Below are 227166 nucleotides of genomic sequence, written 5' to 3'. Positions count from 1 at the left end.
TCCTGGTGGGCGTCCTCCTGTCCGAGTCCGACGACCGGGCCGACGGACGGGAACCGGACCAGGTGCCCTGCTCCGAGGCGCTGGGCTTCGGCGGGGCCGCACTGCCGGACGGCGCGCGTCCGGTCGGGGCGTGCACGCACCAGGCATTCCTGGACACCCACTACGGCGCCGCCTTCCGCATGCCCCGGACGGGTGTCCGGGAGTGGCTGGCGCACACCTACCCCGAGGCTCCCGCACCCGCCGGGACGTACTGCCCGGACGGCGCCGATCTGTGTCTGGATCTGAGCTACGGGCAGGGCCTGCCGGACGGTGTGGAGGCCCATGTCGTGCAGGTGCGGGTGGTCCACGAGGACGCCGGGACGGCGCTGGTGCGGTTCGCGTCGTTCACGCTGTGACGCACGCGCGGCCCGCCGCCCCGGAGGGTGACGGGCCGCGCGTGCCGCACCGGGGCGCCGCACCGGCGGGCTACAGCGTCTTGCCGGTGGCCGGTCCCACGATCAGGTCGTCGCCGACGCGGTCCACGCGGACCGCGTCGCCGTCCTTGATCTCGCCGGACAGGATCTCCCGGGCCAGCCGGTCGCCGATCGCGGTCTGGACGAGGCGGCGCAGCGGGCGGGCGCCGTACGCCGGGTCGTTGCCCTCCCGCGCCAGCCAGGCGAGGGCCTCGTCGGTGACGTCCAGGGTGAGGCGGCGTTCGGCGAGCCGCCGGGCCAGGCCGTTGATCTGCAGCCGTGCGATGCGGCTCAGCTCCTCCACGCTGAGCGCCGAGAAGACCACCAGGTCGTCGAGCCGGTTGAGGAACTCCGGCTTGAAGGAGGCCCGGACCACGTCCAGGACCTGCTGCTTCTTCTCCGCCTCACCGGTGGTCGGGTCGACGAGGTACTGGCTGCCCAGGTTGGAGGTGAGCACCAGGATGGTGTTGCGGAAGTCGACGGTGCGGCCCTGCCCGTCGGTGAGGCGCCCGTCGTCCAGCACCTGGAGCAGGATGTCGAAGACCTCGGGGTGCGCCTTCTCCACCTCGTCGAGCAGCACGACGGTGTACGGCCGCCGCCGCACGGCCTCGGTGAGCTGGCCGCCCTCCTCGTAGCCGACGTACCCGGGAGGGGCGCCGACCAGCCGGGCGACGCTGTGCTTCTCGCTGTACTCCGACATGTCGATGCGGACCATGGCCCGCTCGTCGTCGAAGAGGAAGTCGGCGAGCGCCTTGGCCAGCTCGGTCTTGCCGACGCCGGTGGGGCCCAGGAAGAGGAACGACCCGGTGGGCCGGTCGGGGTCGGCGATCCCGGCGCGGGAGCGGCGTACGGCGTCGGAGACGGCCCGTACGGCCTCGGTCTGGCCGATGAGCCGCTTGCCCAGCTCGTCCTCCATGCGCAGCAGCTTCTGCGTCTCGCCCTCCAGGAGGCGCCCGGCGGGGATGCCGGTCCAGGAGGCGACGACGTCCGCGATGTCGTCGGCGCCGACCTCCTCCTTGACCATGGTGTCGCGGGCGACCTCTTCCTCGGCCTCGGAGGCGGCCTCCAGGTCGCGCTCCAGGGTCGGGATCTCGCCGTAGAGCAGTTTGCTGGCGGTGTCGAAGTCGCCGTCTCGCTGGGCGCGTTCGGCCTGTCCGCGCAGTTCGTCGAGCTTCTCCTTCAGCTCGCCGACGCGGTTGAGGGACTTCTTCTCCTTCTCCCAGCGGGCGTTGAGGCCGCGCAGCTCCTCCTCCTTGTCGGCGAGGTCGCGCCGCAGCCGCTCCAGGCGTTCGAGCGAGGCGGCGTCGGTCTCCTTGCCGATGGCCAGCTCCTCCATCTTCAGCCGGTCCACGGCGCGCTGGAGTTCGTCGATCTCGACGGGCGACGAGTCGATCTCCATGCGCAGCCGGGACGCGGCCTCGTCGACGAGGTCGATGGCCTTGTCGGGCAGGAAGCGGGAGGTGATGTACCGGTCGGAGAGGGTGGCGGCGGCCACCAGCGCGCTGTCGGCGATCTGCACCTTGTGGTGGGCCTCGTAGCGGCCCTTGAGCCCGCGCAGGATCGCGATGGAGTCCTCGACGGTCGGCTCGGCGACCAGCACCTGCTGGAAGCGCCGCTCCAGGGCGGGGTCCTTCTCGATCCGCTCCCGGTACTCGTCCAGGGTCGTCGCGCCGACCATGCGCAGTTCGCCGCGCGCGAGCATCGGCTTGAGCATGTTCCCGGCGTCCATGGCGGAGTCCCCGCCGGCGCCGGCGCCGACGACGGTGTGCAGCTCGTCGATGAAGGTGACGATCTGCCCGTCGGAGTCCTTGATCTCGGCGAGGACGGTCTTCAGCCGCTCCTCGAACTCACCGCGGTACTTGGCGCCGGCGACCATGGCGCCCAGGTCGAGCGAGACCAGCCGCTTGTCCTTCAGCGACTCGGGCACGTCCCCCTTGACGATCCGCTGGGCGAGCCCCTCGACGACGGCGGTCTTGCCGACACCGGGCTCACCGATGAGGACCGGGTTGTTCTTGGTCCGCCGGCTGAGCACCTGGACCACCCGCCGGATCTCCTGGTCGCGCCCGATGACGGGGTCGAGCTTCCCGTCCCGCGCGGCGGCGGTGAGGTCGGTACCGAACTTCTCCAGGGCCTTGTACTGGCCCTCGGGGTCGGGCGTGGTCACCCGGCGCCCTCCCCTCGCCTTGCGGAAGGCCTCCTGCAGCTTCTTCGCACTGGCTCCCTGCCCCTCCAGTACCTCACCGGCCGCGCCGCCCTTCGCGGCGATGCCGAGGAGCAGGTGCTCGGTGGAGAGGTACTCGTCCCCGAGGTCCTTGGCGCGTGCCTGGGCGTCGGCGACCACGGCGAGCATCTCACGGCTGGGTTGCGGCGGCGCGACGGTGGACCCCGTCACGCTGGGCTGCCCGGCCACGATGCGCTCGGCGCCGGTGCGCACGGCGGCGAGGTCGGCCTCGACGGCGGCGAGCAGGTCGGTGATGTTCTCGTTATCTTGCCCCTGGAGCAGAGCCAGCAGCAGGTGGGCGGGGGTGAGGTCGGCGTTCCCCTCGGTCACGGCCCGGTTGCTGGCCGCGTTGATCGCGTCCCGGCTCCGGTTGGTCAGCTCGGCGTCCACGTGCTGGCTCTCCTCCTCGCGTAGTGCTGACTCGTAGCGCTGACTCGTCCAGCGTACACAAAGTTGAGTCGGTTCCACTCAAGGGAGAAGTCGCATGTTCTGCCGGGAGAGGTCGCACGTCTCCGCCGGGAGGCGTCGGGGCGAGGGGCGGGAGCCGGACCGTGCCCGCACGAGTACCTTTTCGGCCAGTCGCGGAACCGGCCGGTGTCGCGGGATGTCCGCACATGCGACAGCGGCGTCACCGTGTTCAGGTCACGGTGACGCCGCTGCCGGGGGGAAGCACCTGAGCGATCTGTTGCGACGGGGGAATCGCGTCAGGCACTGCGGGGGGTGGCCGAGATGGTCCTCACTTCGGGGATCTCCGGCTGTTCGAGCCGGTGGTCCCGCTGGTCCAGGTTCACAAAGATCATTCCGTACCGGATGGCACACCGCACGGGCTGCGGCGCCCCCCGAGGCCGCCGCAGACACCGGTACGCCCGCACGTCGCCGTCCTCGTCCAGCGTGACGACGACCGGCTCGCCGAAGACGGTCACCATCAGGGAGTCACCGGCGTGCGGAATCGCGGTGATCAGGTCGATGAAGTGCCAGCCAGAGCGGTAGGCGGTGGCCATTTCTCGACGGAAGGAGCGGTCGTCGGGTGGAGTCGTCATCAGTCAGCCCCAAGTGCTGTCGTCTGCACCGAGGGGAGTGGGTGCCGCACTGGACACGGTCGAGGCGACCGTGGTGGCAGCCATTCCCCAGGTGCTGTCCGCCTTCGTCTCCTTCTCGCCGGACAGACCAGTCAGCGCACCGACGGCCAGGACGGCGGAGAAGGCGGCAGCAAGCACCGAGCGAAGCAATGTGTTGCGCATAATCGGCTTCGTCCTCACTTGAAGGTCCCCTCTTCCCCCGTCGAACAAGACGATGGCTCATATGGGCACGTCATGGCCACACAATCAGTGCATCATGTTCCTGCATGTTCAGGACCCTGGGGGGTGTAGATTTGACAACGAATCGGACTAAAGCGCCACATCCCCATGCGATGTCCGAACTGTGCGAGGAGGGCAGTCGCCTCTATTCGGCAGCTCTGCGCATCGGACGTGTGGCACGGCAGGACGCCGAAGCCGTACCATGCCTGACCGAGTTCGCCCTCCTGCACCCTGATCCGGACGACGCGAACTGGCTGCGTCCCGTGCCGCCGTCGGTGGCCCTGGCCCAGCGGCTCAACTCGATCGAGCGGGAGATCGCCGAACGCCGGCGCATGTCGATCGAACTGGCCGACGCCTTCGAACCCTTCCTCACCCTCGGCGCACACGCCACCACGAACACGCACTCGATCTCGGTCCTCGAGGGACTCGACCGCATCAACGGCGCGCTCGATCTGGCCACGTCCGAGTGCCGGTCGGAGATGCTCACCGTCCAGCCGAGCAGCCGTCGCCTCGAACACACGCTGCTCCAGGGGCTGGAGCGCGACCGGCCGCTGCTCGACCGCGGAGTACGGATCAGGACCCTCTACCAGCACACCGCCCGGTACAGCCCGGAGACCCTGGGGTACGTGTCCCAGTTCTCCGACGGCAAGGTCGAGTACCGGACGATCGACGAACTGGTGGAACGCCTCATCATCTGCGACGAGTCCGTCGCCTTCATTCCCACCCGCGACGACCGTCAGGTGGCTCTGGAACTCCGCCACCCCGGCCTCGTCCGGTACCTGATCAAGGTCTTCGAGTTCATGTGGTCCCGCGCGGTGCCGCTGAGCACCGGCGCCCCCTACGAGACCGCGCCCGACGGGATCACGGAGATCCAGCACTCGATCGCCAAACTGCTCGTCGAAGGACACGTGGACGAGGCCATCGCCCGCCGCCTGGGCATGAACGTGCGAACCTGCCGGGCGCACATAGCCAAGCTGGCTCAGGCCCTCGGCAGCGGCAGCCGCGCCCAACTGGGCTATCTCATAGCCCAGTCCGGGATCCTGGAGCAGGACGACTGATACGCCGACCGGAGGCCCCCGCATGACGGCAGAGGCGCGCGCGCCGCACACCGAGCACGGTCCCGACGAACTGTGCCCCGCGGGAACGCTGCTGTACCAACGCGCGTTGGACGAAGGACAGATCACGGTGGCGGAGGCCACCGCGACGCCCTGCCTGCTCGACTTCGGGCTCCTGCAGCCCTCCCTCGACGCCCCGGACCGGCTCGGGCCCGTACCGCCGGCCGTCGCACTGCACCGGTTGCTGCGTACGTCCCAGGAGCGCATCGCCGACGAGCGCCGCCGGGAGGAGCGGCTGACCGAGACCTTCGCACCGCTCCTGCGCACCGCGTCGCAGTCGACCGGCGGGGAGGCCGCCACGCTCAGGCTGCTCAGCGGCAAGGAGCGCATCGACCGGACCATAGGCGAGGTCATGGCCGTGGCCACCGACCAGGTACTGACGATCCAGCCCCACAGCACGCACATCGGTCCGCACCCCCGCGTCCACGAGGCGGCGTTGGCACGCGACCAGGCGCTCCTGGACCGCGGCGGCCGCATCCGGACCCTCTACCAGCACACGCTGCGCCACGCCCCCACCGTGCTCGCCCGCTACGAGCTGCTGCGCGGCGACGTGGAGGCCCGCACCCTCGACGAGGTCACCGAACGCCTCATCGTCGTGGACCACTCGGTCGCCTACATACCGGCCAAGGCCGACCGCACCATGGCCCTCGAAGTCCGCCACCCCGCCCTCATCGCCTACTTCGTCAACACCTTCGACCGCCTCTGGCACCTCGCCACCCCGATGCACCCGCGCGCCGTCCACCAGCCCACCCTCGACGGCATCACCCCGCGCCAACGCGCCATAGCGGCCCTCCTCACCGAAGGGCACACCGACACCGACATCGCCGACCGCCTCGGCATGAACGTCCGCACCGCACGCGTCCACATCGCCAAACTCGCCGCCACCCTCGGCAGCGAGAGCCGGGCTCAGCTCGGGTTCCTCATCGGGCGGTCGGGGATTCTCGACCGGGAAGGATGACGGAGGCCGGCCCGGTGCGCGGGGAGCCGTCCAGGCCCGCCTGGGCGATGCGCACCCCCAACTGGGTACGGCTGGCCGCGCCCAGGGTCTCCGAGAGGCGGGCGATGTGCGCGCGGGCCGTGCGGACGCTGATGCCCAGCCGCTCCGCGATCACCGCGTCCTGGTGGCCCTCCGCGAGGAGCGCGGCGATGGACTGCTCGCGAAGCGAGATGCCCTCGATGCCGGTGGCGGGGAGCGGGGCCGTCAGGGGGATCGCCAGGCGCCACAGGCGTTCGAAGACCGTGCCGAGGTAGCCGACCAGCGCGGGGTGGCGCAGTTCCAGGGCCATCGTGCGGTCGGTGTTGGCGGGGACGAAGGCGACCGTGCGGTCGAAGAGGATGAGCCGGTCGATGACCTCGTCCAGCGTCCGGGCCTCCACCGCGTCGCCCATCAGCTCCAGGTAGTTGAGCAGGCCCTGCCCGTGCCGGGCCACGTGCGTGTACAGGTCCCGCATCCGCACCCCGCGCCCGCGCAGCGCCAGCGCCCGGTGCAGCCCCTCGGACAGCTCCGCCTCGCGCCTGATGCCGCCGGGCTGGACGGTGAGGACCTCCGTCGTGCAGGCCTGCGTCGCCTCGTCCATCGCGGCCTGGATGCGGGAGAGCCCGTCGAGGACCCGGATCGCCGTGCTCTCCGTGCCGGCCGGGGTCCGGAGCAGCCGGCCGAGGCCCGCGTACCGCTCGAAGGCCTCCACCGCGGACCCCACCCGCCGCTGGCTGGCGCTGACCTCGTCGTGGACGCCGCGCAGCAGCCGCGTCATGACCTCCTGCGGGGAGGTCGGCACCAGCCAGTCCATGTCGTCCGGGTCGGGGTGCAGCAGGGCCAGTTCCAGGAGGCAGGGCACCGGCTCGGCGTCCTGGCGCGGCACCCGGCCGCGGCGTACGGCCCGGGAGTACACGCGGTCCCCGGCCGCGCACAGCCGGTCGGCCCCGTGCGGGTGCTCCTGAGCCACGTGCCCGGCCATCGCCCATCCCACCCCCGGTTCCGGCTCTTCCGGAGCGCAACTATGCGCGGCCGGGACCGGCTCCGCAACACGGCTCGACCCGGGGCGGGCGGCTGAATACGCCGGTTGCGACCGGAATGCCCGGGCGGTCCGACCAGGGCCCGTGCCGGGCTACTTCAGCCCGATCTTCGCGCACGCCTCCGCGTACTTGGCGGTGCAGATGTCGGTGACCTTGAAGAAGCCCTCCGCGACGACCGTCTCCTCGATGTTGCTCTGGGTGAGGGCGACGACGGGGACCAGCTGGGCCGGGATGCCCTTCTGGGTGGGGCTGTCGACCTTGTCGCGGGCCAGCGCGTCGAACTGGATGTCCCGGCCCTGGACCCGGGCCACGGCCATCTCCGCGGCGTTCTCGGCCTCCTGCGGGTAGGACTTGTACACGCTCATGTACTGCTCGCCGGTCACGATCCGCTGCACCGCGGCGAGTTCCGCGTCCTGGCCGGTGATCGGCGGCAGGTCGGTGACGCCCGCGTCCTCCAGGGCCTTGATGACGCCGCCCGCCATGCCGTCGTTGGCGGAGTAGACGCCCGCGATGTTCTTCTTGCCGATCTTCTCGATCGCCTCGGTCATGTTCGCCTCGGCGTTCTCCGGCTTCCAGTCCTTGGTGTCGAAGGACTGGGCGATCGTCACCTTGCCGTTCAGCTCCGACAGCGCGCCCGCCTTGAACTGCTTGGCGTTCGGGTCGGTGGACGAGCCGTTCATCATGACGATCTTGTCGGAGCCGGACGACTTGTCGCCCAGCGCCTCGACCAGGGAGCGGCCCTGGACCTCGCCGACCAGCTCGTTGTCGAAGGAGATGTAGGCGTCGATCGGGCCCTCGGCCAGCCGGTCGTAGGCGATGACGGGGATGCCGGCGTCCTTCGCCTTCTGCACGCCGTCCGCGATGGCGTGCGCGTCGACGGCGTCCAGCACGATCACGTCGACCTTGTCGTCGACCATCTGCTGCATCTGCTGGGCCTGCTTGGCGGCGCTGGCCTCGGCGTTGGCGTACTTGACGTCGCCCTCGTCGCGCGTGAGGTCGCCGATCTTCGCCTTGAAGAAGGGGTAGTCGAACTGCTCGTAGCGCGTGTTCTCCTTCTCCGGGAGCAGCAGGCCGACCGTGATGTCGTTGCCCTTGGTGGGACTCGCCTCGTCGCTGCTCTCCGACGCGCCCAGCACACCGCAGGAGGCCAGCGAGAAGGTCATCAGGGACGCGGCCACGGATATGGCGGTACGACGGGCACGGCTGCTCACTGCGCTTACCTTCCGACACACGGGTGTTGTTGGTGACCCAGGTGACCCAGGTGAACGAAGCCAACGCTGTCTTCACCAAATCGTCAAGAAGTACTAGACCAATGAGACAGCACCGTTGTGAACAAGCCCCGGAGGACGCGTTCGTCCTCCGGGGCCTGCGATGCCGTTTTCCCTTGTGCCGCCTGTCAGTCCGAGGCCTGGCCGTGCCGCTTGGGCCGCCAGACCACCAGGGCGCTGGTCTGCTGTACCTCTTGGTAGGGGACCAGGTCACGGCGGTACGACGCGTGCACCGCCGCCTCCCGTTGACGCATCGCCGTCGCCGCGCCGTCGAGGGCGTCGGCCAGCTCGGCCGCCCTGGCCTGGAGCGCGGCGACCTGGTTCTCCAGTTCGATGATGCGCTTGATTCCGGCCAGGTTGATGCCCTCGTCCTGCGACAACTGCTGCACCTGTCGGAGCAGGTCGATGTCGCGGGCCGAGTAGCGGCGGCCGCGGCCCGCCGTGCGGTCGGGGGAGACCAGGCCGAGGCGGTCGTACTGGCGCAGGGTCTGCGGGTGCAGGCCGGAGAGCTGGGCCGCCACCGAGATGACGTAGACCGGGGTGTCCTCGGTCAGTTCATACGGGTTGCGTCGACGACCGTCCATTCCCGTCAAGCTCCCTTCGCGGCCTGGAACAACTCCGCCCGCGGATCCTCGTCCGCGGTCGCCTCGCGATACGCCTCCAGCGCGTCACGAGCCTTCCCCGTCAGGTCCTTCGGAACACTCACCTCCACGGTGACCAGAAGGTCGCCGCGGGTGCCGTCCTTGCGGACCGCGCCCTTGCCCCTGGCCCGCATGGTGCGCCCGTTGGGGGTGCCCGGGGGCAGCTTCAGGGTGACGGGCGGACCGCCCAGGGTGGGGACCCGCACCTCGCCGCCGAGGGCCGCCTCGGCGTAGGTGACGGGGACGGTGACGGTGAGGTTGTCGCCCCTGCGGCCGAAGACGGGGTGGTCCTTGACGTGGACGACCACGTACAGGTCGCCCGCCGGGCCGCCCCGCTCGCCCGGTGTGCCCTTGCCGCGCAGCCGGATGCGCTGCCCGTCCGACACCCCGGCGGGGATGCGGACCTGCATCGTCCGCGAGGACTTGGCGCGTCCGGAGCCCTTGCAGACGTCGCAGGGGTCCTCGGCGATCAGACCGCGGCCCTTGCAGTCCGGGCACGGGTCGGTCAGCGAGAAGCCGCCGCCCGAGCCCCGGGCGACCTGGCCGGTGCCGACGCAGGTCGGGCACACGCGCGGCGTGCCGTTCTTGTCGCCGGTGCCGGAACAGGCCTTGCAGGGCGCCTGCGAGGACATCCTGAGCGGCACGGTCGCGCCCTCGATGGCCTCGGTGAAGCTCAGGGTGACCTCGGACTCGATGTCCTGCCCGCGCCGCGGCTGCGTACGCGTGCCGGTGCCCGGGCCACCGCCGGTGCGGTTGAACAGGCCCCCGAAGACGTCGCCGAGCCCGCCGCCGAAGCCGCCTGCGCCACCCTGCCCTCCCCCGCCGCCCTGGGCGCCGCCTCCGAAGAGGTCGCCCAGGTCGAAGTTGAAGGTGCCGCCGCCGCCCGCGCCCGGCCCCGGGCGGAATCCGCCGTTGCCGAAGAGGGAGCGGGCCTCGTCGTACTCCTTGCGCTTCTTGGGGTCACCGAGGATGTCGTTGGCCTCGGAGATCTCCTTGAAGCGCTCCTCCGCCCTGACGTTCCCCTTGTTGGCGTCCGGGTGGTTCTCGCGGGCGAGCTTCCGGTACGCCTTCTTGATCTCGGCCTCGGTGGCGTCCTTGGGGACGCCGAGGACCTTGTAGTAGTCCTTCTCGATGAAGTCCTTGGTGCTCATCCCCGACGTCCCTCCTTCCCGTGTCCCGTGATGGCGTCAGCCCTCCTCCGGGCCACCGCTCTCCTTGTTGTCCGCGGAGTCGGCGGGTGCCTCGGTGCTGCTCTCCTCGGCCGGCTTGACGGTCTGCGCGCCCGGCTGCGGCTCGGCCACCGCCACCCGCGCGGGGCGGATGGTGCGTTCGCCGATGCGGTACCCGGGCTGCAGGATCGCCACGCAGGTCGTCTCGGTGACGTCCGGTGCGTAGGAGTGCATCAGGGCCTCGTGGATCGTCGGGTCGAAGGGCTCGCCCTCCTTGCCGAACTGCTGGAGGCCCATCTTGGCGATGACCGCCTCCAGCGAATCCGCGACGGACTTGAAGCCGCCGACCAGTTCACCGTGGTCCCGGGCGCGACCGATGTCGTCGAGCACGGGAAGCAGCTCGGACAGGAGGTTCGCGACGGCGACCTCCTTGACCGCGACGCGGTCCCGCTCGACCCGGCGGCGGTAGTTCTGGTATTCGGCCTGGAGCCGCTGGAGGTCCGCCGTGCGCTCGCCGAGCGCCGTGCGCACCTGGTCCAGCTGGGCCACCAGGGCCGTGTTCTCGCTCGCGTCCCCGGCCGGGGCCGCCCCCTCTTCGGAGGCGGCCTGCGGCTCGGCGTCGTCAGGAGTGGCGCCGGAGGGGACGTCGGGCTTCTCCTCGAAGCCCGGGGTCTCCTCCGTCACGCGGCACCGTCCTTGCGCTCGTCGTCCACGATCTCGGCGTCGACGACGTCGTCGTCGGCCTTGTCACCGGAGGCGGCACCCGTGCCGGCGCCCGGGGCCTCGCCGCCGGCGGCCTGCGCGCCCTGGGCGTCGGCGTACATGGCCTGGCCCAGCTTCTGCGAGACGGCGGCGACCTTCTCGGTGGCGGTGCGGATCTCGGCGGAGTCCTCGCCCTTGAGCTTCTCCTTCAGCTCGGCGACGGCGGACTCGACCTCGGTCTTCACCTCGCCGGGGACCTTGTCCTCGTTGTCCTTGAGGAACTTCTCCGTCTGGTAGACGAGCTGCTCGCCCTGGTTGCGGGACTCGGCGGCCTCGCGGCGGGCGTGGTCCTCCTCCGCGTACTTCTCGGCCTCCTGGCGCATCCGGTCGACCTCGTCCTTCGGCAGCGAGGAGCCGCCGGTGACGGTCATCTTCTGCTCCTTGCCCGTGCCCAGGTCCTTCGCGGTCACGTGCATGATGCCGTTGGCGTCGATGTCGAAGGCGACCTCGATCTGCGGGACGCCGCGGGGCGCCGGCGGCAGACCGGTCAGCTCGAACATCCCGAGCTTCTTGTTGTACGCCGCGATCTCGCGCTCGCCCTGGTAGACCTGGATCTGCACGGAGGGCTGGTTGTCCTCGGCGGTGGTGAAGATCTCCGAACGCTTCGTCGGGATCGTCGTGTTCCGCTCGATCAGCTTGGTCATGATGCCGCCCTTGGTCTCGATGCCGAGGGACAGCGGGGTGACGTCGAGGAGCAGGACGTCCTTGACCTCGCCCTTGAGGACACCGGCCTGCAGGGCGGCGCCGATGGCGACGACCTCGTCCGGGTTGACGCCCTTGTTGGCGTCCTTGCCGCCGGTCAGCTCCTTGACGAGCTCGGCGACGGCGGGCATACGGGTCGAGCCGCCGACGAGAACGACGTGGTCGATCTCGGACAGCTGGATGCCAGCGTCCTTGATGACGTTGTGGAACGGCGTCTTGCAGCGCTCCAGCAGGTCGGAGGTCAGCTGCTGGAACTGGGCGCGGGTGAGCTTCTCGTCCAGGTGCAGCGGGCCCTCGGCGGACGCCGTGATGTACGGCAGGTTGATCGAGGTCTCGGTGGACGAGGACAGCTCGATCTTGGCCTTCTCGGCGGCCTCGCGCAGGCGCTGGAGGGCCATCTTGTCCTTGCCGAGGTCCACGCCGTGGCCGGACTGGAACTGCTTGACCAGGTAGTCGACGACGCGCTGGTCCCAGTCGTCACCACCGAGGTTGTTGTCACCGTTGGTGGCCTTCACCTCGACGACGCCGTCGCCGATCTCCAGCAGCGAGACGTCGAACGTGCCGCCACCGAGGTCGAAGACCAGGATGACCTGCTCGTCCTTGTCCAGGCCGTACGCCAGCGCGGCGGCGGTCGGCTCGTTGACGATGCGCAGGACGTTGAGGCCCGCGATCTCACCGGCCTCCTTGGTGGCCTGGCGCTCGGCGTCGTTGAAGTACGCCGGGACGGTGATGACCGCGTCGGTCACCTTCTCGCCCAGGTAGGACTCGGCGTCCCGCTTCAGCTTCTGCAGCACGAAGGCGCTGATCTGCTGCGGGTTGAAGTCCTTGCCGTCGAGGTTGACCTTCCAGTCGGTGCCCATGTGGCGCTTGACCGAGCGGATGGTCCTGTCGACGTTCGTGACCGCCTGGCGCTTGGCCACCTCGCCGACGAGCACCTCGCCGTTCTTGGCGAAGGCGACGACGGACGGCGTGGTCCTGGCGCCCTCGGCGTTGGTGATGACGGTGGGCTCGCCGCCCTCCAGAACGCTGACGACGGAGTTAGTCGTGCCCAGGTCGATGCCGACCGCACGTGCCATGGTGAATAACCTCCAGCTGACTTGAGTGGAACAGGCTCAAGTGTGCATGACGCCCGGCGATGGGTCAACAGAGGTGAGTCGGGCGGGCTCAACTCTTATCCGTTCCTTACGCGCAACGGCGCCCTGACCTGGGCGTTCTCGGCGCTACCGGCCTGACGAACCGGAAAAATCGTTCCCCGGAAGGACGCGTCGCCCGGGACTCCGGTTGCCCCGCGAGGGCCCTGCGACTCCTCCCCGGCGCCGCGGAACGGGACGGCGCCGGGGACCGGGACCGCCGCGGCTTTGGCGACCGCCGCGGCTTTGGCGGCCGTCCGGCCACCGGTGACCGTCCCGCCGCCGGTGACCGCCCGACACCCGGTGACCGCCCCGCCGCCGGTGACCGCCCGACACCCGGTGACCGCCCCGCCGCCGGTGACCGCCCGACACCCGGTGACCGCCCGACACCCGGTGACCGCCCCGCCGCCGGTGACCGCCCGACACCCGGTGGCCGTCCCGCCGCCGGTGACCGCCCGGCCGCCGGTGACCGTCCGGCCCCCGGTGACCATCCCTCCCCGGTGACCGTCCCGCCGCCGGCGGCCGTGGTGCCCCGGGCGACCGCACCCCGCCCCCGCCGCCCGTACACCCGTACCCGCGACAGCCCCAGCACCCCGCGGCCGCGCCGCCCGCCACCCACAGCACCGCCGGTCCGCCCACCCGGCCGGTGTGCGCGAGGACGCCCACGAGCACCGCGCACAGCGCGGCACCGCCGAGGACCACCACGGCGCCCTGGGGGGTGAGTCCGAGCCGCCGCAGCCGGTGCGCGAGATGGTCGGGACCGCCGCGCGTCAGGGGCCGTCCGGCCAGTCGGCGCGAGAGGAGGACGAGGACGGCGTCGGCGACCGGCACCGCGGTCAGCGCGAACAGCACTCCCGCGTCGGCGCCGGGTTCCCGCCCCGCCCGGGCGAACACTGCGGCCCCGGCGAGCAGGAACCCCGTGAAGAGCGCCCCGCACGCGCCGAGCGCGATCCGCGCGGGATGCCAGTTGTGCAGCAGGAACCCGGTGAGCGCGGCCGCCAGCGCCAGCAGCAGCACCGCCGGCCCGTCCATCAGCTCCGCCGCGGCACAGGCACCGACCCCGAAGGCGGTCACGACGCCCACCGTGCCGGCCACCCCGTCGGCGTGGTCGAGCCCCCGGAAGGCGGCGGTGACCAGCGCGATCCAGCCCACGGCGAGCGCGCCGGCCACCGGCCCGGTCTCCGCGTACGGCACCACGCAGGCCGCCGCGGCGGCCGTACCGGCCAGGAGCCACCGCCGCCGCAGCCGCCAGACGTCGGTGGCGAGACCGAGCGCGCCGACGGCGGTCGCGGCGACGAGCAGCGGGCCGGCGCCCGCACCGAGCGGCACCGCGCCGGACCACTCCCCGGCCCACGCGACCAGCCCGGTGGCGAGGACGACGGCCGCACCGCCGAGCAGCGGGACGGGACGCCGCCGTCGCCGGTCGGCCAGGCCGAGGCGCAGGGCGGGCGCCCTCAGCAGCGCGGCGAGGAGGGCGGCGAGAAGGAAGGAGGCGGTGGCGGCGGCGATCCCGTAGAGCACGGAGACAAGTTATGCCGACTATCACGTTTTGCGATGAATCGCGCGTTCGGTCCGGCGTGGCGCCGCGGACCGGACGGGACCCGTGGACCCGGTGCCGCGGAGGGGTCCGGCGGGGTCAGGGTTGCCTCAGCGACGCAGATCACCGCACGTGCGACTACAGTGCGGCGGAGGATGGGGGTAGTCTCAGACGAACTGAATAAGTTACCGCTTAGTAATACCGCCCTCTCGAACCTCGCAGGCCCGAGGAGCCCCCAAATGCAACTCGCCGCGATCATCGTGTCGCTGGTCCTGATCGTGGTCGGCGTCGCACTGTTCGGCCGCGCCGTCCTGCAGATCTTCAACTACATGCGGCTGGGCCAGCCCGTACCGGCCGGAACGCGGACCAACGATCCCGTGGACCGCACCGTCACCGTGGTCAGGGAGTTCCTCGGCCACACCCGGATGAACCGCTGGGGCATCGTCGGGGTGGCGCACTGGTTCGTCGCGGTGGGCTTCTTCTCCCTGCTGCTGACCATCGTCAACGCCGTCGGCCAGCTCTTCCAGGCCGACTGGATCCTGCCGGTCATCGGCGACTGGGCGCCGTACAACGTCTTCGTCGAGTTCATCGGCACGATGACGGTCGTCGGCATCCTGGTCCTGATCGCGATCCGCCAGGTGAGCAAGCCGAACAAGCCGGGCCGCAAGTCCCGCTTCGCGGGCTCCAACTTCGGCCAGGCGTACTTCGTCGAGGCCGTCATCCTCATCGTCGGCGTCTGCATCTTCATGCTGCACGCGCTGGAGGGCGCCCTCCACCACGTGGACGGCTACGAGGCGTCGTTCTTCATCTCGTACCCGGTCGTCTCCGCGCTGCGGGACACGGACCTCGGAACGCTCCAGAACCTCGTCTACCTCTTCGCCGGCCTGAAGATCGCGACCTCCTTCATCTGGATGATCACGGTCGCCCTGAAGACCGACATGGGCGTCGCCTGGCACCGCTTCCTCGCGTTCCCGAACATCTGGTTCAAGCGCGACGCGAAGGGCGGCACCGCGCTCGGCGCGCTGCTGCCGATGACGTCCGGCGGCGAGCCGATCGACTTCACCGACCCGGGCGACGACGACGTCTTCGGCGTCTCCCAGGTCGAGCAGTTCTCCTGGAAGGGCCTGCTGGACTTCTCCACCTGCACCGAGTGCGGCCGCTGCCAGTCGCAGTGCCCCGCCTGGAACACCGGCAAGCCGCTCTCCCCCAAGCTCCTGATCATGTCCCTGCGCGACCACGCGCACGCCAAGGCCCCCTACCTGCTGGCCGGCGGCGGCAAGACGATGGAGGGCGAGGAGAAGGCGTCCGAGGAGCAGCTGGCGGGCGTGCCCGCGGCGGCGCTGGCGGAGGCCGAGCGCCCGCTGATCGGCACCCTCGAGGAGCAGGGTGTCATCGACCCGGACGTCCTGTGGTCCTGCACCACCTGCGGCGCCTGCGTCGAGCAGTGCCCGGTCGACATCGAGCACGTCGACCACATCGTCGACATGCGCCGCTACCAGGTCATGATCGAGTCGGCGTTCCCGTCCGAGGCGGGCACGATGCTCAAGAACCTGGAGAAGAAGGGCAACCCCTGGGGCCTGGCGAAGAAGCAGCGCCTGGAGTGGCTCAAGGAGCTGGACTTCGAGGTCCCGGTCGTCGGCAAGGACATCGAGGACCTCACCGAGGTCGAGTACCTGTACTGGGTCGGCTGCGCCGGTGCCCTGGAGGACCGCGCCAAGAAGACCACCAAGGCCTTCGCCGAGCTGCTCCACATCGCGGGCGTCAAGTTCGCCATCATGGGCGGCGACGAGAAGTGCACCGGCGACTCCGCCCGCCGCCTCGGCAACGAGCCCCTCTTCCAGGAGCTCGGCATGGAGAACGTCATGTCCCTCAACGCCGCCTTCGGCGAGGAGATGGACGACGACGGCAAGGTGCTGCCCGAGTCGGCGAAGCCGAAGTCGGCGAAGAAGATCGTCGCCACCTGCCCGCACTGCCTCAACACCCTCGGCAACGAGTACCCGCAGCTCGGCGGCGACTACGAGGTCATCCACCACACCCAGCTGCTCCAGCACCTCGTCGACGAGGGCAGGCTGCTCCCGGTCACGCCGGTCGAGGGCATCATCACCTACCACGACCCGTGCTACCTGGGCCGCCACAACAAGATCTACACGCCTCCGCGCGAGATCATCGCCGCCGTCCCGGGCGTCCGGAACGAGGAGATGCACCGCCACAAGGAGCGCGGCTTCTGCTGCGGCGCCGGCGGCGCGCGGATGTGGATGGAGGAGCGGATCGGCAAGCGCATCAACAACGAGCGCGTCGACGAGGCCCTCTCCGTCAACCCCGACATCGTCTCCACCGCCTGCCCGTTCTGCCTGGTCATGCTCACCGACTCGGTCAACGGCAAGAAGAACGACGGCAAGGCCAAGGAGTCCATCCAGGTCGTCGACGTCGCCCAGCTCCTGCTGGACTCCGTCAGGACCCCGGCCGACCCGTCGGGCGAGCCGGAGACGGAGAGCGAGCCGACACCGGAGCCGGTGAAGTAGCCGCACTCCGCCCGCCCCTCACTCGACCGACACCCCCGGAACTCCTTCCGAGTCCGGGGGTGTCGCCGTTCGTCGAACGCGTGCATCATTACCCGGTCGTTGTCGGTAGTGGTGCTACGGGTCGATACGGACGAGGTGAACGGTGCGCCTGCGAGGACACACCCTGACCGGCACGGCCGCCACCGGCTGCCTGCTGCTGCTCGCCGCCTGCGGCCACGGCCCGGCGCCCGCCGCCGAGGACGCCGCACCCACCCCCGTACGCGCCGCCCAGGCCCCCGCCCGGCTGCCCGTCCCGCGCGGCGAGGGCAGCGAGGTCCCCGACGACTTCAACGGCGACGGCCACCGCGACCTCGTCCTCGACGACCTGGTCAAGGCGCAGAGCCACACCGACGACGCCGGCATCGGCATCGTCTACGGCTCCGCCCGCGGACTGGTCCCCGGCACACGTCAGTTGCTCACCCCCAAGGAGCACGCGGCCCCGGTCGACGGGCAGTTGCCTGCCCTCTTCGAGGCGGAGGCGAGCTGCGACCTCGACGGCGACGGCTTCACCGACCTGGTGGTCACCACCGACCCGCCCTACGACGGCCGGGGCCGCCCCCCGGTCCCCCTCCAGCTCCTCTTCGGCTCCCCGACCGGACCGGCCGGCCGCGCGGTCCCGCTGACCGTCCCCGACAGGGCCCGCTTCGGCAACGACTGGCCCGAGCGCCCGGTGTGCGGCGACTTCGACGGCGACGGCGCCCAGGACCTCGTCGTCCACGCCTCGGCCGGCCGCCTCAGCTACCTGCGCGGCCCCTTCACCCGCGGGGGCGCCCCGCGCCGGGCCGGCACGCCCCTCCCCTCCCCGGCGAGGCGCCGACCGGCCCCGCCGCCGACGTGAACCGCGACGGGTACGACGACCTGGTCGTCCGAGCCTCCGCGGGCCCCGGCACGGCGGCCGTCGTCCTCGGCGGCCCCGACGGCCCCACCCGCACCGGCGTCACCCTGCCCGCCGGCGTCGACGTCGCCCTGGGCGCCTTCGGCAGGGGCAAGGCGCTGGACGCGGCCGTGGGCACCCCGGACACCACGGCGATGCGCTACGACCTGCCCACCGAGGCTGGGGGCTCCTCCCACGCGTCAAGCGGTGGGGGAGGCACCCTCGACACCCCCGGCTCGCTGCTCGACGCCGCCGACCTCGACGGCGACGGGCTGAGCGAACTGGTCTCCAGCGGCTCGGGAGTACGCGTCCACCGCGGCCGTACGGCGGGCCCCACGCCCCGGCCCGCGGTCACGGTGCGCCCCGCGGCGACGGGCACGACGCGCGTGCTCACGGCCGGGGACTTCGACGGCGACGGCCTCGCGGACCTGGTGGTGCGGACGTACCGGGGCGACACGGAGGACACCGTCGAGGTCCACCGGGGCGCGGCCGGGGCCCTGGTGACGACGCGGGCCGCGGTCACGTTCTCCACGTCGGTCTTCCTGACCCCGTAGGGGACCGGCGGGCGGACGCCCGCAGAGCGCCGGGGAGGCGTCGGGGAGCCCTCGGGGAGCACCCGTAAGGGATGTCACAGCTCGGCAGCAAAGGACCCCCGAACGGCCGGGCCCCGCACGTCACTCTCCGGGACCAGGTACGTTCGATGGCGTGGCTGGATTCAGGATCGGACGCGGCCGGGACAACGGCGCTCCAAACGCGCGACCGCAACGCCCTCCGTACGGACAGCAGGCGCCCCAGGGACCGTCGTACGGCGGTCCCGCGACGCCTCAGCAGCCGTACCCGCAGCCGCCGTACGGGGGTGGCGCCCCAGGCCCGGGCCGGGGTCCGGCCCCCGGCGGCTCCCCGTGGCCGCAGGCACACGGAGGCGGTCACGGAGGCGGCCACGGAGAGCCGGAGTACTTCGGTGACGGCGGCTACGGACCCGGCGGTCACGGCCCCGGCGGCGGGCACCCCCAGCAGGCCCCGTACGACCCGTACGCGGCCAACAACCCGGGCCACACCCAGGCGTTCAGGGTCGACGACCCGTACAACCAGGGCGACACCTACCGCGCCGGTTCCGCCCCCGCACCCGGCCCCGTCGGCCCCCGCCTGCACTGGAAGGACCTCCTGAGGGGCGTCGTCCTCGCGCCCAACCAGACCTTCCTCCAGATGCGGGACTACGCGATGTGGGCCCCGGCGCTCATCGTGACGTTCCTCTACGGCCTGCTGGCGGTCTTCGGCTTCGACGGCGCCCGCGAGGAGGCCATCAACGCCACCCTCTCGAACGCGATCCCGATCGTCCTGACCACGGCGGTGGCGATGGTGCTGAGCGCCTTCGTCCTGGGCGTGGTCACCCACACCCTGGCCCGCCAGCTCGGCGGCGACGGCGCCTGGCAGCCCACGGTCGGCCTCTCCATGCTGATCATGTCCATCACGGACGCGCCCCGCCTGGTCGTCGCGATGTTCGCCGGCGGCGACGCGCCCTTCGTCCAGATCCTGGGCTGGGCCACCTGGGTCGCGGCCGGCGCCCTCCTCACGCTGATGGTCAGCCGCTCCCACGACCTGCCCTGGCCGAAGGCGCTCGGCGCGTCCGCGATCCAGCTGATCGCCCTGCTGTCGATCGTGAAGCTGGGCACGTTCTAGTCGCAGACATACGGAAGGGCCCCGGCGCGACGTGCGCGCCGGGGCCCTTCCGTATGTCAGCCGCTGTCCGTCGGTCCGTCCGGTCAGGCGTCGAGCACCTGTCCCTGCCGCCGCACGACGGGCGGCAGGACACTCCACGGGAAGTTGATCCACTCGTCGGTCCGCTTCCACACGTACTCGCACTGGACGAGGGAGTGCGACTTCTCATAGATCACCGCGCTGCGGACCTCGGCGACCGTGTCGAGGCAGAAGTCGCGCACCAGCTTGAGCGTCTTGCCGGTGTCGGCGACGTCGTCGGTGATGAGGACCTTCTTGTCGGAGAAGTCGATGACGTTCGGGACCGGCGCGAGCATGACGGGCATGTCGAGGGTGGTCCCGACCCCGGTGTAGAACTCCACGTTCACCAGGTGGATGTTCTTGCAGTCGAGCGCGTACGCCAGCCCACCGGCGACGAAGACACCGCCGCGGGCGATGGAGAGCACTATGTCCGGCTCGTACCCGTCGTCGGCGACGGCCTGCGCGAGTTCGCGCACGGCGACGCCGAACTGCTCGTAGGTCAGATTCTCCCGAACATCACTCATGCGCGCGTCCTGCTCATCACTGGGTCCATACCTTGGTCATACCTGGGTCCGATGGAAATTGAGGAAGGACCGGGAGGCGGTCGGCCCCCGCTGGCCCTGGTAGCGGGACCCGTAGCGCTCGCTCCCGTACGGGTGCTCGGCCGGCGAGGTGAGCCGGAACATGCACAGCTGCCCGATCTTCATCCCCGGCCACAGCTTGATGGGGAGGGTCGCGAGGTTGCTCAGTTCGAGCGTCACGTGCCCGGAGAAGCCCGGGTCGATGAACCCGGCGGTGGAGTGCGTGACGAGCCCGAGCCGGCCGAGCGAACTCTTCCCTTCGAGCCGCGAGGCGAGATCGTCCGGCAGCGAGACGACCTCGTACGTGCTGGCCAGCACGAACTCGCCGGGGTGCAGGATGAACGGCTCGTCGCCCTCCGGCTCCACGAGCCGGGTCAGATCCACCTGCTCGACGGAGGGGTCGATGTGCGGGTACCGGTGATTCTCGAACACCCGGAAGTAGCGGTCGAGGCGCACGTCGATGCTCGACGGCTGCACCATGGAGTCGTCGAACGGTTCGATCCGCACCCGCCCGTTGTCGATCTCGGCCCGGATGTCCTTGTCTGAGAGAAGCACGCACCGAGGATACGCAAGGCGCGCGGAGCAGCGACAACCGCCGCCGCCCCGCGCGCCCGGACCGTACCTGTACTGCCCTGTACTGCTCCTGCTACCGCACTACTCGTGCTACCGCTTCTCCGCACCCACCGGCACGGCACTCCGCAGCCGCGCACACCGCGGACATCGGACGAGCCGACCGGGGCCGAGTCGCTCGGCCTGCTGCATCGGGAACGAGGTCGCGGTGAACACGTGCCCATCGGCACAGCGGACGACGGTGCGCTCCATCAAGTCCTTCAAGTCCCTTCCCCAAGAGCCGCGTCTGGCTTACTACCCTGACGACAAAAGCCACAGTACGGGATGAAAGAGACGACTCTCCAGGCGGCACTCCGCCCCCACGCGCACCCTCTCCAGGGCCCCCACCGTACGCCCCAACTCCGAGCCTCCGCAGCCGTGTCCCGACCCCACTCCAACCCCTGAAACGACCGACGGCCCCACGGCGCGAACACCGGGGGCCGGGCATGGGGTAGAGTGAGTGAGCGTCCAGGCACCGACATGGTCGGCGTCTTACGCGGGTGTAGTTTAGTGGTAGAACATCAGCTTCCCAAGCTGAGAGTGCGAGTTCGATTCTCGTCACCCGCTCCACGAAGAAGGCCCAGTTCACCGATCTGGGCCTTACTTGTTGTCTAGTCCAATCAGGGGGCGGCGTGCCCTCGGCGTGCCCTAAGTCGAGTCCAGGCCGCCACACCAGCGCCATTCGGGCGCCCAGCAGGCATCAACCTGCCCCGGCGTCCCATATCGCGAGACGCAATTCGTGTGACCTGCGCCACACAGGGTGCAAAGGGTCACTAAGACGCATACGCAAAGGGTGGTTTGCGGGACGGGTGGCGCCCCGGTCTCCGGGCCTGCCTTGACGGGTTTACCTCGCCGACTCGGCAGTACGGTGAACCCGTGACCTCCTTACCGGAAGAATCGCCCTCACTGATCCGTGAAGGCGACCGCGAGGCAGCCGTGCGACGTCTGCAGGAGGCGTACGCGGAAGGGCTCATCCCACACGAGGTGTTGGACGAGCACCTCCACCAGGTGCTCAGGGCCAAGACGCGGAGCGAACTCGCGTCCGCTCTGGTCTCGCTCCCGGAGGAGCAACCGGGAAGCACTGCCACGATCGCCGCCGCCGGTGGGCGGATCAAGCGGCGTGGCGCGTGGCGGGTGCCCCGGGTCCTCAAGGTCGAGTCAGCATATGGAAGGGTGCGCCTGGACCTGTCCCGTGCGGTCATCGAGCACCCGATCGTCGACATCGAGCTGCAACTGGAACCGGCGGGGCCCGGATCACGGTGCCCCGGGACGCGGTGGTCGACGTCGAAGGACTGAGCACGGGATGGAAGGACCTGCGCTACAAGATCCCGCGACACCCCCGGACCGACGGGCCGACGATTCGGATCTCCGGGGTCATGGGATACGGACGCTTGAAGATTCGCCACGCCCTGCGTTGAAGCCCCGTCCGGTGCTTCGGCCCCGCCGGCGGCGAGTGCAGCACTAGGCGGGTACCAGGTCTCCCAGCGCCTCGCGAAGCGCCGTGCCCACGACAGGTCCCGCCACGGCCACCTGTCGAAGCTCGTCGCCCTTCATGTAGCGGTAGCTCTGCGGAGGGTGGAAGGACCCGGCGGAGCGCAGCGCATTGAGCGATACCGGCTCATCGAAGGAGACAGGATTCTCCATCGTGAGACCGCTCGCCTGCCTCGCGCCGCTCATGTAGGCGTCGTACTCCCTCCGGGTGATCCCGGTCTGTCCCCGATGAGCCGACCAGACCTCGCTGGGCGTGGCGACGTAGATGGCGGCAATGCGCGCCATGCCCACCACCGCCATGGTGGGCGCGGTCGCGTACAAGAGGACGGGCGTTCCCGGAGGCGCGGCGACGCGCTGGCGGCGAACCTCCACCGTCTTGCTGCCGGCCAGGATCGCGTTGGCGAAGCGCGGGTGGACGGACAGCAGCATCGCGCGTTCCGGATCGCTCACGTCGTTCGGTGCCCCTCTTGGTAAACCGCCTGGAACAGCTCACTGCTGATCTTGGACAGCGAGATCAGCGAGCCAGGCGACCACGTTAGCCCCCGGCCCCTGGCCAGCGAGGTCAATCGGCGCAGCGTCACCGGCTTCGGGAAGATCTCAGTGTCCGAGAACCTCAGCGCCATGGCGTGACCGGACGCGTCTGCAGCCCTCTCGACCTCAGCCCGACCATATACGCCCAGGTGTTCGAATTTCGAGAACAGAACATCCGGAGTGTCGATGAGCACCTCGTCGAGCCGCGAGCTGCCCACCACCATCTGACCCTCTCCCGTGGAGTTGTCGTCGCTGACGTACCAGAGCAGTCGAGCCGGGACGCTCTCTCCTCGACGCTGCGAAGATCGGTAGTAGACGTGTTCCCTGCTGATGCCCAGGGCGTCGCTCCGCGCGATGAGCATGGCCGGGACGTTGAACAGCTCAGTCGACCAGCGCGGCTTGATGGGCACCATGAAGGACGGCAGCTCGGAGTCGATGACCTTGGCCGGCCACCACGCACGCTCCAGCACGGCGGTCACCTCCGCCGGCATGCCGACGTCGAGCACGGTCGCATCGACAGCAAGCTCTCGGGCCAACCCGCCGGCCACCACCTCCACCTCGGCGGCAGTCCCGCACACGTTCACCAGGAGCGCGACGAGCTGGCCGTTGTGCTCGAAGAAGCCGTCGTCACCGGCCGCGGACCGCGCCGCCTCGGAGGGGTGCGGATCACTGATGCGGACGATCTCGGCCCCGCAATCCCTCCCGAGCCGCTTAAGCAGGAAGAGGAGCTGCCGGGCCAGGGTCTCTTCCAGGGGGTGGCCAGCTGTGCGAAGGACGGGTACAACCAGGGTTCGGCCGTCCAGCGACCACGCGTAGAGGGCGACCGGTCGGCCCTGGCCGTCCCGGAGAAGCTCACGACGCCATGCGATCCCGCCCTCGTTCAGCGACCGCAGCCGCTCAGAGAAGGCTGAGCCGTCGTCAGCGCCCGACTGCTCGAAGAAGGCGACCAGTTCATCCTCCGCGCCCGGCGCCACCTCCGCGGACCGGAACTCCGTCCCCATCAGGTCAGCCGGGCGATACACCTGGGCCTGCCGCAGCTCATCGACGTGAAGCGTCACGGTCGACGGTGAGACGACCCGGACGCGAGCGACCTCCCAGGCCACGTCTGTCAGGCGAGACAGCAGCGGATCACGGGTCGCCAGGACTTGTAGACCAGCACACGAGGTCTCGGCCACATACCGCATGCCCCGCAGAAGTGCTGGGTCGGCAGCCAGGCCGGGAACCGCCTGCGTAGCGGCTTGCACCAGTTCGCGGGTTCGCTCCTCCACGGCCGCGGAGCCGGGAGAGAGCTTGTGGAGCCCGGTCAGCGCCGCCTGCTGGTGCTGACGCTCTGCCGTGTCCGTGAGGTCCCGGATCTGATGGACCAACTGCGGGGTGTAGGCAAACTCAACGAGATCCGCCATCCATCCGGCTTCGAGCGCACGGGACTCCTCGGCACCGGTGGTGTCCGTGAGGCCGCGCAGATCGGCGAACACACCATGGTCGACCGTCACCACGAGGAGCGCGTCGCTCTCCATCTCCGTGAACAGGTCCGGATGGCCGAGGTCCAGCCACCAGCCGTCCAAGATCTCCCCGTCACGACCACGCCCACGGACCTCACCGTCTGGAACGAAGCCCAGACTCCTCCACATCCCGCTCAGGTCATAGTCCCGACGGCACTTGGCCTTGATCCCAAGGCGTTGTGGATACCGCTCCTTGATGCCCTCCACCAGACGGCCCGCAATTCCCCGCCCCCGTTCTTCCTCAGCCACACACAGGTGCGCGAGTCGGATACGCGCGCTCCTCTTCGGCAGCCCGAACAGCGCGTAGCCGATCACTTCGCCGGCCTCGACCGCGACCAGAAGGCCACCGTCCTCAGCTGCCTTCTCATAGGCAGGAGGCGTCAGAAGCCCCAGCGTCTTCGTGTACCGGTCCCCCAGGGCTATGGCCTTAACGATCAACTCTTCTTGCGCGGGCGAAACGGACACCAGCTTGATCGCCATTACTACCCCCTCCAGCTGTGGCTGATCGCGACCGGCCACAACTCCCCTGTCACTGCATACAGGGAGAAGCTGATCTCAGTTGCTGCCATCCCTCAAGGGGGCACGAGGGGCGCACGGTGCTGCGGAGACCGTCGCCTGCCTCCAGAGTCCGGCCGATGGAACCGTCCCGCCGGACTCGTAGCCCCGATACCGGTCCGCCTAAGTGGCTTCCGACCGATCGGCACCCGCCTCACGCAAGCGCTCGCGCACTTCAGTGTCGATCCCCTGGGCCAGCCTCCGCTGATGCTTGGCCGTCGAGTGCTGGTAGATGAGCTGGGCCCGTTCCGAGGACTGGCCGGCGCGCACCATGAGGTCCTTCAGCTTGGCGCCGGTGTCGGCGGCGAGGGTGTTACCGGTGTGCCGGAGGTCGTAGAAGCGGAAGTTGTCCGGCAGCCCCGCCTTCGTCCTGGCCTTGCGCCACTTCCGTCCGAACGTCGAGCGGCGGAACGGGGCTCCCCTCTCCCCGACGAAGAGGAGCCCGTCCGGCTCCTTCTCGGAGAACCACTGCACGTGGCGTCGCAGCTCGGGCAGGAGGAAATCGGGCAGGTACACGGTGCGCTTGCCCGCTCGTGACTTGGGATCGCCGGTGACCCTCCTGCCGTTGGTCAGCTCCGGGGACGCATGCGTGATCCGCAGGGAGCATTCGTCGAGATCGACACTGCGGCGGCGCAGTTCAGCCAGTTCCTCGGGGCGGAGCGAGGCGAAGGCACCGAGCAGGACCATCAGGCGCCAGCGCGGACCCATGGCGTCGGCGAGGTCGAAGACCTGCTCCACGGTGGCGGTCGGCCGCTCGTCGGCTTCCTCCCGACCGGCGCCCTTGATCCGGCACGGGTTGGTCCGCAGGAGGTCGTCATCGACCGCGGTCTGCAGAATGGCCTTCAGCAGCCGGTACGACTTGGCGACCGTCGTGGCACCCGTTGCCTTGAGCCGCTCGGCTCGCCAGGTGCGGACGGAAGGCGGTGTGATCTCGTCCAGGTCCTTGCTGCCGAAGGCCGGCAGGAGGTGCAGGCGTAGCAGGCCGTCGTAGCGGTCGACCGTGGTCGGGGCCAGACCGCGCTCCTCCACCCAACGGAGGGCGTACTTCTCGAAGTTGATCGCGCCGGCGTCCGGGTCACGCCAGTGGTCACGCTCGATGTCGGCGCGGACCAGGTTCAGCCAGCCCTGCGCGTCGGTCTTCGTGTCGAAGGTCTCGGGGGCCTTGTGGCGCTGCCCGTCCGGGCCCAGGTAGCGGGCCTGCCATCGACCGGACGGGAGCTTGCGTACGGTACCGAACTCCCGACGACGCTGGAGCTTGCGTGTCGGCATCAGGCGGCCCGCCCGTACCGAGTGCGGGTGCGCCGGGTCGGCTCGACCGTGCGCGCCTCGATGTACTCGGTGACGGCACTCTCGGGGACGCGCACGGGACGTCCGAGCTTGACGTAGCGAATGCGGCGCTCGGCGATCAGACGGCGAACGAAGCGTTCGCCGGTACCGAGCTGTTCGGCGGCTTCGGCCACCGTCAGAAGGCGGTCAGTCATGGGCGACCGCCCCCTTTCGGCTGTGCTGCTGAGTGCAACGGGCCGGGGCTATTGCGAGTCGGTGCAACGGTGAGACTTCCTTACCGAGGTCGAAACTGGAGCGGGCACGGCGGACCGGTGGTGGCTTCAACAGGTCGCGGAGTCCTGGAGCAGGGCGCGGGCCGGGACGCGAAGTGCCTGCGCGAGGGTGAGCAGGTCATCGACGTCGCAGCGGCGCTGAGCGCGTTCGATGCGGGACAGCATCGTGTTGGACATTGGCCGGCCAAGGGCGGTGACGCGAGCGGCCAGCTCTCGCTGGGAGAGGCCGCGCTCGGTGCGGAGAATTTCGATCGTGCGGGCGGCCCTTATCCCGGCTGCGCCGATTTCCAGTGAACGTGCTGCCATGACTCCAATTCTCGGCTGTGTTCGCCGGTTTGGTTAACCGGCGATCGTCGGCTATGTTGCGCCGCCGTGCGTTTGGCAGGCGGGTGGCCATTTCGTCGATGGGTTCCCTGTGACGGCGACCCGAGCAGTGCTCGACAGCGTCTCTGACGTGGGGTGTTGTGTTGTAGCTTCGCCACTCGCCGGACGTCAACGCCTTGCCGGTGTGATCCTTCTGGCTTGACGCCCAGAACAACTATTTGGTCAACCGCAGATCGTGACCTACCGTTTTCACGCCGCCCTCGCCGCCCCGATTGCCGATGGCCTTTCTGCCGACAGAGATTCGACAGGTCAGGGCTGGACTTGTGCCGCTCGGGTGTGGCTATGTTGACGACACCCCCGGAAAGCGCGCCCGGCTCTCAGCCAGCCTCGCGTCAACGGCCGGCCAACTCCCCCGCCTTTGCCGTCACGACCGACGGTGAGCCATGGGTGCCCGCCCATCGGCCACCGAGTAAGGAACACTCCGCTCTTGGCACGGATCCGCACCATCAAGCCCGAAGCCTTCGTCTCCGAATCCCTCGCCGTCGTCACCCTGACCGCCGAGCGCACCTTCTTCGGTCTGCTCACTCAGGCCGACGACCAAGGCCGCTATCGCGACCACGCGGCGATCATCGCCGGTCAGCTGTGGGTTCTGCGTCCGGAGCACACTCCCGCCGAGGTCGAGAAGGATCTCGCCCAGCTGGCCGACGCCGGCCTGGTCTGCCGGTACAAGGGCCCGGACGACAAGCGCTACCTGCACATCGTCACGTGGCACAAGCACCAGAAGATCAACCGGGCCAGCAAGAGCCGCATCCCGGCCTGCCCTCGCCACAACGATCCGAACGGTGCCCCGGGCGGCACCGAGGCTGTCGAGGCCGTGGCACCCGCGCCGTCCGTAACGCACGGAGCCGTCGCGGACCATGCGCCGAACCCTCGCGGAGGTGGCAGTGAAGGGGCACGGAACCCGCACGATCCCTCGAACCAAACGGAAACCACCAGCAAAACCGCAGGTCAGAAGGCGTTCAGTGAGCCCTCACCTGAACCTCACGGACTCGTGCTTGAGGCCGCGGTGACACCTCACGGTCCGGATCTAGGACCTAGGATCATGGATCTAGGATCTACCCCTTCGGGGGGCGCAAGCGCCCCCGCGGCCAGCACCGTCTCGGCCAAGCAGCTCATCGCCGAATACAGCGCGGCATGCGCCCACCGCCCGCCCCAGGACGTCCTGGGCCATCTCGGCCGAGAGGTGCGCAAGCTGCTCGCCGAAGGCATCGCTCCCGACCACGTCAGGGCAGGGCTCGTCCTCCACAGGACCAAGGGCAGGCACCCCAGCATCCTGCCGAGCCTGGTGCACCAGGCCATGAACGCCGCCCTCGCCCAGCCCGTCATCCACAGGGCGTGGACAAACCCCGCCGACGTCGAAGCCGCCTACGGAGAACAGCTCTGAGCTCCACCCTCACCCGCGAACCCCAGCCCGTCGGCCCGCTCGCCGACCGTCTGAACGGCATACTGGCGGGCCGTGGCATCGACCCCGGCGCCGTAGCCGCGGAGCCGTCCGGCGAACCCGTCACCGCCTTGGAGCTGGCCGACGCCCGCATCCCGGCCCGCTACCGCCGTGCCCTCGCCGACCACCCTCAGATCATCGCCTGGGCCGACCACATCGCCCATGCCGGACGCCCCGGCCCGAGTGGGCCTGGCATCGCCGAGGGTCCCTCCCTGCTGATCGCCGGCCCCACCGGCACGGGCAAGACGCATCAGGCGTACGGCGCCGTCCGGGCTCTCCTCACCCGCGGGGTTCGCCTGCGCTGGGAAGCCGTCACCACCGCCGACCTGTACGCCCGCCTGCGTCCCCGTGCCGGCCACGACGCCGAACGCGACCTGCAGACCCTGGCCCGCAGCCCACTGCTGCTTCTGGACGACCTCGGTGCGGCCAAGACCAGCGAGTGGACCGAGGAGCTGACCTACCGGCTCATCAACCACCGGTACGAGCACTTGCTCCCCACCCTCATCACGACCAATCTGCCCACCGCCGAGCTGCGCACCACCCTCGGTGACCGCGTCGCTTCCCGCCTCGCGGAGATGACCGACCGCGTCATCCTCAAGGGCCCTGACAGACGACGTCACCGCTCCCCCTGACGATGGAGAAAGACCGGATGACGGAAGGGCAGTCCGCGAGCGCGCGTCCTTTCACCAGGAGGACCGGCCGCGTGCCGCGTCGAGGACCGAGCGAGGGTGTCGGGGACCGGTCCTCAATGGCCGGGGACCGGACGGCACATGCGAGGACCGAGCATCCCGGTCCCGGGACCGTGGCCGCCCGAGGTGGGGACCGGTCCTCACCAGACATCGGGGACCGGTCCCGTACGTCTCGGGGACCGGTCCCCGACGGTCCCGTCGGACACGAGAACGGTCTCCTGGCAAAGCAGCAGGTCACAGCCCCCAGGTGGGCGGAAACAACGGTCCTGCACCGCGCATGACAGTCAATCGTGAGGAAGGACCGAGCCCTGCCGGGTCCCGGTCCTGCCGAGGACCGAAGACCCGCACAACGCGGTCCGCGGTCCCCGAGCGTGATGCACAGAGGAAGAGAGGACCGGTCCTCGCGGACCGCTCCAACCTGGAGCCCACCCCACACGGTCCCGTAACGAGCCCGCCCGGTGTCAGCCGCGCACGGCCGCCGCTACGGGTTCTCATCGTGGAACACCCACCCAGAAAAGCGACCCATGCACCAACCACATCAGCACACTCCTGACGACGTGCGTCAGGGGGCCGCCATCTCAGCCTCCGACGGAGCAAGTTGGTGCAAGAGCATTGCTCCCGACGGGAGCAATGCTCTTGCGTCTCCCGCCCCGAGAGCGGCGGGCCCGGAAGCGACCGAGGACGGATCGCAAACCGGCGGGGAAGAGCTACACGCGAACCACAGCATCGACTGCGCGCGCACCTCTCCGTCACAGCCCCGCATACAGCAGCGCGAACGCCTGCGCGACGAGAACAAGCGCCTGCACCAGCCCAGCTGCCGCATGAACGACGCCGAGTACCAACTGCTCGCCCGAGCAGCCGCCACGTGCCACATGAGCATCGCCGGCTTCCTCGCCCGCGCCGCTCTCAACGCCGCCCACGACCTCGGCCGCACCGCCGAGGACATCGCGGGCGAGCGAGAGATGCTGCACGAGCTGTTCGCGCTGCGGCGCCACCTCGGGCAACTCGGCAACAACCTCAACCAGGTCGCCAAGGCGCTGAACTCCGGCGCCGACGCACCGCAGGCAGAGGCGGTCCTCGCCGCCGTCCAGCGCGCCGCCAGGCGCGTCGACGCCTTCACCCAGCACCACTTGGACAACAGGAGGGCCAGGTGATCCCCCGCATCCACGCAAGAGGCACGCGCACCATCGGCCTGCTCCACTACCTGTACGGGCCCGGCACGCACGAAGAACACACAGACCCGCACCTGGTGGGCGCCTGGGACAGCCTCGCCCCTGATCCCGGGCGCGACCTCGACGCCACGTACGGAGATCTCCAGCGGCTGCTCGACCAGCCGGTCAACGCCCTGCCGAAGAACCGACGGCCCGCCGAGCACGTGTGGCATCTGTCGCTACGCGCCGCTCCTGAGGACCCGGTCCTGTCGGACGAGCAGTGGGCCGAGATTGCGCGCCGAATGGTCGCCGCCACCGGCATCGCTCCCGACGGTGACGACGCCGCCTGCCGCTGGGCAGCGATTCGGCACGCCGACGACCACATTCACATCATCGCCACCGTCGTACGAGAGGACGGCCGGCAAGCCCGCATTCGCCGGGACGGCAAGCGTTCCCAAGCGGAAGCCCGCGTGATCGAGATCGACTACGGGTTGCGCCGCCTCGCCACCGGCGATGGCACCGCAGCCCGTCGTCCGACCAGCGCCGAACGGCACAAGGCCCAGCGGGAAGGCCGGGAGCGCACGGCGCGGGAGGAACTTCGTGAGTCCGTGCGCCGGGCAGTGGCGGGTGCTGCCTCGACGGACGAGTTCTTCGACCGCCTGGCCGCCGCCGGTCTGCTGATCCGCAAGCGTCTCGCGCCCTCCGGCGACCTCCTCGGGTACAAGGTCGCCCTCCCTGATGACCGGAACAAGGACGGCGAGCCGGTCTTCTACTCAGGCTCCAAGCTGGCGCCCGACCTGTCCCTGCCCCGTGTCCGCGAACGCTGGAGCCGGCCCTCGGAGACGCCCACCGCCATCGACGGTTCGTGGCCGGATCAGCCTGCACTGCCGCCCGTGACAGGCCCCGCGTTCGCGCGGCGGCGGGCCGCGGCTGCCACGTGGCAGGCCCTGCTGGTGATCGACCACGGCGACGACGGCACCGCAGCAGCCCAGATCGCCGCGACCGGAGAGGTCCTGGACGCGCTGGCCAAGACCTCCGCCGCCCACACCCGGGCTGAACTGCGCGAGGCAGCCTCCGCGTTCGAGCGCGCGAGCCGCTCCCACGTGAAGGCGGTACGCGGGCACGACCGGGGCCTGCGACAAGCCGCCCGTGATCTCGTCCACAGCGGGCCGGTCCTGGGCCGGGGCGAAGACGGCGCCTGCACGGCCATGCTCATCGACATGGCCTTCTTCGTCGTGACCGCCGCGGCAAAGTGGCACGCCAGGAAGCATCACACCCAGCAGGCCACAGCAGCCCAGCAAGCCGCCGAGCACCTCCGCGCCGCCTACCAGGCCGCCTCAGTCCAGCCCATGACCGCACTGAGCCAGCGAGGCCGGCGGCTGACTCAACGTGTTCGGCAACAGCAGGCGAACCTGCTCCACCAAGTGCTGCCGGAGCTGGCCGACCGGATCGAGGCTGAGGCCGGTTGGCCCGCCTTGGCCGCCACACTGGACGACGCCCGGAGGGCCGGCCATGACCCGGCCGCCCTGCTGACCGAAGCCACGGCACGGCGCGAACTACGCTCCGCCGGATCCATGAGCGACGTCCTCGTCTGGCGCCTGCGCCGCAGCGCTCACCTGCCCGCACTACCCGACGACCGCAACGCCACGGCCCTCCGAGCCAACCGGCACACCTCGCACTCGGCGCCCACCACGCAGTCGGCGCCCGGCCCGACAGGGAACGATCCCCGCCGTGGCCGCTGACGACCGTGTCCTGATCATCTGTACCGGGCCACGGTGTACGCGGTAGGCCCGTGCAAGGTGCCTGCTCCGATCTCGTCGCTGATCTGGAGGACGTCGAAGCCGGCGAGCGTCGCGTACAGCTCCAGCTCACGCGGCCCGAGAACACGCCGACGGATCACGTCCCGTGTCTCTTCACCTGAGTTGAACACCCAGTGCCGGCGCATGGTGTTCATCTGGGTCCGCAGGTCCCACTCGTAGGTGATGGTCACGTGGGCTGTGTCCGATCCGGTCTCGACCTCTGCTTCCTGCGGCTCATCACGCTCGATCGGGGCTACGGAACTGCAGAGTACAAGGAGCGTCCCGGGACGGGCGTGCGCTGCGAAGGTCCGGAAGACCGCCTGGATGTCCTGGTTGTCGTGCACGTAGGAGAGGGAGTTTCCCAGGCAGGTCAGCACGTCAGCGGTGTGGTCGAGTCGGATGGTGCGCATGTCGCCGAGGCGGATGTCGAGGCCGGGCCGTGTGCGGCGGGCGTAGTCGACCAGGCCGGGCTGGAACTCGACACCGATGCAGTCGAAGTGGCGGGCCAGCAGCTCCAGGTCTCTCCCGGTTCCGCAGCCCAGATCCAGCAGAGTGCGGGCGTCCGGGCGGTGCCGATGGACGAGCGCCCGACAGCTGCTCGCGCTGGTGCTGTCGGACTGCACTCTGTCGTACAGGGCGGGGTCTCGGTAGAAGAGGTTGGAGGCTGCCAGGTGTCTGGGTTCGGCGATGTCCAGGCCGCTCATGCGAGGCTCCGCAGTCCGACTTCCAGGGCGAGTGTGTCGCACAGCAGGTCGGGCACCGCGGGAGTCCGCTCGGCGTGGTCGCGGGCCCGGCTGAGGGCGTCGGCATCAACGTAGCCGAGATCGATCAGCAGGGAATCGGTCAGCATCTCGTCCAGGAGAGGGAGCCCGTAAGTGCGCAGTCCCGACTCCATGACCGCGAGGAAGTTCTCCGGCTCGGTCGGAGCCGCAACGGACTCGGGCAGACCCGTCCGCCGAAGTCGGTCGCGGAACATCTTCTTGTCGCGTTTGTACTCGTACGGCAGTTGCTCCATGAAGCGGATCATCCGGGGGTGGACGAGCGGGGCCACCGGCCAGATACCGAGTCTCACGTACGCCGGGTTGTGCAGGCCGAATGCCATGAGCGTCGGCACAGGCAGGACCGGGATGGGAGCGAGGTTCTCGTTCACCTGGGCCAGCGCCGCGGTGGCCTTGTCGCCGAGCCATGGCACCGGCTCCATCGGCGGGAGTCCGGCTTCCGTACGCGAGTGGTGGGCGTTGACCTCGTCCCCACCGCCACCTGTGAAGATCAGCTCGCAGCCGTGTGCGGCCACGTGCCCGCGCATGATGTCGAACGCTTCCTGGTAGAAGGCGCCTGCCGGATCGTGCGGCCGTCTGCGTTCCCTCACGCCTCCAGGCACGAAGGGCGGGTGCTGCATCGCCGGCACGGCGGTGTCGCGCAATCCCAGGTGGTCCACCAGGGAGCGGCGTCGGTCTCGCTGGAGCTGGCCGATCCGGCCGCCCATGAGTAGCCCGAAGGTGTGCACGGAGCCGAATCCGGCCGCTACGGCGGACAGTGCCACGTTGGCCGAGTCCGCTCCGCCTGACACCTCGACGCCGACGCGGCCGGCCGTCGATCGCCACTCGGCCACGGCCTCGGTGAGCAGTGCGTCGAACGCGGTCACGGGGTCCACTCCGCTACGGAGGCTGCGGGGTTCCAGGACGTGCTGGGCGGGCTCGGGGTAGAGGATGGAGAGCCCTGCCGGCGTGAAGACCGCGGTAGCGCGTTCGGTGAGTCGGTACACGCCGTCGAAGAGGGTGTCGGTGCTGTAGCGGTGTTGGCGGCTCAAGGTGCGGGCGACCGCTCGTGGATTGAGCTGGTCAGGTCGCAGGTGCGGCCGGAGGTCGACGATGTCCCACGCCCCGAAGATCTCGTCGCCGACAACTGTGAGGTACAGCGGGACGGTACCCAGCATTCCCGCCGAGACCTGGATCTCGTCGGGCCGGACGAGCAGCGACGTGTAGTCGGCTTCACCGTCTCTGTCTTCTCGCACCAGCACACAGACGCTCGATCCGTCGCCTGGTATGAGGTCCGCGACCAGGACGGTTGCGTGAGCGGGCCGGATCCAGCTCTCCCCCTTGACCCAGCGGTCTGTGTCCCATCGCCAGCCGGCGTCCCGGGTGTCTGCCAGTCGCACACGAAACGAGAGCACTCCGCTCCCCTCCTCTACGGAGCGGCGGAGCAGGACGCCAGGCCCTGCTCCGCCGCGTTCACCGGCCGGTCAGCTGCAGTGGTCGCCGTTGTTGTCGCCACCACCGGGCATCTTGTCGAGCAGCGCCGCGTCCATGCTGGGGACGCCGGTGACCAGGTCTCCCGTGAAGAGTTCGTCGATGATCATGACTGTTCCTTCCTCCTGCGGAGTGGGTGGACGGGCACCGCGAGCTGCGGAACCCGGACCCGTCCCTGCCGCCGGCGTTCACGGCGAACTGGACGGGAGCTCGTTGGGTGGGGGCCCGCTCTGGCCGAGGGGAGAGAGCGGCTGAGCCCTTCCCCGGTGGGGACCGGGTCTTCCCGAGGGCTCGCTCGGCCAGAGCGGGAGTCGGTAGGTCCGGAGCGGACCGGTGGTCTCTCTCAGTCGGGGGCGAGGTGCCACAGAGCCCAGGCGACCGGGGCAGTGGAGACGATGATCAGGGCCGACAGCAGCCACTGCCGCCAGCCATAGGGGCGACCTCGCCTGTTGCGCCGCCGGCTCACCATCCCAGGGACACCGCCACCACGATCGACCCCCCGAGCACCATGACGCACGCGATGTACATGACCTGAGCCGTGACCTGGCCTTTCACTGCGCGCCCTGGTCCTTGCCACGCTGTTGCCCCACGGTCGGCGCGAGGCCAGGTCGGCCGACGAAGACGCGTCGTGCTCGTTCCTGGTCGGGCAGGGTGGCGCCGATCCGGCACACCGGCGGCTCGGCCGGGGTTTGGTCAGCCATCGTTCTGGTCCTTCCTCCGGGTCGCGCGGTAGACGTCGGCGAAGCGTCTGGTCAGTGAGCCGAGATCCCGCATGTACTGGTAGGCATGGAAGTGAGGGGACTGCTCCGTCGGCCGGCGCGTCAGGTCGAGGACCCGGTAGCCCTCCCGGAACAGCGCCTGGACGGCCGGGTTCTCGTCGAAGCCGAGCTCCTCGGCCATCAGCACTCTCAGGTGGCTGACCAGGTCTCGGGTCGTGGCGTCGATCACCGGGCGTTCGGGCATCATCAGGCGAATGGCCAGCGCGGTTTCCACGGTCTCGTCGACCGCCTCCAGGACGATCGACACTCCAGCCACCTCGAACGACGTGACGCTTCCTGCTGCCATTGCCCGCACCCCTTCTCCGGTCTCCACCGTTGTCGTGCCTGACAACGTCCAGAAAAGCGGCTCGTGTTGGCGCAGACCACGGCATCCGCGGGGCAGTCCTGAGACACTTCTGGGACAGCCCGGTGCCGTCGGGTTAGACGCGGGTTGGTGCGTGGAAAGGGGGCGGCATGGGGCTTGCTGAGCGGCGCAGGGCGCTGGGCTACAGTCAGGAAGAGCTCGCGCACGCCCTCGGCGTGGACCGACGGACCGTCGGCCGCTGGGAAGGCCGCTCCACCACGCCGCAGCCGCCGCTGAGACCACGGCTGGCCGAGCTGCTCCACCTCGACCTTGACGAACTCGACGCCTTGGTGGGACAGCCACGAGCAGCCCACCCGGAGTCGGCAGGGCCGCCGCCTCGCGACCACCACGGCTCAGGGGACCTCGACGACATGATCCGACGCCAGTTCCTGCGCGCCATCACCGTCACCAGTGCCCTGGTGGCCCTGCCCCCCGACGAGGGCGCAGCCCTCGCGGAGGGCGCGCTGCGCGGGATGTCCGACGACTTCCTGCGCATGAACGGACACCTGTGGCAGGTCTACCAACTCGCCCGCGCCAAGCGTTCCGTCTACCCGGTCGTCCGCGACCAGCTCACCGCCCTGAACGAGACCCTCGACGGACGGCCCGAGGTCGAAGCACAGGCCCTGTGCGGCGCGGCCGGCGACCTCTTCCAGCTCGCAGGAGAACTGGCCTTCGACGGCAACCGCTACACCGACGCCGCCGCCTCCTACACGCTCGCCGCCTCTGCCAGCCAGGAGGCGAAGTCCTACGACCTGTGGGCGTGTGCCCTCGTCCGCCACGCCTACGTCGATCTGTACGAACGCCGGTACGCCGACGCGGTCGGCACGCTGTCGGCCGCCGAGAAGGTGGCAAGGCGCGGGGACGGTTCCCTGTCCACCCGCTACTGGGTCGCCGCCGTCCAAGCCGAGGCGTACGCCGGCCTCGGCGACCTCTCCGCCTGCGAACGCGCCTTGGACGAGGCGGAGAAGGTGACCGTCCTGAGCGGGGCGGCCCACAACGGTGGCTGGCTGCGTTTCGACGGCTCCCGCCTCGCAGAAGAGCGTGGCGCGCGCTACCTCCAGCTTGGACGCCTCGACCTCGCTGAGAAGGCACTCAGCAGCGCGCTCAGCCAGGACATCCTCGCTTCCGGCCAGTCCTTCCGCCGACGCGGTGCGGTACTGACCGACCTCGCGGCCATCGGCGCCCGGCGCCAGGACCCCGACCAAGTACTCGCCTACGGCGGGGAGGCGCTGCGACTCGCCCACACGACCTCCTCGGGTTACGTCGCCCATAAACTTCAGGGGCTACGAACCGACCTCGGCCCGCTCTCCCGCGACGCTCGTGTGGCGGAGCTGGGCGCCGAGATCGACGCACTGTGCACGACGTGACGAGAGGGGAAGGCATGTCGCAGTCCGAGGGCGCCCGACTGTTCCGCGAGGCTTGGATCACCGGAGTGCGCAAGCACTTCCCCGGCGAGCCGAAGCCCGGCTACGTCACCCCCTGGGACGAGACCCCCGAGTGGGAGCGCCAGGCCGCCGGTGCCGTCCACGACCAAGTGCGCCAGTTCCTCGACCTCAGCGACCGCCACGCCTCCCGCCTCACCCGCGAGCAGAAGAGCCGCTTTGTCGCCACCTGCTGGACCGCGCAGATGTACAAGCACTTCGAGAACCCGAAGCCGGGCTATGTCGCCGACTGGCCCGACCTGCCCGACTGGCAGAAAGAGACCGACGCGGACATCTTCGAGGCGATCGAGGACGCTCTGAAGTAGTCGCACGGGGCTGCCATTCAAGTCGGCCTGCGCAACCGCCGGGCTTCCTATGGCGTCGATCGGCCCTCCCTTCGCGGCTCGTTTCCGACCGCCGCGTCACGGTTCAGCTCCTGTGGGACCGGCGCGGCGAGGGGGCCGGACAGCGGGCGGATCCTGTTGAGCATGCGCGCGGCTCCGAACTGTTCGCCGGGGTCTCCGGTTGTCCCTTTTCGGGACGGGCGTCATGTCCCGACTCGGGACAAACCTCCTGTCCCGACTCGGGACGGGCTTCCTCCCCCACGACCGCCGAGGCTTTGACTGTCACCATCGCGGCCGGCCCGACAGCCGCCGCAACACCGTCGTAGCCGTGAACAGTGTGCTCGCCGTCCTGACGGTCAGCGACGACGCCTTCATCGAGCAGCATCCCGGAGATCCCGTCACCTGCTGGCCTCGCCGTCCTCGTCACGGGCCTGGCCGCGTCCGTGCCCGGGCGGAGCTGCGCTCCCCGCGGTCCGGGGCGAGGACGGCGCGGGGTACGGCTCGCCGGAGACGAGCGGACCAACCGCCCGGGAGACCCGCCGTCTGGCCAGACGGCGGGATGACGACTGCCCCTGGTCCGGACATACCTGGCTGGCCCGTGGGCCGTGCCCGCGCGGTGTGCGCCGTCTGCCCCGGTGCCGTGCGAGCAGGGCCGCGTCGGAGCACCATCGACGGGAAGACAGCCTCTGGAGGGTCCGTGCGCGATGCGGTGGGTGATGACGTGGGGGCGTGGCCGGTGGGCGAGCCGGGTTTCTGGCGGCGGGTCGTCGAGCGGCTGGGCACGGCGGTGCTGGTGCTGGACACAGCCGGAAGCGTGATCGTCGCGAACCCGGCGGCCGAGCGGCTGCTGGGCCGCACCACCGGGGCGATGCGGGGAGCCGACGCACACGATCTGCTGCACCGGGACGCGGACGGCAACAAGGTGCCGCGAGACCGGTGCCCCCTGCTCCACGCGCTGGCCGAGGGGCAGGGGGCGCGAGGGGAGGGCGGCACATACCTGCGCGGTGACGGTCGTCTGCTGGCTGTCTCCTGGTCCGCGTCCCCCTTGACGGAGGACGGCTCCGTGCAAGGCATGGCACTGCTGTTCACGGACGCCACGGGGGACCGCCGCGTCCACCGGGAGCGAACGGCGCGCACGCGCGCCCTGGAGGACCTCAACGAGCGGCTGTCCCTGGTCGCGGAGATCACGGACGTCCTGGGGCAGACTCTGGAGACCGACGAGGCGCTGGCCCGCCTGGTGCGGCTGCTCGTGCCCCGTCTGGCCGACTGGGCCGCGGTGGACCTGCGGACCGGTTCCGGCGAGGTCCACCGGGTGGCGGTGACCGGTCCGGAGGGACGGGACGCCGGATTCCAGGGCCGGAGCGTACTCGGCGCGGAGGGGGCCGGTGAGGGGGAGGACTCGCCGCTGGGCCGAGCGCTGACCGGGGGCGAATCCGTGCTCCAGGAGCGGGTGGCTGCCCTCACCCCGGCCGCCGGACACCCTCCTCTGGCCGCTCTCCACCATGGCTTTCTGACGGCGGTGGGCGCCAGCTCCGCCGTTACGGTGCCCCTCGGCGCCCGGGAACGGATCACCGGGGCGCTGACGGTGGTGCGCACCGACCCGGCGCACCCCTTCGACGAAGACGACCTGGCGGCAGTGGGCGACGTCGGCCGCCGGGTCGGCGTGCTCATCGACAACACCCGCCGCTACGGCCGTCAGCGCGCCGTCGCCGAGGCCATGCAGCGCAACCTGCTCGTCCCGCTGCCCCGGCCGGGCCACCTCCGGCTGGCCGCCCGCTACCAGCCCGCACCCGCGGGCTCCCAGGTCGGCGGGGACTGGTACGACGCCTTCATCCTGAAGGACGGCGCGCTCGCCCTGGTCATCGGTGACGTCGTGGGCCACGACCTGACCGCGGCGGCCGGTATGGCCCAACTGCACGGCATTCTGCGTTCGCTGGCCTGGGACCACACGGGACCGCCCGGCGCCGTCGTCGACCGCCTCGACGCCGCCATGCCGGTCATCACCACCGTCCCGCTGGCCACCCTGATCCTCGCCCGCGTCGAGGGCGACCCGGACACGGGACCGTGGACGCTCCGCTGGACCAGCGCGGGGCACCCGCCCCCGCTGCTCCTCTCCCCGGACGGCACCGCATGCTTTCTGGAAGCTGGCCAGGGCCTGCTCCTCGGCACCGGATCCGTCGGCGACGCGGGCCGACCGGACGCCACGCATCCCCTGAAGCCCGGCTCCACCCTGCTGCTGTACACGGACGGGCTCGTCGAGACACCGGGCAGCGACCTCGACACGGGCCTGGACCGGCTGCTCCGGCACGCGCTCACTCTCGTCCACGAACCGCTGGACAGGCTGTGCGGAAAGGTGCTCGCCCACCTGCCGCCCGGCAGCACCGACGACGTGGCCCTGCTCGCCCTGCGCGTACCGCCGCCATGAGACGTGGTGGCCGTCGGACCGGGCCGGTGCCGCGGAGGCGCCCACCATCTCCCACACCACTGATGACCTGCTGTCACGCCGCCTTTACTCGCCGAGGAGTAGTCTGAGGAGACCGAGGGCATCAGGCACGCCGGTGGCGGACCGGCTCCACCCCGGTATCCACCGGCGTTCGTCACGCGGAAGGGTCTCCCCCCTTCACCCCGCATACGCCCGCCGACTCCCTTCCCGCGAACTCGCGGCGGTCGTCGGCGCTTTCCTCCGGCAAGAGCGGCCAGGCACGACCTCCAGCACCCGGATCCACCGGCCACGTCCGGCGCTGCCCGACAGCCCGCGGACCGTCGGCCGCCGTGCCCTGCCGAACCGGCCGGCACCCAACTCGTCAGAGAGATCCCACGTGATCGCCACAGTCCCCACCGCACCGTCCACCCTGTCCCCGCCCCTGCCCCTCGTCCGCCTGCGTCTCGCGCCGCACGGCGCGCTGCCGCGCCGGATCGACGGAGTGTGGTGGCCGTACTCCCGCGATCTTCTGACACAGCTCCCGAAGATGCTCGCCGCGCTGCCGAGAGCGTGGGGCGACATCACCGGCGTCACCGTAGACGCCGCGGCCTGGTCGGCGGCACCGGGGCGCATGTTCGTCGCCAACCAGGTCGTCCGCCTGCACAAGGCCCCCGCCTCTCCGCACGCCCCGGACCGGGTCGTCCTGCTCTCCCCAGGGCTCGGCCGTTGGGATCTGCAGGTGATCCCGCCGGACGCGACGGAGGAAGCAGCCGCTCTCCTCACGACCGCCGCCCTGGACGACCGGCGGCCCGGCGCCGACGGAGAAGCCCCGGCCCCGACGGCGGCGGCAGGTCCGCGCGGCCGTGTGGGACCCACCGGGCGGGGCACCCGGGCCCCTCGGTGGTAGGAGCCGCCGCGGGCACGTCCATGTACGCACCCGCTCCCCGCGCCCAACTCGCCCTGGGGCCGCCCCGAGTCATCCGCCCGCTTCTGAGAGAGACGTCCTCATGACCATGGCCACCACCACCGCCACGCGCCCCGACACTCCCGGCAGCGACTTCGCCCGGCTGTCGAAGAAGATCGCGGACGCCGGACTGCTGGGGCGCCGCCCCGGCTACTACACGTTACGCATCACCGCCGTGACCGGGCTCTACGCCGCCGGATGGGCCGCGTTCGTCCTCGTCGGCGCCTCCTGGTGGACACTGGCGATCGCCGCGTTCCTGGCCGTGATGTACGGGCAAGTCGCCCTGGTCGCCCATGACATGGCCCACCGGCAGGTGTTCCGCCGCCGCCGGGCCAGCGAGTTGTCCGGACGGATCGCCGGCGCGTCGATCGGCATGAGCTACGGCTGGTGGCAGGACAAGCACACCCGTCACCACGCCAACCCCAACACCGAGAACCTCGACCCCGACATCGGACCCGACCTGCTCGTCTGGTCCCCGGACCAGGCCCGCGCCGCCACCGGACTGCCCCGCCTGCTCGGCCGCTGGCAGGCGTTCCTCTTCTTTCCCCTGCTCACGCTGGAGGGCTTCAACCTGCACGTGGCGAGCGGCAGGGCCATGGCCAACCGCCGGCTCAAACGCCGGGCGGTCGACGGCGCTCTGCTCCTGGGGCACTGCGCCGCCTACCTGGCCGCCCTGTTCTGGGTCCTGCCGCCCGGGATGGCGATCGCCTTCCTCGCCGTCCACCAGTGCCTGTTCGGCGTCTACCTCGGTTCGGCCTTCGCACCCAACCACAAGGGGATGCCGATCCTGACGGCCGACGACCGCCCCGACTTCCTCCGCCGCCAGGTGCTGACCTCACGCAACGTCAACGGCGGCCGGTTCACCGACCTGGCGCTCGGCGGCCTGAACCACCAGATCGAGCACCACCTGTTCCCGAGCATGCCCAGCCCCAACCTGCGCAAGGCCCGCGCCATCGTCCGGCGGTACTGCCGGGACCTGGGTGTCGACTACGCGGAAACGGGCCTGGTCGCCTCCTACCGGTTGGCACTCACCAGCCTCCACGACGCCGGCGCCCCGCTCCGACGGACCCGCGTCCCCACTTAGCGGGGCGAGACGCCGCCGTGGGTACGGCGGCGTCCAGGACGCAGCCGTCCGCGTCCGCCGTACCGGGAGCCCCGGCGCTCGCCGGCGTCGTTCGCGACTGGGGACCGTCGGCGTACCGCCGGCCCTTCGTCGGTCTTCCGGTCTGGTGCGACGACACCGCTGCGGCCGTAGTGGAAGGCGGCACTTCTGCCCCCGTGCTGGGAGTTCAGGCGGTGGATGAGGAACGCGCCTGCCGCGATCACCGCCAGCAGCACGAACACCGTCACGAGGATGTCCATGGCCTCACACCCTTTCCGGCCGGTCATCCGGTGTGGCGACGGCGACTCGAAGCCATGGAGAAATGACGGAAGCACCGGCTCCATGTCCTCCTTCGGACTCCCACACCGCTTCCCTGGTGCGGTCGGCCTCGGCGGTCACCGTCAGACGCGCGGCATCCGCCAGCAGGCTGCTCGCGGTCGCTGTCCGGCGCGGGTCACTCGCAGCGGCCATCAGCCAGGCGGCCGCGGCCGGAGGCGTCTGCGGGGGAACGACCAGCAGGTTCCAGCGGCCCACGTGGTAGGAGAGCAGCAGCAACTCGTGCTCGTCCTGCTCGAAGCGGAACCAGCCCACCTTCACCACATGCCCGGCGACAGGCACCTTCCGCGGGACGACCGGCCACTGGGCGGGGTTCACCGTGATCCGGGTGATCCGCCCCCACAGCGGATCGAGAACGGACGCCAGGGCCGGCAGTTCGGCGGTGAGATCACGCGAACGCGGCCACCAGGCGCCGTCCAGCAGGAGCGGTGCCGAGCCGGCGGGGGCGAGCGAGAGACGCACGGGGGATGTGGGACGCCGGTCTTCGGACGTCGTCGGAGGGGAGACGGTCGCAGTCATGACGCGAACCCTGCCCCGGGCGGGCCTGAGCCGACCCGGCGTATTCGATCACCGAAAACGGCACAGACGCGAAATGCCCGTGCGCGGAGTGTCCCCGGTTCCTCCAGCCTACTCTTCGCGGCGCCCGACCAGGCCGTACGCCGGGAGCAGTCCACCCGATGAGGCCGAAGCCTCTTGTCGGGGCTCGTCGAGGAGTAGCCTGAGGACTTCGAGGGCTTTCGTGCACCGGCGCCGCCGGTCCCGTCCTCGCTCACCCACCACCGGGCGCGCCGTCAGCCGGCGCAGGCCCGCAGTCAGGTTTTTTCCTCATGATCATGAACACCACTCAGCTCCGTCCGCACGCGGCACCGTTCCGACCACGTGCCGCACGCCTCGTCCTCGGATCCGCCAGCCGCTTCGGCCGTCCGGACGGCGCGTGGTGGCCACGGACCCGCGACCTGGCACGAGAACTCGGCGAACTGGCCGACGTGATCGATCCGCTGTGGGGACGGCTCACCCACGTGGCCGTCAATCCCCGCCACTGGCAGCCTCTCCCGCACGGCGTGGTCGTCGTCAACGGCTACGAGGTGGCGGTCGACCGATTCACCGAGGTGCTCAACCCGCACAGGATCCTGCTGCAGTCCTACACTGCGGGCCGTTGGGATCTCCTCGTGGTGCCGCCCCCGACGAGCGCGTCGTCAGCGGCCCGGCTCATGGCGGCCGTGGCGTAGCGCAGCGGTGGGTGCATGCCTCGGGCCCACACGCTCCGTGCCGGTGTCGATGAGGATCTGTTCCGCCGGCGTCTGACTGCCTGCGCGCACGGCTGCGGCCATGGCCGCGCGGGCCGCGTCGGCCGCGGTGTGGGGCGGAACCACCAGCAGCGAGAAGAGATCATTGCTGCCCCGGGTGATGAGAACGGTGTCGTCTCCGACCGGGAAGGAGTCGATGCGGACGACACGACCGTCGATCGTCAGCCGCGTCGGCAGCTCGTCCCAGGCGTCGGTGTCCAGACCGACACGTGTGATCGGCCCGAGGTACTCGGACAGCGCGGAGACGAGGCCGGGCAGTTCACCGGCGATGTCGCGGGAGCGGGGCCACCACGCCCCGTCGAGCGCACCCTTCCGGTCATGGGTCGTCTCGAGCCGCACCACGGCGGTTCCAGGTCGCGAAACCGCCTGATGCACAGCGTCGGGCAGGAGCCTGGTCACCCGCGGGGGGTCGGGGTCGGACATCGCACTCGCCTACCTACCAAAGACGGCAAACCGCAAGCCTGGTTTCACCGTACTCCTCGGCCGACGACGGCCGGGACCCCACGATCACCGGGGTACTCACCGTCACCGCCGCACGCGTGGAAGAACAAGGTCGAGGTGTGCTTCCCCCGACCTGCGCTTCTGGGCGGCACCAAGGCCCGTCACCCCGACGTACTCGCCGCCCAACGCAAGGAACACGCCGGCGCCCGCGGTGTCGGTCTGTCAGCAGCCGCCGGAGGCGGCCGGTGCGCCGATGCCGATGTGCAGCGTGGCAGGGGCCGCGCAGCAACCTCCGCCTTCGCCGCTCCGCGCGGCGTCGGGCTCGTCGAACAGACCCGCGCCGCCACACACACCGGTCTCCGGCAGGGTCAGCTCGACGCGTTCGGCCGCCTCGTGGTCACCGGCGAGTGCGGCCGTGATGGAGCGGACCTGCTCGTAGCCGGTCATGGCGAGGAAGGTGGGGGCGCGGCCGTAGGACTTCATGCCGGCCAGGTAGACGGCCTGCTCCGGGTGGGACAGCTCCTTCACGCCGTGCGGGTAGACCGTGCCGCAGGAGTGGACGTTCGGGTCGATCAGCGGGGCCAGCGCGGTCGGGGCCTGGAGGCGTTCGTCGAGGCCGAGGCGGAGCTCGGAGAGGAAGCTGAGGTCGGGGCGGAAGCCGGTCAGGACGACGACCTCGTCGACCGCGTCCAGGCGGCGGCCGTCCTCGGCGACCAGGACCAGCCGGTCGCCGTCACGCTCGACCGCTTCCGTACGGAACCCGGTGACGGCGCTCGCGTGCCCCTGCTCCGCCGCCGCCTTGGCACGCAGGCCGAGGGCGCCGCGGGCCGGGAGCTGGTCGGCCTCGCCGCCGCCGTACGTGGCGTCGCCGATGCCTCGGCGCAGGATCCAGACCGCGTGTGTGTCCGCCTCTTCCCCGGCCAGGTCGGCGAGCAGGGCGAGAGCGGTGAAGGCGGAGGCGCCGGAACCGACGACCGCCGTGCGCTTGCCGGCGTAGCGGGCTCGGACAGCCGGGTCCTTCAGGTCGGGGACGCGGTAGGTGATGCGGTCGGAAGCGGACTTCTCACCGTGGCTCTGTTCACGAATACGGACAGCACTTGTTGATGGGTTTGGGAGGCAGCCAGCGTTCGCGCGGAATCGAACGTCCACAATCGTGCGCACCGAGCTGAGCTGCCGTGCGTGTCAAATAGCAAGGGTCATTCCCTCGTTTGCAGTCAGGATCTCCCCGGTGTAGGCGACACCGGCCTCGGCAACGGACTGCCTACGATCGGCCCCGGGCCAGAAGTGCGTCAGCACCAGGCGCGCCACTCCCGCGCGAGCAGCCCATTGGCCGGCCTGGGTGGCGCTGAGCAGGTGGGGGTCGACAGCGGCGCCCTGCAGTGTTGCTCCGGCGACCAGCAGATCCGTACCAGTCGCCAGATCGCCGAGCACGTGGTCGGGGCCGGCGTCGCCGCTGTAGGCCACGCTCAGGTTTGGGCCCGTCAGTCGCACTCCCGCGTGTGGCACGTGATGCGGAAGGAGTCGCCCGTTCAGATGGAAAGGACCGACTTGGTAAAGGCCCGGCAGCGGACGCGATTCGAAGACCTCGTGCAGGTCCTCGGTCGGCTCCATCGCCTGCACTCTCCCCAGCACTCCCGTAGGGCAGTACAGCGGCACACGGTCCCGGCGCCCGCCGCCGTAGAGCAGCGCTCGGCACAGGGCGCTCAGATCCGCACAGTGATCCGGGTGCTCATGGGTGATGACGACGGCGTCGACCTCGCTCGCCGCACATCGCGCCAGCAGCCGGGGCAGCGTCGCGTATCCGAGGTCCAAGACCAGGCGGAAGCCGTATGCCTCCAGCAGGAAGCCGCTCGCTGCCCGTCCTGCCTCCGGCCAAGCACCACACGTTCCCAGCACGGTTAGGGAGTTGCACATCGGCACATGCTTCCACGATGGAGTAGGCGGAACCGTCAGTCGGGCGCCAGCGGACCCGGTGCTGTCACTACTCGCGGGAATCGAACACGGCCCGGTGCGAGTGCCTGCCGAAGCGGTGAACAATCGCTGTCACAACTCGTGAACAGAGCCACGGCACGAAGGCGACATGGACCGACGGCGCCACCGAGGAGATCGACACGATCGTCCTGGCCACCGGCTACCGACCCGACCTCGGCTATCTGCGCCCGCTCGGCGCCCTCGACTGCGACGGCCAACCGCGCCACCGGGAGGGCCTGTCGACCACCCATCCCGGACTGGCGTACGTCGGCCTGGAATGGCAGCGCAGCCTCTCCTCGAACTCCCTGCGCGGGGTCGGCAGGGACGCCGCCCGCGTCGTACGGCGCCTTGTCGCCCATCTCGACGCCCGCTGACTCTGGCTGGGCTAGTTCGACATGTGTCAACATAGACGTATGTCGAATGCCAAGGCACTGCCGCTGCTGGAACGATCCGAGGCCCCCGTCGCCGCGGTGCCGTGCTGCCCGCCGTTGAGCGAGCGTCCCTTCACCGCCGAGGAGGCCGAGCGCACCGCCCGTATGTTCAAGGCGCTCGGCGACCCCGTGCGGCTGCGGCTGTTCTCGGCCGTCGCCTCGCACGAGGGCGGCGAGGCATGCGTGTGCGACATCTCCGACGTCGGTGTCTCGCAGCCGACCGTCTCCCACCACCTCAAGAAACTCAAGGAGGCCGGCCTGCTCACGTCCGAGCGGCGCGGCACCTGGGTCTACTACCGGGTCGAGCCGTCGGTACTGGCGGCGATGGGACAACTGCTGGCCGTTCGGTAGCGCACGCGGATCACCTTGCACCTTCGAGAAGCCCGGCGATCTCCCGCGCTGCGTCGCGGGCCGGCCGTCCGACGCCGATGAGCGTGGCGGAGGCGGGGCCCGTCCAGTCTCCGTATCCGAGGAGGTGCAGCCGGGGGTCCGCCACTGCACGCGTGCCTTGGGTGGGGATGTGGCCGCGCGGGCCGCGCGGGCCCAGGGGTGACAGGTGGGAGAGGGCAGGCCGGAAGCCGGTGCACCAGATCACCACGTCGGCGGGCGCTCGCGTGCCGTCGACCCAGGCGACGCCGTCGCGGTCGAGGCGGGCGAACATGGGTGACGCTTTGAGCCGCCCGGCGTCCCGGGCCTCGCGCACGGGCGGTACGGCGACGACGTCCCCCAGCGAGGCGACGCCTCCGGTGTCGGTGCGGCCCTCGTCGAGGGCGCGACGTCGGGCGGTGGCCGCGTCGAACAGGGCGCGGCCGTCGATGTCGTCGGCGAGGTACCGGGGCGGACGCCGGGTCACCCAGGTCAGTTCGGTGTCGTGGGCGAGGTCGGCGGCGATCTGCGCGCCGGAGTTGCCGCCCCCGACGACGATCACGCGTTGGCCCGCGAAGTCCCGCGGTCCGCGGTACGAGACGGTGTGCAGTTGCCTGCCCTGGAAGTCGCCGCGGCCGGGGACGGCGGGGAGGAAGGGACGCCACCAAGTGCCGGTCGCGCTGATCACCGCGCGTGTGTACCACGGGCCGGAGTCGGTCTCCACTCGCAGCAGCCGGCTGTCGGCGTGCACGCCGATCACCCGGACGGGTCGCTGCACCGGGAGGTCGTATCGCTTCTCGTAGTCGCTCAGGTAGGCGACCAGGTGCCCGGCGTCCGGGTACTCCTGGCCCGACTGCGGCGGCATGAGGCGGCCGGGGAGCGAGGAGAAGGCTGCCGGGGAGAACAGGTGGAGCGAGTCCCAGGTGTGCTGCCAGGCCCCGCCCGGGGTGGCCTGGGCGTCGAGGACGACGAAGTCGAGGCCCAGGCGGCGCAGGTGGTAGCCGGCGGCGAGCCCTGCCTGACCGCCGCCGATCACCACCACGTCGGAGTGCTGTGTCATGCCGCCTGCGCCGCCGCGCACGTGATGGACCGGACGGTGCGGGCCGTGAGGCAATGCATCAGTAGCCTCTGCCCTCGGTGGTCGGAGCGGACGGGGTGAACTTCTTGCGCCAGGCCAGCGAAACATAGACGAGGCCGATCAGGACGGGCACCTCGATGAGCGGACCCACCACGCCGGACAGGGCCTGGCCGGAGGTGACACCGAAAGTGGCGATGGCGACGGCGATGGCCAGCTCGAAGTTGTTGCCGGCGGCGGTGAAGGCGAGGGTGGCCGTCCGGTCGTAGGCGAGGCCGATCGCCTTGCCCAGCAGGAAGGTGCCGAAGAACATGACCGCGAAGTACACCAGCAGCGGCAGCGCGATGCGGACCACGTCCAGCGGCTGCGAGGTGATGGTCCTGCCCTGCAGGGCGAACAGGATGACGATCGTGAACAGCAGGCCGTAGAGCGCCCACGGACCGATCCTCGGCAGGAAGCGGGACTCGTACTTCTCGCGGCCGAGCCTCTTCTCGCCGATGCGGCGGGTGAGGAAGCCCGCGAGCAGTGGAACACCGAGGAAGATGACGACGTTCAGGGCGATCTTCCACATGGAGATGTCCAGGCGTTCGCCGTCGCCCAGACCCAGCCAGCCGGGCAGCAGGTCGAGGTAGAACCAGCCGAGCAGACCGAACGCCAGGACCTGGAGAACGGAGTTGAGGGCGACGAGTACGGCGGCGGCCTCGCGGTCGCCGCAGGCGAGGTCGTTCCAGATGATGACCATGGCGATGCAGCGGGCCAGGCCGACGATGATCAGGCCGGTGCGGTACTCGGGCAGGTCCGGCAGGAAGATCCAGGCGAGCGCGAACATCACCGCCGGGCCGACGATCCAGTTGATCACCAGCGACGAGGCCATGAGCCTGCGATCGCCGGTGACGGCGTCGAGCCTGTCGTAGCGGACCTTGGCCAGGACCGGATACATCATGACCAGCAGGCCGACGGCGATCGGCAGGGAGATGCCGCCGATCTCGACCCTGGCAAGGGCGTCGTCCAGACCCGGGATGGCTCGGCCCAGGCCGAGGCCGATGGCCATGGCGATGAGGATCCAGACGGCGAGGAAGCGGTCGAGCGTCGACAGCTTCGCGACGACGGAGGGCTCCTCGGTGGTCGTCGCGGGGGCTTCGGTGCGGGTCACGGACAGGCCCTCTTGTTCTCGACGGCGTTGCGTGCGGAGTCGGCCAGGTCGGCGAACTGGCCGGCGAGCGAGGCGATGACGTCCGGGCGGAGCCTGTAGTACGTGTAGCGGCCGCACGGCTCGGTTTCGACGACGCCGGCCTCGCGCAGCACTCTCAGGTGGTTGGAGAGGTTGGTCTGCCGGGCACCGGTCTCCTCCACGAGGTGGGTGGTGCACAGCGTCTCTTTGGCGAGCAGGGTCACGATCCGCAGCCTGAGCGGGTCCGCCAGGACCCGGATCAGGTCAGTGTCGACTGACGTCATCATGCACTGATACTCTCACATCAGTGGTGACTGACACCATCGGGCGCTGATGCCATGCGCGCCTGATGCCGTCTCGAGACAAGAGAGACCTCCTGATGCCCGACAAGCCTTCCGTGCTGTTCGTCTGCGTCCACAACGCCGGCCGCTCGCAGATGGCAGCCGCGTGGCTGACCCACCTGGCCGGGGATCGCGTCGAGGTCCGTTCCGCCGGATCCAACCCGGGCGAGAACGTCAACCCGGCCGCCGTCGAGGCGATGCGCGAGGTCGGTGTCGACATCTCCGCCGAGGTGCCAAAGATGCTGACCGTGGACGCGGTCAAGGAGTCCGACGTCTGCATCACCATGGGCTGTGGCGACACGTGCCCGGTCTTCCCGGGCAAGCGCTACTTGGACTGGCAGTTGGAGGACCCGGCCGGCCAGGGCGTCGAGGCCGTCCGCCCGATCCGCGACGAGATCAAGGTGCTGGTCGAGGGCCTGATCAAGGAGATCGCGCCAGAGCCGCAGTCATGAGCAACGCCCGCAGCCCGCACTCGGATCGACCATGGCCTCACGACAGATCGCCTACTTGAGCCGGCGTACACACCTCGGAGCATCCACGGCCCCGGGGCACCGATAGCGCGCAGCGCAGCAACCAACCCGTCGGCCTTCCCCACCACCGATACTCGACAAAACCTCGGTCCAGGCTCGCGTCACGTCGCCGAAGTCCAGCAACAGCCCCCGGACCTGCCGGAGCAGAACGCGCAGGACCACAACACCCGCGACGCCTCCGAGCCCCATCCCGATCCACCACATCGGCCGCCTCCTCGCCCAGAACCCCAGGCTGCCTGCGGCGAAGATCGAAGTCTGTGCCCAAAGAGACGCTTTTTGTGATCTTGGCATCCTCGGTTAGGAGTGTGCACACGCAAGTCACCGTGGCAGCGGTGCTCCCCCGCCAGGCATTCCTCATCACCAAGTGCCCAGCGGCCCTCCGCGAAGCAGCGCCGACCAGCCTCGTGCCCACAGCGTGCCCATACGACCGGACAACAACGGTAAACAGCGGCGCGGAACAGGTAGCCGAAAACGCGCTCCAGAATACGTAGCCGCAGGTGAGAGGTGATCTCACCCGTGAAGCGCCGTCGCTTCCCAAGCTGAGAGTGCGAGTTCGATTCTCGTCACCCGCTCCACATTGAGGCCCAGGTCATCGACCTGGGCCTCAGTCGTTTCCAGGCCGCGCCATGCCAGGCCGCTCAGCAGGCTCTCCAGGACCTCCCTCGTTCCGGCCCGGTGTCATAGGTATGGGGCAGGCTGATCCAGGCAGACACCGGCCCCTCATACGCAGGGGCCGACGAGGAACCTTCTGGAGGGGGCACGGCATGCCGAAGGTCTCGAAGGGGCGGCGGGTGGGGCAGGCTTCTGTGAACACGTGCGCACCCTGCTTGAAGATCACGACCACATCGTCCAAGAGATCTCCGGGCAGAACGACTTCGGAGAGGATTTTTACGAGACGGTGTGCGGCGCCCGCCACCGGACCATGGGCAGCACCGCCCTCCCCCGGGCACGCAACGGGATCGAACATGTTCGTTACGATCGGTGCATGACTGCGAGGAATGAGCCGATCAGCCGCCGGGAGCGGCCCGCGAAGCCTGCCTTGTCACGGGGCTGGATCGTGGACACCGCCGTGCGGGTCATGCGTGCCGAGGGGCTGGAGAAGGTCACCATGCGCCGGCTGGCCAAGGAGTTGGACACCGGCCCGGCCTCGCTGTACGTCTACGTGGCCAACACCGCGGAGCTGCACGCGGCCGTCCTCGACGCCCTGCTGGGCGAGGTCGACCTGACCGGCCAAGGGGCGGGGGGCGACTGGCGCGAGCAGCTCCGCGCCGTACTGGCCTCCTACACCTCCGTGCTGTTCGCGCATCCGCAGCTCGCCCGGTCCGCTCTGGTGGCGCGGCCCAGCGGCGGCAACTACCTGCGCCTGGTGGAGCGCGTCCTGGACCTGCTGTCCCGCAGCGGCGCCTCCCGTGAGCAGGTCGCCTGGGGCGTGGACAAGCTGCTCCAGGACGCCACGGCCACGGCCGCCGAACAGTCGGCGCAGGAACACGACCCCATGATCGAGGACGACTGGAACGCCACCACCCGGGCCCTCCACCGCGTGGACGAGACCCATCCGGCCATCAGGGCGCACATGCCCGCCCTGGTCAGCGGCTCGCCCGAGGACCGTATGGGCTGGAGTTTCGACGTCCTGGTCAACGGCATCACCCATACCCCCGTCCCCGGCACGAACGGCTGACGCCCGTTCGCCGACCGCCCGCCCGCGACCGAGGCACTCTCTTCGACGAGCCTGTACGTGAAGAACTTGTACGTGACGAACATGTTCGTTACCGTGGAGGTGTCCGGCCGGATCGCCTCGTGATCCGCCCGCTCCGTCGCCCTGCGGCGTACTCGGTCAGTCAGTCGGAGGACCCATGAGCACCCATCACCCCGTCGCGGTCATCGGCGGAGGCCTCGGCGGCCTCACCGCCGCCCGCGTCCTGCACGTCAACGGCGTCCAGGCCGCCGTCTTCGAACTGGAGGCGTCCGCCGCGGCCCGTACCCAGGGCGGCATGCTCGACATCCACGAGGAGAACGGCCAGAAGGCGCTGCACGCCGCCGGCCTCCACGAGGACTTCCTCCAGATCGTCCACGGGGGCGGTCAGGAGATGCGCCTGGTCGGCCCGGACGCCACCGTTCACGTCCGCGAGAAGGACGACGGAACCGGCGCCCGCCCGGAGGTGGACCGCGGCGACCTGCGCGACCTGCTCCTGAACTCGCTGCCCGACGGCACGGTCCGCTGGGGCAGGAAGGTCACCGCCGTCCGGGGGCTGGGCGACGGCCGCCACGAGGTGACGTTCGCCGACGGCTCCACCGTCACCACCGACCTCCTGATCGGCGCCGACGGGGCCTGGTCCCGGGTACGGCCGCTGCTCTCCGACGCCACGCCCGCCTACACCGGCGTCTCCTTCGCCGAGACCGACCTGCACGACGCCGACGCCCGCCACCCGCGCAGTGCCGCCCTCGTCGGGGGCGGTTTCTTCATCAGCCTGGGCGGTCGGCGCGGCTTCCTCGCGCACCGCGAGACCGACGGCAGCCTCCACGTCTACGCCGCGCTGAAGGCCGACGAAGGCTGGCTGGACACCGTCGACTTCACCGATCCCGCCGCCGCCAAGGCCGCCGTCCTCACCCGCTTCGAAGGCTGGCACGAGGACCTGCGCGGCCTGGTCGCCGACGCGGACACGGTCACCCCGCGCCGCATCCACGCCCTGCCCGTCGGACACCGCTGGGAACGGACCCCGGGGGTGACGCTCCTCGGCGACGCCGCCCACCTCATGTCCCCCTTCGCCGGCGAGGGCGCCAACCTGGCCATGCTCGACGGTGCCGAACTCGCCGAGGCGATCGCCGCCCGCCCCGGCGACACCGAGGCCGCGCTCGCCTCCTACGAACAGGCCCTCTTCCCGCGCAGCGAGGCGTCCGCGGCCGAGTCCGCCGCCAGCCTGGACACGATGTTCGGCGACCGGGGACTGGAGCGGATGATCGAGTTCTTCACCGCCGGACCGGCAGCCGGGTGACCACCGCCGACAGCACCACCGACAGCACCACCGACACCGGCCACGCCACCCGGGAGACAGCATGACCGCGCCCGTCCCGCGCCTCGTCACCGTGCGCTCCGACCTCGACCTGGCCGTACGGGAGGCCGGAGAGGGCGGCCCGGTACTCGTCCTGCACGGCGCACCCGGCCCCGCCGGCATCACCCCCCTGGTCGACCACCTCGCCACCGGGCACCGGGTACTGGCACCCACCCATCCGGGCTGGGACGACACCGCGAGACCCGACGCGCTCGACTCCGTGGCCGCCCTCGCCGTCGCCTACCTCGACCTGCTCGACCAGCGGGAACTGGACGGCGTCACCGTGGTCGGCACCTCCTTCGGCGGCTGGGTCGCCGCCCGGATGGCCGTGGACGACCACGCCGGCCGCATCTCCCGGCTCGTCCTCATGAATGCCATCGGGCCCGAGATCCCGGGCCACCGCGTCAACCTGCCCAGTGGGCCGCCGCCCGGCATCCGCACGCCGGCGGCACGCGGCGGTCCGCCCGCCCGGATGCCCACCACCCTGCGCGCCTATACCGGGCCGGACCTGCACGACCCGGGGCTACTGGCACTCCTGTCCGCGGTCACCTGCCCCGTGCTCGTGATCTGGGGCGCCGACGACACCGTCGTCACCCCCGACTTCGGCCGCGCCTACGCGGCCGCGTTTCCCTCCGGGCGGTTCCAACTCATCCCCGGCGCGGGGCACCTGCCCATCCGCGAGGAGCCCGGGGCCGTCTTCACCGCACTCGACCGCTTCCTCACCGAGCCCGCCGAGCCCGCCGCCTGAACCGGCCGTCAGATGCGCCGGAGGTGGAGGGTCCCTCGCGGCGGTTGTCCGTGAACTTCCCCGTTTTTGTCCGTGATCCGTAACGGACGCATCCTCCGGCCGCTCGCGCCCGTCCTGTCATGTGGTCCTCGACGCGGTGGAGGACCGGCGGCGAGGAACTACGCGAAGGCGGGGCGGACATGGCGCGGCACGGTGGTGGGCGGGGCTGGTACGGCAAGGTGGTCGGGGCGGCCCTGGGCGTGACGGTGCTCGCCGTCGGCGCCTCGGTGTGGACCGCGCAGGCCGATTCCGTGGGCGGCGCGTCGCCGAAGGTGTCCGCGTCGGCCACACCGGGCAACGACGCCAAGCCGGTCGACGTCAGCATCGTCCACGCCTCGGACGCGGGGGCGCGCGGCGTCAACATCACCATCGACGACGGCCCCGACCCGGCGTGGACCCCGCAGGTGCTCGACCTGCTGCGGGAGTCCGGGGTGAAGGCCACCTTCTGCATGACGGGCCTTCAGGCGCAGGCCCACCCGGACCTGGTGAAGGACGTCGTCGCGGCCGGGCACCGGCTGTGCGACCACTCGGTGTCGCACGACACCGGGATGGACAAGAAGTCCGAGGCCTACCAGTCCAAGGAGATCCTCGACGCCGAGCGCATGATCACCGAGGCGTCCGGCGGCGTGCGGCCGATGTACTACCGGGCGCCCGGCGGAGCCTTCACCCCGTACAGCCGCAAGCTCGCCGCCTCCCGGGGCATGCGTCCGCTGGGCTGGAACGTGGACACCAAGGACTTCGAGCGGCCGGGCACCGACGCCATCGTCGCCACCGTCCAGCGGGAGCTGCCGAACGGGCCGACGATCCTCTTCCACGACGCGGGCGGCGACCGCACGCAGACCGTCGAGGCGCTGCGGCAGGTCCTTCCCTGGCTCAGGGAGCAGGGTTACGCCTTCGGGTTCCCGGTGCGCTGATCACCGCTCGGACGCCGGTGCCCGCAGTTGCGAGAGCGCGATGTTCAGTCGGAGGACGTTCACCCGCGGTTCGCCGATGAAGCCCAGGGTGCGGTGCTCGGTGTGGTCGTCGACGAGTTCCTGGACGCGCTCGGCGGACAGGCCGTTGCGCTCGGCGACCCGGTGCACCTGGAGGGCGGCGTACTCGGGGGAGATTTCCGGGTCCAGGCCGGAGCCGGAGGAGGTGACGGCGTCGGCGGGTACGTCGGACGGGTCGACGGGGTGGCCGGGTACGGAGTTGTCCTCGACCACGGCGGCCTTGGCCTCCCTCACCCACCGGGCGAGTTCCGCGTTGTCGGCGGAGCGGTTGGTGGCGCCGGACAGGATGAGGTCGTACTGGGTGTTGACGGTGTTGGCGCCGAGGCCGTTCCGGGGGCGGCCCTGGAACCACTTGAGGTCCGGCTCCGGGGTCTCCCGGCCGTCTCCCAGCGGCAGGTCGTACGCCTGGCCGATGAGGGAGGAGCCGACGACCCTGCCGCCGTCCGCCTCGATCTCCGAGCCGTTCGCCTTGCCGGGGAACAGCCCCTGGGCGACGCCGGTGACGGCGAGCGGGTAGACGATGCCGGTGACGACGGTCAGGACGAGCAGGGCGCGCAGGCCCGCGCCGAGCAGCCGGACGGCGTTGGTGAGGGAAGTGTTCATGTCGGTCAGCCGATCCCGGGGACGAGCGAGACGATCAGGTCGATGAGCTTGATGCCGGCGAACGGGGCGATCAGGCCGCCCAGTCCGTACACGGCGAGGTTGCGGCGCAGCATCCGGTCGGCGCTCATGGGCCGGTAGCGCACGCCCCTCAGCGCGAGGGGCACCAGGACGACGATGATCAGCGCGTTGAAGATCACCGCGGAGAGGATCGCGGAGTCCGGTGAGGACAGGCCCATGATGTTGAGCTTGTCCAGGCCCGGATGGACGGCCGCGAAGAGCGCCGGGATGATCGCGAAGTACTTGGCGACGTCGTTGGCGACGGAGAACGTCGTGAGCGCGCCGCGGGTGATCAGGAGTTGCTTGCCGATCCCGACGATCTCGATGAGCTTGGTCGGGTCGGAGTCGAGGTCGACCATGTTGCCGGCCTCCTTGGCGGCCGACGTGCCGGTGTTCATCGCGACGCCGACGTCCGCCTGGGCCAGCGCGGGCGCGTCGTTGGTGCCGTCGCCGGTCATCGCGACCAGCTTGCCGCCGGCCTGCTCGCGCTTGATGAGCGCCATCTTGTCCTCGGGCGTGGCCTCGGCGAGGAAGTCGTCGACACCCGCCTCGTCGGCGATCGCCCTGGCCGTCAGCGGGTTGTCGCCCGTGATCATGACGGTCCTGATGCCCATGCGGCGCAGTTCCTCGAACCGTTCCCGCATGCCCTGCTTGACGACGTCCTTGAGGTGGACGACGCCCAGGACCCGTGCCCCGCGTTCGTCCTCGACCGCGACCAGCAGCGGCGTTCCGCCCGCCTCGGAGATGTTCCTGACGGTCGTGTCCGCGTCCTCGGCGACCGTGCCGCCCCGCTCCCGGACCCAGGCGACGACCGAACCCGCGGCGCCCTTGCGCACCTTGCGGCCGTCCACGTCCACGCCCGACATGCGGGTCTGCGCGGTGAAGCCGATCCACTCGGCGCCGGTCGGCTCGCCAGGCCCGCGCTCGCACAGCCCGTACTCCTGTTTCGCGAGGACGACGATCGAGCGGCCCTCGGGTGTCTCGTCGGCGAGCGAGGAGAGCTGGGCGGCGTCGGCGACCTCGGCCGCCGTCACACCGCGCACCGGCACGAACGCGGCCGCCTGCCGGTTGCCGAGCGTGATCGTGCCGGTCTTGTCCAGGAGCAGGGTGGAGACGTCACCGGCGGCCTCGACCGCGCGGCCCGACATCGCCAGCACGTTGCGCTGCACCAGGCGGTCCATGCCCGCGATGCCGATCGCGGAGAGCAGGGCGCCGATCGTGGTGGGGATGAGGCAGACCAGCAGGGCCACCAGCACGACCATGCTCAGGTGGGTGCCGGCGTGGTCGGCGAACGGCGGGAGGGTCGCGCAGGCCAGCAGGAAGACGACGGTCAGCGAGGCCAGCAGGATGTTCAGCGCGATCTCGTTGGGCGTCTTCTGCCGGGCCGCCCCCTCGACCAGGCCGATCATCCGGTCGATGAAGGTCTCGCCCGGTTTCGTGGTGATCCGGACGACGATGCGGTCGGAGAGCACCTTGGTCCCGCCGGTGACCGCGGACCGGTCGCCGCCGGACTCGCGGATGACGGGCGCCGACTCCCCGGTGATCGCCGACTCGTCGACCGAGGCGACGCCCTCGACGACGTCGCCGTCGCCGGGGACGACGTCCCCCGCCTCGCAGACGACCAGGTCGCCGACCGTGAGCGCGGTGCCGGGGACGGTGGTGCCGTCGGCGCGGCGGGCGACGGTGTCGGTCTTCGCCCTGCGCAGGGTGTCGGCCTGGGCCTTGCCGCGGCCCTCGGCGACCGCCTCCGCCAGGTTGGCGAAGAGCACCGTCAGCCAGAGCCAGGCGCTGATGGTCCAGCCGAACCAGTCGCCGGGGTCGGTGAAGGCGAAGGCCGTGGTCAGTACGGAGCCGACCAGGACGACGAACATGACGGGCGACTTCACCATCACCCGCGGGTCGAGCTTGCGGAACGCCTCGGGCAGCGACGTGAGCAGGTGCCTCGGGTCGAAGAGACCCGCGCCGACGCGGCCCTCCGGCGGCTGGTGCCCGGTGGGCGCGTCGCCGTGCGGCGCCCGGGTCGGGGTGGCTGTGGACATGGAGCCCTCTTGTTTCCGCGGGCCGGTGCGCCGCGTGTCGGTGGTCATGCCAGCCCCTCGGCGAGCGGGCCCAGGGCGAGGGCCGGGAAGTAGGTCAGACCGGTGATGATCAGGACGGTGCCCGCCAGCAGACCGCTGAACAGCGGCTTCTCGGTGCGCAGGGTGCCCGCGGTGGAGGGCACCGGCCGCTGGGCGGCCAGCGAGCCCGCGAGGGCCAGGACGAACACCATCGGCAGGAAGCGGCCGAGGAGCATGGCGAGGCCGAGGGTGGTGTTGAACCACTGGGTGTCGGCGTTCAGGCCCGCGAAGGCCGAGCCGTTGTTGTTCGCGGCGGAGGTGTAGGCGTACAGGATCTCGGAGAAGCCGTGCGCCCCGGTGTTGGTCATCGAGTCGCCCGGGGTGGGCAGGGCCATGGCCGCCGCGGTGAGGCCCAGCACCAGGGCCGGGGTGATCAGGAGGTAGCAGGCGGCGTACTTGATCTCGCGGGTGCCGATCTTCCGGCCCAGGTACTCGGGCGTACGGCCGACCATGAGTCCCGCGATGAACACCGCGACGACCGCCATGACGAGCATGCCGTAGAGGCCGGACCCGACACCGCCGGGCGCGATCTCGCCCAGCATCATACCGAGCATCGTGATGCCGCCGCCGAGGCCGGTGTAGGAGGAGTGGAAGGAGTCCACGGCGCCGGTCGAGGTGAGGGTGGTCGACACCGCGAAGATCGACGAGCCGCCGATGCCGAAGCGCACCTCCTTGCCCTCCATCGCGCCCCCGGCCGCCCGCAGCGCCGGGCCGTGGTGGGCGAACTCGGTCCACATCATCAGGGCGACGAAGGACAGCCAGATGGCGGCCATCGTCCCGAGGATCGCGTAGCCCTGGCGCAGCGAGCCGGTCATGACGCCGAAGGTGCGGGTCAGGGCGACCGGGATCAGCAGGATCAGGAAGATCTCGAACAGGTTGGTGAACGGCGTCGGGTTCTCGAAGGGGTGGGCGGAGTTGGCGTTGAAGTAGCCGCCGCCGTTGGTGCCCAGCTCCTTGATGACCTCCTGCGAGGCGACCGCGCCCCCGTTCCACTGCTGCGGGCCGCCCAGACTGTGCTCATTCAAGAATTGGCCGACCTCGTGGATGCCGGAGAAGTTCTGGATGACCCCGCAGGCCACCAGGATCACCGCGCCGACGGCGGCGATCGGCACCAGGACGCGGACGACCCCGCGGACCAGGTCGGCCCAGAAGTTGCCGAGTTCTCCGGTGCGGGACCGCGCGAAGCCGCGGACGAGGGCGACGGCCACGGCGATGCCGACGGCCGCCGAGACGAAGTTCTGCACGGCGAGACCGGCGGTCTGCACGACGTGGCCCATGGCCTGCTCGCCGTAGTACGACTGCCAGTTGGTGTTCGCCACGAAGGACGCGGCGGTGTTGAACGCCTGGTCCGGGTCGATGGAGGCGAAGCCGAGCGAGCCGGGCAGGACGCCCTGCAGCCGCTGGAGCAGGTAGAGGAAGAGGACACCGGCGAGGGAGAAGGCGAGGACGCCGCGCAGGTACGCGGGCCAGCGCATCTCCCGGTCCGGGTCGGCACCTATGCCCTTGTAGATCCACTTCTCCACGCGCCAGTGCGTGCCGGAGGAGTAGACCCTGGCCATGTGGTTGCCGAGGGGGATGTGGGCGAGGGCCAGCGCGGCGATCAGCGCGAGCAGCTGGAGCACGCCGGCGAGGACGGGGCTCATGCGGTGCTCAGAACCTCTCCGGGTGGATCAGGGCGAGGACGAGGTAACCGAGCAGGGCGACGGCCACGATCAGGCCGACGACGTTCTCCGCGGTCACAGCTTCGTCACCCCCTTGGCGACAAGGGCGACGAGCGCGAACACCGCGATCGTGGTGAGGACGAAGGCCACGTCGGCCATCGCGAGCTCCTGGTGAGGTTCGGAAGAGAAGCTGACATGGAGATAAGAGCCCCCTTCCGACCGGATTCGACCGCCCTTGATGGCTTCCATACGGCGGTGCGAACGCCTTTGACACCTCTCTGACGACGAGCCGCCTCAGGCCAGGACGGTCACCGCCGCGGGACGGGCCGGGGAGGTCCGCGGTCCGGGGACCTCCCGCGTGCGGGTCCGCGTGAAGACGACGAGACGCAGTACGGCGAACCGCGCGAGGCCGGCGAGCGCGGAGGCGGACAGGTAGACGGCCTGCTCGAGCACCGCACCGGGCGTCGCCACCAGTTGGTGCAGGGCGAGCATCGCCGCGCAGGTCACCGCGTACGCGGCCGCCGCCGATCCGGCCGACTGCGTGTGCTGGCGCCAGGTCGCGCGGCCGCCCGCGCCGAAGGTGAACCGGGCGTGCAGCTCGGTGGCGAGGAGGGTGGAGACCACGGTGACCAGCGCGTTGGCCAGGGCCCAGGGGATCCAGGAGGCGAGGGCGGCCACGGCGAAGCCGGCGGCGAGGCCCAGCCCGCCCCCGCAGAGCACGAAGCGGGCGAAGTCGGCGAGAGCACCGGGTGCTGCCTGCGACCGGTTCGCCGCGGTGTCTGTCGCGGTGTTCTCTGCGGTGTCCATGGCCGTCCGTCCCCCTCCGCCGACCTGCGCACGGCGGTGCCGCGCCATCGATGGTGCCATCATGGCACATAACTGGCACCACGTATGCATCATTTTTGGCACTGCCTGCTTCGTCCGCTTCGTGCGGTGGCCGGGCCACGTGCGAGGGCGGCGCACCCGGCGAGGTGTCGGGTGCGCCGCCCTGGGCGGGAACCGGGTGGCGGGCGCCCGCCCGCCGAGATGGCCGCCCTACTTCGGGTCGCGGTCGAAGACCGCCTTCGACCAGAAGTAGCCGAGCGCGCAGAGGGCGACGCACCAGGCGAGGGCGAGCCAGCCGTTGTGGCCGATCCCGCTGCCGAGGAGCAGGCCGCGCAGGGTCTCGACGACGGGCGTGAAGGGCTGGTACTCGGCGATCGGCCGGAACCAGCCCGGCATCGCGTCGATGGGGACGAAGGTGCTGGAGATGAGCGGCAGGAAGATCAGCGGCAGGGCGTTGTTGCTCGCGGCCTCGGCGTTCGGGCTGACCAGGCCCATGCCGACCGCGATCCAGGTGAGCGCCGTGGCGAACAGGGTGACCAGGGCGACGGCCGCGAGCCACTCCAGGACGGTGGCGTCGGTGGAGCGGAAGCCGGCCGCCGCGGCGACGGCGCCGACGAGCACCACGCTGGCCACGGACTGCAGCACGCTTCCGACGACGTGCCCGGTCATCACGGAGCCGCGGTGGATGGGCATGGTGCGGAAGCGGGCGACGATGCCCTCGGACATGTCGTTGGAGACGGAGACCGCGGTGCCGACCGTGGTGCTGCCGATGGTCATGAGCAGCAGACCCGGCACCAGGTAGGCGATGTAGGCGGAGCGGTCGGCGGTGCCGCCGCCCATGCCCGCGCTCATCGTGTCGCCGAAGACGTAGACGAAGAGCAGGAACAGCATGATCGGCGTGAGCAGCAGGTTCAGGGTGAGGGAGGGGTAGCGGCGCGCGTGCAGGAGGTTGCGGCGCAGCATGGTGGACGAGTTGCGTGCGGCGAGGGTGAGGGTGCTCATCGGGCCGTCTCCTTGGTCGCGTCGGGGGTCGCGTCGGGGGTCGCGTCGGACTGGGCGGGGACGCCGGTGCCACCGGTGAGGGCGAAGAAGACGTCGTCGAGGTCGGGGGTGTGGACGGTGAGTTCGTCGGCCTCGACGCCCGCGCCGTCCAGGCGGTCGAGGACGGAGCGCAGGTCGCGCTGGCTGCCGTCGCTGGGGATCTGCAGGGTGAGGGAGTCGTCGTCCCGGGTGCTCTCGGCCAGTGCGCCGGCGGCGTCGCGGTAGGCGTCCGGGTCGGTGAAGCGGAGCCGGACGTGTCCGCCGGGGACGATCCGCTTCAGTTCCTCGGCGGTGCCTTCGGCGGCGATCCTCCCGTCGTGGAGCACGGCGATGCGGTCGGCGAGTTCGTCGGCCTCCTCCAGGTACTGGGTGGTGAGGAAGACGGTGACGCCGCCGGTGACGAGTTCGCGGATGATCTGCCACATGTTGTGGCGGGAGCGGGGGTCGAGGCCGGTGGTGGGCTCGTCGAGGAAGATGACCCGGGGGGCGCCGACGAGGGTCATGGCGATGTCGAGGCGGCGCTTCATGCCGCCCGAGTAGGTGGAGGCGGGCTTCTTCGCGGCCTCGGTGAGTCCGAAGCGTTCCAGCAGCTCGGCGGCGACCCGCCGGCCCTCGCGCCGGGGGAGCAGGTGCAGGTCCGCCATGAGGAGCATGTTCTCCTCGCCGGTGATCAGGCCGTCCACGGCCGAGAACTGGCCGGTGACGCCGATGGCGCCGCGCACGTCCTGCGGGGCGGTGGCGAGGTCGTGGCCGCCGACGCGGATGTCGCCGGCGTCGGGGGTGACGAGGGTGGAGAGGATCTGCACGGTGGTGGTCTTGCCGGCCCCGTTCGGCCCGAGCAGCGCGAACACGGACCCGGCCGGGATGCGCAGGTCGATGCCGTCGAGGACGGTCTTGTCGCCGTAGGACTTGCGCAGGCCGGTGGCGGAGACGGCGGCGGGGGCCTGCGGGCCGGCCTGTGTGGTCGTGGGCATGACAGACGAAGGCATGGAGCCCTCCCGTTCGAGGGATGGGGTGACTGGGGGTGGGGCGACTGAGGGTGGGGCGACTGAGGTGAGGGGGCGCCGGGGCGGCGGCGCCCCCCGGGGGCGGCGCTCAAACCTTGGCGCGGCGGACGTCGATGTTGCCGTACCGGGTGCGGGCGTGGACCTTGACGGTCTCCTCGCTCTCCACGGGGCTGCCGGACGCGGTGAGGGAGTTGCGCACCTGCCCGCCGGTCGACTGGACGTCGAGCCAGGCGGCCGTGCCCTCGCGGACGCCGACCTCGATGGCGCCGTAGGAGGTCTCCAGCCGGATCTCGCCGCGGGCCACCTCGTCCACCCGCAGGGTGCCGTGGGCGGTGGTGGCGGTGAGCGATGCCTCGGCGCGGGCGACGTTGATGTCGCCGTTGGCGTTCTTCACCCGCAGGTCGGCGAGGGCGGCGCCGACGGTCGTGGAGCCGTGCGAGTTCTTCAGTACGGCCGGGCCGTCGAGGACGCCGACGCGGACGCTGCCGGAGCTGGTGGTGATCTCGGCCGAGCCCTCGACCCGGTCCACGGTGACCGAGCCGTGGGAGGCGGTGAGCTGGAGCGGCCCCGTCGTGTCCAGGCGGACGTCGCCGCCCGGGGTCTTCACCCGGACCTCGCCGAGCCGGCCCTCGCCGAGGACCTGGGTCCAGGAGCCGTCCACGTCGACGCGTGAGCCCTCGGGCAGCTCCACCGCCACGTCGACGGTGCCGGAGGGCCCGATGAAGCGGCGCTCCTTCGTGCTGATCGTCAGGACGCCGCTCGCGAACGAGACCTCGGTCTGCTCGGCGGCCCGTACGTCCTTGTCCCGCTCGGGGTCGCCGGGCCGCACCTCGACGACCGTGTCGAGCCGGTCGCCCGCGGTGAACCGGACGGAACCGGCGCCGACGTGAGCGGTCACCGCGATCGGCTGGGGAGTGTCGAAAGAAGGCATGGCTGTACCGTCCTCTTGAGTCCGTGGGGTGTCCCCGCTGGTGGGACGTGGTGTGAGCGCTGTGCGGTGGTTCTCTCGGAGTGCGGGCGCGAGGGCCGCGGGAGCGGTGGCCGGGGGGCGCGACTGGGCGGGGGTCGGGTGGCGCGGGGTGCTAGCGCACCCAGCCCGTGAAGCTCTGTCCGACGTTGCGCGCCCGCTCCGCGGTGCGCGGTGCGCCGCCGCCGTCGACCGCGGCCGACACGGCCCGCACCAGCCAGGCGTTGACCGACAGCCCCTCGCGGCTCGCGGCTTCCTCGGCGCGCGTCTTGAGGTGGGCCGGCAGGCGCAGGTTGACGCGGGCGGTGCCGCCTTCGTCGCCCTCGGCGGGCGCCTGCGTCCTGAGCGCCTCGACGGGCGCGGCGGGGGCCGCGGCTCCGCCGTCGGTGGGCGGCGGCGTCACCACGAAGTCGGGGTCGAGTCCGCGCAGCCGTACGTCGACCGAACCGGGGGCCAGTTCGCGGGTGATCTCGTCCATCGCGGCCGAGAGCACGTTGAGCATGGTCAGCCGGGTCGCCGACTCCAGCGGGGCGATCAGCCGCTCGGCCAACTCGCGGGCTTCGTCGCCACCGGCTTCGGCGGCCACCGCGAGTTCGCGGCGGAGGGTGTCGACATACGGGGTGAGGTCCATGACGCCATGGTGGCACCACGATGGCGCCACGCGCAACCTCTTACGACATCGAAATCACGGGGCCGCGAGGCTCACCCCTCTGAACTGCGGAAACGCCGACACATTGCCCGGCGCCGTGATGGCGCCACGCATGGCGCCATCACGATGCGGGTGGCGCCAGCACCGAGGCGTAGCCCGCCGGACCGACGGGCTACGCCTCCTCGCCTACCGCCCCGGACCGAGGGCCGAGAACCAGCGGAGCACCCGGGGCTTCCGGGGCCTCCGGGGCCTCCACGGCCTCCGGGGCCTCCGGGGCCTCCGGGGCCGACTCCAGCCGCGGTTCCGCTCGCTGGGCCGGCACCGCGGGCAGCGGGGCCCAGCTCTTCGTGGTGCGCGCGTAGGCGTGGAGCACCGAGGCCGCCGCCAGGACCAGGAGCGGGCCGAAGACCCACGGGTGCCGGGCCATCTCCGGCGCGAGGTAGCGGGTCGCGGTCAGGATCGCGGCGAACACCACCACGCCGTGGGCGACGAGCCCGGTCCCCGACCGGTCCCAGCCGCGGTCGAACGCCCGCAGCGCCGCCTCGACCGTGACCGCGAACACCGCACCGGCGAGGAGGTCGATGGCGTAGTGATAGCCGAACCCGAGCGTCGCGGTGAGCGTGGCGACCAGCCAAAACGTTCCTGCGAAGCGCAGCACCCGGGGTGCCCTGCGGGAGTGGATGAAGATCACGGTGGCCCACGCCGTGTGCAGGCTGGGCATGCAGTTGCGGGGGGTGACCCCGTCGTACGTGAACGGCTGCGGCGCGGCGACCGGCGGCAGCGTGTCCGGCCACAGGTTGGCGATCGCCCACTGCTCTCCGCCGGTGCCGAACGCCCCGGTGCCGTAGGCGAAGACCGGCCCGACGACCGGGAAGACCATGTAGACGGCCGGGCCGAGAAGGCCGATCACCAGGAAGGTGCGGACCAGGTGGTGGCGCGGGAAGCGGCGTTCGTCCGCCACCCTGCGCAACTGGTACAGCGCGACGACGACCGCGGCCACGGCGAGTTGTGCGTAGACCCAGTCGAGCAGGTGCTCGCCGACCGGGCCCGTGGCCCTGACGAGCCGGCCCATCAGCCACGACGGGTTGCCGAGCGCGTGGTCGGCGGTGGCCACGTACGGGTCGAGCACGTCCGGGCGGGTCTTCGACGTGATCAGCAGCCAGGCGTCACCCGTCTTGCGGCCGGCCACCAGCAGGAGACCGAGTCCGACGCCCTTCAGCAGCAGGATCCGCTCCCGCCCGGTGCGGCGCGTCACGGCGACGGCCGCGCAGCCCAGGATCGCCCACAGCGCGCCGTTGCCGAAGGAGTGGCTGCCGGTCACGGAGTCGTCCGCCGTCCACCGCACCAGTGCGACGACGAGATCGACGCCCACCGCGGCGGCCATCGCGACGAACCGCTGCCGCCAGGTGAGGACCACCATCGTCAGCGCCAGACCGGCGTAGAGCAGCGGCCCCGACGCGGGCGCGAACACCAGTTCCTTGGCCTGGTTGGTCATCGGCCCCGGCAGGCCGTAGCGACGTGCGGCGATCTCCAGCGCGATGAGGAACGCGAGGGTCGCCGCGCCCGCCACGGCCCAGAGTCTCGCCCGCGGCCGCGGCTCGCGTATCCGCGAAGTTACCCGTGATGACATGCACAGGAAGACGAACGGATCACAGGCTGAGTTCCGGCCCCCAGGCGAAGCCGTCCGGGTCGTCGAACGCCTGGGTGGCGCCACAGAGCACGAGCCGGTGGGATCCACTGCCCTCGGCGGGGACGCCGGCGACCTTCGCGAGGGCGCGGCGCTTGTAGAGGGAGAGCTTGACGGTGCCCGTGCCGGTGGCGAACTCGACGTACTTGCCGCCGAAGCTCTTGCCGACGGTCAGGCCCCGCCCGACGTAGAACTGCTTGCTGGCCTTGACGTCCTCGACGCCGAGGAGGAGCACGATCTCGTCGACGTCGCGGGTGACCGGGGCGGTGTCCTTCTTCGCCGACGTGGCGATCTGCCAGACCGTGCCGTCCGGGGCCCGCAGGACTCCGCCGTAGCCCCACAGCGACTTCGCGGCGGGCTTGAGGACGGTGGCACCGGCGTCGAGGGCGGCGGCGAAGAGCGCGTCGACGTTGCCCGGCTGGGCGACCACGAGCGACAGGGTGAAGCCGCGGAAGCCGTCCGTCGGGGCGTCACTGGCCCGCACGCGCACCCGCGACGGGTCGAGGCCGAAGGCCTCGGAGTAGAAACGGGCGGCGGCCTCGGTGTCGGCCACCTCCAGGGTGACGGAGTCGATGGAGTTCATGTCCATGACGGTAGGGGCGGCACCCTCCCCGGTGCTTCTCGAAAACTGACCGCCTGCCTCCCGGGTCGCGGACCCGCCCTGTCGGCGCCCCGGGGCGCCAGGCACACTCGGCGGCACAGGTACGACCACGGAGGATGACCCACACATGATCACGCTCACCAAGGAAGACGGCCCGGCGGACCTGGACGGAGTGACCCACCTGTCCATCGGCGTCTCCTGGGACCCCACGGCCGGCAGCAGCGGCGGAGTGCTCGGCAAGCTGCGCCGCAAGAGCGGCACCGACCTCGACCTGATCGCCGTCGCCCTCCAGGGCGGGGACCCGGTACGCCTCGCCGGCCTCGACTCCCTCGACCCCATGGGCAACGGCTCGCTGCTGCACAGCGGCGACAACCAGACCGGACACGGGGACGGTGACGACGAGACCGTGACCGTCGAGTTCGCGCGGCTCCCGAGCGCCATCACGGCGATCGTGTTCGTGGCCGCCGCGTACAAGAAGGGCAGCGCCTTCCAGAAGGCCCGCAACATCAGCTTCAAGGTCTACGACGCGACCGGCGGCAGCACGCAGCAGGTCGCCGACATCTGGCCCAGCCTGCTCAGCCAGGACAACGGCTGCGCCGTGGCCAAGGCCGTGCGGGTCGGCGGCTCCTGGAAGCTGGAGGTCATCAACGAGACGGGCAAGATCAAGCAGGGCGACGAGCACGCCCTGATGCGCTTCGCCGTCAGCAAGTAGCCCGGCCGTCAGCCGCCCAGGCCGAGTTCGCCCGCGCGCACGCCCGCCTGGAAGCGCGATCCCGCCTCCAGGACGTCGAGCAGTTCGGCGACCCGGCGCCGGTAGGTGCGCACCGACATGCCCAGGTCGCGCGCGGCGGCCTCGTCGGTGGCGCCCGAGCCCAGGGCGCGCAGCACCGTCCGGCTCCCGGCGTCGAGGTGCGGCCGCTCCCCCCGGAGGAAGGTCCCGAGGTCGGTGGCCGCCCCCCAGGCGGCTTCGAACAGGGCGTGCACGCCGCCGACCAGGGCCGGCGCGGTGGTCACCGTGTACGCGCGGCCGCCGGGCGAGTCCTCTCCGGCGAGGATCGCGCAGCGCCGGTCGATGATGATCGTCTCGTGCGGGAGGGCGCCGGCGGCGATACGTACCCGGGCACCCCGGGCCGCCAGCTCGCTCAGGTGCGCCCGGCCGCCCTCGTCGGCCAGCGCGGCCGGGCTCAGCAGCTTGCGCACGTGCGCGGCCCCGCTGTCCCGCACCCGCGCCCGGGCGACCCGCCGGGCGGCGGGTCGCGGCCAGGTGTCGAGGTCGCGCGCGGCGCAGACGAACTCCTCACGCACGGAGGAGAAGAGATGCCCGGCACGGGCCAGCAGCTCCAGATCACCGTGGACGGTCACGCTCTCTGCCATACGGCCATGGTGACGCATCACGCCGCGGGGCTCCGGGGCCCGGGTGGCAGCAAGCTGCCAGGGGGTCGCCGTGCGGGGGCCCCGCCTCGCAGGCTGAGGGCATGAGCGACGACTTCCGCCTCGGCGGCGACCTTTCGATCGGGCGGCTCGGCTTCGGGGCCATGCGGCTGCCCACCAACAGCTTCCACGGCCCCGCCCGGGACCCGGAGACCGGTCGCGCCGTGCTGCGCCGTGCCCTGGAACTCGGCGTCGACCACATCGACACCGCCGCCTTCTACACCAGCGGCGACGGCTCCGTCCGCGCCAACGACCTGATCCGCGAGGCCCTGCACCCCTACCCGGCCCACCTGGTGATCGCCACCAAGGTCGGCCCGCTGCGCACCCCGGACGGCGGTCTGCGGGCGACCGCCGACCCGGGCGCGCTGCGGGCACTGGTCGAGGAGAACCTGGCGGGCCTGGGCGTCGACCGCCTCGACCTCGTCTACCTCCGTATCGGCGGCATCGAGCCGCCCCCGCACGGCGAGTCCGTCGCCGCCCGCTTCGAGGCGCTGGCCGCGCTGCGCGAGGAGGGCCTGATCCGGCACCTGGGCCTCAGCCACGTGACCGCCGGGCACCTCGCCGAGGCGCGGGCGATCGCCCCCGTCGCGGCCGTCCAGAACCGCTCCGGCACCGACCGGCGCGACGACACGGAGCTACTGGCCCGCTGCGAGGAGGCCGGGATCGCCCACGTGCCCTACTTCCCGCTGGGCGGCGGTCTGGGCGACGCCGGCGGGGACCGTGTCGCCGAGGTCGCGGACCGGCACGGCGCCACGGTCGCGCAGATCGCCCTGGCCCGGCTGCTGGCCTCCTCCCCCGTCGCCCTGGCCATCCCCGGCACCGGCTCCGTGGCCCATCTGGAGGAGAACGTCGCCGCCGGTTCGATCGTCCTCACCGACGAGGACCTCGCCGCCCTCGGCTGACGTGTCCTTTGTCTCGGCACGGCACCCGGACGGGAGACAGCGGCGCGAACGGGGCCCTGTCCACCGGGCCGACGGGAGGGAATCGACGGCCGTTCCGGGAATATTCCTCCGGCGGCCGATCGGAGCAAGATTATCGCCGGCACCCGCCCGATCACGGCGTGCTACTGTCGGACGAAGTTGCAGTTGTGGTTGCCTGAAGGTTTTTTCCGACGGGGTGATCATCGCGGCGACCGGAGTGCACACAGGGTGGACTCCGAGCACCGTACCGAAGGAGAAAACATGGCTTCCGGCACCGTGAAGTGGTTCAACGCCGAAAAGGGCTTCGGCTTCATCGAGCAGGACGGCGGCGGCCCCGACGTCTTCGCCCACTACTCGAACATCAACGCCCAGGGCTTCCGTGAGCTGCTCGAGGGTCAGAAGGTCACCTTCGACATCGCGCAGGGCCAGAAGGGCCCGACGGCCGAGAACATCGTTCCGGCCTGACGCTCACGCGTACTCCGCAGCTGGGGCCCGCACCTTGGGGTGCGGGCCCCAGCTCGCCGCTTTTCCGGGCGCACGGCGCCCCGCGGGGCCACGGTCTGTGCCCCCCGCACTCGATTCCCCCGCTTTCACCAATTCTCCCGGCCCTCCCGGCACACCACGCCGAAATCGCCCGGGACCGGCTCGTTCTTGCGATTCCCTGCGCCGCTCTTCCGCTGCGGGTCTCCCTTGATACGTGCCGTATCAAGGAAGGTTCCCCATGAACCGCGTACGCACCAACGACCGCCGACGCTCCGGTGAGGCCCCCCGCCGCTCCCGCTCGGGCGGCGGCCGCCCCCAGAACTCCGGCCGCAGGCCGGCCGCCGCGTCCCAGGGCGGCGAGTTCGCCCTGCCCAAGACGATCACCCCGGCGCTGCCCGCCGTCGAGACGTTCGCCGAACTCGACCTCCCGGCCCGCATGCTGACCGCGCTCGGCGACGAGGGCGTGAGCGTGCCGTTCCCGATCCAGGCGGCGACCCTGCCGAACTCCGTGGCCGGCCGGGACGTCCTCGGCCGCGGCCGCACCGGTTCGGGCAAGACCCTCGCCTTCGGTCTCGCCCTGCTGGCCCGCACGGCCGGCAGGCGCGCCGAGCCGCGGCGTCCGCTCGCCCTGGTCCTCGTCCCGACCCGTGAGCTGGCCCAGCAGGTCACCGACGCGCTCGCCCCGTACGCCCGTGCCGTGGGCCTCAGGTCGGCCACCGTCGTCGGCGGCATGTCCATCGGCCGGCAGGCCGGGGCGCTGCGGTCCGGCGCCGAGGTCGTCGTCGCGACGCCCGGGCGGCTCAAGGACCTCATCGACCGCGGCGACTGCTCCCTCGGCGACGTCACCATCACGGTGCTGGACGAGGCCGACCAGATGACCGACATGGGCTTCATGCCGCAGGTCACCGCCCTGCTCGACCAGGTGCAGCCGGACGGGCAGCGGATGCTGTTCTCCGCCACCCTGGACCGCAACGTCGACAAGCTGGTCCGCCGCTACCTGACGGACCCGGTGGTCCACTCCGTCGACCCGTCGGCCGGTGCCGTCACCACGATGGAGCACCACGTGCTGCACGTGCACGAGGAGGACAAGCAGCGCACGACCGTCGAGATCGCGGCGCGCGACGGCCGGGTCATCATGTTCCTGGACACCAAGCACCGGGTGGACCGGCTGGTGAAGCACCTGCTGAAGAGCGGTGTGCGCGCCGCCGGCCTGCACGGCGGCAAGTCCCAGCCGCAGCGCACCCGGACCCTCGCCCAGTTCAAGGACGGGCAGGTGACGGCGCTGGTGGCGACCAACGTCGCGGCCCGCGGCATCCACGTCGACAACCTCGACCTCGTCGTCAACGTCGACCCGCCCGGCGACCACAAGGACTACCTGCACCGGGGCGGCCGCACCGCCCGGGCCGGCGAGTCCGGCAGCGTCGTCACGCTGGTGACGCCGGACCAGCGGCGCGACATGACGCGGCTGATGTCCTCGGCCGGTATCACCCCGCAGGTCACGCCCGTCCGCTCGGGCGAGGCGGAGCTGTCCCGGATCACCGGCGCGCAGGCCCCCTCCGGCGTCCCCGTGATCATCACCGCGCCGGTCGTGGAGCGTCCCCGGCGTGCCGCGTCCGGCGGCGGCTCCTCGTCCCGCGGCCGCCGCGGCCGTTCCTCGCAGCAGCGCGGCGGCGGGCAGGGCGCCGCGGCGTCGAACCGCGGCGGCACCGCCGCACAGCCCCGCACCGGCCAGGGCCGCGCCGCCCAGGGGCGGCCCGCCGGCGAGGCGCCGCGCCGCAGGCCGCGCCGCCAGTCCGCAGGCGGCTCGGCGGCCTAGGACTCCCGCCGGGCCACGGTAGAACCCCACCCGCTCCATCCCCCTTGTGGAGGCATCATGCGCTGTGTCATCGCCCGGTACCCGTTCGACCTCACCAAGGCCGGGGTGCTGGACCTGATGAAGGGCATCACGCCCGAAACCGTCACGGGTGAGTCCGTGACGATCGGCCGCCGCCGCTATCCCGTCAAGCAGGTGGGCGAGGTCGTCACCCGGCAGGACCGCCGCGACTTCTCCGGCGGCGAGGTGACCCGGGCCATGGCCCGACTCGGCTTCACCTGCCACCCCGCCCCCGGCGCCGAGCCCGCGCCGGCCCCCGCGGCCACACCGGTCGAGACGGCGTCCGCGCTGCTCGGCGGCAGCACCCTGCTGGGCGGCGGCACCACCACCCCCCAGGACCTCTGAGGTCAGGACAGACCCGCGGCCCGGCCCTCGTCGTCCCAGCGGACCTCCAGCACCCGCCGGACGGTCGCGCGGTCGAGGGGGCCGAGCACGTGCGGGAAGAGGGTGCCCTCGGCGACGCCGGGCGGCGGGGCGGGGTCGGCCGGCTCCCGCACGCACCTCGCGGTGAGCCGGTCCTCGTCGACGAGCAGCGCCACCAGCGGCCGGGGCGCACCGCGGTAGAAGGCGTCGACGACGGCGAGCGTGGTCGCCTCGTCGGGCGAGCAGTGGACGAACCCGTCCTCGGCGAGCGAGGCCGGCGCGTACGGCCGGCCCGGATCGGCCTCCCACTCCGCGAGCGGCACCACGTGGTAGATCATCGGTCCGTTGTAGCAGCCGTGCCGTGCGGCTCGGACATGCCGTCCGGCTCGGACATGCCGCGCAGCTCGGACATGCCCGGCGCCGAGGGCGTGGGCACGGCACTCGGGTCGGTCGACGGCGCCTGCCGGACGGGCGGGTCGCTCGGCTCCGCCGACGGCTGCGAGGGCTGCGACGGTGTGGCGCCGGTCGGCGTGGTGGCCTCGGTCGGCGTACCGGGGCCGGACGTGGGCGCCCGCGTGGCGTCCCGGGGCGGGACCTGTCTCGGGGACGCCTTCGGTGCGGGGCCGACCGGGGCGGGGGCCAGCGGTGGCGCCGGACGCACGGGCGGGGCGGGGGCCGCCCGTGCAGCGGCAGCGCGATCAGGGCGGCGGCGGCAGCGGTCGTCACGGCGCCCGCGGCGGCGCGCAGCAGGCGCCGCCGGGACGCCGCCCGGCGGATCGCCTCGTAGCGGCCCGGCGGCGGGCCGAGGAAGCCGGCGTCCGGACGCAGGACGACCAGCAGCGGATCGTCGCCGTCCGGTTCGAAACCGGGCTCGTCCGTCCCGTCCTCAAGGCGTGTGGTCAAGGCTTCTCCTCAGATGGACGCGGAGCAGTTCGCGGGCCGCGTGCAGGTCGGCCTTGACGGTTCCTTCCTTGCGTCCGGTCAGCACGGACACCTCCCGGATCGGCATGTCGGCGTAGTAGTGGAGCAGGATCGGCACCCGCAACCGCTCCGGCAGGGACTGTACGAGCAGCCGCACCGACGGGTCGGCCTGTTCGGGGTGCGGGCGCACGGCGACCTCCGCGGTGACCCGGCGCACCGCCCGGCGCTCGCGCTCCAGCTTGCGCCAGTGGTCGCGGACGAGGTTGGCGGCGGTGACGTAGAGGAAGCCGCGGGGTTCCTCCACGGACGTCCAGCGGGCCCAGAGCCGGGTGAAGGCCTCCGAGGCGATCTCGTGGGCCGTCTCGTCGTCGTCGACGAGCCGGCGGCACCAGCCGGCGAGGCGCGGATACAGGGCGGCGAACAGTTCGGACGCCGCCCTGTCACGGGACCGTTTCAACGCTCTCCATGGTCGTGAGGGTATGCGGTGCGCACGGGGCCTACGCGCCCTCGGTGGCGCTGAGTCCGGCGAAGACGATCACGTTGTCCCGGTACTCCTGGCCGTCCTGCGGGCCGCCGCAGGTGATGAGGCGCAACTCCGGGCCCGCCACGTCCCCGTAGACGTCGTCCGTGGGGAAGTCGGCCTTCGCGACCGTCCGTACGGCGGTGACCGTGAACTCTGCGGCCGTCCCGTTCTCCAGGCGGGCCTCGATGCGGTCGCCGCGGTGCAGCCGTGCGAGGTGCCGGAAGACGCCGTCCCCGTACCGGCCGACCGTGACGTGGCCGAGGAGGACCGAAGGGCCCCTCTGGCCCGGGGTCGGCGAGTGCCGGTACCAGCCGGCGCGGTCGTCGTCCGTGACGGGCGGGACCTCCACCGTGCCGTCCGACGCCAGCCCCAGCCCCATCACCGGGGTGTCGACCCCGATGGCGGGGATGCGCAGTCCCACGGGAACCGAACGCGCCAGGGGCCGGGGCGACTTCGCCGGGGCCTGCGCGGGCGGTGCCGTGGTCGCCGCGGCCGCCGGGGGCGCGGGGGCGGCGTCGCCGTCCCCTGGCCTCCGCCGCAGCCGACGAGGAGCGCGGCCAGCGCGGCGGTGGCGAGGACCCGGCCGGGGCGCGGGATCATGCGCCGGTCGCCGCCGCCCGTCGGCGGTGGACGACGAAGAGGACCACGCCGCCCGCGAGGAGCACTCCGCCGGCGCCCGCGCCGATCAGCCCCTGGTCGGTGCCCTGCGTATCCGTGGGCGCCACTCCGGTGTCGGCCGCGCCCCTGGGTACGACGGAGACCTGGCCCTCGGCGGGCGCGGGGGCCGGTGCCTGCGTCGGCTCCTGGGCCGGAACGCTGACGGACGGCACGGGGGAGGCCTCGCGCGGCTCGGTGCCGGCGCTCGGGGCGCTCTCGGCGGGGGCGGCGGGGACCGGGGTGGGGTCGTCGGCGAACGCGGGCGCGGTGCCCGCCAGTACGGCGGTGCAGGCCAGGGCCACGGCACTGAGGATGGTACGGCGCATCGGGTCGCTCTCTCTCGTCGTCGGCGCGTCCACGCGTCGGCGCGTTCGCCGACCGCGTGGCTGTGACGCGGATCGGACGGAGAGACGAGGCGGGAACCGGGCGGGTTGCAAAGGAATGGCAAAGTCGCCTTCGGCCGTGCCCGCCCCGTCTCCTTACGGACCTGTGACGCCCCGGTCGGGTCGCCCGGCCCGGCATCCGCCGCGGGCCTAGCGTGTGCCGCATGCGCGTACTGGTCACCGGCAGCGCCGGATTCATCGGCTCCCACGTCGTGGAGGCCCTGCGGGAGCGGGGGCACGAGCCCGTCGGCTACGACGTCCGCGAGGACCCCGGCGCCGACGTGCGCGATCCGGCGGCGGTCGCCCGGGCGGTGGCCGGGGTGGACGCCGTGTGCCACCAGGCGGCGATGGTCGGCCTCGGCAACGGTTTCGCCGACGCGGCGGAGTACGTCTCCCGCAACGACCTGGGCACCGCCGTGCTGCTCGCCGCGACGGCCGCCGCGGGCGTGCGGCGGCTGGTGCTCGCCGGATCGATGGTCGTGTACGGGGAGGGGCGCTACGCGTGCCCCCGGCACGGGGTGGTGCGGCCCGGGCCGCGCGCCGTCGCCGACCTGGACGCGGGCCGCTTCGAGCCCGCCTGCCCGGAGTGCGGCGCGGAGCTGTCACCGGGTCTGGTCGGCGAGGACGCCCCGGCCGACCCGCGCAACGTGTACGCCACGACCAAGCTGGCCCAGGAGCACCTGGCCGCCGCCTGGGCCCGGTCGACCGGTGCGACGGCGGTGTCGCTGCGCTACCACAACGTGTACGGCCCCCGGATGCCCCGCGACACCCCGTACGCCGGGGTCGCCTCCTTCTTCCGTTCCGCGCTGGCCCGCGGCGAGGCCCCGCGCGTCTTCGAGGACGGCCGCCAGCGCCGGGACTTCGTGCACGTGAGGGACGTGGCCGCGGCGAACGTCGCGGCGCTGGCGGCCCGCCCGCCGGAGGGCACCCTCACGGCGTACAACACCGGCAGCGGTGAGCCGCACACGGTGGGCGAGATGGCCACCGCCCTGGCCGCCGCCCACGGCGGACCCGAGCCCGTCGTCACCGGCGAGTACCGCCTCGGCGACGTCCGCCACATCACCGCCGACTCGGCACGCCTGCGCACCGAACTGGGCTGGCGGCCGAAGGTCGGATTCGCGGAGGGCATGGAGGAGTTCGCCCGGGCGGGCCTGCGGGGCGCGTGAACGCCGCGGCGCACGGCGCCCCGCCCGGCACCGGTGCGCACGAACCGTGTGCCGGGCACGGCAGTCGCGCGCCGTGCGTGCCCTCCGGCACCGGCCAGCACGGGGCCCCGAGCCGCAGATGCCGGCCGTGCACAGGGCCGCGCCGCCCCGCGAGGGGCGCGCACCGGCGGCCGGTGACGGCCTGCGGCGGTCACCGATGCGGGTGGCGACACCGACGACGGCCCACACGGCACGGACCGCAGCCGGTACAGGCCGGTTCCACCCGGCGGCCGTCGCCGACGCGGGGCGTCAGGCGCGATCGCGACACCGGCTACGATCCACGCCTCCGCCCGCCGGGCTCCCCCGCCCACGCGGGGGCGGACCTCCAGCCGGTACCGACCGACGCCGACCCTACGGCGATCGCGACACCGACGACCGCCCCCACCCTCGCCCACCGGGCCCCGGCCCACGCGGGTGCGGACCCGCAGCCGGTGCCGGACGGTTGCGGGTCGCGGGGATCGCGACGTCGGCGGCGGCTCACGCCTCCGCCGTCGGCAGTGTCACCTCGAAGCGGCAGCCGCCGGGGATGTTGCGGACCGTGGCGCGGCCGCGGTGGGCCTCGACGATGCCGCGGACGATGGCGAGGCCCAGGCCCGCCCCGGCCGGCGGCGTACGGGCGTGGGTGCCGCGCCAGCCGGTGTCGAAGACGCGCGGCAGGTCCTCCTCGGGGATGCCGCCGCAGCCGTCGGTCACGGAGACCACCACGCCGTCGGCGGACCGCTCGGCGGCGACCGCGACCGTGCCGTCGGCGGGGGTGCGGCGGATCGCGTTGACCAGCAGGTTGCCCAGGACCCGTGTCATCTCCCTGCCGTCCACCTCGACCGGCACGGCCGCCACGGCGTCGCCGACCAGCCGCACCCCGTGCTCGCGCGCGAGCGGGTCCGCACCCGCGAGGGCGTCGCCGACCAGGTCGTAGAGTGAGATGCGGGCCGGGGCGAGGGCGAGCGCGCCGGCGTGGATGCGGGAGAGTTCGAAGAGGTCGCCGACCATGTCGTTGAGGCGTTCCACCTCGGTGCGGATCTGCCGCAGGTAGCGGTCGGGGTCGGCGGCGACGCCGTCCTCCAGCGCCTCGGACATGGCACGCAGCCCGGCCAGCGGGGTGCGCAGGTCGTGCGAGATCCAGGCGACCAGCTCGCGCCGCGAGGTCTCCAGGGCCCGCTCCCGCTCCCTGGACTGCGCGAGCCGGGCACTGGTGGCCGCCAGTTCGCGGCTGAGCGCGTCCAGTTCGGCGGTCGCCGGGGTGGTGGGGGCGGCGTAGTCCCCGTCGTCGCCGAACGACCGCGCCGCGTCGGCCAGTTCGCGGCTGCGGGCGACCACCCAGCGGCCCAGCAGCAGCGCGGTGGCCAGGGAGACGACGGCCGCCATCGCCACGACGGTGGTGACGACGGACAGGTCGTGCGGGGACAGGAACATCGCCCAGGCGACGGCCAGCGTGCCGGCGAGCATCGCGAGGACGGCGACCGCCGCCACCACGGCCAGCGACGCCGTCAGCGACCGCCGCCGGATCAGCCGCAGCACGGCCGCGCCCACCAGGCCGGTGGCGGCGGCACCGGCGAAGGCGTACAGGGCGATGAGGAGGGTGGCGTGCACGGTCAGCCCGCCTGCCGGCCGGCGGCGTCGAAGCGGTAGCCCACGCCCCACACCGTCTGGATCAGCCGGGGCCGGGCGGGATCGTCCTCGACCTTGCCGCGCAGCCGCCGGACGTGGACGGTGACGGTGGACAGGTCGCCGAAGTCCCATCCCCACACCTCGCGCATCAGTTCCTCCCGCGCGAACGCCCGCCCGGGGTACCGCAGGAAGAAGACGAGGAGGTCGAACTCGCGCAGGGTGAGGGCCAGTTCGATGCCGTCCTTGGTGGCCCTGCGGGCGGCGGGGTCGGCGGTCAGGCCGGCCGCGGACGGCGGGCGCGGCGTCGCGGCGGGCCGGGTGCGGCGCAGGACGGACTCCACCCGCAGCACCAGCTCCCGCGGGCTGAACGGCTTGGTCACGTAGTCGTCGGCGCCGACCTCCAGGCCGAGGACGCGGTCGTCCTCGTCGCCCCGTGCGGTCAGCATGATGACCGGCACGGGGCCCCGGTCGCGCAGCCGCCGGCACACCTCCAGGCCGTCCATGCCGGGCAGCATCAGGTCGAGGACCACCAGGTCGGGCCGGTGTGCGTCGGCCCGGGTGAGCGCGGCCGGCCCGTCACCGGCGCGGTCCACGCGGTAACCGGCGCGGTCGAGGTACCCGGCCACGACCTCCGCGACGGTGGGGTCGTCGTCGACGACGAGGACCCGGGCCGGAGCGGCGGCCGCCGGTCCCGGCCCGCCCGGCGGCCCGCCCCGGGACCCGCCCGCGAAGACGGCGTCCGGGGTGGCTGAGTCGTACGGCTGCTCCATGCTCACCAGCCTCGCACCGCGTGGTCGCCGGTGGGCCCGTCGCGCGCGGCCGGGGTCGCGACGTCCGTGTTTCGTAAGGAGTCGAAGTCCGTTTCGCCCGATTCCGCTTCGTAGGGTGACAGCCGTGACCACCTCGCCCGCTCCGGACGTCGACGTCGTACTGCCCTGCCTGGACGAGGCCGGTGCCCTCCCCTGGGTCCTGGCCCGTGTCCCGGCCGGCTGGCGTGCGCTCGTCGTCGACAACGGCTCCACCGACGGCTCGGCGGACCTCGCCCGCTCCCTCGGCGCCACGGTGGTGACCGAGCCCCGCCGCGGGTTCGGCGCCGCCTGCCACGCCGGGCTGAGCGCCGCGACCGCCGACATCGTCTGCTTCTGCGACTGCGACGCCTCCCTCGACCCGTCCCTGCTGGCGCCCTTCGTGCGCGAGGTCCGCGCCGGCACCTCCGACCTGGTGCTCGGCCGCCGACGACCGCAGGCCAGGGGCGCGTGGCCGGTGCACGCCCGCGCGGGCAACCTCGCCCTCGCCCGGATGCTGCGCCGCCGCACCGGACTGCGGCTGCACGACCTCGGCCCGCTGCGCGCCGCCCGCCGCGAGCGGCTGCTCGACCTCGCCCTCACCGACCGGCGCAGCGGCTACCCGCTGCAGATGGTGGTGCGGGCCGCCGACGCGGGCTGGCGGGTCGCCGAGCACGACGTCCCCTACCTGCCCCGCACCGGCGCCTCGAAGGTGACCGGCACCTGGCGCGGCACCTGGCACGCCGTACGGGACATGCGCCGCGTACTGGCCGAGCCGCCCGTCCGGCCGGGCGCGAGTGACGCGGCCCGCGAAGGGAACTCACGATGAGCATGGTGAACACCCTCCTCGTCATCGCCAAGGAGCCGCGCCCCGGCCGGGTCAAGACCCGGCTCACCCCGCCGTTCACCCCCGCCGAGGCGGCCGCACTGGCCGAGGCGGCCCTCGCCGACACCCTGACCGCCGTGGCCGCGACGCCCGCCCGGCGCCGGGTCCTGGTGCTCGACGGCGCCCCCGGGCCCTGGCTGCCGCCCGGCTTCGACGTCGTCCCGCAGTGTTCGGGCGGCCTCGACGCCCGGCTCGCGGACGCCTTCGCCGGGTGCGCGGGGCCCGCCCTGCTGATCGGGATGGACACTCCCCAGGTGACGCCGGCCCTCCTCGACGTGGACTTCCACGACGTCGACGCGTACTTCGGCCCGGCCGAGGACGGCGGCTTCTGGGCCCTGGGCCTGGCCCGCCCCGACCCCGTCCTGCTGCGGGGCGTGCCCATGTCGACGCCGGTGACGGGGGCCGTGCAGCGCGAGCGGCTCCTGACGGCGGGGCTGCGGGTGCGCGACCTGCCGCCGCTGCGCGACGTCGACACCGCGGCCGACGCCCGCGCCGTCGCCGCCCTGGCCCCGCACGGCCGGTTCGCCGCCCGGCTCGCGGCGCGCACACCGGCCGTCGGGAAGGGCGTGAGCCGGTGAAGGGCGCCGCGCGGCTGGACGCCGGCCGGCGGTCGACGCTCCCCGCCGCCCGCGCCTGGGAAACCTCCGGCCCCTACGCCGCGGCCCTGCGGTCGGGACACGGACCGCTGTTCCTGCGCCGCACCGATGGCCGGCTCCTGCCCCTGGACGTGGAGCGCTGGTGCGGGCGGGCCGACGCCGTCGACCTGGAGGTCCTCGACCGGTGCGAGGGCGCCGTCCTCGACGTGGGCTGCGGACCGGGCAGGTTCGTCGCGGAACTCGCCGCCCGGGGCCGTACCGTCCTCGGCATCGACGTCAGCGAGGCCGCCGTGACCCGCACCCTGGGGCTCGGGGGGCAGTCCCTGCGGCGCTCCGTGTTCGAGCCGCTGCCCGGCGAGGGACGCTGGGACACCGTCCTCCTCATGGACGGCAACATCGGCATCGGCGGCGACCCCCGCGGCCTGCTGCGCCGCGTCGCCGCGCTGCTCGCACCCGGCGGCCTGCTGATCGCCGAGACCGCCGGGGACGACATCGACGAGCGGGCTCGCGTGCAGGTCGTCGGCGTCACCGGCCGCGCGGCCGGCCACCCGTTCGCCTGGGCGCGGGTCGGCACCCCCGCCCTCGTCGGCCACGCGCGCTGCGCCGGCTGGCGCCCCGCCGCTCAGTGGACGTCGGGGGAGCGCCGTTTCGTCGCGCTGCGCGGCAGCCGCAGCGCCAGCAGCAGCGCCGAGCCGCCGAACAGCGCCGCCGTGACGAGCAGCCAGCGGGTGAGGAACCCGTCCGCCGACAGTCCGGTGACCCCGGCGTAGGCGGCGTCGACCCGGCCGCCGATCAGCGGGAACCACACCAGCAGGAGCAGTCCGGAGAAGGCCGCGGGGAACCGGACGTACACGGTCCACGCACGGTGGTGCACCGCGTCGAGCCCGCCCGTGAGGGCACGGTCCAGCACCGAGTACAGCGGCAGCAGCACCAGGTCGTGCAGGAGCGCCGCCCCCACGAACCAGAGGGCCACGCCGAGCCAGTCGCCGGCGAGCAGCCGTACGCCCGCGTAGCCCGCGAGCGCGAAGGAGCAGACCAGCAGGAGGATCTGGAAGGGGCTGCCGATCGCGGGCCGCCGTCCACGCGGGCCGCGTGGGCCGCGCGGCCCGCGTACGGGGCTCATGCGAGGTCTCCGAACGTCATCCGGGCCACCCACTTGGTGTTCAGCACGCCGGGCGCGGCGGGCACGATGATCCGGGCCGGGTGGCCGTGGTCCCGGCTCAGCTCCGCGCCGTTGACGTACAGGGCGAGCAGGGAGCGCGGGTCGGCCACCTGGTTGGCGCGCAGGGCCCCGCTGCGGAAGGCGCCGCGCCGCTGGAGGGACTCGACGAACAGGTCCGGCGGGTGGTCCTCGTGGCCGACGCGCGCGGCCAGGTCCCGCAGCCGCACGCCGCGCCACAGCTGGTCGGAGGTCGACCAGCCCTCGACGCAGGCGATGGGCAGGGCCGCGCTGTGCTGGTCCATGGCGAGGAGGTCGGCCCGGCTGAACCGGACGGTACCCGAGCGCCCCGTGACGACGAGCCGCCAGGTGTCGTCGCGGGTGTCGGCCGGGTCGATGCCCACGTGGGCGGCCGTCTTGTTGATCTGGAAACCGTTCGGGCCGCCGCCCGGCTCGGGCCCGCCGTGCGGGGAGAGCACGGCGGTGGCCCGCAGCGGCCCGTCGAAGCCGCGCCCCGCGTTCGTGGCGAACATCAGCAGTGAGCCGCCCCCGACGAACCACAGGGCCCCGCGCCGCGTGACGGTGGGCGCGGCCGGCCGCGGGGAGACCAGGTCGTCGCGCTCCTCGCGCATCGCCCGGAGGTTGCGCAGCGCCGACGGCACCTTCAGCACGGCGTGCGCGACGAACGCGGCGAAGAACACCCACGCGCCGTAGAAGTGCAGGGGGTAGAAGGAGCCCGGGAAGAGGTAGTCCAGCTGGATGTTGAGCACCCCGGTGACGAACTCGAACAGCGCGCCCCCGACCAGCAGCAGCAGCGAGAGCCGCTCCAGGGCGTGGGCGAGCGAGCGGACCGGCGGCAGCGTGAACAGCCTCGGCACCACCGACCACAGCTTCGCCAGCAGCACCGGGATCAGCACCAGCCCGAGCGTGACGTGGACCCCCTGGGTGAGGCGGTACAGCCAGGGCGGGTCGGTCGGCCAGGCGAACAGGTAGAAGCCGAGGATCCCCTTGTCCGGGGTCTTGTCGTTGACCGGCGCCAGGTCCGGGTTGTAGGCGGCGTAGGACAGCAGGCCCGTCACGAACAGCACCGTGATGCCGACGAGCAGGACGAGGCCGAGCACCGACGTGAACCAGGGGCCGCGCAGCGGGCTGCGCCAGAAGCCCGGAGAGGACGGAAGCCGTGGGGCGAGGTCGCGCATGTCCCGACCGTAGGCCGCGACCCACCCCCCGGACGGCCCGCGACCCATGACGAAACGCTGACGTCCGCCGTGTGCGCCGTCCGACGCGCGATCCTGCGTCCTACGGTGCCGGTGTGACCCGCCTCCGCCCCGTCCCCCGCGACCTGTGCGCCGCCGCGGCGGCCGTGCTCCTCGTGGTGGCCGCCATCGTCGTCGGCCGCACCGTGTACACCTACGACGACCTGATCGTCGGCTGGCCGCCCCTGCTGGGCCGCTGGGACCCGCACCCGGGCCCCGGCACCCCGGCCGCCGTGGCGGTCGCGGTGGCGGTCGTGGTGTACGGACCGTCCGTCGCCGCCCGGCTGCCGTGGCGCGCGCTGCCGCCCGCGGCCTGGGGCACGGCGATGGCCTGGACCTGGTCGCTGGCCCTGATCGACGGCTGGGAACGGGGCATCGCCGGGCGGCTCACCACGAGCCAGGAGTACCTCTCGGTCATCGACCGCTGGCACGACATCCCGGCGACGCTGCGCGACTTCAACGGACACATCCTGCTCCACTCCCCCGACAACTGGCCCGCCCACGTCGCCGGTCATCCTCCGGCGTCCACGCTCACCTATGTGCTGCTCGACCGGATCGGGCTCGGCGGCGGGGGCTGGGCCGGGGCCCTGACCATCACCGTGGGCGCGACGGGCTGCGCGGCCGTGCTGGTCGCGGTGCGGGCCCTGTCCGGCGAGGGGCTCGCCCGGCGGGCGGCGCCGTTCCTGGCCCTGGCCCCGGCCGCGGTGTGGATGGGCACCTCGGCCGACGGCTACTTCGCGGCGGTCGCCGCGTGGGCGGTGGCGCTGCTGGCCCTGGCGGTCACCCGGCGCTCACCGGGGTGGGCGGCGGGCTCGGGGCTGCTGTTCGGGCTGACCTGCTACCTCTCGTACGGCCTGACGCTGTTCGCGGTGATCGCGGCCGCGGTGCTCGTGCTCGGCCGACGCGGGGTGCGGGAGCGGCCGGTGCTGCTCGTGCCGCTGCTGGCGGGGGCGGCGGTGGTGCCGGTGGCGTTCACGGCGGTGGGGTTCGACTGGTGGGAGGCGTACCGCCTGCTGGTCGAGAGGTACTACGAGGGCGCGGCGGGCGTCCGCCCCTACGCGTACTGGGTGTGGGCCAACCTGGCCTGCACGGTGCTCATCACGGGCCTGGCGACGGTGGCGGGGCTGCGGCGGGCCGGGGGCGTGCTGGTCCGGCGGCGGGCCGGGGGCGTGCGGGCCGAGGAGGTCCGTCTGGCGTTCCTCGTGGCCGCCGCGCTGCTCGCCCTGCTGGCGGCCGACCTGTCCGGCATGAGCAAGGCGGAGACGGAACGCATCTGGCTCCCCTTCGCCCTCTGGCTCCTCCCGGCGTGCGCGTTCCTCACGCGCCCGCGCGGGTGGCTGGCGGCGCAGGCTGTGCTGGCCCTGCTCCTCAACCACCTGCTGGCGACCGGCTGGTGACCGGCCGACGACACACGAAGGGCCCGCACCGTGCGGTGCGGGCCCTCGACGCGTGGGTTACGCGGGGACGATGTTCTCCGCCTGCGGGCCCTTCTGGCCCTGCGTGACGTCGAAGTTGACCCGCTGGCCCTCCTGGAGCTCACGGAAGCCCTGGGCGTTGATGTTCGAGTAGTGGGCGAAGACGTCGGCGCCGCCGCCGTCCTGCGCGATGAAACCGAAGCCCTTTTCGGCGTTGAACCACTTCACGGTACCGGAAGCCATGTCTATTTCTCCTAGGCAGTCTGGAGACCCGCACCGTGCGGGCCTTCTCATCGCTGTGATGATCACCTGCCCGGAAACCCGGTAACACGAATGGCAACCACAACTGCAACTGATGTCCAGCCTAGCATGAAATGAATCGACAACCCGGGATCGAAATCGCCGACAAATGCCACCGCTCCGATCACCGATCCGATTTCTTCCGAGCGCCTTTCCGGTCGTTCCGCGCATATCTGTTTCGCCGGGATGAGGTTTTCATTCGCCGCCGCGGCGGAGTTCCTCGTTCATGCGCAGTGCGGCCTCCAGGTCGTCCTCGAGGCGGACGATGCGGCAGGCGGCCTCGACGGGGGTCGCCTGGTCGACCAGTTCACGGGCGCGGGCGGCGCGGCGCAGTTGCTGGCGCGAGTAGCGGCGGTGGCCGCCCTCCGAACGCGTGGGGCTGATCAGTCCCGCCTCCCCGAGCGAACGGAGGAACCCGGGCGTGGCACCGATCAGCTCGGCCGCCCTGCCCATGGTGTAGGCCGGGTACTGGTCGTCGTCGAGCCGGTCGGCGGCCTGCGGCCGACCTTCGGCGTTCAGCCTGCTCTCCGGGAGCATGCACTACCTTCCCGCGGACCGCCGGGGACACGGACCGCCGCGGGGAATCCGGTTTCCCCCGCACCCGAACTCTAGTCGCGCCCGCCGGAAAGCTGTCGTGGCGAACACACATCCGCAGGGGTTCTCCCGGCCTCGGCAGGGCAGCCGTCGTGTGTCGGCGATGCGTCCGGGCCGGGGCCCGAGGACGATCGGACCACTGGTGCCTTGACTGGAGGGGCGACGTGGCGAACGGTGCGCGGGACGCGGGACGGCGGTGGGCCGCGGAACGGGACTTCTGGCAGCGGGTCGCCGAGCAGCTGGGCAGCGCCCTGGCCGTGATCGACACGGCGGGGCGGATCGTCGCGGTCAACCGGGCCGCCGAGCGGCTGCTGGACCGGACGGCGCCGGACCTGCTCGGGGCGGACGTCCACGACCTGCTCCACCGCGACCCCGACGGGAACCGCATCCCGCGGGAGCGGTGTCCGCTCCTCCAGGCCCTGCGCCGCGGGACCGAGGCGCAGGGCGACGGGGACGCCTACCTGCGCGGGGACGGAACCCCGACGACGGTCGCCTGGTCGGCCTCCCCGCTCGCGGACAACGGCGTCGTACGGGGGACCGCCCTGCTGTTCGCGGCCAGTACGACGGCTGCCGACCGGGGTGCCCGCCGGGAGCGGACCGCCTACACGAGCGCCCTGGAGGACCTGAACGAACGGCTGACGCTCGTCGCGCAGATCACGGACGTACTGGGGCAGACGCTGGAGACCGAGGAGGCGCTGGGCCGGCTCGGCCGCCTCCTGGTGCCCCGGCTGGCGGACTGGGCGGCGGTGGACCTCCTGACCGGCATCGGGGACGAGGTCCACCGCACGGCGGTGACCGGCCCGGCCGGCCGGTACGCCACCCAGGAGGGCTGGCGCGGCCCCCTGCCGCCGAACGGCAGCCCGGACCTGCCGCCACCGGCGCGCGTGCTGAACGGGGGCGAGCCCGTGCTCCAGGGACGGGAGGAACTGGCCGGTGCGGGCGGCGGCGCCGGCGGTGCAGCCGGTGCGGGCGAGGCCCTCGGGGAGGCCGCGGCGGCCGCACGAGTCGCGGGGGACGCCGGGGCCGCAAGGGACACCCGAACCGCAAGCGGCATCGGGACTGCGAGGGGCACCGGGGCCGCAAGCGACACCGCAACCGCAAGAGGCACGGAGACCGCAGGCGACACCGCAGCCGCGGAGGGTGCGGAGACCGCAGGCGACACCGCAGCCGCGGAGGACGCGGAGACCGTGAGCGACAGCGGGACCGGTCTCTCGCTCGGCGCCGTTCACGACGGTTTTCTGCGGGCCGTGGGCGCGACCTCCGCGCTCACGGTGCCGCTGGGGGCGCAAGGTCAGGTCTCCGGCGCCCTGACACTGGTGCGTACCAACCCGGCGCATCCCTTCAACGACGGCGACCTGAAGGTGGTGAGCGACATCGGCCGCAGGGTCGGGCTCGTCATCGACAACGCGCGCCGGTTCGGCCGCCAGCGTGCCGTCGCCGAGGCCATGCAGCGCAACCTGCTCGCCCCGCTGCCCCAGCCCGACGGCATGCACCTGGCCGCCCGCTACCAGCCCGCCCCGGCCGGTTCCCAGGTCGGCGGGGACTGGTACGACGCGTTCGAGCTGAAGGACGGCGCCCTCGCGCTCGTCATCGGCGACGTGGTCGGCCACGACCTGACGGCGGCCGGGGGCATGGCCCAGCTCCACGGCGTCCTGCGCGCCCTGGCCTGGGACCACACCGAACCGCCGGGCGTCATCGTCGACCGCCTCGACGACGCCATGCCGGCGATCACGACCGTGTCGATGGCCACCCTGGTCCTCGCCCGCGTCGAGGGCCGGCCCGACGGCCCGTGGACCCTGCGGTGGACCAGCGCCGGACACCTGCCGCCCCTCCTGCTGACCCCGGACGGCGGCGCCCAGTACCTGGAGGCCGGTCAGGGTCTCCTCCTCGGCACCCGGCTGGGCACGGACGGCCACCGGCCGGAGGCCGCGGTGCCGCTGCCGCCGGGGGCGACGCTGCTCTTCTACACGGACGGCCTGGTCGAGGTGCCGGGCAGCGACCTGGACACCGGCCTCGGCCGGCTGCGCCGCAACGCCCTCGCCCACGCCGACGAGCCGCTGGACACGCTGTGCGACGAGTTGCTGGCCCGGACGCCGCCCGGCAGCACCGACGACGTCGCCCTGCTCGCCGTGCGGCTGCGGGCCGACCCGGACGACACGCGGCCCTAGGGCCGAGGACCAGTACGCCGTACGGGCCGGGCACGGACGACGGACGGGTGCCGCCTCGGCACAGCGCCGACTCCAGGAGCGCAGCGCCCGGACGGTCGCCCCGTCGGCCCGGTTCACCAGCGTGACGCCGAGCGCGGCGTCGTCGATCGCCGGAGGCGGCACCGGTGTCGGGGCCGACGCACGGCGTGCCCCCGGTCCCTCCGCGGTACTGCGGGGCCCACCCCCGGGAGTGGTCACCTGCCGCAGGGGAGGTCCGCCTCCAGGGCGGTGGGGCCGCCGGGCGGGCTGGTCACGCGGAGGGTGCCGTCCAGGGCCGCGACGCGGCGGCGGATGCCGGTCAGGCCCGAACCGGCGTCCTCGTCGGCGCCGCCCCGGCCGTCGTCCTCGATCAGCAGGCGCAGCCGGCCCCCGCGGGCCCGGACCGTGACCGAGGCCCGCTCGGCACCGCTGTGCTTGGCGATGTTCGTCAGCGCCTCGGCGACCACGAAGTACGCCGTCGCCTCGACCGACGCCGCACACCGCTCGGGCACGTCCGTCTCGACGCGGCACGGCACTCCGCAGTCCGCCGCGAGGCCCGACAGCGCCCCCGCGAGCCCGCGGTCGGCCAGGACCTGCGGGAGGATGCCCCGGGCCACCGAACGCAGCTCCGCCAGCGCCTGCTCCGCGGCGGTCTGCGCCCGTTCCAGCAACGCGTCCGCCCCGGCGGGGTCGCGCGCCGCCATCCGCCGCGCCGCGCCCAGCAGCACCGTCACCGACACCAGCCGGTTCTGCGCCCCGTCGTGCAGGGACCGCTCGATCCGGCGCAGCTCGGTGGCGTGCGCGTCCAGCGCCGCCGCCCGGGTCGCGGTCAGTTCCGCCACCCGCAGCGACAGGTCCGCCTCGGGGCCCGCCGCGAGGAGCCGCCGTGCCGGGTCGGCCTGGAGCCGCGCCATGCCCGGGCCCAGCCCCAGGACGATCGCGATCCAGCCCACGCCCAGCAGGGTCGCCGCGAGCGCGTCCAGCCAGGTGTGCGCGGTGCCGACGCCCACGGACGTGGTCGTCGCCTCCTCCGGGCTCAGCCGCCACCACAGGGGGAACGTGGTGTCCCGGACGGCGCAGAGCGGGAGCAGCAGACCGAGCAGGCCCAGGAGGAACCCCCAGGTGGCGTGCCGGAGCAGCCAGCTCAGCTCGCGCCGGGTGGTGGGGTCGGCCAGGGCGGTCCGCAGCCGGGTGGGCGGCGGGTCGGGCGGGACGACGTCGAGGCCGTGACGGGACAGGCGTTCGCGTTCGTGGCGGGCGAGCGCGTGCAGGGCGCGCAGGGCGGTGGGGGCGAGCAGCAGTCCCACGCCGGCCGGCGCGGTCACGGCGGCCACGGCCAGCAGCGCGAGCACGCCCAGCCCCGAGGTCGCCGTGCCGAGCCCGCCGACGAGCTGCCCGGTCGCCGCACCGGCGTCACGCAGGGTCCGTACGGCCGCCTCCCGCACGGACGTCACCGCGGTCGTCATCCACCCGCCTCCTCCATGGCCTGCGCCCCTGTTCCGACGGGGCCGACCCTATGCCGCCCGGGGGCCCGGCGGCGGGTGCGGAAGCGGAAAGTACAGCCTGCTGTACCCCGGACCGGGCGGCCCACGGGATCGGCCCGCGGGGGCCCTGGCCCATAGCGTCGATGACGGACCGGGAGCGAAGTCCGCACAGCCCGCACAGCCCACGCAGCCAGCCCACGGAGGACGCAGCCATGACGCATGAGGACCCCTACCGCCTGAGCACACCCCGGGCCACCCCCGCCGCGGCCGACGGTGCGGGCGCCGTCTCCCGCGGGGACGTGCTGCGCACGCTGCTGTGGGCCGTCGTGGTGATCAGCGTGGTCGCCAACACGGTCGCCTCCTTCGCCGACGCCTCCGTCGTGGTGCACCTGGCCAGCGGCCTGGTCACCGTGCTCGCCGCCGGGACCCTCGTCCTGCGCGGCCTGCGGGGGCGTCGATGAGCACCGCGGTGCGGGCGGCCACCGCGCGCCGGGCGCCCGCCATCGCCCTGGCGCACGTCGGCAAGACGTACACGGGCGGCGTACGGGCCCTCGACGACGTGTCGCTGACCGTGGAGCACGGCACGTTCCTCGCCGTGATGGGGCCCTCGGGCTCCGGCAAGAGCACCCTGATGCACTGCGCCGCCGGGCTGGACTCCCCCACGACGGGCAGCGTCCGCATCGACGGGCGGGAGATCTCGGGGCTGAACGAGACCCGCCGCACCGAACTGCGCCGCGAACACGTCGGCTTCGTGTTCCAGGCGTACAACCTGATCCCCTCGCTCAGCGTCGAGGACAACATCACGCTGCCGCTGCGCCTGGCCGGCCGCGGCCCGGACCGGGACTGGCTGCGCACCCTGACCGAGCGGGTCGGGCTGGCGGACCGGCTCTCGCACCGCCCGGCCGAACTGTCCGGCGGGCAGCAGCAGCGGGCTGCCGTGGTGCGGGCGCTGGCCGCGAAGCCCGCCGTCGTCTTCGCGGACGAGCCGACCGGCGCGCTGGACCTGCGCAGCGCCCACCAGGTCCTCGACCTGCTGCGCGCACTCGTCGACGACCTCGGTCAGACGGTGGTCATGGTCACCCACGACCCGGCCGCCGCCGCCCGGTCGCACCGTGCGCTGGTGATGGCCGACGGCCGCGTGGTCGAGGAGCTGCGGCAGCCGAGCGCACCGCGACTGGCCGAGCGGCTTGTGGCCCTGGGGGAGCGGTAGACCATGCTGCACCTCGCCTGGCGGATGGCCGCCCACCGGATCAGCTCACTGCTCGCCGTGGCGTGCGCGGTCCTGGGCGGAGCGGCGATGATCGCCGCCACCGGTGTACTGGCCGAGTCCGGACTCCGCTCCCAGCTGCCGCCCGGCCGGCTCGGCGGCGCGGACGTCGTGGTCGCGGCCGACCAGGAGTTCCACCCGAGCGGGGACCTGCCGATCGCGCTGCCGGAGCGGGCCGCGGTGCCCGGCCGGGTCGTCGACCGGCTGGCCGCGCTGCCCGGCGTCACCGCGGCGGTCGGCGACATCGGGTTCCCGGCCGCCCTCGTCGACGCCCGCGGGCAGGTCGTGCCGGCCGCCGGGGATCCGCGGACGGCGGGCCACGGCTGGTCCTCCACGGAACTGCTGGCGGACCCGCGGACCGAGGGACGGGCACCGTCCGGCGCCGGCGAGGTCGCGGTGGACGCGGCGGCGGGCGTCGCGGTGGGCGAGCGGGTACGGGTGGTGGCGGGCGGCCGCCCCGCCGCCTCCTACCGGGTCTCCGCGCTGGTCGACGCGCCGGGTGCGGGCGGCGTGTACTTCGCGGACGGGACGGCCGCCGCGCTGGCCGGGCGCGACGCCGGGGGCGGGGGCCCGCGCGCCGGGACCGTCGACCTGATCGGGCTGCGCGTCGCCGACGGCGCCGGGGAGCGGGTCGCCGACGCCGTGCGCGAGGAGGTGGCGGGCACCGGCCTCGTGGTCGCCACCGGCGCCGACCGGGGCGAGGCCGTGGAGCCCGGGGTGGGTTCGGCGCGCTCGCTGCTGATCCTGCTCGCCGGTTCGCTCGGCGGGATCGTGCTGCTGATCACCGGGTTCGTCGTCGCCGGTGCGCTGGGCGTGGCCGTCGCGGGGCAGCGCCGCGACCTGGCGCTGATGCGGGCGGTCGGGGCGACGCCGAAGCAGATCCGCCGCCTGGCCGCCGCGCAGTCGACGGTCGTCGCGGGGGTGGCCCTGGTGCCGGGCACGGCCGTCGGCTACCTGCTGGCGGGCCGCTTCCGCGACCTGCTCGCCGACCGCGGTGTCCTGCCGGACGGCCTCCCCCTCACCGTCGGCCCGCTGCCCGCGCTCGCCACGCTGCTCCTGGTGACCGCGGCGGTACGGCTCTCGGCCCGCTGCGCCGCCTGGCGCACCTCCCGCATGCCGGCCACCGAGGCGGTCGCCGAGTCCCGCAGCGAGCCGCGCACCCCCTCGCGGGTCCGGACGCGCGCCGGGCTGCTGCTGATCCTCGGCGCGTGCGGACTGGCGGTGGTGCCGCTCCTGTCCCGGACCGTCGTCGGGGCCTCCGTCACCTCCGTGGCGGGCATCGTCGCCGCGATCGGCCTGGCCCTGTCCGGCCCCGCGCTGGTCGGGCGCGCGGGCGGGGCGGCCGTACGGCGCCTGCGTCCCGGGGCCGCGGCCCCGACCTGGCTGGCCCTGGCCAACGTGCGCGCCTACGCGCTCCGGCTGGCGGGCGTGGTCAGCCCGCTGGCCATGGCGGTCGTGTTCGTCCTGACGTACGTGTTCACGCAGACCACGGTGCTGGCGGCCACCTCCGGCGACACCCGCGCCGGGACCCTCGCCCAGTACGAGGTGACCGCGCCGGGCCTCGGCGGCCTGCCCTCGGACACCCTGTCCGCCGTACGGGAGGTGCCCGGCGTACGGTCGGCGGCGCCCGCGGGGACGACCTCGGTGGTGTGGGAGTACGAGGAGTTCGGCGATCCCGTGGCCGAGTCGGCCCCGGCGATGATCCTCGCGCCGGACACCCGGGACGTCGTGGACCCGGGCGTCACGGACGGCTCCCTGGAGCACCTGACCGGCGCCACGGTCGCCGTCGGCGCCGAGGCCGCCCGCACCCGCGACGCGGGGCTCGGGAAGCGGGTCCGCCTGGTGCTCGGCGACGGGGCGCGGGTCGAGGCCCGGGTCGTCGCCGTGTACGACCGCGGGCTGGGCTTCGGCCCGGTCGTCCTCTCGCGCGAACTGGCCGCCGGGCACACCACGACCGGCCTCGACCAGAGGATCCTGGTCCGCACCGACGGCACACCCGGCGCGGAGCGGGGGCTGAGCGCGCTGGCCGCCGGCCGTCCCGGCCTCGCCGTCGCGAGCACGGCGGCGGACGGCGGCGGTGCGGACACGCCGCCCGAGGTGTGGGTCAACCTGGCGGTGGTCGTGGTGCTCCTCGGCTACCTGCTCCTGAGCATCGCCAACAAACTGGTCGCCGCCACCGCCCAGCGCCGGTCCGAGATCGCCGCCCTGCGCCTGGTCGGTACGACGCCGCGGCAGATCCGCGCGATGATGCGCCGCGAGGCCGCGGTGGTCGCCGTCGCGGCCCTCGCCTCCGGCCTGCTCCTGTCCGCCGTGCCCCTCGCCCTCCTGGGCCAGGGCTTCCTCGGCCGCCCGTGGCCCGCGGGGCCCGCCTGGCTCCTCCCGGCGGCGGCCGCCACGGTGGCCCTGACCTCCTGGCTCACCGTCGAACTCCCCACCCGCCACGCCCTGCGCACCCCGCCGGCGGAGGCGCTGCGGGCGGCTTAGGGGGCGTCGGAGGTGCGCCGGTCGTCGACCCGCACCTCCAGGTGGGGCCAGGCCCCGACGAGGCGTGAAAGGTCGGCGGCCTCCGGTACGGGGCCCGGAACCAGCGACCGGTCCGGCACGAACCGGACCAGGGTCCCGGTCGTGCCGTCGGCCTCGACGGGTTCGAGCCCGGTGACGGGGACGCCGTACTCGTAGCGCCGGGTCCAGGCCCCGTCGAGGCGCCGGTTGGTGTGGACGAGCCACTCGCTGAGCGCCGCGACCACGGACACACCGCGCCGGGGACGGCCGTCCGGCAGCATCTCGGCCCCCGGGAAGTCGAAGAAGCGCAGGTCCTTCGTGGCCATGACGGGCTTCCGCACTCTCCGCCCGTCCTCGGCCACCCGCGTGTCCGTGCCCCGCCCGTCGTCCCGGACGCAGAGGGAACCGTCCGGACGGAGACCGACGACGCACCGTCCACCGCCCCGGTCCGACGCCTCGTCGGCGGCGTAGGCGAGTACCTCCAGTACGAGGTGCAGGGGCCCGCCCGGCGCGAACTCGGCCGCCCGCCGCCGGATGTGCGCCACGTGCGCCGCGTCGGTGTCGGCGGCCCAGTCGTGGGTGGTGCCGTCCCGGGAACCCCTCGTCGCGTCCATCAGACGGAGGCCGCCGTCCACTGCCGCAGCAGGGCCAGGCGCTGGTCCCGGGTGGGGGCGACGTCGTCGGGCTCGTCCCGCCGCCAGTCGGTCAGCTCGCCGACGGGGGTGGTGCCGTCGGCGAGGCGGGTGAGGAGGGTGCGGGAGAGGGCGTACTCGTCCGGGGTGTGGATGCCGCCGGTGACGGCGGCCAGGACGTTGGCCTCGACCGCGCCCTCGTGCTCCGTCTCCACCCGCACCGTGAAGGCCGGCGGGAGTTCGCCGTCGCCCGTGATCAGCACGAGGACCGAGTCGAACGCCATGGACGCCAGCCGCCGCGCGGCGGACCGCACGGCCACGTCGCGCACGTCCAGCCCCGTGATCTCGTCCCAGGTCCAGGACCGGCCGCCCTGCCCGAGCCCGAGGATCTCCACCCCGTCCTCGGTCAGCCGCGCCCCGGGCGCCGTACCGGTGGGTTCGGACCCCACGTACACACAGTCCTCGGTGATCCAGAACAGGCCGACCATGGTCATGGCGCGTCTCCCCCAACGGTGCGGATGTCGCTGTCGCTGGGGGAGACGTGCCTGGTCACGCGGAGGTTCCCGGGGTTCCCGGGATGCCCGCGGTGCCCGGGGTCACGCCACCGGGGCCGTCGGGCCGACCAGTTCCGTCAGGACGTCCTCCATCGTGACGAAGCCCAGGACCGCGCCCGTCTCGCCGGTGACCGCGGCGAGGTGGCTGTCCTCGGTGCGCAGGGCGGTGAGGGTGTCGTCGAGGGGGGTGTCGATGCGGACGCGGGTGACGCGGTGCAGGGCCGTGCGCGGGAAGGGGCTCTCGCGGTCGGTCAGGCCCAGGGTGTCCTTGATGTGCAGGTAGCCGAGGACGGTGCCGCCGGGGCCGGTGACCGGGAAGCGGGAGTAGCCCGCGTCGGCGGCCATGCGTTCCAGCTGGGCCGGGGTGACCGTGTGCGGGACGGTGCGCATCTTCTGGGCCGGGACCAGGATCTCGCCGACCGGGCGGGTGCCCAGCTCCAGCGCGTCGCGCAGGCGCTCGCCGTCGGCCGGGGTGAGGAGTCCGGCCTCGCTGGCGTCGACCACCATGCGGGCCAGCTGATCGTCGGTGAAGACGGCCTCGACCTCGTCCTTCGGCTCCACCCGCAGCAGCCTGAGCAGTGTGTTGGCGAAGGCGTTGATGCCGAACACGACCGGCTTCAGGGCCCGGGTGAGGGCGACCAGCGGGGGGCCGAGGAACAGCGCGGTGGTCGCCGGGGCGGCCAGGGCGATGTTCTTCGGGATCATCTCGCCGATCAGCATGTGCAGGTACGTCGCCAGGGCCAGGGCGATGGCGAAGGCGACCGGGTGGACCAGCGCGTGCGGCATGTGGACCGCCTCGAACACCGGCTCCATCAGGTGCGCGATGGCCGGCTCCGCGACCGCGCCGAGCACCAGGGAGGAGACGGTGATGCCGAGCTGGGCCGTGGCCATCATCTGGGAGATGTGCTGCAGGCCCCACAGGGTCATCCGGGCGCGCTTGTCGCCCGTCTTCGCGCGCGGCTCGATCTGGCTGCGGCGCACCGAGATCATGGCGAACTCGGCGCCCACGAAGAACGCGTTGGTCAGCAGCGTCAGCGCGCCGATGAAGAGCTGTACGACGGTCATCGGGCCAGCTCCCGCTCTTCGTGCGCCGACCGCGCGTGCTCCGGCCGCTCGTGGTCCGAGCGGTCGTGCGCCGGCCGCTCGTGCGCGGAGAGGTCGTGCTCCGCGGGGTCGTCGTCCGCCGCGGGGGCGGTGACGCGGAGGCGGTCGGCACGGTGGTGGTCGATGCCGAGGACGTCGATGCGCCAGCCGTCCAGGGCCACCACGTCGCCCTGGGCGGGGATGCGCGCCAGGTGGGTGGCGACCAGTCCGGCCAGGGTCTCGTAGGGACCCTCCGGCGCGGTCAGGCCGATGCGCTCCAGGTGGTCGAGACGCAGCGAGCCGTCGGCCTCCCAGGCCGCGCGGCCGTCCGCCTCGGCGGGGGCGGGCAGCAGGTCCGGTATCTCGACCGGGTCGTGCTCGTCGCGCACCTCGCCGACGACCTCCTCGACGATGTCCTCGACGGTCGCCACGCCCGCGGTGCCGCCGTACTCGTCGATGACGACGGCCATGGTGCGGGTGCGGCGCATGCGCTCCAGGAGGCGGTCGGCGGGCAGGCTGTCCGGCACCAGCAGGGGCGCGGTGGCCAGGTCGGTGACGGGGGTGGCGCGGCGGCGCTCCGGCTCCAGGGCCAGCACGTCGCGGATGTGGACGGTGCCGATGACCTCGTCCAGGCTGTCCCGGTAGACCGGGAAGCGGGACAGGCCGGTGGCGTGCGAGAGGTTCGCGGCGTCGGCGGCGGTGGCGTGGGCCTCCAGGGCCTTGACGTCCACGCGCGGCGTCATGACGTTCTCCGCGGTCAGCTCGCTCAGGTGCAGGGTCCGCACGAACAGCTCGGCCGAGTCCGCCTCCAGGGCGCCCTCGGCGGCCGAGTGCTGGGCGAGGGCGACCAGCTCCTCGGCGCTGCGGGCGGACGCCAGCTCCTCGGCCGGTTCCAGGCCGAAGCGGCGCACGAAGCGGTTCGCCGTGTTGTTCAGGTGGCGGATGAAGGGGCCGAACGCGGTGGTGAAGCCGCGCTGCGGGCCCGCGACGACCTTCGCCACGGCCAGCGGGCGGGAGATCGCCCAGTTCTTGGGGACCAGCTCGCCGACGACCATCAGGACGACGGTGGACAGCACCACGCCGAGCACGGTCGCCACCGTCGGGGCGGCGCCGCCCAGGCCGATCGCCGTCAGCGGGCCGCGCAGCAGCACCGAGATCGACGGCTCGGCCAGCATGCCGATGACCAGCGAGGTCACGGTGATGCCGAGCTGCGCGCCGGACAGCTGGAGGGTCAGGGACCGTACGGCCCTCAGGGCGCCGTCGGCGCCGCGCTCACCGGACTCGGCGGCCCGCTCCAGGTCACCGCGCTCGACGGTGGTGAGGGAGAACTCGGCCGCCACGAAGACCGCGCAGGCGAGGGTGAGCAGGAGGGCCAGCAGGAGCAGCAGGACCTCGGTCACCGTGCCACCCCGCTTCCCTCACGCACATACGGGGGGACTGGCGGGCCGGCCTTGGCACGGCCGGTACTAGGGGGCTCCATTACGGAACGGGACTCCTTAACGGGGTCGGTGGGCGCCGGTACCAGCCGGCCGCCCGAGGGTTCTCCCTCATGGTAAAGGACGAGCAAAGAGATCGGGAGTCCTGAGACCCCTATGCTTCTACTCGCCTGTAGAGAACGGCCGGACGGTACCGGTTGTTCCCCGCACGAAACGTGAAGCACGAAACGTGAAGGAGTGAACGCCTCGATGGTGTTCAAGCGGCTGCTCGGTTCCCTCGGTGTGGGCGGACCCACGGTGGACACGGTCCTCGACCCGGGCACCGCCCGGCCGGGGGGCACACTGTCGGGCCGGGTCCACCTCGTCGGCGGCACCGCCGACCACGACGTCGAGCACGTCGCGCTGGAGCTGGTGGCCCGCGTGGAGACCGAGCACGGGGAGCACGGCGACGGCGAGGGCGTCGTCGTCTTCGACCGGCACACCGTCGGCGGCGCCTTCCGGCTCGCGGCGGGCGGGTCGACGAGCCTCCCGTTCACGGTGACGCTGCCCTGGGAGACCCCGGCCACCGAGCTGTACGGGCAGCCGCTCGGCATCGTGCTCGGCGTGCGCACCGAGCTGGCGGTCGCCGGCGCCCGCGACCAGGGCGACCTGGACCCGCTGACCGTGGCGCCGCTCCCGGCCCAGGAGGCCGTCCTGGAGGCCCTCGGCGGGCTCGGCTTCGGCTTCCGCTCCGCCGACCTGGAGTACGGCCGCATCGGCGGCACGGGGCAGCAGCTGCCCTTCTACCAGGAGATCGAGCTGACCCCGCCCCCGGCCTACGCCCACCAGGTCAACGAGATCGAGCTGACCTTCCTGGCCGTGCCCGGCGCCCTGGAGGTCGTACTGGAGGCCGACAAGCGCGGCGGCCCGTTCTCCGACGGGCACGACGCGCTCAGCCGCTTCACCGTCCCGCACGAGGGCCCGTCCGGGCCGCAGGACTGGAACACCCTCGTCGACGGCTGGATCCAGGAGCTGGTCGAGCACCGGGCGTCGTACGGCTCCCACGCGGTGTACGGCCACGAGTCGGGTTACGCCGCCCACGAGTCCGGGTACGCCGCCCACGAGTCGGGCCGCTCGGGCGGCGGGTCCGGCATCGGTACCGCCGTCGCGGCCGGCGCGGCGGGGATCGCCGGGGGCCTGGTGGCGGCCGAAGTCGTCGACGAGGTGGGGGACTTCTCCGAGGGCGACTCGGAGGACGAGGAGGGCTGATAACTTCTACAGTGCTGTAGAGGGTCAGGATCATCCCCCTTTCCCTTCCGACCGGTACGGAGTACGGAGTTCTCATGGCCCTGTGGGACCGCTTCAAGGAGTCCGCGTCGCAGATGCAGACGCAGCTCGTGGCGAAGAAGAACGACCTCAAGAGCGGCGCCTTCCGCGACGCGAGCATGGCGATGTGCGCGCTGGTCGCCGCCGCCGACGGCACCGTCGACCCGTCGGAGCGGCAGCGGGTCGCCCAGCTGATCTCGACCAACGAGGTGCTGCAGAACTTCCCCGCCGACGACCTGCGCCGCCGGTTCGAGGACAACCTGAACAAGCTGACCGCCGACTTCGCCTTCGGCAAGGTCGGCATCCTCCAGGAGATCGCCAAGGCGAAGAAGAAGCCCGCCGAGGCCCGCGCGGTGGTCCAGATCGGCATCGTGATCGGCGGCGCCGACGGGGACTTCGACAAGGACGAGCGCGCCGTGGTCCGCGAGGCCTGCTACGCCCTCGACCTGCCGCCGCACGAGTTCGACCTCTGAGACCCGCGGCCCTGCGGGGCCGGTCCGTCATGCCGTAGATTCCGTGCGCGGGCCCGTGCCGCGGGCCCGCACCGTACGTCCACCAGGGGAGCGTCGTGTTCGGACTGAGCGAACTCGCGGTCATTCTCGTCGTCGTCATAGCCGTCCTCGCGGTCAAGAAGCTCCCGGAGCTGACCCGCTCGGCGGGCAAGTCGGCGCGCATCCTCAAGGCCGAGGCCCGCGCGGCGAAGGACGCCGACGAGCCGGGGGCGCCGCGCGTCGTCCAGGGGGAGGCCGTCAGGCGCGAGGACCCCGAGACCGGCACCGGCACCGACAGCGACCCCGGCGGCCGGGGCACGTCCCGGGCTGAGCCGGCCCGGCCTCACGCGCCGGGCTCGCGGCCGTCGGGGCGGGTGCGGTGCGGCCCCAGTTCGCGCAGGGCCTCGCCGAGTTCGGCGGCCGTGAGCGCGGGCGCGGGCAGCGTAGCGGCGGCCGGTGCGGTGCGCAGGCCGCCGAGGAATAGGGCGAGGGGGCGCCGCCAGGCGTCCGGCGCGGTCGCGGCCGTCGCGGCGGTGAGCGCCGGGACCGCGCGGCCGAGCGCCGCCAGCCCGAACAGGACGTCCTCCGTGGTGACGTCGGCGCGGACGACACCCTCCTCGCGGCAGCGGCACAGCAGCGAGTCCACGGTCCGCCGGTTGTGCTCGTGCACGGCCTCCAGGCTGTCGACGCCCCGCAGATGCGTGGTCATCAGGTCGTTGGAGCCGCGGTCGGCGGCCAGGGCGGCGAAGACGACGTCCAGGTAGGCGGTGAGCCCGGCCCACGCGTCCGGCGCCTTCCGTGCCTGCTCACCGGCGTCCATCGTGCCCGTCAGCGCGTCCCGGAACACCGCGTCCACCAGCGCCGCGCGGGTGGGGAAGTGGCGGTAGAGCGTCGCGTTGCCGACCCCCGCCCGGCGCGCGATGACGTCCAGCGGCGCGTCCAGCCCCTGTTCCGTGAACACCTCGTGGGCCGCCCCCAGCAGAAGCTCCCGGTTGCGCCGCGCGTCGCGTCGCTGCCGGGGCGCTCCGTCGCGTGCGCCGACGGTCATCCTCGTCCTCCGGGTCTCGTCCTGCGGGCCGGGCGAACCGGGGAGTGCTCCCCGTGGTCCCGGCGCCGATGCTATCGTCGGCAACGGAAACGGGGAGTCATCCCCGTTTGGCTTGGCTCCCCAGGTTCTCTCCCCAGGAGGTCCCATGACCGCGCCCGCCTTCGAGGAACCGGCCGCCCCGCGGGCCGAGGGTGCCGCGCACCGGGTGCTCGTGCCGGGCAGCGGGGAGAGCCTGCTGGTCGTCACCCGCGACGCGGCGCGCACCGCGCTCACCGACTCGCGGCTGCGCAACGACATCCGGCACTCCGCGTCCTGGGAGAGCGACGGCGGGCACGCCATCGGCCACCACATGCTCCAGAGCGATCCGCCGCAGCACACCCGGCTGCGCCGGCTGGTCGCCGGACACTTCACGCCGGGCCGGATCGCCGCCCTGCGCCCCCGCGTCGAGCGCCTCGCGGGCGACCTGCTGGACGCGCTGCCGCCGCGGGGCACCGCCGATCTGGTCGGCCGGTACGCGCTGCCGCTGCCTGTCACGGTGATCTGCGAGCTGCTCGGCGTTCCGGAGGCCGACCGCGAGGGCTTCCACACCTGGTCGAACGAGCTGGTCATGCCCACCTCGCCGGAGGCGGCGGCGTCGGCGGCCGCCGCCCTGACCGGCTACCTCACCGACCTGACCGGCGACAAGCGGCGCACCCCGGACGACACGCTGCTCGCCGACCTGGTCGCCGCGGCGGACGGCGGCGAACTCACCGCCGAGGAACTGCTCGGCATGGCCTTTCTCATCCTGGTCGCCGGGCACGAGACGACCGTCAACCTGATCTCCGCCACCGTCCACAGCCTCCTCACCCACCCCGACCAGCTCGCCCGGCTGCGCGCCGAACCGGAGCTGGTCGAGGCCGCGGTCGAGGAGTCGCTGCGGTACAACTCCCCCGTCCACGCCTCCGCGTTCCGCTTCGCCGCCGAGCCGCTGGAGCTGGCGGGCACCGCGATCGCGGCGGGCGAGGCGGTGCTCGTCTCGCTGGCCGCCGCCTCCCGCGACCCGGAGCACTTCCCGGACCCCGACCGCTTCGACATCGGCCGCCGCACGCGGGGCCACCTCGGTTTCGGCCACGGCCCGCACCACTGCCTCGGCGCCCCGCTGGCCCGCGTCGAGGCCGCCGTCGCCGTACGGCTGCTCCTCGAACGGAACCCCACGCTCGCCCTCGCCGCCGACCCGGCGACGCTCACCTGGCGGACCAGCACCCTGCTGCGGGGCCTGGTGGAACTCCCGGTGCGCCTCGGCTGACCCGGGGCCGGGGGCCGCCCGGCCTCAGGACGGGTCCGCGTCCTCCGGTACGGCCGACAGCAGGCTGTGCACGACCGGTCCGGCCGATCCGCCGCCGGTGACGCCCTCCTCGACGACCACGGCGACGGCCACGTTGCCGCGGTGGGCGACGAGCCAGCCGTTGTTGTCCTGGTCGTCGGAGACCTCGGCGGTGCCGGTCTTGGCGCCGACCTCACCGGGCAGGTCGGCCAGGACGCGCGCGGTGCCGTCGGTGACGGTGGCCCGCATCAGCTCGCGCAGCCGCGTGACGACCTCGCCGGGGAGCGGCTCGGTGCGCGTGGCGTCCTCGTTGCCCGCGGTGACGGACGGCTGGTGGAACTCGCCGGACACCGCGGTGGCCGTCACCGACGCCATGATCAGGGGGTTCGCCTGGACCCGGCCCTGCCCGATCATCGACGCGGCCTTCTCCGTCTCGTCCTTGGGACCGGGCACGGACCCGTCGTACGTCGGGATGCCGACGTGCCACTCCTGGCCGACCCCGAAGTAGGTGCGGGCGACCTTGCCCAGCTCCCCGTCGTCGAGCTTGCCGCGCAGGCCGATGAAGGCGGTGTTGCAGGACTCGGTGAAGTCCTTGCGGAAGGTGGCGCCGGGGTGTTCGGAGGTCTCGACGTTGTGGAACTCCTTGCCGACCGTCAGGTACTTGGGGCAGTCCACGACGTCGTCGGGCGCGACCGCGCCCTTGAGCAGCAGGGCGCCGCTGGTGACGATCTTCCAGGTGGAGCCGGGCGCGTAGGTGCCGGAGGCGGCGCGGTTGAAGCCGGAGGAGGGGGAGTTGGCGAGGGCGAGGACCTCGCCGTTGTCGACGCGCAGGGCGACGAGGGCCGCGTTCTTGCCGTCGGCCTCGGTGAGGGCCTTCTCGGCGGCCGACTGCCAGGTGGCGTCCAGGGTGGTGCGTACGGGCCGGTCCGCCGCCCCCGGGTCGGGCTTCCTGCCGAAGGACGCCTCGGTGCGCACGGTCTCGCCGCTGGTCCGGTCGACCAGTTCGACCGCGCCGCGCGGACCGCCGCCGCCCGCGTCACCGGCGAGCCGTCCCAGGAGCGGGGCCAGCGACGGGTAGTCGGCGCCCACGAGGGAGGTGCCCGCGCGGTCCGTGACCTTCGGCGGGGTGGTCTCCTCGCGCTCCAGGCGGAACTTCTCCGTGTCGCTGAGCCGAGGGTGCACCAGGGACAGCCGCCAGTCCACCTTCCAGCCGCCGTCCTCCTGCTCGCGCAGCGGCAGCTCCGACTCGTACGTCCAGGTGCCCAGGCCGGTGACCGGCATCCTGGCGGTGAAGGGGACGCCGAGGGTGCCGTCCTCGGCGCCCTTCGCCCTGCCGTCCGCCGCGGTCAGCTCCGGCTTCTCGATGTCGAGGCCCGCGGTGAAGCTCTGCAGCACCTCCCGCGCCTTGCCGGGCTCGGTGGTGCGGTCGGCCGCGCTCGGCAGCCGCCCGGCGGCCCAGTCGGCGAGGAAGGCGCGCGCCTCTTCCACCGCGGCGGGGTCGGGTCCGTCGTCGCCGCGTGCGAAGGGGCCAAACCCGGCGGCGTACGAGCCGCCCGCGGCGATCGCGAGGACGACGCCCACGGCGGCGACGGCCCGCACCCCGTTGCGGGGCCCGCGGCGGCGGCGAGAGGTGGGGTGGGGGGAGTCGGACATGGAGGAGGTCCTTGTCGGTCAGCGGCCGGGGCCGGGGGCGGGGTCGGGGTCGGCGAAGAAGTCGAGGATCGTGTCGGTGGCGTCCAGGGCCTTGCTGACCGGGCCGAACCCGTCGGGCGGCGGCACGGTCGAACCCGGCCAGGTGTGGCCGGCGTCGTGGACGACGAGGAGTCGCACGGTGCCGTGGGGCCGGTCGCCGTCCGGGGCGTCGGCGCCGAGCCGCCACACCGTCCGGTCGTAGCCCTTCTCCTCCCGGGTGACCGGCTCGCCCGCGCCTCCCGCCGCCGCGAACGCGGCCGCGCTGTCCCGCGCCGACCGGGTCGGCAGGATCGGCTCCTCGGGGTCCGGCGGCGGGGAGGGCAGGCCGGCGAGGGGCCTGACGGGGTCGTCGGCGCCGTAGACGACCATGACGGGTACCGGGCCGGTGGGCTCCACCGCGGCGTCCCCCGTGGCCAGTTGGCCGGAGACGGAGGCCGCGCCCGCCAGCAGGCCGGGGCGTTCGGCGGCCACGCGCAGGGCCATCGAGCCGCCGTTGGAGAACCCGGCGGCGTACACCCGCTCGGGGTCGGCCCGCTCGGTGCGGACCAGGTGCTCGATCAGCGCCTCGGTGAACCGCACGTCCAGGCCGGGGTCCGGGCGCTGCTCCGTCGCCCGGGTGCCCGCGCCCCAGCCGCGGCCGAGCCCCTCGGGGAAGGCGACGAGCATGCCGCGCGCGGCGGCTGCCTTCTCCAGCCGGGTCTTCGCGCGCAGCTCGGCGGCGTCGGCGCCGCGGCCGTGGAAGGCGACGACGAGGGGCCGCGGGCCGTCGTCGGCGGCGGGCCGGTGCAGGAGGTACTGGCGGACGTCACCGTCCACCCGGAGCTGCCCGCGGACCCCGGGCGCCGAGGTGGGCGCACCGGTCGCGGAGGGGGTTGTGGAGACGGTTCCGGGGCCGCTGCCGGACGGGCCGCTCGCCGGTGGCGCCGCGTCCGGTCCGCCGGAGTCGGTGGCGCAGCCGGCCAGGGGGAGTACGAGGGCGAGAGCGAACGCGCCGGGCCACCGGCGGGCGCGGAGCGCGAGGTCGCGGAAGGAGCGCATGCCCCGAGGAGAGCAACCCCGTCGAGTCCCTGTCCAAGACCGATATGGATGTCGGATCGATCAATCCCCGATATGATTACTGGTCGTGGACCTGGTGCGGCACCTGGAGTGCTTCGTGGCTGTTGCAGAAGAGTCACACTTCGGGCGTGCCGCGGCCCGGCTCGGCATGGCCCAGCCGCCCCTGTCGCAGCGCATCCGGCGCCTGGAGCAGGAGCTGGGCGTCCGGCTGTTCGAGCGCACCAGCCGGCAGGTGACGATCACCGAGGCGGGCACCCTGCTGCTCACCGAGGCACGTGAGCTGCTGGCCCGCGCCGAGTCGCTGCGGACCGCCGCGCGCCGCATCCGGGACGGCGAGAGCGGCCTGCTGCGCGCCGCCCTGTCCCCCGACATCTCCGGCGAGACCGTCGCCGCGCTGCTGGCCGACTTCCGGCACCGGCACGCCGGTCTCGAACTGGAGCTGCACGAACTGACCACCGCCCAGCAGCTCGCCGGGTTCGCCGCGCACGAGCTGGACGTCGGCCTCATCCACCACCCGTGCGACGTCACCGGCCTGGAACTGGGCCCGGTGCTCCGCCGCGACCTCGGCGTCCTGCTGCCGCGCGGCGCCCCGCAGACGGAGCTGGCTCAGGTGCCGCTCGCCGCCCTCACCGGCTACGACCTGGTCCTCTTCCCGCGCGCCGACGCCCCCGCGGTCTACGACGACCTGCTCACCGCCTGCGCCCGGGGCGGCTACACGCCCGCCGCCGTACGGCACGGGCAGGGCGCGAGTTTCGTCCGCGGACTGGTCCTGTCCTCCGGGGCCGTCGCCCTCGGCCCCCGCGACACCCGGCTCGTGACCCCCGGCGACCAGGACCTGGTCTGGCGCCCGCTGGCCGGGGCCGCGCCCGCCTGGCGGCACTCCGCGGCCTGGCCCAAGGGCCGCGGCGACGCCGCCGTCGGCGCCTTCGCGGACGCGGCCACCCACGCCCTGCGCACCACGGCCGGCGCCCACTCCGAGACCCCCTCCCGGCCACTGCACCTTCGCCCGGCATCGGAGTACTGGCTATGACCGCCCCCAACGCCCCCGCCCCACCCCGGGCGCCCCGGCCGACCGCGCCACCTCACAGGGCTCCGGGACGGCCAGTGGGCCCCCGGCCGCCGGCCCGCCTGGTGGGCCCCCGTACCCGCCCGGCGCCGGAGGTCCGGTCATGACCGACACCGCCGTCCCCGCCCCGCCACCGGCGCCCCGGCCGACCGCGCCCACCACCGGCCACCCAGCCGCGACCCACCACAGGGCTGCGGGACGGCCAGTGGCCCCCCGGCCGCCGACCCGCCCGGTGGGCCCCCGTACCCGCCCGGCACCGGAGGCCTGGTCATGACCGACACCGCCACCGTCGCCCGGCTGGACGCCGCCTTCGCCGACGCGGGGGTCACCGGCTGGGTGCACGGCGTGGACATCGACTCGGGGGCGCAGGTCGGGTCGGGGGCGGACCAGCCGGTGTGCACGGCCAGTGTCCACAAGGTGTGTGTCCTCGTGACGCTGCACGAACTGGCGGCGGCCGGGGCGCTCGACCTCACCGAGCAGGTGGACTGCCCGCCCGCCGGACGCACCCCGGGGCCGACGGGGCTCGCGGCCATGCTCGACCCGGTCCGGCTGTCCCTGCGCGACGCCGCGTTCCTGATGATGTCCGTCAGCGACAACACCGCCGCCGACCTGCTGCTGCGCCGGGTCGGCCTGGACGCCGTCAACCGCACCGCGGCCCGGCTCGGCCTCACCCGGACGCGGGCGGTGTACGGCTTCGGCGAGATGCTGGGCACCATGCGCGAGGACGCCGGGCCCGACGGTGCCCGGGCACTGACCGACCCGCACGTCATCACCCGGCTGCGCGCCCTGGACCCGGCCCGCACCAACCGCAGCACCCCCCGGGACATGACCCGCCTGCTCACCGCCCTGTGGCGCGACGAGGCCTGCCCGCCCGAGTACGGCGCCGCGATGCGCCGGATCATGGGCCTCCAGGTGTGGCCGCACCGCCTGGCCTCGGGTTTCCCCTTCGACGACGTCCACGTGGCCGGCAAGACCGGCAGCCTGCCGACCCTGCGCAACGAGGTCGGCGTCGTCGAGTACCCCGACGGCGGCCGCTACGCCGTGGCCGTCTTCACCCGCACCGCCCACACCGCGGCGGTGCTCCCGGCGGCGGACGCGGTGATCGGCACCGCGGCCCGCATCGTGGTGGACGCCCTGCGCGCGCCCTGACGGGGCGGGCCCGCCCCGTCAGCCCGCGTTGTCCCGCCAGCGCCCGCCGCTGGGCGCCGAGTCGAAGCGGGTCGACGCCGAGGCGTTGCCGCCGAAGTCGTTGCCGGAGACCCGGCCGCCGGACCAGGTGGCCTCGTCGGCGATCCACACGGCGTGGATCTGGGTGCGGGGGTGCCCGTCGTCGCGGACGCGGTTGCCGTGGACGTACGGGTGGGTCACGGCGGCGGCCGCGGTGAGACCGGCACGCGGGGCCGGGGAGTCCGGCAGGCGGTAGGCGGTGCCCGCCCCGGGGGTGCCGCCGGGCCAGGCGGTGTCGGCTCCGGGGCGCACGGGAGCGAGGGTCAGCTCGGTGGCGGTGTTGTCGGTCACCACGGCGGTGACCTCGGCGGTGCGGGTGCCGTCGTGGTCGCCGTCGTGGTCGGTCGTACGGCCGGTGCCGGTGGTGCTTCCGGCGCCGCTGTCGGTGGTGCCCCCGGGCGGGGCCTCCGCGGCGGGGCCGCCGACCGTCAGTTCCTTGCCCCGGTGGCCGCCCGGGAGCCAGTCGGCCCGCTCGTCGGTCAGGGTCAGCGGCCCGCAGTGGACGCCCTCGCCGCCGCCCCGCGTCGCCGCAGCGGCGCGGCGGCCGTTGTCGCGGACGCGGTTGCCGAAGATCGCGGGCTCGTGCAGCGGGGCGTCGACGCGGATGCCGTCCAGGGCGTTGTCGTGGACGTCGTTGGACTCCAGGACGATGTCCGTGGCGGGCTCCTGGTCGCCGCCGGAGAGGTTGTGCTCCCAGTAGCCGTACCGGCCGTTGTTGCTCACCCGGTTGCCGCGGAAGCCGTACGGCCCGGGCGTGTTGCCGACCGCGATCCCGTCGCCCGCGTTGCCGTCGATCACGCACCCGGTGACGATGCCGCCGCGCCCGCCGACGCGCGTGGTGCCCTGCGCCGACACGTCGAACCCGGCGACGCGGTTGCCGAGCATCGTGCAACCGGTGACCAGGAGGCCGTCGGCGCCCCAGTCGGAGACGCCGTACCGGTTGTCCTCGGCGTGGCAGGCGGTGACGCGGATGCCGCGGGGCGGGACCCAGTCCTCCTGCTGGAGTTCGAGGAAGATGCCGTTGGTGCCGTTGCCGCGCGCGGTGCAGTCGGTCACCGCCAGCCGTTCGACCGGCCCCCACCCGCCGACCCCGATCCCGATGCCGGCGCCGCCCATCTTCTCGCCGGGGTCCTGCCGCCCGCACCGCTCCGCCAGTACGCCCTCCACCACGGTGTCCTGGAGGAAGTCGCAGCCGAACCCGGTCGCGGCGGTGTCGTGGATCCAGAGGTCGCTGAAACGTCCCCGCAGCACGTACTGCAGACCGAGCCCCTTGGCCAGGACGTCGTACTCCTCGGTCACCACCCGTGAGCCGTCGATCTCGAAGTGGGCGAAGGTGACGTCGGCGATGCGGTGGTCGCGTCCGGCGCCGTGCTGCGCGGTGGTGAACCAGGCCAGCGGCACCGGCCGGGTGGGGGCGCCGGGGTTGGAGAGCTCGAAGCAGGTCGCGCCGCGTCCGGCGCCGACCAGCGAGACGCCGCTGCGCCAGAGCACCGGCCGGTCCCGGACCACGTACCGCCCGGCGGGCACCCGCACGGTGCGCGGCCGCCCGTCCGCGGCGGTCGCGTCGCCCAGCGCGTCCACCAGTTCCTGCAGGGCCGGCCGGTCGTCCACGGCGCCGTCCCCGGCCAGGCCGTGCTCCCGGGCGTCCGCCGTCAACGGCGCGTTCATGGGGCGCTCCTTCCACCGGCGTCGCGGGGCGGGTACCAGACCCCGGCCCCCCTCAATCACCGGAACAGGCACAGAGACCTGCACAGAGACCCACACCGGGACATTTCAGGCGGACATATCAGGCGCTTTATCCCATTCGGGGGTACATAATCAGAACATGAGTACGGCAACGTATGTACTGCTGGCCGCGCCCCTGGACGGCGGCCTCACAGTGTTGGTGGTCTTCGTCATCGGGCTGGTGATCGCCGGCGCGCTGATCTGGGCCGTGCGCACGGGCATGCGTGTCATGGACCGGGAACCCGCCCGCCCCCGCGCCGACGAACAGCCCCATCTCCCCGCCACCGGCCCCGTCCACGAGGAACGGGAGATGCGGGAACCCGACGAGATCCCGCTGCACGAGGACGGCAGCCCTCGCCTCATGCCCTACGAGCTGCACCACTCGGGCAGCCGCCGCGGTGAGGACCAGAAGCGCCGCCGCTGGCTGCCGGGGTCCAGCGGTGCCTTCGGCAGCGGCGGGCCCGGACACGTCTGAGCCGCCCGTCCGGGGCCGGAGGCGGAAATCCGCTCGCGTCCGCGGTCCGGCCCCGCGTACCGTCGCCCCCATGAAGCGCGCCCGTCCGTTCTCGATGACGACGCCGGGGAACGTCCCGGCGCGCTGACTGCTGACCAGAAGTCCGAAGCCCCGGGGCGAGCGCCCCGGGGCTTCGTCGCGTGGTGCCCGTCCTGCGGACCGTTCCGAGGAGACCGCTGTGCGAGAACGCGACCGGCACCACCTGCCCGACCACGACCACCGGCGGCTCGGCCGCGAACTGGCGCTGTTCGGCACCGACCCGCTGATGGGCGCGGGCCTGCCGTACTGGCTGCCCGACGGCGAGGTCCTCCGGCACACCCTGGAGGAGTACGTCCGCGAGGCGGAGCGCGTGGCCGGCTACCGGCACGTCCACTCCCCCGTCCTCGGCAAACGCGAGCTGTACGAGATCTCGGGCCACTGGGAGCACTACCGGGACGACATGTTCCCGCCGATGCGGCTGGGCGCCGAGGAGGTCGTGCTGCGCCCCAGCCTCTGCCCCCACCACGCCCTCGTCTACCGCTCCCGCGCCCGCAGCTACCGGGAGCTGCCGCTGCGGATCGCCGAGCTGGGCGCCATGTACCGCTCCGAGCCCTCCGGGGTGCTCGGCGGACTGACCCGCGTACGGGCCGTCCACCTCAACGACGCCCACGTCTTCTGCGCGCCCGGCCAGGCCGCCGCCGAGGCCCGCGCCGCCCTCGGGCTCATCCGCCGCGCCCACGCCGACCTCGGCGTCCGGGCCGCCCGCTACCGCCTGTCCCTGCCGGGGACCGGCGGGAAGTACGTCGCCGATCCGGAGCTGTGGCGGCGCTCCACCGCGCTGCTCCGCGAGGCCCTGGACGGACTGCCGTACGAGGCGGTGGAGGGCGAGGCCGCCTTCTACGGCCCCAAGATCGACGTGCAGATCGCGGACGCCGCCGGACGGGAGTCCACCCTCTCCACCGTCCAGATCGACTTCCACCAGCCCGAACGCTTCGGCCTGCGCTACACCGGCCCCGACGGCGCCGGGCACCGCCCGGTCATGGTGCACCGCAGCGTCATCGGCAGCGTGGAACGCGCGGTCGCCCACCTGATCGAGGCGCACGGCGGCGCGTTCCCGGCGTGGCTGGCCCCCGTGCAGCTGGTGGTGCTGCCGGTCGCCGAGGCGCAGGCGGACCGGGCGTACGCCCTGGTGCGTCAGGCGGTGGCCCGGGGTCTGCGCGCCGAGGTCGCCGCTCCGGACCGCGGCAGCCTGGGCGCCCGGGTCCGGGCGGCGCGCAGGGCGCCGTACCAGGCGGTGATCGGCGCGCGGGAGGCGGAGGGCGGCGACCTGGTCGACGTGCGCCTGCGCGACGGCCGCCGGCCGGGCCGCGTGTCCGGCGACGCACTGCTGCGACGGATCACCGACCGGGTCCGGGCCCGCGGCCCCGAGCTGTGGGCGTCGCCCTGAGCCCGCGACGCACCCCGCCGGTCCGGCCGCCGGGCCGGACCGGTGGCCCCGAGCGGCGGTGAGGGGGCCGGGCCCGCGTAGGGTCACCCGCACCGGCGCCCCACGCAGCACAAGGAGCCCCCGCCGTGACGACCTCGTCCGCACCGCAGCAGCCCATCCCGGTGATCATCGACTGCGACACCGGCATCGACGACGCCCTGGCCCTGCTGCTGGCGGTCCGGCACCCGCGCCTCGACCTGCGGGCGGTCACCTGCGTGGCCGGGAACACGGACGTCGAGGGGGTCGTGCGGAACACGCTGACCGTCCTGGAGCGGGCCGGCGCCCCGGACGTCCCCGTCGCCCGGGGCGCCGAGCGGCCGTTGATCGAGGCCGTGCGCACCGCCCGGCACGTGCACGGCGACGACGGCATGGGCGACCTCGGGCTGCCCGCCCCCACCCGCGCGCCCGCCGACGTGGACGCGGTGACGCTGCTGCGCCGGGAGATCCTCGCCTCCCCCCGGCCGGTCACCCTGATCCCCACCGCCCCGGCGACCAACATCGCGCTGCTGCTGCGCACCCACCCCGAGGTCACCGGCAACATCGAGCGGATCGTGTTCATGGGCGGCGCGGTGGCCACCGGGAACGCCACTCCGGTCGCCGAGTTCAACGTGTGGCACGACCCGGAGGCCGCCGCGATCCTGCTCACGGCCGGGGTGCCGATCACGATGTACGGCCTGGACGTGTTCGAACGCGTGATCGTGCCCGGCGCGGACGTGCGGCGGCTGCGCGCGAGCGCCGAGCCCGGCACCCGGCTCGCCGGCGAACTGCTCGCCCACCGCGGCCCGGCCACCGACGAGACCGACCCCGGCGGCGGTCTCGGCGACGCGGGCGCGGTCTGCGCGGTGATCGACCCGGCGGGCCTGGCCACGCGGCGGCTGCCCGTCGAGGTCTCCCTGGCGCCCGGCCCGGCCCGCGGCCAGACCCTCGTCGACCGCCGCGGGCGCGTCGGCGAGTCCGAACTGCACGAGGGCACGCGCGAACAGCCGCTCATCGACGTGGCGTTGGACGTGGACGTGCACCGGTACGTGGAGCTGTACCTGGGGGCGGTCGAGCGCACGGAGGCGTAGGCACCGGCGCGTCGCGGGCGCACGGGTTCGCTTTTCGGGTGATCTGGACAGACCTAACGGATCCGACCCGACCATGTCCGACCCAGCAGATCCGCTCGTGTCGCCCGCACGCACCGCGAAGGAGTCCGCGTGACCGTACGCAGCACCACCAGCACACCCGATCTGTCGTCCCAGGACCCCGACTGGTGGCGGCAGGCCGTCATCTACCAGGTCTATCCCCGCAGCTTCGCCGACGCCGACGGCGACGGGCTCGGCGACCTGCGCGGCGTCACCCAGCGCCTGCCCCACCTGGCCGCCCTCGGCGTCGACGCCCTGTGGCTCAGCCCCTTCTACCCGTCCGAACTCGCCGACGGCGGCTACGACGTCGACGACTACCGCGACGTCGACCCGCGCCTGGGCACCCTGGACGACTTCGACGCGATGGCCGCCGGCGCCCACCGGCTGGGCCTCAAGGTGATCGTCGACCTGGTCCCCAACCACACCTCGCACCGCCACGCGTGGTTCCGGGAGGCCCTGAGGGCGGGCCCGGGGTCGGCGGCCCGCGACCGCTACGTCTTCCGTGACGGGCAGGGCGGGCACGGGGAACTGCCGCCCACCGACTGGCAGTCCGTCTTCGGCGGCAGCGCCTGGAAGCGGGTCCCCGACGGACAGTGGTACCTGCACCTGTTCACCCCCGAACAGCCCGACCTGAACTGGGAGAACGAGCAGGTCCGCGCCGACTTCCGCACCACCCTGCGGTTCTGGTCGGACCGGGGCGTGGACGGCTTCCGGGTGGACGTGGCGCACGCGCTGGTCAAGGACTTCTCCGAGCCGCTGCGCGACCTCGGCGCCCCCGAACTGAGCGGCGAGGCGTCCCTCGTGGACTTCGCGCCGGGCACCCACCCCTTCTACGACCGCGACGACGTCCACGAGGTGTACCGCGACTGGCGCAAGATCTTCGACACCTACACCCCGCCCCGCACGGCCGTCGCCGAGGCCTGGGTGCCGGGCGCCCGGCGCGCGCTGTACGCCCGCCCGGACGAACTGGGCCAGGCCTTCAACTTCGAGTACCTCCAGGCCGGCTGGGACGCGGCCGAGCTGCGCGAGGTCATCACCGGCTCACTGGCCGACGCGCGTGCCGCCGGCGCCTCGGCGACCTGGGTGCTCTCCAACCACGACGTCGTCCGCCACGCCACCCGTCTGGTCCTGCCGCCGGACACGGACACCGACGCCTGGCTGCTGTCCGGCGGCCACGCACCGGCCGTCGACGCGGCGGCCGGCCTGCGCAGGGCGCGCGCGGCGACGCTGCTGATGCTGGCGCTGCCCGGCTCCGCGTACGTCTACCAGGGCGAGGAGCTGGGCCTGCCCGAGGTGGCCGACCTGCCCGCGGAAGTGCTCCAGGACCCGATCTGGGAGCAGACCGGTCACGTCCGCAAGGGCCGCGACGGCTGCCGGGTGCCGCTGCCGTGGACGACGGACGGACCGTCGTACGGCTTCGGCGCGGGCGCGGCGTGGCTGCCGCAGCCGCCGGACTTCGCGGCGTACGCCGTCCAGGCCCAGGACGGTGTGGCGGGCTCGACCCTGGAGCTGTACCGCACGGCGCTGCGCCTGCGCCGCAAGCTGCTCGACGGTGAGGCGCTGACCTGGTCGGACGACGTCCCGGCCGGGGTCCTGCGGTTCGACCGCTCGGACGGCTGGCGCTGCGTCACCAACCTCTCCGGCGCTCCGGTCGACCTGCCGGCCGGGGAGGTGCTGCTGAGCAGCGCACCGCTGGAGGGCGGTCGCCTGGCCCCGGACACGACGGTGTGGCTGGGGCTGTAGCCGCTCCGCCCGCGGCCGTCCGGGCCGCTCACCCGGACGGCCGCGCGCGCTGGTGGCGGGGCGGGGAGGGTGGTGCCGTGGGAGGGTGACCGATCCTGAACGGCGCCGGTCGCACCGGCCCTCCAGGAGGCACCGATGCAGCACGCCCCCGTCGCCCGCCCGCTGCTCGGCGCCGCGCTCTCGGCGGTACTGGCGCTGACGGCGGCCGCCTGTGCCGGCACGGGCGGCCGGGACACGGACGCCGACCGGCCCGTAGGCACCGCGCCGCCGCCCGCCCGCTCCCCGGCCGCCCTCCCGTCCGCCGCCCTGCCGCCGGTGCTCACCCCCGGACAGGCGCGGGCTGCGCTGATCACCGGGGGCGACCTGGGGGAGGGGTGGGAGCCGACGCGGGGCGCCGCGACCTGGCGGGACGAGGTGCTCAAGGCCACCGCCGAGCGGCCCGACTGCCGCCGGCTGCTGGATGTCCTGTACACCGAGGACCTCTTCGGCACCGACGCCGCCACCGCCCCCCGGGCCACGGCGGCCCTGGACGACGCGGACGGCGGTGCCCAGCTGCACTACCGGATCACCTCGTACCGCGCCGACGACATCGACCGGACGCTCGCCTGGCTCGGGACGCTGCCGGGCACGTGCGGGCACTTCGAGGCCCGGGCCGCGCGGGGCGCCACCCGGGACGTACGGGTCGCCGCCGTGACGCCGCCGGACGCGGGGACGCCCGCCGGGGCCTGCGGGTGACGGTACGCGGCGCCGCGACCGGCCCCGGGGACGCCGGGGAGGCGGCCGACGCGGTCCTCACCGTGGACCTCGTCGCCGTCCGCGTCGGCGACGACGCGCTCAGCCTCACCAACGGCACCCTCGGCGAACCGGCCGACGACGCCACCCGGGCGGCCGTCGAGGCGGGGGCCGCCCGGCTGACGCAGGCCCGGCGGCAGGGACGGGCCCAGGTGTGACCGCCGTCGAAGCGGTGCCGGTGGGCGAGTACCTCGCGGGCGGCCTCGTGGACGGTGCGGTCGCGGGCGAACGCGTCGGCGCGCAGCCGGGCCAGGGCGTCGCCCAGGCCGGGCCGCGGCTGGGCGGCCGCCGACGGCGGTCCGGACGGGCCCGCACCCGCGCGGGCACCGTACGGGCACGCGCTTCAGTCGGCGTCCGGCCACCGGTCGCCGTCGACGCGGTGCCGGTGGGCGAGCACCTCGCGGGCGGCCTCGTGGACGGTGCGGTCGCGGGCGAACGCGTCGGCGCGCAGCCGGGCCAGGGCGTCGCCGGGACCGGTCCGCAGCTGGGCCATGATCATGCCGACAGCCCGGTGGATCTCGTCGTGGTCGCCGGCCAGCTCGTCCAGCCAGGTCCCGTGCCCGCGCGGCAGCGCCATCAGGGCCACCGTCATGACACCGGCCACGAGCCGTGCCGTGCGCAGCTGCGGTCCGGTCAGCCCGCCCGGGGTGTCGCGGTACAGGTCGAGGGTGCCCAGGCAGGCGGTGTCCTCGCCCAGCGGCAGCGCGTAGACCGCGCGTACGCCGACCGCCGTCGCCTGCTGGGCGAAGACCGGCCACCGGCCGGCGTCCGCACCGGACGCCAGATCGCGGGCGAGCACCGCGGCTCCCGACTCGGCGGCACTCACGCAGGGGCCGGCCCCGAGCGTGGCCTGGATCTCCGCCAGGTACGACGCCCGGTCACCGCTGGCGCACAGCCGTACCGGCACGCCCTCGACGCGCAGCGACGCGCTCGCCCCGTTCACCGGCAGCAGGCGCACCGCGGTCGCGCACAGCCGGTCCGGTACCTCGCCCGGCGGCGCTCCGCGTACCCGGGCGAGGATGTGCTCGGCGGCACGTGAGCCGTCCGACGGCCACCGGGGTTCGTCACTGGGCGGCACCCGAACCGCCTCCTTCACTCGCGCGCCCGGGGGCCGACTACCCCTGCCCACCCGCGGAAAACCGGGGCGGGCGGGCGCCGCGGGCCCGGGGCGGGGCCTACAGCGGCGGCTGCGCCGGGGCGGGTCCCAGGGTGGTGGTGCCGGGCGCGGTGCGGTGCCCGAGGCCGGTGCGGTAGGCGTCCAGGGCCGCCTCCACCCGGCCGGTGCGGCGCAGCAGGTCGCCGAGGAGCCGGCACAGGTCGGCCAGGTCACCGGCCGCGCCGGCCCGCTCCAGCAGGCTCAGCGCGCGGACGTAGTGCTCCTCGGCGGCCTCGGTGTCCCGGGCGTCCTCGGCGATGATGCCGAGCAGCCGGTGCGCGCCCGCGGAGTGCACGGCGCCGCGTTCGGAGGAGAGGTCGTCGAGGACGTCGTGCAGCAGCTCGGCGGCCTCCTCGGACTTGCCGCGCCGGTGCAGGACGTCGGCCAGCTCGACGGCGACCTGGCTGCTGTAGAGGGCGGCGCGGGTGACCGAGAGCATGCCGAGGGCCTCCCGCATCTCCGCCTCCGCGCGCGGAAGCTCGCCGTTCTGGGCGCAGACGTACCCGCGCATCCAGTGGCAGTTGGCCAGCTCGGTCCGCAGTTGCAGCGTGCGGTACAGCTCGGCCGCCTTGGCGAGCGAGGCGTCGGCCTCGGCGAGGCGGCCCTCGGCGAGCAGGGTGCGGGCGACGGAGCGGTGCATGCGGGCCACCAGGGCGGGGTCGCCGGCGCTGGGCGCGAGGGAGAGGGCGAGTTCGGCGGCCTGGGCGGCGCGCGCGTGGGCGCCCATGTCCATGTACGGGCCGATCGCGCTGGCGTAGAGCAGCAGCAGCGCGTCGGGGTCGTGCAGGCCGCCGCGGTTCAGCTCGTCGAGCGTGGACTCCAGGAGGTAGACGGCGTAGCGCAGTTCACCGGCGAGGTAGTGGGCGAGGGCCCGGCCGCGCACGGCGGGGACGCGGGCGGGCAGCGGGGCGTCGGCCTCGACCAGGCACTGTTCGGCCCGCTCGAAGTACTGCCGGCCCGCGGCCAGCTCACCGGTCTCCACGGCGCACTCGCCGAGACCGAGCAGCGCGGCGGCCCGTTCCTCGGCCAGCTCGTGCGCCTCGGCCTCGGCGAGCAGCACGGTGTACTGCCCGGCCGCCTGTTCGGCGCCCTCGGTGGCGAGGGTGCGCCGCGCCTCGGTGAGCCGGAGCCGCAGATCGGTGGCGAGGCGGGCCGGACGCCCCGTGGCCAGCTCCTCGTAGCCGACGCCGAGCCGCTCGGCGAGGTGCCGCACCGCCTCGTCGGAGGGGCGGACGCGACCCGCCTCCAGGGTGGAGATGTAGGCGGGCGTGTACGCCGGTTCCGCGAGCTGGCGCTGGGTCATGCCGCGCTCGGCGCGCAGGCGCTGCACCCGGCGTCCGATGGCGTTTCGGTCGTCACGGTCGCCCACTGCCAACTCCCCATGAGGCTCTTGCCGTCCGGCTCGGACAGCTCTAGGTTAAACCGCGTATTAAGCACGCTTAACCGTGCTTGACACAATCCCCGGATCCGCAGAGGACACCGTGCCCGTACGCACCCGCACCGCCGAACGCTACGCCAGAGCCCTCGCCGCCGCCGTCGCCGCCGTGGCCTGCCTGCTGCTGGCCGGGAACGCCGGCCCGACGGACGCGGCCGACTCGCCCGTCCCCGCACCGGCCGGGGAGAGCGCCTCGGACCAGGGCGAACCGGCCGCGGTGACCCTCCGAGGGGCGTGAGGGCGGGGGCGACGGACACCGCCCGGCCGCGCCGCACCCGGGCCGGACGCGCGAAGCGGGAGCCGGTCGGGCTCAGCCCGGGGTCTGCAGGCGGCTCAGCTCCCGCTGGACGTGGTCCAGGGCGCCCTCGCGGCGTCCCGGTACACGGCCGCGCAGCGCGGCGAGGGCCGCGCCCAGTTCGCGGGCCGGGACGGTGTCGCGCACCCGGCCCCACTGGTGGTGGGCCCGGTCGACGGCCGCCTCCACGGCGGGCGCCTGCGGGGCTGGCCCGCGCCCAGCCGGGCCTCGGCCACCGTCAGCCACGCCCGGCAGCTGCGCACCGGGTCGCCCGCGAACATCGCCAGGTCGGCCCGGACCTCGGTCCAGTGCAGCGCGTCCTCGGAGGCGGGGCCGTGCGCGTGGGCCGCGGCCCGCTCGTGCCGGGCGGCGAGCGCGTCGGCGTCCCCGTGCCGCCCGGCCTGCACGGCGGCGGCGATGACGGCGTGCGGGTCGCCCGCGGCCGGCCCCGGCGCCGTCAGCACCAGGTCCGCGCCGCTGCCCGGGTCGTCGGCCGCGGCGCGGGCCAGCGCCTGCTGGTGCAGCTGGTCCGGCGGCGGCCGGTGCCCGCTGCGCAGGATCGTCGCGACGCCCCGCATGTACGACGGGGCGGCCACCGTCCACCGCGAGGGCGGCGGCGCGACACGGCCGTAGACCGCGTTGTTGCGCCCGGAGTCCAGCGGGTGGGTCCGCAGCCACTGCCAGGTGTCGTGGTCGGCGTGCAGGTCGAGCAGCAGCGTCGTCGCACCGCTCGGCCGCAGCCGCAGCTCCTCGCGGATCCAGTGCCAGGGCAGGGCGGTGTAGCGGACGGTCGCCGGGGTGGTGCGGGCCAGCGCCAGGTGCGGCAGGCGCTGGCGCCGGTCCAGCTGGAGCTGCCCGGCGACGTACACGGTCAGCGGTCCCGGGGCCGCCGCCGCGGCCCGCAGCCGGGTGAGGACGGCCTGCGGCTCCAGCGGGTCGGCGAGTTCGACGACGTTCGCCGTGTCCGTGCCGGAGAGCACGGCGGGCGGCACGGCCGCGAGCACGGGGAGCACGGAGGCGGCGTCCACCAGGCACCCCCGGCCCACGGGCGACGCCGCGAGCAGCAGCACGGTTCCGGGCATGTCCCCTCCCCCTGTCGATCACGTACGCCAGCACGGTAGCCGCTGCGGCCGCCGAGCGGGGCACTCAGCCGCCCGGCTCCTCCCGCCGGCGTACCGCGAAGACCGTGGTGTCGTCGGTCACCCGCCCCCGGCAGTGCCGCAGCGTGCCGTCCCGTACGAACGTCACCAGCCGGGAGGGCGCCGCCAGCGCCGGGTCCGCGGCGACGGCACGGGCGATGTCGCCCGCGGGGCGGTAGAAGACCCCGGCGGCGTCGCGGGCCTCGGTCACCCCGTCGGTGACCAGCAGGAGCGTCTCGTCCGCGGCCAGCGGCAGCCGGTGCACCGGCGGGGGCTCCCCGGGCCGGGCGGTGGGGGCGAGGTCCGCCATGCCCAGCGGCAGCCCGGCCACGACCGGCAGCGGGCGCACGCCGCCCGGTCCGACCGCCAGCGGGGGTTCGTGTCCGAAGACGACCGCCTCCACGGCGTCGGGCAGGGCGGGCGAGAACCCGATCAGCACGGCGGTGGCGAACCGGTCGCCGTCGGTCCGGCCGAGGCCCGCGGTGTGCGCGCGGTGGCGCGTCATGCGGATCTCCAGCCGCTCGGCGACCGTCGCGAGGTCCGGTTCGTGGTAGGCGGCCTCGCGGAAGGTGCCGAGCAGCGCGGAGGCCGTCTCCACCGCGCCGAGCCCCTTGCCCTGCACGTCGCCGACGAGGACGCGGGTGCCGTGCGGGCCGGGCTGGATGTCGTAGAAGTCGCCGCCGACGCGGGCCTCGACGTCCGCGGAGAGGTAGACGGCGGCGTGGTCGAGTCCGCCGAACCCCACCGGGAGCGGGCGCAGCACGGTGCGGCGGGTGGTGTCGGCGATGTCCCGCATGTGCAGCATCCGCCGCTCGCCGCCGACCCGGAACGCGGCCGCGACCACGGCGATGGCCCCGCCGAGGGTGACCAGGACCAGACCGGGCAGCCCGGTCTCGTCGCGGTGCTGCCAGACGGTGTCGGCCATGACGTAGACGACGAGCGCCAGCACGGCGAAGACGGCCGTGCCCCGCACCCCGCAGATCGCGGCGGCGACGCCGGGCACGAGCACGGTCCAGGAGATGATCTCGAACGCGCCCGTGGCGATGTCGCCCGCGGTGATGCCGACGAGCAGGAGCAGCGGGAACAGCCAGGCGACGCTGCGGCCGCGGACGCTGAGGAGTTCGTGCCGGGACACGGCGTCCCCCCGGCCGGCGGCGTGGACGAGCCGGCCGAGCGGACGCCACCGGTCGCGCACCGGCCTGCGGACACGACCCCTCACGGACCCCAGCGAAACACGCGCCACAGCGGCCCGCATCCCGACTTGCCCGCCGGCCCGCCCAGGTGTGCCCTGGTAGACGGGGCGAGGTGAGAGGAGTGCTGCCATGGCTCACGCGGTACCGACACGCGGAACACCCACCGATGCCCGCACCGGCACGGCCCCGTCGGGTCCCACGATGCCCGACGTCTTCGACCGGCGGACCCACCTGCTGGCGAAGTGGGCGATGCCCCTCGCGATCGGCCTGGTCTACGGCTACTGGGCCGCGGCCGTCCGCCGGCGCGGCGACCCCATCACCGGCTGGAACCTGCTGTTCGGCTTCATGACGGTGCTCGCGTTCGTCATCCTCTGGTACGCCGTCCGCGCGGTGGCCCAGCGGCTGCCGCGCGAGGGACACGCGGTGCTGTGGGGCGCGTTCGCGGGCAGCGCGCTGGGCTTCCTGTACTCGTGCAGCGGCGTCGCCATGTTCACCTGCATCGTCGTGTCCCTGCTGCTCGCGGCGGCGGTGACGCTCGGCCTGTACTACTTCTACTCCACCCACCAGGACGCGGAGGAGCTCCGGGCGGCCCGCAAACGCGCCCTCGCCCGCACCCGCGCCCGGACTCGCACCCGCCCCACCTGACCGGATCGTCCCGGGGGGCCATATGCAGTCGCACCGGTCGCCCGGCGGGGGCGCGGGGGTTTGCCTGGAACGGTGTCCCCCCGCCTGCGCAACCTCCTGTCGGCCGGCCTGATCGTCCTCGCCGGCCTGCTCGCCCCGTGCGGCGCGCTGGCCGGCTGGGCCGTGCACGGGCCGGCCGACACCGGGCGGTACGTCACGGCGATGGCGCCGCTGGCCGACGACCCGGACGTACGGGACGCGGTCGCGGACACGCTGGGCGCCGGATTCGTCGGCGTCGTGGACGAGGTCGCGGCCGGTCCCGTCGACGGCAGGGTGCGCCTCTTCGTGCGGGACGCGGCCCGGTCGTTCACCCGGACCGAGGCCTTCCACGAGGGCTGGGACACGGCCAACCGCACCGTCCACGGCGCCGTGCTGCGCGCCCTGCGGGACCACGGGGCGGCCGGGCGGGCGATCACCGTCGACCTGGCCCCCGTCGCCGCGCGCGTGCGGGAGCGCCTCGCCGCGGACCACGTGCCCTTCGCCCGGCGCATCCCGGTCCGGCCCACCCCGGTCACCGTGCTCCCGGCCCGGGAGGCGGACCGGCTCAGGAAGGGCTTCCGCGTGCTCGACGTCGCCGCCCTGTGGCTGCCGCTGGCGGCCGTGGTCTTCGCGGTCACCGGCATCGCCGTCGCCGCCTGCCGCCGCCGGGCCGTCGCGGCCGTGGGGCTCGGCACCGCGCTCGGCGGGGCGCTGCTCGTCGTCGCCGTCGTGGTCGGCCGCCGGCTCACCGTCGCCGGGCTCCCCGGCCCGGTGGACGGCCCGGCCGCGGGCGCCGTCTACGACGCCCTCACCGCGACCCTGCGCACGGCTTCCTGGCTCCTGGTCGCCCTCGGCCTCACGGTCGCCCTGGCCGCCTGGCTCACCGGCCGGTACGGACACCGACCGCGCCGCCGGTCCCCGGCGAAGCCCGCGCCGGAGCCCGCCCCTCCGGACCCCGCCCCTCCCCGGCCGACGCGCACGGGCCGCTGAAACCCCTTGGCGGGGACCGCGCCCGGGCGGATAGCGTCGCCGCCCATGACCGAGCAGCGGACCGAGAGCGGCACGACGACCCTGTGGCGGCCCACCGGCCCCGAGGAGCTGGCCCTCGTCGAGGCCTCCGGCTGGACGGCCTGGCCGCCGCGCCTGCCCGAGCAGCCGATCTTCTACCCGGTCCTCGACGAGGACTACGCCGTCCGCATCGCCCGCGACTGGAACGTCCCCGCGTCCGGCTCGGGATACGTGACCCGGTTCGAGGCCGACACCGCCTTCCTGGCCCGCTACCCCGTACGCCGGGCAGGCGGCGAGACCATCCTGGAACTGTGGGTCCCGGCGGAGGAACTGGCGGAGTTCAACCGGCACATCGTGGGCCGCATCGAGGTCGTCCGGGAGTTCCACGGCCGGGCGTAGATTCGGGCATCGCAACCGCGAGCGGAGGGCCGGGACGTGGACACCGAGACCGACACGGCGACCGGCACGTGGGCGGACGCCGACGACGGGTGGGCGCCCCGCCGCGCCGGACGCCGCTTCGGAGCCTGGTGCGCGGGGCTGCTGTTCACCGGCGTGAGCGTGGTCGTCGGCTGCCGCGCCGCCGACACCGACGGCATCACCCCCGTGCCGCAACTCCTCGCCTTCCTGCCCTGGCTGCTGGTCCCGACCGGCGCCGGGCTGCTGCTGACGCTCCTCGCCCGGTGGTGGACCGGCGCCGTGTGGGGCGTCGCGCTGCTCGGGCTGCTGGCGTGGTTCATCGAGCCCTACGGCAAGACCGGTGAGCCCACCGGGCCGCCCGTCGCCGAGGTGCGGGTGCTGACCTCGAACGTGGAGTTCGGGCAGGGCACCGACGCGCTGATCGCCGCCGTGCGACGCGAGAAACCCGACCTCGTGTTCGTACAGGAGTGCGAGTCCACGTGTGGCGCGGCGCTGCGGCGCGACCTCGCCGCCGACTACCCCCACCGGCAGGCCGTCGAGGGCGCCGGGTCCAAGGGTTCCGTCATCCTGAGCGCCTTCCCGCTCCGGCCCGCCCCCGGCGTCCGGGGCACCATGGGCATGCCCGCCGCCGTCGCCGACGTGCGCGGCCACGCCGTACGGCTCCGGCTCGCCCACCCGATGCCGCCGCTCGCGGACCAGGTGGACCTGTGGCGCGCGGAGCTGGACGCCCTGCGCGACGCCGCCGCCGGGGACCGCGGGGCGCCCACCGTCCTGGCCGGGGACTTCAACGCCTCCCAGGACCACGCCGCCTTCCGCCGCGTCCTGGACACGGGGCTGCGCGACGCGGCCCGGCTCGCGGGCGAGGACCGCACGCCCAGCTGGCCCGCGAGGACCCTCCCCGTGTTCGGCACGCAGATCGACCACGTCCTGGTGTCCGAGGACTTCGCCGCGCACGACGCCCGGTTCCTGGACCTGGCCGGCACCGACCACCGCGCACTGGTCGTCGACCTGACCCTGCACGCGGCGGCCGGCTGACCGCTCTCCCCCCTGCTTCCCCGGCCGAGCCAGACGTCGGCTCACACGTCGGCTCAGACGCCGACGTCCCGGCCGTCCGCGCGCCACACCGCCACGACCGCCGGGCGCACGATCTTCCCCGGCCCGTCGGGCCAGGTGCTGGCCGGCTGCTCCACCGAGGCGCCGTCGACCTCGCCCGGGTGCTGCACCGCGACCAGCACGCGCCGGTCCTGGACGAGCGGACCGCAGGTCTCGGCGCCGGTCGGCACGGTCAGGAACTGCTTCAGCTCACCGCGCCGGTCGCCCTTGGTCGCCACGCCGAACAGCCCGTCGTGGGTGCCGAGCGCGTTGCCGTCGGTGGAGATCCACAGGTTGCCGTGGTCGTCGAAGGCGACGTTGTCGGGGCAGGAGATCGGGCTGACCCGGTCCTTGGGGAAGCCCGCGAAGTACGTCGCCGGGTCCTCCGGGTCACCGGCGACCAGGAACAGCGACCATCCGAAGCGGGTGGCGTCGGCCCGGTTCCAGCGCTCGGTCAGCTCCAGGACGTGGCCGTGCTTGTTGGAGTTGCGCGGGTTGGCCTCGTCGGGGCCCGCGTAACCGGCCTTGCCCCGGTTGGAGTTGTTGGTGAGGGCGACGTACACCTTGCCGGTGACCGGCGACGGCTCGATGTCCTCGGGCCGGTCCATCTTGGTCGCGCCGACCTTGTCCCCGGCGAGCCGGGTGAAGACGCACACCTCCTCGGCGCTCATCCCCTCGACGTGCGAGACGGCACCGCGCTCCGTGGCGGTCACCAGCGGAATCCACTCGCCGCCGCCGTCGAACTCGCCGTCGCGCGGCAGCGTTCCCGTCCCGTCGATCTCGATGTCCGGGGAGTCGCCGTCGAGCTTGGCGACGTACAGCGTCCCCTCGTCGAGCAGGGAGAGGTTGTGCTCGCGCGCCCAGCGGGAGTTGCCGTGCCGCATCCGCTTGCTGCCGACGAACTTGTAGAAGTAGTCGAACCGCTCGTCGTCGCCGGTGTAGACGACCGGCCGCCCGTCGTGCGTCAGCCGCACGGTCGCGGCCTCGTGCTTGAACCGGCCGAGCGCGGTGTGCTTGCGCGGCGTGGACTCGGGGTCGTACGGGTCCAGCTCGACGACGTACCCGAACCGGTGCACCTCGTTCGGCTCCTGGGCGAGGTCGAACCGCTGGTCGAACCGCTCCCACTTGCGCTCGGTGGCGCCGGTCCCGATCCCGTACCGCTTGTCGGTGGCGCTGGAGGCGTGGGCGAAGTACTGGTTGAAGTTCTCCTCGCCGTGGAGCGTGGTGCCCCACGGGGTGGTGCCGCCGGAACAGTTGTTGAGGGTGCCGAGCACCTTGCGGCCGGTGCGGTCGGCGGAGGTCCTCACCAGGTCGGACCCGGCGGCCGGGCCGGTCAGCCGGAACTCGGTGGTGGCGGTGACCCGCCGGTTCAGCCGGTGCCGCGACACGGCCGTGAGCCGCCCGCTCCTCTTCTCCTCCTGCACGGCGACGACGGACAGCCCGTGCGCGGCCCACGCGGTCTCGACCTGCTCGCGGGTCGGGTTCTCGGGGTCGTAGCCGCGGAACATGAGCACCTCGTCGGTGTACTCGTGGTTCGCGACGAGGAGCTGGCGGTCGTGCTCGCCCCGCAGCGGCAGCAGCGCGAGGAAGTCGTTGTTGTACCCGAACTGCCCGGCCTGCGCCTCGGCGCTCTGCTTCTCCGGGTCGAAGGCGGGCGCCCCGCGCAGAATGGGTTCACCCCAACGGATGACGACGTCCTGCCGGTACCCCTCCGGAACGGTCACGGCGTCCTCGGTGTTGGGCGCGACCGGCGTGAACCGCAGCCCCCGCGCGGCCCGGTCCCGGGACGGCTTCCCGTGCCCCTTCCCTCCCGCCGCGGGCGCGGCCTGCGCGGACGGCGCCCCCGCCACCCCCACGGCCCCGGCACCCGCCGCGGCGACGGTGACGACGGCGGCGGCCCGCATCATGGAACGGCGGCTGAGCGCACCGGCGATGACGTCACCGACGTACTCGTTGCCGCTGGTGTTCGGCACCTCGTGGAAGCAGGCGTCACCGCACCGGAAGCGGCAGGTCATCGCGGACCGGCCGCCGGGGTGCGAACCGGACGGCGTTCCGATCAACGGCAGGAGCTTGCGCACTGTGTTCTCCCCTTGAGAATCCCTGAATGCCCTGGTGTCAGCGCGACCGTAGGCGCACACCCGTGCGGGGACCGGGCGTCGCGGTGAACGCACGGTGAACCCGGGGAAGCGGTGGGGGAATTACGCCGACGTCTCGATCCGGCCTTGACGCGGCGCCGCTCGCATGTCAGACCCTGCACAAGATCACAAGCCGGGACCGCTAACCTTACGTGTCCGTCCTGGCCAGGGATTGACGGCATCAACTCACCCGAAGGGTTGCGCACATGGGCATTCTCACTCTCCTGCGGAACGCGTTCGGCCGGTCACGCAAAGAACGGACCGCCCAGGCGGAGGGTGCGACGCAGGAGACGGCACCGCCGGTCACCGCGCCGGAGCCGAGGCTCCCGTCCCAGCCCACCGCATCCCCGGAGCCGGCCGAGACCCCGGACCGCCCGGAGTCCTCCCAGATCCCCGAGCCCCGCTCGGAATCCACCCCCGACGAGCACGACCTGGTCAAGGCCGCCTTCGCCAACATCACGGTCCCGAAGCCGACGGAGCCCCCGCCCACCGAGCCGACCCCGACCCCGGAACCGGAGGCGACCTCCGACCCGACCCCGGAACCGGAGGCGACCTCCGAGCCCGAGCCGGCCCCCAAGGCAGCCCCCGAACCGGAACCGGCACCGGAAGCCAAGGCGGAACCCGAGCCGGAACCGGAGCCTGAAGCCAAGGCCGAAGCGGAGCCGGAACCGGAGCCTGAAGCCAAGGCAGAGCCCGAGCCGGAACCGAAGCCTGAAGCCAAGGCCGAAGCGGAGCCTGAAGCCAAGGCAGAGCCCGAGCCGGGCCCGGAACCCAAGGCCGAGCCGGAACCGGAGCCCGAAGCCAAGGCCGAGGCGGAGCCGCAGGCCGAGGCGGAGCCGGAGCCGGAGACTGAGCCGAAGCCCGACCCGACGGAGGCCCCGGACGCCCCGGGCGCCCCGGCAGCCACCACCCCGGAACCCGCGGCCGCCGACGGCGAGGACGCCCCACAGGGGCCACCCGCACCCGACAACGCAACCAGCACGGGTGGTGCGGGTGGGAACACGGACGCCGAGGGCGAAGCCGAGGCGTCCCCCACCCTCCAGCCGGAGGCCCCCGCCCCCAAACCCGCCACCCCCGCGGCGCGACTCCGCTCCCAGGCCCCCACCCTCACCACCGCCTACAAGGCAGCCGGCACCGCCCTCAAGAAGCACGACCTCACCGGCACCCGCGCCAAGGTCCACCTCGTCCTCGACCGCTCCGCCTCCATGCGCCCGTACTACAAGGACGGCTCCGCCCAGGCCCTCGCCGAGCAGACCCTCGCCCTCGCCGCGCACCTCGACCCCGAGGCCACGGTCCACGTCACGTTCTTCTCCACGGAAGTGGACGGCACCGGCGACCTCGCCCTCACCGACCACGAGAACAGGATCGACGAGCTGCACGCGGCGCTCGGCCGCATGGGCCGCACCAGCTACCACTCCGCCGTCGAGGCAGTCCTCGCCCACCACACCAGGGAAGAGGAACCCGGCACCCCCGCCCTGGTGGTCTTCCAGACCGACGGCGCCCCCGACGCCAAGACCCCCGCCACCCAGTCCCTCACCGACGCGGCGGCGAACCACCCGAACGTCCACTTCTCCTTCGTCGCCTTCGGTGACCCGGAGAACAAGGCCTTCGACTACCTCCGCAAGCTCAAGACGGGCAACGCCTCCCACTTCCTGGCCGGCGAGACCCCGAAGGAGCTGACCGACAAGGAGCTGTACGAGGGCATCCTGGCCACCTGGCGCCCGTAGCCGGGCACAGCAGCCGCACGATCAACCCTTTCGGGGGGTGGGCGAAGGGGAAGCCCTCCGTCCACCCCCCGAAACGCGTGTGAGTCGATCTCCACGGGCCCAGTAGGATTTCGACCATGGCGGCCACTGGATCAGAGAAGCGGGGAGCGAAGGCGTACTACGTCTCGACCCCCATCTACTACGTCAACGACGCTCCTCACCTGGGCCACGCCTATACGACCGTCGCAGGCGACGTGCTCACCCGCTGGCACCGCCAGCGCGGCGAGAAGGTGTGGTACCTCACCGGCACGGACGAGCACGGTCAGAAGATCATGCGTACGGCCGAGGCGAACGGGGTCACCCCGCAGGCCTGGGCCGACAAGCTCGTCACGGAGGCCTGGAAGCCCCTGTGGGAGCACCTCGACATCGCGAACGACGACTTCATCCGCACCACGCAGAAGCGGCACACCGACCGCGTCCAGGAGTTCGTGCAGGACCTGTACGACAAGGACGAGATCTACAAGGGTGGCTACGAGGGCCCGTACTGCGTGGGCTGCGAGGAGTACAAGCTCCCCGGCGAGCTGCTCGACGGCGAGGGCGAGTACGCGGGCCAGAAGCTGTGCCCGATCCACAAGAAGCCGGTGGAGATCCTCAGCGAGGAGAACTACTTCTTCAAGCTCAGCGAGTACAGCGAGAAGCTGCTCGCCCACTACGAGGCCAACCCGGGCTTCATCCAGCCCGAGTCCGCGCGCAACGAGGTCGTGAACTTCGTCCGCCAGGGCCTCCAGGACCTCTCCATCTCCCGCTCGACCTTCGACTGGGGCGTCCCGGTCCCCTGGGACGACAAGCACGTCATCTACGTGTGGGTCGACGCCCTCCTGAACTACGCCACGGCGGTCGGCTACAACGAGAACCCCGAGAAGTTCGAGTCGACGTTCCCGGCCGACGTGCACCTGGTCGGCAAGGACATCCTCCGCTTCCACGCGATCATCTGGCCGGCCATGCTGATGGCGCAGGGCCTGCCCCTGCCCGGCAAGATCGCCGCGAACGGCTGGCTGATGGTCGGCGGCGAGAAGATGTCGAAGTCCAACCTGACCGGCATCAAGCCGCAGGACCTGACCTCGCACTTCGGCGTGGACGCGTACCGCTGGTACTTCCTGCGCGCGATCGCCTTCGGCCAGGACGGCAGCTTCTCCTGGGAGGACTTCTCCGCCCGCTACACCAGCGAACTGGCCAACGACTACGGCAACCTCGCCTCCCGCGTGGCCGCGATGGTCGGCAAGTACTTCGGCGGCGAACTGCCGGCCGCGACGGCCGACGGCGACGCCGAGAAGGCCATCCACGACGGCCTGACCAGGTCCGTCACGGAGGCCGACCGGAAGATCGGCGAGGAGCTGGACTTCCAGGGCGGCATCCTGGCCGTCTTCGACTTCGTCAAGCAGGTCAACGGCTACATCACCGAGCAGGAGCCCTGGAAGGTCGCGAAGGACGAGTCCCCTGAGGGCAAGGCCCGCCTGGCGACGATCCTCTACACGGCCGCGGAAGCGCTCCGCGCGGTGGCGGTCCTCCTGAACCCGATCATGCCGGACACCTCCCAGAAGCTCTGGGACTCCCTCGGCGCCGAGCCCTCCCTGGGCGCCCTCGCGGACCAGCAGGTCCAGCACGCGGCCGACTGGGGCCGCCTGCCCGCCGGCGCGACGGTCACCAAGGGCGCGGTGCTCTTCCCGCGTCTCGAGGAGAAGCCGACGGCGTAACGCGCTCGCTACAGCAGGGGCCCGGGAGAGGCAGAAGCTTCTCCCGGGCCTCCGCGTTTGCGAAGATCGTACAAACAGTCGGCTCACATGGGGGGAAACCATGGCACTCTTCGGCAACGCACACAGCATCGACCCGGCCCAGGCGCAGCAGGAGTACGCGCGCCTGCTCGGCCACGGCGAGCAGGTCCACGCGGCCTACCTGCTGATCCGCGACACCATACTGTTCACCGACCGGCGGCTGATCCTGATCGACAAGCAGGGCATCACCGGCAAGAAGACCGAGTACCACTCGATCCCGTACCGCAGCATCACGCACTTCGCGGTCGAGACGGCCGGCCACTTCGACCTCGACGCCGAACTGAAGATCTGGCTCTCCGGCAGCGCGACCCCGATCCAGAAGACCTTCACCAAGGGCGTCGACATCTACGAGGTCCAGGCGATCCTGACCCAGTTCGTGGCGCGGTAGGTCACTTGTGGACCCGTCACCGTCCGAAGCCTCGGTAGCAAGCCCGTGACATGACCACAATGGAAGCCGCACAGCGGGTTGAAAGTGTCAGTGACGCCCGGTACGGGACGTCCGACGACACAGGGGATTCACCATGGCCCGCTCCACTTCCGCCCGTCTTCGCCGCCGTCGCATCGCAGGCGCGGCCACCGCGGGGCTGCTCTCGCTGGGACTGCTGACCGCATGCGGCAGCGGCTCGTCGGACGCGGGCTCGTCCGATGCCGAGGCGAAGCCCCGTTCCAGCGCGACCGAGAAGGTGGAGACGAAGGACATCCTGGCGGGGGACGCCCTCACCTCGCGCAACTTCGCCTTCAACATGGACGGCCGAGACGTCGAGTACCTCGCGGAGGTCTCCGACCTGCGCACGGAAGCAGACGAGCAGACCACGCAACAGTCACAGAACGGCCAAGCCGCTCGCCGCCTGATTCCCGGCGCCGGCGCGGGTGGGGAGGCGGTGATCGTTCGCGGCCAGACCAAGTCCGAGGAGCTCACCAGGTTCGCGGCCGGAGAGACCACGCCCGAGACCGTCTCCCTCGTCGTTCTCGACTACCAGAACAATCCCGTGAAGCGGTACGAGATGGCGAACCCCAGGGTCACCAGGATCGACCAGTCTCCGGCCGGAGCGGACGGCACCTCGACGGAGGCCCTCACGATCAGCTTCTCTCAGCTGACCGTCCACTGAGCAGGGGCTTTTGACAGACCCCGGTGGGGCCCACATTGCCCATACCCTCGACGATATATAGCATCCTCGAACCCAAGGTCGAAAAATGGCTGGACACCCTGACCCCGCACGACCATGGCCGGGTGATGTTCTACGCCGACCTCCTGGTCGACTTCGACGGCATACTCGACGAGCCCTACAGCCGTCACCTCGGCGGCAAGGTACGAGAGCTTCGGTTCCGACTCGGACGGCAGCACTACCGCATCACCTACTGGCTCGCGCCGCGTAGGCGCATCGTACTTCTCACCGTCTTCGCCAAGACGAAACCACAGGAGAGCGCCGAGGTAGAGCGGGCCCAGGCTGTCCAGAAGGAGTGCGAGGCCGAGCACCCGCCCGCCCATACCGTCTACGACCGCTTCCCGGAGGACACCCCATGAGCCACACTCGCTGGGAGATCACCGATGCCGACCGGGCGCGTGAGGGATACCAGGAAGCCCGCCGCGCCTACCTGTTCGGCAAGGCAATCCGCGACCGTCGCACTGCCCTGGGGCTGACCCAGACCCAACTCGCCGAACGCGCGGGCATGTCCCAAGCCGCCATCTCACGCCTGGAGCACGGCGGCTCCACACCGACCATCCCCCTCCTCGAACGCCTGGCCTCTGCTCTCGAATCCACGCTGCACCTGGACATCACGCCCAACAGCGACCTTTCAGTGGCCTTCACCGCCCAGGCAGCCTGACTACAACGCGCCCCGTGCCCGGTGACAACCGAACCCAGGGGATGCGCAGTTGAGAAGTCAGCTTCCGGACGCGTACGTCACAAGGTCCGCCCACACCTCCGGCGCCACCGCGAGGCGGGGGCTCGCGTCGCGGTACTTGGAGTCGCGGACGTGGACGGTGCCGGGGGTGGTCGCCACCTCGACGCAGTCGTTTCCGTCGCCGCTGCTGCTGTAGCTGCTCCTGAACCACACCAGCGCGGAGTCGTCCCTGGTGGAGGGTGTGCCGCTCATGTTTCTCCAAGCATCTGCTCGATGAACGCCCGCGACTCTCGGGGCGTGAGCGCCTGTGCCCGGATCATGCTATAGCGCAGGTCAAGGATGCGGATCTGCTTCGGATCGGTTACCGGTCGCCCGTTGAATGCCCCTTCGGAGCGACCGACCGACGCGCCGTCCGGAAACTTCAACACCTCGATCAGCCCGCCCGTACCGAAGTGATCCTCAACGTCTGTCGGCATCACTTGGATCGACACGTTCCGCAACTCACCCAGCTCCAGCAGATGTTCAAGCTGCCGACGCCACACCATTCTGCCCCCGACCGGGCGCCGAAGCGTCACCTCTTCCTGGACGAAGCTGAGCGTCGGCGCGGGTGACCTCTCGAAGAGGGAACGACGAGCCATGCGTGCGGCCACCATGCGCTCCGTCTCCTCGTCCGAGTAGGCAGGCAGCCACGCACCGAAGAGCGACCGCATGTGCTCCTCAATCTGCAACAGTCCGTGGATGTTGTGGTTGCTGTACAGCCCCGCCTCGACCGCCTGCGCCTCCAACTTGGCGATCTCCCGCACCCTCTTCGGATACCGGACCTTCGCCACGTCCTCCTTCATCGCGGCGAGCAGCCCACCCGCGCCCAACACCTCGTCGGCCATGTCCAGATACTCCGGTCGGGGGATCCGCTTCCCGCCCTCGATCTTGTAGACGAGATCTTCGCCATACCCCACGGCCTGGCCGAACTCGCCGACCCGCATGCCCACGGCCTCCCGGCGCAGCTTCAACTGCCGTCCCACGGTGGCGACCACAGCCACGCCCCACTCGTCGTCCGGGTCCACCTCCCACCCCGGCTCGTCAGCCTCGGTCCTGAGCTGCCGAACCTCACCGTCCACCGACATGCGCGCGCCCCTCCGTCGTACCGCCTCGTGCCAGTCACGCCCTACCCGCACGCACCGCCGTGACAAGCCCGGACACCACCGGACAACCGTCAGACAGTGACCGTACGCAACGGCGTTATCACGCTTCACGGTACGCAGTCGCGGCCACGCTGAGTGACGTGAATCAGAAACTGACCCAACCCGGCGGACACGTCCGCAACTTCGGCCTCCTGCTGTCCCCCACGCCCCGGGGTGCCCGCCTCGCCCGCCTACTGGCTACCAAACAACTGCGCACCTGGGAATTGCCGCTGGACCCGGCGGCGCACATCGTGGCCGAGCTGGCGAACAACGCCGCCACCCACGGACGCGTCCCGGGCCGGAACTTCCAGCTCCTGCTCTACGTGGTCGGCGACACCCTCCGCATCAAGGTCACGGACACGCGCGGTGACCGGCTGCCGCACCCGCGCCCCACCGGCCCCGACGACGAGTCCGGCCGCGGTCTGGCCCTCGTGGCGGCCCTCGCCGACCGCTGGGGCGTGACCCCCGGCCTGCCGCCCCGCAAAACGGTCTGGGCCGAACTCGCCCTCCCGGCACAGAAAGTGCCGGAACGTGACGGGGCGGGTTCCGGTCGCACCTGCGCCTCCTATGAACCACTGACTGAGGAGAAAGCACCCCACCAAGCCCCACCCCTCCCTCCCGCCGGACGCGGTCACTCTCGCGAGTGAATATGCCATCTTGACTGGTTTCGGGACCAGTTGTCTGCCCTACGCTCAGCGGCGACACCACCACCAGACATGCGACGGCCCTCGCCGGGAATGGCATCCCACTGCGAGGGCCTGACCACCAAGGAAGACAGAGGACCTCTTCCCGATGGCTGCCCAGCACCCTAACGCGCCCACCCCCGCCACGTCCGGAACCGTGGACGTAGACCACCCCCACGAGCAGCCGCTCGCGGGCGTCGTCCACGACAACGTCCGCCACACCGAGAGCTTCACGGTGGTCGGCAACCACCTCGTCCAGCACAAGGAGCTGTCCCTGCTGGCCATCGGACTCTCCTGCTACATCCAGTCCGTGCGCCAGGGCACCTCCGTCGACATCAAGACCCTCGCCGCCCGCTTTCCGGAGGGCCCCACCCGCATCGCGGCCGGGCTGCGCGAGCTGGAGAAGCACGGCTACCTGCAACGCACGTGTACCCGCACGTCCACCGGCCGGATCGTCACCAGGACGGTCTCCCGCAACAGGCCCGGACACAGCGGCAACGGCAGCGCACGGGAGACGGCATCCCGCCCCGCCGCCCGGCGCGCGCCCCAGGAGAAGCCGCCACGCAAGCGCCTCCCCGCCGTGCCCCATCCGTCGTGCACCGCACCCGCGCTCCTCCAGGCGGCCGTCGACGTCCTCACGGGCCTGCGCCGCCGCGACCCGCGGCTCCTCCTCTCCGCCACCGACGCCGAGCACCTCGCCCCGGGCGTCGCCGCCTGGCTGGAACGCGAGGTCACCCCCACCGCCGTACGCCACGCCCTGACCGAGAACCTGCCGCACGAGCCCCTGATCCGGCCCGCCGCCTTCCTCGCCCACCGCCTGACCGCCCAGCTGCCGCCACCGCCGCCGTTCCGGCCCCCGGTCCCGTCAGCCGCCCCCGAGCCCCGGCATCCCCTCCAGACCTGCGACGACTGCGACCGCGCCTTCCGGGCCCCTCAACCGGGCAGGTGCCGTGAGTGCCGAGCGGTGGCCGACCGAGTGCCCGGAAGTCCTGACGTAGAGGAGATGCGCACGACAGGATGAGCCGTGCCGACGAACCATCGCGCCCCGTGCCGCCCCAGCACCCATCTGTACCCGACAAGGACTTCATGTGCTGCCTTCCTTCGCCGCGAACGGATTCCTTCCCCTGGGCCGCTACTCCCTCTCCGTCGGCGAGGCGGAGGACATGCTGGTCCTCGCGCCGGAGTTCCTTGGCTCCGACACACGCTGGGCGCTGTGGGACGGACTGAACAAGTATTTGGAGCCGTTCTTCGCGTTGGAGGACTCGTACGCGGACGCCCTGGACGGGCGCACGCTCATCCACAGGCTGTGGCTCGGTGGCAGCTTCGTGAGCGCGAAGACCGATCCGCGGAACATCGACGCGACGCTCCTGATCGACGTGGGCGCCGAGCGCGCCGTTCGCGGCAGGCCCGGCTCCAAATGGTTGACCACCGCTTTCCAGAGCCGGGCCCACATGCTGCGCAAGTTCGGCGTCTCACCGGTCAGAGTCGGGTACCGGCCCGTCGGCCGGGGCGTGTGGGACGACTGGTGGCAGCGCTGCCGTCTGCCCGGACACACGGACCGTTCCCCGTCCCACGAAAGTGCCGCCCCGGCACGCGGATACCTGGAGGTGCGACTGTGACCACCGGCGACAGCTGGCGAGAGCGCAGGCGTGCGTTGCTCCGGAACAATCCGGGAGCCGCCGAGACCGCCGCGCGCCTCCTCGAAGAGATGGGCACCGAGGAACGGGACGACGAGGAGATCGAGGCGGAACACCGCGCGAACCGCCTCGCGGCGGTGCGTGCATACGAGCCGGACGCGCGTCTCGACGAGGAACTGCGGCTCCGTCTGACCGGTCCCGACGCCGAGAGGGGCGCTCTGCGTTTCCAGTGGGGTGACGCTCTGCTGGACCCGGTGGAGAACGCGATCTCCGTCGCCGCGGGCACTCCCGTACAGCTGGAGCTCACCGGCATCTCGGCCGGCAGCACCGTGGTACATGCCCGTCCCGTGGCTACTGCCCTCCCCGCAGAGCCTTCAGCCATGGAGGCCCCCGTCACCTCCGCCACGAGCACCGGCATGCGTACGCTCACCCATCTGCTCGCCGCGCTGGAGGCCGAGCAGGACGTCCGGGAGTGGTCGCGCCTCTTCGACGCGGTGGACACCCTGGCCCGGGCTCTGGGCAAGTACGAGCTCGACCTGGGGGTGACCTGGTACGGCGCCGAGGGGGACATGCGCAGGGCGCGTCTCACCGGACGTGGCAGGCGTTATGTGCAGCGGCTTCGCGAACCGTCACGACCCCGCGACCAGGAGATGATCATCTCCGGCCGTATCACGGAGCTTCGCGAAAGCGGCTGGGTGAAGGTCAAGACGGGCACGTCCAGGAACGCGCCGGCCTACGACGTCCACTTCGACGAGCCCGAGGAACTGCTCCGTATGCGCCCCGGCCTCGGAGACAACATCCATTTCCGGGTCCGCTTCCGTCAGTGCCTGGACTCGGTAGGCATCGCCCGGTCGACGGAGTACACGTACCTGGGACCGGCGGCGGAACAGCCCTCGCTGCCGCTCGAGCCCTGACCAGAGCGTCAGCCCTACTCCGTCCGCGCCGCGAACCTCGTCGAGCCCCGCACGCCACCAGGCCGCCGTGTGGAGGAACGCACTCGTGGTCACAGCACCGCATGAGAGGGGCAGTCATGAAGAAGTACGCCGTGGAGCTGGCACCTGAATTCGAGGCGGAGCTCTGGGAAGTCTGCATTGATCTGATCAAAAGGGTGGCGATCGCCGGGCTCCCCGTGGACAGCGCCAATTCGGCGTTCCGGGAGAAGTTCTCAGGCATCGGCGCCCGTGCCGGCCTGTCCTCCGCGGAGATCGACCTCGTGGGCTACGGCTTCAAGTGCTGGCTCCTGACGTACAAGGACGAGTGCGCGAGGAGGTGGACCCAGTAAGTCTTCAACCCCCGTTCACCAGGTGTGATGACGGCGAGGGGCTCGAAACCGTGCCGCGGTTTCGAGCCCCTCGTTGCGGTACCGGGGCCGCAGGCTACTTCGGCTGCGGCTTGCGCACCGTCAGGTGCAGCTCCCTCAGCCGGGACTCGTCCAGTTCGGTCGGGGCGCCCATCATCAGGTCCTGGGCATTGCCGTTGAGCGGGAAGGCGATGGTCTCGCGGATGTTGGGCTCGTCGGCCAGCAGCATCACGATGCGGTCGACGCCGGGGGCGATGCCACCGTGGGGCGGGGCGCCGAAGCGGAGGGCGCGCAGCATGCCGGCGAACTCGCGCTCGACGGTCTCCGCGTCGTAGCCCGCGATCTCGAAGGCCTTGATCATGATCTCGGGCTCGTGGTTCCGGATCGCGCCGGAGGACAGCTCGACACCGTTGCAGACGATGTCGTACTGCCAGGCGAGGATGTCCAGCGGGTCCTGGTTCTCCAGAGCGTCCATGCCGCCCTGCGGCATCGAGAAGGGGTTGTGGGAGAAGTCGATCTTCCCCGTCTCCTCGTCCTTCTCGTACATCGGGAAGTCGACGATCCAGCAGAACCGGAAGACGTTCTCCTCGAAGTGCCCGGCGCGCTGGGCGGCCTCGACCCGCACCGCGCCCATGATCTTCGAGACCTCGTCGAACTCGCCCGCGCCGAAGAACACCGCGTGGCCGGGGGCCAGGGCGAGCCGCTTGGTCAGCTCCGCGACGTTCTCCTCGGTGAGGAACTTCGCGATCGGGCCGGTCAGCTTGCCGTCCTCGCCGACGCGGACCCAGGCCAGGCCCTTGGCGCCCTGCGAGACCGCGTAGTCGCCGAGCTGGTCGAAGAACTTGCGGGGCTGGGCGGCGACGTCCGGGACGGGCAGCGCGCGCACGTGCTTGCCGGCGAAGGCCTTGAACTCCGAGCCCTCGAAGACGTCGGTGATGTCGACGAGCTCCAGCTTGGCGCGCAGGTCCGGCTTGTCGGAGCCGTACTTCAGCATCGCCTCGCGGAACGGGATCCGCGGGAAGGGGGACGTGACCTCGCGGCCGCCTCCGAACTCCGTGAACAGTTCCGTCATCAGCCGCTCGACCGGCTGGAAGACGTCCTCCTGCTCGACGAAGCTCATCTCGACGTCGAGCTGGTAGAACTCGCCCGGCGAACGGTCGGCGCGGGCGTCCTCGTCGCGGAAGCAGGGCGCGATCTGGAAGTACCGGTCGAAGCCGGAGATCATCAGCAGCTGCTTGAACTGCTGCGGCGCCTGGGGCAGCGCGTAGAAGCGGCCCGCGTGCAGGCGGGAGGGGACCACGAAGTCGCGGGCGCCCTCGGGGGAGGTGGCGGTGAGGATGGGCGTCGCCATCTCGTTGAAGCCGAGGGCCACCATCTTGCTGCGGATCGAGGAGATGACCGACGTGCGCAGCATGATGTTGCGGTGCATGCGCTCGCGGCGCAGGTCCAGGAAGCGGTACTCCAGCCGCCGCTCCTCGTTGACGCCGTCCTCGGCGTTGATGGTGAAGGGCAGCGGCTGGGCGGCGCCGAGCAGCTCGACCTCGCCCACCTCGACCTCGATCTCGCCGGTGGGCAGGTCCGGGTTGATGTTCTCGGCGCCCCGGGAGACGACCTGGCCGTCGACCCGAACGGTCGACTCCTTGGTCAGCTTGTCCAGCGCCTCGTAGGCCTCGGTGCCCGGACGGGCGACGAGCTGCGTGATGCCGTGGTGATCGCGCAGATCGATGAAGAGGATGCCGCCCAGGTCGCGCCGATTGTGCAGCCAGCCACTCAGTCGGACGTCGGTACCGACGTCAGAGGAGCGGAGCTCGCCGCAGGTGTGGGACCTGTACCGATGCATCGTCGTTCGTCCAGCCTTCGCGGATCGGGGATGGCGTTTCACGTGAAACAACCCCAGCGTACCGGGCGCCCACAGCCGACATCCTCCCCATTGACTCGCCGTGACCGCCGGGGCGACCGGTGGCAGCGTCCGATCACCTCTTCTTAAAGTGGGGCAATGCGTACTGGTGAGCCCCTGCCCGAGGTGGGAGTCGTCCTTGCCGCTCTCGCGACCGGTCTGTGGCACTGGGACACCGCCGAGGGAGAGGTCACGGTGGACGCGGAGGCCGCCCGCCTGCTCGGGCTGCCCGCCGAACGGGCGACCCTCACCGAGGCCCAGGTACGGGCCCGGCTGCATCCGGTGGACTGGAACGAGATCACCGGCGTGGTCCAGCTCGCCGTCGCCGAGGGCACCCTCGCCGAGGTCCGGATCCGGATCATGGACGAGCACGGCCACGTGGTCCGGGTCGTACGCAGCCGTTCCAAGCCCTCGTTCGACCCCGCGCGCAAGGCGTACGAGCTGACCGGCACCCTGCAGGAGGTCACCGAGCCGAGGCCGGGCACCCCCGCCGGACGCAGCGCGGTCACCGGCGACTGGCGCCGCTCGCGGGAGGCGTTCCTGCTGGACGCCGGCCGGGCCCTGGCCGAGGCGCGGTCCACCGAGGAGGTGCTGCGGGTCGCGGCCGGGCTGTCGATGCCGGGGTTCTCCCCCGACGGCCTCGCAGTCTTCGGGGTCTCGGGCGACCGCCTCACCGTCATCGGCCACCACGGGCAGCCGGAGAACGAGGTCAACCCGTTCGTGGACATGTCCCTCAGCACCGACTACCCGGCCGCCGAGGTGGCCCGCACCGGCCGTGCCGTCTATCTCTCCTCCCCCCAGCAGTACCGGTCCCGCTACCCCATGACCTGGCCGCTCGCCGAGCGCTTCGGCCGCCGCTCCTGGGCCTACCTGCCGCTCACCGTGGCGGGCCGCACCATGGGCGCCTGGCTCGCCGCCTTCGCCTACCCGGTCGCGTTCACGCCGGACGAGCGTTCCGTGCTGACCACCGTGGCGCGGATGCTGGCCCAGGCCCTGTCCCGGGCGGGCGCCGCCGAGAACCAGCGGGAGCTGACCGAGGGGCTGCAGCGCACCATGCTGCCCGCGCTCGGCCCGGAGATCCCCGGCATGGACATCGCCGCCCGCTACGTCCCCACCGGTGGCGGCCTCCAGGTCGGCGGCGACTGGTACGACATGATCCCGCTGCCCGGGGGCCGCTTCGCCCTGGTCATCGGCGACGTCCAGGGACACGACGTGCGGGCGGCGGCGCTGATGGGCCAGTTGCGCATCGCCCTGCGCGCCTACGCCTCGGAGGGCCACCGCCCCGACGCGGTGCTCTCCCGCGCCTCCCACTTCTTCCACGGCCTCACCCAGTCCGAGGACGACCCCGGCGACCTGCGCTTCGCGACCTGCTACTACGCCGAGGTCGACCCCGCCACCGGCACCATGGAGAGCGCCCGCGCCGGACACCTGGACCCGGTGGTGCGCATGGCGGACGGAACGGCGCTGATCCTCGCCACGGCGGGCGGGCTGCCGCTGGGCATCGACCCGGACTCCGACTACCCGACCACGCGGCTCGCCCTGGAGCCCGGGGACACCCTGATGCTGTGCACCGACGGCCTGGTCGAGACCGGCGGCCACGACCTGCAGACCGGCTGGCACCGCCTGCGGGTGATCCTGGAGGAGCACGACGGCAGCCTGGAGGAACTGGCCGACGCCCTGGTCCAGGCCGTGCACGGGCCCTCCTCGCACCACACCACCGGGCCGCTGGCCGACCGGCGGGAGGACGACATCGCCCTGTTGCTGCTGTGCCGGCAGGGCGAGGGCTGCGGCTGCGGCGACAGCACGGCGGTCCGGGCGCCGGTGCGCCGCACCATGCTGACCGTCGCCCAGGCGGAGCCGGCCCGGATCGCCACCGCCCGCCGGCACCTGCGGGACCTGCTGCACGACTGGCCGGGCGAGGACCAGCGGGACTCGGCGGTGCTGCTGCTCTCGGAGATGCTGACCAACGTCCTGGTCCACACCGACACCGACGCCCTGCTGGTCGCCGAGGTCTCCGGGCAGCCCGGCGAACGGCGGATCCGGGTGGAGGTCACCGACAACGGCGACGACCTGCCGCACAAGCGCCGACCGGGGGAGATGGCGTCCTCCGGACGCGGACTGATGCTGATCGAGATGCTCGCCGACGCGTGGGGCGTCGCGCCGCGCGGCGAGGGCAAGAGCATCTGGTACGAGCTCTACGAGTCCGCCGCCCCGGAGGACGGCGCCGGTCCCTCGGTCGACCCGGAGGTCCTGTCCGCCCCGTAACGCCCCTGGAGCTCGTGCACGATGCCGAACGCCGCGGCCGTCAGCGGGACGGCGAGGAGCATCCCCAGGATGCCCGCCACCGACGCGCCCGCGGTGAGCGCCAGCAGCACGACGGCCGGGTGCATCTGCACGGTCCGGCTCTGGATCATCGGCTGGAGCACGTGCCCCTCCAGCACCTGCACCGCCAGCACCACCCCGAGGGCCCACAGCGCGACGACGAAGCCCCGGTCCGCCAGCGCCACCAGGACGGCGACGGCGCCGGAGATGAACGCGCCCAGGTACGGGATGTAGGCGCCCACGAAGACCAGCGCCCCGAGCCCGACCGCGCCGGGAACGCGCAGGACGAGCAGGCCGACCGTGATGCAGACCGCGTCGATGAGGGCGATCAGGGTGGTGCCCCGCATGAAGCCCTCGACGGCCCCGAACGCGCGCCGTGCCATGGCCTCGACCATGTCGGCGCCGCCGGGCGGGGCGACGGCGCGCACGGTGCCGGCGGCCCGGTCGGAGTCGCGCAGGAAGAAGAAGACCAGCAGCAGGGCGAGCACGGCCATGGCCAGCATCTCGCCGACGACACTGATCCCGGTCACCACGCCCGAGGCGGCCGTGCCGCCGAACTTGCCCAGCAGCTCGCGCGCGTTGGACGCGACGTCGTCCAGCGAGGTCCCCGCCGCGCCGAAGTGGTCGGCGACGCCCTTGGCCGCGTGCCGGAGCGAGTCGATGATCTGGTCGCCGGTCCGGACGAGCGCGGAGACGACGATGTACACGGCCCCGCCGACCACGGCCAGTACGGCGACGCAGGTCAGCCCGGCGGCCAGCGACCGCTGCACATGGGCCTTCACGAGGCGCGCGTGCAACGGTCTGAGCAGGGCGGTGCCGAGCAGCGCCAGCAGGGCCGGGGTCACCGCGGTGCGGAACTCGACGCAGAGCCGGATCGCGACGTACGCGACACCGCTGGCGAGCAGGATGACGGCGCACCAGGCGGCGAACCGGCGCACCGGGCCGGGGAGCAACTGCACGTCCCCAGCCGATCACGCGCCGGGCGGGCTGTCCTGCGCGGACGGCCCGCCCGGGTGACGCGTGCTCAGGCGCCGGGGCCCTCGTCCGACATCCCGTGCACGGCCGGGACGGTCCCCAGACGGCCCTTCTGGAAGTCCTCGAAGGCCTGCATCAGCTCGTCCTTGGTGTTCATCACGAACGGGCCGTAGTGGGCCATCGGCTCCCGGATCGGCCGCCCGCCGAGCAGCACGACCTCCAGGTCCGGGGTGTGCGCGTCCTGCTTCTCGTCCGCGCGGACGGTCAGCGCGCCCCCGGCGCCGAAGACGGCGGTCTGCCCGAGGTGGACCGGACGCCGCTCGGCGCCCACCGACCCGCGCCCGGCCATGACGTAGGCGAGGCCGTTGAAGTCCTCCCGCCAGGGCAGGGTGACCTCGGCGCCCGGCGCCAGCGTCGCGTGGACCATCGTGATCGGCGTGTGCGTGATGCCGGGGCCCTCGTGGCCGTCCAGCTCACCGGCGATGACGCGCAGCAGCGCGCCGCCGTCCGGGGAGGTGAGCAGCTGGACGCTGCCGCTGCGGATGTCCTGGTACCGGGGGGCCATCATCTTGTCCTTGGCCGGCAGGTTCACCCACAGCTGGAGCCCGTGGAAGAGCCCGCCGGACATCACCAGCTGCTCCGGCGGCGCCTCGATGTGCAGCAGCCCGGAGCCCGCCGTCATCCACTGCGTGTCGCCGTTGGTGATGGTGCCGCCGCCACCGTTGGAGTCCTGGTGGTCGAAGATCCCGTCGACGATGTAGGTCACGGTCTCGAAGCCGCGGTGCGGGTGCCAGGGGGTGCCCTTGGGCTCTCCGGGCGCGTACTCCACCTCACCCATCTGGTCCATCATGATGAACGGGTCGAGATGGCGGTAGTTGATCCCGGCGAACGCGCGGCGCACCGGGAAGCCCTCGCCCTCGAAACCGCTGGGCGCGGTCGTGACGGTGAGCACGGGACGCGCGACGGCGTCGGCGGGCGCGGATACGCGGGGCAGCGTCAACGGGTTCTCGACGGTCACTGCGGGCATGTCGACCTCCTCGGGCGGCGTACGCCCCACTTTAGTTGAGCGTTGAACTTCTTGCCACCAGGAACCACAAAAGCCCGGAGGGCATTCCCTCCGGGCTCACGAGCAGGACGCGGGTGGCGCCTAGCCGTACATGCGACGCATCGCGAAATCGACCATCTGTTCGACAGCCTTCGCGTCGAACACCATCCGGTGCTCGCCCTCCATGTCCAGGACGAAGCCGTAGCCGGTCGGCAGCAGGTCGATCACCTCGGCTCCGGTGATCACGAAGTACTTCGACTCCTTGCCCGCGTACCGGCGCAGCTCCTTCAGGCCGGTGAACATCGGGATCACCGGCTGCTGGGTGTTGTGCAGCGCGAGGAAGCCGGGGTTGTCGCCGCGCGGGCAGTAGACCTTCGAGGTCGCGAAGATCTGCTGGAAGTCCTCGGCGGACATCTGGCCGGTGGTGAAGGCGCGCACCGCGTCCGCGAGCGAGGGCGGGGACGGCTCGGGGTACAGCGGCGGCTGCTGCCCGTACCCGCCGCCCATCGGCTGCTGCGGGGGCGGGGCGTACTGCTGCTGCTGTTGGCCCGCGGTCTGGTCGTAGCCGTACATGCCGCACAGCGTAACGAGTAACGAGTCACAGATGGGCGGCTCGGGGTTGCTTCTTATTACCGACGGGTAGCATCATCGGAGCTACTAGTTGGTACGTGTACGGATGCGAGGAGCCAGTGCCTCGCCGATCTCTCAAGGGAGCGTCGCCATGGGGCACTACAAGCCGAATCTCCGGGACATCGAGTTCAACCTCTTCGAGGTGCTCGGCCGCGACAAGGTGTACGGCACGGGCCCGTTCGCGGAGATGGACACGGACACCGCCAAGAGCGTCCTCGAGGAGCTGACCCGCCTCTCCGAGAACGAGCTGGCCGAGTCCTTCACCGACGCCGACCGCAACCCGCCGGTCTTCGACCCGGAGACCAGCACCGCGCCGGTCCCGGCGTCCTTCAAGAAGAGCTACCAGGCCTTCATGGACTCCGAGTACTGGCGGCTCGGCCTGCCCGAGGAGATCGGCGGCACCACCTCGCCGCGCTCCCTGATCTGGGCGTACGCGGAGCTGATCCTCGGCGCCAACCCGGCCGTGTGGATGTACTCCTCCGGCCCCGCTTTCGCCGGCATCCTCTTCGAGGAGGGCAACGAGGTCCAGAAGCACATCGCCTCGATCGCCGTCGAGAAGCAGTGGGGCTCCACCATGGTCCTCACCGAGCCGGACGCCGGTTCGGACGTCGGCGCCGGCCGCACCAAGGCCGTCGAGCAGGCCGACGGCTCCTGGCACATCGAGGGCGTGAAGCGCTTCATCACGTCCGGCGAGCACGACATGTCGGAGAACATCCTCCACTACGTCCTCGCCCGCCCCGAGGGTGCCGGCCCCGGCACCAAGGGCCTGTCCCTCTTCCTGGTCCCCAAGTACGAGTTCGACTTCGAGACCGGCGAGCTGGGCGAGCGCAACGGCGTCTACGCCACCAACGTCGAGCACAAGATGGGCCTGAAGGCCTCCAACACCTGCGAGATGACCTTCGGCGACCGCCACCCCGCCAAGGGCTGGCTGATCGGCGACAGGCACGACGGCATCCGCCAGATGTTCCGCATCATCGAGTTCGCCCGCATGATGGTCGGCACGAAGGCGATCTCCACCCTCTCCACGGGCTACCTCAACGCCCTGGAGTACGCCAAGGAGCGTGTCCAGGGCCCCGACCTGGCCAACTTCATGGACAAGGCGGCCCCCAAGGTCACCATCACGCACCACCCGGACGTCCGCCGCTCCCTCATGACGCAGAAGGCGTACGCCGAGGGCATGCGCGCGCTGGTCATGTACACCGCCTCCGTGCAGGACGAGATCCAGGTCAAGGAGGCGAACGGCGAGGACGCGTCCGCCGAGCACGCGCTCAACGACCTGCTCCTGCCCGTCGTCAAGGGCTACGGCTCGGAGAAGGCGTACGAGCAGCTCGCGCAGTCGCTGCAGACCTTCGGCGGCTCCGGGTTCCTCCAGGAGTACCCGATCGAGCAGTACATCCGCGACGCCAAGATCGACACCCTGTACGAGGGCACCACGGCGATCCAGGGCCAGGACTTCTTCTTCCGGAAGATCGTCCGCAACCAGGGCGCCGCGCTGAACTCCCTCGCCGAGGACATCAAGAAGTTCCTGGCCCTCGCCACCGGCGGCGAGGAGCTGTCCGGCGCCCGCGAGCACCTGGCCAAGGCCGCCGTCGAGCTGGAGGCCATCGTCGGCCTGATGCTCACCGACCTCGCGGCCACCGAGCAGGACGTCAAGAACATCTACAAGGTGGGCCTCAACACCACCCGCCTGCTCCAGGCCTCCGGCGACGTGATCGTCGGCTACCTGCTCCTCAAGGGCGCGGCGATCGCCGCCGAGAAGCTGCCGACCGCGTCCGCCAAGGACAAGGCCTTCTACACCGGCAAGATCGCCGCCGCGAAGTTCTTCGCCGCCAACGTCCTGCCCGGCCTCACCCTCGCCCGCAAGACCGCCCAGGGCGTCGAGCTGGACCTGATGGAGCTGGACGAGGCCGCGTTCTAGGACAGGCCCGGCACCTCCGCCCGTTCCGCACGTCCCCACGAGGGCCCGCTCCCGCCAGACGGGAAGCGGGTCCTCGTACGTCGTTAAGGTGAACCCCATGAGCGCACCCCCCCGCTTCGACCGCGGCCACACCAACGACCTGATGACCTTCCTGGCGGCGAGCCCCACGCCGTACCACGCCGTGGCGAGTGCCGCAGAGCGGCTGGAGAAGGCCGGCTTCAGGCAGGTCGCGGAGACGGACGCCTGGGACGGGACGAGCGGCGGCAAGTACGTCCTGCGCGGCGGTGCGATCATCGCCTGGTACGTCCCGGAGGGCGCCGCGGCGCACACCCCCTTCCGTATCGTCGGCGCCCACACCGACTCCCCCAACCTGCGCGTCAAGCCCCGCCCGGACACCGGGTCGCACGGCTGGCGGCAGGTCGCCGTGGAGATCTACGGCGGCCCGCTGATGAACTCCTGGCTCGACCGGGACCTGGGCCTGGCCGGCCGCCTCTCGCTGCGCGACGGCTCCACCCGCCTGGTCAACGTCGACCGCCCGCTGCTCCGCGTCCCGCAGCTCGCCATCCACATGGACCGCAACGTCTCCACGGAGGGCCTCAAGCTCGACAAGCAGCGCCACCTCCAGCCCGTGTGGGGCCTCGGCGACGTGCGCGACGGCGACCTCATCGCCTTCCTGGAGGAGGAGGCGGGCCTGGCCCGCGGCGAGGTCACCGGCTGGGACCTGATGACCCACTCCGTGGAACCCCCGGCGTACCTGGGCCGCGACCGGGAGCTGGTGGCCGGGCCGCGCATGGACAACCTCCTGTCCGTGCACGCCGGCACGGCCGCCCTGGCCGCGGTCGCGACGTCCGGCGCCGGCCTGCCGTACATCCCCGTCCTCGCCGCCTTCGACCACGAGGAGACCGGCTCCCAGTCGGACACGGGTGCCGACGGGCCGCTGCTCGGCGGCGTGCTGGAGCGCTCCGTGTTCGCCCGCGGCGGCTCCTACGAGGACCGGGCGCGCGCCTTCGCCGGCACGGTCTGCCTCTCCTCCGACACGGGCCACGCCGTCCACCCCAACTACGCGGAGCGGCACGACCCGACGCACCACCCGCGCGCGGGCGGCGGCCCCATCCTCAAGGTCAACGTCAACAACCGCTACGCCACCGACGGTTCGGGCCGCGCGGTGTTCGCCGCCGCCTGCGAGAAGGCGGACGTCCCCTTCCAGACCTTCGTCTCCAACAACTCCATGCCGTGCGGCACGACCATCGGCCCCATCACCGCCGCCCGGCACGGCATCAGCACCGTCGACATCGGCGTGGCCATCCTGTCGATGCACAGCGCCCGGGAGTTGTGCGGCGCCGACGACCCGCACCTGCTGGCCAACGCGCTGGTGGCGTTCCTGGAGGGCTGATCCCCCGCGCGCTCCCCGGCCCGAACACCCCTGCCCCGCATGTGTGTTCCGGCCGGGGGTACCCGCACGGAACCGGATCGACCGGAAACCCGGAACCGACCGGATCTACAGGGAGGCAACACTCATGGGCCTCGGCGGGTGCATCATCCTCATCGCCGTGGGAGCCATCCTCACGTTCGCGACCGACTGGGACATGCAGGGCGTCAACCTCGACCTGGTCGGGGTCATCTTCATGATCGTCGGCCTGATCGGGATCGCCACGTTCAGCAGCATCGCCCGGCGCCGCCGCGTCGTGGTGCCGCCGACGACCCCGGTCGTCGAGGAACGGCCCCACCACCACCCCCAGGACGGCTACCACAACGGCTACGGCTCCTGACCCGTGCGGACACCGCACGCGACCCGACTCAGCCTGTCGGCCTACCGGCCGCGTTCCCCGGCGCCCGGCGGGGAAGCGGTCAGGACATGAGATTCCTCGTGTACGACCGGCTCCTCGGTATCGGTGACGACTACTGGATCGAGGACGACAACGGCAACAAGGTCTTCCTCGTCGACGGCAAGGCGATGCGGCTGCGGGACACCTGGGAACTGAAGGACACCCAGGGGCGCGTGCTCATCGACATCCACCAGAAGATGTTCGCCCTGCGCGACACGATGGTGATCGAGCGGGGCGGCGAGCCGCTGGCCAGGATCAAGCGGAAACGTCTCTCCCTGCTGCGCAACCACTACCGGGTCACCCTGGCGGACGGTACCGAGCTGGACGTCAGCGGCAAGATCCTCGACCGGGAGTTCGCCGTCGAGTACGACGGTGAACTGCTGGCCGTCGTCTCCCGCCGGTGGCTGACCCTCCGGGACACCTACGGCGTGGACGTCGTACGGGACGACGCCGACCCCGCTCTGCTCATCGCCCTGACGGTGTGTGTGATCCACCTGGCTCAGAAGGAGCGGGAGGACGACTGAGGAGCGCGGGCCGGCCGGGCCTCACGCCGAACGGCGGACGGCGCGGCCGAGGAGCAGCGGCACGGCCAGGTGGTGCACCGGCGCGGCCAGGGACCACCGCGCCCGGCCGGTCCGGCGCTCGAAGTTCACGTACGTCGCCCAGACCAGTCGCGTGCCGTCGACGGTGACGACGTTGCGGGCGGTCAGCGCGGGGGCGCGGGCCTCCAGGGTGATCCGGCCCGGCCCGGCCTCCACCGTGCGCCATCCGATCACGTGCCGCGCCGAGGACCGCGGGCCCAGACGCAGGCCCAGCACGCCCCTCCAGCCCGCCCGGAGCAGTTCCCGCAGCAGCTCCGGGGTGTCCTCGAAGGTGGTCCGGGCCCACTCCTCCGCGGTGCGGCGCGGCAGCCCGGAGAGCGGAAGCTCGAACGCCGAGGCGAAGTGGGCGCCGTCGGACGGGATCCGGATGCGCCGGACCGCGGGGACACCGGTGGACTCCATGCGCGGGAGTGTAGGAGGCGCGGCGGCGGTCCTCGCCGATGCGCGCCGCCGCGTCCCGTCCGCCGCCGTGCCGGGCTACCGCCGCGGCGGCTCCAGACCCAGCACCCGGTCCTTCAGGGCCGGGAACTGCTCCCGGGTCCGCGCCGCCTTCGCCGGGTCGAACTCCACCGTGAGGACCTCCTCGTCCGCGCCGGCCTCGGCGAGCACCTCGCCCCACGGATCGACCACGATCGAGTGACCGGCCTGCGGAACTCCGGCGTGTGTCCCGGCCGTTCCGCAGGCGAGGACGAACGCCTGGTTCTCCACCGCCCGTGCCTGGGCCAGCAGCGTCCAGTGGGCCCGGCGGCGCTCCGGCCAGCCCGCCGGGACGACGAGGGTCTCGGCACCGTCGTCGACGAGGGAGCGGAAGAGTTCGGGGAAGCGGAGGTCGTAGCAGGTCGCCACCCCGAGGACGGTCTCCGGCAGGCGGACCGTCACCGGCTCGTGTCCCGCCCCCATCAGCACGGCCTCGCCCTTGTCGAAGCCGAAGCGGTGGATCTTGCGGTAGGAGGCGACCAGGTCACCGGAGGGGGAGAGGAGGAGAGAGGTGTTGTAGAGCCGCCCGTCCGGGCCGCGCTCGGGGACCGACCCCGCGTGCAGCCACACGCCCGCATCGCTCGCCGCCTTCGCCATCACCTCGTACGTCGGGCCCCGCAGCGGTTCGGCCGCCGGGTAGAAGTCCTCGAAGGCGAACGCGCCCGTGGTCCACAGCTCCGGCAGCACGACGAGGTCGGCGCCCGCCTGTTCCCGCACCAGAGCCGCCGCCCGCAGGCGACGTTCTTCGACCGGTTCGTCCTCGTTCACGGCGATTTGAATCAAAGAGGCGCGCACACTACCACCGTCCTGGCATTCGAGCCGTCCACACGGGCCTACGATCGTCACACGAAAGCACTGCCGGGGTGCCGCACAGCAGCGTAACTTAGCGTTCCAAGACGCCCGCCGACCGCAGCCACCGCCGCCACCACACGCCCGTGTACCGACCGCCGAGGGGTCCCGTTCCGTGAGTCTGCATCCCACCCTCCAGCCCTACGCCGACGCCTGGACTCACTCCATCGAGGCGATATCCGAGCTGGTCCAGCCGCTTGTGGAGGCAGAGTGGAACCGCCGCACCCCCTGCCCGGGCTGGTCGGTGCGCGACATCGTCTCCCACGTCCTGGGCCTGGACTCAGAGATGCTCGGCGACCCCCGTCCCATCCACACGCTCCCGCGCGACCTCTACCACGTCACCAACGACCACCAGCGCTACATGGAGATGCAGGTCGACGTCCGCCGCCACCACACGGCGCCGGAGATGACGTCCGAGCTGGAGTACATGATCATCCGGCGCAACCGCCAGCTGCGGAACGAGTCCCGGGACCCCGGCGCCAAGGTGCGCGGCCCGCTCGGCACCGAACTGACCCTGCACGACTCCATGCGCCGGCACGCCTTCGACGTCTGGGCGCACGAGCAGGACCTGCGCACGGCCCTCGGCCGCCCCGGCGACCTGGACTCCCCCGGCGCGCACGTCGCCCGTGACGTGCTGCTCTCCGAGCTGCCCGCCGTCGTCGCCGAGCGGGCGGACGCGCCGCGCAGCTCGGCCGTCGTCTTCGACGTCAACGGCCCGGTCGAGTTCCTGCGCACCATCCGCGTCGACATCCAGGGCCGCGGCACCCTCGAGACGTCCCCCGCCCTCGGCCCCGCCGCCACCCTCACCCTCGACTGGGAGACGTACTTCCTCCTGGCCTGCGGCCGCGTGACCCCGCAGGCGGTGGCGGACCGGATCAAGACGGAGGGCGACCCGGATCTGACGGCGGCGATCCTGCGGAACTTCACGGTGACGCAGTGAGTCCTTCCAACCCGTCCGGCATGTGAGGACGGGGCCGTTCGGGCCGACGCGGGGCCTGGGGGCGGCAGCCCCCAGTCCGGCCCCGCACCCACGCCGGGTGCCTACACCGGCACGTGCACCGTCTCCACCCGGCTCGCCACCAACCGCTCCCGCTCCCGCAGCGCGGCCCGCTTCCGCAGCCGCAGGATCTGCGTGACGCCGAGCGCCTGGAGCACGAACACGGACGAGAAGGCGACGGTGTAGTCGTCCCCCGTCGCGTCCAGCAGCACCCCCACCGCGAACAACGTGGTCATCGACGCCACGAAGCCCCCCATGTTGGTGATCCCGGACGCCGTCCCCTGCCGCTCCGGCGGGTTCGCCGGCCGCGCGAAGTCGAAGCCGATCATCGACGCCGGCCCGCACGCACCCAGCACGGTGCACAGCACCACCAGCAGCCACATCGGGGCGTGCTCGGCCGGGTAGGCCAGCGTCGTCGCCCACAGGAGGGCCGTCGCGCCCACCGTGCCGAGCGCCAGCGGCAGCCGGGCCGCGTGGTGCCGGGCGATGATCTGGCCGTAGGCCAGGCCGACCGCCATGTTGGACAGCACGACGAGGGTGAGCAGTGTGCCGGCCGTGGCCCGGGACAGCCCCTGCGCCTCGACCAGGAACGGCATCCCCCACAGCAGCAGGAACACCATCGCCGGGAACTGGGTGGTGAAGTGCACCCACAGTCCGAGCCGCGTCCCCGGCTCCCGCCAGGACCGGGCGATCTGCCGCCGTACGTAGGCGGCCCCCTGGTGCGGCAGCGGCTCCGGCTCGTGCCCCTCGGGGTGGTCCTTGAGGAAGAGCAGCAGCAGGACGAAGACGACCGCGCCCGCCAGCGCGCTGCCCGCGAACGCCGCGGTCCAGCCGATGCCGTGCAGCAACCGGGCGAGGACCAGGGTGGAGACCAGGTTGCCCGCCATGCCGACCAGGCCGGCGAGCTGGGCGACCATCGGCCCGCGCCGGGCCGGGAACCAGCGGGTGCCCAGCCGCAGCACGCTGATGAACGTCATCGCGTCACCGCAGCCCAGCAGCGCGCGCGAGGCCAGCGCCGTGCCGTACGACGGGGAGAAGGCGAAGCCCAGCTGCCCGGCGGTGAACAGCACGACGCCGATACCCAGCACCTTCTTGGTGCCGAGCCGGTCGACCAGCAGGCCGACGGGTATCTGCATGCCGGCGTAGACCAGCAGCTGGAGGATGGAGAAGGTGGACAGCGCGGAGGCGTTGACGTGGAAGCGGTCCGCCGCGTCGAGACCGGCGACCCCGAGGGACGTACGGAAGATGACCGCGACGAAGTAGACGGACACGCCGACGCCCCACACGGCGATCGCCCGCCGGCCGCCCGGAGGATCGCCGGGCAGGACGCGGCCGGCCGAGGTGGCCGTGCTCATCGGACCTCCCCCCGGGCCAGGTGCGAGAACCAGCCCACGTGCCGGACCACCACGCCGACGGCCGCCTCCGCGTCCCCGGAGCGCAGCGCGTCGAGGATCTCCTCGTGCTCGGCGAGGGTGTGGGCGATCCGGTCGGGGTGGGAGTGCATGACGGCGACGCCCATGCGCAGCTGGCGGTCGCGGAGCTGGTCGTAGAGGCGGGAGAGGATCTCGTTGCCGCCGCTGCGGACGATCTCGGCGTGGAAGCAGCGGTCGGTGACGGAGGCGCCGGCGAAGTCACCCGCCGCGGCCTGCTCCTGCTGCCGGGCGAGCAGCTCCTCCAGCCGTTCGACGAGCCCGGGCGGGGCGGGCACGGCCTTCCGCGCCGCGTGCGTCTCGACCAGCAGCCGGGTCTCCACCACGTCCGCGATCTCCTGCGCGGAGACGGACAGGACCAGCGCGCCCTTCTTCGGGTAGAGCCGGATCAGCCCCTCGGCCTCCAGGCGGAGCAGCGCCTCGCGCACCGGCGTGCGGGAGACGCCCACCGCCTCGGCCAGCTCCCCCTCGGTGAGCAGCGTCCCGCCCTCGTAGTGACGGTCGAGGACGCCCTGCTTGACGTGGGTGTAGACGCGGTCCGCCGCGGGGGGTTGCTTCACTGCCGTGGTCATGCCGACAGGATAGATACAACAGGGACGCAAGAGGGGCTCCGGTCCACCATCCGGACATCCGGTCACCCGCCAGGGGGATCCTGAGCCGTCCCGCGCCGCGCCGCGCAACCAATCGCGCCCTTCACGGGTCGCACTGACGCGGCCCGAGCTCCATCGACCACAACGCGGCCGCACACCAGGGGACTTCACCATAATCGGGGTAATCAACTCAATGAACACCATTTCGGGCCTCCGCCTTCGCAGGGCCGTCGCCGCCGCCCTGACCGGCGGCGCCGTACTCGCCACCGGAGCCCTCGCCACCGCGCCCGCGCAGGCCGCCGCACCCGAACGGGCCGCCGCCGCACCCGAACGGGCCGCCGCCGCACCCGAACGGGCCGCCGCCGCACCCGAACGGGCCGCCGCCGCTCCCGCGCGGGCCGCCGCCGCGCCCTCGGTCGCCGCCAAGGGCGGCTTCGTGATGAACGACGCGAACGGCAGGGCGCTCTACACCAAGGCCGCCGACACCAAGCGGTCCACCGGTTCCACGACCAAGATCATGACCGCCAAGGTCGTGCTCTCCCAGCCGAAGCTGAACCTGGACGCCAAGGTCACGATCCAGATGGCGTACAGCGACTACATCGTGTCGAAGAACGCCTCCTCCGCCCGCCTGATCGTCGGCGACAAGGTGACGGTCCGCCAGCTGCTGTACGGGCTGATGCTGCCCTCCGGCTGCGACGCCGCGTACGCGCTGGCCGACAAGTTCGGCTCGGGCAGGACCCGGGCGGCGCGCGTGAAGTCCTTCATCGGCAAGATGAACGCGACCGCCAAGAGCCTCGGCCTGAAGAACACGCACTTCGACTCGTTCGACGGCATCGGCAACGGCAAGAACTACTCCACGCCGCGCGACCTCACCAGGCTCGCGAGCAGCGCCATGAAGAACTCCACCTTCCGCACCGTCGTCAAAACCAGGAAGTACACGGCGAGGACGACGACCAAGAAGGGCGGCACCCGCACGATGGCGCCCTGGACCAACACCAACACGCTGCTCGGCAGTTACAGCGGGGCGATCGGCGTCAAGACCGGGTCGGGGCCGGAGGCCAAGTACTGCCTGGTCTTCGCCGCGACCCGGAAGGGGAAGACGGTGATCGGCACGGTACTGGCGTCCTCGTCGTCGACGCAGCGCGCCAAGGACGCCACCAAGCTCATGAACTACGCGTTCACGAAGTAACCCGCACACCACCGCACCTCCACGAAGGGCCCGCCGCCGACGCGACGGGCCCTTCTCGCTGCGCCGGCTCCCCTCGACCGATGAAGCACATGGTGATAGTTTCATTAGCACCATGCTGCTGAGTCTGGACAAGACCGACACCCGCCCCCTGCACGAACAGGTGGCCGGCGCCGTCCGACGCGCCGTCGCCGAAGGGGAGTGCGCCCCCGGGGACCGCCTGCCCTCGGCCCGCGACCTCTCCGAGGCCCTGGACGTCAACGTCAACACCGTGCTGCGCGCACTGCGCGGCCTGCGCGACGAGGGCCTGCTCGAGTTCCGCCGGGGCCGGGGGGTGACGGTGGCCGAGGGCGCCCGACCGCACTCCGAACTGCAGATCCGGGTACGGGAACTGGTCGCCGAGGCGGCCCGGCTGGGCTACAGCAGGACCGATCTCGTCGACATGATCAGGGGGATGCCATGAGGAACACGACAGCGGCGAGGCGTACGACGGCGGCGGTCTGGACGGTCGGCGTCACGGCCGTTCTCGCCGGGCTGCCTCTCTGGGCGCGGGACCGACTGCCCGACCGGCTGGGCACCCACTGGGGCCTGGACGGCGACGCCCCCGACGGTTCGATGCCCCTGTGGGCGGCGTCCCTCGTCCCCGCGCTGATCTGGCTGGTGACGGCGGTGGCGGTCACCGTCCCGTCGATGCGGGCGGGACCGGCGGCCCGTCTGTGGATCGCCGTGACCCTGCTGCCCCTGGGCGTCGTCCTGACCGGCGCACAGGCCGCGATCGTCCGCGCCAACCTCGACCGCACGGACTGGCACGAGGCCCGTCAGCCCAGCGCCTGGGTCGTCGCCATCCTCACCGGGGCCGTCCTGGCGGGCGTGGCCGGATGGCTGCTCGCCACCCGGCACCGCGGCGCCCCGGACGACGGCACGACGCCCGGCGGCGGCGCTCCCGCGCTGGACATCCCGAAGGGCCGACGACTGGTCTGGTTCTCCCGGACCGCCAACCCCCGGCTCCAACTGCTCGCGGCCGCGATCGGCCTGGTCGCCGTGGGCGCGCTCGTCGCCCTGGCCGGCGGCCTGGCCGCCCCGGGCACCCTGTGGGCACTGTTCGCCGGCTGCGGCGCCGCGTCCCTGGCCTGCGCGGTCTTCTCCTCGGTCCAGGCCCGCGTCTCCGAGCGCGGCCTGGAGGTCTCCTTCGGCCCGCTCGGCTGGCCCGGACGCCGCTGGGCCCCCGGCGACATCGACACGGCGCGGATGGAGGTCCGCAGCCCCTCCCAGGTCGGCGGCTGGGGCTACCGCCTCAGCGGCCTCGGCACCACGGTGATGCTGCGCGCCGGAGAGTGCCTGGTCATACGGCCCCGGGGCCGCCGGAGCGACTTCGCGGTGAGCGTCGACGACGCCGAACGCGGCGCGGCCCTGCTCAACGCCCTGCGCACGGACCGGACCCGGAGCTGACCCAACGGCCCCGGGGCCGCCCCATACACGCGCTCGTGGCCTCCGGCAGGGCTTTCGATCATCTTCGCTCGCAGTCGTGAACCTGCGCGGGCTGGCTGGCATATGCCCATGCCTGGGCCCTACGTTCCGCGACGGAGGTGGTTCACATGAACGAACCCAGCAAGCGACAGAACTCCGGCGCGCGACACGAGGCGATCGACGCCGGCGACTTCGTGTACGCGGCCACCGGCGCCCGAGTGCGACGGCTGACCATGCCGGACGGAAGCCACTGGTTTCCGGCGGTGGACGTGTGCAAGGAACTCGGGCACAGCAACTCTCGAAAGGCACTCACCGACCACGTTCCCGACGAGCACCGAGAATTGCTCGAGACCGTAACTGGAAGTTACGGTCTCAGCGTTCCCGCAGGTAGGGGGTGGCGCCGAGACTTGCACGTGATCTCGCTGCAAGGCCTCGTCCTCCTCGTCAACGCCTGCACCAAACCGGCCTGCGCCCCCTTCAAGCAGTGGGTCGCCGAAGTCATCGAGACCGTGCAGCGCGAGGGTTCGTACTCGCTGGACGAGGCCGAGGTGCAGCCCGCCGGACCCGGCGCCCCCGTGGCCTACGCCATGCCGGACCAGGTGGCCGAGGCGATCGTCCGGCTGGAGGCGCACAATCTGCAACTGGACGAGCAACTGGCCGAGGGGCAACGCACGTCGATCGCGTTGCAGCGGGAGATGCTGTCCACGCAGCAGGCCACCCTCGCCACCCAGCAGGCGACCCTCGCCGTGCAGCAGGCCATGGTGCGGGCGCTGGAACGCATCGCGGACCGGTTCGACACCCTCGTCCTCCACCAGGGGGTGCCCCGCGGTCACCTCGCCCCGGTCGCGACCACGGAGTCCGTACTGGCCGACTGGCGGCAGCGCCTGTCCATGACGGAGGACGTGTGGACGGTCGCCCTGGTCATCGCCCCGGTGCTCGTCGAGAAGGGTGAGCTGAGGGAACCGCTGGAGTCGATCGCCGCCCGCACGGGGCTCTCCGTGCGCCGGGTCAACGAATGCCTCCGGCTGCTGCGCACGCACGCCTGCATCCGCTCACGGGGCGGGACCGAGGACGGCGCACCGGTGTACGTACTGCACCAGGTCTGACCCCGGCACGACACAGAGGGAGGGGCGTCGCAACTCCAACTTGCGGCGCCCCTCCCGTCATGAACCTACCCGGGTCGCAGCCTTCACGCCCAGCTGATCAACCGCTTCGGCTGCTCCAGGACCGCCGCCACGTCGGCGAGGACCTTGGAGCCCAGCTCGCCGTCGACCAGGCGGTGGTCGAAGCTCAGCGCGAGGGTGGTCACCTGACGCGGCTTCACCTTGCCCTTGTGGACCCACGGCTGGAGCTTGATCGCACCGACCGCGAGGATCGCGGACTCGCCCGGGTTCAGGATCGGCGTACCGGTGTCGACGCCGAAGACGCCGACGTTGGTGATGGTCACCGTGCCGCCCTGCATGGCGGCCGGGGAGGTCCTGCCCTCCCTGGCCGTCGACACCAGCTCGCCCAGCGAACCCGCCAGCTGCGGCAGCGTCTGGGCGTGGGCGTCCTTGATGTTCGGCACGATCAGGCCCCGCGGGGTGGCGGCGGCGATGCCCAGGTTGACGTAGTGCTTGACCACGATCTCCTGGGCGGCCTCGTCCCAGGACGCGTTGACGTCCGGGTTGCGCCTGATCGCGACCAGCAGCGCCTTGGCGATCAGCAGGAGCGGGTTGACCCGCAGGCCCGTGTACTCCTTGTCCTGCTTCAGCTCCTCGACCAGCTTCATCGTGCGCGTCACGTCGACCGTCACGAACTCGGTGACGTGCGGCGCCGTGAACGCCGAGCCGACCATCGCCGCCGCCGTCGCCTTGCGGACACCCTTGACCGGGACGCGGGTCTCGCGCGCCGTGTCGTACGAGGTCGGCGCCGCCGTCGGGGACGGGGCGGGCGCGACGGCCGCGGGGGCCGCCTCCGGCTCCGGCGCCCCGGTTCGGGCCGACACCGCCGCGTGGACGTCCTCGCGGGTGATGATGCCGTCCGGTCCCGAGGGCGCCACGGTCGCCAGGTCGACGCCGAGGTCCTTGGCCAGCTTGCGCACCGGCGGCTTCGCCAGCGGGCGGTCCCCGGTGACCGGGGCGGCCGGTGCCGCGGGCGCCGCGGGTCCGTGGCCGTTCAGCTCGGCCTGGACCGCCGCCGACGCCTCGGGTGCGGCGGCCGGAGCCTCCGCGCCCTTGCGGGGTCGGCGCTTGGTCGAGGAGGTGGACACGCCGTACCCGACCAGGACCGGCTGGCGGCCCTCGGGCTTGGGTTCGTCCGCCTCGGTGGTGGCCGGGGTGTCCGCCACGGCCTCCTGCGCCGGCTCGGCGGCGGCCGCCGCACCGCCACCGACGGCCACCGCGATGATCGACGTGCCCACGTCGACGGTGGTGCCCTCGGGGAAGTGCAGCTCGCGGACCACGCCGTCGTAGGGGATGGGCAGCTCGACGGCGGCCTTGGCCGTCTCGACCTCGCACACCACCTGTCCGTCGGTGACGGTGTCACCGGGCTGGACGTACCACTTGAGGATCTCGGCCTCGGTGAGCCCCTCGCCCACGTCGGGCATCTTGAACTCGCGCACGGAACTGTCCGTCATCGTCGTCACGCCCCCTCCTCAGTACGCCAGCGAGCGGTCGACGGCATCCAGCACCCGGTCCAGGTCGGGCAGGTACTCCTCCTCCAGGCGGGCCGGCGGGTACGGCGCGTGGTAGCCGCCGACCCTCAGCACCGGGGCCTCCAGGTGGTAGAAGCAGCGCTCCGTGATCCGGGCCGCGATCTCCGCTCCCGAACCCAGGAACACCGGCGCCTCGTGGACCACGACCAGCCGGCGGGTCTTCTCCACCGACGCCTGGACCGTGTCGAAGTCGAGCGGCGAGATCGAGCGCAGGTCGACGACCTCCAGGGACCGCCCCTCCTCGGCGGCCGCGTCGGCGACCTCCCGGCAGAGCTTCACCATCGGGCCGTACGCGACCAGCGTGAGGTCGGTGCCCTCGCGCACCACCCGCGCGGTGTGCAGGGGGCCGGGGATGGCCTCCGTGTCGACCTCGGCCTTGTCCCAGTACCGGCGCTTGGGCTCGAAGTAGATCACCGGGTCGTCGCTCTGGATGGCCTGCTGCATCATCCAGTACGCGTCCGCCGAGTTCGACGGGGAGACCACCTTGAGGCCGGCCACGTGCGCGAACAGGGCCTCGGGGGACTCGGAGTGGTGCTCGACCGCGCCGATGCCGCCGCCGTAGGGGATGCGGATGACGACCGGCATCTTGACCTTGCCCAGCGAGCGGGCGTGCATCTTCGCCAGCTGGGTGACGATCTGGTCGTAGGCCGGGAAGACGAAACCGTCGAACTGGATCTCCACCACCGGGCGATAGCCGCGCAGGGCCAGGCCGATGGCGGTGCCGACGATGCCGGACTCGGCCAGCGGGGTGTCGATCACCCGGTCCTCGCCGAAGTCCTTCTGCAGACCGTCGGTGACCCGGAAGACACCGCCGAGCTTGCCGACGTCCTCGCCCATGATCAGGACCTTGGGGTCCGCGTCCAGCGCGCGGCGCAGCGACTCGTTGATCGCCTTCGCCAGCGCCATCTTTTCCGCTGCCATGTCAGACCCCCTCTGCCTCTGCGAACGACGCCTGGTAGGCGGCGAACTGCGCGCGCTCCTCGTCGACGAGCGCGTGCCCGTCCGCGTACGCGTGCTCGAACATCGCGAACCGGTCCGGGTCGGGCATGGCACGGACCACTTCGCGCACTCGTTTGCCCAACGCCTCGCTCTCCGCCTCCAGTTCCCCGAAGAATCCCTCGTCCGCGTGGTTTGCGGACTCCAGGAAACGGCGAAGGCGCAGGATCGGGTCCTTCGCCTCCCACGCGGCCCGCTCGTCGTCGTGCCGGTAGCGGGAGGGGTCGTCCGAGGTGGTGTGGGCGCCCATGCGGTACGTGTAGGCCTCGATCAGCGCCGGACCCTCGCCGCGCCGGGCGCGGTCCAGGGCCCAGCGGGTGACCGCGAGGGAGGCGAGGACGTCGTTGCCGTCGACGCGGACACCGGGGAAGCCGAAGCCCTGGGCACGCTGGTAGAGCGGCACACGGGTCTGCTTCTCGTTGGACTCGGAGATCGCCCACTGGTTGTTCTGGCAGAAGAACACCACGGGGGCGTTGTAGACGGCGGCGAAGTTGAACGCCTCGCTGACGTCGCCCTGGCTGGAGGCGCCGTCGCCGAAGTACGCGATCACACCGGAGTCCGCGCCGTCCTTGGCGATGCCCATCGCGTAGCCCGTGGCGTGCAGCGCCTGCGAGCCGATGACGATGGTGTACAGGTGGAAGTTGTTGCTGTTGGGGTCCCAGCCGCCGTTGTTCACCCCGCGGAACATGCCGAGCAGGTTGGTCGGGTCCACCCCGCGGCACCAGGCGACGCCGTGCTCGCGGTAGGTCGGGAAGACGTAGTCGTCCTCGCGGGTCGCCCGGCCGGAGCCGATCTGGGCGGCCTCCTGGCCGAGGAGCGAGGCCCACAGGCCCAGCTCGCCCTGGCGCTGCAGGGCGGTGGCCTCGGCGTCGAACCGCCGGGTGAGCACCATGTCGCGGTACAGGCCGCGCAGCTCGTCGGGGGTGATGTCGGCGACGTACGAGGCGTACTCGGCGTAGGCCGAGTTCCTGGCGGGCTCGACGCGCTCGCCCTCGGGTGTCAGCAGCTGCACCAGCTCCGTCTCGGAGCCCTTCCTGGCAGCGGTACGGGTGGTGCTGGTGGTGCGCTTGCTGCCGGTGCCGGCCTTGCTGCCGGTGGTCCCGGCCGCCTTGGTGCCGGTGGTCCCGGCCGCCTTGCTTCCGGCGCTGCGTCGCGGCTTGCGCGCGGCAGTGCTCTCGGTCACGTGTGCTCCTCCGTCGGTCCGGCCCCCGGGTTCGCCGGAAGCCAGTGCGGCTCACCTGCGGCCCGGCGGACGCACAAGGGTGGGTGCGGCCCGGTCGGGAACAGGCGTGACAGGTGCCCCGGCGAGCGCCCTGCGAACAGCACGTTACCCAGTGCTCCACATTTCTGTGAAACCCCTCCTGACCTGCGTTTTTACTCGGATTTCCAAGTAAATCGGCGAAGGGCGGAAGTTTTACTGGTCACAGCCTCGCAGGGGGCCGGAACAACGGCACGTTATCCCGGCCACCCCGGGCACGGGAAGAGTCGGTGTGTGAGACTGAGCGCGTGCGCGAAGACGGACATATCCGGGTGTTCCTCCTCGACGACCACGAGGTGGTCCGACGCGGGGTGCACGATCTGCTGGCGGGCGAGGCCGACATCGAGGTGGTGGGCGAGGCCGGTACGGCGGCCGAGGCCCAGGCCCGCATCGCGGCCACCCGCCCGGACGTCGCGGTGCTGGACGTCCGCCTGCCCGACGGCAGCGGCGTGGAGGTCTGCCGCGACATCCGCTCCCGGGACGAGTCCGTCCGCTGCCTGATGCTGACCTCCTTCGCCGACGACGAGGCCCTCTTCGACGCGATCATGGCGGGCGCCTCCGGCTACGTCCTCAAGGACATCCGCGGCGCCGAGCTGCTGGGCGCCGTGCGGGAGGTGGCGGGCGGGAAGTCGCTGCTCGATCCGGCGGCCACCGCGCGCGTGCTGGAGCGGCTCCGTGACGGCGGGGCCAAGGCCGACGACCGGCTGGCCCGGCTCACCGAGCAGGAACGCCGCATCCTGGAGCTGATCGGCGAGGGCCTGACCAACCGCGCGATCGGTGAACGGCTGCACCTGGCGGAGAAGACCATCAAGAACTACGTGTCGAGCCTGCTGGGCAAGCTCGGTATGCAGCGGCGTTCGCAGGCGGCCGCCTTCGTGGCCCGCCTGGAGGCCGAGAACCGCTGACCGGCCCCGCACTTACTCGGGACTTACGTCCCCTCCTGCCGGGGCGGGCGACTCTGTTGCCGTGGCCCGTGCTCCCGCACAGTGAGTGCATGCCCTCCGACGAACAGCTCGCCGTCGGCCTGCTCGGCCGTACCGCCTACGGCCGGGCGGCCACCACCATGCGCGCCCTGCCCTTCCTCGCCCTCGCGCGCCACATCGTGGCCGACGGCCGGGTCCTGCTGCGCATGCCCGCGAGCTGGGGGTACCACCAGGTGTGCGCCGGGAGCGTCGTCGCGTACGGAGCGGACAACCTGACCTCCGCGCGGCCCGGCGAGAGCCTGTGGACCGTGCAGGTGGTGGGCCGGTGCGAGGCCCACCAGCCGAGCGCCGCCGAGCTGGAGCGGTTCGGTCCCGCCCCGGCCCGGGTGGACGGCGAGCCCTTCGAGCCCGCCTACCTGCGCGTGGATCCGCAGTTCGGCACGGTGCACTTCACGGACGGCGCGGCCGGCCCGGCCTAGGCGGACGCAACGCGCGCGTGGGCCCTCACGGGCCGCACGCGCGCGTTGGACGTTCAGGGGTGTCGGTTACTCGCCTGCGGGGCCCCCGGTCGGCTCACCACCGCCGGTCGGCTCACCGCCCCCGGTCGGCTCACCACCGCCGGTCGGCTCACCGCCCCCGGTCGGCTCACCACCGCCGGTCGGCTCACCGTCGTCCGTCGGTGTGGACGGCGCGGTCTGCCCGCCGGTCGGGTCGCCGGTCGGGTCGTCCGTCGCGGTGTGCGACGGCGTGTACGACGGTGTGTACGGCCGGTCCCAGTCGCCGTCGCCGCTGCCGCCCCCGCCCGAGCCCTGCTCGGTACCGGGGTCGGTGGTCTGCTGCGTCTCCTCGTCGCTGGGCGAGGAGCTGGGCGACTCCGAGCCGGTGCTCTGCGAGGTGGACACCGACGGGCTCTTGTCCGTCTCGGGGCCGCCCTTGCCGCCGTCGCCGTTGTTCAGGGCCAGCGCGACGCCCGCCGCGACGGCGATCACCGCGAGGACGGCCAGTATCCACAGCTTGCCGCGGCCGCTGCCCTTGTTGCCGCTGCCCTCGAAGCCGCCGTCGTCGCCCCCGCCGTACCCGCCGGGCAGGATCGGCTGGGGGATCTGCTGGGTGCCCGACGCCCCGTGGTCGGCGTGCGGCATCACCGACGTGCCCGCGAGACCGGCGGCGGCAACGTGCCGGCCGTCGTGCGCGGCGACCGGTCCGGTGTTCCAGGTGCCGGTGTGGCCGCCCTGCTCGTACAGCATCTGCAGCCCGTACTGGACCAGGCCGCGCATCTCCTCGGCGGTCTGGAAGCGGTCGTCGGGCTCCTTGGCCAGCGAGCGCATCACCAGGCCGTCCAGCTCCGGCGGAGTGGCGTCGGAGACCTCGGACGGGGGCGTCGGAATGTCCTGGACGTGCTGGTAGACCACCGACAGCGGGGTCTCTCCGGTGAACGGCGGGCGCAGCGCGAGGAGTTCGTAGAGCAGGCAGCCCGTCGCGTACAGGTCGGAGCGGTGGTCGACGGCCTTGCCGAGGGCCTGCTCGGGGGAGAGGTACTGCGGGGTGCCCATGACCATGCCGGTCTGCGTCATCGTCGTGGACGCGCCGTGCAGGGCGCGGGCGATGCCGAAGTCCATCACCTTCACCGCGCCGTTGTCCGTGATGATGACGTTGGCCGGCTTGATGTCGCGGTGCACGATGCCGTGCTGGTGCGAGTAGGCCAGCGCCTCCAGGACGCCGGAGACGATGATCAGCGCCTGCTCGGGGCCGGGCGCCTCGGCGTTGAGGAGGAGGTCGCGGATGGTGCGTCCCTCGACGATCTCCATCACGATGTACGGCACGGACTGGCCGCCGACGAAGTCCTCGCCCGAGTCGTACACGGCCACGATGGCATGGTGGTTGAGGCCCGCCACCGACTGTGCCTCGCGCGTGAAGCGCGCCTTGGAGACCGGGTCCTCGGCGAGATCGGCGCGCAGCAGCTTGACCGCCACGGTGCGTCCGAGGCGGACGTCCTCGGCGGCGAACACCTCGGCCATGCCGCCCCGCCCGAGCCTGCGGGTCAGCCGGTACCGGCCGTCGCCGACCAAGCCGCCGTTGCCCCAGTTCTCCGGCGCGTCAGACATACCGCCGCCAGATGCCTCGGGTTCGGACGGGCCCTGGGCGCGCTGCTGCTGTGCCATCAGTCCTCGCCGTCGTTTCTGCCCGCGGTACGCGCGGTGTTGTTACGGTCTCCGTCGGCCACGCTACAGCCTTCCCGGGGGCCTCCGGTCCGGGATGGGCGCCGGGACCGGACTTGAGACGGACCGGTCATGAAACCCTGGTTCCGTACTCTCGTGCAAATTCCGTGTACCGGCGGTACGGCGGCTGTAACGCTTCCGCGACGCTTCCTTCGCGTACGGTCACGGAACGGGCACCACGCTTGACGTGTCAGTGCCCTGGGGCAGACTTGGCCGGGAATAGCACTTTCGATCACGAGCGCGCGTGCCGCTGCCACCGGCGCCCGCCGCCTATGGGGGACGCAGACACATGAGCCAGGACGCCGGACAGGGACGGTACGCGGGGCGGGCGCTCGCCGGCGGCCGTTACCAGCTGCGCGACTTGCTCGGCGAGGGCGGCATGGCCTCCGTGCACCTGGCGTACGACTCGGTCCTGGACCGGCAGGTCGCGATCAAGACGCTGCACACCGAGCTGGGTCGCGAACAGGCCTTCCGCGAGCGCTTCCGCCGCGAGGCCCAGGCCGTGGCCAAGCTCACGCACACCAACATCGTCTCGGTCTTCGACACCGGCGAGGACGATCTGAACGGCCTGACGACTCCGTACATCGTCATGGAGTACGTCGAGGGCCGGCCGCTCGGCTCCGTGCTCGACGAGGACGTGCGGCAGCAGGGCGCGATGCCCGCCGACAAGGCGCTCAAGATCACCGCCGATGTGCTGGCCGCCCTGGAGATCAGCCACGAGATGGGCCTGGTCCACCGGGACATCAAGCCGGGCAACGTGATGATGACCAAGCGCGGCGTGGTCAAGGTCATGGACTTCGGCATCGCCCGCGCCATGCAGTCCGGCGTGACCTCGATGACGCAGACCGGCATGGTCGTCGGCACCCCGCAGTACCTCTCTCCGGAACAGGCCCTCGGCCGCGGCGTCGACGCCCGCTCCGACCTGTACTCGGTCGGCATCATGCTGTTCCAACTGGTCACCGGACGCCTGCCGTTCGAGGCCGACTCGCCGCTGGCCATCGCGTACGCGCACGTGCAGGAGGAGCCGGTCGCCCCGTCCTCCGTCAACCGCGCCCTGCCGCCGGCCGTGGACGCGCTGGTGGCCCGCGCCCTGAAGAAGAACCCCAACGAACGCTTCCCCAGCGCCGAGGCCATGCGCGACGAGTGCCTGCGCGTGGCGGCCTCCTTCCAGGCGGCCCCGCCGAGCATCGTGCCCGGCGCCCAGACGTCGAGCGGCGCGGGCGTCGGCTCCGCGGTGTTCCCGCCGGTCGACCAGGGCACCCCGGCGCCCACGGGCCCCGTGCAGACGCCGTACCAGCCGGCGCCGGTCCCCGGCCAGAACCCGTACGGCACGCCGACCCCCCAGACACCCGCCGCGCACTCGCCCGCGTACGGCTATCCCCAGCAGGCCGGCTACCAGACGCCGGCCCCGCCGTACGCGCAGCAGCAGGGGTCGGCCACACCGCCGCCGTACAACCTGACCGCGTCCGCCCAGGGCTCGGGCGCCCCGGGCGGTGGCAAGAGCAACAAGGCGGTGATCATCGGCTCGATCGTGGTCGCCGTCGTGGCGGTCGGCGGACTGATCGGCGCGCTGCTGATGAACGGCGGCGGCGGCGACGAGGACCCCGAGGCCGGCGGCTCCTCCAGCGCGTCGGTGTCCGCGTCCCCTTCGAAGGCGTCCGGCTACCGCGGGCCGGACACGACGAAGACCATCGACAAGGACGAGTGCACCGAGCCGGACGAGTCGTACAACGACCCCGACAAGATCAGGGTGCCCGACTTCACGTTCAAGTACATCGGCTCGGTCAAGGAGTGCTTCAACGCCGCGGGCTGGCCGATGAAGGTCGTCGAAGTCGACGAGAACACGTACGGCGAGGGCTCGATCAGGGACCAGTTCCCCACGGCCGGCACGGATGTCGACCCGGAGAACATGCCGGAGATCCAGCTCAAGGTCTCGACGGGCAATCCGGCGTCGGGCGAATGACCGCGACGGCGCGACGGACCAGGTGACGGGTCTCCCGGACCGGCCGCGTGACGGATCGCCTTCGGCGATCGCGTGACAGCGCGGAAGGGCCCGGCGGCCGGTGCCGCCGGGCCCTTCCCGTCGTCGGGGCTCCCCGCCGGGGAGCGCGTCTACAGGTACGGTCCGCCGGAGCGGCCACCCGGGTGCGGGGGCTCCTCGCCCTCGGGCACGGCACCGGGCGGAAGGGCGCGGCGCATCTGCTCCAGCTGGGCGCGAGCGGCCATCTGCTGGGCGAACAGCGTGGTCTGGATGCCGTGGAACAGACCCTCCAGCCAGCCGACCAGCTGCGCCTGCGCGATCCGCAGCTCCGCGTCGGTCGGGGTGCCGTCGTCCGTGAAGGGCAGCGAGAGCCGCTCCAGCTCCTCCACCAGCTCCGGAGCCAGGCCGTCCTCCAGCTCCTTGACCGAGCTGGCGTGGATCTCCTTGAGCCGGACCCGGCTCGCCTCGTCCAGGGGCGCCACCCGCACCTCTTCCAGCAGCTGCTTGATCATGCTGCCGATCCGCATGACCTTGGCAGGCTGCTCCACCTGCTCGGTCACCGGGATCTCGCGGGAGTCGTCGTCCCCGCCGCCACTGAGTGCCATTCCGTCCTGGCCGACGACCAGGATCTGAGGGTTCTCCGGCGACCTGTCGTTCCTCGGCATTTCCATGCGGCCATTGTCTCGCACCCGTGCGACGAGGGCGGGCGGTGCCCCCCGTGGAAACGGGGGGCACCGCGTTCGGCGGCGCCCGAAATGCCGGTATCGCCGACCGGTGTGAGGCTTGTTCCGTCGATCTCCACGACCCGGGAGGGGGTCACGGGCGTGACTCCATGGCTGCGCACACTGCGAGCGACGGGGCTGGTGGGAGCCCTCGGGGTCGGCGCCCTGGTGTCGCCGTACGGGGTCCAGTCGGCGCACGGTGCCGAATGCGCGGCCCCGCGTACGGGCACCGGGTCCTCGACGGTGGCGGCGGCACCGTCGCCCGCACCCTCCGCGCCGGGCCACGCACCGGCGCCCGAGGCGGCCACCGGGCCGGACGGCCCGGGCGACCACGACGGGCGGGGCGGCCACGAACGCCCCCGGCGCCCCGACGGCAGCGACCGCCCGGAACGCCCGGAACGCCCGGACCACGATCCCGCCTCCCGGCCCGCCGAACCGTCCGGCCCGGCGGCGGACACGGGACGCGGTTCCGCCACGCCCTCTCCCTCTCGCTCGTCCGCCGCCTCCGGCGCCCCGGAGGACCCCGAGCCCACCCGGGCCGGAAGCCTGCCGGGTGAGGGGAGGCAGCGTCCCGGCCGCGGCGAGGAACGCGACGCGGAGGAGGACGGCACGGACACGGACACCGGTCCGCGCACGAACGGCGACGGCGACGACGGCGCGGGCGTCCCCGAGGCCCCGCCCACCGTCCTGCCGCCCGGCGAGGCCGCCCTGGTGCCCCCGGCTCCCCGTCCCCGGCGCCGCGGCAGACCGGCACCCGCACCCAGGAGGCCGCCGAACCCGTACTGCGGGTCCTCCCCCTGGGCAGCGGGCTGATCCTCATCGGCCTCGGCCTCGCCCTCGGCCTCGTGGGTCTGCGCCTTCGCCGGAGCTGATCCCCGCCGGGAACGGACCGCCGCCCGCGCGCCGCCTACGAGGTGACCAGCAGCACCTTGCCGATGTGCCCGCTCTCCTCCACCACCCGGTGACCGTCCGCGGCGTCGCTCATCGGCAGTTCCCGGTCGATCACCGGCCGGACGTGGCCCCCGTCGAACAACGGCCAGACGTGCTCCCGGACGGCCGCCACGATGGCCGCCTTCTCCTCCAGGGGCCGGGCGCGCAGCGAGGTCGCGCTGACGGCGGCGCGCTTGGCGAGGAGCGTGCCGATGTTCAGCTCGCCCTTGCGGCCGCCCTGCATGCCGATGATCGCGAGCCGGCCGTTCACGGCGAGGGCCTGGACGTTGCGGTCCAGGTACTTCGCGCCCATGTTGTCGAGGATGACGTCGGCGCCCGCGCCGCCCGTGGCGTCCTTCACCTCGGCGACGAAGTCCTGCTCCCGGTAGTTGATCAGGATGTCCGCGCCCAGTTCCGCGCAGCGCTCCAGCTTCTCCCTGGTGCCCGCCGTCACCGCGACCTTCGCGCCGACGGCCTTGGCGAGCTGGATCGCCATGGTGCCGATGCCGCTGGAGCCGCCGTGCACGAGCAGCGTCTCGCCGGGGCGCAGATGGGCCACCATGAAGACGTTCGACCAGACGGTGCAGACCACCTCGGGCAGGGCCGCCGCCTGCTTGAGGCCGATGCCCCGCGGCACCGGCAGCAACTGGCCGGACGGGACGACGACCTTCTCGGCGTAACCGCCGCCCGCGAGCAGTGCGCACACCTCGTCGCCGACGGACCAGCCGGACACGCCCGGACCGAGCGCGGCGACCCGCCCGGAGCACTCCAGGCCGGGGTGGGCGGAGGCGCCGGGCGGCGGATCGTAGAAGCCCTGGCGCTGCATGATGTCGGCGCGGTTGACGGCGCTGGCCGTCACCTCGACCAGGACCTCGCCCTCGCCGGGCTGCGGGTCGGGGACCTCGGCCCACACCAGCGCCTCGGGGCCTCCGGGTTCGGGAATCGTGATCGCATGCATGGAGGCGACGCTACTCCTCCGCACCCGGGCCCACCCCTCCGTCCGACGCCGTGCGCCGGGCGTCCTGCGCCCGCGGGACCGGCCGCCGGAAAATCCCCTCGCGCAGCCGATGAGTTTGCGCGACGGTAAAGGTCTTCCCATGCGTAGCCCAAGAACGCGTAACCGAAGAACGCGGAAGGACCTCCAGCATGAGCACGCACACCTCCGGACTCGCGATCGAGACCGAGGGCCTGGTGAAGACGTTCGGTGACACCCGGGCCGTGGACGGGGTGGACCTCGCGGTGCCCGCCGGCGCGGTCTACGGCGTCCTGGGGCCGAACGGCGCGGGCAAGACCACCACGGTCAGGATGCTCGCCACCCTCCTGCGGCCGGACGGCGGCCACGCCCGCGTCTTCGGCCACGACGTCGTGCGCGAGGCGGACGACGTACGGGGCCGGGTGAGCCTCACCGGCCAGTACGCCTCGGTGGACGAGGACCTCACCGGCACCGAGAACCTGGTGCTGCTGGGCCGGCTCCTCGGGCACGGCAGGACGGCCGCACGCGAGCGGGGCGAGCAGCTGCTGGCGGCCTTCGGCCTGACCGACGCGGCGGCGAAGCAGGTCAAGCACTACTCCGGCGGCATGCGGCGGCGCATCGACATCGCCGCGTCCATCCTCAACACCCCGGACCTGCTCTTCCTCGACGAGCCGACCACCGGTCTCGACCCGCGCAGCCGCAACCAGGTGTGGGACATCGTGCGCGCGGTCGTCGCCCAGGGCACGACGGTGCTGCTGACCACGCAGTACCTGGACGAGGCGGACCAGCTGGCCTCCCGGATCGCCGTCATCGACAAGGGCCGGGTGATCGCCGAGGGCACCAAGGGCGAGCTGAAGGCATCCGTCGGTGCCGGTTCCGTCCATCTGCGGCTGCGGGACGCCGAGGAACGTCCGGAGGCCGAGCGGTTGCTGCGGAACCTGCTGGTCGCCGAGGTGCAGCCGGAGCCGGACCCGGTGGCGCTGACCGCGCGCCTCGGGGTGGCGGCCGGTGACACCGCCGCCGACCAGGCCGCCAAGGCACTCGGCGAGCTGGCCCGGGCCGGCATCACCGTGGACAGCTTCTCCCTGGGGCAGCCCAGTCTCGACGAGGTCTTCCTGGCGCTGACCGGCCACGACACCGGCCGGCACACCGACGGCGGCTCCGGCACCGACACCGACACCGACGACACGAAGGACGAGGTGGCGGCATGAGCACGGCCGCGAGCACCGAGAGCAGGGAACTCTCCCCGGTCAGCACCGAGTCGCTGGCCGCCCTGCTCGTCACCAGGGAACGGCCGCCGCGCCCCAGTGCCCTGTCCGCCTCACTGACCTTCGGCTGGCGCGCGATCCTCAAGATCAAGCACGTGCCGGAGCAGCTCTTCGACGTCACCGCCTTCCCGATCATGAACCTGTTGATGTTCACGTACCTCTTCGGCGGTGCGCTGGCGGGTTCCCCCCGTGACTACATCCAGTTCGTACTGCCCGGCATCCTGGTCATGTCGGTCGTGATGATCACGATGTACACCGGGGTCTCGGTGAACATCGACATCGAGAAGGGCGTCTTCGACCGGATCCGCTCGCTGCCGATCTGGCGGCCCTCGGCGATGATCGGCTACCTCCTCGGTGACGCCCTGCGCTACACCATCGCGTCCGTCGTCATGCTGTCCGTGGGGCTGCTGCTCGGCTACCGGCCCGACGGCGGGGTCGTCGGCGTGGTCGCCGGGATCGCGCTGCTGCTGCTCTTCTCGTTCGCCTTCTCGTGGATCTGGACCATGTTCGGGCTGCTGCTGCGGACCGAGAAGTCGGTGATGAGCGTCAGCATGATGGTGATCTTCCCGCTCACCTTCCTGTCCAACGTCTTCGTCGATCCGAGGACCATGCCGGGCTGGTTGCAGGCCTTCGTCAACAACAGCCCGATCACCCACCTGGCGTCCGCGGTGCGCGGCCTGATGGCGGGCGACTGGCCGGGCGTCGAGATCGCCTGGACGCTGGGCTGGGCGGGCCTGCTGCTGCTGGTCTTCGGCCCGGTCACGATGCGGCTCTACAACCGGAAGTAGCAGTCGGGAGGAGCAGGGAAGCAGCAGGCCGCAAGGAGCGGGCCAGGAGGGGCGGACCTGCCTCAGTCGCGGGGGAGCGGGCGGGTGTCGGGCGTCACGTGAGTGGCGGGCGTCGCCCGTACGATCGTGATCAGACGGTCCGTCAACTCCAGCCCGCCGACGGCCGGGTCGTCGTAACCGAGGACCCGGTGTCCGCGCACCACGCTGACCACCAGGTCGTCCATCTGACGCGGGTTCTTGCCCACCTCGGCCTTTATGACGGGCCGCTCGACGAGGTCGAGCCCGCTGCCCTGGCTGATGAGGTCCTCCATCACCATGCCGGCGGCGGGGCTGAGCACGGAGAGCCCGAGCAGCCTGCCCGCTGCGCTGGCACTGGTGATCACGGCGTCGGCCCCGGACTGCTTCAGCAGCGGCGCGTTCTCCTCCTCGCGGACCGCGACCACGATCTTCGCGCCGCGGTTGAGCTGCCGGGCCGTCAGCGTGACCAGCACGGCCGTGTCGTCGCGCTGGGTGGCGATGATGATCTGCTTCGCCCTGAACGCCTCGGCGCGGTTGAGCACGTCGCTGCGCGTCGCGTCACCGACCACACCCGCGTAGCCGTGGGCCGTCGCGGCCTCGATGGCCTTTCCGCTGGGGTCGACCACGACCACCTGCTCCTTGCGCAGCCCGGTCGCGCACACGGTCTGGATCGCCGACCGCCCCTTGGTTCCGAAGCCGACGACGACGGTGTGATCGCGCAAGGCGGACCTCCAGCGGTTCAGGCGCCACTCCTCCCGAGTGCGCTCGGTGAGGGCTTCCAGCGTGGTGCCGACCAGGATGATCAGGAACAGCACGCGCAGGGGCGTGATGACGAAGATGTTGGTCAGCCGTGCGGAGTCGCTGACGGGCGTGATGTCGCCGTAGCCCGTGGTGGAGAGGGTGACGGTGGCGTAGTAGAAGGCGTCGAAAAGGTCGACGGAACCATCGGAGTTGTCGGTGTAGCCGTCGCGGTCGACGAACACGACGACCGCCGTCACCACGAGGACCACCAGTGCGATGGACAGCCGCTTGGCCACCTGGCGGAACGGGTGTTCCACCAGCTTCCTCGGGAGCTTCACCCGGTGGGTCACGAGGTGCTCGTCCGCCTGGCGGGCGATCGCGTCCTGGCCCGGAAGTTTCACGTGAAACACACTCCGATTCCGCCGGTGGCCCAGGGCAGGTCGAGCAGCTCGGCCTCCTGTCCCGACCGCGCACCGCCCGGGGGCACGACGGCCAGCGCGTCGGCGGCCGCGATACCGCGGAGCATGGCCGGACCGTTGTAGCGCAGCGGGACCACGCCCTCGCCGCGCAGTACGACGGGCACGAGACGGGTGTCGTACGGGTGCCCCTGCACGGCGTCCCGCAGCGGCAGCGTGTACGGCTCGGGCGCCGGGCGGGCGGCGAGGATGCGCAGCAGCGGCTCGGCGAGGGTGAGCAGTCCGGAGACGGCGGCGAGGGGGTTGCCGGGCAGCCCGACGAGGTGCTGGTCGCCCTTGAGGCGGGCCAGCAGCATGGGGTGGCCGGGGCGTGCCCTGACGCCGTCCACGAGGAGTTCGGCGCCGATCCGGTCCAGGATCGGATGCACGTGGTCGACGGGGCCCGCGGCGGTGCCGCCCGTCGTGACGATCAGGTCGGCGTCGGACGTCGTGACGGCACGGCGCAGCGCCTTGGCGTCGTCGCCGATCCGGCGGACGGTGCGGACGTCGGCGCCCAGGGCCCGCAGCCAGGGCGGCAGCATCGGGCCGAGGGCGTCCCGGATGAGGCCGTCGTGCGGGAGTCCCTCGGTGAGCAGTTCGTCGCCGAGGACGAGGACGTCGACGCGGGGCCGGGGGACCGCGGTGAGCGTGTCGTACCCGGCCGCCGCCGCGAGACCGATCACGGCCGGGGTCGCGAGGGTCCCGACGGGCAGCAACTGGTCGCCGCGGCGGCACTCCTGACCGCGCGGGCGGATGTCCTGGCCGTGGACGACCTCGTGGGTGGCGTGCAGGCGGCCGCGTTCGCCGGTGCGGCCGTGCTCGGTGCGCAGGACGACGGTGGTGCCCGGGGGGACGCGCGCGCCGGTGGCGATACGGACGGCCTCGCCGTCGGTGAGGGGCGCGGGTTCCGTGTGTCCGGCGAGGACGCCCTCGTCGCGCACCGACCAGGGGCCCGGACCGGCGACGGCCCAGCCGTCCATCGCGGAGGTGTCGAAGGACGGCAGGTCGGTGAGGGCGGCCAGCGGCGCGGCCAGGGTGAGTCCCAGGGCCGCGTCCAGCGGCACGGAGAACGGCGCGCGGCGGGCGGCACGGGCGGCGGCGCGGGCGGCGCGCTCGGCGGCCGCCCGGGCCTCGGGCCAGGCGGTCGCGCGATGGTGGGAGTCCCCCGGGTGGTGCGGAGTGCCGTGGGTCCCGTGGTGCCCCTGGGGCGTGCCGGGGGTGGGCGCCCCGGCGTGGCCGGACTCGCCGCGGGGGGTGCCGGGATTCTTCCGCACGAGGGCGAGCGCCTCCTCGACGTCGAGGTCGTCCGCTTCCCCGTCGGCTCGCGTGCCGGGGGAGGTCATCACGCGTCCGGGCGGGTGTCGGGAGTGGCGTCGGGGGCCGCGTCGGGCTCGCCCTTCGCGGGGGCGGCTGCGGCGTCGGCCGCTTCCTGTGCCCAGCGCAGGGCGAGGGCGGCGGCCTTGCGGGCGGTCTCGGCGACCGCCTCGGGGCCTCCCCCGGCCCGCCCGGCCGCGTAGCCGACGAGGAAGGTGGTCAGCGGGGCCGCCGGTCTGGCCACCCCGTGGGCGGCGTCGCGCGCGAGATCGAGCAGGACGCCGGTGTCGACGTCCAGGTCGATGCCCAACTCGTCCTTGGCTGCGGAGATCCATTCATCCAACACGTGACCATGCTCCCTGATGCGTGCCCTTGCGGTGGCGATGTCGTCCCAGGTGTCGCAGTCGAAGGAGGCGACGGCGTCGGGGACGCGAGTGAGGCGGAGGGCGCCGGTCAGGCGGCGCAACGGCAGCCCGGCGAGGCTCGGTCGGCCGGCCGGGTCGGTGCGGTCCGTCCGGTCTCCACGGTCCGGGGTGAGCGCGGCCAGTTCGCGGCGCAGCGCGGGCGCGCGATAGGCGGCGACGAGGGGCTGGTCCCGGCCGTCGGCGTCGGTGAGCAGCGCTCCGTCGGCCCCGCCCCCGACGAGGGCCGACAGCAGCCGCCCGACGGTCGGCCCGGCGAGGAAGGGCAGGTCGGCGGAGACCACCACGACGTGCTCCGCCGTGGTGTGCACGAGTCCGGCGGCGAGGGCGGCCAGCGGCCCCCCGCCGGGCGGGTCCTCGCGCGCCCAGGTCACCGGGCGCTCGGTGGGCCGCGGATCGGCGACGACGACGGTGGTCCCGGCTCCGGCGCAGGCGGCGAGCACCCGGTCGAGCAGCGCGCGCCCGCCCACCCGCAGCCCGGGTTTGTCCGCGCCCCCGAGCCGCCGGGCGGCCCCGCCGGCGAGCACGACGGCGTCGTACCCGGCGGGTCCGGAACCCGGCGCGGGGCCGGGGCCGGCGTTTGGGTCGCCGGGAGGCTCGTACGCGGTCACCCCCTGAGTATGGGGCCCTGCGCGATCACAGGGAACGCGGGGGAGCCCGCGCGATCGGCGTGTGCGCGGACGCACCGTCACCTCGTGGGCGCCGTCACCCCGGTCACAGGGTCCGCAGCAGCACCGCGGGCTGTTCCACGCAGTCCGCCACGTACCGCAGGAAACCGCCCGCCACCCCGCCGTCGCACACCCGGTGGTCGAAGGTGAGCGAGAGCTGCACGACCTGACGCACCGCCAACTCGCCCTCGTGCACCCACGGCTTGGGAACGATGCGGCCGACGCCGAGCATGGCCGCCTCGGGGTGGTTGATGATCGGCGTGGAGCCGTCGACGCCGAACACGCCGTAGTTGTTCAGCGTGAAGGTGCCGCCGGTCAGTTCACCGGGCGTCAGCCGGCCTGCGCGGGCCGCCTCGGTCAGCCGGGCGAACTCCGCGGTGAGCCCCTCGGCGTTCCGCGCGTGCGCGTCCCGGACGACCGGCACGACCAGCCCCCGGTCCGTCTGGGCGGCGAAGCCGAGGTGGACCTGTTCGAGCCGGACGATCTCCCGGGCCTCCGTGTCGACCGTGGAGTTCAGCTCCGGGAACCGGGCGAGGGCGGCCGTGCAGATCCGGGCCAGCAGGGCGACGAGGGAGATCTTCGGGCCGCCGGAAGCGTTCATCGCGGCCCGCGCCCGCATCAGCTCGGTCGCGTCGGCGTCCACCCAGCAGGTCGCGTCCGGGATCTCGCGCCGGCTGCGGGAGAGCTTGTCGGCGACGGCGCCCCGGACGCCCTTGAGGGGGACGCGGACGCCGTCGGAGGGCGCGGCTGCGGAGGGGGCGGCCGGTACCCGGCCCGTCGAAGGCTGCTGATCGGCCGTGCGGCCGCCCTGCGCGGCGGCGGCCCGCAGCGCGTACTCCACGTCCGCCCGCAGGATCAGCCCGTCCGGGCCCGAGCCGGTCAGTTCGCGCAGGTCCAGGTCGTTGTGCCGGGCCAGCCTGCGCACCAGCGGGGAGATGACGGGGACCGGACCGTCCGGCGGCTCGGCGGTACGGACCCGGCCGTTGGCGGACCCGGCCGTGCCGGTGGCCGTCCGCCGGTCCGGCGGCCGCACCCTGCGCCGACGCGCGGGGGCCTCGGAGGTGCCGTAGCCGACCAGGACGTTGCCGGAGCCCTCCGCCGTCGTCCCCGCGGCGGGCGCCTCCGCCGTCATCCCCGCGGCGGGCGTCTCCGCCGTCGTCCCCGCGGCGGGCGCCTCGGCCGGCGACCCGGCGGGCGGCGCCCCGGCCGCCCCGGCCGCCCCGGCGTCCCGCGCCGGACCGGCGCCGGTGTCCGCCCCGTCCTCGCCCACGGCCACGGTCACCAGCGGCGCCCCGACGGGCAGTTCCGTGCCCTCCTCGCCGAAGCGGGCGGTGACCACGCCTCCGTAGGGGCAGGGCACCTCGACCATCGCCTTGGCCGTCTCGACCTCGACGACGGGCTGGTCGACGGCGACCACGTCGCCGACCTCGACCAGCCAGCGCACGATCTCCGCCTCGGTGAGCCCCTCACCGAGGTCGGGGAGCCTGAACTCCAGGCCGCGACCGTCAGAAGCGTGTGCCATCAGCTTTCGGCCTCCCACTGCAGGCGCCCCACGGCGTCCAGGATGCGGTCCACACCGGGCAGGTGGTGACGCTCCAGCATGGGCGGCGGATACGGGATGTCGAACCCGGCCACACGCAGCACCGGCGCCTCCAGACGGTGGAAGCAGCGCTCCGTGACCCGGGCCGCGATCTCCCCGCCCGGGCCCCCGAAGGAACCCGACTCGTGGACGACGACCGCGCGTCCCGTCCGCCGCACCGAGGCGCACACCGTCTCGTCGTCGAACGGCACCAGGGAGCGCAGATCGACGACTTCGAGGTCCCAGCCCTCGGCCCGGGCCGCCTCGGCCGCCTCCATGCAGACGGCCAGCGACGGCCCGTACGTGATGAGTGTGGCGCTCCGGCCGGAGCGCCGCACCACCGCGCGGCCTACCGGCTCAACGGGTGCCGGGTCCTGCGGGTTCCAGGTGTCCTTCGACCAGTACAGCCGCTTGGGTTCGAGGAAGACCACCGGATCGTCGGAGGCGATGGACGCGCGCAGCAGCCCGTAGGCGTCGGCGACCGTGGCGGGCGTGACGACGTGGAGCCCCGGAGTCGCCATGTAGTACGCCTCGGACGAGTCGCTGTGGTGCTCGACGCCGCCGATGCCGCCGCCGTAGGGGATGCGGATGGTCAGCGGCAGGGGCATCTTCCCGCGCGTGCGGTTGCGCATCTTGGTGACATGGCTGACGACCTGCTCGAACGCCGGGTAGGCGAAGGCGTCGAACTGCATCTCGACGACCGGGCGCAGCCCGTACATCGCCATGCCCACCGCCGTGCCGAGGATCCCGGCCTCGGCGAGCGGGGTGTCCGTGCAGCGATCCTCGCCGAACTCCGCGGCGAGCCCGTCGGTGACCCGGAAGACGCCGCCGAGCGTACCCACGTCCTCGCCCAGGACGTGCACGCCCGGGTCGGCGGCCATGGCGTCGCGCAGCGCGCGCGTGAGGGCCTGCGCCATGGTGGCCGGCTTGACGGCGACGGTCGTCATCGGTGTCCCCCGTCCCGCGTCCCGGCGGGCTGGTCCCCCGCCTCGGCCTCGGCCTCCAGCTCCGCGCACAGCCGTTCCCGCTGCTCGCGCAGCTGTGGCGTGGGCTCGGCGTAGACGTGGTCGAACAGCTCCAGCGGGTCGAGGTCCGGGTCCTCGTTCATGCGGGCGCGCAGGTCGGCGGCCATGGCCTCGGCGTCCTCGCGGGCGGCACGTACGGCGTCCTCGTCGAGCAGGCCGCGCTCGGTCAGCTCCCGCTCCAGCAGCTCGACCGGGTCGTGCCGGCGCCAGGTCTCCACCTCGGCGTCGCCCCGGTAGCGCGTGGCGTCGTCGGCGTTGGTGTGCGCGTCGACGCGGTACGTCACCGCCTCCACCAGTGTGGGACCGCCACCCGCGCGCGCGTGGCGTACGGCGTCGGACAGGACCTCGTGCACCGCGGCGGCGTCGTTGCCGTCGACCAGGCGGCCGGGCATCCCGTAGCCGACGGCCTTGTGGGCCAGCGACGGGGCGGCGGTCTGCTTGTCGAGGGGGACGGAGATCGCGAAGCCGTTGTTCTGGACCAGGAAGACGACCGGGGCCCGCCAGACGGCGGCGAAGTTCAGCGCCTCGTGGAAGTCGCCCTCGCTGGTGCCGCCGTCGCCGACCATGGCCAGCGCGACCACGTCGTCGCCCTTGAGGCGGGCGGCGTGGGCGAGACCCACGGCGTGCGGCAGCTGGGTGGCGAGCGGCGTGGACAGGGGCGCGACCCGGTGCTCGTAGGGGTCGTAGCCGGTGTGCCGGTCGCCGCGCAGCAGGGTGAGGGCCTCGACGGGGTCGACACCGCGGGAGACGACCGCGAGGGTGTCGCGGTAGCTGGGGAAGAGCCAGTCGCGCTCCTCCAGGGCCAGCGCGGCGGCGATCTCGCACGCCTCCTGGCCGGTGCTGGAGGGGTAGACGGCCAACCGGCCCTGCTTGGTCAGCGCCGTGGCCTGCGCGTTGTAGCGCCGGCCGCGCACCAGCCGGGCGTACAGCGTGCGCAGCAGCCCGGCGTCGACGCGGTCCGCGGCCTTCGTGCCGAGGACGCGGTACGGCTCCGGGTCGGGCAGCAGCGGCGCGGGGTCGGTACGGGGCTGCCAGGCGGGCGGCGGTGTGGGCCGGTACGCGCCCCGCTGCTCCATGACCGTCATGACGGCACCTCCTCGTGGGAGACGGCTCTGGGCTCGCCACGGGTGTGACGGGCCTCACCTACCGATTGTTCGGTCGTCGGCACATTTTGGCTACACGCGGCCCCAGGCTGTGGACAAACGGTTCTCCACAGCCTGAGATGGACGCAGTACGTCCATCAGGGGAAGGCGGGGGCACGTGGCGTCTGAACAAATGGCCGATCGCCCCGAGGGGCCGCGGGCCCGGACGAGGCCGGGCCCCCGCCGCCGCGCCCGCTGGACGCCATCGACCAGGACATCCTGCGCATGCTCCAGGCGGACGGCCGCGCCTCCATAAGGTCGGTCGCGGAGCGGGTGCACGTCTCGCGCGCGAACGCCTACGCACGCATCAACCGGCTCGTCGAGGACGGCGTCATCCGCGGTTTCGGCGCCCGCGTCGACCACGAGCGCGCGGGACACGGCACGTCGGCGTACATCACCCTGAAGATCGTCCAGAACTCCTGGCGCACGGTCCGGGCCGAGCTGCGGAAGCTGCCCGGGGCGTCGCACATCGCCCTGGTGGGCGGCGACTTCGACGTGCTGCTGCTGGTGCACACCCCGGACAACCGGGCCCTGCGCGAGCTGGTGCTCAGCCGCCTCCAGGCCATCCCGGAGGTGCTCAGCACCCGCACGCTGCTGGTCTTCGAGACCGAGGACCTCGAACCGCAGGGCTGACCGCCCCACTCCTCCGGTGCCGCTCAGGACGCCTTGCGCAGCCCGCCGAACACCAGCCGCGCCACCGCGTCGACCACCTCGCGCTCGCCCGCGCCGCCCGCGCCGCTCCGGCCGTCGGGGCCCTCGGGCCGGTACCACTCGACGATCGAGTTGATCATGCCGAAGACCAGGCGCGTCGCGAGCCGCACCTCCACGTCCGCGCGCACGTCCCCCTCGGCGGCCGCGTCCTTGAGCAGGGCGGCGACCCGGTGGTCGAACGCGCGCCGCCGCTCCAGCGCCCACCGCTCGGTGCCGGTGTTGCCGCGCACCCGCAGCAGCAGCGTCACATAGGGCAGCTCCGCCATGAGCACCTCGACCATGCGCCGCACGACGTACTCCAGGCGCTCGGCGGCGGACCCCTCGCGCGCGTGCTCCTCGTCGAGGATCCCGAACAGTTCGTCCAGGGCCCGGCTCACGGCCCGGCGCAGCAGCTCCTCCTTGCCACTGACGTGGTGGTATATCGACGACTTGGAGATCCCCGCCGCCTTGGACAGATGCTCCATGGAGGTGCCGTCGTAGCCGCGCTCGATGAAGACCTGCACGGCGACCGACAGCAGCGTCTCGGGCGTGTACGTGTCGCGCTTGGCGGTGGTCATGAGGGGGTGTCCTCCTGTGCCTCGGCGGCCTGCGTGTGGCGGTGGAGCGCGAGGGACGGGGCGTGGCGGCCGGAGGGGTCGAGGTCCCGCAGGTCGGCGAGGAGCTCGTACACCCACCGGAGTCCCAGCCCGCGGCCCCACTCGACGGGCCCGAGCGGGTAGTTCACACCGAGGCGCATGGCCGTGTCGACGTCCGCCGCGGAGGCCACGCCCCGGTCGACCGCGTCGAAGGCAAGGTCGACGATCCGCGCGACCGTGCGCGCCACGATCATGCCGGGCACGTCGCCGACGACGCTGACCTCCTTGCCGAGCGCCTGGAAGAGGCCGGTGGCCTCGGCGAGGGCGTGGGGCGGGGTGGTCGCGGCCGGGGCGAGGGCGATCCGGGTGGCCCGCCGGTAGTCGAGGGCGAGGTCGAAGTGGACGACACCGCCCAGCTCGACCGAGGTCCGCCCGTCGGTGAGGCGGAGCCGTCCGCCGCCGGGCAGCACGAGCGACCCGTCGGTGCCTCCCTCCTCCTCGCCGACCTCGATGCCCGCCTCACGGATCAGCGCGACCAGCTCGGCGGCCGGGCCCAGGCCGCCCTCGACGACGACGTACGCGGGCGCCTCGGCCGGTCCGGCGGTGTGCGGCGCCGGGCGCTCGGCGCCATCCCGGTAGTCGTACCAGCCCTGTCCGCTCTTGCGGCCGAGCCGGCCGGACTCGACCAGGCGGCGCTGGGCGAGGGACGGCGCGAACCGCACGTCGTGGAAGAACGACCGCCACACGGAGTGCGTGACGGACTCGTTGACGTCCTGCCCGATGAGGTCGGTCAGCTCGAAGGCGCCCATCCTGAAGCCGCCGGACTCCCGCAGCACGGCGTCGATGGTGGCCGGGTCGGCACCCCGCTCCTCGTGGACGGCGAAGGCCTCGGCGTAGAAGGGCCGGGCGACGCGGTTGACGATGAAGCCGGGGGTGTCGGCGCAGGCGACCGGGGTCTTGCCCCAGGCGCGGGCCGTCTCGTACGCGCGCGTGGCCGACGCGGGGTCGGTCGCGGCCCCGGAGACCACCTCCACCAGCGGGAGCAGCGGCGCGGGGTTGAAGAAGTGCAGGCCGACGAAGCGGCCGGGGACGCGCAGCGCGCCACCGACGGCGGTGACGGACAGGGAGGAGGTGTTGGTGGCGAGCAGGCAGGCGTCGCCGACGACGTCCTCCAAAGCGCGGAACAGCTCCTGCTTGACGTCCAGCCGCTCCACGACCGCCTCGACCACCAGCGCGCAACCCGCGAGGCCGGCGAGGGTGTCGGCGGACGTCAGCCGGGAGCGGGCGGCGTCCCGTTCGGTACCGGTGAGGCGTTTCTTCTCGACGAGCCGGTCGAGCCGGGCGCCGATCGCGTCGGCCGCTTCCCGGGCCCGTCCGGGGGCGGCGTCGTACAGCCGCACGGGATGGCCCGCGACCAGCGCCACCTGGGCGATGCCCTGGCCCATGGTGCCGGTGCCGACGACGGCCACGGGGCTGCTGAGGTCGAGTGCTGTCATGTGCGCGATCCTCCCGCACGGGGTTTTCCACAGATGCGGCGGTCCCCCTTGTCCCGACCGATCGTTCGGTTACTCTAGCCGTGTCCGCCCACCCGTCGCCCACCACCACCCTGCCCGAGGCGCTGCGCGCCACACCTTTTGACCTTCCTGCCCAGATTTCCCCCAGGTCCACGCACTCGACGACGAGGAGTTGGTCCCGCATGGCCGCCGAACTCACCGCACACCAGCTGATCGCCCAGCACCGGCCGACCCTGGACCTGGCGCTGGAGACGATCCGCACGCGCGCGTACTGGTCCCCCCACCCCGAGCACCCCAAGGCCTACGGGGAGAACGGCAGCCTGGACATGGCGGCGGGCAAGGCCGCCTTCGACGCCCTGCACGGCACCCGCCTCGACCTCGGCCAGCCCGGCACCGACGGCTGGGTCGGCGGCGAGGTCTCCCCGTACGGCGTGGAGCTGGGCGTGGAGTATCCGCACGCGGACCTCGACGTGCTACTGCCCGCCATGAGGACCGGCCAGAGGGCGTGGCGGGACGCGGGCGCGGAGCTGCGGGCGATGGTCTGCCTGGAGATCCTGCGGCGGATCGCGGACCGGACGATGGAGTTCGCGCAGGCGGTCATGCACACCTCCGGCCAGGCCTTCATGATGGCCTTCCAGGCGGGCGGCCCGCACGCCCAGGACCGCGGCATGGAGGCCGTGGCCTACGCGTACGTGGAGCAGTCCCGCACGCCCGACACCGCGGAGTGGACCAAGCCGCAGGGCAAACGCGACCCGCTCGCGCTCACCAAGCAGTTCACACCGGTCCCCCGGGGCATCGGCCTGGTCGTCGGCTGCAACACCTTCCCAACCTGGAACGGCTACCCGGGCCTGTTCGCCTCCCTCGCCACCGGCAACGCGGTCCTCGTCAAGCCCCACCCCCGCGCGGTGCTGCCGCTCGCGCTCACCGTCCAGGTCGCCCGCGACGTCCTCAGCGAGGCGGGCTTCGACCCGAACCTGGTCGCGCTGGCCGCCGAGCGCCCCGGCGAGGGCATCGCCAAGACCCTCGCCACCCGCCCCGAGATCCGGATCATCGACTACACCGGGTCCACCGCCTTCGGCGACTGGCTGGAGGCCAACGCCCGCCAGGCCCAGGTCTTCACGGAGAAGGCCGGCGTCAACACCGTGATCGTCGAGTCGACCGACGACTACCAGGGCATGCTCGCCAACCTGGCCTTCTCGCTCTCCCTCTACAGCGGCCAGATGTGCACCACCCCGCAGAACCTGCTGATCCCCCGCGAGGGCATCGGCACCGACCAGGGCCACAAGACCTACGACGAGGTGACCGCCGACCTGGCCCGCGCCGTCGACGGCCTCCTCGGCGACGACGCCCGCGCGAACGCCCTGCTGGGCGCCATCGTCAACCCGGACGTCAAGGCCCGCCTGGAGGCAGCCGCCGGCCTCGGTGAGGTCGCCCTCGCCTCCCGCGAGATCACCCACCCGGACTTCCCGGACGCGGTGGTGCGCACCCCGGTGATCGTCAGGCTGGACGGCGCCAAGCCCGACGACGAGGCCGCCTACACCAGCGAGTGCTTCGGCCCCGTCTCCTTCGCCGTCGCCGTCGACTCCGCCGCCCACGCCCTGGACCTGCTGCGCCGCAGCGTCCGCGAGAAGGGCGCGATGACGGTGGGCGCGTACACGACCGACCCGCAGGTCGAGGAGGCCGTCCAGGAGGTGTGCCTGGAGGAGGCCGCCCAGCTCTCCCTCAACCTCACCGGCGGGGTGTACGTCAACCAGACGGCCGCCTTCTCCGACTTCCACGGCTCCGGCGGCAACCCGGCGGCCAACGCCGCCCTGTGCGACGGCGCGTTCGTGGCCAACCGCTTCCGGGTGGTGGAGGTCCGCCGGCAGGCCTAGGGAGTGCGGACCGCGCCCCCGGTGGCGCTCCAGTGGTACAGCGTCATGGCCACACTGGTCGCGAGGTTGTAGCTGGAGACCTGGGGGCGCATCGGCAGCGCCACCAGCCGGTCGGCCCGCGCGCGCAGCTCGCGCGACAACCCGCCGCGCTCGGAGCCGAACGCCAGCAGCGCGTCGTCCGGGAGTCGCACCCCGCGGATGTCCTCGCCCTCCGGATCCAGCGCGAACACCGGCCCCGGCGGCAGTTCCCCGACCTCCAGCCGCTCCACGGCGGTCGCGAAGTGCAGCCCCGCCCCGCCCCGCACCACCGCGGGATGCCAGGGGTCGAGCGTCCCCGTCGTGACCACGCCGGTCGCCCCGAAACCGGCGGCCAGCCGGATCACCGCCCCCGCGTTGCCGAGGTTGCGCGGCTGGTCGAGGACGACCACGGGGGCACGGCGGGGCAGGCACGCCAGCGCTTCCAGGCCGGCCTCCCGCGAGGGCCGTACGGCCAGGGCGGCCACCGCGGTGGGGTGCGGCCGGGCGACGACCGACGCGTACGCCTCCCGCGACACCCCGGTCAGCAGGCCCTCCAGCGCCTCACGTACGTCGGGCGCCAGCTCGTCGGCGAGCGCCAGGGCACCCGCGCGGTCGCTGGTGACGGCCACCGGCACCTCCGCGCCGAAGCGCAGCGCGTGCTTGAGCGCGTGGAAGCCGTCCAGCAGCACGCACCGCTCGGCGTACCGGCGCCAGGCGACCGGCAGGTCGAGATCGGTCATGGCCGGAAGCCTACGCGCGCGTGCCCGGGGCCCTGGCCGTCCCCCGCGTCCGCCCCGGCCGCGCCGCCCCGCCCGGTTTTGGTCCTGGGCCCGGGCACCACCGCCGTACGGCCGTCCCCGTCTCCGTCCCCGGTCGGCGCCCCGGTCGGCCGTCGTCGGCCCGGAAGCCGGCCACGCGCGCGTGCCGCCCGGTCGCCGAGGCGGCGCAGGAACGAGGTCGGCAGGAAGACCGCGTCGGCGGCGATCATCGCCAGCGAGAAGAACGGCAGCCCGAGCGTCACGGCGATCACCGCGTGCTCGGTCATCATCACGGCCAGCAGCACGTTCTTGACCCGCCGGTTGAACAGCGTGAACGGGAAGGCGACCTGCACGGCGACCGTTCCGTACGTGATGAGCATGACCATCGTGCCGCCGGCGGCCAGCGCGTCGGAGAGCGCGGGCCACGGCGAGAAGTAGTCCAGTTGCAGCGGGTAGTAGACGGCCGTGCCGTCCTGCCAGCGCGATCCCTGGATCTTGTACCAGCCGGCGGTCGCGTAGATCAGACACGCCTCGGCCATGATCACGACCAGCGCGCCGTTGTGCACGACGTTGGTCACCACGTCCAGCAGGATCCGCGGCTGGCCGCCCTCCGCGCCCCGCCCCACGACCCACCACAGCCCCAGCGACACCCAGACCGCCCACAGCAGCGCCGGGACGAACCAGTCGCCGTCCAGGCGGCCCGCCAGCGTCACGGTGAGCAGCGTGAAGCCGGACACGGACCACAGCACCGGCCCGACCCGGTCCACGACCCTCTCGCCCCGCGCGCGTGCCGCCACCGCGCGCCGCTCCCTGCGCGCGTCCAGCGACCACACCCGGCCGCACCGCGTGAGCACCAGGTAGATGCTCATCAGGTGCAGGACGTTGTCCCCGCCGTCCCCCATGAAGACGCTGCGGTTCTGCAGCGAGAGCACCCCGACCATGAACAGCACGGACATGGTCCGGGTGCGCCAGCCCAGCAGGAGCAGCAGGCTGCTCAGGAGGGCGAGCGCGTACACGGCCTCGAACCAGGCCCGTCCGTCCGACCACATCAGCGCGGTGAAGGCGCCGTTGCCCGCGATCAGCTGCTCGGCGAGGTCGTGTCCCCAGGGCCCGTCGGGCCCGTACAGCTCGCCGCGGTGGGGCAGTTCGCGCAGCAGGAACAGCAGCCAGGTGGCGCCGAAGCCGATGCGGACCACCGCGGTCTGGTACGGGCCGAGCGCGGCACCGGTCACACGGGCGATGCCGCGGGAGACCGAGAGGACCATGCCGTTCACGCGGCGCCCCCTTCGGTCCCGTCCTCGGCGCCGTTCCCGTCCTCGCCGTCCGGGGGCACGGGCCACCAGGGAAGCTCCCGGTAGGCCGGCCGGTCGGAGACCTGCTCACCGCTCCACGGGGGCGGCTTCACGTTGGTGGTCCGGGAGCGGTACTGGACGCGCTCGACGACCCCGCCGGGCCCGGCGGCCTCGTGCCGGTCCAGGCGCAGGGTCGCGATGCGCCGCAGGTACGTCTCGGAGAGCGCACCCCTCAGCCCCACCGGGCGGTTGTCGGAGTCGTGCGTGGCGACGAAGAAGTCCCAGGCCCGGCGCAGTTCGTTCTGCTGGGTGTGGCTCGGCAGCGGATTGCCCCGGATGGCCCGGCCGTCCTCGGCGGACAGGTCGTACCAGCCGGTCGTCCGTATCTCGCCGTCCGCCGTGCTCACCTCCGCACGGACCTGGACCGAGACGTTCTGCTGGAGCGGGTTGGGCGCGAAGAGCTTCCAGTTCTGTTCGAACTCCGGGAAGACCCACTCGTCCACCGCGGCGCCGTGCTGCTTGGTGAGCGTGTTGGACGGGGCCACGTGCAGGAACACCAGGCCCATGTGGGCGCAGACGGCGACCGCGACCACCGCGAGGGCGACCACGGCACCGACCTGGTAGCGCGGGGAGAGCGCGGCGACACCGGTACGGGGCTCCGGGACGGCGACGGCGCCAGGGGGGCCGTCCGCGGCACTGTCGGCCGCGACGAACTCACGGGCGCCATCGGACTCGTCGGTCCCGTCAGGCCTGTCGGGCTCATCAGTCCCGCCGGACTCGTCGGTCCCGCCGGTCCCGCCGGTCCCGTCGGACTCATCGGTCCCTACACTCGCGTCGGCCCCGGCGGGCTCGGCCGGCCCGTCGGTCTCCTCGGCCCCCGTCTCGCCGCCGCCGTCCGCCGCGACCGGGCTCTCCCGTCCGTCGCGCCCCCGCCGGGCGTGCGAGCCTGTGTCGTACGCGTCCATTCCGCCCCGTTCCGGTCCCGGTCCGTCGTTGCGCCCGCACAGCCGCGGCGCGCACGAGCGCCACCCGTGCGGCCGCTCGGCGGCGTTCGAACCGGAACGGTACTCAGGACCGTCCGCCCGCACAGCCCCCGGCGGATCGGGGACGGCGGCGAGGCGGCCTAGAGAACGTGTCCCGGCTCGCCCTTCTCGTCCACCACGGGGCGGCCGGACGCGGCCCACTCCTGCATGCCGCCGTCGACGTTCACGGCGTCGACGCCCTGCTGGACCAGGTACATGGTGACCTGGGCCGAGCGCCCGCCGACGCGGCACATCACGTGGACACGGCCGTCCTGCGGCGCGGCCTCGGCCAGCTCACCGTACCGGGCGACGAAGTCGCTGAGGGGAATGTGCAGCGCCCCGGCGGCATGGCCCGCCTGCCACTCGTCGTCCTCGCGGACGTCCAGCAGGAAGTCGCCGTCCTTGAGGTCGTCGATCCCGACCGTGGGCACACCAGCTCCGAAACTCATGCCCCAGACGCTACCGGAGCCGCCGCCCGGATCAGTCCTGCCCGCGGACCCCCGCCAGCTCCGCCTCCCGCTCACGCACCTGCGTCGCCAGCTGCTCGGCGATCTCCTCGAGGAGCCGGTCGGGGTCGTCGGGGGCCAGCCGCAGCATGGCGCCGATCGCGCTGTCCTCCAGCTCCTTGGCGAGCAGGGTGAGCATCTCCTTGCGCCGGTCGAGCCATTCGAGCCGGGCGTACAGCTCCTCGCCGTGGCTCGGGCGGCGCTCGGGCACCGGCCCGGCGGCCCACTCCTCGGCCAGCTCGCGCAGTTCGGCCACGTCGCCGCGGGCGTAGGCGGCGTTGACGCGGGTGATGAACTCCTCACGGCGGACCCGCTCGTCCTCCTCCTGCGCGAGGTCCGGGTGCGCCTTGCGGGCCAGCTCGCGGTAGAGCTTGCGGGCCTCCTCACCGGGCCGCACCCGCTGCGGGGGCCGTACCGCCTGGTCCGTGAGCATCGCCGTGGCCTCGGGGAACAGGCCGTCCCCGTCCATCCAGCCGTTCAGCAGCTCCTCGACCCCGGGGATCGGCATCAGCCGGGCGCGCGCCTCGTCCGCCCGGCGCCGGTCGGCGGCGTCGCCTGAGCGGGCCGCCCTGGCCTCCAGGATCTGCGCCTCCAGCTCCTCGAGCCGGGCGTACACCGGGCCGAGACGCTGCTCGTGCAGCCGGGAGAAGTTCTCGACCTCCACGCGGAAGGTCTCCAGCGCGATCTCGTACTCGATGAGTGCCTGCTCGGCGGCCCGTACGGCCTGTTCCAGCCGTTCCTCGGGACGCGGCGCACCCCCCTGCTCGGGCTCAGCTTCCGGCGTCGTCACCCGACCAGCCTAGGCCACGATCGACCCGCCCCCGACGGTCTTCCCGGCAGCCTCGCGGACGGTCCCGCCGCCCCGGCCCGACGGGCGGGCCCGCCGGTCCGGGGCCGCCCTCACACCCCCAGTTCCGCCGCGATCCGCCCCGTGCGTACCGCGCCCACCAGTTCCGCGTGGTCCGACTCGGTGCGGTCGGCGTAGGCGACGGCGAAGGCGGCCACCGCCTCGTCCAGTTCCTCGTTCTTGCCGCAGTAGCCCGCGACGGACCGCGGGTCGGCGCTGTGCGCGTGGGCGCGGGCCAGCAGGGCGCCGGTCATCCGGCCGTAGTCGTCCAGCTGGTCGGCGGCCAGGGCCGCGGGGTCGACGCTGCCCTTGCGGTTGCGGAACTGACGCACCTGGAAGGGCCGCCCCTCGACCGACGTCCAGCCCAGCAGGATGTCGCTGACCACCTGCATCCGCTTCTGCCCCAGGACCACCCGGCGCCCCTCGTGCGCGGCCCCGGGGGCGTCGAACCCGACGGCGGCGAGGTGGGGCAGCAGCGCGGACGGCCGGGCCTCCTTGACCTGGAGGACGAGCGGCTCGCCCCGGTGGTCCAGGAGCAGCACGACGTACGAGCGCGTGCCCACGCTGCCGGTGCCCACGACCCGGAAGGCCACGTCGTGCACCGCGTACCGGGCCAGCAGCGGCAGCCGGTCCTCGGAGAGCGTGCCCAGGTATCCCTCCAGGGCGCCCGCGACCGCCGCCGCCTCGGCGTCCGTCACCCGGCGCAGTACCGGCGCCGCGTCCACGAAGCGCCGCCCCCCGTCGTCGGCGGGTTCGGTGGACCTCGCGGCGAAGCGTCCGCTGGTGTTGGCCCGCGCCTTCTCGGACACCCGCTCCAGGGTGCCGAGCAGGTCGTGGGCGTCGGTGTGGGAGACCAGCTCCTCGTCCGCGATGGCGTTCCAGGCGTCCAGCGCGGGGAGCCTCGCCAGCAGCCGCATGGTGCGCCGGTAGGCGCCGGTCGCGTCGTGGGCGGCCTCGCGGCAGGTGTCCTCGTCGGCACCGGCCTCCCGGCCCGCGAGGACGAGCGAGGCGGCGAGCCGCTTGAGGTCCCACTCCCAGGGGCCGTGGGCCGTCTCGTCGAAGTCGTTCAGGTCGATGACCAGGCCGCCGCGGGCGTCGCCGTAGAGACCGAAGTTCGCGGCGTGCGCGTCGCCGCAGATCTGCGCGCCGATCCCGGTCACCGGCGTACGCGCCAGGTCGTGGGCCATCAGGCCGGCCGACCCGCGCAGGAAGGCGAACGGCGTGGCGGCCATCCGCCCGGCCCGGATCGGTGCGAGCCCCGGTATGCGGCCGCGGTTGGACTCCTCGACCGCGCTCACCGCGTCCGGCCGGGCGGCGCCCGGGTCGAACGCCGCGTGCGCGGACCGCGGGACGCGCGTACGCAGTGCCTTGCCCTCGGCCTTCGGTGAACCCTCCGCCTTCGGCGAGCGGTCCGCGATCCGGCGCGCGAACCCCGGCACGACCGGTATCCGCACGCCCCCCTGCCGCCCCACCCCGGCCGCCGCCCGCGTGCCGGCCGCCGCCTCCGTGCCCGTCCCCGCCGTCGCCCCGGTCATCCCGGCCGCCCCTCCCCGTACTCGTCCGTGCCCGCGCGTCGCCACGACGTGCCGTGCCTGCCCACGCCGGACCGGTCCGTGCCTCGGCGCCGGCGCGGCACGACCGTACCCCCGGCCGCACCGCGGGCACACGGGCGGCGGCCGGGTGCCCGCATAACGCCGGGCAGGGGGCGGAACAGGAGGTGCCCCCGCCCCCGCCGGGGCGCCTACGGTGTCCAGCGATCACCACGGAGCGCGTCCGCCGAAGCAATCACTGCAGCCTGCCCCGCGCCGGCGGGCGCGCTCCCTGTCCCCGACGTCCCGGATGTCGCACGTCCCGTCCAGCTTCCCCAGGGACCACCCACCGAGGAGACCGAGGAACCGCCATGACCTCCGACACCCCCACCACCCCCGACGCGCCCGTCCCCGGGCGCGGGCCCGGACCCGTCCCGGGCTCCGGCGGCGACCGCGGCATCAGCCGCAAGACGCTGCTCAGGGCGGCCGTCGCCGCCGGCGCCGCCGTCCCGCTGCTCGCCACCGGCGGGGTCGCGCTGGCCCGGGACGCGGCCCGCTCCTCCCACGGACGGACCCTGACGCCGACCCCGTACTGCGACGACGGCGACGACCTGACGCCCGACCAGATGGAGGGCCCGTACTTCAAGCCGAACTCCCCGCTGCGCACCAGCCTGGTCACCCCCGGCACCCCGGGCACCCCGCTCACCGTCAGCGGCTACGTCTTCGGCCGGAACTGCGCCCCGCTGTCCGGCGTGCTCCTCGACTTCTGGCAGGCCGACGACAACGGCGACTACGACATGGCCGGGTACACCTTCCGCGGCCACCAGTTCAGCGACGCCACCGGCGCCTTCACCCTGAAGACGATCGTCCCCGGCCTCTATCCCGGCCGCACCCGGCACATCCACGTCAAGGTGCAGGCCCCCGGCGAGCCCGTGCTGACCACCCAGCTCTACTTCCCCGGCGAACCCCGCAACAGCACGGACATGATCTTCGACCCGGCCCTGCTGATGAACGTCCGCGGCGCCGGCGGCGGCAAGGAGGGCACCTTCGACTTCGTCATGAACGTGGACGGCGACACCGGCCCCACCGACCCGCCCACGGACCCGCCCACCGACCCGCCCGGCGGCACCTGGGCGAGCGGCCACGCCTACACCGCGGGTGACCGGGTGACGTACGGCGGCCGCTCCTACCGGTGCCTCCAGGCGCACACGTCGATGACGGGCTGGGAGCCGCCCAACGTGCCGGCGCTGTGGCACCAGGAGTCCTGAGACCTTCCTCACAGCGCACGCACCGCGGGCCCCCGCGCCCGGACATGCGAAAGCCCCCCAGGTCCGAGACCTGGGGGGCTTCCGGCTGGTGCGCGAGGGGGGAGTTGAACCCCCACGCCCTTGCGGGCACTGGAACCTGAATCCAGCGCGTCTGCCTATTCCGCCACCCGCGCATTGGGTGTGTTTTCCGGGCCGTTCCTTGCGGTGCGGCGCCTTCCGACACGAGAACATTAGCACGGTGGACGGGGCGGATTCACATCCCTTGAAACCGCCGGACCAGGGCGCGCGCCCTCCTTCGGGCACTCGTGTCGACCCGTGGCCGTTCACGTATCAACCTCGTACCGGTCCGGCCCGTCTCCCCAGGAGCCGGTAGGGGTCCGCGGTCAGGTGCGGGACACTGGTTGGCGGCCGCCTCTACGATCCTGGGCATGAGTACCCGAGGGAGCGCGTCCCCGAAGGTCCCCGGGAGTTCGAAGTCGAGCTCCGGCGGGAACTCCGAGAGGCGTCGACACCCGTCGACCGGGCCGACAGGGGGAACCAGCCGATCGACCGGCGCGTGGATACGATCAGTAAGCAGTACCAGGTGGGCAGGGCACGGATGAGCGGTCCGCACACCGGCGGCGCGGCAGGCAGGACGCACGGCAGCAGTACGCACGGCAGTGGACAGGACGGCAGCGACGGAGGAGGTGCCCCATGGGAGTCCTGAAGAAGTTCGAGCAGCGTCTCGAAGGTCTGGTCAACGGCACCTTCGCGAAGGTGTTCAAGTCCGAGGTGCAGCCCGTGGAGATCGCGGGAGCGCTCCAGCGCGAATGCGACAACAACGCGACCATCTGGAACCGCGACCGCACCGTCGTACCCAACGACTTCATCGTGGAACTGAGCACGCCCGACTTCGAGCGCCTCAGCCCCTACTCCGGCCAGCTCGGCGACGAACTGGCCGGCATGGTCCGCGACTACGCGAAGCAGCAGCGCTACACCTTCATGGGACCGATCAAGGTCCACCTGGAGAAGGCGGACGACCTCGACACCGGCCTGTACCGGGTGCGCAGCCGTACGCTCGCCTCCTCCAGCAGCCACCAGGGCGGCCCGGCCCCCGCGAGCCCCGCCGCCCCGCCGGCACCCCGGCGCGGCCCGGCGGCCCCGGCGGCGGCTACGGCTACCCGCCGCCCGCCTCCCCGCGGGCGCCCCGCCCATGCCGTCCGCGCCACCGCCCGGCGGACGCACCGGCGGATACGGCTACCCGCCGCCCGCGGGCGGCCAGCAGCCCCCGGCCGCACCCGCGCCCGGCGGACGCACCCGCCACTGGATCGAGATCAACGGCACCCGCCACCAGATCTCCCGCGCGACGCTCGTGATGGGCCGCAGCACCGAGGCCGACGTGCGGATCGACGACCCCGGCGTCTCCCGCCGGCACTGCGAGATCCGGCCCGGAACGCCCACCACGATCCAGGACCTCGGGTCCACCAACGGCATCGTGGTGGACGGACAGCACACCACCCGCGCTACGCTCCGCGACGGCTCACGCATCGTCGTGGGCAGCACCACCGTTATCTACAGGCAAGCCGAAGGGTGATCCGGGGGCAATGTCAGAGCTGACCCTCACGGTCATGCGGCTGGGCTTTCTCGCCGTACTGTGGCTGTTCGTGATCGTGGCCGTGCAGGTCATCCGCAGCGACCTGTTCGGTACGCGAGTCACCCAGCGCGGCGCGCGGCGCGACGCCGCCCGACCGCAGCAGACCGCCACGCGCCAGGGCCAGGCGCCTCCGCCGCAGCGCCAGCAGCCCAGCGGCGGCCGCGGCCGCCGAGGCGCTCCCACCAAACTGGTCGTGACGGAGGGCACCCTCACCGGCACCACCGTTGCCCTCCAGGGCCAGACCATCACGCTCGGCCGGGCACACGACTCGACGATCGTCCTGGACGACGACTACGCCTCCAGCCGCCATGCCAGGATCTACCCGGACCAGAACGGGCAGTGGATCGTCGAGGACCTGGGCTCCACCAACGGCACCTACCTGGACCGGTCCCGGCTGACGACCCCCACACCGATTGGTCCGGGGGCGCCGATCCGCATCGGCAAGACCGTCATCGAGCTGCGGAAGTAGTGCTACACCAATGAATGAGCGCGAGCGGAGCGAGCACGCGGCGGCGGCCGGCACCCCGGGCCCCGGCGCGCTCCCGACCGGAGGGTGGGCAGTGTGGCTCGACACGACCGGCTGCAGTCGGAGCCGACGGGCGAGGTGCGCATGAGTCTGTCACTGCGCTTCGCCGCCGGTTCCCACAAGGGCATGATCCGGGAGGGCAACGAGGACTCCGGCTACGCCGGCCCCCGCCTGCTCGCCATCGCCGACGGCATGGGCGGCCAGGCCGCCGGTGAGGTCGCCTCCTCCGAGGTGATCTCCACCATCGTCGCCCTCGACGACGACGTACCCGGCTCCGACGTCCTCACCTCCCTCGGCCACGCCGTCCAGCGCGCCAACGACCAGCTGCGGCAGATGGTCGAGGAGGACCCGGCCCTGGAGGGCATGGGCACCACCCTGACCGCCCTGCTGTGGACCGGCCAGCGCCTGGGCATGGTCCACGTCGGCGACTCCCGCGCCTACCTCCTGCGCGACGGCGTCCTCACCCAGATCACGCAGGACCACACCTGGGTCCAGCGCCTCGTCGACGAAGGCCGCATCACCGAGGAGGAGGCGGGCACCCACCCGCAGCGCTCCCTGCTGATGCGCGCCCTCGGCAGCGGCGACCACGTCGAACCCGACCTGTCCATCCGCGAGGTGCGGGCCGGCGACCGCTACCTCATCTGCTCCGACGGACTCTCCGGCGTCGTCTCCCACCAGACGATGGAGGACACCCTCGCCAGCTACCAGGGCCCCCAGGAGACCGTCCAGGAACTGATCCAGCTCGCCCTGCGCGGCGGCGGCCCCGACAACATCACCGTCATCGTCGCCGACGTCCTGGACCTCGACACCGGCGACACCCTCGCCGGACAGCTCTCCGACACCCCCGTGGTCGTCGGCGCCGTCGCCGAGAACCAGGCCCAGATGGGCGACAACGGCATCATGCAGACCCCGGCCGGCCGCGCCGCCGGCCTGGGCCGCCAGGGCGGCGGCCGGCACGGCGGGGGCGGCGAGTTCGGCCCGCCCGGCAGCGGCGACACCACCGGCTACATCCCGGCCGGCGGCTTCGACGACTACGGGCCCGACGACTTCGTCAAGCCCCGCAAGAGCCGCAGGTGGCTGAAGAGATCCCTCTACACCGTGCTCGCCCTCGCCGTCATCGGCGGCGGCACGTACGGCGGCTGGCGCTGGACCCAGACCCAGTACTACGTCGGCACCAGCGACGACCACCTCGCGCTGTACCGGGGCATCAGCCAGGACCTCGCCTGGGTCTCGCTCTCGAAGGTCCAGAAGGACCACCCCGAGATCGAACTCAAGTACCTGCCGCCCTACCAGCAGAAACTGGTCGAGGCCACCATCCCCGAGAGCGACCTCAACGACGCCCGGGCCAAGATCGAGGAACTGGCGGTACAGGCCTCCGCCTGCAAGAAGCAGGCCGACCGGCGCACCGCGGAGACCGAGAAGAACGCGAAGACGGGCGAGGGCGAGGCCGGAGGCACCACGGGAACCACCCCCGCCTCCCTCACGTCCAAGGCCTCGCCGAGCCCGAACCCGTCGGGAGAGCCCGAGGCACCCGAATCGTCCGAGTCCCCGTCCACGACCGCACCCACTCCAGGCTCAGGACCGACCCTCTCGGAGGAAGAGCAGAAGGTCGTCTCGCTGTGCGGTAAGCAGTAGGCAAGCCGTGAGAGGCCCCGTCACACGATGAGCAGTACTACCAACCCGTCGACGCACCACACGTCCACGATCGGCGCCATCGGCGCCCCGAGCCGGCGCAACACCGAGCTGGCTCTGCTCGTGTTCGCCGTCCTCATCCCGGTCTTCGCCTACGCCAACGTGGGCCTGGCCATCAACGACGAGGTGCCCGCAGGGCTGCTGAGCTACGGCCTCGGCCTCGGCCTGCTGGCCGGCGTCGGCCACCTCGTCGTGCGCAAGTTCGCCCCGTACGCCGACCCGCTGCTGCTGCCGCTGGCCACCCTGCTCAACGGCCTCGGACTCGTCGCCATCTGGCGCCTGGACCAGTCCGAACTGCTCCAGGACATCGAGCAGGCCGGCACCGCCGCACCCCGCCAGCTGATGTACACCGCGATGGGCATCGCCCTGTTCGTCGCCGTGATGATCTTCCTCAAGGACCACCGCGTCCTGCAGCGCTACACCTACATCTCCATGGTCGGCGCCCTGTTCCTGCTGCTGCTCCCGCTCGTACCGGGTCTCGGCAAGAACATCTACGGCGCCAAGATCTGGATCCAGGTCGGCTCGTTCTCCATCCAGCCCGGCGAGTTCGCCAAGATCGTCCTCGCGATCTTCTTCGCCGGCTACCTGATGGTGAAGCGCGACGCGCTCGCCCTGGCCAGCCGCCGCTTCATGGGCCTCTACCTGCCCCGCGGGCGCGACCTCGGCCCCATCCTGGTCGTCTGGGTCGTCTCGATCCTCATCCTCGTCTTCGAGACCGACCTCGGCACCTCGCTGCTCTTCTTCGGCATGTTCGTGATCATGCTGTACGTCGCCACCGAGCGGACCAGCTGGATCGTCTTCGGCATGCTGATGTCCGCGGTCGGCGCCGTCGGCGTGGCCAGCTTCGAACCCCACATCAAGCAGCGCGTGGACGCCTGGCTCGACCCGATGCGCGAGTACACGCTCTCCCGCGCGGGCCAGGGCGGCCACTCCGAACAGGCCATGCAGGCCCTGTGGGCCTTCGGCTCCGGCGGCACCCTCGGCACCGGCTGGGGCCAGGGCCACTCCGAGCTGATCCGCTTCGCCGCCAACTCCGACTTCATCCTCGCCACCTTCGGCGAGGAACTCGGCCTCGCCGGCCTCATGGCCCTGCTCCTGCTCTACGCGTTGATCGTGGAACGCGGCGTGCGCACCGCCCTCGCCGCCCGCGACCCCTTCGGCAAGCTCCTCGCCATCGGCCTCTCCGGCGCCTTCGCCCTCCAGGTCTTCGTCGTCGCCGGCGGTGTCATGGGCCTCATCCCGCTCACCGGTATGACCATGCCCTTCCTGGCCTACGGAGGCTCCTCCGTCATCGCCAACTGGGCGTTGATCGGCATTCTGCTGCGCATCAGCGACACCGCGCGCAGACCGGCACCCGCCGCGCCCGCCAACCCCGACGCAGAGATGACCCAGGTGGTCCGCCCGTGAACAAGCCACTGCGCCGGATCGCGATCTTCTGCGGCCTCCTCGTCCTCACCCTCCTCATCCGGGACAACTGGCTCCAGTACGTCCAGGCCGACGAGCTGAAGGAGGACGAGCACAACCGCCGCGTCGCCATCGAGCGGTACGCCAGCCCGCGCGGCGACATCATCGTCGACGGCAAGGCCATCACCTCGCACGCCACCACCGAGGGCGACTTCAAGTACAAGCGCACCTACAAGGACGGCGCCATGTGGGCGCCCGTCACCGGCTACGTCTCCCAGGCCTACGGCGCCACCCAGCTCGAGGCCATCGACGACGGCATCCTCACCGGCAACGACGACCGGCTCTTCTTCCGCAACACCCTCGACATGATCACGGGCAAGAAGCGCGAGGGCGGAAACGTCGTCACCACCCTCAACAGCGACGCGCAGAAGGCCGCCTACGACGGCCTCAAGAAGCAGGGCGCCAAGGGCGCCGTCGTCGCGATCGAACCGTCCACCGGCAAGATCCTCTCGATGGCCTCCTACCCCTCCTACGACCCCACCGTCATCGCGGGCAGCAACGAGGCCGCCGGCGAGGCCTGGAACAAGCTGCAGAAGAAGAACAACCCCGACGACCCGATGCTCAACCGCGCCCTGCGCGAGGTCTACCCGCCCGGCTCCACCTTCAAGGTGGTCACCGCCGCTGCGGCCCTGGAGCACGGGAAGTACGACTCGGCCGACGAGAAGACCGACTCCCCGCTGCCCTGGACGATGCCCGGCACCACCACGGAGCTGGAGAACGAGGGCAACCTGCCCTGCGAGAACGCCACCCTCCGCGAGGCCCTGCGCGTCTCCTGCAACACCGTCTTCGGCAAGCTCGGCTACGACCTCGGCAACGACAAGATGCTGGAGACCGCCAAGAAGTTCGGCTTCACCGAGGAGCAGTTCGTCCCGGTCCGCTCCAACGCCTCCGTCTTCTCCGACGACATGAACGACTCACAGGTCGCGCTCTCCTCCATCGGCCAGTTCAACACCGCCGCCACCCCGCTGCAGATGGCCATGGTCACCTCGGCCATCGCCAACAACGGCACCCTGATGAAGCCGTACATGGTCGACGCCCTCCAGGCCCCCAACCTCGACACCATCGAGAAGACGGACCCCGAGGAGATGAGCAAGCCGCTGTCCGCGGACAACGCCCAGATCCTCCAGTCCATGATGGAGACCGTCGTCGAGGACGGCACGGGAACCAACGCCCGGATCGACGGCGTCACGGTGGGTGGCAAGACCGGTACCGCACAGCACGGCGAGAACAACAGCAAGAACCCCTACGCCTGGTTCATCTCGTACGCCAAGGGTGACGACGGCAGCTCGCCCGTCGCCGTGGCCGTGGTGATCGAGGACGAGAACGCCGTCCGCGACGACATCTCCGGCGGCGGCCTCGCGGCACCGATCGCGAAGAACGTCATGGAGGCCGTCATCAACAGCAAGAAGTGACCACACCATGAACGGGGCGTGACTTGAGTCACGTCCCCTTCACATCGGCGCACGTTGCGATACCGGTCCTGTATCGGCTGCCCGGCTTGGCCGAAGGGCCCCCAGAGAGCCGGGTACGGTAGGCCGGACGGCAGCCTCCGACCGTACAAGCATGCCGGTCGGGACCGACGGAGAGGGCTGGTAGGTAGCTATGGAAGAGCCGCGTCGCCTCGGCGGCCGGTACGAGCTGGGCCCGGTGCTCGGCCGTGGTGGCATGGCGGAGGTTTACCACGCTCATGACACCAGGCTCGGACGCCAGGTGGCGGTGAAGACGCTGCGCGCGGATCTCGCGCGCGACCCGTCCTTCCAGGCCCGGTTCCGCCGGGAGGCCCAGTCGGCCGCCTCGCTCAACCACCCCGCGATCGTGGCGGTCTACGACACGGGCGAGGACTACATCGACGGGGTCTCCATCCCGTACATCGTCATGGAGTACGTCGACGGTTCCACTCTCCGTGAGCTTCTCCACTCCGGCCGCAGACTGCTGCCGGAGCGGACACTGGAGATGACCATCGGCATCCTCCAGGCCCTGGAGTACTCGCACCGCGCCGGCATCGTCCACCGCGACATCAAACCGGCCAACGTCATGCTGACGCGTGACGGCCAGGTCAAGGTCATGGACTTCGGCATCGCCCGCGCCATGGGCGACTCCGGCATGACGATGACCCAGACCGCGGCCGTGATCGGCACCGCCCAGTACCTCTCCCCGGAGCAGGCCAAGGGCGAGCAGGTCGACGCGCGCTCCGACCTCTACTCCACGGGCTGCCTGCTCTACGAGCTGCTCACGGTCCGCCCGCCCTTCGTCGGCGACTCCCCGGTCGCCGTCGCCTACCAGCACGTCCGCGAGGAACCGCAGGCGCCCAGCGTCTTCGACCCCGAGATCACGCCCGAGATGGACGCGATCGTGCTGAAGGCCCTGACGAAGGACCCCGACTACCGCTACCAGTCGGCCGACGAGATGCGCGCCGACATCGAGGCCTGCCTCGACGGCCAGCCCGTCGCCGCCACCGCCGCGATGGGCGCCATGGCCGCCGGCGGCTACGGCGCCTACCCCGACGACCAGCCGACCACCGCCCTGCGCTCGGACGGGGGCGGCGCCACGACCATGCTGCCGCCCATGAACCCGGACGACGGCGGCTACGGCTACGACGACCGCCCCGACCGGCGCCGCCAGCAGCCCCGCAAGAAGAACACCTCCACGATCTTCCTCGTCCTGGCGGGCATCCTCGTCCTGGTCGGCGCGATCCTGATCGGCAAGTACGCCTTCAGCGGCGACGGGGGGCCGGGCAACGACCAGGTCCCGGTGCCGACGTTCATCGGCCTCAGCAAGGACGACGCCCAGCAGCAGGCCGACAACATCGACCTGAAGCTGACCTTCAAGCAGCAGGAGTGCGAGGACCAGCCCAAGGGCAACATCTGCGCGCAGGACCCCGCGAAGGGCACCAAGGTCGACAAGCAGACCAACGTCAACCTGGTCGTCTCGACGGGTGCGCCGAAGGTCGAGGTCCCCGACGTCGAGGGACTCGCCTTCAGCGAGGCCGAAGCGGCCCTGAAGGACAAGGGCTTCGAGGTCGAGAAGCAGAGCGAGGAGTCCAACCAGACTCCGGACACCGTCCTGTCCCAGAACCCGAAGAGCGGTGCCTCGAAGGAGAAGGGCGCCACCGTCACCCTCACCGTCGCCAAGGAGACGTCCCAGGTGACCGTGCCGGACCTGAGCGGCATGTCTCCCGAGGACGCCAAGAAGCGTCTGGAGGAGCAGGGCCTGACCCTCGGCAGCCAGGAGCAGGCGGAATCCACCGCCCAGGCCGAGGGGACCATCTTCGAGCAGACCCCCGGCGGCGGCCAGGACGTCGACCGCGGCAGCACGATCAACGTGAAGATCGCCAAGGCACCGCCCGAGAAGTTCGCCATGCCGAAGGTCACCCAGATGACGGTCGGCCAGGCCAAGCAGGTCCTCGCCCAGAGCGGCCTGGAACTGGACAAGGTCGAGGGCGGCGGCGACGACAACGCCGTGGTGATGGCGAGCAACCCGCTGGAGGGCCAGGAGGTCAAGAAGGGCGACAAGGTCGTCCTGTTCGCCGCCGGCCAGCAGAACGGCAACAACGGCGGCAACGACGGCGGCGGCTTCGGCGGCCTCCCCGGCTTCGGCCGCTGACCCACCCGAACCGCCCACCGAAGCCCCGGCCCCCTCGACGGAGGGAGCCGGGGCTTCGTCGTACACACCGGGGCCTTCTCACTGGGTCAGGGGCCCCGGGTGCCCTCAGCGCAGTTCCTCCGGCGGCGTCCGGTCCCCGTCCACCTTCTCCGTGCGCACCAGCTCGCCCCACACCACGTACCGGTAGCGGCTCGTGTACACCGGGGTGCAGGTGGTCAGGGTGATGTAGTGGCCGGCCTTCTTCTTGCCGGACTCCTCGGGGATTCCTCCGAGGACGTCGACGTTGAACTTCGAGGTCTCGGGGAGGACCGCGTACGTCTTGTACACGTACCAGGTGTCCTTCGTCTCGAAGACGATCGGGTCACCCTTCTCGATCTTGTCGATGTTGTGGAACTTCGCGCCGTGTCCGTCGCGGTGGGCGGCGAGCGAGAAGTTGCCCTCCTTGCCCGAGGTGGGCAGCGTCGCCTTGACCGGGTCGGTGTAGTAACCGGCCACGCCGTCGTTGAGGATCTTCATCGACGTGCCCTTCTCCACCAGGACGTCGCCCTCGCCCATCGCGGGGACGTGCAGGAACCCGATGCCCGCCTTGGTGTCCAGCGCTCCGGGGCCTTCCGGGCCCACCCGGTCCTGGGCCCAGTTGTCACGGACCTTGTCGGCCTGCTGGTCCGCCGCGCGGTCGGCGACCACGTTCGTCCACCACAGCGAGTAGACGACGAACAGGCCCATCACCAGGCCCGCGGTGATGAGCAGTTCCCCGAAGACGCTGACCGCCCGGGCGACGATCCGCCCGGGGCCGCCCCGCCCCGTGCGAGGTGCCGCGGGGCCCGGTGGGCCGTCCTCGCCGGCGTGCTCCTGGTGCTCCGTGTCGGTGGTCGCTGCCACTGGTCATCCGCCCTTAACTGACGAGCGCATCCGGCTTGCCCTTGCTGCGCGGCCGTTCCTCGACCATCTTGCCCCAGACGATCATCCGGTACTTGCTCGTGAACTCGGGAGTGCAGGTGGTCAGGGTGATGTAGCGGCCGGGCCCCTTGAAGCCCGACTGCTTCGGGACGGGTTCCAGCACACTGACGTTGCTCGGAGAGGTCACCGGCAGGATCGACGCCATCTTGTAGACGAAGTACTCGTCCTGCGTCTCCACCACGATCGGATCGCCCGGCTGGAGCTTGTTGATGTACCGGAAGGGCTCCCCGTGCGTGTTGCGGTGCCCGGCGAGCCCGAAGTTGCCCGTCCTGGCGTCCGGCATCGCCGTCTTCAGCGCGCCCTCCGCGTAGTGCCCCACCATGCCCCGGTCCAGCACCTTCTTGCTGCTGATGCCCTCCGCGATCGGCACCACCACGTCCAGCTTGGGGATGTGCAGCAGTGCGAACCCCTGACCCGGTTCGAACGTCCCCGGGTTGCGCTTGCCGCTCGCCCAGTCGTCCTGGAGGTTGCTGGCGGCCTGGTTCGCCTGCGCGTGCGCGCGCACGTTCGTCCACCACAGCTGGTAGGTGACGAACAGCAGCATCAGCACACCGGTCGTGATGAACAGCTCACCGATCATCCGACTGGCGACCACCGCCGCGCCGGGCTTGCGCGCACGAGCCTGCCGACGGGCCTCCACGCGCGACAGGGGCGCTTTCGGCTCCTCGTCCGACTCGGAGCCCACGGGCGCCCCGCCAGGCGCCCCACGGCGCCCGTGACGCCGTTTCGCGGCCTTCCTGCGGGCCGCGCGGCCACCGCCCACGGGGCCGTCCCCGGCGAGGCCGACGGCGGTCCGCTCCGGCGGGGGACCCGGGACCCGCAGCGCCACCGTCTCGTCGTCGGCGGGCTGCGGCCGGTACACCGCCCCGGGGGCGAACTCCTCGTGCCGACCGTCCCCGAACGCACCGGGATCCCCGTACGGCTGCCCGTACGGGGGCCCCTGGTCACCGGCCGGGCCGGAGTCGCGCTCGGGGCGCAGCGCGGTCACGCCGTGGCCCTGCCCACCACCGGGGCGAGCCCCGCCGACCTCGCCACCGCGTCCCGGTCGCCGCACTCCACCAGCCAGTTGGCCAGCATCAGGTGCCCGTGCTCGGTCAGTACCGACTCCGGATGGAACTGCACGCCCTCGACGGGCAGTTCCCGGTGGCGCAGGCCCATCACGATGCCGTCGGGCGTGCGGGCGGTCACCTCCAGCTCCGCCGGGACCGTGGCCGGCTCGGCGGCCAGCGAGTGGTACCGCGTCGCGGTGAACGGCGAGGGCAGGCCCGCGAAGACACCCTTGCCCGTGTGCTCGACGGGCGAGGTCTTGCCGTGCAGCAGCTCCGGCGCCCGGTCCACCACACCGCCGTACGCCACCTGCATCGACTGCATGCCCAGGCAGACGCCGAAGACCGGCACCCCGGTCGCCGCGCAGTGCCGCACCATCTCGACGCACACGCCCGCCTGCTCCGGCGTACCCGGGCCCGGCGACAACAGCACGCCGTCGAAGCCGTCCCGGGCGTGCGCCGTCGAGACCTCGTCGTTGCGCAGCACCTCGCACTCGGCGCCGAGCTGGTAGAGGTACTGGACCAGGTTGAAGACGAAGCTGTCGTAGTTGTCGACGACGAGGATGCGCGCGCTCACTGGTTGTCCACCGTCACATCGTTGAAGGGGAGCAGCGGTTCGGCCCACGGGAAGACGTACTGGAAGAGGACGTAGACCACGGTCACCGCGAGCACGAGCGAGAGCAGCGCCTTCACCCACGCGTTCCCCGGCAGATGCCGCCAGATCCAGCCGTACATGCCGTCCCTTCCGTCGCACCACGGCGCCCGAAGCACGCCGTACCGCACCAGACTAGCGGCGCGGGGCCCGGCGGAACGGCCCTAATCCACAGGCTGGGCGTAGTGCAGGTCCGCCGCGCCCGAGTAGCCGGGCAAGGTGACCTTCCCGTCGTCCTCGACCTTCCAGCCCAGGCCGTACACGTTGACGTACACCATGTAGTTCTGGATCGCCGGCGACTGCGCCAGCGCCTCCTTCAGCCGCTCCGGGTCACCGACCGCCTGGATCTTGTACGGCGGTGAGTAGACGCGGCCCTGGAGGATCAGCGTGTTGCCCACGCAGCGCACCGCGCTGGTGGAGATCAGCCGCTGGTCCATGACCTTGATGCCCTCGGCGCCGCCCTGCCACAGCGCGTTCACCACGGCCTGCAGGTCCTGCTGGTGGATCACCAGGTAGTCGGGCTCCGGCTCCGGGTATCCGGGGAGTTTGGCGGTGGCGTCCGGCGGGGCGTCGTCGAGTGTGACGGAGATCGCCTCGCCCTTCAGCTTCTGCGTGCCCGCCTTCTCCTCCAGCTTCGCGAGCTCGTCGTCCTCCGACTTCGTACGGCCGTCGTCGCGTTCGGCGAGCGATTCGACGTCCTCGCGCAGTGCTCCGTTGGACTCCTCCAGATCGCCGTTCTCCCGGCTGCGCTCATGGATGAGATCGGACAACTTGAGCAAAGAGGCGTCCGTACGGATATTGGTGCCCTTCGCGGTATTGAAGCTGGTGAAGAAAATAAGTCCCGCGAGAGCGAAGACGGCCGCCGTGAGGATCCGCACGGGCCGGAAACGGCGCCGGCGGGCAGGGCTGGATCCCGTCCCGGGGGAGTCGGCAGAATTGCTCAACGTACCCTTATCTCCTTCGGCGCCACGGAAGGACTACGCTAACGGACGCCCGGGGGAGCGCTCGGAGTCCCCTTGTCCCCATGTACGCCGCATACCGAGACCGACCCCCGTTCCCTGCGCGGCCACGCAGCGCATCGACAGGAGAGACCCTCGTGCCGAAGTCACGTATCCGCAAGAAGGCCGATTACACGCCGCCGCCCTCGAAGCAGGCGGCCAGTATCAAGCTGACCAATCGCAGCTGGGTCGCGCCGGTCATGCTGGCCATGTTCGTCATCGGCCTGGCCTGGATCGTCGTCTTCTACGTCACCGACGGTTCACTTCCCATCGACTCTCTGGGCAACTGGAACATCGTGGTGGGCTTCGGTTTCATCGCCGCGGGGTTCGGCGTCTCGACGCAGTGGAAGTAGCCCGGAGACAGCTCGTCGGCAGCTCTGCCCAGGGCCGCCCGCCGGGTTATCCACAGGGGTTATCCACACGATGGGGAAAAGAAAAGACGATCTGTGGATAACCCCCCGGACATTGACGCCGGTGTGACGGAAGTACCGGCTCGACCCAGGTTCCGAAAACATGTTCGCCCCCTGCCTGACCTGCGACGACACGGGTCAGTGACAGGGGGCACATGTGTTCCCGCACGCTGTGCACAAGATCCGCCACCTACTGTGGACAACGGACCGCTCAGGTGAGCTGGGCCGTCCTCAACAGGGTCAGGCCGACGACGACCAGGAGGACCACCGCGCAGGTGCCGTACTGGACGAGCGTCCGCCGCTCACGCGGGGCGTGAAGCATGGCGAAGCCGATCAGGACGCCCGCGACGAGGCCGCCGATGTGAGCCTGCCAGGCGATGTTGCCCCAGGTGAACGTGAAGATCAGGTTGATCACCAGCAGGACGACGACCGGCCGCATGTCGGCGTTGAGCCGGCGTACCAGCGCGGCGGTGGCACCGAAGAGGCCGAAGACCGCGCCTGAGGCGCCGAGGGTGGCCGTGGTGGGTGAGGCCAGCAGGTAGGTGAGAGCGCTGCCGGCCAGCCCGGAGACGAGGTAGAGCGCGAGGTAGCGGGATCTGCCGAGGGCTGCTTCCAGGGGACCGCCGAGGAACCAGAGGCTGATCATGTTGAAGCCGATGTGCCAGATCTCCTGGTGGGTGAACACCGTGGTCACCAGGCGGTACCACTCGCCCTCCGCGACACCCTCGGTCGGGACGAAGGGGGCGGGGGGCCAGCGTCCGATGAGCACCATGTCCCCGAGGAAGGACGACGGCAGCGCCTGGACGGCGATGAACACCGCCACGTTGATCCCGATCAGGATCTTGGTGACGAGGTGGGGGTCGGCCGCGACGGTGCCGCCCGCGAGGGTGCGGGGGCGGGAGGCGCTCGGGGCCGGGCCGGTGGCCCCGGGTGTGCGGCCGGCCGCGCAGTCGGGGCAGTGGAAGCCGACGGATGCGTTGACCATGCAGTCCGGGCAGATGGGGCGCTCGCAGCGGGTGCAGCGAATGCCGGTCTCGCGGTCCGGGTGGCGATAGCAGCCGGGCAGGCTCTGGGCGTCCGGCGGGCCGGCGGCCGCGTGGTCCATGGCTTCCCCTCGGTCGTCCTTCGGGCGGTGTGTGCAGATGCACCGCCCCGTCCTTCTCTACGGATAAGCGGGGCGTTTGGTTCCTGCCCGGAGGGGCCCGGCGGAGGTCAGCCGTTGCGGGTCTCCACGACGACGCTCTGGATGACGACGTCGTCGACGGGCCGCTCGGTGCGGGGGTTGGTCCGGGCCGCGGCGATGGAGTCGACGACCTGCTGACTCGCCGGGTCGGTCACTTCGCCGAAGATCGTGTGCTTGCGGTTGAGCCAGGTCGTCGGGGAGACGGTGATGAAGAACTGCGAGCCGTTGGTGCCGGGCCCGGCGTTGGCCATGGCCAGCAGGTAGGGCTTGTCGAAGGCGAGGTCGGGGTGGAATTCGTCCGGGAACTGGTAGCCGGGGTCGCCGGTGCCGTTGCCCAGCGGGTCGCCGCCCTGGATCATGAAGCCGCTGAGGACACGGTGGAAGACGGTGCCGTCGTAGAGCCTGGCCGTGGTCTTGTCCCCGGTGGCGGGGTGGGTCCACTCCCGCTCGCCGCGGGCGAGCTCGACGAAGTTCCTGACCGTCCTGGGGGCGTGGTTCGGCAGCAGCCGGACCTCGATGTCACCTTGGCTGGTCTTCAGGGTGGCGTAGAGCTGCTCGGCCACGATGTGCCTTCCGTCGTCCTGTTGTGCGCGTCGATCCTCGCACGGTCCCGGACGCGTGCATCGCTCATACCGCTGGGTCACGAGCGTGGGGCGCCGATCCGTGGCATTGTCGTGGACGGACTGGCGTTGTCCGGTATTCATCCGTTGTCGACGTTGATCAGCTCGTGTTCGCAACTTTCGTCACCACGTGCCCCAGAGGACCCCGGCGGCATCGTCCGTGACCCGGATGCCCGCCCTCACATGCCTGGCGGTGCGTCCCCAGGCATGATCCGTAAAAGGGTGGAAAGTCGAATTACCGTACGCCACCGAGGAGGAGGAACCCGTGACCCGCATCGACAGCGTGCGCGCCGCGACCGGTTCGGCGAAGGACAGCGTGCTGCACGCCGCGGAAGTGGTGGCGCCCTACGCCGACACGGCCAAGGACAGGGCCGCTCACTATGCACAGGAGGCGCGCGTACGGCTGGCGCCCAAGGTGTCCCAGGCCGCAGACCAGGCCCGTCTTCAGTACGGTGCGCATCTCGCGCCGCGGCTGGAGCAGGCCCGTACCCATGTGCCGCCGAAGATGGACGCGGCCGCTCAGGAGGCGGCGGTCCGCACGCGTCTGGCCGCTCGGCAGGCGGCCGACTACTCACGGCCGAGGATCGAGCAGGCGGTGGCCGCGGCCGGCCCCGTGCGGGACGAGGCCACGGCGCGGGGCGCCGCGGCGCTTGCCGCGCTGCGTGGCCAGGTCACGGCGAAGGAGATCGAGAAGCTGACGCGCAAGCACCGGCGACGGTCGGGCGCCGGCCGTGTCGCCAAGGCTCTGGCGGTGGTGGGTGTCGTCGCGGGCGGTGCCTTCGCCGTCTGGAAGTGGTGGGACAAGCAGGCCAACCCGGACTGGCTGGTGGAGCCGCCGGAGGCGACGGAGGTGGCCGAGTCGGGACGACTGACGTCCGTGGACGGTACCGGTGACACGGTCCTCGATCCCGAGGTGCAGGCCAAGCAGGCGCAGGACGAGGCGGCCGACGGCGACGAACCCCGCTGACCCTCGTCGGCCCGGCGGCGGCCGTTCTTCACATCACCGCGGGGCGGAAGACTCGGAGTCTTCCGCCCCGCGGTGATGTTTCACGTGAAACGAGGACCGGCTCCGACGGCTCGACGCCCCGTACGCGGCGCTCGGTACTCAGCGCTCAACGCCCGTAGCGGCGTTCCCGCAGGGAGTAGGAGCGCAGCGCGCGCAGGAAGTCGATCTCGCGGAAGTCCGGCCAGTAGGTCTCGCAGAAGTGCACCTCGGCGTAGGCGGACTGCCAGAGCAGGAAGCCGGAGAGGCGCTGTTCACCGGAGGTCCGGATGATGAGGTCGGACTCGGACCGGGTCTTGGAGTACAGGTGCTTGGAGATGTGCTCCATGGTGAACGTCTCGATGAACTCGTCGATGTCACCGCCCTGGGAGCTGTGCTCGGTCAGGGCTGAGCGCACGGCGTCGACGATCTCGCGTCGGCCTCCGTAGCCCACGGCGACGTCGACCTTGGTGCCGCCCCTGCGGTCCTCGGTGGCGGCCGTGGCGGTCTTGAGGCGGCTCGCGGACTCGGCGGGCAGTAGGTCCAGGGCGCCGACGGCTTCGACGCGCCACGGGTTGCCGGGCGCGGCCAGCCGCTCGACGACCTCGGCGATGATGTCGATGAGCGGGTTCAGCTGCTCCTCGGGCCGGTGGAGGTTGTCGTCGGACAGCATGAACAGGGTGACGTGCTCGATCTGTGCGGAGTCGCACCAGCGCAGGAAGTCCAGCACCTTCGCCCCGCCCGCCCGGTAGCCCTCGCGGGGGTCGTCGATGCCCGACATCTTGGCCCACCGGCGGTTGCCGTCGAGCATGATGCCGATGTGCTGGGGGCGTGGGCGTCCTTCGAGCTCCCTGACCAGCCGCTTCATGTAGAGCGCGTCGAGAGCGGCGCGTACCTTCGCCCGCATGGTCTACCCCTTCCACCTCGTCGGTAGCGGCCGGATGGCCCCGACGGCGATGAGCCACGTGGCACCGCCCCGCAGGGGTGTGGTGTTGGTGCCCTGTGGGGTGACGATATCAAGAGCAGACAGCGTCACCGGGGTGCCGACGGGCGGCCGTCCGCCGCTCCGTTCCGGTTTCGGCATGTGGTCCGGCGGGTTCATCACCGTGCTCAACTGGCCCTTTTCCTCCGGTCGTTGCCGATCATGCGGATGACGCGTGCGGTGTGGGGCGCGGTAAGCGGGGGGCGGCGGTGAGGAACGTCTCCGCGCCGCCCGGGCCCGGCGGCGGGGCCGCTGCGCGCCGCGGGGAGAAAGCGGAGCGCCTCCGACCCGTGTTCTCGCAGGTCGGAGGCGTTCTTGGCGGTGGAGCCTAGGGGAGTCGAACCCCTGACATCTGCCATGCAAAGACAGCGCTCTACCAACTGAGCTAAGGCCCCTTCTCAAGGCGGCGTCGGTCGTGGTGTCGCGGACCGTCGGTCGCCGCGGACAAGAGTACCGGGTCGCCCCCCGTATCTCACAAATGATTGGGGGTCCCGGGGAACGACCACGCTCCGTAAGATGCTCGGCGTGGTTCGCTGGAGCGAACTGCGGTTCTTGGGGAAGCGATGGGGAGACGCAATGGACGCCGCACAGCAGGAAGCCACCGCAAGAGCGCGGGAACTGCAGCGGAACTGGTACGGGGAGCCGCTGGGGGCGCTCTTCCGCAGGCTTATCGATGACCTCGGTCTCAACCAGGCGCGTCTCGCGGGTGTCCTGGGGTTGTCCGCGCCGATGCTGTCGCAGCTGATGAGCGGCCAGCGGGCGAAGATCGGCAACCCGGCGGTGGTCCAGCGGGTCCAGCTGCTGCAGGACCTGGCGGGGCAGGTCGCCGACGGCAGTGCGAGCGCGGCCGAGGCGACGGAGCGCATGGACGAGATCAGGAAGTCGCAGGGGGGCTCGGTGCTCAGCAACACCACCACGACGACCAGCAGTTCGGGTGCGCCCACGGTCAAGCGGGTGGTCCGTGAGATCCAGTCGCTGCTGCGCTCGGTGGCGGCCGCCGGGGACATCATCGACGCGGCGGACGCCCTCTCCGCCTCGCACCCGGAGCTGGCCGAGTTCCTGCGGGTGTACGGCGCGGGCCGCACCTCGGACGCGGTCGCGCACTACCAGTCCCACCAGAACTGATCCCGGGGCCGGTCGCCGCCGGGGGGCGGCGGCCGGGCCGCGGGAAGGGCGCGACAGGTCCCAGGGGAGGAGCGGCGCACAGCCATGGGTGAGGTCTTCGCGGGCCGGTACGAGCTGGTCGATCCGATCGGCCGGGGCGGGGTGGGTGCCGTCTGGCGTGCCTGGGACCACCGGCGCGGGCGTTACGTGGCGGCGAAGGTGCTCCAGCAGCGGGACGCGCACGCGCTGCTGCGGTTCGTCCGTGAGCAGGCGCTGCGGATCGATCACCCCCATGTGCTCGCGCCCGCGAGCTGGGCCGCCGACGACGATCAGGTCCTGTTCACCATGGACCTGGTCACGGGCGGTTCGCTCGTCCATCTGGTCGGGGACTACGGTCCTCTGCCGCCCGGCTTCGTGTGCACGCTGCTCGATCAGCTCCTGTCGGGTCTGGCGGCGGTTCACGGGGAGGGCGTGGTGCACCGCGACATCAAGCCCGCCAACCTGCTGCTGGAGGCGACGGGGACGGGTCGTCCGCGGCTCAGGCTGTCCGACTTCGGCATCGCGATGCGGCTGGGTGAGCCCCGGTTGACGGAGACCAACCTCGTGGTGGGGACGCCGGGTTACCTCGCTCCGGAGCAGCTGTTGGGGTCGGAGCCGGACTTCCCCTCCGACCTGTTCGCCGTGGGGCTCGTCGCCCTGTATCTGCTGGAGGGTGCCAAGCCCGACGCCAAGGCGCTGGTGCAGCACTTTGCCGAGCACGGTACGCCCGCCGCGCCACGTGGGATTCCCGAGCCGTTGTGGCAGGTCGTGGCGACGCTGGTGCAGCCGGATCCGGCGGCGAGGTTCCGTACCGCGACCGGTGCGCGCAAGGCGCTGGCCTCGGCGGCGGAGCTGCTGGCGGAGCCGGGGCCCGACGACGAGCTGATCGAGATATTCGACCAGGTCGGCCCGCTGCCGCCGGGGTTCGAGGCCGACGGCCCGCTCAAACAGGCGTCCGGCGTGGACGACGTAGCGACCGATCCGCGGCGGCCGGCCGGCCCGGGCTCGGGTCCGCACGCCGCGCCGTCGGCTCCCCCTGGGCGCCGGCGGCCCCGGCCGGCGCCTCACCGGCGCCGGACCGCGCACCCCCGTCCTCCCCTGCGCCCGCCCCGGCCGGGACCCCGTCGGCGGCGGCCCCCCGGGGCGAGCGGGCGGGCGGCATGTCGGAGACCGGGAGTTTCCACCTGCCGCCTCCGCAGCCGACCGCCACGTCGGCACGGGCGGCCGATGCGCGGCCGCCGGCCCAGGAGCAGCACCCGTCCCAGGACCGGTCGCCGCACGCACCGCCGCACGAACGGCCGTACGCACCGCCGTACGAAGCACCGTACGAAGCGCCGTACGAAGCGCCGTACGAAGCGCCGTACGAAGCGCCGTACGCGTCGCAGTACCGGCCGCCGCACGCCCCGTCCCTTCCCGACCGGGCGGCGGCTCCGTCCCCGGGGGACCGTGCCGACGTCCCCACCGCCCCGTACACCGCGCGGTCTCCGCGGTCCGCCCCTCCCGCGCAGCACCGCGGGGCACGGCGGCGGCGGCGTTCCGGTCCCCCGGCGAAGGTGGTCTGGCCGCTGCTGGTGATCGCGCTGGCCTGCTACGGCGTGGGCCTGTGGGCGCTGACCCGCGTCTGAGCCCGCTCCGGGGCTAGGACCTGCGTCGGGCCGCCACCGTCCACACGGCCAGGCCGAGCAGGAGCAGGCTGCCGGTGCCGATCCCGCCGACGGCGAGCGCCTTCATGGCGGGGTCCGCGTCGGTGGCGGCCCCGGTTCGCGGTGCGGCCACCCGTTCTTGTGCGGAGACGTCGAAGAGGCCCTTGGGCCGGGGTTGCCCCGCGTAGTCGGGGCCGCTCTCCGCGGCTCCCCCGAGCCGTAGGCGCAGGGTCAGTGCGAAGGGGCCCTCGCCGAAGGCGTCGGCCGTCTGCGCCGCGAGGTGGACCACCACGTAGTAGTCGCCGGCGAACCGCATCGCGCCGACCTGCCCCGCGGGGGCGTACCGGTTGGAGTACGCCACCGGTGGCAGGGGGGCGAGGCCGACGGTGGTGCGCCGGCCGGTGTAGCCCTTGGCGGCGTCGTCGACCTCGCCGCGTACGGGGTTGTGCAGGGCGAGGCGCAGGGCGGCGGTCGCGTAGCCGGAGGCGTCCGCGGAGTCGGCGAGTTCGGCGGTCGCGGACACCTGGCGGCCCCAGTCGACCGGCACCCTGTAGTAGAGGGTCTGTCCGGGCCGGATGTCGTCGCGCCAGACGCCCTGTCCGACGGGGGTGGCACGGGCGAATCCGTCGCCGCCCGCCCGGCGTTCCGGCTCGCCGGCCAGGGGTTCGGGCGAGGCGGAGTCCCAGGCCTCGGGCGCCCCGGTCGGCCCGGCCCGGCGCGGGCGGGGTTCGGTGGCGGTGGTGAGTTCCAGGTCCCAGGCGTCCGGCGGCGAGTCCTTGGGCCGGGTCCGTTCGACGGTGACGTAGTAGGGGCCGGGGTCCTGGCACCGATGCGTGCCGGAGGCGATCTCGCGCGTGCCCCAGGCGGTGACCGGGCGGGGGCTGCGGGCGGCGCCGAAGGTGGCGCTGTCCACGGAGCAGGAGCCCCCGTCGGCGTCCCGCACGGAGACCCGGATGCCGTCGACGGCGGTGACCTCGCCGTCGGGGCCGGGCACGGCGGTGACGGCGACATAGGCGTCGGAGGCGGCGTCGAGGTCGAGGCGGTAGTAGAGGACACCGTTCCTCGGGAGGGAACTGCGGTACGTCGAGCCGGCCTCCAGCCGTGCGGCGTCCGAGGCGGCGCTCGCGCCCGCTATCCGCCGGGCGTCGTCGGCGAAGCCGTACCCGGCGGGCGCACCGGCGGCGAGGGCCGTGGCGCCGGGCAGGGCGGCGGTCGTGGCCAGTACGGCGGTCACGGCGGCCAGTCGGACGGTTCCCGTCGGCCGGTCGCGCCCCGCTCCGGCACACCGTCGAGCCGTACACCACCGTCGCATGACCCGCCACCCCTCGCGTTCACCGGCCCTGTCGCCGCCCGCCCCGAACGACCGTGCCCATCCTGCCGCGCTCCCCCTCGCCCTCGCAGGGGGACACGGGCAACACAAAACCCCGACCGTTTGACGGCCGGGGTCTGCTCAGGACCGAATGTCGGTCGTACTCACGAACCCGTGGGCACGGAGTCGGTCGCCTCCGTCCACAGATCCTGCTCGGCGCGATCCGCCTGGATCTGGCGGTACACGAGGAGCCCGCCGATGGCGGCCAGTGCGACCAGGAGAAGCTTCTTCACCGCGCGACCTCGTCTTTCCTTGACGTAGGGGACTTCTGGCGCCCGACTATACACACCGGCCGATACCGATCGGTGACCTGCGTCGGTCGTCAACTGCCGGTCAACGGGCCCCTCTAGAAGCGGACGCGGCCGTTCTGATCGGACGGTGATCACACCTTCACATGCGGTCATGTTTGCCCGCCTCTCTCACGTCTGCGCACCTTTTGCACCGCCTTGCCGCCATACGGGTGGTGTTCATCTGAACATCGACGCGCCACGGGCGTCGGTCCACCACTTCGCGATCCGCATACACATCATGAGGAAAGTACGCAAATCGCCCAACCCGAAAGTGAGGGGCCATGGCCCGGAACAAGGTCCTGACGCTGTGGACCAGCGTCGTCACCGCCTTCCTCGCGCTGTTCACGGCGCTCGGACTCATCACGACGACGGCCGCCGCGGCCGTACCGCAGACCGGAACGCACAGCAACAAGGCCGAGAGCGCCTCCCCCGAGGCGGCACCCGCGGCGGCGACCGCCTGGTCCCGGTCCCGAACCGGTTCCCTGCCCCCCACCATGAAGCAGCGCATCCGCGCCGAGGCCCACGGAACGGCTCCCAGTTGCCGCCACCGCCCGCTCGCCGACGCCACCGCCACCACTGCGGCCCCCGATCTTCCGGGCGACGGCGCCGCCGAGGCTCCGGCCCAGCACACCGCCCCTCTCCAGCGCTGAGCGGCCCGAGCCACCCCCGACCCCGACGTAACGGCGATCTGCGTACCGCACCACACGCGAGAAACGGCCCGGCCGCTCGACAGAGCAGCCGGGCCGCCGCCGTGTGTGCGAGGCCCCCGGCAGCTCCTCCGGCTCTCCACCGGACCCCGACTCCTCAAGACCTCTTGAGGAGTTGTAGCCTGCGACCGCGAGGACGACCCGACGACGGACCGGAACCGGTGAGTGCCGTGCCCAAGGCGTACGAAGTGATCGCGGACGATCTGCGCCGCTCGATCCGCGCCGGTGAGCGCGCGCCCGGCGACCGTCTGCCGTCCGAGGCGGACCTCGCCGACCACTACCGGCGCAGCGTGCCGACGGTGCAGAACGCGCTCCGGCTGCTCAGCGACGAGGGCCTGATCGACAAGCGGCACGGCCTCGGCACCTTCGTCCGACGCCCCCGCATCCCGGCCGTGCGGGACAACCGCCGGCACCAGTGGGAGAAGGACCGGGCCCGCCGTCCGCTCGCCGCCCGGGCCGGGACCGGCGTCACGGAGCACGACACCGGCCTCGGCGCCGACGACCTCGTCTTCCACGCGGAGTACCGCGAGCGGAGGGCGACCGGGGAACTGGCCCGTGCCTTCGGCGTCCCCGAGGGCACCGTGCTCCTGCAACGCGCCTACCGGACCCGGCACTCGGCCGAGACCGCCCCCTTCAACCTCGTGACCTCCTACCTCGTGCGCGACATGATCGCGGCCAACCCCGCCCTCCTGGACGAGGCGGGCGAGCCCTGGCCCGGCGGCACCCAGCACCAGCTCCACACCGTGGGCATCGAACTGGACCGGGTGGAGGAGCGCCTCACCGCCCGCCCGCCGACACCGGAGGAGGCCGCGGCCCTGGACCTGCCGCCGGGCACGTCGGTGATCCTGCTCCGCAAGACCTCGTACGACACCGACGGCCGGGTGGTGGACGTGTCCGACGTCACACTGCCCGGCGACCGTACCGAACTGCTCTTCACGACCCGACTCGAAAGGTGGTGAGTGCCGCCGTGAACCGGCGCGTCGTCATCGTCACGGCCGTCCACGGCCCCGCGGCCCCCTTCCTGCCCGAGGCCCACGCCTCGCTGTGCGCACAGGAGTTGCCCGAGGGCTGGGAGTGGCGCTGGGTGATCCAGGAGGACGGCCGAGGAGAGGACGTCCGACCGTACGTGCCCGACGACCCGCGGGTCGTCTTCCACCAGGGCAGGCCGGACCGGCAGGGCGGGCCCGGGGTGGCACGCACGATGGCCCTGGCGCACGCGGACGGCGCGTACGTGAAGGTCCTGGACGCCGACGACCGGCTCACCGAGGGAGCGCTGGCCCGCGACCTGGCCGCCCTGGAGGCCGACCCGGCGATCGGCTGGGCGACCTCGCGCGTCCTGGACCTCCTGCCCGACGGTTCGACGGCCGGCTTCCCCGGCGACCCGGCACACGGGCCGATCGAGCGCGGCGAGGTGCTCGACTTCTGGAGGGCGAACGGCTTCCGCGCCCAGGTCCACCCGGCGACGCTCCTGGTACGGCGGGACCTGCTGCTCGCCCTCGGCGGCTGGATGGCCCTCCCGGCGTCCGAGGACACCGGACTGCTGCTCGCGCTCAACAGCGTGAGCCGGGGGTGGTTCTCCCAGGAGGTGGGCCTCCTCTACCGCAAGTGGGAGGGCCAGGAGACCGGCCGGCCCTCCCACGTGGACCCCGCCGAACGCGACGCCCGGATGGCGGTGGTGGAGGCCAGGGCACGGGCCCTGACGTCCTTCGGCTGGCACCGGCCGGGGAACCCCTCCGCTCCGCACGAGGGTGCGTGAGGCGGACCACCAGGCACCGGAGGACGGCCGGACACCGGACGGCGCCGGAACGGCGAGGCGGCACGGCTCCGGGCCGGCGGGGGACGGGCGGGCGGCGGTCGAACTCCGGCGACCAGCCAGGCACCGGACGCCCGGGACGACCACGGCGCCCACCGAACCCGGCGGGGCGGCACGGCTCCGGACCGGCGGCGCGGCCGGTCAGGCACCGGCGGACACCCGGCCATCGGACGCCCGGGACGACCACGGCGCCCACCGAACCAACCGCGGCACCCCGCTCAACGCTCTCCTCATCGCCGCGGCGGCCGTCGGCCTCACCGGCTGTCAGTCCGGTCAGGACGGGGACGGCGACCCGGCCAGGCAACGCCCCTCGCCCCGGCGGCGCGGCGCGGCCCCGGCGGTCAGGGCAGCAGCTCCGCGTCGACCCGGGAGAAGATCAGGTCGCTCTCCTCCGTCACCGGACCGCGCCAGCGGACCGGCGCGCGGGGCTCACCGCTCAGCGCGGAGGGGTAGCTTCCGGCCGCGTAGTCGTTGGGCAGCCGGTAGACGTGGAACCCGGCGTCGCGCATCACCGCCAGCAGGTCGTCCACCCGGTCCCCGAGCCGGGCCATGCGCTCGGGTGCCACCTCGACCGTGATCTCCGCGTCGGGCCGCAGCGCGCCCAGCATCGGTGCGAGACCCCGGACGACGCCGCCCTCCGCGCCCTCGACATCGATCTTGATCACCCGGGCGGTCGCGATCTCCGCCGGGTCGAGGAGCTCCGGCAGCGGCCGGGCCTCCATCTCGAAGCTGGACTCCACCGGCCCGTCGTACGGGACGATGCTGTTCGCCCCCGTGTTCCGTGAGCTGGCGAGCACGAAGGTCAGCTTCCGGGGGCGGTCGGAGACGGCGGCGTTGAGCGCGCGGATGTTCCCGAGGCCGTTGAGCCGGGCGTGCCGCACCAGGGAGCGGTGCAGGTCGGGGGAGGCCTCGATCGCGGCGACCCGGCCCTCGGCGCCGACCAGCCGGGCCGCCAGGACGCTGAAGACACCGATGTTGGCGCCGACGTCGACGAAGCCGTCGCCCGGCCGCAGCCGGCGCCGCAGCCACCCCGTCATGTGCGGTTCCCAGGCGCCGAACAGGTACAGGTAGCGCTGGATGAGGTCCCGCGTGTCCACCGCGAAGCGGTCCCCGGAACGCACCGTGACGACCGCGCGGCGGGGGTGCTCGCGCAGACGCGGGTTCAGCCAGCGGGTGGCGAGGGCCGCCTTCCCGACGGTGCCCGGGCCGCCCCGCACGTACCGGACGGCGAGTCCCGCCAGGACCTGCGACGCCGAAGAGACCGGTTCGCCTCGGATGCTCACTCCTCTTCCGTGATGGTGATCGCGGCGGACGGGCAGCCCTCGGCCGCCTCGCGCACCCGGGGGACGTCGACGTCGTGCTCCCGGCCGGGTACGACGGCGCCGAGGCCGTCCACCCGGGTGAAGACGGACGGGGCCCGGTGGACGCAGTCGCCGGAGCCGTAACACTGCTCGGGGTCGACGGAGATCCTCATGCGCACTCCAGCGGCGATCGGTGTCGGAACCTTCAGGACCTGCCTGCCCGCGGAAGGGCGCGCTGAATCCGCCCTGGCCGTCCGCCTGTTGGCCCCGTCGGCCCGGCCCTCGTAGGATCGCCCGGGATCCGGCGGAGTGGTGACTGGGGGACGGGTTTGGGGACCGGCGAGCAACTCGTGACGATCGCGGCCGTACTGCTCGGCGCGCTGACCACACACGTCACGAACCACCTGATGGAGCGGAGCCGCAACCGCCACCGGCTGCTGACACGCTGGGACGACAAGAAGGTCGACGCGTACGGGGAGTACGTGGACGCCGCCAAGATGCGGATCGCCGCCTCCGTGCCGCTGTACGAGACGCGCAAGGGCCTGCGGGAGAACCACCGGCCCGAGGAGGACCTCCGCGACGACCTGGCGGAGGCGAGCCGCCGCTGGGGTTCGGCCTTCGAGCGGGTCATGCTGCTCGGCGGGGACGAGGCCATCGAGTCCGGGCACGAGCTGAACGTACTGCTCGCCGAGATCGACTGGCAGGCGACCGGTCGTGTCGACGGCAGTCTGGAGGAGTGGCGCGAGCGGCACCGGGCGGCGTTCCGCGCCATCAACGCCTTCCACGAGGACGCCCGCGCCGACCTCGGCATCCGCGGCAGCGTCACCGGTGAGAAGCACCCGAGGCGGGACCTTCTGGTCCCGCCCGCCCGCCGGACACCCACCGGGGACTGACGGCCGGCCGACACACACCGGAGGACCGGCCGGGGCGGGCTGTTCGGCCGCACCTGCGCGTCGGCATGGTTTGGCTCCGGTCCCTCCCCTCGTGGGGACCGGTGCCAAACCATGCCGGCGCCGTTTTCGCGTGCGGTACCGGAGCGGGTCGGGGGGAACGGGGCCACCGAAAGCTGACCGAGAACATGCGGCCTCATGGGGTGGCTCTCCGAGTACTGAGCCGCTGACCTGTCCGGGTGCCGCGGGGCCGCCTCGCCACTGCGACGCGATCCTGCCACCTGTGGTCGCCGCCGAGGAGGCCCCGGAACCCTCACAACGAGGTAGCCGCAGGTCAGCCGTATAGAGTGAGTTTTCCGGTCCGGACGTCCAGGTGCGGGAGAAGTAAGGAGTGGAGACCTTGAGTTTCGACTCAGGGGCACGCACGGCCTTCGCAGAACGCCTCGCACTGCTGTACAGGGAGGCCGGCAACCCTCCCCTCAAACGCGTGTCCGAGGCCGTCGTCCGACTCCAGCGGGTCGACGAACGAGGTCGCCCCGTGCGGGTCTCCGCCCAGCGGATCAGCGACTGGCGCCGGGCCAAGAACGTGCCCGCCCAGTTCACCGCCCTCGCGGCGGTCCTGCACGTCCTCGTTCCGCAGGCGCGGCGTGCGCGGCCCGTGCCGGTCTCCCCCGGGCTGTACGACCTGGCCCAGTGGCAGCGCCTGTGGGAGCGGGCGATGGCCGACCCGAGCGGCGAACGCCCCCCGCAGCCCGCGGCGGACGAGCAGCCTCCCGCCGAGACTCCGGCCGCCCCGGGCGGGGTCTGCCCCTACCGGGGGCTGGCCGCCTACCGTCGGCAGGACGCCGGCTGGTTCTTCGGGCGGGAGCGGAGCACGCGGACCCTCGTCGCCCTGCTCGACGCGACGCCGGACACGGGCGGCCTGGTCATGCTCGTGGGCGCCTCCGGGGCGGGCAAGTCCTCCCTGCTCAACGCCGGCCTGGTACCGGCCCTGCGCGGCGGCCCCGCGGACACCGGGGACGGCCCGCCCAGGAAGGTGCTCCAACTCGTTCCCGGGGCCGACCCGCTCGGAGAACTGGCCCGGCTGGTACCGCAGCTCGCACCCGTCGTCGCCACCGCACGCCGCACGACGGCACCGGAGGACGGCACCCCGGAGACCGGGGGCGCGGGCGACTCCCCGGGCCGAAGCGCCGACGCCCCCGGGGCGCGGGGCACGGGCGGCCGGCCGGCCGAGGAGGCCGTCAGGGAGGCGTTCGCGGCCTGGGCGGCGACCGGCGGCGGCCCGCCGGACACCCGCCCGGTCGTCATCGTGGACCAGTTCGAGGAACTCTTCACACTCTGCTCCGACGAGGCGGTCCGGCGCGAGTTCGTCCGGCTGCTCCAGGCCGCCTGCGTGCCGGGCGGACCGGGGGACCCGGCGCCGGTGCTCGTGACGCTGGGCGTACGCGCCGACTTCTACGAACAGTGCCTGCGCTACCCCGAACTGGCCGACGCGCTGCAGCACCGGCACATGGTGCTCGGACCGCTGACCACCGCGGAACTGCGCGAGGCGGTGACCGCCCCGGCCAGGGCCGTCGGCATGGAACTCGAACCCGGACTCGCCGAGCTGATCATCCGCGAGGTCAGCACCGACGGCCCGCGCGGCGGGGGCCCCTCCCACGCCTACCGGGCGGTCGGGGAACACGACGCGGGCGTGCTGCCGCTCCTCTCCCACGCCCTGCTGGCCACCTGGCAGCGGCGCAAGGGCGGCCGGCTGACCCTGGCCGGGTACCGCGCGGCCGGCGGCATCCAGGGCGCGGTGGCCGCGACCGCCGAGCGGGCCTGGACCGGCCTGGACCCGGCGGCCCGCACCGCGGCGAGACTGCTGCTGCTCAGACTGGTCCGGCTCAGCGAGGACACCCAGGCCACCCGCAGGCGCAGCACACGGCGCCGGCTGGCCGAGGAGTCGGGGGACCCGGGCAAGACCGAGGAGTCCCTCGAGGCGCTGGTGCGGGCCCGGCTGGTGACCCTCGACGCGGACACCGTGGAGATCACCCACGAGGCGCTGCTGCACGCCTGGCCGCGGCTGCGCGACTGGATCGACGAGGACCGCGCCGGCAACCTGCTGCGCCAGCGGCTGGAGGAGGACGGCCTCGCCTGGGAGGAGTCGGACCGCGACACCTCGCTGCTGTACCGGGGCTCCCGGCTGGCGCAGGCGAGCGGCTGGGCCCGGTCGGCCGGTGACACCTTCCTGACCCGCAGCGCGGTGGAGTTCCTGGCCGCCGCGGTCAGACTGCGCAAGCGCACCGTCCTGATCAGCCGTGCCGCGGTCTCGGCGCTGGTCGTCCTGGCCCTCCTGGCCGTCGGTTCGGCGGTGATCGCCTGGCAGCAGCGCAACGACGCCGTGTTCGAGCAGGTGGTCGCGGAGGCGGACCGGGTACAGGACACGGACCCCTCGCTGTCGGCCCAGCTCGACCTGGCGGCGCACCGCCTGCGACCGGACGACGAGGACGTCAGGAACCGGCTGATATCGATCGTCAACGCGCCACTGGCCACGCCGCTCCTCGGGCACACGGGCGCGGTGTACCTCACCTCCTTCAGCCCCGACGGGCGCACCCTGGCGACGGCCAGCTACGACCGGACCGTCCGGCTCTGGGACGTCTCGGACCCCGGGCACCCGAAACAGCTCGGCAAGCCCCTCACGGGTCACACCAGCTGGGTGAGCACCGCGGTCTTCAGCCCGGACGGCCACACCCTCGCCAGCGCCTCGGACGACGGCACCGTCCGGCTGTGGGACATCCGCGACCCCGGCCACCCGCGCCCGCTCGGCGCCCCGCTGACCGGCCACGGCGGCACCGTCTACCTGCTCGCCTTCGGTCCGGACGGCCGCACCCTGGCCTCCGCCCACGACGACCACTCCGTCCGCCTGTGGGACGTGGCCGACCCGGGCCGGCCCCGGTCGCTCGCCACCCTGACCGGCGCGACCGCGGCGGTGCGCTCGGTGACGTTCAGCCCCGACGGGCACACGCTGGCGGCCGGCGGCGACGACGACGACGTCCGGCTCTGGGACGTGACCGACCCCCGCCGTCCCGAACCGGTCGGCGCACCGCTGACCGGTCACGGCGCCCTGGTGCACTCCGTGGCCTTCAGCCCCGACGGCCGCACCCTCGCCAGCGGCAGCGCGGACGACACCGTACGGCTGTGGGACGTGACCGACCCGGCCGGGGCGACGTCCCTCGGGGCACCGCTCACCGGCCACGGCGGTCCCGTCTGGGCGGTGGCGTTCAGCCCCGACGGCGCCACGCTCGCCGCGAGCAGCGCGGACAGCACGGCGAGCCTGTGGAACGTCAGCGACCCGGCCTACCCCTCGCAGATCGGCGTGCCGCTCGCGGGAGGCAGCGGCGAGATGTACGCCCTCGGCTTCAGCCCCGACGGCCGTACCCTCGCCACCGGCAGCGGCGACAGCAAGGTCCGTCTGTGGTCGCTTCCGACGTCGGACGTGATCGGCCGCACCGGCGCCTTCCGCCCGGACGGGCACGTGCTCGCCACCGCCGCCCGCGACGGCAGCATCCGGCTGTGGGACGTGACCACCCCCGGCCGCCCCGTGTCGCTGAGCGCCCCCTTCAAGCCGGGGGAGGGCGACATACGGTCACTGGAGTTCTCCCCGGACGGCGACACCCTCGCGGTGCTCACGGGAGACCGGGCTTTCCAGCTGTGGGACGTCACGGACCCGGCCGTGCCCACCGCCCACGGACCGCCCGTGGCGCTGCACACCCGCTACGCGGGCCCCGACACCCTGGCGTTCGGCCCCGACGGCCGCACACTGGCCACGGCCTACGACGACCGCACCGTCCAGCTGTGGAACACCGGGGACCCGTCCCACCCCCGCCGGCTGGGCAAGCCCCTCACCGGCCACACCGGCTACGTCAACACCCTCGCCTTCAGCCCCGACGGCCGCACCCTCGCCGGCGGCGGCGCGGACGACACCGTACGGCTGTGGGACGTGACCGACCCGGCCGGGGCCACACCCCTCGGACCGCTCACCGGCCACCTCGGGCCCGTCAACGCCCTCGCCTTCAGCCCCGACGGCCACACCCTGGCCAGCGGCAGCGACGACGGCACGGTCCGGCTCTGGGACGTCGCCGACCCGGGCGAGGCGTCCGGTGCCGAGGCCACGCTCGCCGGACACACCGACTCGGTGGTGTCCCTGACGTTCAGCCAGGACGGCGCCACCCTCGCCAGCGGCGCCAACGACAACACGGTCCGGCTCTGGAGCGTCACCGACCCCGCCGACGCCGCTCCCATCGGCCAGGCGATGAGCCCCAACGCCAAGACCGGGAACTTCCTGTCCTTCAGCCCCGTGCACCACATGCTCGGGGTGTCCAGCGGTACGGACACCGTGCGGCTGTGGAGCCTGGGCGTGGACGACGCCATCGACCGCATCTGCTCCGCCACCCGAGGCGTACTGACCGAGGAGAAGTGGCACGAGTACCTGCCGCGCCTGGACTACGAGCCGCCGTGCGACCGGTGACCCCCTCCGGCACACGTGATACCCGTCACATCACGGCGCCGAACCGACCAGTCGGCACCCACCACGCACCGGCCTTGTTAGCCTTGGCCACAGCCCGACCGCTGGCGCATCCCCCGTCGCCAGCGGTCGGGCCTCTTCGTGCCCCACCGCGGACCACCACGAACGCGAAAGACCCCCAACCGGATCCGGCTGGGGGTCTTCGTACTGGTGGGGCTAACAGGATTTGAACCTGTGGCCTCATCCTTATCAGGGATGCGCTCTAACCAACTGAGCTATAGCCCCGCCGCGCTCTGCGGTGTATGTCCCGCGCGCTGACTCCTGAAGATTAGCGCACGAGGCGGGCAGTCCCAAAATCGGTTGTCGCGCGGGCGGAGGGCGGGGATCACTCGTCCTCGGCGAGCGTCAGCTCCACACCGCCGACGAAGCCGGCGGACAGGTTGTAGATGAACGCGCCGAGCGTGGCCAGGGCCGTGGCCAGGACGACGTCGATGACCGCGATGACCGTCGTGAACAGCAGCACGTTGGGCAGCGACAGGAAGGACTGCAGGTCGAAGCCGTTGGACTCGTTGGAGCCGGTGGCCTCGGCGATCGTGCCGCCGACCGACGAGAAGACACCCATCGCGTCCATGACCATCCACAGCACGGCGGACGCGACGATGGTGCAGATGCCGAGCGCGATGGAGAGCAGGAAGCTGACCTTCATCACCGACCACGGGTCGGCCTTCGACACGCGCAGGCGTGCCTTGCGGACACGGGGCGTGGTGCGCGCGCCGGTGCGCGGACGGCGCACGGCCGACGCGTTGCCGCCCTGGGTCTGGTAGGCCTGCGGCGGGTGGTAGGGCCCGCCGGGCTGCTGGGGCTGCCGTTCTCCCGGCAGCGGCGAGGCCGCCGCGTGAGTCTGCTGGCCTCGGGTGTCCGTCACAGTTCCCCCCTGGGATCCATGCGTCTTGGACGAGCTCCCCGAGTGCGAGTCGGTCGCTCCGTCGTCGATCTTGCGCAGTTGAGTCGTGTGCGAATCCGTCGCACGCGCGGCCGAGCCACGGCCGCCGCCGCCCGTTTCCGTACCTGTGGAGGTACCGGCCGATCCGGCGCCCGTGGCTCCGCTCACGATGACTCTCTCCTCGTGCTACTCGGCCGAGGGCGCCTCGCCCTCGTCCGTGCCGGTGGTCGCGGCACCCTCGGCGGTCTCGTCGACGGCCACATCGCCGTCGACCTCCTCCGCCTCGCGTCCCGCCTCGGCGTTGCGTGCGATGCCGACGACGGCATCGCGCTTGCCCAGATTGATCAGTTGAACGCCCATGGTGTCACGGCCGGTCTCCCTGACCCCGCTGACTCGCGTACGAATCACACCGCCCGAGAGGGTGATGGCGAGGATCTCGTCGTGCTCCTCGACCACCAGCGCGCCCACGAGCGACCCGCGGTCCTCGACGATCTTGGCAGCCTTGATGCCGAGACCACCGCGACCCTGGACGCGGTACTCGTCGACGGAGGTCCGCTTCGCGTAACCGCCGTCGGTGGCAGTGAACACGAACGTACCGGCTCGAACAACATTCATCGAGAGCAGCTCGTCCCCTTCGCGGAAACTCATGCCCTTGACGCCCGAGGTGGCACGCCCCATCGGACGCAGCGTGTCGTCCGACGCGGTGAACCTGATCGACTGCGCCTTCTTGCTGATCAGCAGCAGATCGTCCTCGGCCGAGACGAGTTCGGCGCCGATAAGTTCGTCGTCGCTTCCGTCCGCCTGCTCGCGCAGGTTGATGGCGATGACACCGCCCGAGCGCGGCGAGTCGTAGTCCTTCAAAGGCGTCTTCTTCACCAGACCGGCCTTGGTGGCCAGGACCAGGTACGGGACCGCCTCGTAGTCCCGGATCGCGCGGATCTGGGCGATCGTCTCGTCCGGCTGGAAGGCCAGCAGGTTCGCCACGTGCTGACCGCGCGCGTCCCGGCCGGCGTCCGGCAGTTCGTACGCCTTGGCGCGGTAGACGCGGCCCTTGTTCGTGAAGAACAGCAGCCAGTGGTGCGTGGTCGACACGAAGAAGTGGTTGACGATGTCGTCTTCCTTGAGCTTCGTGCCGCGCACCCCCTTGCCGCCGCGCTTCTGCGCCCGGTAGTCGTCGGTCTTGGTGCGCTTGATGTAGCCGCCACGCGTGACCGTGACGACGATGTCCTCCTCGGCGATCAGGTCCTCGATGGACATGTCGCCCTCGTACGGGATGAGCTTGGTCTTGCGGTCGTCGCCGTACTTCTCGACGATCGCGGCCAGTTCCGTACTGACGATCTCGCGCTGGCGGACCGGCGAGGCGAGGATCGCGTTGTACTCGCTGATCTTCGCCTGGAGTTCGTCGTGCTCCTGGACGATCTTCTGCCGCTCCAGGGCCGCCAGGCGGCGCAGCTGCATCTCCAGGATCGCGTTGGCCTGGATCTGGTCGATGTCCAGCAGGTCCATCAGGCCCCCGCGCGCGATCTCGACGGTGTCGCTGCGCCGGATGAGCGCGATGACCTCGTCGATGGCGTCCAGGGCCTTGAGCAGACCGCGCAGGATGTGCGCCCGCTCCTCCGCCTTGCGCAGCCTGAAGCGCGTACGGCGGACGACGACCTCGATCTGGTGGTTCACCCAGTGGCGGATGAACGCGTCCAGGGACAGGGTGCGCGGCACGCCGTCGACCAGGGCCAGCATGTTGGCGCCGAAGTTGGTCTGCAGGTCGGTGTGCTTGTACAGGTTGTTCAGGACGACCTTGGCGACCGCGTCCCGCTTGAGGACGATCACCAGGCGCTGACCGGTGCGGGACGACGTCTCGTCGCGGACGTCGGCGATGCCGCCGACCTTGCCGTCCTTCACCAGGTCGGCGATCTTCTGCGCGAGGTTGTCCGGGTTGACCTGGTACGGCAGCTCGGTGACCACCAGGCACTGGCGGTTCTGGATCTCCTCGACCTCGACGACCGCGCGCATGGTGATCGAGCCGCGCCCGGTGCGGTACGCCTCCTCGATGCCCTTGCGGCCCACGACCAGCGCACCGGTCGGGAAGTCGGGGCCCTTGATGCGCTCGATCAGCGCGTCAAGGAGCTCCTCGTGCGAGGCCTCGTAGTTCTCCAGGTACCACTGGGCGCCGGCCGCGACCTCGCGCAGGTTGTGCGGCGGGATGTTGGTCGCCATACCGACCGCGATGCCCGCCGAGCCGTTGATCAGCAGGTTCGGGAAGCGGGCGGGCAGGACGGTCGGCTCCTGGGAGCGGCCGTCGTAGTTGTCCGTGAAGTCGACGGTCTCCTCGTCGATGTCGCGGACCATCTCCATCGACAGCGGCGCCATCTTGCACTCGGTGTACCGCATGGCCGCCGCCGGGTCGTTGCCCGGCGAGCCGAAGTTGCCGTTGGAGTCGACGAGCGGCATGCGCATCGACCAGGACTGGGCGAGGCGGACCAGGGCGTCGTAGATGGAGGAGTCGCCGTGCGGGTGGTAGTTGCCCATGACGTCGCCGACGACGCGGGCGCACTTGTAGAAGCCGCGCTCGGGGCGGTAGCCGCCGTCGTACATGGCGTACAGCACGCGCCGGTGCACCGGCTTGAGGCCGTCACGGACGTCGGGCAGCGCACGCGAGACGATGACGGACATCGCGTAGTCGAGGTAGGAGCGCTGCATCTCCGTCTCGAGCCCGACGGGCTCGACACGCATCGCCAGGGCGTCGCCCTCGGGCGTCGTCACAGGGGTGTTCTCGTCGGTCATTGCTGGTGAAGGTCCTTCCTGGTGCGGTCAGCCGAGACCGACTCAGATGTCGAGGAAGCGGACGTCCTTGGCATTGCGCTGGATGAACGCGCGCCGGGCCTCGACGTCCTCGCCCATCAGCACCGAGAACAGGTCGTCGGCCTGCGCGGCGTCGTCGAGCGTGACCTGGCCGAGCACGCGGTGCTCCTGGTCCATGGTCGTGATGCGCAGCTCCTCGGCGTTCATCTCGCCGAGGCCCTTGAAGCGCTGCACGGAGTCCTCACGGATGCGCTTGCCGGCGTTGCGGCCCATCTCGATCAACGCGTCGCGCTCGCGGTCGGAGTACGCGTACTCGAAGTCGTCCCGGCCCCACTTGATCTTGTACAGCGGCGGGCGGGACAGGTACACGTGCCCGGACTCGACCAGCGGCCGCATGAAGCGGAACAGGAAGGTCAGCAGCAGGGTGTTGATGTGCTGGCCGTCGACGTCGGCGTCCGCCATCAGAATGATCTTGTGATAGCGGAGTTTCTCGATGTCGAAGTCCTCGTGCACACCCGTGCCGAACGCGGAGATCATCGCCTGGATCTCCTGGTTCTGCAGGATCCGGTCGATGCGTGCCTTCTCGACGTTGAGGATCTTGCCGCGGATGGGGAGGATCGCCTGGTACTGCGGGTTCCGGCCGGACTTGGCCGAACCGCCGGCGGAGTCGCCCTCGACGATGAAGATCTCGCACTTGGTCGGATCGTTGGACTGGCAGTCGGACAGCTTGCCCGGCAGCGAAGCCGACTCCAGCAGACCCTTGCGGCGCGTCAGGTCACGCGCCTTGCGGGCCGCCACGCGCGCGTGGGCCGCCTGGATGCCCTTGCGGATGATGTCCGCGGCCTCGTTGGGGTTGCGGTCGAGCCAGTCCGTCAGGTGCTCGTAGACGACCTTCTGCACGAAGGTCTTCACCTCGGTGTTGCCCAGCTTCGTCTTGGTCTGGCCCTCGAACTGCGGCTCCGCCAGCTTGACCGAGATGATCGCGGTCAGACCCTCGCGGATGTCGTCACCCGTGAGGTTGTCGTCCTTCTCGCGCAGCAGCTTCTTGTCGCGCGCGTACTTGTTGATCAGCGAGGTGAGTGCCGCGCGGAAGCCCTCCTCGTGGGTGCCGCCCTCGTGCGTGTGGATGATGTTGGCGAACGAGTACACGCCCTCGGTGTAGCCGCCGTTCCACTGCATCGCGACCTCGAGGGACAGGCTCTTGTCCTTGTCCTCGGCCTCGAGGTCGATCACGGTGGGGTGCACCAGCTCTCCCTTGCGGGAGTTGAGGTACGTCACGAAGTCGACGATGCCGCCCTCGTAGTGGTACGAGACGCTCTTGTCCTCGTGCTTCTCGTCCTCGCCCGCCTCGTCCGCGCCCGCGGTGGCCTTCGCCGACTCGCGCTCGTCGACGAGGTTGATCTTCAGACCCTTGTTGAGGAACGCCATCTCCTGGAAGCGCCGGGAGAGCGTCTCGAAGGAGTAGTCGGTGGTCTCGAAGATGTCGCCGTCGGCCCAGAAGGTGACCGACGTACCGGTCTCCTCGGTGGCCTCGTGCCGGGCGAGCGCCGCCGTGGGGACACCCAGCTTGTACTCCTGCGTCCACCGGTGGCCGTCGGTCTTGACCTCCACCGCGACCCGCGTGGACAGGGCGTTGACGACGGAGACACCCACGCCGTGCAGACCACCGGAGACCGCGTAGCCGCCGCCGCCGAACTTTCCGCCCGCGTGCAGCACGGTCAGCACGACCTCCACGGCCGGCTTCCCCTCGGAGGGGACGATGCCCACCGGGATGCCGCGGCCGTTGTCGACGACCCGGACTCCGCCGTCGGCGAGGATGGTCACGTCGATCGTGTCCGCGTGACCGGCCAGCGCCTCGTCGACGGAGTTGTCCACGACCTCCTGCACCAGGTGGTGCAGGCCGCGCTCACCGGTCGAGCCGATGTACATACCGGGTCGCTTGCGGACCGCGTCCAGACCCTCGAGGACGGTGATGGCACTGGCGTCGTACGAGGCGTGGGCCTCGCCGAGCGACGCGCTCACCGCGTCGTTCACGCCGGTGTCGGTGGACGGGTTGTTCTCGTTGGGGTTGCCGGAATCGGCCACGAAGCGCCCTTTCTGGCACAGCACGAGCCGGGCTCGTCGGCAGGTTGCCGGAGCGGCTGCGGCATGTCGCGTTGGTAAGCCTTGATCAGCGTTGCTCAGCTAGTCCCGGACGGTCCCCACGTTCGGGGCGGGATTCTCTTCCATTCTACCGGTACCACTGACACTGATGGGGGTTTGCCGGTACCTGAGTCCGCATGTGCCGCCCTGAACGAGGCTTGTCCGACTCCCGATATGCGGAAGGGGGCCTCAAGAGGCTCACAGCGGCACTCAGCGCTTCGAGGCGTCAACCCTTTGCTACTTGGGAGTCAGATCCCGGTTCGACACCGCGCACGGTGGTACGACACAGCGGGCGCCGACGGTTCACACCGACCGTCGACGCCTGATTTTGTGAGGTACATCACGCCCTGCTGACGGGGTGCCAGAACGCCCGCACATCACCCGTAGGTGTCGCCCGGACCACGGCTGCCCGGTGCCCGCAACGGCCCGTACCGCCGGCCCGGACCACCCGAACCACCCGGCCCCAACACCTTGATCATCCGCACCGAGCCGTGCCCCAGGTCCTCGTTGAGCCGGGCCACCAGAGTCGGGGCGAGCAACCGCAGGTTCGTCGCCCAGGCCGTCGAGTCGCAGCGCACGACCAGCACCCGCTCGTCCTCGTCGTACCGCTCCGGCACGCAGTGCTTCGCCACGTCCTCGCCGACGATCTGCGGCCAGCGCCCCATCACCCCGCCCACCGCGGCCGGCGTCTCCCAACCCCGCTCCGTGATCAGCCGGTTGATCGCCGAACCCAGCGCCATGGGGTCACGCCCGTCGGCCCGAGCCCCGGAGCGCAGCCCTCCGCGACGCGCCTGCTTCTTCTGCTGGGCCGCGTCCCCACGCGCGCGTGCCGCCTCCCGCGCCGCCCTGAGCGCCACGCGCGCGAGGTCGACGCCGGACGGCTCCGGGCCGCTCCCCTCGCGCCCGCCGGACGGCCTGCCGGGCTCCGAGTCCGGTGCGTCCGCGCTCATACGCGCTCCACCGTGCCCTCGGCCACCGTGAACCGCGCCCCCGCCAGCACGTCCGGTACGTCGTCGTCCACCGCGGCCGTCACCAGCACCTGCTCGCCGGGCGCCACCAGTTCCGCCAGCCGCTCGCGACGCCGGGCGTCCAGCTCGGCGAAGACGTCGTCCAGCACCAGCACCGGCTCGTTGCCCTCCGCCCGCAGCAGGTCGAACGAGGCCAGCCGCAGCGCCAGCGCGTACGACCACGACTCGCCGTGGGAGGCGTACCCCTTGGCGGGCAGCGAACCGAGCTTGAGCAGCAGATCGTCCCGGTGCGGACCGACCAGGGTGACGCCCCGCTCGATCTCCTGCTTGCGCGCCTCGGCGAGCGCCGCCATCAGCTGCTCGTACAGGTCCTCGCGCGTGTGCGCCTCCCCGGGCGCCGACGGCCGGTACTCCAGGGCGACGGGGCCGCCGCCGGGGGCCAGCTGCTCGTACGCCTTGTCGGCCAGCGGCTGCACGGTCGCGATCAGGTCGAGGCGCTGGGCGAGCAGCTCGGCGCCCGCGCGCGCGAGGTGCTGGTCCCAGACGTCGAGCGTGGACAGGTCCATCGTGCGGCCGCCGTGCCGACGGGCGAGCGCGGCCGACTTCAGCAGGGTGTTGCGCTGCTTGAGGACCCGGTCGTAGTCGGAGCGCACCCCGGCCATCCGCGGCGAGCGGGCGGTGATCAGCTCGTCCAGGAAGCGGCGCCGCTCACCGGGGTCGCCCTTCACCAGCGCGAGGTCCTCCGGCGCGAACAGCACGGTACGCACGATGCCGAGCACATCACGCGGTCTGACCTGCGACGACCTGTTGATGCGGGCGCGGTTGGCCCGGCCCGGGTTCAGCTCCAGCTCGATCAGCTGCTGCCGCTCACCCTGCCGGACCTGGGCGCGGATCACCGCGCGCTCGGCGCCCATGCGCACCAGGGGGGCGTCGGAGGAGACCCGGTGGCTGCCGAGGGTGGCGAGGTAGCCGACCGCCTCGACGAGGTTCGTCTTGCCCTGCCCGTTGGGGCCCACGAAGGCGGTGACGCCCGGGTCCAGGGGCACCTCGACCCGGGCGTACGAACGGAAGTCGGCCAGCGACAGATGCGTGACGTGCATGGTCGTGCGCCGACCTTCCTAGCGTTCCGGTTACTTCTTCTCGACCGCGTGGCCGCCGAACTGGTTGCGCAGCGCGGCGATCATCTTCATCTGCGGCGAGTCGTCCTGCCGGGACGCGAACCGCGCGAAGAGGGAGGCCGTGATCGCGGGCAGCGGCACCGCGTTGTCGATCGCCGCCTCCACGGTCCAGCGTCCCTCACCGGAGTCCTGTGCATAACCCCGGAGCCCGTTCAGGTGCTCGTCGTCGTCGAGCGCGTTGACGGCCAGGTCGAGCAGCCAGGAGCGGATCACCGTGCCCTCCTGCCAGGAGCGGAAGACCTCGCGGACGTTCTCCACGGAGTCGACCTTCTCCAGCAGCTCCCAGCCCTCGGCGTAGGCCTGCATCATGGCGTACTCGATGCCGTTGTGGACCATCTTCGCGAAGTGGCCCGCGCCCACCTTGCCGGCGTGCACGGCGCCGAAGTCGCCCTCCGGCTTGAGGGCGTCGAAGACCGGCTGCACCCGGGCGACGTTCTCCGCGTCGCCGCCGTACATCAGCGCGTAGCCGTTCTCCAGGCCCCACACGCCGCCGGAGACGCCGCAGTCGACGAAGCCTATGCCCTTGGCGGCCAGCTCCTCGGCGTGCTTCTCGTCGTCCGTCCAGCGGGAGTTGCCGCCGTCCACGACGACGTCGCCGCGCTCCAGCAGCTCGCCGAGCCGGTCGACGGTCGCCTGGGTGGCCTCCCCGGCCGGGACCATCACCCAGACCACGCGCGGGGCGCTGAGCTTGCCCACCAGCTCTTCCAGGCTGTGGACGTCGGCGAGGTCGGGATTGCGGTCGTATCCGACGACGGTGTGGCCCGCGCGGCGGATCCGCTCGCGCATGTTGCCGCCCATCTTGCCGAGGCCGACGAGACCGAGCTCCATCAGTTGCGTTCCTTAGGTGTGCGAGGTGGCAAGGCGGCACCTCCGTACCCGCCGGATGCGTGCCGCGGCACTTTCGTACCCGCCTTCGAGCCTAAACCCGGGCGCCCGTGCACAGCTGTGGGCATACGCGCTCAGACGTATGCCCCCACCTGCGGGTTCGTCCCCACCCTGTGGACAGCCACCGACGGCGCCACCGGCCGTGCGTGCGGCTCAGCCGCTCAGCCGCTCAGCCGCTCAGCCGCACCGGCATGATCAGGTACTTGTAGGCCTCGTCCGCCTCGGCGTCCACCGCGGGCCTGCCGCTGAGCAGCGCCGGCTTGGTGGACGTCGTGAAGGACAGCTGGGCCACCGGGGAGTCGATCGCGCTCAGACCGTCCAGGAGGAACGTCGGGTTGAAGGCGATCGAGATGTCGTCGCCCTCCAGTTGGGCGTCCACCCGTTCCACAGCCTGTGCGTCGTCGCTGGAACCGGCCTCCAGGATCAGCACGCCCTGCTCGAAGCTGAGCCGCACCGGGGTGTTGCGCTCGGCGACAAGGGCCACGCGCTTGACGGCCTCGACGAAGGGGGCGGTCTCGATCACGGCGACGCTGTTGAACTCCGTCGGGAACAGCGTCTTGTACTTCGGGAGGTCGCCCTCCAGCAGCCGGGTCGTCGTGCGACGGCCGGCGCCCTCGAAACCGATCAGGCCCTCGCCCGCACCCGAGCCGGACAGCGCCAGGATCACCTGGTCACCGCTGGTCAGCGCCTTGGCGGTGTCCTGGAGCGTCTTGGCGGGCACCAGGGCGACCGCGGAGATCTCCGGGTTCTCCGGCTTCCACAGGAACTCGCGGACCGCGAAGCGGTAGCGGTCGGTGGAGGCCAGCGTCACCGAGTCGCCCTCGATCTCGATGCGCACACCGGTCAGGACGGGCAGCGTGTCGTCGCGACCCGCGGCGATGGCCACCTGCTGCACGGCCGAGGCGAAGACCTCGCCGGGGACCGTGCCCGTCGCCTCGGGCATCTGCGGCAGCGCCGGGTACTCCTCCACCGGCAGGGTGTGGAGGGTGAACCGCGAGGAGCCGCAGACCACCGTCGCCCGTACACCGTCTGTGGAGATCTCCACCGGTCGGTTGGGCAGAGCGCGGGAGATGTCGGCGAGCAGACGGCCCGAGACGAGGACCGTGCCCTCCTCCTCGATCTCCGCCTCCACCGACACCCGCGCCGAGACCTCGTAGTCGAAGCTGGACAGGCTCAGCTGCCCCTCCTCGGCCTTCAGCAGCAGGCCCGCGAGGACCGGCGCCGGCGGACGGGCCGGGAGGCTGCGAGCCGCCCAGGCCACTGCCTCCGCGAGTACGTCGCGTTCCACCCGGATCTTCACTGTTGCCGCCTCCTGCTGTTGCCGGCGCCGCTCGCCCTGCTTCGCCTTCGTCGTCTGACCGGTGTCGTCCGCCGCTGTGAGGGGCAGAACACCGGGGACCAGTCTGACGCACCCCACTGACAGTAGGTGCCGTTCGGGGTCAAGTCGTGACGAGGCGCGGTCGGGCTCGAGAGGCCGAGTTGTGCACAGGACCCGCTTCGAAACGAATTCCGCACTCTCTCTAGTCGCTAGTAGTAGTAGGGCCTGTGGATACCGTGGATAACTTCGTTTGCCCAGGTCAGACCGGAAATTTTGTCCACGGGCCCTGTGGGCGGAGCCGGTGGACAACTGGGCCCGTCTGTGGAGAACAGAAAGTTCTGCACACACCGTGCACAGGGAGAGGCGACTTCTCCCCAGAGCCGTCCCCAGCTTTCCCCGAGTTTCCCACAGCCCGACCAGGCACCTTGATGTGACGCCTTTCACTCGGGTCGGTGACGGGGCGCGTCGCGTTGCCGAACAGTGGACAGGCTTGTGGAGAAGCTGCGGATCGCTGGGGACAACCTGCTCCGGCCTGTGGGTCGTCCGTGGACAACTGAATGCACAGCCTGTGGATCATTTCTTTGTCCACAGGCTGTGGAAATCGTTTGTCCACGAATCCACAGGGAGCTGACCTGCCCTGATGGTCCCTCACCAGCCTGGCCTGTGGACAGGATCGGGACAACTTCCCAGTCCCCAAGGTGTGGACGGCAAAAAGTAGCCGAATCTGTGGAGGACGGCCGTAACCCGGCAGGGATTCGAACAGCGGTCAGGACAGCAGTACGACGGCGGCGGGCCGGGGACAGGCGGACGACGGGGCGGACCGGCCCGGCGCAGGCCTGTGCGCGGGCTCGGGGCAGGGCCGGGGGCAGAGGACCGTGGTGCGGCTCGGTGGCTCTGCGTGCCCGCAGCCCCGCAGCCCCGCAGCCCCGCAGCCCCGCAGGCACAGGCTCCCGCGGGCGCACAAAAGGCGCCCCCGAGTGTCCAGGGGCGCCCGTGCGGCCGGTGTCGGAGGCTGTCAGCCGTTCTTGATGCGGTTGGTCAGCTCGGTCACCTGGTTGTAGATCGAGCGCCGCTCGGCCATCAGATTGCGGATCTTGCGGTCGGCGTGCATGACCGTGGTGTGGTCCCGGCCGCCGAAGAGCGCGCCGATCTTCGGCAGTGAGAGGTCCGTCAGCTCACGGCACAGGTACATGGCGATCTGGCGTGCCGTCACCAGCGCGCGCCCGCGAGAGGTGCCGCACAGGTCCTCGACGGTGAGGCCGAAGTAGTCGGCGGTCGCGCCCATGATCGCGGTGGACGTGATCTCGGGGGCCGAGTCCTCCCCGCCGGGGATCAGGTCCTTGAGGACGATCTCCGTGAGCCCCAGGTCGACCGGCTGCCGGTTGAGCGACGCGAACGCCGTCACCCGGATCAGCGCCCCCTCCAGCTCGCGGATGTTGCGCGAGATCCGGGAGGCGATGAACTCCAGCACCTCCGGCGGGGCGTTGAGCTGCTCCTGCACCGCCTTCTTGCGCAGGATCGCGATGCGCGTCTCCAGCTCCGGCGGCTGGACGTCGGTGATCAGCCCCCACTCGAAGCGGTTGCGGAGCCGGTCCTCCAGCGTCACCAGCTGCTTGGGCGGCCGGTCGCTGGAGAGCACGATCTGCTTGTTGGCGTTGTGGAGGGTGTTGAAGGTGTGGAAGAACTCCTCCTGCGTCGACTCCTTGTCCGCGAGGAACTGGATGTCGTCGACGAGCAGGATGTCCATCTCGCGGTAGCGCTTGCGGAAGCTGTCGCCCTTGCCGTCGCGGATGGAGTTGATGAACTCGTTGGTGAACTCCTCCGAGCTGACGTAGCGCACGCGCGTGCCCGGGTAGAGGCTGCGCGCGTAGTGCCCGATCGCGTGCAGGAGGTGGGTCTTGCCGAGTCCCGACTCCCCGTAGATGAACAGGGGGTTGTACGCCTTGGCGGGCGCTTCGGCGACGGCGACGGCCGCCGCGTGGGCGAAGCGGTTGGAGGCGCCGATGACGAAGGTGTCGAAGAGGTACTTCGGGTTCAGGCGCGCGGTCGGCTCACCCGGGCCGGTCGCCGGCGCGGGCTGTGCGGCCAGCGGGCCGGGCGCTCCGGTGGCGGGTCCGGGGCCGACGGGGCCGCCGCGGTGGACGTGCCCGGACCCGGACGGGGGCTCGGACAGGTCCCGGCGGGGTCCCCGCTGCTCGTAGTCCCCGCGCGGCTTGTCGTAGTCGCCCCGGGACTGTTCGTAGTCGCCGCGGACCTTGTCGTACTCGCCCCGAGGCTTGTCGTAGTCACTCCGGGACTGCTCGTAGTCGCCGCGCTGGGAGTCGTACGAGGGGCGTTCCGGGGGCTGCGGCCGGTAGTCCTGCTGGTACGGGTCGTGGGAGTACGGCGACGGCTCCTGGCCGTACGGCTCCTGAGACGGGGACGCGTACGGGTCCCGTTCCGGGAAGCCGAGGCGCTGCTGCTGCCAGCCGTAGTCGTCCTGCTGGGCCGGGCGCGGCCAGGAGCCGGGCTCGGGGCGCTGGTACTCCTGCGGGTAGGCGGGGCGGGCGGTCGGGAGCTGGTCGGCGCGGTTGCGGCCGTAGCCCTCGTACTCGTCGCGGTACTCCTCGCGGCCCTGGCCGGGTGCGGGGAGCTCGGGCTCCTCGTAGCGGGGCTGGGGCCGGGCGGGCGGCTGCGGCTGGGCCTGCGGTGCGGGGCCGGGGGGGCCGGCGGGCTCGCCCGCGGTGTCGTCGACGGTGATCGCGATACGGATCGGGCGGCCGCATTCGCGGCTCAGCGTCTCGCTGACGATCGGGGCGAGGCGACCCTCCAGCACGCCCTTCGCGAATTCGTTCGGCACGGCCAGCAGGGCGGTGTCGGCGACCAGCGCGAGCGGCTGGCAGCGCCGGATCCAGTGCTCGTCCTTCGACTCGACGCCCTGTCCACGGCCCTGCCCGAGGAGTTGCTCGAGTACGCGTGGCCACACTGCGGCAAGATCGGCAGGTACGTCAGCCACAGAACACGCTCTCTCACGAGTCCCTCGAAGGTGTGATTCGGGGACGGGTCGGGATGAAACTCGGGTGGGTCAGGGATAAGGGAACGAATCGGAGTCCAGT

206 protein-coding genes, 4 tRNA genes and 8 pseudogenes (1 of these 218 only partly in view) are annotated in these 227166 nt (G+C 72.3%); 100 read left to right on the top strand and 118 right to left on the bottom strand.

Going from position 1 to position 227166, the window contains the following annotated elements; translation table 11 throughout:
• A protein-coding gene (locus BJ961_RS01095; RefSeq protein ID WP_271319439.1) for a hypothetical protein crosses the window boundary here: on the top strand, positions 1-395 show its 3' portion. Its footprint begins 130 nt before the window's first position; only the last 395 of its 525 coding nucleotides appear in the window; its start codon lies off the left edge, out of view; the stop codon is at positions 393-395.
• 70 nt (positions 396-465) lie between these two features.
• Here BJ961_RS01095 and clpB read toward each other — a convergent pair whose 3' ends face one another.
• Both clpB and BJ961_RS01085 read right to left on the bottom strand, forming a co-directional pair.
• Positions 466-3063 carry an ATP-dependent chaperone ClpB gene (gene clpB / locus BJ961_RS01090; protein WP_271319438.1) on the bottom strand — a complete coding sequence of 866 codons (2598 nt, stop codon included), beginning with the start codon at positions 3061-3063 and terminating at the stop codon, positions 466-468.
• A 314-nt stretch (positions 3064-3377) separates the two neighbouring features.
• Positions 3378-3713: a Rieske (2Fe-2S) protein gene (locus BJ961_RS01085; RefSeq protein ID WP_271319437.1), complete on the bottom strand. Its 336-nt coding sequence runs from the start codon at positions 3711-3713 to the stop codon at positions 3378-3380.
• A gap of 371 nt (positions 3714-4084) precedes the next feature.
• Between BJ961_RS01085 and BJ961_RS01080 the strand changes: the two genes are divergently transcribed.
• Both BJ961_RS01080 and BJ961_RS01075 read left to right on the top strand, forming a co-directional pair.
• Entirely contained in the window at positions 4085-5029 is a 945-nt protein-coding gene (locus tag BJ961_RS01080) for a helix-turn-helix domain-containing protein (protein ID WP_271319436.1), read from the top strand.
• Between the two features lie 22 nt (positions 5030-5051).
• Positions 5052-6044 carry a helix-turn-helix transcriptional regulator gene (locus BJ961_RS01075; RefSeq protein ID WP_271319435.1) on the top strand — a complete coding sequence of 331 codons (993 nt, stop codon included), beginning with the start codon at positions 5052-5054 and terminating at the stop codon, positions 6042-6044.
• Here the strand turns inward: BJ961_RS01075 and BJ961_RS01070 are convergent.
• The 7 genes from BJ961_RS01070 to BJ961_RS01040 form a co-directional block, all read right to left on the bottom strand.
• Positions 6007-7044, bottom strand: a complete 1038-nt coding sequence (locus BJ961_RS01070; RefSeq protein ID WP_271319434.1) for a helix-turn-helix transcriptional regulator — start codon at positions 7042-7044, stop codon at positions 6007-6009. The two genes, BJ961_RS01075 and BJ961_RS01070, sit on opposite strands and share 38 nt — an antisense overlap.
• A gap of 150 nt (positions 7045-7194) precedes the next feature.
• On the bottom strand, positions 7195-8313 hold the full coding sequence (locus BJ961_RS01065) for a sugar ABC transporter substrate-binding protein (RefSeq protein WP_271319433.1): 1119 nt from the start codon (positions 8311-8313) through the stop codon (positions 7195-7197).
• Positions 8314-8498: 185 nt separating this feature from the next.
• Positions 8499-8954, bottom strand: coding sequence for a heat shock protein transcriptional repressor HspR (locus tag BJ961_RS01060; protein WP_271319432.1), 456 nt, complete (start codon positions 8952-8954; stop codon positions 8499-8501).
• Between the two features lie 5 nt (positions 8955-8959).
• Positions 8960-10162, bottom strand: coding sequence for a molecular chaperone DnaJ (gene dnaJ, locus BJ961_RS01055; protein ID WP_271319431.1), 1203 nt, complete (start codon positions 10160-10162; stop codon positions 8960-8962).
• A gap of 36 nt (positions 10163-10198) precedes the next feature.
• Positions 10199-10864, bottom strand: coding sequence for a nucleotide exchange factor GrpE (gene grpE, locus BJ961_RS01050; protein WP_271319430.1), 666 nt, complete (start codon positions 10862-10864; stop codon positions 10199-10201).
• The gene (dnaK, locus tag BJ961_RS01045; protein ID WP_271319429.1) at positions 10861-12720 is read right to left on the bottom strand and encodes a molecular chaperone DnaK; all 1860 of its coding nucleotides are present in this window, start codon (positions 12718-12720) and stop codon (positions 10861-10863) included. The genes grpE and dnaK overlap by 4 nt, the downstream gene beginning before the upstream one ends.
• A 144-nt stretch (positions 12721-12864) precedes the next feature.
• Positions 12865-14295 (bottom strand): MraY family glycosyltransferase, encoded by a 1431-nt coding sequence (locus BJ961_RS01040; RefSeq protein WP_271319428.1) that lies wholly within the window; start codon positions 14293-14295, stop codon positions 12865-12867.
• Between the two features lie 255 nt (positions 14296-14550).
• Between BJ961_RS01040 and BJ961_RS01035 the strand changes: the two genes are divergently transcribed.
• The 3 genes and pseudogenes from BJ961_RS01035 to BJ961_RS01025 all read left to right on the top strand — a co-directional run bounded on the left by BJ961_RS01035 (position 14551) and on the right by BJ961_RS01025 (position 19426).
• Positions 14551-16833 (top strand): (Fe-S)-binding protein, encoded by a 2283-nt coding sequence (locus tag BJ961_RS01035; RefSeq protein ID WP_271319427.1) that lies wholly within the window; start codon positions 14551-14553, stop codon positions 16831-16833.
• A 142-nt stretch (positions 16834-16975) separates the two neighbouring features.
• A pseudogene (locus BJ961_RS01030) lies at positions 16976-18300 on the top strand (FG-GAP repeat domain-containing protein).
• Positions 18301-18451: 151 nt separating this feature from the next.
• A complete protein-coding gene (locus BJ961_RS01025) occupies positions 18452-19426 on the top strand; it encodes a Yip1 family protein (protein WP_271319426.1) in 975 nt (324 codons plus the stop codon).
• Between the two features lie 83 nt (positions 19427-19509).
• Here BJ961_RS01025 and BJ961_RS01020 read toward each other — a convergent pair whose 3' ends face one another.
• Positions 19510-20007, bottom strand: coding sequence for a phosphoribosyltransferase (locus BJ961_RS01020; RefSeq protein WP_271319425.1), 498 nt, complete (start codon positions 20005-20007; stop codon positions 19510-19512).
• Between the two features lie 36 nt (positions 20008-20043).
• On the bottom strand, positions 20044-20619 hold the full coding sequence (gene dcd, locus BJ961_RS01015; RefSeq protein ID WP_271319424.1) for a dCTP deaminase: 576 nt from the start codon (positions 20617-20619) through the stop codon (positions 20044-20046).
• Positions 20620-21169: 550 nt separating this feature from the next.
• Here dcd and BJ961_RS01010 point away from each other — a divergent pair.
• Both BJ961_RS01010 and BJ961_RS01005 read left to right on the top strand, forming a co-directional pair.
• Positions 21170-21243: transfer RNA gene (locus tag BJ961_RS01010), tRNA-Gly, on the top strand.
• Between the two features lie 306 nt (positions 21244-21549).
• Positions 21550-22091, top strand: a pseudogene (locus tag BJ961_RS01005) (DUF1707 SHOCT-like domain-containing protein).
• 43 nt (positions 22092-22134) lie between these two features.
• On the opposite strand, the gene BJ961_RS01000 reads toward BJ961_RS01005, so the two are convergent.
• The 5 genes from BJ961_RS01000 to BJ961_RS00980 all read right to left on the bottom strand — a co-directional run bounded on the left by BJ961_RS01000 (position 22135) and on the right by BJ961_RS00980 (position 26617).
• Positions 22135-22614, bottom strand: a complete 480-nt coding sequence (locus BJ961_RS01000) for an ASCH domain-containing protein (protein WP_224219990.1) — start codon at positions 22612-22614, stop codon at positions 22135-22137.
• Positions 22611-24677: a GNAT family N-acetyltransferase gene (locus tag BJ961_RS00995; RefSeq protein WP_031043812.1), complete on the bottom strand. Its 2067-nt coding sequence runs from the start codon at positions 24675-24677 to the stop codon at positions 22611-22613. Before BJ961_RS00995 ends, BJ961_RS01000 begins: the two co-directional genes overlap by 4 nt.
• Positions 24678-24875: 198 nt before the next feature.
• Positions 24876-26021 (bottom strand): tyrosine-type recombinase/integrase, encoded by a 1146-nt coding sequence (locus BJ961_RS00990; protein ID WP_271319423.1) that lies wholly within the window; start codon positions 26019-26021, stop codon positions 24876-24878.
• On the bottom strand, positions 26021-26233 hold the full coding sequence (locus BJ961_RS00985; protein WP_031043819.1) for an excisionase family DNA-binding protein: 213 nt from the start codon (positions 26231-26233) through the stop codon (positions 26021-26023). Before BJ961_RS00985 ends, BJ961_RS00990 begins: the two co-directional genes overlap by 1 nt.
• Before the next feature lie 126 nt (positions 26234-26359).
• On the bottom strand, positions 26360-26617 hold the full coding sequence (locus BJ961_RS00980) for a helix-turn-helix domain-containing protein (protein WP_030401440.1): 258 nt from the start codon (positions 26615-26617) through the stop codon (positions 26360-26362).
• 505 nt (positions 26618-27122) lie between these two features.
• Between BJ961_RS00980 and BJ961_RS00975 the strand changes: the two genes are divergently transcribed.
• The 4 genes from BJ961_RS00975 to BJ961_RS00960 all read left to right on the top strand — a co-directional run bounded on the left by BJ961_RS00975 (position 27123) and on the right by BJ961_RS00960 (position 31718).
• Positions 27123-28079, top strand: a complete 957-nt coding sequence (locus tag BJ961_RS00975) for a hypothetical protein (protein WP_031043824.1) — start codon at positions 27123-27125, stop codon at positions 28077-28079.
• Positions 28076-28768 carry an ATP-binding protein gene (locus tag BJ961_RS00970; protein WP_031043827.1) on the top strand — a complete coding sequence of 231 codons (693 nt, stop codon included), beginning with the start codon at positions 28076-28078 and terminating at the stop codon, positions 28766-28768. The genes BJ961_RS00975 and BJ961_RS00970 overlap by 4 nt, the downstream gene beginning before the upstream one ends.
• A gap of 782 nt (positions 28769-29550) precedes the next feature.
• The gene (locus BJ961_RS00965; RefSeq protein ID WP_372464504.1) at positions 29551-29979 is read left to right on the top strand and encodes a plasmid mobilization protein; all 429 of its coding nucleotides are present in this window, start codon (positions 29551-29553) and stop codon (positions 29977-29979) included.
• Positions 29976-31718 (top strand): relaxase/mobilization nuclease domain-containing protein, encoded by a 1743-nt coding sequence (locus BJ961_RS00960; RefSeq protein WP_164271091.1) that lies wholly within the window; start codon positions 29976-29978, stop codon positions 31716-31718. The genes BJ961_RS00965 and BJ961_RS00960 overlap by 4 nt, the downstream gene beginning before the upstream one ends.
• A 14-nt stretch (positions 31719-31732) precedes the next feature.
• Here the strand turns inward: BJ961_RS00960 and BJ961_RS00955 are convergent, their stop codons facing one another.
• The 4 genes from BJ961_RS00955 to BJ961_RS00940 all read right to left on the bottom strand — a co-directional run bounded on the left by BJ961_RS00955 (position 31733) and on the right by BJ961_RS00940 (position 35089).
• Positions 31733-32479 carry a class I SAM-dependent methyltransferase gene (locus BJ961_RS00955; RefSeq protein WP_007453363.1) on the bottom strand — a complete coding sequence of 249 codons (747 nt, stop codon included), beginning with the start codon at positions 32477-32479 and terminating at the stop codon, positions 31733-31735.
• Positions 32476-33789 (bottom strand): asparagine synthase-related protein, encoded by a 1314-nt coding sequence (locus tag BJ961_RS00950; RefSeq protein WP_271319422.1) that lies wholly within the window; start codon positions 33787-33789, stop codon positions 32476-32478. Before BJ961_RS00950 ends, BJ961_RS00955 begins: the two co-directional genes overlap by 4 nt.
• 786 nt (positions 33790-34575) lie before the next feature.
• Positions 34576-34725: a hypothetical protein gene (locus BJ961_RS00945; RefSeq protein WP_157852335.1), complete on the bottom strand. Its 150-nt coding sequence runs from the start codon at positions 34723-34725 to the stop codon at positions 34576-34578.
• Positions 34718-35089, bottom strand: coding sequence for a hypothetical protein (locus BJ961_RS00940; protein WP_148315135.1), 372 nt, complete (start codon positions 35087-35089; stop codon positions 34718-34720). The genes BJ961_RS00945 and BJ961_RS00940 overlap by 8 nt, the downstream gene beginning before the upstream one ends.
• A 167-nt stretch (positions 35090-35256) precedes the next feature.
• On the opposite strand from BJ961_RS00940, the gene BJ961_RS00935 reads away from it, so the two are divergent.
• The 5 genes from BJ961_RS00935 to BJ961_RS00915 all read left to right on the top strand — a co-directional run bounded on the left by BJ961_RS00935 (position 35257) and on the right by BJ961_RS00915 (position 41381).
• Entirely contained in the window at positions 35257-36513 is a 1257-nt protein-coding gene (locus BJ961_RS00935; protein WP_271319421.1) for a helix-turn-helix transcriptional regulator, read from the top strand.
• 14 nt (positions 36514-36527) lie between these two features.
• Positions 36528-36893: a hypothetical protein gene (locus BJ961_RS00930; RefSeq protein ID WP_031043854.1), complete on the top strand. Its 366-nt coding sequence runs from the start codon at positions 36528-36530 to the stop codon at positions 36891-36893.
• A 715-nt stretch (positions 36894-37608) separates the two neighbouring features.
• Positions 37609-39336, top strand: a complete 1728-nt coding sequence (locus BJ961_RS00925; protein ID WP_224219993.1) for a SpoIIE family protein phosphatase — start codon at positions 37609-37611, stop codon at positions 39334-39336.
• 394 nt (positions 39337-39730) lie between these two features.
• The gene (locus BJ961_RS00920; protein ID WP_271319420.1) at positions 39731-40240 is read left to right on the top strand and encodes a DUF5994 family protein; all 510 of its coding nucleotides are present in this window, start codon (positions 39731-39733) and stop codon (positions 40238-40240) included.
• Between the two features lie 100 nt (positions 40241-40340).
• A complete protein-coding gene (locus tag BJ961_RS00915; RefSeq protein WP_224219994.1) occupies positions 40341-41381 on the top strand; it encodes a fatty acid desaturase family protein in 1041 nt (346 codons plus the stop codon).
• Here BJ961_RS00915 and BJ961_RS00910 read toward each other — a convergent pair.
• Together BJ961_RS00910 and BJ961_RS00905 are read right to left on the bottom strand one after the other, a co-directional pair.
• Positions 41378-41659 (bottom strand): hypothetical protein, encoded by a 282-nt coding sequence (locus tag BJ961_RS00910; protein ID WP_030401450.1) that lies wholly within the window; start codon positions 41657-41659, stop codon positions 41378-41380. The genes BJ961_RS00915 and BJ961_RS00910 overlap by 4 nt on opposite strands.
• Before the next feature lie 4 nt (positions 41660-41663).
• Positions 41664-42254, bottom strand: coding sequence for a DUF5994 family protein (locus tag BJ961_RS00905; protein WP_271319419.1), 591 nt, complete (start codon positions 42252-42254; stop codon positions 41664-41666).
• A gap of 314 nt (positions 42255-42568) precedes the next feature.
• On the opposite strand from BJ961_RS00905, the gene BJ961_RS00900 reads away from it, so the two are divergent.
• The gene (locus BJ961_RS00900; RefSeq protein ID WP_233520746.1) at positions 42569-42964 is read left to right on the top strand and encodes a DUF5994 family protein; all 396 of its coding nucleotides are present in this window, start codon (positions 42569-42571) and stop codon (positions 42962-42964) included.
• Here BJ961_RS00900 and BJ961_RS00895 read toward each other — a convergent pair.
• The 3 genes and pseudogenes from BJ961_RS00895 to BJ961_RS00885 all read right to left on the bottom strand — a co-directional run bounded on the left by BJ961_RS00895 (position 42932) and on the right by BJ961_RS00885 (position 45397).
• Positions 42932-43465: a DUF5994 family protein gene (locus BJ961_RS00895; protein ID WP_031043872.1), complete on the bottom strand. Its 534-nt coding sequence runs from the start codon at positions 43463-43465 to the stop codon at positions 42932-42934. The genes BJ961_RS00900 and BJ961_RS00895 overlap by 33 nt on opposite strands.
• 240 nt (positions 43466-43705) lie before the next feature.
• A pseudogene (locus BJ961_RS00890) lies at positions 43706-44551 on the bottom strand (flavoprotein); the annotation flags it as partial.
• A 114-nt stretch (positions 44552-44665) separates the two neighbouring features.
• A complete protein-coding gene (locus tag BJ961_RS00885) occupies positions 44666-45397 on the bottom strand; it encodes an MBL fold metallo-hydrolase (protein WP_224219997.1) in 732 nt (243 codons plus the stop codon).
• A 470-nt stretch (positions 45398-45867) separates the two neighbouring features.
• Between BJ961_RS00885 and BJ961_RS00875 the strand changes: the two genes are divergently transcribed.
• Entirely contained in the window at positions 45868-46236 is a 369-nt protein-coding gene (locus tag BJ961_RS00875) for an ArsR/SmtB family transcription factor (RefSeq protein ID WP_031045997.1), read from the top strand.
• Between the two features lie 10 nt (positions 46237-46246).
• Here BJ961_RS00875 and BJ961_RS00870 read toward each other — a convergent pair whose 3' ends face one another.
• From BJ961_RS00870 to BJ961_RS00860, 3 genes are read right to left on the bottom strand one after another with little or no spacing between them, the layout of a single operon-like run.
• The gene (locus BJ961_RS00870; RefSeq protein WP_031046000.1) at positions 46247-47311 is read right to left on the bottom strand and encodes an ArsO family NAD(P)H-dependent flavin-containing monooxygenase; all 1065 of its coding nucleotides are present in this window, start codon (positions 47309-47311) and stop codon (positions 46247-46249) included.
• A 58-nt stretch (positions 47312-47369) separates the two neighbouring features.
• A complete protein-coding gene (arsB, locus tag BJ961_RS00865; RefSeq protein ID WP_271319418.1) occupies positions 47370-48479 on the bottom strand; it encodes an ACR3 family arsenite efflux transporter in 1110 nt (369 codons plus the stop codon).
• Positions 48476-48784: an ArsR/SmtB family transcription factor gene (locus tag BJ961_RS00860; RefSeq protein ID WP_019324863.1), complete on the bottom strand. Its 309-nt coding sequence runs from the start codon at positions 48782-48784 to the stop codon at positions 48476-48478. The genes arsB and BJ961_RS00860 overlap by 4 nt, the downstream gene beginning before the upstream one ends.
• A 92-nt stretch (positions 48785-48876) precedes the next feature.
• Here BJ961_RS00860 and BJ961_RS00855 point away from each other — a divergent pair, with 92 nt between their 5' ends.
• From BJ961_RS00855 to BJ961_RS00835, 5 genes are all read left to right on the top strand, one after another.
• Positions 48877-49290, top strand: a complete 414-nt coding sequence (locus tag BJ961_RS00855) for an arsenate reductase ArsC (protein ID WP_031046009.1) — start codon at positions 48877-48879, stop codon at positions 49288-49290.
• A gap of 1063 nt (positions 49291-50353) precedes the next feature.
• On the top strand, positions 50354-51046 hold the full coding sequence (locus BJ961_RS00850; protein ID WP_271319417.1) for a TetR/AcrR family transcriptional regulator: 693 nt from the start codon (positions 50354-50356) through the stop codon (positions 51044-51046).
• Between the two features lie 175 nt (positions 51047-51221).
• The gene (locus BJ961_RS00845; protein WP_271319416.1) at positions 51222-52361 is read left to right on the top strand and encodes an FAD-dependent oxidoreductase; all 1140 of its coding nucleotides are present in this window, start codon (positions 51222-51224) and stop codon (positions 52359-52361) included.
• A 61-nt stretch (positions 52362-52422) separates the two neighbouring features.
• The gene (locus BJ961_RS00840; protein WP_271319415.1) at positions 52423-53166 is read left to right on the top strand and encodes an alpha/beta fold hydrolase; all 744 of its coding nucleotides are present in this window, start codon (positions 52423-52425) and stop codon (positions 53164-53166) included.
• A 179-nt stretch (positions 53167-53345) separates the two neighbouring features.
• On the top strand, positions 53346-54119 hold the full coding sequence (locus BJ961_RS00835) for a polysaccharide deacetylase family protein (RefSeq protein ID WP_271319414.1): 774 nt from the start codon (positions 53346-53348) through the stop codon (positions 54117-54119).
• Here BJ961_RS00835 and BJ961_RS00830 read toward each other — a convergent pair whose 3' ends face one another.
• The 12 genes from BJ961_RS00830 to BJ961_RS00775 all read right to left on the bottom strand — a co-directional run bounded on the left by BJ961_RS00830 (position 54120) and on the right by BJ961_RS00775 (position 65394).
• Complete coding sequence (locus tag BJ961_RS00830) at positions 54120-54800, bottom strand: potassium-transporting ATPase subunit C (protein ID WP_271319413.1); 681 nt, start codon at positions 54798-54800, stop codon at positions 54120-54122.
• A gap of 5 nt (positions 54801-54805) precedes the next feature.
• Positions 54806-56944: a potassium-transporting ATPase subunit KdpB gene (kdpB, locus tag BJ961_RS00825; protein ID WP_271319412.1), complete on the bottom strand. Its 2139-nt coding sequence runs from the start codon at positions 56942-56944 to the stop codon at positions 54806-54808.
• Positions 56941-58617 carry a potassium-transporting ATPase subunit KdpA gene (kdpA, locus tag BJ961_RS00820; RefSeq protein WP_271319411.1) on the bottom strand — a complete coding sequence of 559 codons (1677 nt, stop codon included), beginning with the start codon at positions 58615-58617 and terminating at the stop codon, positions 56941-56943. The genes kdpB and kdpA overlap by 4 nt, the downstream gene beginning before the upstream one ends.
• Before the next feature lie 7 nt (positions 58618-58624).
• The gene (gene kdpF, locus BJ961_RS00815; RefSeq protein ID WP_007451765.1) at positions 58625-58714 is read right to left on the bottom strand and encodes a K(+)-transporting ATPase subunit F; all 90 of its coding nucleotides are present in this window, start codon (positions 58712-58714) and stop codon (positions 58625-58627) included.
• Positions 58711-58884 carry a hypothetical protein gene (locus BJ961_RS00810; protein ID WP_271319410.1) on the bottom strand — a complete coding sequence of 58 codons (174 nt, stop codon included), beginning with the start codon at positions 58882-58884 and terminating at the stop codon, positions 58711-58713. The genes kdpF and BJ961_RS00810 overlap by 4 nt, the downstream gene beginning before the upstream one ends.
• A 45-nt stretch (positions 58885-58929) precedes the next feature.
• On the bottom strand, positions 58930-59442 hold the full coding sequence (locus tag BJ961_RS00805; protein ID WP_271319409.1) for a GtrA family protein: 513 nt from the start codon (positions 59440-59442) through the stop codon (positions 58930-58932).
• A 228-nt stretch (positions 59443-59670) separates the two neighbouring features.
• Positions 59671-60462, bottom strand: coding sequence for an ABC transporter permease (locus BJ961_RS00800; protein WP_271319408.1), 792 nt, complete (start codon positions 60460-60462; stop codon positions 59671-59673).
• Positions 60459-61475: an ATP-binding cassette domain-containing protein gene (locus tag BJ961_RS00795; RefSeq protein ID WP_271319407.1), complete on the bottom strand. Its 1017-nt coding sequence runs from the start codon at positions 61473-61475 to the stop codon at positions 60459-60461. The genes BJ961_RS00800 and BJ961_RS00795 overlap by 4 nt, the downstream gene beginning before the upstream one ends.
• Before the next feature lie 121 nt (positions 61476-61596).
• The gene (locus tag BJ961_RS00790) at positions 61597-62439 is read right to left on the bottom strand and encodes a DUF4097 family beta strand repeat-containing protein (RefSeq protein WP_271319406.1); all 843 of its coding nucleotides are present in this window, start codon (positions 62437-62439) and stop codon (positions 61597-61599) included.
• Positions 62440-62590: 151 nt separating this feature from the next.
• Entirely contained in the window at positions 62591-63106 is a 516-nt protein-coding gene (locus tag BJ961_RS00785) for a hypothetical protein (protein ID WP_271319405.1), read from the bottom strand.
• Positions 63107-63296: 190 nt separating this feature from the next.
• Positions 63297-64694, bottom strand: coding sequence for a phosphatase PAP2 family protein (locus BJ961_RS00780; protein ID WP_271319404.1), 1398 nt, complete (start codon positions 64692-64694; stop codon positions 63297-63299).
• A 79-nt stretch (positions 64695-64773) separates the two neighbouring features.
• On the bottom strand, positions 64774-65394 hold the full coding sequence (locus BJ961_RS00775; RefSeq protein WP_271319403.1) for a VOC family protein: 621 nt from the start codon (positions 65392-65394) through the stop codon (positions 64774-64776).
• 145 nt (positions 65395-65539) lie between these two features.
• Here BJ961_RS00775 and BJ961_RS00770 point away from each other — a divergent pair, with 145 nt between their 5' ends.
• Complete coding sequence (locus tag BJ961_RS00770; protein ID WP_271319402.1) at positions 65540-66124, top strand: TerD family protein; 585 nt, start codon at positions 65540-65542, stop codon at positions 66122-66124.
• An 8-nt stretch (positions 66125-66132) separates the two neighbouring features.
• On the opposite strand, the gene BJ961_RS00765 is transcribed toward BJ961_RS00770, so the two are convergent.
• Positions 66133-66786 (bottom strand): DNA-binding response regulator, encoded by a 654-nt coding sequence (locus BJ961_RS00765; protein ID WP_381158405.1) that lies wholly within the window; start codon positions 66784-66786, stop codon positions 66133-66135.
• Between the two features lie 101 nt (positions 66787-66887).
• On the opposite strand from BJ961_RS00765, the gene BJ961_RS00760 reads away from it, so the two are divergent.
• From BJ961_RS00760 to BJ961_RS00745, 4 genes are all read left to right on the top strand, one after another.
• The gene (locus BJ961_RS00760; RefSeq protein ID WP_271319401.1) at positions 66888-67745 is read left to right on the top strand and encodes an aldo/keto reductase; all 858 of its coding nucleotides are present in this window, start codon (positions 66888-66890) and stop codon (positions 67743-67745) included.
• A gap of 279 nt (positions 67746-68024) precedes the next feature.
• Positions 68025-68228 (top strand): cold-shock protein, encoded by a 204-nt coding sequence (locus BJ961_RS00755; protein ID WP_055418803.1) that lies wholly within the window; start codon positions 68025-68027, stop codon positions 68226-68228.
• A gap of 256 nt (positions 68229-68484) precedes the next feature.
• On the top strand, positions 68485-70062 hold the full coding sequence (locus BJ961_RS00750; RefSeq protein ID WP_271319400.1) for a DEAD/DEAH box helicase: 1578 nt from the start codon (positions 68485-68487) through the stop codon (positions 70060-70062).
• Between the two features lie 57 nt (positions 70063-70119).
• The gene (locus BJ961_RS00745; protein WP_271319399.1) at positions 70120-70464 is read left to right on the top strand and encodes an SCO5918 family protein; all 345 of its coding nucleotides are present in this window, start codon (positions 70120-70122) and stop codon (positions 70462-70464) included.
• A gap of 2 nt (positions 70465-70466) precedes the next feature.
• Here the strand turns inward: BJ961_RS00745 and BJ961_RS00740 are convergent, their stop codons facing one another.
• The 5 genes and pseudogenes from BJ961_RS00740 to BJ961_RS00715 all read right to left on the bottom strand — a co-directional run bounded on the left by BJ961_RS00740 (position 70467) and on the right by BJ961_RS00715 (position 72909).
• Positions 70467-70820 (bottom strand): DUF952 domain-containing protein, encoded by a 354-nt coding sequence (locus BJ961_RS00740; protein WP_271319398.1) that lies wholly within the window; start codon positions 70818-70820, stop codon positions 70467-70469.
• Positions 70817-71143 carry a hypothetical protein gene (locus BJ961_RS00735; protein WP_271319397.1) on the bottom strand — a complete coding sequence of 109 codons (327 nt, stop codon included), beginning with the start codon at positions 71141-71143 and terminating at the stop codon, positions 70817-70819. Before BJ961_RS00735 ends, BJ961_RS00740 begins: the two co-directional genes overlap by 4 nt.
• A gap of 225 nt (positions 71144-71368) precedes the next feature.
• Positions 71369-71860, bottom strand: a complete 492-nt coding sequence (locus BJ961_RS00725; RefSeq protein ID WP_003975205.1) for an RNA polymerase sigma factor — start codon at positions 71858-71860, stop codon at positions 71369-71371.
• Positions 71861-71900: 40 nt separating this feature from the next.
• Positions 71901-72526: pseudogene (locus BJ961_RS00720) on the bottom strand (class F sortase).
• Positions 72523-72909 carry a Tat pathway signal sequence domain protein gene (locus BJ961_RS00715; protein WP_271319396.1) on the bottom strand — a complete coding sequence of 129 codons (387 nt, stop codon included), beginning with the start codon at positions 72907-72909 and terminating at the stop codon, positions 72523-72525. Before BJ961_RS00715 ends, BJ961_RS00720 begins: the two are co-directional and overlap by 4 nt.
• A 221-nt stretch (positions 72910-73130) precedes the next feature.
• Between BJ961_RS00715 and BJ961_RS00710 the strand changes: the two genes are divergently transcribed.
• On the top strand, positions 73131-74132 hold the full coding sequence (locus BJ961_RS00710; RefSeq protein WP_271319395.1) for an NAD-dependent epimerase/dehydratase family protein: 1002 nt from the start codon (positions 73131-73133) through the stop codon (positions 74130-74132).
• 516 nt (positions 74133-74648) lie between these two features.
• On the opposite strand, the gene BJ961_RS00705 is transcribed toward BJ961_RS00710, so the two are convergent.
• Positions 74649-75761 carry a sensor histidine kinase gene (locus BJ961_RS00705; RefSeq protein WP_271319394.1) on the bottom strand — a complete coding sequence of 371 codons (1113 nt, stop codon included), beginning with the start codon at positions 75759-75761 and terminating at the stop codon, positions 74649-74651.
• Between the two features lie 2 nt (positions 75762-75763).
• Positions 75764-76549 (bottom strand): response regulator transcription factor, encoded by a 786-nt coding sequence (locus tag BJ961_RS00700; protein WP_271319393.1) that lies wholly within the window; start codon positions 76547-76549, stop codon positions 75764-75766.
• 115 nt (positions 76550-76664) lie between these two features.
• Here BJ961_RS00700 and BJ961_RS00695 point away from each other — a divergent pair, with 115 nt between their 5' ends.
• From BJ961_RS00695 to BJ961_RS00685, 3 genes are read left to right on the top strand one after another with little or no spacing between them, the layout of a single operon-like run.
• Positions 76665-77393, top strand: coding sequence for a glycosyltransferase family 2 protein (locus tag BJ961_RS00695; RefSeq protein WP_271319392.1), 729 nt, complete (start codon positions 76665-76667; stop codon positions 77391-77393).
• A 5-nt stretch (positions 77394-77398) separates the two neighbouring features.
• Entirely contained in the window at positions 77399-78028 is a 630-nt protein-coding gene (locus BJ961_RS00690; protein WP_271416930.1) for a TIGR04282 family arsenosugar biosynthesis glycosyltransferase, read from the top strand.
• Positions 78029-78042: 14 nt separating this feature from the next.
• Entirely contained in the window at positions 78043-78816 is a 774-nt protein-coding gene (locus tag BJ961_RS00685) for a class I SAM-dependent methyltransferase (protein WP_271416929.1), read from the top strand.
• Between the two features lie 349 nt (positions 78817-79165).
• On the opposite strand, the gene BJ961_RS00680 is transcribed toward BJ961_RS00685, so the two are convergent.
• Positions 79166-80404: a molybdopterin-dependent oxidoreductase gene (locus tag BJ961_RS00680; protein ID WP_271319391.1), complete on the bottom strand. Its 1239-nt coding sequence runs from the start codon at positions 80402-80404 to the stop codon at positions 79166-79168.
• Positions 80405-80517: 113 nt separating this feature from the next.
• On the opposite strand from BJ961_RS00680, the gene BJ961_RS00675 reads away from it, so the two are divergent.
• The gene (locus BJ961_RS00675) at positions 80518-81858 is read left to right on the top strand and encodes a hypothetical protein (RefSeq protein ID WP_271319390.1); all 1341 of its coding nucleotides are present in this window, start codon (positions 80518-80520) and stop codon (positions 81856-81858) included.
• A 57-nt stretch (positions 81859-81915) separates the two neighbouring features.
• Here BJ961_RS00675 and BJ961_RS00670 read toward each other — a convergent pair whose 3' ends face one another.
• Together BJ961_RS00670 and BJ961_RS00665 are read right to left on the bottom strand one after the other, a co-directional pair.
• Positions 81916-82119: a cold-shock protein gene (locus BJ961_RS00670; RefSeq protein ID WP_059299396.1), complete on the bottom strand. Its 204-nt coding sequence runs from the start codon at positions 82117-82119 to the stop codon at positions 81916-81918.
• A gap of 252 nt (positions 82120-82371) precedes the next feature.
• A complete protein-coding gene (locus BJ961_RS00665; RefSeq protein ID WP_271319389.1) occupies positions 82372-82713 on the bottom strand; it encodes a MerR family transcriptional regulator in 342 nt (113 codons plus the stop codon).
• A gap of 221 nt (positions 82714-82934) precedes the next feature.
• Here BJ961_RS00665 and BJ961_RS00660 point away from each other — a divergent pair, with 221 nt between their 5' ends.
• Positions 82935-84938 (top strand): SpoIIE family protein phosphatase, encoded by a 2004-nt coding sequence (locus BJ961_RS00660; RefSeq protein ID WP_271319388.1) that lies wholly within the window; start codon positions 82935-82937, stop codon positions 84936-84938.
• A 233-nt stretch (positions 84939-85171) separates the two neighbouring features.
• On the opposite strand, the gene BJ961_RS00655 is transcribed toward BJ961_RS00660, so the two are convergent.
• The gene (locus BJ961_RS00655; protein WP_271319387.1) at positions 85172-86422 is read right to left on the bottom strand and encodes a sensor histidine kinase; all 1251 of its coding nucleotides are present in this window, start codon (positions 86420-86422) and stop codon (positions 85172-85174) included.
• A gap of 230 nt (positions 86423-86652) precedes the next feature.
• On the opposite strand from BJ961_RS00655, the gene BJ961_RS00650 reads away from it, so the two are divergent.
• The 3 genes from BJ961_RS00650 to BJ961_RS00640 are packed head-to-tail and all read left to right on the top strand — an operon-like array spanning position 86653 to position 90191.
• The gene (locus tag BJ961_RS00650) at positions 86653-86901 is read left to right on the top strand and encodes a hypothetical protein (RefSeq protein ID WP_271319386.1); all 249 of its coding nucleotides are present in this window, start codon (positions 86653-86655) and stop codon (positions 86899-86901) included.
• Positions 86898-87650: an ABC transporter ATP-binding protein gene (locus BJ961_RS00645; protein ID WP_271319385.1), complete on the top strand. Its 753-nt coding sequence runs from the start codon at positions 86898-86900 to the stop codon at positions 87648-87650. The genes BJ961_RS00650 and BJ961_RS00645 overlap by 4 nt, the downstream gene beginning before the upstream one ends.
• Positions 87651-87653: 3 nt before the next feature.
• Complete coding sequence (locus BJ961_RS00640; protein WP_271319384.1) at positions 87654-90191, top strand: FtsX-like permease family protein; 2538 nt, start codon at positions 87654-87656, stop codon at positions 90189-90191.
• On the opposite strand, the gene BJ961_RS00635 is transcribed toward BJ961_RS00640, so the two are convergent.
• The 4 genes from BJ961_RS00635 to BJ961_RS00620 form a co-directional block, all read right to left on the bottom strand.
• Positions 90188-90823, bottom strand: a complete 636-nt coding sequence (locus tag BJ961_RS00635) for a DNA topoisomerase IV subunit B family protein (protein ID WP_271319383.1) — start codon at positions 90821-90823, stop codon at positions 90188-90190. The genes BJ961_RS00640 and BJ961_RS00635 overlap by 4 nt on opposite strands.
• Positions 90823-91335, bottom strand: a complete 513-nt coding sequence (locus BJ961_RS00630) for a hypothetical protein (protein ID WP_271319382.1) — start codon at positions 91333-91335, stop codon at positions 90823-90825. The genes BJ961_RS00635 and BJ961_RS00630 overlap by 1 nt, the downstream gene beginning before the upstream one ends.
• A gap of 102 nt (positions 91336-91437) precedes the next feature.
• Complete coding sequence (locus BJ961_RS00625; RefSeq protein ID WP_271319381.1) at positions 91438-92460, bottom strand: hemolysin family protein; 1023 nt, start codon at positions 92458-92460, stop codon at positions 91438-91440.
• Complete coding sequence (locus tag BJ961_RS00620; protein WP_271319380.1) at positions 92457-93878, bottom strand: hemolysin family protein; 1422 nt, start codon at positions 93876-93878, stop codon at positions 92457-92459. The genes BJ961_RS00625 and BJ961_RS00620 overlap by 4 nt, the downstream gene beginning before the upstream one ends.
• A 285-nt stretch (positions 93879-94163) precedes the next feature.
• Here BJ961_RS00620 and BJ961_RS00615 point away from each other — a divergent pair, with 285 nt between their 5' ends.
• From BJ961_RS00615 to BJ961_RS00605, 3 genes and pseudogenes are all read left to right on the top strand, one after another.
• Positions 94164-95162, top strand: coding sequence for a sporulation protein (locus tag BJ961_RS00615; RefSeq protein WP_271319379.1), 999 nt, complete (start codon positions 94164-94166; stop codon positions 95160-95162).
• A 74-nt stretch (positions 95163-95236) separates the two neighbouring features.
• The gene (locus tag BJ961_RS00610; RefSeq protein WP_153178834.1) at positions 95237-95692 is read left to right on the top strand and encodes a tellurite resistance TerB family protein; all 456 of its coding nucleotides are present in this window, start codon (positions 95237-95239) and stop codon (positions 95690-95692) included.
• A 95-nt stretch (positions 95693-95787) separates the two neighbouring features.
• Positions 95788-96027: pseudogene (locus tag BJ961_RS00605) on the top strand (twin-arginine translocase TatA/TatE family subunit); the annotation flags it as partial.
• A gap of 26 nt (positions 96028-96053) precedes the next feature.
• Here BJ961_RS00605 and BJ961_RS00600 read toward each other — a convergent pair.
• Complete coding sequence (locus tag BJ961_RS00600) at positions 96054-96758, bottom strand: TetR/AcrR family transcriptional regulator (protein ID WP_271319378.1); 705 nt, start codon at positions 96756-96758, stop codon at positions 96054-96056.
• 145 nt (positions 96759-96903) lie between these two features.
• Here BJ961_RS00600 and BJ961_RS00595 point away from each other — a divergent pair, with 145 nt between their 5' ends.
• Positions 96904-98043 (top strand): cytochrome P450 family protein, encoded by a 1140-nt coding sequence (locus BJ961_RS00595; RefSeq protein ID WP_271319377.1) that lies wholly within the window; start codon positions 96904-96906, stop codon positions 98041-98043.
• Between the two features lie 24 nt (positions 98044-98067).
• Here BJ961_RS00595 and BJ961_RS00590 read toward each other — a convergent pair whose 3' ends face one another.
• Positions 98068-99714 carry a penicillin-binding transpeptidase domain-containing protein gene (locus tag BJ961_RS00590; RefSeq protein ID WP_271319376.1) on the bottom strand — a complete coding sequence of 549 codons (1647 nt, stop codon included), beginning with the start codon at positions 99712-99714 and terminating at the stop codon, positions 98068-98070.
• A gap of 18 nt (positions 99715-99732) precedes the next feature.
• On the bottom strand, positions 99733-100791 hold the full coding sequence (locus BJ961_RS00585) for an alpha/beta hydrolase family esterase (protein WP_271319375.1): 1059 nt from the start codon (positions 100789-100791) through the stop codon (positions 99733-99735).
• Positions 100792-100906: 115 nt separating this feature from the next.
• On the opposite strand from BJ961_RS00585, the gene BJ961_RS00580 reads away from it, so the two are divergent.
• Positions 100907-101839 carry a LysR family transcriptional regulator gene (locus BJ961_RS00580; RefSeq protein WP_271319374.1) on the top strand — a complete coding sequence of 311 codons (933 nt, stop codon included), beginning with the start codon at positions 100907-100909 and terminating at the stop codon, positions 101837-101839.
• 306 nt (positions 101840-102145) lie between these two features.
• A complete protein-coding gene (locus BJ961_RS00575) occupies positions 102146-103024 on the top strand; it encodes a serine hydrolase (protein WP_271319373.1) in 879 nt (292 codons plus the stop codon).
• Positions 103025-103042: 18 nt separating this feature from the next.
• Here the strand turns inward: BJ961_RS00575 and BJ961_RS00570 are convergent, their stop codons facing one another.
• The gene (locus BJ961_RS00570) at positions 103043-104770 is read right to left on the bottom strand and encodes a right-handed parallel beta-helix repeat-containing protein (RefSeq protein ID WP_271319372.1); all 1728 of its coding nucleotides are present in this window, start codon (positions 104768-104770) and stop codon (positions 103043-103045) included.
• 157 nt (positions 104771-104927) lie between these two features.
• Here BJ961_RS00570 and BJ961_RS00565 point away from each other — a divergent pair, with 157 nt between their 5' ends.
• The 6 genes from BJ961_RS00565 to BJ961_RS35940 all read left to right on the top strand — a co-directional run bounded on the left by BJ961_RS00565 (position 104928) and on the right by BJ961_RS35940 (position 110623).
• A complete protein-coding gene (locus BJ961_RS00565; protein WP_271319371.1) occupies positions 104928-105302 on the top strand; it encodes a DUF6479 family protein in 375 nt (124 codons plus the stop codon).
• Positions 105303-105519: 217 nt separating this feature from the next.
• Positions 105520-106767 carry a threonine--tRNA ligase gene (gene thrS, locus BJ961_RS00560; RefSeq protein WP_271319370.1) on the top strand — a complete coding sequence of 416 codons (1248 nt, stop codon included), beginning with the start codon at positions 105520-105522 and terminating at the stop codon, positions 106765-106767.
• A gap of 125 nt (positions 106768-106892) precedes the next feature.
• On the top strand, positions 106893-107873 hold the full coding sequence (locus BJ961_RS00555; RefSeq protein WP_271319369.1) for a nucleoside hydrolase: 981 nt from the start codon (positions 106893-106895) through the stop codon (positions 107871-107873).
• Between the two features lie 129 nt (positions 107874-108002).
• Positions 108003-109673: a glycoside hydrolase family 13 protein gene (locus tag BJ961_RS00550; RefSeq protein ID WP_271319368.1), complete on the top strand. Its 1671-nt coding sequence runs from the start codon at positions 108003-108005 to the stop codon at positions 109671-109673.
• Positions 109674-109808: 135 nt separating this feature from the next.
• On the top strand, positions 109809-110408 hold the full coding sequence (locus BJ961_RS00545) for a hypothetical protein (RefSeq protein WP_333782070.1): 600 nt from the start codon (positions 109809-109811) through the stop codon (positions 110406-110408).
• Positions 110405-110623 carry a hypothetical protein gene (locus tag BJ961_RS35940; RefSeq protein ID WP_333782069.1) on the top strand — a complete coding sequence of 73 codons (219 nt, stop codon included), beginning with the start codon at positions 110405-110407 and terminating at the stop codon, positions 110621-110623. The genes BJ961_RS00545 and BJ961_RS35940 overlap by 4 nt, the downstream gene beginning before the upstream one ends.
• Before the next feature lie 185 nt (positions 110624-110808).
• Here BJ961_RS35940 and BJ961_RS00540 read toward each other — a convergent pair whose 3' ends face one another.
• The gene (locus tag BJ961_RS00540; RefSeq protein WP_271319367.1) at positions 110809-111543 is read right to left on the bottom strand and encodes a GAF and ANTAR domain-containing protein; all 735 of its coding nucleotides are present in this window, start codon (positions 111541-111543) and stop codon (positions 110809-110811) included.
• Positions 111544-111640: 97 nt separating this feature from the next.
• A complete protein-coding gene (locus BJ961_RS00535) occupies positions 111641-112990 on the bottom strand; it encodes a helix-turn-helix domain-containing protein (protein WP_271319366.1) in 1350 nt (449 codons plus the stop codon).
• A 112-nt stretch (positions 112991-113102) separates the two neighbouring features.
• On the opposite strand from BJ961_RS00535, the gene BJ961_RS00530 reads away from it, so the two are divergent.
• Positions 113103-113294 (top strand): hypothetical protein, encoded by a 192-nt coding sequence (locus BJ961_RS00530; protein WP_271319365.1) that lies wholly within the window; start codon positions 113103-113105, stop codon positions 113292-113294.
• 72 nt (positions 113295-113366) lie between these two features.
• Here the strand turns inward: BJ961_RS00530 and BJ961_RS00525 are convergent.
• Positions 113367-114433: pseudogene (locus BJ961_RS00525) on the bottom strand (hypothetical protein).
• Positions 114434-114497: 64 nt separating this feature from the next.
• On the bottom strand, positions 114498-115745 hold the full coding sequence (locus BJ961_RS00520; RefSeq protein ID WP_271416928.1) for a PP2C family protein-serine/threonine phosphatase: 1248 nt from the start codon (positions 115743-115745) through the stop codon (positions 114498-114500).
• Between the two features lie 67 nt (positions 115746-115812).
• Between BJ961_RS00520 and BJ961_RS00515 the strand changes: the two genes are divergently transcribed.
• The 4 genes from BJ961_RS00515 to BJ961_RS00500 all read left to right on the top strand — a co-directional run bounded on the left by BJ961_RS00515 (position 115813) and on the right by BJ961_RS00500 (position 118806).
• Positions 115813-116328, top strand: coding sequence for a hypothetical protein (locus BJ961_RS00515; protein ID WP_271319364.1), 516 nt, complete (start codon positions 115813-115815; stop codon positions 116326-116328).
• A 72-nt stretch (positions 116329-116400) separates the two neighbouring features.
• Positions 116401-117336 (top strand): hypothetical protein, encoded by a 936-nt coding sequence (locus tag BJ961_RS00510; protein WP_271319363.1) that lies wholly within the window; start codon positions 116401-116403, stop codon positions 117334-117336.
• A gap of 45 nt (positions 117337-117381) precedes the next feature.
• Positions 117382-117753, top strand: a complete 372-nt coding sequence (locus tag BJ961_RS00505; RefSeq protein ID WP_271319362.1) for an ADP-ribosylation/crystallin J1 — start codon at positions 117382-117384, stop codon at positions 117751-117753.
• 36 nt (positions 117754-117789) lie between these two features.
• Positions 117790-118806 carry an endonuclease/exonuclease/phosphatase family protein gene (locus tag BJ961_RS00500; protein ID WP_271319361.1) on the top strand — a complete coding sequence of 339 codons (1017 nt, stop codon included), beginning with the start codon at positions 117790-117792 and terminating at the stop codon, positions 118804-118806.
• A gap of 53 nt (positions 118807-118859) precedes the next feature.
• Here the strand turns inward: BJ961_RS00500 and BJ961_RS00495 are convergent, their stop codons facing one another.
• Complete coding sequence (locus tag BJ961_RS00495) at positions 118860-120941, bottom strand: PhoX family protein (protein ID WP_271319360.1); 2082 nt, start codon at positions 120939-120941, stop codon at positions 118860-118862.
• Between the two features lie 263 nt (positions 120942-121204).
• On the opposite strand from BJ961_RS00495, the gene BJ961_RS00490 reads away from it, so the two are divergent.
• The 6 genes from BJ961_RS00490 (at position 121205) to BJ961_RS00465 (ending at position 126363) form a co-directional block, all read left to right on the top strand.
• Complete coding sequence (locus BJ961_RS00490) at positions 121205-122725, top strand: VWA domain-containing protein (RefSeq protein WP_271319359.1); 1521 nt, start codon at positions 121205-121207, stop codon at positions 122723-122725.
• A gap of 116 nt (positions 122726-122841) precedes the next feature.
• Entirely contained in the window at positions 122842-124458 is a 1617-nt protein-coding gene (gene metG, locus BJ961_RS00485) for a methionine--tRNA ligase (RefSeq protein WP_271319358.1), read from the top strand.
• Positions 124459-124558: 100 nt separating this feature from the next.
• Positions 124559-124924: a PH domain-containing protein gene (locus BJ961_RS00480; protein WP_271319357.1), complete on the top strand. Its 366-nt coding sequence runs from the start codon at positions 124559-124561 to the stop codon at positions 124922-124924.
• A gap of 133 nt (positions 124925-125057) precedes the next feature.
• Entirely contained in the window at positions 125058-125645 is a 588-nt protein-coding gene (locus tag BJ961_RS00475) for a phage tail protein (RefSeq protein WP_271319356.1), read from the top strand.
• Positions 125646-125668: 23 nt separating this feature from the next.
• The gene (locus BJ961_RS00470) at positions 125669-126061 is read left to right on the top strand and encodes a type II toxin-antitoxin system RelE/ParE family toxin (protein WP_333782068.1); all 393 of its coding nucleotides are present in this window, start codon (positions 125669-125671) and stop codon (positions 126059-126061) included.
• The gene (locus BJ961_RS00465) at positions 126058-126363 is read left to right on the top strand and encodes a helix-turn-helix domain-containing protein (protein ID WP_271319355.1); all 306 of its coding nucleotides are present in this window, start codon (positions 126058-126060) and stop codon (positions 126361-126363) included. The genes BJ961_RS00470 and BJ961_RS00465 overlap by 4 nt, the downstream gene beginning before the upstream one ends.
• 57 nt (positions 126364-126420) lie before the next feature.
• Here the strand turns inward: BJ961_RS00465 and BJ961_RS00460 are convergent, their stop codons facing one another.
• Positions 126421-126633 carry a DUF397 domain-containing protein gene (locus tag BJ961_RS00460; protein ID WP_271319354.1) on the bottom strand — a complete coding sequence of 71 codons (213 nt, stop codon included), beginning with the start codon at positions 126631-126633 and terminating at the stop codon, positions 126421-126423.
• Positions 126630-127505, bottom strand: coding sequence for a helix-turn-helix domain-containing protein (locus BJ961_RS00455; protein ID WP_271319353.1), 876 nt, complete (start codon positions 127503-127505; stop codon positions 126630-126632). Before BJ961_RS00455 ends, BJ961_RS00460 begins: the two co-directional genes overlap by 4 nt.
• Positions 127506-127663: 158 nt before the next feature.
• On the opposite strand from BJ961_RS00455, the gene BJ961_RS00450 reads away from it, so the two are divergent.
• From BJ961_RS00450 to BJ961_RS00430, 5 genes are all read left to right on the top strand, one after another.
• Positions 127664-128209, top strand: a complete 546-nt coding sequence (locus tag BJ961_RS00450) for an ATP-binding protein (protein ID WP_271319352.1) — start codon at positions 127664-127666, stop codon at positions 128207-128209.
• Between the two features lie 145 nt (positions 128210-128354).
• The gene (locus BJ961_RS00445) at positions 128355-129266 is read left to right on the top strand and encodes a helix-turn-helix domain-containing protein (RefSeq protein WP_271319351.1); all 912 of its coding nucleotides are present in this window, start codon (positions 128355-128357) and stop codon (positions 129264-129266) included.
• A 67-nt stretch (positions 129267-129333) separates the two neighbouring features.
• Entirely contained in the window at positions 129334-129864 is a 531-nt protein-coding gene (locus BJ961_RS00440; protein ID WP_271319350.1) for a DUF6932 family protein, read from the top strand.
• Positions 129861-130796: a hypothetical protein gene (locus BJ961_RS00435; RefSeq protein ID WP_271319349.1), complete on the top strand. Its 936-nt coding sequence runs from the start codon at positions 129861-129863 to the stop codon at positions 130794-130796. Before BJ961_RS00440 ends, BJ961_RS00435 begins: the two co-directional genes overlap by 4 nt.
• A gap of 116 nt (positions 130797-130912) precedes the next feature.
• On the top strand, positions 130913-131164 hold the full coding sequence (locus BJ961_RS00430; protein WP_271319348.1) for a hypothetical protein: 252 nt from the start codon (positions 130913-130915) through the stop codon (positions 131162-131164).
• Positions 131165-131258: 94 nt separating this feature from the next.
• Here the strand turns inward: BJ961_RS00430 and aspS are convergent, their stop codons facing one another.
• The gene (gene aspS / locus BJ961_RS00425) at positions 131259-133022 is read right to left on the bottom strand and encodes an aspartate--tRNA ligase (protein ID WP_271319347.1); all 1764 of its coding nucleotides are present in this window, start codon (positions 133020-133022) and stop codon (positions 131259-131261) included.
• Positions 133023-133178: 156 nt separating this feature from the next.
• Here aspS and BJ961_RS00420 point away from each other — a divergent pair, with 156 nt between their 5' ends.
• Complete coding sequence (locus BJ961_RS00420) at positions 133179-135344, top strand: SpoIIE family protein phosphatase (protein WP_271319346.1); 2166 nt, start codon at positions 133179-133181, stop codon at positions 135342-135344.
• Here BJ961_RS00420 and BJ961_RS00415 read toward each other — a convergent pair.
• The 3 genes from BJ961_RS00415 to BJ961_RS00405 form a co-directional block, all read right to left on the bottom strand.
• Positions 135275-136360, bottom strand: coding sequence for an AI-2E family transporter (locus BJ961_RS00415; RefSeq protein ID WP_271319345.1), 1086 nt, complete (start codon positions 136358-136360; stop codon positions 135275-135277). The two genes, BJ961_RS00420 and BJ961_RS00415, sit on opposite strands and share 70 nt — an antisense overlap.
• 65 nt (positions 136361-136425) lie before the next feature.
• A complete protein-coding gene (locus BJ961_RS00410; protein ID WP_271319344.1) occupies positions 136426-137403 on the bottom strand; it encodes a pirin family protein in 978 nt (325 codons plus the stop codon).
• A gap of 120 nt (positions 137404-137523) precedes the next feature.
• Complete coding sequence (locus BJ961_RS00405) at positions 137524-137994, bottom strand: SseB family protein (protein ID WP_003975142.1); 471 nt, start codon at positions 137992-137994, stop codon at positions 137524-137526.
• A 148-nt stretch (positions 137995-138142) separates the two neighbouring features.
• On the opposite strand from BJ961_RS00405, the gene BJ961_RS00400 reads away from it, so the two are divergent.
• The 4 genes from BJ961_RS00400 to BJ961_RS00385 all read left to right on the top strand — a co-directional run bounded on the left by BJ961_RS00400 (position 138143) and on the right by BJ961_RS00385 (position 142319).
• Entirely contained in the window at positions 138143-139969 is a 1827-nt protein-coding gene (locus tag BJ961_RS00400; protein WP_271319343.1) for an acyl-CoA dehydrogenase, read from the top strand.
• A 97-nt stretch (positions 139970-140066) separates the two neighbouring features.
• On the top strand, positions 140067-141362 hold the full coding sequence (locus BJ961_RS00395) for a M18 family aminopeptidase (protein ID WP_271319342.1): 1296 nt from the start codon (positions 140067-140069) through the stop codon (positions 141360-141362).
• Positions 141363-141486: 124 nt separating this feature from the next.
• Positions 141487-141738: a DUF6458 family protein gene (locus BJ961_RS00390; RefSeq protein WP_271319341.1), complete on the top strand. Its 252-nt coding sequence runs from the start codon at positions 141487-141489 to the stop codon at positions 141736-141738.
• An 86-nt stretch (positions 141739-141824) separates the two neighbouring features.
• The gene (locus BJ961_RS00385) at positions 141825-142319 is read left to right on the top strand and encodes an LURP-one-related/scramblase family protein (RefSeq protein WP_271319340.1); all 495 of its coding nucleotides are present in this window, start codon (positions 141825-141827) and stop codon (positions 142317-142319) included.
• Positions 142320-142340: 21 nt separating this feature from the next.
• Here BJ961_RS00385 and BJ961_RS00380 read toward each other — a convergent pair whose 3' ends face one another.
• The gene (locus BJ961_RS00380; RefSeq protein WP_271319339.1) at positions 142341-142799 is read right to left on the bottom strand and encodes a DUF2867 domain-containing protein; all 459 of its coding nucleotides are present in this window, start codon (positions 142797-142799) and stop codon (positions 142341-142343) included.
• A gap of 75 nt (positions 142800-142874) precedes the next feature.
• Positions 142875-143669 carry a carbon-nitrogen family hydrolase gene (locus BJ961_RS00375; RefSeq protein WP_271319338.1) on the bottom strand — a complete coding sequence of 265 codons (795 nt, stop codon included), beginning with the start codon at positions 143667-143669 and terminating at the stop codon, positions 142875-142877.
• Between the two features lie 169 nt (positions 143670-143838).
• On the opposite strand from BJ961_RS00375, the gene BJ961_RS00370 reads away from it, so the two are divergent.
• On the top strand, positions 143839-144663 hold the full coding sequence (locus tag BJ961_RS00370; protein ID WP_271319337.1) for a maleylpyruvate isomerase family mycothiol-dependent enzyme: 825 nt from the start codon (positions 143839-143841) through the stop codon (positions 144661-144663).
• Positions 144664-144764: 101 nt separating this feature from the next.
• Here the strand turns inward: BJ961_RS00370 and BJ961_RS00365 are convergent, their stop codons facing one another.
• Positions 144765-146075: an MFS transporter gene (locus tag BJ961_RS00365; RefSeq protein WP_271319336.1), complete on the bottom strand. Its 1311-nt coding sequence runs from the start codon at positions 146073-146075 to the stop codon at positions 144765-144767.
• A complete protein-coding gene (locus BJ961_RS00360) occupies positions 146072-146722 on the bottom strand; it encodes a GntR family transcriptional regulator (RefSeq protein WP_271319335.1) in 651 nt (216 codons plus the stop codon). The genes BJ961_RS00365 and BJ961_RS00360 overlap by 4 nt, the downstream gene beginning before the upstream one ends.
• Positions 146723-146933: 211 nt before the next feature.
• On the opposite strand from BJ961_RS00360, the gene BJ961_RS00355 reads away from it, so the two are divergent.
• The 4 genes from BJ961_RS00355 to BJ961_RS00340 all read left to right on the top strand — a co-directional run bounded on the left by BJ961_RS00355 (position 146934) and on the right by BJ961_RS00340 (position 150499).
• Positions 146934-147929 carry a D-alanyl-D-alanine carboxypeptidase family protein gene (locus tag BJ961_RS00355; RefSeq protein WP_271319334.1) on the top strand — a complete coding sequence of 332 codons (996 nt, stop codon included), beginning with the start codon at positions 146934-146936 and terminating at the stop codon, positions 147927-147929.
• 112 nt (positions 147930-148041) lie between these two features.
• Entirely contained in the window at positions 148042-148389 is a 348-nt protein-coding gene (locus BJ961_RS00350; protein WP_271319333.1) for a GntR family transcriptional regulator, read from the top strand.
• Entirely contained in the window at positions 148386-149375 is a 990-nt protein-coding gene (locus BJ961_RS00345) for a DUF1648 domain-containing protein (protein ID WP_271319332.1), read from the top strand. The genes BJ961_RS00350 and BJ961_RS00345 overlap by 4 nt, the downstream gene beginning before the upstream one ends.
• A gap of 146 nt (positions 149376-149521) precedes the next feature.
• Positions 149522-150499 (top strand): BRO-N domain-containing protein, encoded by a 978-nt coding sequence (locus BJ961_RS00340; RefSeq protein ID WP_271319331.1) that lies wholly within the window; start codon positions 149522-149524, stop codon positions 150497-150499.
• Between the two features lie 83 nt (positions 150500-150582).
• Here BJ961_RS00340 and BJ961_RS00335 read toward each other — a convergent pair whose 3' ends face one another.
• Genes BJ961_RS00335 through pdhA (BJ961_RS00325) form a run of 3 tightly spaced genes read right to left on the bottom strand, consistent with a single transcriptional unit; the run spans position 150583 to position 154267 of the window.
• Positions 150583-152019: a dihydrolipoamide acetyltransferase family protein gene (locus tag BJ961_RS00335; RefSeq protein WP_271319330.1), complete on the bottom strand. Its 1437-nt coding sequence runs from the start codon at positions 152017-152019 to the stop codon at positions 150583-150585.
• A 9-nt stretch (positions 152020-152028) separates the two neighbouring features.
• Entirely contained in the window at positions 152029-152994 is a 966-nt protein-coding gene (locus tag BJ961_RS00330; RefSeq protein WP_271416926.1) for an alpha-ketoacid dehydrogenase subunit beta, read from the bottom strand.
• A 16-nt stretch (positions 152995-153010) separates the two neighbouring features.
• On the bottom strand, positions 153011-154267 hold the full coding sequence (gene pdhA, locus BJ961_RS00325) for a pyruvate dehydrogenase (acetyl-transferring) E1 component subunit alpha (protein WP_271319329.1): 1257 nt from the start codon (positions 154265-154267) through the stop codon (positions 153011-153013).
• Between the two features lie 323 nt (positions 154268-154590).
• Between pdhA (BJ961_RS00325) and BJ961_RS00320 the strand changes: the two genes are divergently transcribed.
• Together BJ961_RS00320 and BJ961_RS00315 are read left to right on the top strand one after the other, a co-directional pair.
• Positions 154591-155247 (top strand): response regulator, encoded by a 657-nt coding sequence (locus BJ961_RS00320; RefSeq protein ID WP_271319328.1) that lies wholly within the window; start codon positions 154591-154593, stop codon positions 155245-155247.
• A gap of 89 nt (positions 155248-155336) precedes the next feature.
• Positions 155337-155744: a pyridoxamine 5'-phosphate oxidase family protein gene (locus BJ961_RS00315; RefSeq protein ID WP_271319327.1), complete on the top strand. Its 408-nt coding sequence runs from the start codon at positions 155337-155339 to the stop codon at positions 155742-155744.
• A gap of 66 nt (positions 155745-155810) precedes the next feature.
• On the opposite strand, the gene BJ961_RS00310 is transcribed toward BJ961_RS00315, so the two are convergent.
• Positions 155811-157427 carry a protein kinase domain-containing protein gene (locus BJ961_RS00310; RefSeq protein ID WP_271319326.1) on the bottom strand — a complete coding sequence of 539 codons (1617 nt, stop codon included), beginning with the start codon at positions 157425-157427 and terminating at the stop codon, positions 155811-155813.
• Positions 157428-157773: 346 nt separating this feature from the next.
• Between BJ961_RS00310 and BJ961_RS00305 the strand changes: the two genes are divergently transcribed.
• Positions 157774-159447, top strand: coding sequence for a Stk1 family PASTA domain-containing Ser/Thr kinase (locus tag BJ961_RS00305; protein ID WP_271319325.1), 1674 nt, complete (start codon positions 157774-157776; stop codon positions 159445-159447).
• A gap of 149 nt (positions 159448-159596) precedes the next feature.
• On the opposite strand, the gene BJ961_RS00300 is transcribed toward BJ961_RS00305, so the two are convergent.
• The gene (locus tag BJ961_RS00300; RefSeq protein WP_003975113.1) at positions 159597-160136 is read right to left on the bottom strand and encodes a bacterial proteasome activator family protein; all 540 of its coding nucleotides are present in this window, start codon (positions 160134-160136) and stop codon (positions 159597-159599) included.
• A gap of 153 nt (positions 160137-160289) precedes the next feature.
• Between BJ961_RS00300 and BJ961_RS00295 the strand changes: the two genes are divergently transcribed.
• Complete coding sequence (locus BJ961_RS00295; protein ID WP_271319324.1) at positions 160290-161000, top strand: hypothetical protein; 711 nt, start codon at positions 160290-160292, stop codon at positions 160998-161000.
• 94 nt (positions 161001-161094) lie between these two features.
• Here BJ961_RS00295 and BJ961_RS00290 read toward each other — a convergent pair whose 3' ends face one another.
• Positions 161095-162075 (bottom strand): NAD(P)H-quinone oxidoreductase, encoded by a 981-nt coding sequence (locus BJ961_RS00290; protein ID WP_271319323.1) that lies wholly within the window; start codon positions 162073-162075, stop codon positions 161095-161097.
• A 188-nt stretch (positions 162076-162263) separates the two neighbouring features.
• Here BJ961_RS00290 and BJ961_RS00285 point away from each other — a divergent pair, with 188 nt between their 5' ends.
• Positions 162264-163301: an ATP-binding cassette domain-containing protein gene (locus BJ961_RS00285; RefSeq protein WP_271319322.1), complete on the top strand. Its 1038-nt coding sequence runs from the start codon at positions 162264-162266 to the stop codon at positions 163299-163301.
• Positions 163298-164146 carry an ABC transporter permease gene (locus BJ961_RS00280; protein ID WP_271319321.1) on the top strand — a complete coding sequence of 283 codons (849 nt, stop codon included), beginning with the start codon at positions 163298-163300 and terminating at the stop codon, positions 164144-164146. The genes BJ961_RS00285 and BJ961_RS00280 overlap by 4 nt, the downstream gene beginning before the upstream one ends.
• 62 nt (positions 164147-164208) lie before the next feature.
• Here the strand turns inward: BJ961_RS00280 and BJ961_RS00275 are convergent, their stop codons facing one another.
• The 6 genes from BJ961_RS00275 to pdhA (BJ961_RS00250) all read right to left on the bottom strand — a co-directional run bounded on the left by BJ961_RS00275 (position 164209) and on the right by pdhA (BJ961_RS00250) (position 171453).
• Positions 164209-165306, bottom strand: coding sequence for a potassium channel family protein (locus BJ961_RS00275; protein WP_271319320.1), 1098 nt, complete (start codon positions 165304-165306; stop codon positions 164209-164211).
• Positions 165303-166703 carry a molybdopterin molybdotransferase MoeA gene (locus BJ961_RS00270; RefSeq protein WP_271319319.1) on the bottom strand — a complete coding sequence of 467 codons (1401 nt, stop codon included), beginning with the start codon at positions 166701-166703 and terminating at the stop codon, positions 165303-165305. The genes BJ961_RS00275 and BJ961_RS00270 overlap by 4 nt, the downstream gene beginning before the upstream one ends.
• A complete protein-coding gene (locus BJ961_RS00265) occupies positions 166703-167707 on the bottom strand; it encodes an NTP transferase domain-containing protein (protein WP_271319318.1) in 1005 nt (334 codons plus the stop codon). The genes BJ961_RS00270 and BJ961_RS00265 overlap by 1 nt, the downstream gene beginning before the upstream one ends.
• A 103-nt stretch (positions 167708-167810) precedes the next feature.
• A complete protein-coding gene (locus BJ961_RS00260; RefSeq protein ID WP_271319317.1) occupies positions 167811-169286 on the bottom strand; it encodes a dihydrolipoamide acetyltransferase family protein in 1476 nt (491 codons plus the stop codon).
• Positions 169286-170290, bottom strand: coding sequence for an alpha-ketoacid dehydrogenase subunit beta (locus BJ961_RS00255; RefSeq protein WP_271319316.1), 1005 nt, complete (start codon positions 170288-170290; stop codon positions 169286-169288). Before BJ961_RS00255 ends, BJ961_RS00260 begins: the two co-directional genes overlap by 1 nt.
• The gene (gene pdhA, locus BJ961_RS00250; protein WP_271319315.1) at positions 170287-171453 is read right to left on the bottom strand and encodes a pyruvate dehydrogenase (acetyl-transferring) E1 component subunit alpha; all 1167 of its coding nucleotides are present in this window, start codon (positions 171451-171453) and stop codon (positions 170287-170289) included. Before pdhA (BJ961_RS00250) ends, BJ961_RS00255 begins: the two co-directional genes overlap by 4 nt.
• Before the next feature lie 252 nt (positions 171454-171705).
• Here pdhA (BJ961_RS00250) and BJ961_RS00245 point away from each other — a divergent pair, with 252 nt between their 5' ends.
• Positions 171706-172143, top strand: coding sequence for an Lrp/AsnC family transcriptional regulator (locus BJ961_RS00245; protein ID WP_333782099.1), 438 nt, complete (start codon positions 171706-171708; stop codon positions 172141-172143).
• Between the two features lie 23 nt (positions 172144-172166).
• Here the strand turns inward: BJ961_RS00245 and BJ961_RS00240 are convergent, their stop codons facing one another.
• On the bottom strand, positions 172167-172778 hold the full coding sequence (locus BJ961_RS00240; protein ID WP_271319313.1) for a TetR/AcrR family transcriptional regulator: 612 nt from the start codon (positions 172776-172778) through the stop codon (positions 172167-172169).
• Positions 172775-174292 carry a 3-hydroxyacyl-CoA dehydrogenase gene (locus tag BJ961_RS00235; protein WP_271319312.1) on the bottom strand — a complete coding sequence of 506 codons (1518 nt, stop codon included), beginning with the start codon at positions 174290-174292 and terminating at the stop codon, positions 172775-172777. The genes BJ961_RS00240 and BJ961_RS00235 overlap by 4 nt, the downstream gene beginning before the upstream one ends.
• A gap of 200 nt (positions 174293-174492) precedes the next feature.
• Here BJ961_RS00235 and paaN point away from each other — a divergent pair, with 200 nt between their 5' ends.
• The gene (gene paaN / locus BJ961_RS00230) at positions 174493-176184 is read left to right on the top strand and encodes a phenylacetic acid degradation protein PaaN (RefSeq protein WP_271319311.1); all 1692 of its coding nucleotides are present in this window, start codon (positions 174493-174495) and stop codon (positions 176182-176184) included.
• On the opposite strand, the gene BJ961_RS00225 is transcribed toward paaN, so the two are convergent.
• From BJ961_RS00225 to BJ961_RS00200, 6 genes are all read right to left on the bottom strand, one after another.
• Positions 176181-176942 (bottom strand): TrmH family RNA methyltransferase, encoded by a 762-nt coding sequence (locus tag BJ961_RS00225; protein WP_271319310.1) that lies wholly within the window; start codon positions 176940-176942, stop codon positions 176181-176183. The genes paaN and BJ961_RS00225 overlap by 4 nt on opposite strands.
• Positions 176939-178234, bottom strand: coding sequence for an HTTM domain-containing protein (locus BJ961_RS00220; protein WP_271319309.1), 1296 nt, complete (start codon positions 178232-178234; stop codon positions 176939-176941). The genes BJ961_RS00225 and BJ961_RS00220 overlap by 4 nt, the downstream gene beginning before the upstream one ends.
• Positions 178231-179217, bottom strand: a complete 987-nt coding sequence (locus BJ961_RS00215; protein ID WP_271319308.1) for a DUF5819 family protein — start codon at positions 179215-179217, stop codon at positions 178231-178233. Before BJ961_RS00215 ends, BJ961_RS00220 begins: the two co-directional genes overlap by 4 nt.
• A gap of 158 nt (positions 179218-179375) precedes the next feature.
• Positions 179376-179705 (bottom strand): rhodanese-like domain-containing protein, encoded by a 330-nt coding sequence (locus tag BJ961_RS00210; protein ID WP_271416925.1) that lies wholly within the window; start codon positions 179703-179705, stop codon positions 179376-179378.
• Positions 179706-179754: 49 nt separating this feature from the next.
• Positions 179755-180570, bottom strand: a complete 816-nt coding sequence (locus BJ961_RS00205; RefSeq protein WP_271319307.1) for a hypothetical protein — start codon at positions 180568-180570, stop codon at positions 179755-179757.
• A 110-nt stretch (positions 180571-180680) separates the two neighbouring features.
• A complete protein-coding gene (locus BJ961_RS00200) occupies positions 180681-182162 on the bottom strand; it encodes a DUF2252 domain-containing protein (RefSeq protein ID WP_271319306.1) in 1482 nt (493 codons plus the stop codon).
• A gap of 365 nt (positions 182163-182527) precedes the next feature.
• On the opposite strand from BJ961_RS00200, the gene BJ961_RS00195 reads away from it, so the two are divergent.
• Positions 182528-183424: a carbohydrate-binding protein gene (locus BJ961_RS00195; protein WP_271319305.1), complete on the top strand. Its 897-nt coding sequence runs from the start codon at positions 182528-182530 to the stop codon at positions 183422-183424.
• 86 nt (positions 183425-183510) lie between these two features.
• Here BJ961_RS00195 and BJ961_RS00190 read toward each other — a convergent pair.
• Positions 183511-183597 (bottom strand) — tRNA-Leu (locus BJ961_RS00190).
• Positions 183598-184117: 520 nt separating this feature from the next.
• Here BJ961_RS00190 and fhaA point away from each other — a divergent pair.
• The 6 genes and pseudogenes from fhaA (at position 184118) to pknB (ending at position 192342) form a co-directional block, all read left to right on the top strand.
• Positions 184118-184997 (top strand): annotated as a pseudogene (gene fhaA / locus BJ961_RS00185) (antibiotic biosynthesis regulator FhaA).
• 10 nt (positions 184998-185007) lie between these two features.
• Positions 185008-185526: an antibiotic biosynthesis regulator FhaB gene (gene fhaB, locus BJ961_RS00180; protein ID WP_271319304.1), complete on the top strand. Its 519-nt coding sequence runs from the start codon at positions 185008-185010 to the stop codon at positions 185524-185526.
• A gap of 141 nt (positions 185527-185667) precedes the next feature.
• On the top strand, positions 185668-187218 hold the full coding sequence (locus tag BJ961_RS00175; RefSeq protein ID WP_271319303.1) for a Stp1/IreP family PP2C-type Ser/Thr phosphatase: 1551 nt from the start codon (positions 185668-185670) through the stop codon (positions 187216-187218).
• A gap of 27 nt (positions 187219-187245) precedes the next feature.
• On the top strand, positions 187246-188682 hold the full coding sequence (locus BJ961_RS00170) for an FtsW/RodA/SpoVE family cell cycle protein (protein ID WP_271319302.1): 1437 nt from the start codon (positions 187246-187248) through the stop codon (positions 188680-188682).
• On the top strand, positions 188679-190151 hold the full coding sequence (locus tag BJ961_RS00165; RefSeq protein WP_271319301.1) for a peptidoglycan D,D-transpeptidase FtsI family protein: 1473 nt from the start codon (positions 188679-188681) through the stop codon (positions 190149-190151). Before BJ961_RS00170 ends, BJ961_RS00165 begins: the two co-directional genes overlap by 4 nt.
• A 190-nt stretch (positions 190152-190341) precedes the next feature.
• Positions 190342-192342 carry a Stk1 family PASTA domain-containing Ser/Thr kinase gene (gene pknB / locus BJ961_RS00160; protein ID WP_271319300.1) on the top strand — a complete coding sequence of 667 codons (2001 nt, stop codon included), beginning with the start codon at positions 190342-190344 and terminating at the stop codon, positions 192340-192342.
• Between the two features lie 105 nt (positions 192343-192447).
• Here the strand turns inward: pknB and BJ961_RS00155 are convergent, their stop codons facing one another.
• From BJ961_RS00155 to BJ961_RS00135, 5 genes are all read right to left on the bottom strand, one after another.
• The gene (locus tag BJ961_RS00155; RefSeq protein ID WP_271319299.1) at positions 192448-193224 is read right to left on the bottom strand and encodes a class E sortase; all 777 of its coding nucleotides are present in this window, start codon (positions 193222-193224) and stop codon (positions 192448-192450) included.
• Between the two features lie 13 nt (positions 193225-193237).
• Positions 193238-194290: a class E sortase gene (locus BJ961_RS00150; protein ID WP_271319298.1), complete on the bottom strand. Its 1053-nt coding sequence runs from the start codon at positions 194288-194290 to the stop codon at positions 193238-193240.
• On the bottom strand, positions 194287-194925 hold the full coding sequence (locus BJ961_RS00145) for an aminodeoxychorismate/anthranilate synthase component II (RefSeq protein WP_271319297.1): 639 nt from the start codon (positions 194923-194925) through the stop codon (positions 194287-194289). Before BJ961_RS00145 ends, BJ961_RS00150 begins: the two co-directional genes overlap by 4 nt.
• Complete coding sequence (locus BJ961_RS00140) at positions 194922-195083, bottom strand: hypothetical protein (RefSeq protein WP_271319296.1); 162 nt, start codon at positions 195081-195083, stop codon at positions 194922-194924. Before BJ961_RS00140 ends, BJ961_RS00145 begins: the two co-directional genes overlap by 4 nt.
• Before the next feature lie 81 nt (positions 195084-195164).
• Entirely contained in the window at positions 195165-195944 is a 780-nt protein-coding gene (locus tag BJ961_RS00135) for a DUF881 domain-containing protein (protein ID WP_271319295.1), read from the bottom strand.
• Positions 195945-196096: 152 nt separating this feature from the next.
• Here BJ961_RS00135 and crgA point away from each other — a divergent pair, with 152 nt between their 5' ends.
• The gene (gene crgA, locus BJ961_RS00130) at positions 196097-196351 is read left to right on the top strand and encodes a cell division protein CrgA (protein WP_031036484.1); all 255 of its coding nucleotides are present in this window, start codon (positions 196097-196099) and stop codon (positions 196349-196351) included.
• A gap of 268 nt (positions 196352-196619) precedes the next feature.
• On the opposite strand, the gene BJ961_RS00125 is transcribed toward crgA, so the two are convergent.
• Both BJ961_RS00125 and BJ961_RS00120 read right to left on the bottom strand, forming a co-directional pair.
• The gene (locus BJ961_RS00125) at positions 196620-197513 is read right to left on the bottom strand and encodes a rhomboid family intramembrane serine protease (protein WP_271319294.1); all 894 of its coding nucleotides are present in this window, start codon (positions 197511-197513) and stop codon (positions 196620-196622) included.
• 107 nt (positions 197514-197620) lie between these two features.
• The gene (locus BJ961_RS00120) at positions 197621-198154 is read right to left on the bottom strand and encodes a peptidylprolyl isomerase (protein WP_271319293.1); all 534 of its coding nucleotides are present in this window, start codon (positions 198152-198154) and stop codon (positions 197621-197623) included.
• Positions 198155-198476: 322 nt separating this feature from the next.
• On the opposite strand from BJ961_RS00120, the gene BJ961_RS00115 reads away from it, so the two are divergent.
• Complete coding sequence (locus BJ961_RS00115; protein WP_271319292.1) at positions 198477-199178, top strand: DUF5324 family protein; 702 nt, start codon at positions 198477-198479, stop codon at positions 199176-199178.
• 145 nt (positions 199179-199323) lie between these two features.
• Here BJ961_RS00115 and BJ961_RS00110 read toward each other — a convergent pair whose 3' ends face one another.
• Together BJ961_RS00110 and BJ961_RS00105 are read right to left on the bottom strand one after the other, a co-directional pair.
• On the bottom strand, positions 199324-200100 hold the full coding sequence (locus BJ961_RS00110; RefSeq protein WP_271319291.1) for an isoprenyl transferase: 777 nt from the start codon (positions 200098-200100) through the stop codon (positions 199324-199326).
• 397 nt (positions 200101-200497) lie between these two features.
• Positions 200498-200570 (bottom strand) — tRNA-Ala (locus BJ961_RS00105).
• Between the two features lie 181 nt (positions 200571-200751).
• Between BJ961_RS00105 and BJ961_RS00100 the strand changes: the two genes are divergently transcribed.
• Positions 200752-201300 (top strand): helix-turn-helix domain-containing protein, encoded by a 549-nt coding sequence (locus BJ961_RS00100; protein ID WP_271319290.1) that lies wholly within the window; start codon positions 200752-200754, stop codon positions 201298-201300.
• Between the two features lie 84 nt (positions 201301-201384).
• A pseudogene (locus BJ961_RS00095) lies at positions 201385-202943 on the top strand (protein kinase domain-containing protein).
• 13 nt (positions 202944-202956) lie between these two features.
• Here BJ961_RS00095 and BJ961_RS00090 read toward each other — a convergent pair.
• Both BJ961_RS00090 and BJ961_RS00085 read right to left on the bottom strand, forming a co-directional pair.
• Positions 202957-204273 (bottom strand): hypothetical protein, encoded by a 1317-nt coding sequence (locus BJ961_RS00090; protein ID WP_271319289.1) that lies wholly within the window; start codon positions 204271-204273, stop codon positions 202957-202959.
• 161 nt (positions 204274-204434) lie between these two features.
• Positions 204435-204563, bottom strand: coding sequence for a DLW-39 family protein (locus BJ961_RS00085; RefSeq protein ID WP_003999697.1), 129 nt, complete (start codon positions 204561-204563; stop codon positions 204435-204437).
• Between the two features lie 338 nt (positions 204564-204901).
• On the opposite strand from BJ961_RS00085, the gene BJ961_RS00080 reads away from it, so the two are divergent.
• The 3 genes from BJ961_RS00080 to BJ961_RS00070 all read left to right on the top strand — a co-directional run bounded on the left by BJ961_RS00080 (position 204902) and on the right by BJ961_RS00070 (position 207083).
• Positions 204902-205270: a DUF6344 domain-containing protein gene (locus BJ961_RS00080; RefSeq protein ID WP_271319288.1), complete on the top strand. Its 369-nt coding sequence runs from the start codon at positions 204902-204904 to the stop codon at positions 205268-205270.
• A 227-nt stretch (positions 205271-205497) separates the two neighbouring features.
• Complete coding sequence (locus tag BJ961_RS00075) at positions 205498-206286, top strand: GntR family transcriptional regulator (RefSeq protein ID WP_271416924.1); 789 nt, start codon at positions 205498-205500, stop codon at positions 206284-206286.
• 8 nt (positions 206287-206294) lie between these two features.
• Positions 206295-207083 (top strand): glycosyltransferase family 2 protein, encoded by a 789-nt coding sequence (locus tag BJ961_RS00070; protein ID WP_271319287.1) that lies wholly within the window; start codon positions 206295-206297, stop codon positions 207081-207083.
• 398 nt (positions 207084-207481) lie between these two features.
• Here BJ961_RS00070 and BJ961_RS00065 read toward each other — a convergent pair whose 3' ends face one another.
• Both BJ961_RS00065 and BJ961_RS00060 read right to left on the bottom strand, forming a co-directional pair.
• Positions 207482-208357, bottom strand: a complete 876-nt coding sequence (locus BJ961_RS00065; RefSeq protein ID WP_271416923.1) for an FkbM family methyltransferase — start codon at positions 208355-208357, stop codon at positions 207482-207484.
• 62 nt (positions 208358-208419) lie between these two features.
• Positions 208420-208614 carry a ferredoxin gene (locus BJ961_RS00060; protein WP_271319286.1) on the bottom strand — a complete coding sequence of 65 codons (195 nt, stop codon included), beginning with the start codon at positions 208612-208614 and terminating at the stop codon, positions 208420-208422.
• 177 nt (positions 208615-208791) lie between these two features.
• Here BJ961_RS00060 and BJ961_RS00055 point away from each other — a divergent pair, with 177 nt between their 5' ends.
• The gene (locus BJ961_RS00055; protein WP_271319285.1) at positions 208792-209334 is read left to right on the top strand and encodes a hypothetical protein; all 543 of its coding nucleotides are present in this window, start codon (positions 208792-208794) and stop codon (positions 209332-209334) included.
• Between the two features lie 397 nt (positions 209335-209731).
• Entirely contained in the window at positions 209732-213841 is a 4110-nt protein-coding gene (locus BJ961_RS00050) for an nSTAND1 domain-containing NTPase (protein WP_271319284.1), read from the top strand.
• A gap of 205 nt (positions 213842-214046) precedes the next feature.
• Here BJ961_RS00050 and BJ961_RS00045 read toward each other — a convergent pair.
• The 9 genes from BJ961_RS00045 to dnaA form a co-directional block, all read right to left on the bottom strand.
• Positions 214047-214123: transfer RNA gene (locus BJ961_RS00045), tRNA-Ile, on the bottom strand.
• 100 nt (positions 214124-214223) lie between these two features.
• On the bottom strand, positions 214224-214949 hold the full coding sequence (locus BJ961_RS00040) for a DUF3566 domain-containing protein (RefSeq protein ID WP_271319283.1): 726 nt from the start codon (positions 214947-214949) through the stop codon (positions 214224-214226).
• Between the two features lie 18 nt (positions 214950-214967).
• Complete coding sequence (gene gyrA / locus BJ961_RS00035) at positions 214968-217562, bottom strand: DNA gyrase subunit A (RefSeq protein ID WP_271319282.1); 2595 nt, start codon at positions 217560-217562, stop codon at positions 214968-214970.
• Positions 217563-217604: 42 nt separating this feature from the next.
• Positions 217605-219665, bottom strand: a complete 2061-nt coding sequence (gene gyrB / locus BJ961_RS00030) for a DNA topoisomerase (ATP-hydrolyzing) subunit B (protein WP_271319281.1) — start codon at positions 219663-219665, stop codon at positions 217605-217607.
• Between the two features lie 434 nt (positions 219666-220099).
• Positions 220100-220672 (bottom strand): DUF721 domain-containing protein, encoded by a 573-nt coding sequence (locus tag BJ961_RS00025; RefSeq protein WP_271319280.1) that lies wholly within the window; start codon positions 220670-220672, stop codon positions 220100-220102.
• Positions 220669-221790 carry a DNA replication/repair protein RecF gene (recF, locus tag BJ961_RS00020; RefSeq protein WP_271319279.1) on the bottom strand — a complete coding sequence of 374 codons (1122 nt, stop codon included), beginning with the start codon at positions 221788-221790 and terminating at the stop codon, positions 220669-220671. Before recF ends, BJ961_RS00025 begins: the two co-directional genes overlap by 4 nt.
• A 30-nt stretch (positions 221791-221820) precedes the next feature.
• Entirely contained in the window at positions 221821-222696 is an 876-nt protein-coding gene (gene gnd, locus BJ961_RS00015; protein WP_271319278.1) for a phosphogluconate dehydrogenase (NAD(+)-dependent, decarboxylating), read from the bottom strand.
• Positions 222697-222922: 226 nt separating this feature from the next.
• Positions 222923-224053 carry a DNA polymerase III subunit beta gene (gene dnaN / locus BJ961_RS00010; protein ID WP_271319277.1) on the bottom strand — a complete coding sequence of 377 codons (1131 nt, stop codon included), beginning with the start codon at positions 224051-224053 and terminating at the stop codon, positions 222923-222925.
• A 1033-nt stretch (positions 224054-225086) separates the two neighbouring features.
• On the bottom strand, positions 225087-227066 hold the full coding sequence (gene dnaA, locus BJ961_RS00005) for a chromosomal replication initiator protein DnaA (protein ID WP_271319276.1): 1980 nt from the start codon (positions 227064-227066) through the stop codon (positions 225087-225089).
• Positions 227067-227166: the final 100 nt, after the last annotated feature.

The organism is Streptomyces lienomycini (genome assembly GCF_027947595.1).
Lineage (GTDB): Bacteria > Actinomycetota > Actinomycetes > Streptomycetales > Streptomycetaceae > Streptomyces > Streptomyces lienomycini.
This window is presented reverse-complemented; position numbering and strand designations above follow the sequence as displayed.

Excerpts from the sequence above, each read along its gene's own strand:
- BJ961_RS01085 (WP_271319437.1), bottom strand. The coding sequence starts at position 3,713 with ATGACGACTCCACCCGACGACCGCTCCTTCCGTCGAGAAATGGCCACC.
- BJ961_RS01080 (WP_271319436.1), top strand. The coding sequence starts at position 4,085 with ATGTCCGAACTGTGCGAGGAGGGCAGTCGCCTCTATTCGGCAGCTCTG.
- BJ961_RS01075 (WP_271319435.1), top strand. The coding sequence starts at position 5,052 with ATGACGGCAGAGGCGCGCGCGCCGCACACCGAGCACGGTCCCGACGAA.
- BJ961_RS01070 (WP_271319434.1), bottom strand. The coding sequence starts at position 7,044 with ATGGCCGGGCACGTGGCTCAGGAGCACCCGCACGGGGCCGACCGGCTG.
- BJ961_RS01060 (WP_271319432.1), bottom strand. The coding sequence starts at position 8,954 with ATGGACGGTCGTCGACGCAACCCGTATGAACTGACCGAGGACACCCCG.
- dnaJ (WP_271319431.1), bottom strand. The coding sequence starts at position 10,162 with ATGAGCACCAAGGACTTCATCGAGAAGGACTACTACAAGGTCCTCGGC.
- dnaK (WP_271319429.1), bottom strand. The coding sequence starts at position 12,720 with ATGGCACGTGCGGTCGGCATCGACCTGGGCACGACTAACTCCGTCGTC.
- BJ961_RS01035 (WP_271319427.1), top strand. The coding sequence starts at position 14,551 with ATGCAACTCGCCGCGATCATCGTGTCGCTGGTCCTGATCGTGGTCGGC.
- BJ961_RS01020 (WP_271319425.1), bottom strand. The coding sequence starts at position 20,007 with ATGAGTGATGTTCGGGAGAATCTGACCTACGAGCAGTTCGGCGTCGCC.
- BJ961_RS00995 (WP_031043812.1), bottom strand. The coding sequence starts at position 24,677 with ATGGCGATCAAGCTGGTGTCCGTTTCGCCCGCGCAAGAAGAGTTGATC.
- BJ961_RS00990 (WP_271319423.1), bottom strand. The coding sequence starts at position 26,021 with ATGCCGACACGCAAGCTCCAGCGTCGTCGGGAGTTCGGTACCGTACGC.
- BJ961_RS00985 (WP_031043819.1), bottom strand. The coding sequence starts at position 26,233 with ATGACTGACCGCCTTCTGACGGTGGCCGAAGCCGCCGAACAGCTCGGT.
- BJ961_RS00980 (WP_030401440.1), bottom strand. The coding sequence starts at position 26,617 with ATGGCAGCACGTTCACTGGAAATCGGCGCAGCCGGGATAAGGGCCGCC.
- BJ961_RS00955 (WP_007453363.1), bottom strand. The coding sequence starts at position 32,479 with ATGAGCGGCCTGGACATCGCCGAACCCAGACACCTGGCAGCCTCCAAC.
- BJ961_RS00945 (WP_157852335.1), bottom strand. The coding sequence starts at position 34,725 with ATGGCTGACCAAACCCCGGCCGAGCCGCCGGTGTGCCGGATCGGCGCC.
- BJ961_RS00940 (WP_148315135.1), bottom strand. The coding sequence starts at position 35,089 with ATGGCAGCAGGAAGCGTCACGTCGTTCGAGGTGGCTGGAGTGTCGATC.
- BJ961_RS00935 (WP_271319421.1), top strand. The coding sequence starts at position 35,257 with ATGGGGCTTGCTGAGCGGCGCAGGGCGCTGGGCTACAGTCAGGAAGAG.
- BJ961_RS00930 (WP_031043854.1), top strand. The coding sequence starts at position 36,528 with ATGTCGCAGTCCGAGGGCGCCCGACTGTTCCGCGAGGCTTGGATCACC.
- BJ961_RS00915 (WP_224219994.1), top strand. The coding sequence starts at position 40,341 with ATGACCATGGCCACCACCACCGCCACGCGCCCCGACACTCCCGGCAGC.
- BJ961_RS00910 (WP_030401450.1), bottom strand. The coding sequence starts at position 41,659 with ATGGACATCCTCGTGACGGTGTTCGTGCTGCTGGCGGTGATCGCGGCA.
- BJ961_RS00905 (WP_271319419.1), bottom strand. The coding sequence starts at position 42,254 with ATGACTGCGACCGTCTCCCCTCCGACGACGTCCGAAGACCGGCGTCCC.
- BJ961_RS00900 (WP_233520746.1), top strand. The coding sequence starts at position 42,569 with ATGAACACCACTCAGCTCCGTCCGCACGCGGCACCGTTCCGACCACGT.
- BJ961_RS00895 (WP_031043872.1), bottom strand. The coding sequence starts at position 43,465 with ATGTCCGACCCCGACCCCCCGCGGGTGACCAGGCTCCTGCCCGACGCT.
- BJ961_RS00885 (WP_224219997.1), bottom strand. The coding sequence starts at position 45,397 with ATGTGCAACTCCCTAACCGTGCTGGGAACGTGTGGTGCTTGGCCGGAG.
- BJ961_RS00875 (WP_031045997.1), top strand. The coding sequence starts at position 45,868 with ATGTCGAATGCCAAGGCACTGCCGCTGCTGGAACGATCCGAGGCCCCC.
- BJ961_RS00870 (WP_031046000.1), bottom strand. The coding sequence starts at position 47,311 with ATGACACAGCACTCCGACGTGGTGGTGATCGGCGGCGGTCAGGCAGGG.
- BJ961_RS00860 (WP_019324863.1), bottom strand. The coding sequence starts at position 48,784 with ATGATGACGTCAGTCGACACTGACCTGATCCGGGTCCTGGCGGACCCG.
- BJ961_RS00855 (WP_031046009.1), top strand. The coding sequence starts at position 48,877 with ATGCCCGACAAGCCTTCCGTGCTGTTCGTCTGCGTCCACAACGCCGGC.
- BJ961_RS00850 (WP_271319417.1), top strand. The coding sequence starts at position 50,354 with ATGACTGCGAGGAATGAGCCGATCAGCCGCCGGGAGCGGCCCGCGAAG.
- BJ961_RS00845 (WP_271319416.1), top strand. The coding sequence starts at position 51,222 with ATGAGCACCCATCACCCCGTCGCGGTCATCGGCGGAGGCCTCGGCGGC.
- BJ961_RS00840 (WP_271319415.1), top strand. The coding sequence starts at position 52,423 with ATGACCGCGCCCGTCCCGCGCCTCGTCACCGTGCGCTCCGACCTCGAC.
- BJ961_RS00835 (WP_271319414.1), top strand. The coding sequence starts at position 53,346 with ATGGCGCGGCACGGTGGTGGGCGGGGCTGGTACGGCAAGGTGGTCGGG.
- BJ961_RS00830 (WP_271319413.1), bottom strand. The coding sequence starts at position 54,800 with ATGAACACTTCCCTCACCAACGCCGTCCGGCTGCTCGGCGCGGGCCTG.
- kdpB (WP_271319412.1), bottom strand. The coding sequence starts at position 56,944 with ATGACCACCGACACGCGGCGCACCGGCCCGCGGAAACAAGAGGGCTCC.
- kdpA (WP_271319411.1), bottom strand. The coding sequence starts at position 58,617 with ATGAGCCCCGTCCTCGCCGGCGTGCTCCAGCTGCTCGCGCTGATCGCC.
- BJ961_RS00810 (WP_271319410.1), bottom strand. The coding sequence starts at position 58,884 with ATGGAAGCCATCAAGGGCGGTCGAATCCGGTCGGAAGGGGGCTCTTAT.
- BJ961_RS00805 (WP_271319409.1), bottom strand. The coding sequence starts at position 59,442 with ATGGACACCGCAGAGAACACCGCGACAGACACCGCGGCGAACCGGTCG.
- BJ961_RS00800 (WP_271319408.1), bottom strand. The coding sequence starts at position 60,462 with ATGAGCACCCTCACCCTCGCCGCACGCAACTCGTCCACCATGCTGCGC.
- BJ961_RS00795 (WP_271319407.1), bottom strand. The coding sequence starts at position 61,475 with ATGCCCACGACCACACAGGCCGGCCCGCAGGCCCCCGCCGCCGTCTCC.
- BJ961_RS00790 (WP_271319406.1), bottom strand. The coding sequence starts at position 62,439 with ATGCCTTCTTTCGACACTCCCCAGCCGATCGCGGTGACCGCTCACGTC.
- BJ961_RS00785 (WP_271319405.1), bottom strand. The coding sequence starts at position 63,106 with ATGGACCTCACCCCGTATGTCGACACCCTCCGCCGCGAACTCGCGGTG.
- BJ961_RS00775 (WP_271319403.1), bottom strand. The coding sequence starts at position 65,394 with ATGAACTCCATCGACTCCGTCACCCTGGAGGTGGCCGACACCGAGGCC.
- BJ961_RS00770 (WP_271319402.1), top strand. The coding sequence starts at position 65,540 with ATGATCACGCTCACCAAGGAAGACGGCCCGGCGGACCTGGACGGAGTG.
- BJ961_RS00765 (WP_381158405.1), bottom strand. The coding sequence starts at position 66,786 with ATGGCAGAGAGCGTGACCGTCCACGGTGATCTGGAGCTGCTGGCCCGT.
- BJ961_RS00760 (WP_271319401.1), top strand. The coding sequence starts at position 66,888 with ATGAGCGACGACTTCCGCCTCGGCGGCGACCTTTCGATCGGGCGGCTC.
- BJ961_RS00755 (WP_055418803.1), top strand. The coding sequence starts at position 68,025 with ATGGCTTCCGGCACCGTGAAGTGGTTCAACGCCGAAAAGGGCTTCGGC.
- BJ961_RS00750 (WP_271319400.1), top strand. The coding sequence starts at position 68,485 with ATGAACCGCGTACGCACCAACGACCGCCGACGCTCCGGTGAGGCCCCC.
- BJ961_RS00745 (WP_271319399.1), top strand. The coding sequence starts at position 70,120 with ATGCGCTGTGTCATCGCCCGGTACCCGTTCGACCTCACCAAGGCCGGG.
- BJ961_RS00740 (WP_271319398.1), bottom strand. The coding sequence starts at position 70,820 with ATGATCTACCACGTGGTGCCGCTCGCGGAGTGGGAGGCCGATCCGGGC.
- BJ961_RS00715 (WP_271319396.1), bottom strand. The coding sequence starts at position 72,909 with ATGCGCCGTACCATCCTCAGTGCCGTGGCCCTGGCCTGCACCGCCGTA.
- BJ961_RS00710 (WP_271319395.1), top strand. The coding sequence starts at position 73,131 with ATGCGCGTACTGGTCACCGGCAGCGCCGGATTCATCGGCTCCCACGTC.
- BJ961_RS00700 (WP_271319393.1), bottom strand. The coding sequence starts at position 76,549 with ATGGAGCAGCCGTACGACTCAGCCACCCCGGACGCCGTCTTCGCGGGC.
- BJ961_RS00680 (WP_271319391.1), bottom strand. The coding sequence starts at position 80,404 with ATGCGCGACCTCGCCCCACGGCTTCCGTCCTCTCCGGGCTTCTGGCGC.
- BJ961_RS00670 (WP_059299396.1), bottom strand. The coding sequence starts at position 82,119 with ATGGCTTCCGGTACCGTGAAGTGGTTCAACGCCGAAAAGGGCTTCGGT.
- BJ961_RS00665 (WP_271319389.1), bottom strand. The coding sequence starts at position 82,713 with ATGCTCCCGGAGAGCAGGCTGAACGCCGAAGGTCGGCCGCAGGCCGCC.
- BJ961_RS00655 (WP_271319387.1), bottom strand. The coding sequence starts at position 86,422 with ATGACGACCGCGGTGACGTCCGTGCGGGAGGCGGCCGTACGGACCCTG.
- BJ961_RS00650 (WP_271319386.1), top strand. The coding sequence starts at position 86,653 with ATGACGCATGAGGACCCCTACCGCCTGAGCACACCCCGGGCCACCCCC.
- BJ961_RS00645 (WP_271319385.1), top strand. The coding sequence starts at position 86,898 with ATGAGCACCGCGGTGCGGGCGGCCACCGCGCGCCGGGCGCCCGCCATC.
- BJ961_RS00640 (WP_271319384.1), top strand. The coding sequence starts at position 87,654 with ATGCTGCACCTCGCCTGGCGGATGGCCGCCCACCGGATCAGCTCACTG.
- BJ961_RS00635 (WP_271319383.1), bottom strand. The coding sequence starts at position 90,823 with ATGGACGCGACGAGGGGTTCCCGGGACGGCACCACCCACGACTGGGCC.
- BJ961_RS00630 (WP_271319382.1), bottom strand. The coding sequence starts at position 91,335 with ATGACCATGGTCGGCCTGTTCTGGATCACCGAGGACTGTGTGTACGTG.
- BJ961_RS00625 (WP_271319381.1), bottom strand. The coding sequence starts at position 92,460 with ATGACCGTCGTACAGCTCTTCATCGGCGCGCTGACGCTGCTGACCAAC.
- BJ961_RS00615 (WP_271319379.1), top strand. The coding sequence starts at position 94,164 with ATGGTGTTCAAGCGGCTGCTCGGTTCCCTCGGTGTGGGCGGACCCACG.
- BJ961_RS00610 (WP_153178834.1), top strand. The coding sequence starts at position 95,237 with ATGGCCCTGTGGGACCGCTTCAAGGAGTCCGCGTCGCAGATGCAGACG.
- BJ961_RS00600 (WP_271319378.1), bottom strand. The coding sequence starts at position 96,758 with ATGACCGTCGGCGCACGCGACGGAGCGCCCCGGCAGCGACGCGACGCG.
- BJ961_RS00595 (WP_271319377.1), top strand. The coding sequence starts at position 96,904 with ATGACCGCGCCCGCCTTCGAGGAACCGGCCGCCCCGCGGGCCGAGGGT.
- BJ961_RS00590 (WP_271319376.1), bottom strand. The coding sequence starts at position 99,714 with ATGTCCGACTCCCCCCACCCCACCTCTCGCCGCCGCCGCGGGCCCCGC.
- BJ961_RS00585 (WP_271319375.1), bottom strand. The coding sequence starts at position 100,791 with ATGCGCTCCTTCCGCGACCTCGCGCTCCGCGCCCGCCGGTGGCCCGGC.
- BJ961_RS00575 (WP_271319373.1), top strand. The coding sequence starts at position 102,146 with ATGACCGACACCGCCACCGTCGCCCGGCTGGACGCCGCCTTCGCCGAC.
- BJ961_RS00570 (WP_271319372.1), bottom strand. The coding sequence starts at position 104,770 with ATGAACGCGCCGTTGACGGCGGACGCCCGGGAGCACGGCCTGGCCGGG.
- BJ961_RS00565 (WP_271319371.1), top strand. The coding sequence starts at position 104,928 with ATGAGTACGGCAACGTATGTACTGCTGGCCGCGCCCCTGGACGGCGGC.
- BJ961_RS00545 (WP_333782070.1), top strand. The coding sequence starts at position 109,809 with ATGCAGCACGCCCCCGTCGCCCGCCCGCTGCTCGGCGCCGCGCTCTCG.
- BJ961_RS00520 (WP_271416928.1), bottom strand. The coding sequence starts at position 115,745 with ATGCGGGCCGCTGTGGCGCGTGTTTCGCTGGGGTCCGTGAGGGGTCGT.
- BJ961_RS00515 (WP_271319364.1), top strand. The coding sequence starts at position 115,813 with ATGGCTCACGCGGTACCGACACGCGGAACACCCACCGATGCCCGCACC.
- BJ961_RS00505 (WP_271319362.1), top strand. The coding sequence starts at position 117,382 with ATGACCGAGCAGCGGACCGAGAGCGGCACGACGACCCTGTGGCGGCCC.
- BJ961_RS00490 (WP_271319359.1), top strand. The coding sequence starts at position 121,205 with ATGGGCATTCTCACTCTCCTGCGGAACGCGTTCGGCCGGTCACGCAAA.
- metG (WP_271319358.1), top strand. The coding sequence starts at position 122,842 with ATGGCGGCCACTGGATCAGAGAAGCGGGGAGCGAAGGCGTACTACGTC.
- BJ961_RS00480 (WP_271319357.1), top strand. The coding sequence starts at position 124,559 with ATGGCACTCTTCGGCAACGCACACAGCATCGACCCGGCCCAGGCGCAG.
- BJ961_RS00475 (WP_271319356.1), top strand. The coding sequence starts at position 125,058 with ATGGCCCGCTCCACTTCCGCCCGTCTTCGCCGCCGTCGCATCGCAGGC.
- BJ961_RS00465 (WP_271319355.1), top strand. The coding sequence starts at position 126,058 with ATGAGCCACACTCGCTGGGAGATCACCGATGCCGACCGGGCGCGTGAG.
- BJ961_RS00460 (WP_271319354.1), bottom strand. The coding sequence starts at position 126,633 with ATGAGCGGCACACCCTCCACCAGGGACGACTCCGCGCTGGTGTGGTTC.
- BJ961_RS00455 (WP_271319353.1), bottom strand. The coding sequence starts at position 127,505 with ATGTCGGTGGACGGTGAGGTTCGGCAGCTCAGGACCGAGGCTGACGAG.
- BJ961_RS00445 (WP_271319351.1), top strand. The coding sequence starts at position 128,355 with ATGGCTGCCCAGCACCCTAACGCGCCCACCCCCGCCACGTCCGGAACC.
- BJ961_RS00430 (WP_271319348.1), top strand. The coding sequence starts at position 130,913 with ATGAAGAAGTACGCCGTGGAGCTGGCACCTGAATTCGAGGCGGAGCTC.
- aspS (WP_271319347.1), bottom strand. The coding sequence starts at position 133,022 with ATGCATCGGTACAGGTCCCACACCTGCGGCGAGCTCCGCTCCTCTGAC.
- BJ961_RS00420 (WP_271319346.1), top strand. The coding sequence starts at position 133,179 with ATGCGTACTGGTGAGCCCCTGCCCGAGGTGGGAGTCGTCCTTGCCGCT.
- BJ961_RS00410 (WP_271319344.1), bottom strand. The coding sequence starts at position 137,403 with ATGCCCGCAGTGACCGTCGAGAACCCGTTGACGCTGCCCCGCGTATCC.
- BJ961_RS00405 (WP_003975142.1), bottom strand. The coding sequence starts at position 137,994 with ATGTACGGCTACGACCAGACCGCGGGCCAACAGCAGCAGCAGTACGCC.
- BJ961_RS00400 (WP_271319343.1), top strand. The coding sequence starts at position 138,143 with ATGGGGCACTACAAGCCGAATCTCCGGGACATCGAGTTCAACCTCTTC.
- BJ961_RS00395 (WP_271319342.1), top strand. The coding sequence starts at position 140,067 with ATGAGCGCACCCCCCCGCTTCGACCGCGGCCACACCAACGACCTGATG.
- BJ961_RS00390 (WP_271319341.1), top strand. The coding sequence starts at position 141,487 with ATGGGCCTCGGCGGGTGCATCATCCTCATCGCCGTGGGAGCCATCCTC.
- BJ961_RS00385 (WP_271319340.1), top strand. The coding sequence starts at position 141,825 with ATGAGATTCCTCGTGTACGACCGGCTCCTCGGTATCGGTGACGACTAC.
- BJ961_RS00380 (WP_271319339.1), bottom strand. The coding sequence starts at position 142,799 with ATGGAGTCCACCGGTGTCCCCGCGGTCCGGCGCATCCGGATCCCGTCC.
- BJ961_RS00365 (WP_271319336.1), bottom strand. The coding sequence starts at position 146,075 with ATGAGCACGGCCACCTCGGCCGGCCGCGTCCTGCCCGGCGATCCTCCG.
- BJ961_RS00360 (WP_271319335.1), bottom strand. The coding sequence starts at position 146,722 with ATGACCACGGCAGTGAAGCAACCCCCCGCGGCGGACCGCGTCTACACC.
- BJ961_RS00355 (WP_271319334.1), top strand. The coding sequence starts at position 146,934 with ATGAACACCATTTCGGGCCTCCGCCTTCGCAGGGCCGTCGCCGCCGCC.
- BJ961_RS00350 (WP_271319333.1), top strand. The coding sequence starts at position 148,042 with ATGCTGCTGAGTCTGGACAAGACCGACACCCGCCCCCTGCACGAACAG.
- BJ961_RS00345 (WP_271319332.1), top strand. The coding sequence starts at position 148,386 with ATGAGGAACACGACAGCGGCGAGGCGTACGACGGCGGCGGTCTGGACG.
- BJ961_RS00340 (WP_271319331.1), top strand. The coding sequence starts at position 149,522 with ATGAACGAACCCAGCAAGCGACAGAACTCCGGCGCGCGACACGAGGCG.
- BJ961_RS00330 (WP_271416926.1), bottom strand. The coding sequence starts at position 152,994 with ATGGCGCTGGCGAAGGCGATCAACGAGTCGCTGCGCCGCGCGCTGGAC.
- BJ961_RS00315 (WP_271319327.1), top strand. The coding sequence starts at position 155,337 with ATGCCCTCCGACGAACAGCTCGCCGTCGGCCTGCTCGGCCGTACCGCC.
- BJ961_RS00310 (WP_271319326.1), bottom strand. The coding sequence starts at position 157,427 with ATGGCACAGCAGCAGCGCGCCCAGGGCCCGTCCGAACCCGAGGCATCT.
- BJ961_RS00305 (WP_271319325.1), top strand. The coding sequence starts at position 157,774 with ATGAGCCAGGACGCCGGACAGGGACGGTACGCGGGGCGGGCGCTCGCC.
- BJ961_RS00300 (WP_003975113.1), bottom strand. The coding sequence starts at position 160,136 with ATGGAAATGCCGAGGAACGACAGGTCGCCGGAGAACCCTCAGATCCTG.
- BJ961_RS00290 (WP_271319323.1), bottom strand. The coding sequence starts at position 162,075 with ATGCATGCGATCACGATTCCCGAACCCGGAGGCCCCGAGGCGCTGGTG.
- BJ961_RS00285 (WP_271319322.1), top strand. The coding sequence starts at position 162,264 with ATGAGCACGCACACCTCCGGACTCGCGATCGAGACCGAGGGCCTGGTG.
- BJ961_RS00280 (WP_271319321.1), top strand. The coding sequence starts at position 163,298 with ATGAGCACGGCCGCGAGCACCGAGAGCAGGGAACTCTCCCCGGTCAGC.
- BJ961_RS00270 (WP_271319319.1), bottom strand. The coding sequence starts at position 166,703 with ATGACCTCCCCCGGCACGCGAGCCGACGGGGAAGCGGACGACCTCGAC.
- BJ961_RS00260 (WP_271319317.1), bottom strand. The coding sequence starts at position 169,286 with ATGGCACACGCTTCTGACGGTCGCGGCCTGGAGTTCAGGCTCCCCGAC.
- BJ961_RS00255 (WP_271319316.1), bottom strand. The coding sequence starts at position 170,290 with ATGACGACCGTCGCCGTCAAGCCGGCCACCATGGCGCAGGCCCTCACG.
- pdhA (WP_271319315.1), bottom strand. The coding sequence starts at position 171,453 with ATGACGGTCATGGAGCAGCGGGGCGCGTACCGGCCCACACCGCCGCCC.
- BJ961_RS00240 (WP_271319313.1), bottom strand. The coding sequence starts at position 172,778 with ATGACCACCGCCAAGCGCGACACGTACACGCCCGAGACGCTGCTGTCG.
- BJ961_RS00235 (WP_271319312.1), bottom strand. The coding sequence starts at position 174,292 with ATGACAGCACTCGACCTCAGCAGCCCCGTGGCCGTCGTCGGCACCGGC.
- paaN (WP_271319311.1), top strand. The coding sequence starts at position 174,493 with ATGGCCGCCGAACTCACCGCACACCAGCTGATCGCCCAGCACCGGCCG.
- BJ961_RS00225 (WP_271319310.1), bottom strand. The coding sequence starts at position 176,942 with ATGACCGATCTCGACCTGCCGGTCGCCTGGCGCCGGTACGCCGAGCGG.
- BJ961_RS00215 (WP_271319308.1), bottom strand. The coding sequence starts at position 179,217 with ATGGACGCGTACGACACAGGCTCGCACGCCCGGCGGGGGCGCGACGGA.
- BJ961_RS00200 (WP_271319306.1), bottom strand. The coding sequence starts at position 182,162 with ATGACCGGGGCGACGGCGGGGACGGGCACGGAGGCGGCGGCCGGCACG.
- BJ961_RS00195 (WP_271319305.1), top strand. The coding sequence starts at position 182,528 with ATGACCTCCGACACCCCCACCACCCCCGACGCGCCCGTCCCCGGGCGC.
- fhaB (WP_271319304.1), top strand. The coding sequence starts at position 185,008 with ATGTCAGAGCTGACCCTCACGGTCATGCGGCTGGGCTTTCTCGCCGTA.
- BJ961_RS00175 (WP_271319303.1), top strand. The coding sequence starts at position 185,668 with ATGAGTCTGTCACTGCGCTTCGCCGCCGGTTCCCACAAGGGCATGATC.
- BJ961_RS00170 (WP_271319302.1), top strand. The coding sequence starts at position 187,246 with ATGAGCAGTACTACCAACCCGTCGACGCACCACACGTCCACGATCGGC.
- pknB (WP_271319300.1), top strand. The coding sequence starts at position 190,342 with ATGGAAGAGCCGCGTCGCCTCGGCGGCCGGTACGAGCTGGGCCCGGTG.
- BJ961_RS00140 (WP_271319296.1), bottom strand. The coding sequence starts at position 195,083 with ATGTACGGCTGGATCTGGCGGCATCTGCCGGGGAACGCGTGGGTGAAG.
- BJ961_RS00125 (WP_271319294.1), bottom strand. The coding sequence starts at position 197,513 with ATGGACCACGCGGCCGCCGGCCCGCCGGACGCCCAGAGCCTGCCCGGC.
- BJ961_RS00110 (WP_271319291.1), bottom strand. The coding sequence starts at position 200,100 with ATGCGGGCGAAGGTACGCGCCGCTCTCGACGCGCTCTACATGAAGCGG.
- BJ961_RS00100 (WP_271319290.1), top strand. The coding sequence starts at position 200,752 with ATGGACGCCGCACAGCAGGAAGCCACCGCAAGAGCGCGGGAACTGCAG.
- BJ961_RS00090 (WP_271319289.1), bottom strand. The coding sequence starts at position 204,273 with ATGCGACGGTGGTGTACGGCTCGACGGTGTGCCGGAGCGGGGCGCGAC.
- BJ961_RS00080 (WP_271319288.1), top strand. The coding sequence starts at position 204,902 with ATGGCCCGGAACAAGGTCCTGACGCTGTGGACCAGCGTCGTCACCGCC.
- BJ961_RS00060 (WP_271319286.1), bottom strand. The coding sequence starts at position 208,614 with ATGAGGATCTCCGTCGACCCCGAGCAGTGTTACGGCTCCGGCGACTGC.
- gyrA (WP_271319282.1), bottom strand. The coding sequence starts at position 217,562 with ATGACCGACGAGAACACCCCTGTGACGACGCCCGAGGGCGACGCCCTG.
- BJ961_RS00025 (WP_271319280.1), bottom strand. The coding sequence starts at position 220,672 with ATGAGCGCGGACGCACCGGACTCGGAGCCCGGCAGGCCGTCCGGCGGG.
- recF (WP_271319279.1), bottom strand. The coding sequence starts at position 221,790 with ATGCACGTCACGCATCTGTCGCTGGCCGACTTCCGTTCGTACGCCCGG.
- gnd (WP_271319278.1), bottom strand. The coding sequence starts at position 222,696 with ATGGAGCTCGGTCTCGTCGGCCTCGGCAAGATGGGCGGCAACATGCGC.